This window comes from Sphingobacterium sp. UBA7038, assembly GCF_002494055.1.
GTDB lineage: Bacteria > Bacteroidota > Bacteroidia > Sphingobacteriales > Sphingobacteriaceae > Sphingobacterium > Sphingobacterium multivorum.
In genome coordinates this window covers 1-230,686 of sequence record NZ_DLAV01000006.1, presented here as the reverse complement: position 1 = coordinate 230,686, position 230,686 = coordinate 1, and the positions used below count along the sequence as shown (strand labels likewise).

The window sequence follows — 230,686 nt, the reverse complement described above, 5'->3', positions numbered from 1 at the left end:
TATCATTATAAGTATCTACCAGATTCACATAGTTATAGACTTTCAATAGTTTTGCAGCAAAATATAAATCCATTTGACCCTGTGGCTTGGCCGTATTTTCAACATATTGAAGATCATTCAATATATCATAACTTGTTGACCACAAGGAATTAAAATCAGTCGTAGTAAAATTATAGGAGATAATTGATCCCCAACCAGAAACTCCACCACCGTTTGCACGATAACCGACCAGTTGTGTACCATAGCTATTATATGTAGGTACAAGGCGTGCTGTAGCTACTAAAGCCTGTGGAAAAACAAGTTGAGGAGTAGACTCTGTAGGATTATTGGGGTTATCATTGATATCCAATGCCTTGGAACATGAGGCTAAGCTCAATCCCAAGCAAGCGTATAGTAAAAATTTATTTCTTTTCATTTTAAGATCAAATTAGAGAGTTAAGTTCACAGAAAAACCGACATATCTTGATGGAGGCGTTTGACCCAAATTAGTCAAACCAATTGCATTACCATTTGACGAGCCATTTCCATCAGAATATTCTGGATCGGTATAAACATTTGATTTTGGCGTCCAGATAAATAAATTACGTCCTTGAACACTTACACGAGCCCCTTTAATTACGTTTTGACCTGCCAAAAATGATTTTGGGATACGATAACTCACAGACATTTCGCGAATTTTCCAAAATGCCGCAGAAGTAATATAATTTTCTTGGATACCCGTACGAGGCCCAGCAATTGACCAATATCCTGGTCCACCGTCGCGTACTGTAATATTTGTATTTTCCACGTATGATTGAGATGCCTCATCCCAATATGAAGAATTAGGAATAACAAAGCGGTCTCTGTTATAAATTCCGGTGTTATAGCCTGCGCCCGAAAAATCAAATGTACTACCACCCGCGTTATAAATATAATTACCTGTACGGTATTCTGCTTGCGTGTGGAATGATAAATCTTTCCAAGTCAAATCTAAATTAAGGCCAAGTGTGTGCGTAGGCATTGCTTTACCTAATATTTTGAGTGTACCATCTGATGAAGGATATCCAGTAACAGGGTCAACGATAATTCGACCTAAATCATCACGTTTGTAATAGGTACCTCTCAATACAGGGAAATCTTCTCCAGCTACCGCGTAAGAACCTGCACCAGCACTCGACCCACTAGTATAGGCTCCCAATTGTAAAACTTCAAGTCCTTCTGCAATAGATTCAACTTTATTATTAAAATATGCATAATTTCCACCTACACTTAATTCCCAATTATCTGTACGAATTGGGATTACATTTAATTTAGTTTCAACTCCTTTACCTGTTGTTGTACCCGCATTTACAAGATAAGACCCATAACCTGTTGCTGTAGAAATTCCCGTCGGCACAACGTTATCAGTTGTGCGATTATCGTAATATGTGAAATCCCAATTGATGCGTCTTTTTGCCCAAGCAGATTCAAAACCTACCTCAAAAGAACGCGTCATTTCAGGCTTCAAACCATCTTGTACTAACTGATTACCAACAGTATGCCCTCCAATTCCATTATATGGATAACCTGCTCCTTGTGAAAATGTTGGCAAAAGACGATAAGCACCAAAGTCTGTTGATGACCCTAAATTCACTTGTCCTACTTTAGACCACGATGCTCTCACTTTTAAGAAATCTAAAGCTTTAAAATCTTTCAAACCTTCGAAGGCATCCGTTGGGATAAACGATAAGGCTGCTGACGGATAGAAGAATGAACGGTTATTTGGCTCCAAAATAGAAACCCAATCATTACGTCCTGTTACGGTCAGGAATAGGTAATCCTTATAGCCAACGTCAATTTTACCCGTTAAACCAAATGTACGTGCCAGGTAATTCGCTTGATTAGCACTTGGGTTGTTGGTACTATTACCCAAATTATAAATCTCAGGAACAGCTAAACCAGATACGCCCGCAGACATTCCAGAATATTCATTTTGAATAAATTGAAAAAGTGCAGTATAGTCAATTTTGAAGTCCCCAGTTTTATTATAGGCATGCGCTATAAAATCCGACACAATTCGAGTAGAATAATTAAATCCGTCCGTAACGCCACCTAAAATATTTTGATATTTATAGGTAGACGTTCCAGCCCAAGATTTTGTAAAATCTGAGAAGGTATATACGCCAGTCGTATTTTTATAGGATTGATTTGATGTAGTAACACCGACACGTCCCAAAACATCAAACCATTCAATTGGTTTATATCTTAATTCCAAGTTACCAATAAAATAATCATTTCTAGTCCGGCTACGATAATTATCTGCCATAAAATAAGGATTATTATAATAGGCATTGAAATAACCATCAGGGGAAGCAAATGGATTATTTTGCCAGTCTTTATAATCGGTCAATGGAATTTGGCCAGGCGTATTTAAAACTCGCTCATAAATATTTGCTGCAGCAGAAGTCGTGTTGTACCTATTTTGAGCGTAATATGTCGAGTAGGTCAAATCAAGTCCTTCCACCAATCTACGCGTTCCAGAAAGCCGTGCCGAGGCTCTATTGTATTTATCACCTGGAATTGTACCCGTTGAAGTCAAATATTGACCTGACAAACGTAATGAACTATTTTCACTCTGCGAAGAGATCGACAAGTTAGTCATATTGGTTACACCTGTATCCCAGAAACCGTCTTTTCCTTTTTTACCTGCATAGCTATACGGAATACTTTGGATGCTACCATCTTGTAATGGATCCCCAATTGGTCGAATTACGCCGTCATAAATTGGACCATATTGCTGATTTTCATGCGGGTTATAGATCTGCAAATCATTGTCAGCTCCCGATCCAAATTGCTTTTGCATCTTCGGAAGAAAGTTTACAGATTCGAATGTAGTCGTATTCTCAAGATCTATTTGGAAGCCTAGACTACCTTTACCTTTTTTAGTTGTTACGATCAAGGCCCCGTTGGCCGCTTGAGAACCATACAATGCTGCAGCATTAGCACCGTTTAGTACAGTAACATCCTCGATATCATCTGGATTTAAGTTACCCAAGATCGATGAAGGGACTATAACGTTATCAACAACGATGAGGGCTTCGTTGTTACCTGTAAGTGAGCGCATACCGCGAAGCATAACCCTAAAATTAGGATTAACCCCCGATGTAACACCTTGTACCAGTAAACCGGCAACTTTACCGGTTAAACCCGTAACGACATTGGACGGCTTTGCTTGCATTAAGTCTTCAGCCTTAATTGTAGTCTGTGCAACACCGACAGAACGACGGCTAGCAGTTAACCCTGCACCAGTCACAACGACTTCATCCAAAACAGACTCGTTGTCACTAAGTTGTATATTATACAAACTTGAACCTTGTGCAACGGTAATTGTTTTGTCTGAATAGCCTACAGAGCGAAAGACTAAAATTTTTCCAGTAGGAACATTAATAGAATAGTTACCGTTTGCGTCGGTTTGTGTGGCTTGGTTAGTGCCTTGAATAACAATAGTAACGCCTGGCAACCCCTCGCCATTTGTACCTGTCACTCTTCCACTAACCTTCTTTTCTTGGGCGAATGCTACCGAAGTTAGGATAGCACCACCCAATAAAAAACTGAGTAGTTTGTGTTTCATATGTTTATGTTTAATTAAGTATGTTTATTTAAATTCTTGGCAATAAAGCAGCTTGGCTAGCAATTTTTTTACTTCTCAATAATTATTATATGATATGTTAGTTAGTCATACATCTATTAATTCAGCAATGTCAGCTGTTAAAAAATGTTAAATACAAATTTATAACTTTTTTTAACTTTTGCAATGCAAGCATAACTTTGTGATAACATTTATTTTATAATAAACTACAAGCAGCTGAAAAACAGTACATTATTTTCACCTTTAAACGTAACAAAAGTAATTTGGCTTGATTATTCGCTGTAAACTGTCCTAATAACCTAAAATAATAAGTCGACGATGGAAATCCTAAGTTTGCGTAAAATAGAGACAAACAAAGACGGTAACTTATCATAAAACCAAAATATTTACTTTAAGTAAATCTAATGCGTAATTAATTCGAAATTAAATCTCACAGGGACTGTAAAACGCACTCGCACTGGTATTCCTTTTAGGTAGGCAGGAGTCCATTTACTTAACCGTTGCATTGCCTCAATCATCATCCTTTTGACATTTAGATCATAATCTCCCTCAATTTCGTAATCTTCAGTAGCACCAGACTTATTAACGACGAAACTGACAAGTATCGTTTTCTTTTTATATTTCTCAAAAAATTCTGAGGGAAACTGAACTTTACGCATAACCAATCCAATGTCAGCCATTAGATCACCACGATATTTGGGTTCTTGCTTCATGGTCTTGGCAGTATATGTATTAATTTTTCCATCGGGCAAATAGCGCTTCCCATTTATTAATATATCTTCTTTATAAAATTCTTCATATTTTGAATGATCCCAACCAGTCCAAATCCCTTCTCGTTTATCATTAACTAATTCACCTTCGATATATTGACCATTTTTATAGTCAAATCTAAAAAAGCCATTTCCTTTCCGAAGTAGCATATTTCCTACCGAATCCAAATACAGCAAATAATGAGAGAAATTGGACTTAGCCTCTGTTTTATTGGGCTCATAATAAACCAAAGCTTTTAATTTTCCATTTGGGTGATAATAATATGCGGTATCAATCAAATAGGAAAGCTCATCATAAAGTTCCACAGATTCCACCTTTCCGGTAGGAAAATAAGACACTCTCTCGCCAAAGTACTTTAATGTTTTTCCATCATAATTTAAACTATGTCCATAAAACTTCGGAAGATTCGTATCGGTATAAAAGGCTTGTACACGATAGAGTCTTCTTGGCTCATTTTCAACAGGATAAACTTGTCTATAATAATAAGATTTGTCTTTTGTTGCCAAGAAATCACTTTCTGCATCAAAAAAACGAATAATTGTATCCTTAGAAGTGCCAATATGAATAATCTGACCTTCGGTTTTTATCTTTATATCTTGTGCAAAAACCCGGAAAGAACTCCATACTAACAGAAGAAAGATCAAATTTTTCATAAATTAAATTGGTTACTAAATGGTAGACGAATATACCATTAATATCCAACATTCCCATCCAATAAACCAACAAGGAAGCCAATTTTTCGACTTGCTTAAGCATCAATAACGTCCCCTATTCGGTATAGTATAATACTAAAATAATACTACATCAATAATTCCAATATAGTATAGCTATAGTGGCAGGCAGATCAAACTTGCTCTTAAAGCCCAACTGTGCTATCATAGAATTGGTACCTTTGTAATAACTACAATCTTAAAAAACTCATTTGAATATGCCCGTCTGAACTAAAAGTTAAGATAAACTCCCTTATTTCATCGCCGTACGACTTTCCTTATGATCTTCAGGGCAAAAACTTATCATCCCTTTTTTCTCGTACATTAACACCCCAGCGTCGCGTATCATAGCATAGACCTTTTCCCGATTGGTCCTGTAGCACACAGTCGTACTTATGAGCTTATTCGGTATGCAGTTCATATTTTTGACCGTAAATCCATGCCAGCGGCTCATCTGCCAGACAAACTCTGTCAGTGGGACATCTTTGTATTCACGTACAGCATTCGCCCATTGCGAAGCTTGTTCAAAATCCCCGTTCTTTAAATAAAATAGACTATCCCGTTGTACTTTTTCACCTTTAGGTAAATAGGATTTGATAACCACAGCTTCATCCAAACATTGAAGCTCCTTACTTTTGTATGATCTACGATCAGAGACAAGCACCTCTCCATGTGATACCGTTGCCCGCGTAAACTGGGCATAAGATGCTAATTCAAACCTTCCGTAATCACTCGAAATTTTTCCATTGCTAGTTTGTATTACCATCACCCCCCCAAACAGTTGGCTAGGTATGTCTATAAGCACCTCGCCCTCGATAAACAGATGTGTACTATCTCCTCCTTGCGTCAACGGATAACGAAGGGTTGATTGGGCATTTAGCCGGACCCGCATACCATAAGAGAATTCTATAACACATTGCTGACGAGCAGCTGTTCTGATCACGATAGCCGTATCTTTTGTATTTATTTCCCGCCCGCTGGATGATTTATCAAATTCCAATACCCCCTCGGCGGTCTTGGCGAGCGAAATACCGTTTAAATCAAGCAATACTCCGGTTGCATTCGTATCCAATCGAATGATAGATGAATCAGCAAGCATTATTGTACCTGCAGATTCAGACAACGGTATTTCCGTACCAGAGGACATACTAGCACATTCCAGATCGATTTCAGCCCTATAATTCCTGTGTTTTAACATGACAATTACAGCCGGTAGCAAAAGAAATAAAACTGCTGCTGCAGCACAACGCCACCATAATTGCCGTTTCTTTTTTTTAGCTAACTGATCTCCCGCAGCCTGGATCTGTTCAAAATCAGGCCGCCACTCGATGGATAATTCGTTTGACCGATTAGTAGACATTTCTTCGATCACCTCGGCAATCATTGCATCAAATTCCTCTTCACTAAAAATTTTCTCCGCTGCTTCTAATTGATCGGATTCTGTAAAACTGATACTCGCGTCCATACGCTTCCTAATCAGTTCCTTTACATATGTTCTGTTGTAAATCATTTCACCTTGTATTAAACAAATAAGCCCATAAGATCTTTCAACTTTTTTCGGATCACCTTCAGTGCCCTAGACAATTTATTTTTCACCGTCTGTTCTGCCATTCCATAGGTTGCCATTAATTCCTTGTTACTCCTACCCTCAAACTTCGATTTAATGACGAGCTCCCGATCCTGGGGAGGTAATTCCTCACAAGCCTCCAAGATCAGCATCTCAAGTTCGTTATAGGCAAATATATCGTCTGCGCATTGACCACTAGCCATGTCCAGGCCATTATCGAGAGAAATCTTATTATATTTTGCCTCATCTCTAATGTAATAAAGAGCTTTATTTTTCGCTACGCGCTGCATCCAATATACGGGTGCTTCTAGCTTCGCGACCAATTGCCTTTTTTCCCAGATTACGATTAATGTCTCATTTAATACATCTTTGACCAGATCGTCATTATCATAAATAAACCGACGGATATACTTTTCCAGACTCCCGCCATAATGCGCAAAAATCTGCTCAAGCGCTGCATTAGGCTGTGAGTCTAATAATTGAAAAAAGTAACGATCGTACGTATTTGTTTCTTTTGCCATTCGTCTACCCTCTCTAATATCATTTTGATAAAATTATAAACTTAAAAATCAGATACTTATAAAAATTACAGCGTATTAGCAGGTACGAACTAGCCTTTATTGCTAGTAGTATATAGAAGAATTAGAAGATTAGATTTTAAATCATTAATAAAACAAAGATAATAAAAGCCATATAACAAACCAAGAAAAATAATTTACAATATACTGATTTACAAATAGTTGAATTCAAAATTCAACCCGATACTCTTATGCTTCTTTTATAGATTAGAAAAGACAGTAACAACAAAAAAAATGAACGCAAGAACAGCACATATCGCAATGGAAAGTATCCGAATCGCATTTATGGTCTTTTGGATCTATGTAGCTATAGACAAGCTCATGGAACCCAGCGCATTCCAAGCTGCTCTTCTCCGGCAACCGTTACCAAGCAGCTGGGCAAAACCTCTTTCTTTGACACTTCCTGCTATTGAGCTCGCTACCGGAATCCTTTTAGCCGGTCGGTATAAAAAAATAGGATTACTGCTATCTATAGCTTTATTATCCTCTTTCAGTGTCTATATTGCATTGGGACTACTCAATCTATATCCGCAGAAACCGTGTGGCTGCGCATCCGTATTTGAAAGTTTGTCGTGGGAATGGCACTTGGTGGTAAATATGGTCCTTTTTACGTTATCCATATTGGGATGGTACTTGACTGGCCCAACCAGCCCCATGGAAAGGTACAAGAAAAGGAACCTATCAATTGGCTTTACCTTTATACCGCCCATTCATTTAGGTATTGTCACACTCTGTCTTTATCACACTTCTCAAATACGCTTTCCGCGAAAATTTGCACTATTCCCGGCTTGGCCGGTATAGAAATAAATTATGACACGTGATGGACAGCCCGTAAAAATCGATCCCGAGGTATAAAACAGACTGAAGCGCCTCGTTAAAGCAAAGATTCAGTCATTAATAAAAAAATTGAGTTTTTTGTGGAGGTAAACTTTTTTTGCTCTTATAAAAAAGGCCTCGGTATGAAAGCAATATCTTTCATCAAAAAGCATGCAACGGTGATGTTAGCCGGAGCTGCAATAATTGGATTCTCCAGCTTCAAGATTGCTGAGAACTATAATAAAGCTGGTTTAATGTGGTACCCTGTAGATTCGTCTGGAAATATCTCCAGTACGGGGAGTACTTCGCCCACGAGCGACTGTAGCGAGGAAGAACTTCCAATTGTCTGTGAAATACAATTGGAATCCAACTCAAATGGCACACCTCCAGCTACGCATATCAATGATACAGAACTGAAAGGAGGTTCTGTCCCATTTAATGATGCAAAATTCCGTAACGAAGATTAATCAATAACGGATAATCAGCTATCTCCCGCCTCGTAATATGTGGGAGATAGCTGATTAGAAATAATTAATTCTGTTCGTACTTACCCAGGTCAACTACAGCTTTTGGAATCGGCATTGCATATCGTTCACTATTCGGTTCCAAGATATAAGTACTGCCTTCAACACTCCTTGTAATTGTTCGCGCAGTTTCTTTATCCAAATTAAGCCGTTTCAGATCCGACCATGCAATACAGCGCAAAAGCAATTCCTTTCTTCTCTCCAAGAGTATCCGCTTCAATAGCTCGGCGTTTGGCAAATCCTTTATAGGTTGAAAGTCCGAGTAACGATTTATCAATAAATGATTGAGGTCCGCCAGACTCTTGTCTGCATCACCCGTTCGCAAATATGATTCGGACCGAATGAGATAAAGTTCATCTTTTGCAAGTCCTGCAAAGTAAACACCAGATCCTATATAAGAACCCTTAAAATTGTAAATACCGTTTTTCAGGTTAAAAAAACCTTTCTTGCGAAGGTCATTGTCTTCATAAGTTTTCAACAGTTCTGCGTTTACATCAATACGAGTATCCGAGATAATCTGCGCATAACTCATGGAAGCATAAAAAATCACTTCGGTATTATTTTCTTTAAATGGGTAGGCCAAGGAAAGATTCAATTTGTTGTAATCCAAAAGTGTTCCGTCAATCTTTATGGCCTCGTCACTATGAACTAAAGCTTCCTTATAGTCTTGCATAATTAGATTAACTCTTGCTAGCATCATAAGTGCCGACTTCTTATTGGGCTGATAAATGTTTTCAGAGTTTTTATCTAATAAGGATACCGCTTCTTCCAAATCCGTCTTAACCAGCATATAAGTTTGTTCTAGCGTTGAACGGTCTAATTTTACATCGAGATCAGTTCCCTCTCTCAATGGCAGACCCCGCTTACTTTTATTCTGTTCGCTGTAAGACATGCAATATACTTGTGCCAATTGAAAGTAAGCCCATGACCGGAAGAATAGTGCCCTGCCGCGAATATTATTAAATTTATTGGTATCGGTGGTTTTATCATTTTTTGACAGGATGTCCAGCGCCAAATTAGCGTAATAGATTTGCTGATAAAAGTTACCCCAGTTTTCCAGCCCAACGTTATCAATAAAAACTTCATCTCGCCAGAGGTAGGCGTTCGCCTGCCATGGAACCAGACTCGACCAATAACTAGGTGGAACCACAAAATCTCCTGCGGCAATATCGCCCAGCGGCGAGGCTCTGCTGGCATTCATGATAGACGTTCTATTAAGAATAGCTTCTGCATCTACAAGGGTGCTCGGTATGACCAATCCTTTGGATGACCGGATCTCCAGCCATTCTTTTTTACATCCCTGCATAAGGATGGAAAAGAAGACGAAGAGTAATGTTAGTGTATTTCTAGCTTTCATGATCTCTGTTCATTTAAGGTTAATAGCTCATTTTAATACCAAGAGAAAAAATACGTGGTGAAAGGTAATAAGAGGCAGACGGATAATCGGGGTCCAAACCCAGCTTATTTTTGCGCCACAAGATTCCGACATTGTTTAAATACCCATAAATTGATAGATCCTTTATCTTGAAGCGATTATGTAGCAATTTAGACAGCGAATAATCTAGTCTGATATCGCGCAGGCGTATATGATCTCCTTTTTCTGCCAATATCTCAGACTGCGTATACACGATATCTCTGTTCGCAATATTTGCAAAAGGATTTGACGGTACATTTGTCACAGCTTCATCACCCGCTTGCTTCCAACGATTGAGATAATCTTCGTGCATGCCTTTGCCATTTGTCATCAGCAAGCTGTATTCCACTGAATTTCGTCTGAAATAGTATCCTAATTTAAAAGCGATATTGAAACTCAGGGTTAGGTCTTTCCATCTAAAATTATTTCTCCAAGCCCCAGTCCAGATGGGCACACTGCTGCCATGGTTAACAAGGTCATTCATTGATAAACTATTTATATATTTGGTATACTCGGTATTCCTTACGCCATCATTGATCACCAAGGGATTGCCGGTAGTATGATCAAGACCGAACCAAGGCAAGCTATACAGCGCATCCAGTGACTTATCTTTTATTGGACGCTTATCCATACCCGTTGTATAGCCCATTACAGTAATAGTGTTGTCACCATAATAATCGGTCACCCGGTTGCTAGTTTTCGATAACCAAAATTCATTGGACCATTTAATTCTGCTGCCTATTTCTCCATAGCCCAAAGTCAGATCCATTCCAGCAGTTTCCATTTTCGCATAATTACGTTTTAACTTAGCCTGAGAACCTCCATAATACACTGTGGGATCGATAAGATCAATACCGATAAGATCATCCGATTTCTTTCGATAGTAATCCACTGATCCTCTAAATTTTCCTTTGATCCTGAAATCCATTCCCACATTTAACGTCGCCACTTTTTCCCAGCGCAGATTTTGATTACCTGGCGATGTGACCAAGGCCTGCTGTAAATTGGTCGATGAGTTGACACTATATGACACTGTAGGATAGGCAGTCATACTTCGGTCAATATTACCGTTCTTGCCATAGGAAACACGCCATTTCAGTTGCTGAACAACATCGTTTTTAAAGAAATTTTCGTCGCCCATATTCCATGCTAAACCAACAGACCAGAGCGGAATACCCTTTTGGTTGGTATTGACGCCAAACAGATTGGAAGCATCCCAGCGCACACTCCCCGACAACAGGTATTTAGATTTCCAATCATAGCCCAAATTGGCATAATAAGACAGGTATCGATCAATATTTTCTTTAAGCGTACTCATCGGAAAAGGAATTCTTCCGGAAGACTGCGGGCGAAGTGGATAAACCTTAGTATAATCAAGTATCATCTGTGATGTTAACAATTCATCATTATAGCCATACAGTGTGTAATCATCCAGCTTAGTGACCACTTCACGCTGCTCCATGCCTGAAAGAAATACAACACGATGAGATCCAAACTGACGATCGACATCAAGCTGCAGTCTGCCAGACTTAGAGGTCAGTTGCTGCCGGCTCTGACTGAGTATATCTCCATAAGGAAACACCCGGCTCCCATCGGCCTGTGTATAGCGATTAACCAAATTCCGTACATAATAAGCATCCTTTTTCTCCAGATTGCGATAATTGGTCGATGCCATCAATGACTGCAGATTGAGAGACAAGCGTATTCCTTTGACAATTCCATAATTGATCGCTAAAGACCACCTATTCTCATTCATGCCGGAGCGCTTACTTTGAAGATTGAGCTCATCCAATGGTCTATAGTTCCAGTCTAGCAATCCTGAAGTTGGAGCTTCCGCTACATATTCTAAGTTATAATCCCTTAGAACAGGTGCATTTCCGTCCTCCTGCTTCAACGACATATAAGGATAGAGGTAATCAAAATTTCTAAAATCCACCGTGTTAGCCACATTGTTATTTGCAATAAAGCCGTATCCAAAATCAAACTTCAGCTGACTTATCGGATAATAACTGACTGAAGATGAAAAGGTGGTTCTTTTTTGACTATTGCCAATATCATGGAGACGCTGTCCATCCCATCCGCCAGAGAAAAAATAACTGAGATCCGAAGAACCGCCCCGCATATTTACATTGTATTGCTGCAAAAAGGAAGACCTATAAAGGTACCGCTTCGCCTCATCGCGCAGATCTATCTGTGCGGCACTACGTAATCGCTGGTCCAGATCGGTATCGCTAATCTTATTATTCCTATGCTGATATAGCCATGTAACCACCGGCGACAATGGAGATTTGCTCGCATCGCTATACCGTGCATCATATATTCCCTTTTCAAAAAAAACTTTCTCCAAATCAATATAGTCCTTGGCATTAATAAAATCCTTACCATACGTCAAATCCGGTCTAGGAGAAAAAGAATTAACTGCATTTAGGCTGACTGTCAATGGCTGATCTCCCTTTCCTTTTTTTGAAGTGAGCACAATAACACCATTTGAAGCCCTTGCACCCCATATAGACGTCGCAGCCGCATCTTTAAGCATCGTTATTGATTCAATATCGTTAGGGTTGAGCCCATTGATATCACCGTCATACGGAAAATTATCCAATATGATCAAAGGAGAACCATCGGCATAGATTGTATTGGTACCACGAAGGCGCATAGCAGTCCGGTTATTATCGCTGTTCATCTGACCTATTTTTCTTTTGTCGAACTGAAGTGAAGGAGCAATATCTTCCAATCGATCCAGTATCGCCGAAGAAGTATTCCGCTGCAATGTCTTGCTATCGATAAAATCAAAGCTACCTGTAGCACGTTCCTTTGGTAATGAATAATAACCGGTACTGATCTGCACCTCCTCTATCATCACAGATTCGGGCATCAGACTGACCAACACATTTTTCTGTTCACGCTTAATAGCAAGCTTTTTTGCTTTATACCCGACTGATGAAATCCAGACCGTATCGTATGTCTTTAAAGAAAAAACAAAAGCACCTTCGCTGTCCGTTGTTGCCAGTATCAACGAATGATTGGCCTTGATGGTAGCCCCTGCAATACCTTTCTGCGTCTTTTCATCGACAACTCTCCCTTTAATAGATGACTGTCCCTTTGCAGTAAGCAATGTAGTTAGAACGAGGAAAGCAAGTATACAATAACGATTAATCATGATCGCCCCTCCTTTCTATCACCAGCATAGGCAAGGCTATTGTATCTCTCTTTATCCCTAGGCCGTAACGTTGCAAAGCAGCATCAACTGCACAGAGGTTTTTCGTATCAGCGTAAAGATCCATGCTGACATTCCCCGCATAACCAGTAACATCAGTAACAGGCAATTTATCTTTATAATTATTATCGGCTAGATAGGAAACCAAAGATTGCAGAGGTCTATTGACCAAACTAAAATAGCCCTTGTCAGCTTTTATTTTTCCTGTAGCACCACTCTTACTGTAGCATTTTTTGAAGACAGCTGCATCCCGAATATAGAGACACCAAGCTTCTACCCTGCTTGTCGCAACGTAGGATCGGGCATTAAATTTTAGTTCAAGCAATTTAGCTAGATCCAATTTTAATAGATCTGTCTTCTGTTGTTCGTCCAGCATCTCGTTACTTTTAAGATAATAGCAATATAAATTGGAACTTTTCCAAGCTCTTAATGCATTTTCCTTTTCATACTCCTTTGTATTGATAAGCTCTGCCGGCAATTCCATCCAATACCGCGTTGAATCTGCTACGTTCCATATGACCCGATTACGCATCCCTACGAAAGGAATTTCTTTACGATTCGCATGAAGCAAAAGACCTAAAACAGAATGATTGTATAAAGTCAGCGAATATTTTGTGTCGAATTTTGCAAAAACACTGTATGGCAAAGACTTAGCAAACTCACTACTTAATATCACCTGTCCAATTCTATTTGAGTCTATATCCGGCTTAGATAGATTACGTAGTTCCTCGCGATTTATTTCCGCACTCTTTGGCAGCAAGTGAACAGGTTTGTTGTGCACCAGTTTATTTATATTGGCAACGGAAGTGAGGTTTCCATCTGTAATATAGGCTACCCGACCATCTTTGATCCAGATCTGATGAGGGACGCTTACATGGGGAAAATATTTTCTCAGGAGAGAATCTGCGTAGATGGAAGAAAAACCAATATTATTCTGTTGTAGTATCCGGCCTGCTGCATGTGCATCGTTTATGGTAACGGGTATTACTACCGCATTAGTATCTATCAGTGTTTGACTGGCCGATAACTCTTTCAGTTTACGAATGCATGGTGCACACCATACTGTCCAGAAATCCAGAATAAGAAGTTTCTTGCCGCGATACTTCTGCAATGTTATTGTTTTTTCAACTTTAGTGTGATCGATAGTCTTCAATGGCATATTCCATAATTGATTTTCAATAATGCTCCCTACTTCCAGCGATTTGATTGAAAGCCCATCGGCCCCGCTGTCCTTGCGGGGCGTCTGAGCTGATAAACTAAACATAGAAACAAAACATAAAAACAAGCATGTCAAAATCATGCGATAGGCACGCTTATAATCCGCAACGAATAAAAGGCATTTTAAAGCCCGCTGAACAACTGGATCTAGTAATCCAAGCAAATTGTTAGCTCGAAACACCAAAGCCTTACAGATCGACTTAAAGAACCTTAAAACAGATCGTTCAGATTCTACTCCATAAGTCAATCTAGACTCTCCCACCTGCTGAAAAGCTTGCTTTTGTTGGGTGGGACTTGTGCAATGCTTTAGTCGTTCTTGTGTATAACAAGGGCTTAGGAAGGGTGAACCTAGGGTCGCGCTATAGTCAAGCTTGTGTGTTTCTTGTGTCGACCTATAGTGGAGCATCTTTTGAGCAATTCCTGCCGAATTTTTACATTTCATCGGATTTTCATCGGGTCGGCATCGGGTTTTGATCGGTATGGCCCGATGAAATCCCGATGAAAACTCGATGCCAATAGCATGAAAGGCAGAAGCTGGGGCGAAGTTGGGCAGACAAAAGTCCGAAGAAGTCTCCATCTGTGTTAGGTATTGAAAGTCGCTCGTGTAGCGCTTTTCTAGCAGGATCGAAGTCCCTTTAAAGTACGTTTTTCCTTGTCTAATTTTCTTGCGCAACAGATGTGTAAATAGTACTATATCTGTGCTTAAGTAGTGCTTAACAGGTACTTGAAATATATTGGTTATATAGGCCTTTAAAAAGGCTAGTAATTTTAGGGTATTCATAATTTTGTCTGTTAGTGGTTATCCCGATAACCGACCGAAAAACTCAGCGAGCTTTCTGCTCAACTCTAGCTCTTTTCCGATGCGTTCTTTTGCTTCTGCAGACAGCTGTACTGTACTTAGCTCTATATGGCGATGATTGGCGATACAATAAGCAATCAATACGCGATACAAGGCAGTTGCAAATTCTTGTATTTCCTCATCTTTCAGAAGCCTATTTTTCTTCACGTCACCATCAACATAAGCAATCAATAGTTCCGAAGTATTAGCAGATACAGTCTCCAGCGAATAGTGATTCCAGAATGTCTCAATCTCTTTTATAGGATCATAATCGACACTGTGCACATCATAGATCATACGATCAAAAGCAAATTGTAGCGCTAAAATCCTGTTCATTTTTCAGTCTGTAAATCCGTAACCGAGAGTACATAGCATCCCCCTCCGATCGAAATCAGCTTTTTATTGGGAGCCTGATGTTACTCAGTTCACATTAGTAATAATTAATTCATTCTGGGAGCCAGAGCGCGTTTGAATGAGGGGTCACAAGGTGTATAATATTGGCGTTACGCGGTCCATGGCAAGAGAAGCCAAAACCTATTTGGCCAAACCAGCCGAGCTACTCGGGGGCTGTGATGATGTTTTTAAATTGTTGCTTTTTGTTCATAACTCGCTTATTTATAAAAACGAGTCTATCAGCAGGTAGAGAAACCAACAATGGCGTGACATCCAACCTACTGCTTATGGGGCCGTGAGAAGCCTTTGGAACGGTAAGCGGACGCCACGCCATTGCAGACGGGCGTTTGATTCCACTTATCGCCTTGTTCCAAATTGAAATTTCTCACGTTCCATAAACAAGACTCATAAGTGCATCCACCTGTATGAGATGGAGCAAATCTATTGTTTTAATTAACAAAAGACAAATTATTTACGCAAAAAACAGCTTTAGACTAATCATAAATCTGTTGTTATCTACAATAATTTGTATCTTTATATGCAAAGGTAAAAAACCAATTATTTCAAAAAAAATGGTAAAAAACCGGTAAAATACCAAACTTATAAAATTCTATAAAATGGGCGTTGCATTTCAAGAAGAGAAAATACACGAAGGAAAAAATCTAAAAAGAATTCGTGAAATCATGGGTGTGAAACAGGAGGCTTTAGGGCAAAAATGCGAAAGTAAATTTGATCAAAGACGAATTTCTGAGTTTGAAAATTCATGGACTATTTCTGAGCCAAATTTAAAGGAATTAGCGGATGCGTTGGGTGTAACCGTTGAATTTATTCGCGCCTTCAATGAAGAGAAAGCCATATTTAATATCCAAAACAACAACACATTTACCGTTTCGGAGAATTCGTTTGGGCTTAGCAATCAACCAAATGTTACCTATAACAGCCTTGGAAAAGTAGAGATGCTTCTAGAAAAACTCGTTCAAGATCATACTGTTAAGACTAAAGCAATTTTGGATTTGACTAAAGTGGTTTCTGATTTGGCGGAAGAGGTGAAGAGGTTGAAGACCCAATAGATTACACTTTACAAAGTACCAGTACCTTATATTGTTCATCTTTTGTAAAATTCATCAAAAGAAATAAACCTATAAGTTTATTTAATGAAAATTGTTGATATATTTGCCAGTAGACTATTTGCTATTCATTACGCTGATCAAAAAGATAATGAATACGATAGATTGATGGATTTGTGGAATGATATTGATTATATAGTACAGTTTTTAAAAGAAAACACACAAGACATTCCTCCGAAATTGGATGTATACCAACTAGCGGAAGATATACTGGATAACCGTGAAGATATTGAAGACAATATACTATACAATCTAGAGCGATTAGACGGGTTTTTCAAACCATTGGATAATAATCAAATTGGTGAATTTGATTTATTAAGAAGTAAGGGAAGAAAAAATGTATTGAGATTGTATGCGCTTAGACTATCAGAAAATGTCTATGTAATTACTGGAGGAGCCATTAAATTACCGCTTCAACACTTGATGCAACATAGAGAACATACACGTATTGAATTGATTAAAATCAACAAATTCAAAGACTATCTGTCTGAACAAGGAATTTTTGATGAAGATGCTTTTTATGAATTTATTAATGAATAATTAACCGTAATGATGAGTGAAGTAAATTTTGACAAGTTTTTAACTATAGTCTCTGATGAAAAAGTTGACAGTATTGAACGTGCAAAAGCGAGGCAAAAGAGAAGAAAACACTTGCGTGCTTCTCAACGTATAGCACTGCATATTCTGCGACAATTGGATCAATTAGGCTGGTCTCAAAAGAAATTAGCTCAGCAGATGGGCGTTAGTCCGCAATTAGTCAATAAATGGGTGAAAGGAAATGAAAACTTTACCTTGGAGACACTGTATAGTCTGAGCGAGTGTTTGAATATTGAATTGATCGAGATTAAATCTTTAAGAGAAAACAAAGAAATAGCTGATATTCTCTCTATCCCTTCAAGCCATTATGAACGGACTGCAAAGATTATAAAACTTCCGGTGCGGACTTCAATTACGCAGAAATCACCATATACCAATCAATCTATTGCACGATAAAATGAAAAAGAAAGATGAGTCATTTTCTTTTAAGCTAGTTCGTATTGAGGAGAAACAGTTCTCTGTCTTTGAAGATGGAATTAATTCAGAGCAAATTAACCAAAAGGTCGGTGTCGGATTCAATGTTGATATAGAGAACAATATCATTGCTTCGGCTATACACTACTTATTAGAGGCTGTTGATAAACCATTTATCAATATAGAAGTGGTGTGTTACTTTGAGCTAACAGCAAAAGATTTCAAAAAACTATTAAAATCAGATAAACGTGTTGAGATCCCTAGCGGCTTTGCAAAGCATCTTGCGAATATTAGCGCAGGAACAACCCGTGGCATTCTATTCGCAAATACTAAAGACACACCTTTTAACAGCTACTATATGAGCCTCATCAACCTCACAGAATTTATTGAAGACAATATTGAGATAGAGATTGAATGATAAGTAAAAATCTAACCGCCCGAAGTAGCACATGTTAAAAGAATCTATAAGGGATAATTATGGCCTTAAGATAGCTTCCCGGCTTCCAAGGCCCGATACCCTGAATCGCTGATGTGATTTGGCTTCTGATCTTAATAGGAATATCCTGATCATATTAAAACTTACTGAGTCTACCATCCTTATTTACCATAAATCGTAAATTAATTATGGAAGACTTTAATTGAGCAATTAAATTGTCCGGCATATCGATCTTCCGATAAACTGCTTCATTTTAAGAGAAAAGTCGGCGCCGATTCCTTTTTCTCAGCATCGTAGGAAATCAATTCGCCATTGGCACGAAACCTTTTTCCACTTTGGAGAATACCAGCTAAATATTGCTCCTCATAACGGCTCTCCTTATTCCAGCCCTCCCATTTCCCTTCTCTTTCATTATCTTTTAGCTCACCTTCAATATATTCACCATTTTCATAATCGAAGCTAATAAATCCATTCCCCCGCTTCAAAAGATAATTTCCCAAAGAATCCAAATATAATAGTTAATATGGTTTGGTTATAGGCTACCAGTGAATGGATTTTGTCCTGATTCAACTTGTGTAACTAACATTTCAGTCTGTCCGTGGGATAGTAATAATAAGATGAATCAATAGCTGAACCATCGATATCGAATTTTTCCAAGCTTTTTAACTGTCCATCAGGATAGTATACTGTTGACTCGCCGACATACTTCCACCCGAAAATCCCAACTGTGCTATCACGGCTATAAGCTAAGGATTTTATTGCAGTAGCAATATAATAGCTAACTATATTAAAAAATCCATTCGATTCATCTCCTTCAGGAACAATACATTGATAAGAGTAAGATGCTAGTTTTGTTCGTACCGGATTTCCTGATTTATCAAAGTAATTAACTACCTTATCGCTAACAAACACTTTCCCCTTGCTTTAGAAGAAAAAGCTTACGTATTAGCTCCTATAAAAACAAGCGCAATTAAAACTAAAATCGATCTTTTCATAAAATATACCAGCGTTAAATAAGGACGAAAACACAGCTTTTCCCTCAGTATATTTCCTATAACAAAAGTGGCAATTTCTAAAGAAATTGCCACTTTTGTTATAGGAAACATCTAATTAGATCACTATCAACACTTTAATAAAATGGCAAAATTTCCTTAAAACATTAGATTATTCATAAGATGGGACAACTTCACCATTATATTCGGGTGTATTTATATCAAATATAGCTATGCCATAAGGTGCATTTTTATCAATAAGAAATTTTCCTGGCACTAAAATAATACCATCCGTTCCACCACCAACTTTCGAGACATAATCAGATACAGCGGGAATAGTGGTTTTAAACTTCTCTAGGTAATCCTTAGTATTCATCTTGTAGACTAACCCCCCTAAGGCGGTCCCCAAAACCGCAATAAATTTATGTCCATCCATTCTAAAATCAATTAGATTGGAATCACCTATTGGAGTATCAAATGTAGGCGTAAATCTTTCATACCACTGATAATCATTTAGATTACTTGGATACGTAAACCAATTTCCAAACCTTAGCCCGCCTGCATATCCGGCATAAAACTGTCCATTACTAAGCTTAACAACATGTACACTTCTCGTGCTACCAGGAGTAGACTCACTTCCTCCATCTGGCAAAAGCGCTTTTTTTGACTTAATCAACTCAGAATTAACCACATCTACACCTTCTTTCTTACAAGAAATAAATAATCCAATACAAATTAATACTGGGAAAATACTGTACTTTAATCTCTTCATAATTACTTACGTTTAATAGTTAATTAAATATATAAAATAAATTAAAGAATAAAAAATATAAAAACAAAAACGCTCCCTCAATTTATCGTTTAACCATAAATTTAGATATCTAAAAAATATATGAAAGAAAATACAACGAATTCAGCTCCTTTAATTTAACTTTAAAAAAGCGGCAATTTCTTTCGAAATTGCCGCTTCCATAAGCATATAATCTAAGAGACTACTTAACGTCCCACCATACCGGTGTATAGATTACAACGTTACCTGGATAATTGCTATTTGTTGTTGCTTCACTAAGTGCGTAAGGCATGCGCAAAGGCATTCTGTCTTCACCTAAAGTTGAAGCTGCAGATTTAACAAAGAAGGTTGGATACCCCGTTCTTCTCCATTCAGTCCAAGCTTCGAAGCCTTGGAAACCACACATTGCATAATACTTTTGTGTGATAATAGCTTTTACCTTAGCCTCCACATCGCCAGTGAATTTAGCATCTGGCGCATCAGCAATATACTTAGCCGCATCAGCTGCATTACCTGTTGCTTTAAAGCTCTCTGTAATACCAGCACTATATAAGCTCTGTGCATCTCCCGTTCCCCAACCTCTTACAACTGCCTCAGCCTGTAAGAACAAACTTTCGCTTGCAGAAAACAGTTTTACCGGTGCAACGGCAGATGTTTGACTCATGGCATTACCTCCAACCATTGGCGAAGGAGTAGATACTAATTTTTTTGAATTACTTGAATACGTCCCTTGAGCAATGTAAGCAATTGTATCCTGTATCTTTGGTTCGTTCGTTTCTGGATCTGTGTATTCAACTTTGTCATAGAAAGCAAATCTGCGAGGATCATTATTTTTGACAAAAGCTTGCACAACGGTTCCACTAGCTACAACATTTTGAGTTTTTCCTAAACCAACCATTTCATTGTAGAAAGGATTTTCATTACCCCCTGTTGTTGTATAAGTGATTGTCGCATCTTGATTCAAGAAAACAGCATTGCTCGCATAAAGTGCTTTAATACCTGCAGCAGCTTTGGTTGCGTTCACATTAGAAAGGCGTAAATAAGCTCTTAATTTTAAGGTATTAGCAAAAGCCTTCCATTTTTCAAGATCGCCATTGAAAATCATATCTTGACTTGCTACTGGAATGGCTTGTTTCACAGCTAGTAAAGATAGTCCTTTATCAATATAATTGAAAATTGAATCGTATACAACTTCCTGAGCTTCATATTTTGGACTCAAATTTCCATCAGCCTTTGATGCTTCAGAAAGCGGGATATCGCCGAAAGCATCGGTTGCAACCTGATATGCATAAGCTTTCAAAATATGAGCGATACCTTTATAATTTTCGTTATCCGCCACTTTTGAATTGATAATCAATTCAGCGTTGTTTAAAGTTCCCCTGTAGATATTACCCCAAACTCTATCCATAGAAGTATTGGTGATTCTATACTGATCGATAACTCTATATTGAGAAGACGTTGGGTTTTGCGTCCAATACTGTCCCCAAATGTTACCAAATACCTGAAAAGAATTTCCAACCACCTGACTGATTGAGGCTTCTACTGTCGGCAATAATAAACTAGGTGTTGCTGACTCCGGGTTATTTGGATTCTCATTGATATCCAAGAATTTATTACATCCAGTCAGACCCATTGTACTAACTAAAGCCACAACGAGGAATTTCTTGGCATTATTAAATTTTATAGTTTTCATACTTTATTCGCTTTTAAAATGAAACTTTAACATTGATACCATAGTTACGCAATGAAGGTTGTGCCGTAAAGTCAAAACCTTGTGCATTACCAGCACCTGATGAGTTCACCTCTGGGTCAGCATATTTATTTTCGCTTGGCGTCCAGATAAACAGGTTATTTCCAAATAAACCAATAGAAGCTGCTCCAAAAGGCGTATTTTTCAATTGATTTTTCGTGAATTTATAGCTCAGTGTCAAGTTACGAAGCTTAATGTAAGTTGCGTCCACTACATTCATTCCAGACTCCAGTGAACCATAGTAATTTTGCTTATCGTAGGTTACCGATGTATTTTCAATAGAGTTTCCGTTATCGTCCAAGTAGACAGAATTTGGGAAGATCTGTGCAATGCGCTCACCACCGGTTTCAGCAGATGTTCCAACAAAAGCCATGATATCTTTTGTTCTTGAATAGAATACACCACCTTGTTTTGTATCGAACAAAGCACTCATTGACCAATTTTTGTAAGTCAAATTGGTACCCAATGATGCTTGGAAATCTGGATTATAGGTACCCAAGTATTGTGGTTTTTCAGTAGCTAACGGCATACCTGATTCCTGATCTACAATCGTACGACCTTGAGCGTCTGTAGCATTTGTAACACCATAAAACTCACCATATGGACGACCTACCGCTGCCACGATATTCATTCCTGAGAAACCACCGACAGAAACTTGCTCTACACCCGGCATCAATTCAATAACTTTACTGTTATTTTTTGTGAATGTACCGAACAATTCCCATGTCAAATTCTCTGTTTTCACTGGCGTTCCTCTTAATGTCAATTCAACACCATTATTTTGGACTTTACCAGCATTTACCAGGGCAAATCCATAACCTGTTGAAACTGGAATTGGAATACTTAGGATCTGATTTTTCGAATTATTTTTGTAATAAGTAAAGTCTGCATAGAGACGGTTATTTAAGAAACCTAATTCAGCACCCAATTCAAATGATGTTGTTATTTCAGGTTTCAAACCCGCATTTCCGATCGTATTACTTGACATCAATGCGGATACGTTTCCAAATGGAAAAGTTGTTGAACCAAAACCGCCAGCAATCGTACTTCTAGAGAACGTTGTAATCAATTGATATGGATCTGTATCAGAACCTACTTGCGCCCAGTTCGCACGTAATTTTGCATAATTGAACTTGCTCTTCAACTCTGGCTTGAACAATTCAGAAAGGACAAACGATCCACTTACACTTGGATAAAAGAAAGAGTTATTTTGCTTTGGCAAAGTGGATGACCAATCGTTACGTGCTGTAGCTTGCAAGTAGGCGATATTTTTATAGGAAACGTTCAAATCTCCATAAACACCTACTAAACGACGGTTGCTCCAAGTATCTTCGATTAGATCCAATGGACCATTCGAGTTAGCTAAATTATACCAACCTGGTACTACAAGCCCTCCACTTGAATTGGTAGCAGTGCTATTATTCGAAGTTTTGCGTTGACGAATATTATTACCAATCATAAAGGATGCGTCCCAGTCCTCATTAAATTTATGATTAGCGGTTGCCATGAAATCATGGACAATTTCATTCACATTAAATTGATCGATTCTATAACTCCCAGGATCCGTCTGAACGTTTCCTTTTACATAATTACCTGTAGAGTTATCAGCAGGCAGGTAACTATATTTTGGAGACTGCGCTCTTCTACGATCGGTATAATTGTCTAAACCTACACGTTCTTGAAATGTTAACCATTCGGTCGGCTTATAATTCACATTGAAGTTCCCCATAATGCGGTTCACATCATTGTAATTATTATAATTCGCTAATACCCAATACGGGTTCATCGTATAAGCACCGTAATAACCGTATACATCATCATGCAAAATACCGTTTGCATCCGTATATCCATACGCATTATACGGATTTGAAAGATCTTTCAATCCTTTAACATCAATATCGCGCGGGGTCTGCAATAGGTTGTTATAAACAGAACCGCCACCTTGACCACCACCGACATTGTTACTGTTAATACGGCTATAATTTACAGAAACACCGGCACTGAATTTATCAGAGAATTCCGTGGTTCCATTAAATCTGACACCATATTTATTGTAGTTATCTTTCTTCCCAGGATAAACACCATTTGAATTCAAGGCATTTAATCCCAGATAGAATGTAGACTTTTCTGAACCGCCTGAAAAACTAAGGTTATTGTCAGAAGCAATACCCAGATCAAAGAAATCGCGTACATTATCTTTTACTGCAGAATAAGCTTTCTTCTGGCGAACGCCATCTATCGCCTGTCCCCATTCTTGAACATTGCCTGTAAAAGGAGCTCCCCACGACCCATTTTCCCTCGGATCATTCACATAATCAACAAAGGCTCCTGTCTTTTCATCAAATGCAGCATAGCCTTGTCCGTATTCATTTTGAAATTCAGGTAACTTCAAAATAGAAGACAATGTATTGGTGGAGCTAAATGTAATGGCACTTTTCGCACCTTTTTTTCCACTTTTCGTTGTAATGATCAACGCACCATTCGAAGCTCTTGAACCATACAATGCCGCCGCCGCAGGGCCTTTTAATACGGTCACGGATTCGATATCATCCGGATTGATATCATTACCACGGTTACCAAAATCCACACTTGAAAGATCACTTGATCCACCAACTTTACTTGTATTATCAATCGGCGTACCATCAACAACAATCAGTGCTTGGTTATTTCCAGCAATAGAAGAACCACCACGTAAGACAACACGAGATGAACTACCCGGAGAATTTGATGTAGAAGTAATATTTACCCCTGCTACTTTACCAGCTAAAGAATTAATTGCACTTGAATTACGACCTTCTGTCAATTCGTCGCTCTTAATTGTTGGCGCAGAATAACCTAACGAACGTTTCTCCCTCTTAATTGCATTTGCTGTAACAACAACTTCTTCCAAAGCATTGTCATGATTTACTAAAGAGACATTGAATACAGTACTGTTGTTATTAACAATAATAGTTTTATCATCAAAACCAACGGAACGGAATACGACAACCTTACCTGCCGGTACATTCAATGAATAATTACCATCAGTATCAGTCTGCGTTGCCTGATTAGTTCCTTGTACAACTACTGTCACCCCTGGTATTGCTTTACCGTCAGCAGATGTAACACGACCACTAATCTTCTTTTCTTGAGCGAATGCAACCGAAGTCAAGATCATACCGCCAACAAGAAAACTTAGTAATGTTTGTTTCATGTTTTAGTTAGTTAATTTTATTATTTTTTCTAATCCTATATATTGATATAAATTATATCCGTTATCATAACCGTCTAAACATAAATTGCCTAGACAATAAACTGCAAACAACATAACATGCTATTGCAGTTTATTCAGTAACAGTTGAAAATATTTTTGGAAAAGCGGGCCCCAGGTAGATGCAGGGTCAGTCCTTAGATAAATATCCAGCTGTAAAATTTGCTCTTTTCAGCATTTACAGTAAATAATAGTTAGTGCGATTTTTATTAGCGGTGTCAAATATAGAAAGCCAAAGTTGCTTTTACAAGTTTTTTAACATAATCTCCAGAAAACAGGAAATACCGCAATAATAAGTTCACAATTTTACAAATTGTTACAAAAGAATCATTTTAGAATAAAAACTCTTCAAACAATTTTCAAACAGAATTTTATACGGAATGAACCATAATTAACAAAACATTAACAATGTTATAAGAAAACGTTAACATGTTATTCTATTATTTTTCTGTATTAAAACACAAGTAATTTATAATGATTCTAAACACTTTAAAATCGAATTATAACAAAAAAAAGACGCTCTACCTTCTCAGGCTGAGCGTCTTTCACTGTGATGTTAAATAAGTGCAAAAGCAACTTATTTATTGATATTTAATCGATATACTCAAATTTGGTGTACGGAACCAAAACCGCGGGAACCTTAATTCCTTTTTCTGTTTGGTTATTCTCCAATAGCGCTGCGACGATACGCGGTAAAGCCAATGCCGAACCGTTCAACGTATGTGCCAGTTGCATCTTGCCGTCAGCATTCTTAAAACGTACTTTCAAACGATTCGCTTGATAAGTTTCAAAATTGGAAACGGAAGATACTTCCAACCAACGTTTCTGAGCAGAGCTATATACTTCCATGTCATAGGTCAATGCAGCAGTAAAACTCATATCTCCACCACAAAGGCGCAATACACGGTAAGGAAGCTCTAACTTCTGCAACAGCCCCTGTACGTATAAACTCATTTCTTCAAGCACTTCGTAGGACTTTTCAGGATGTACAATCTGCACCGTCTCCACTTTGTCAAATTGGTGTAGCCGGTTTAATCCGCGTACATGTGCCCCGTATGAACCTGCTTCACGACGGAAACAGGGTGTATATGCACAATGTTTAATGGGGAATTGTGCTTCTTTCACAATCTCGTCTCTATAAATGTTGGTGACCGGAACCTCAGCTGTAGGGATCAAATACAGGTTGTCGTTACCCACATAGTACATCTGCCCTTCTTTATCCGGCAATTGTCCCGTAGCAAATGCAGAATCTTCATTGACCAAAATAGGTACCTGTACTTCTTCGTATCCTTCTTCGGCAGCCTGATCCAAAAAGAAATTGATCAAGGCGCGTTGCAATTTAGCCCCCTTACCTTTATAGATAGGAAAACCTGCTCCCGCAACTTTTACGCCAAGCTCTAAATCAACAATACCATATTTGTTCAACAATTCCCAATGCGGCAATGCATCCTCCGACAAAGCTGGGATTTCGCCATGGCTCAAAACAACTTCGTTGTCCTCAGCACTTACACCTGCCGGAACGGATTGATGCGGTAAATTAGGTAATTGCACGATCTTCTCATTCAATTCTGCCTCAATTGTACCCAATTGATCCAAAAGTTGCTTCACTTGCTCCTTATACCCCGAGGATTTGGATTTAACGGTTTCAGCTTCTTCTTTTTTACCTTGGCGCATCAGATCTCCAATCTGTTTTGCTGCCGCATTAGCCTCTGCCGAAAGTGCGTCCGATTCCGATTGGATCTTACGGCGATCTTCATCTAAACTGATGATTTCGTCGACCAATCCAATTTCCTTGAAATGCTTGACAGCCAATCTTTCGATTACCGTATCCCTGTTCTCACGGATATAATTTAATTGCAACATAATATAAATGTGTTATTTAAAATAGTGAACAAACTTAGATAAATTTGCCTTTATATACAAGCTATTTTATTCCTAAACCACCATTCAAAAGGCTTTTTGACTGCTTTACGGCACTCTATTTCCATCGCACCGCACCGGCGAACATCCACCAACTCATCGAAGACTGATCTTCAACGGGATCGGTTTACAAACTATGATCCATAGAAAGAGCGTATCCATTAGACTCCTAATCGATACGCTCTACAGTTTGGTCTGTACTACAAGCGCTGTTGTGAAATTTAATCTGATGAACTCAGGAGTCGCGTATTTGCTAAGCTATGCTTACTTCGTCGCATAAATAAACATCCTGAATGGCATGTAATAATGCGACACCTTCATTCATTGGTTTTTGAAAGGCCTTACGGCCGGAGATCAAACCTGTTCCACCTGCGCGCTTGTTGATAACCGCTGTTTTTACAGCTTCTTGTATATCATTCTGCCCCGAAGCCCCGCCAGAATTTATCAAGCCTGCCCTGCCGGCAAAGCAATTAAGCACCTGGTAGCGGCACAAATCAATAGGATGATCGGAAGAAAGTTGGGTATACATGCGTTCATCCAGCTTTCCATAACTACTTTTACCCATATTCAGCGCTTTAAAGCCGCCGTTCAATTCGGGTAGTTTTTGCTTAATAATATCCGCTTTGATCGTTACGCCCAAATGATTGGCCTGTCCGGTAAGATCCGCAGCCAAATGATAATCTTTATCCCCGACTTTAAAAGCCGAGTTGCGCAGATAACACCATAATACCGTCGCCATTCCCAAGGAATGGGCTTCTTCAAATGCTTTTGCTACCTCTATAATCTGACGGTCGGATTCCTCAGACCCAAAGTAAATCGTTGCCCCTACAGCAACAGCCCCCATATTCCAGGCCTCGCGAATTGTTCCGTACAAGATTTGATCGGCTCGATTAGGATAGGTCAATAGTTCATTATGATTTATTTTAACCAAAAACGGTATCTTATGTGCATACTTTCGGGCAACAGCGCCCAAAACACCAAAGGTAGAAGCCACGGCATTACAATTTCCCTCCAAAGCCAGTTTGACGATATTTTCTGGATCAAAATACTGCGGGTTTGGTGCAAAGGAAGCTCCCGCACTGTGTTCGATTCCTTGATCCACAGGCAATATCGAAAGATACCCGGTATTGGCTAACCGTCCCGTTCCAAAAAGCTGTCCCAAACTCCGCAAGACCTGCGGGCTACGATCACTCGAAGTATAGACCTGATCGATAAAACTTGCCGCCGGTAGGTGAAGCATTGATTTGGAAACCGCGGGTCGATCGAATTCTAACAAATAACTCGCTTCAGCACCTAAGTGTGCTTGAATTTTTTCAATGTATTGCATAATTTATTTAAAATAAAGTGATGGAGTTTACCATTATCTTTAAAATAAAACTCCAAAAAGCACAGAATGTTTTAGCGCATATTATATAGTAAAAAAAACTTAACTTTGACCATGTTATATTTAGTTCCGACACCTATTGGCAATCTGGAGGACATGACGTTTCGTGCGATCAATGTCCTGAAAGAAGTGGACCTCATCTTAGCAGAGGATACCAGGACCAGTGCTCCGCTTTTAAAACATTTTGGAATCGACAAAAAAGTATTTGCGCATCATCAGCACAATGAACATAAAGCGGTATCTGAAATCATTAAATTTCTGAAAGAAGGGCAAAATATTGCTTTGATTTCGGACGCAGGGACACCGGCGATCTCAGATCCGGGTTTTTTACTGGTACGTGAGGCCATCAAAGAAGGGCTCGAAGTACAGTGCCTACCAGGTGCAACAGCTTTCGTGCCAGCGCTTGTCAATTCGGGGCTTCCCAACGACCGTTTTTGCTTTGAAGGCTTTCTACCCGTAAAAAAAGGAAGGCAAACGCGCTTAAAAGCTTTGGCAGAAGAAAAAAGAACAATGATCTTCTACGAATCACCACATCGTATTCTCAAAACCATAGAAGAATTTATCACCGTTTTTGGACCAGAAAGACAGGGGTCGATATCACGTGAGTTGAGCAAACTCTATGAAGAAAATGTTCGCGGAACATTAACTGATTTAAAATTACACTTTGAAAACAATCCGATTAAAGGAGAATTTGTATTTTGTGTAGCGGGATTGGAATAAATTTTGACAATCTTTAGGTATTAAAAAGTATTTGACATGAATATGGAACAATTTGCACAGGACGGGCAGGACATAAAAATCATTGAAAAATTGGTGACTAAAGTCCAGGATATGCTTACTCCAGGAGAAAAAATAGATTATATCGCAGTTCAAAAGAAACCTGCTGTAACCATTTTACCGGATAGTATCACGATTAGTAATAAACGCATTTTTATGTGCGAATTTACCAAACTGGGCTTGGCCACTGATTTTGAAATCTTCGGCTGGCAAGACATCAAGGATATTGCTTTTAAGGAAGAAATATTTGGTTCAAAAGTGACTGTTATCCCTTTTACAGGAGAAAATCTGAGCATAGATTATATCCCGAAAGTTCAGGCGAGAAAGCTTTATCAATATATCAAAGCTGCACTTGAAAATTATAAAAAAGCCGAACTGGTCGCCGAAAAAGAAAAAATAGTCATTGCTCCAACAGTTGCAAAGGAAGTGATCATCGAGCGACAAGAAAGTAATACAGCGGTTCAGCCAGCAGTTACAGCGCCTGCTCCATCGGCACCACAGTCCTATATATCGGGCCAGCCAACTCCACCGGCGCCAATTCAGGCACAGCAACCGACCGGATCAACCCCTACTGTTCCTCCCGTTTCGGCAGCCCCTATTGTCCCACCTGCTCCCGCCAAAGAAGAGGAAGATGATGAAATTACCTTAAAGCTCAAAAAATTAAAAACACTCTTCGACAAACAATTGATTACCCAAGAGGAATACGAGAGTAAAAAGAGAGAAGTTTTATCCAGTTTATAATCATAAATGGGAGAAAATATATAGTGAAAAATAACTATCTACTGGCACTTTTAAGTGCCTTTTTATTGTGGTTCGGCTGGCCTCCAATCCCCTATTCCAGTCCATTGTTATTTATTGGGTTTGTTCCACTACTCATTGCAGTGGAAAATATTATCCGGAGTGAAACATTCAAAAAGAAAGGCCGAAAAATATTTCTTACTACAGGACTCACCGCAGTTGTCTGGAATACGGCCTCTATTTATTGGGTATACAACTCCATTTCGGCAGTTATGCCGCCTTTTGCAGCTGTTATCATCAGTCTGATCCCTTTTTGCCTTGGCGCCGCTTTAATGGCGTTAGCTTTCAGGCTTTATGGGCAATTACGACGTAAAACGAACATTCTGTTATCCCTTTTCGGATTAATGGGATTCTGGATAAGCTATGAATTTCTACACGAATCCTGGGATTTAGCCTTCCCTTGGATGACTTTGGGCAATGGTTTCGCCAGTTTTCATCAATTGATCCAATGGTATGACATCACAGGGGTCTATGGCGGAACAATATGGATCTGGCTCGTCAACATCTTGGTATTTACACTTTACCTCAATCGAAAAGGACTTTATCCGATCAAACGTAAGATCTTTCCGATAGCTTCTTTAGCTGCAGTCTTATTAGTTCCCAGTACCTACTCGCTGATACGTTACTTCAAGTATGAAGAACATCAGAATCCGGCACAGATTGTCGTCGTACAGCCTAATATTGACCCTTATATTAAATTCAATTTAAGTCCTGAAGAACAATTAAATACCTTATTCTCTTTATCAAATTCGGTCGCCAAACCCAATACAGAGTTTTTTATCTGGCCTGAAACTGCGCTTTCACAGAACGGCGATTTTGATGAGGAAAACTTTAGGGAAACGTATTCTTACCAGCGCATTTTAAAATTTTTAGATCAATATAAAAATGGCAATGTACTTTCCGGTATTGAAAGTTATCAGCTGTACAACTATGCAAAAACACCTACTGCGCGTGAAATAGCTCCTAATGTATATCAAGATAATTTCAATGCCGCAACATTGATCGATTATTCCTCCAAACTTCAGTTTTACCATAAGTCCAAACTCGTTCCGGGCGTAGAGCAAATGCCTTTTGGGGCAGCGATGAACTTCCTGAAACCTTTATTTAAAGCATTCGGTGGTACGACGGGTGGCTACGGAAAACAGACTGAACCTTCCGTATTCTATGCCCAGAGCGGTATTGGTGCCGCACCCGTTATCTGTTATGAATCCATCTGGGGCAATTATGTTTCCAAATACGTCAAAAAAGGCGCTCAGTTTATTGCCATTATCACTAATGATGGCTGGTGGGGCAATACTTCGGGTAAAGACCAGCATTTACAGTATGCCAAACTGCGTGCGATTGAAAACAGGCGCTGGGTTGCCCGATCGGCAAATACAGGGATTTCAGGCTTTATCAATCAACGTGGCGATATTGTACAGCAGACTAAATGGTGGCAGCCTGCGGCCTTAAATCAGGAAATTAATTTAAATGAAGAAATTACGTTCTACACGCAAGCAGGTGATATCGCTGCCTATTTGGGTTTGGTGCTCGCACTAGGAGGAATTGTGATACTCATCGTGGTCAGACCAAAAGAGAACTTGTCTAAATAGAAAAGTAGCGCCAAACTGAAGTAATAGATTGGCGCTATTTTTTTCATCAGAGCGGAAAAATACTCATCTTATTCCTTTCCAGGCAAAAGAGCCTAATTCTGATGAGACCCGCTACGCCAGCACTGTCAGCTACAATTAGAAAAATAAAATGATAAAAATAAGTCATTTAATACCTCTAATTTACTTGAGAGATTTGTAATTTTGCAGCATGCAAGTATATTTTGATAATGCAGCGACTACAGCCTTAGATCCTGAAGTAATAAAAGTAATGGTCGATGTGATGAACAATAACTTTGGAAATCCATCTTCTATCCATAGTCACGGACGACAAGTAAAAACAATTGTAGAAAAAGCACGTAAAACGATCGCCAATCTACTTCATGTATCTCCAGCAGAGATCTTCTTCACATCGGGCGGAACCGAGGCGGACAATATGGCCATCGTTCGGTCAATCGCCGACTTTGGAATAACCCATGCCATCACCTCACCTATTGAGCACCATGCGGTATTGCATACGTTAGAGGAGTTGGAGAAAGCTGGTAAGGTACACCTTGATTTATTGGAAGTTGACCAGAAAGGTAATTTAAATCTCAACCAGCTGGAAGAACTTTTAACTACCAATCCGCGTACTTTTGTTTCCATTATGCATGCCAATAATGAGATCGGAAATCTCAACGATATTCAACGCATCGCCGAGTTATGCCAAAAGTATAATGCGATATTCCATTCGGATACTGTACAGACCATGGGTCATTACCCACATGATCTTGGCAGTCTGAAAATAGATTTTATAACCGGAGCTGCCCATAAATTCCATGGCCCGAAAGGAGTTGGTTTTCTTTATATTAATGCCAACAACAAAATTAAACCATTGATCTACGGTGGAGCACAAGAACGTAACATGCGTGGCGGAACAGAAAATGTCTATGGAATAGCGGGTCTTGCCAAAGCTTTGGAACTTGCCTATGAGCACATGGAAGAACACCGCGCTTATATTCAAGGACTCAAATCTTATATGATCGACGAGTTGCAAAAAGCAATCCCCGAAATTGATTTTAATGGTGTTATTGAACCAGAAAAATCACTGTATACCGTACTAAATGTTTCTTTCCCATGTAGTGACCTTGCTGACATGCTTTTATTCAACCTGGATATTGCAGGGATCTCTTGTTCTGGTGGCAGTGCCTGCAGCTCAGGAACAGACATCGGATCGCATGTATTGGGTGCAATCAAATCAAGCTCGGAGCGTCCTTCGGTTCGTTTTTCATTCTGCAAGCATAATACAAAGGAAGAAGTCGATTTTGTGGTAGCAACCTTGAAAGAACTTTGTACAAAGAACAAATAACATTTCCAGATATAGCTTCAAGGATGACCCGCAAGTGAAGAAAAAAATCTCAAGCTTGTAGCAATAAGAACTTATTCGATAGCCGAAAACAGCTATACATCCAAAAACATAAAAAAGCCGAAAGTATACTTTCGGCTTTTTTATGTGTTAATATAGCCCTTAGGCTATATATCAATTTTTTGTCAAGACATAATATTTGGAAATATCACCCGTAATATCATTTCCGGAAAGATCCAGCTGGCTGAGTATCCGATTTCCTAATTTGAACTTATAGTCGACGCCGTCCAATGTAATGATGTTGCCATCCAATTTCCATTTTCCTTCACGCATAAACACATCATCACTTTTATTAAGGTATTTAGATGAATATTGGTAGGTGTTGTCTGCATGCAATAAAATAAGCGTTTCTATACCATCACAATCCGCACAAGGCATGACACCTCTATATTCACCAATCACTACTTCCGCCTTATCCCTACCTTTTAGGTCTTGTAAATTATCTTTATAGACCGCAACACTTTGTTTGGGATTATCACATCCCACCATTCCAATTGTCAATAACAAACCCACAATCCAAATATACCTTTTCATCTCATTCCAAATTCAAAAAAATCAGCATCTAACAGTTACACCAATAAATTCATAACAAATTAAATACCAAAAATTTAGAAAAGATTAAAAATCTTCTTCATCATCGTCTGTCAAGAATGACAATGCACCTTGTAACTCGCCCAAAGCATGGAAATTACGCGTCTTGCGAGCGATCTCAATCCCGGATCTATAGGTATTAATCGCGGACTCCTGTCTATTCAATTTTTCGTACAATTTACCCAAATGATAATACGTTCCTACATAATCTGGATTTGTATGTACTAAATTCTCAAATCTTACCATGGCCTCTTGTTCATCTTCCTGCTTGAGATATTCAGCTGCAATCGCATATTTTAAAAATGGATCTTCAGGGCTCTCTTTCAAAAATTCATTCAGTTGATCCAATCGTGTCGACATATCTTTTTTATTTCAAACTTAGACAAATTGCATATTATATGCAATTTAATTGTATATCCACTAAAACAATTCCCCATCTCTCCATATCACACGAAAGCTTTTTATAAACAGGAACCCCGAATGAGCTGCTATGCTTTCTAAAATTACTATGCTAGCATATAAAATGACAATTTACTGACGCAATAAATCTATTGTCAAGAACCGGCTATTTAAAATAAAAAATTACAAAAAAGACAATAAAACACATCAATATTATATCACATCAAAAAAAATAAAAGAAAAAAACTAGTAAAATTACAAATTCATCAAAATCTCAAGACAACTTTTTAACAGCATTTAAAACGCCTTAGCACTTTTTAATTGAAAGAAAATATGGTAAGTTTGAGTAAAACCAATCGTATATGAAAATATTAGTTTGTATAGGTAATGTCCCTGACACTACATCCAAAATCACTTTTACAAATGATAACACTGCATTTAATACAGCTGGTGTACAATTCATTATAAACCCTTATGATGAAATTGCTTTATCCAAAGCAGTTGAGTTGGCTGAAGGTGGAAAAGGAACCGTAACTGTCATCAATGTGGGCGATGCATCTACAGATGCAACCATTCGAAAAGCATTGGCAATTGGCGCAGACAATGCTGTACGGATTAACGCCGTTCCGCGCGATGCTTGGTTTGTTGCGAATCAGATAGCACAATATGCCAAAGACAATGCATTTGATTTGATCTTAACCGGCCGCGAATCAATCGACTATAACGGTGCTCAAGTGGGAGCAATCGTAGGAGAACTGCTGCATATCCCTTCTGTTTCCATTGCCAAAAAAGTTGACATTGCGGGCGACGCAGTCACAGTTGAGCGCGAGATTGAAGGTGGAAAAGAAGTATTGACAGCAAAGCTGCCAATCGTCATTGGCACTGCAGAAGGTGTTGCCGAGCCAAAAATACCTAATATGCGTGGTATTATGAGTGCGCGGACCAAACCATTGGATGTGCTGGAACCTTCCGCAATAGACGTTCTTGAACACATTGTCAGCTATGAGACGCCCGCTCCACGGGGTACAGTCAAACTTGTTGACGCTGCCGAGGTAGAAAAATTAGTTTCTCTTCTTCACGACGAAGCTAAAGTTATTTAATCTTTAAACGCTAAAACACTATGTCTATACTCGTATATGTAGAAAATACTGATGGAAAATTCAAAAAATCAGCTTTTGAAGTTGTTTCTTATGCAAAATCCATCGCCGATAACATACAGACTGATCTTGTGGCTATTTCAATCGGAAATGTCGCTGATGACGAACTTGCTGGTTTAGGCAAGTACGGTGCTTCCAAAGTATTAAATGTCAATAATGAACAACTTGCTTCTTTTGTAAACCAAGCGTATGCAAGCATCATTGCTGAAGCCGTAAAAAGTACCGGTTCAAAAATACTTGTGCTGTCCAACTCATTCTCAGGTAAGGGACTCGCTCCACGTATTGCAGCCAAATTGGAGGCTGGTCTGGCCGATGGCGCACTCGAATTGCCGACCATTAATGGCGACAAACTGACTGTCAAAAAAACGGCATTTTCCAATAAGGCTTTCGCTACGCTCGAACTAACCTCGGATATAAAAGTCATCGCACTTAGTCCAAATGCTTATGAAACAAAAGAGACCGGTGGTAGCGCAAATGTCGAAACTTTTGCCCCGAATATTGACCAAACAGATTTTACAACTATGGTCAAAGAGATTGTTCGTGCAACAGACAAAATATCCCTACCGGAAGCTGAAATCGTCGTCTCTGCCGGCCGTGGTCTAAAAGCACCTGAAAACTGGGGGATAATTGAAGAACTCGCCGATGTGCTTGGCGCGGCTACAGCCTGTTCAAAACCCGTATCCGATGCAGGCTGGCGCCCGCATTCGGAGCACGTAGGCCAAACAGGTATTGTTGTTAGCCCCAATCTCTACATCGCAATCGGTATCTCCGGAGCAATCCAGCATTTGGCTGGAGTAAGCTCATCCAAAACAATCGTTGTCATCAATAAAGATCCAGAAGCGCCCTTTTTCAAGGTGGCCGACTATGGAATTGTAGGCGATGCCTTCGACGTCGTTCCGAAATTAACGCAGGCATTGAAGGCTTACAAAGGTATTTAAAGCTTTCATCCGATATATTCTCCCCATTTATCCAAAATGAATGGGGAGTTTTTAGTTGTTATAATTGCATATAAAAGCAAATTTATCTAAGTTTGTAGACCGCTTTGGAATTAAAATGAAGAAAATCAGATTAGATATCGTTGGTTTATCCTATAGTCAAACACAATCTGGCGCTTATGCTCTTGTATTGGGAGAAGTGGAGGGCAACAGAAGATTGCCCATCATCATCGGCAGCCATGAGGCTCAAGCTATTGCTATTCGGATAGAGAAAATGATTCCTAGTCGTCCGCTCACACACGACCTATTTCAATCTTTTGCAGATTCTTTTGGTATTAAACTCATTGAAGTACTGATCTATAATTTGATTGAAGGGATATTTTATGCTAAAATTATCTGTTCCGACGGCAACAAGATTGTAGAAATTGATGCCCGGACATCCGATGCAGTTGCACTGGCTGTACGGTTTGAAGCTCCGATCTATGCCTACGAATTTATTATGTCCTCTGCTGGAATTATCATTGAAGGACATGAGTTTGCATTTTTGGAAAACCTGGACAAATCCAACAAAGTTCAGGATCCAAGTGTTGTTGAGGTCGAAGAAAAAATACCTTCAAAATCCCCACAAAATCCTTTCTCCTCGTTGACAGATGAGCAACTGGAGCAAGCACTTAATCAGGCATTGACCGAAGAAAACTACGAGCAGGCTGCCTTGATTAGGGATGAGATTTCCAAAAGAAAATAACTCCTTTCATTAAAGCGAAATAAAAATTTTAAATAACATCGATTTATGTCTATTAAATTAAGATTGACCATTATGAGCTTCTTTCAGTTCTTTGTCTGGGGAGCATGGTTGATTACAATAGCAAACTATTGGTTTGGCACAAAACAATGGGATGGTACACAATTTGGAGCTATTTTCGCAACCATGGGGATCGCTTCTTTATTTATGCCTACCCTGATGGGAATTATCGCCGATCGTTGGATAAATGCCGAAAGATTATATTTTATCCTTCACTTATGTTATGCGGGTGTTTTATTCTATTTACCGCAGGTAAATGATCCAAACACTTTTTTTTATGCAATGCTAGCGGCGATGTGTTTTTATATGCCCACTTTGGCCCTATCCAACTCCATTGCATATACGGCATTGAATGAAAATAACTACGATTTGGTCAAGGCATTCCCCCCTATCCGGGTATTCGGAACGATAGGCTTTATCGTCGCCATGTGGATCACCAATTTAACCGGCAACAAGGCTACAGCTTATCAATTTTATATCGCCGGAACCGCAGCGCTGGCTTTAAGTCTCTATGCTTTTACGCTACCTAAATGTCCACCAAAAAAGTTACAACAGGAAGATGCCTCCTGGACACAACTATTAGGCTTAGAGGCATTTAAACTTTTCGGAAATTATAAAATGGCTTTATTTTTTATTTTTTCCATGTTCTTGGGGGCCGCACTCCAACTGACCAATGCCTACGGTGATGTATTTTTGGATGAATTTAAATTCTATCCTAAATTTGCAGAATCTTTCGTTGTGAAATATTCGACCATCATTATGTCGATTTCCCAGATATCCGAGACACTATTTATTTTGGCTATTCCATTTTTTCTCAAAAGATTCGGTATAAAAAAGGTCATGCTGATTTCGATGTTAGCCTGGGTATTACGTTTTGGATTATTCTCCTTTGGTGACCCTGCAGGCGGACTTTGGATGATTGTATTATCCTGTATCGTCTATGGTATGGCATTTGACTTCTTTAATATCTCAGGTTCTTTATTTGTTGAAACCTCAACAACTTCGAGCATACGCAGCTCGGCACAAGGTTTGTTTATGATGATGACAAATGGTTTTGGTGCCGTTGTAGGCAGTTTTGCATCGGGTTGGATCATTGACCACTACTTTACCAAAAGTTTTCAAAACAGCAAAGATCTCGCACAATATTTAGATACAACAATCGACAACACCCATTTTCTACATTTTCTGCAGGAAAAGAGTATCTCAATCTTACCTGACGGCATGTTAAGTGGTAACCTCATGCTGAAAGACTGGCATGACATCTGGCTAGCTTTTGCCATCTACACCTTGATTATAGCAGTCCTTTTTGCGGTCTTCTTTAGACATAAACACGAGCGTGAACCGCTCAATTCAAAATAACAAAAAGCCGCTAATTGCGGCTTTTTGTATATTTGTAACATGCAAAGCACAGCAACGGAATTATTCAAAGATTCTCAATCCCACATCTATAATTGGACATTTCAATGGATTAAACAATTTGGCCTTGATAATCAGGGGAGTCATTTTGTTAACTCGATCCTTTTACTCTTACTGGTTGTCTTGTTTTTGATCATCATTGACTATTTCACCAAAAGAACATTACTCCTGTTAACAATCAAAGCCATCAGACGTAGTACAAACCGCTTTGATGATCTGTTGATCCGTAATAAAACACTGAAACTTGTTGCTCATTTTGTTCCGATATTAGTGGCACAATATATCATGCCCATTATCTTCATGGGTTTTCCAACCTGGAAAGAAAACAGCAATAAAGTACTTGACATAGCGACGACTGTCGTCAGTTTATTGATTATTCATTCGCTCCTGAAAAGTTTGCGGGATATGCTGCGCATGAAGAAATCTTTTGCAGACAAACCTCTGGAGAGTTATTTACAGGTTTGTCAGATTATCTTATTATTTATCGGCGGAACGATCTGCTTTTCAATATTGACAGGAAAATCTCCCTGGTCTTTCTTATTATCCTTGGGTGCCGCATCCGCAATTCTGATGTTGGTATTCAAAGACACTATACTAGGATTTGTTGCCAGTATACAAGTTTCGGCCAATGACTCCATCCGTGTCGGAGATTGGATAGAGATGCCCAAATATGGCGCCGATGGAACGGTCAAAGAGATTAACCTCAATAATGTAAAAGTACAGAACTTTGATAAGACCATTACGACGATACCGACACATACGCTATTGTCGGATTCGTTCAAAAATTACAGGGGCATGCAGCAGTCGGGCGGTAGGCGCTTAAAGCGGGCCATAAATATCAAAATTTCCACGATTCGATTTTTAGAAAATGAAGAAATTGAAAAACTCAAAAATATACAGATCCTGCGGCCGTATATCGAAGAGCGCGCCAGGACAATTGACCAATTCAACACCCAGCAGCAGATAGATCAGTCAAGCCCCATAAACGGTCGCAAAATGACCAATTTAGGGATGTTCAGAGCTTACACACTCACCTATTTACGTCAAAACCCCAATATCCACAAGACCATGCCCCTGATGGTGCGTCAGCTTGCTTCAACCGAACACGGTGTTCCAGTCGAACTTTATTTCTTTGTAAACGATATCCGCTGGGAATATTACGAAGGAATTGTTTCGGATGTATTCGACCACCTATTTGCCGCCACAAAATACTTCGACCTGGAGATCTTTGAAAATCCGGCATCGGATGATTTTCGGCGTGCTATCCGGCATAAAAGCCTTCATGACTTCGCAGACCAACAACAATAAAAGCGAACGGAATGTTCTTTCTGGCCAATAACATCAGACACTTTCAGAAGAAAATATCGCTGTCGAACCAAGTGTTCAGCCGAACTATGTGTTCATATATTGCTAAGGTTCATATACCAAACGAATTACCAGGCAAAACCTTGTCTGCATAAATCAAATGAACTGTAAGAACAGGCCAGCCGAGAAGCAGTTAAATGCTGGTATCGTAAGATAGCCTAAAAGGTCTAAAACAGTGAAAGGTAATCTGGGGAGATTACCTTCACTTTAAAAACAAACTAAATTTTCAGACGTGTTTCACAACAGATCTACACATTAACCCTAACTCTTTATGAATCAAAAATTACTCTACACAAATATAGGATCGTTATGTTAAGTGCATCTTAAGCTATCTTTAAACTTAAAACAACTCTACAAATGCTTATTTATCTCACCTCAATAGTCTTTGTTGCCAGGTGTACTCTATTGAAAAGATCAACCGCCTGAACCTCAATCTGATATTTACCAGCTTTAAGTTTGGGCAAATTAGCTGTCCACAGATGACTGGATTTTTCGGGGTTCGAAGGTCTACGCGTATTCTTTAATTCGGTTGCTGTATCGTATTTAGCAAGAGAATTTAGGAATGCCGGATCGTTTTCATTGACAAAATCCATTTCCTTCCATTCGCCCTGATTGATTCTATACGTTACCTTGTCACCTTCCTTTCCAATGAAAAAATTAGCGTATATCGGGTATTTCTTTGTGTATTTTTCTGGAACGACTGATGCGCCATATAAATCAATCTGATACGTTGCCGGCTTACCGACAACCTTATAATCAAAACTGTACTGGTTGCCCTCGATTTTTAAGATGGCATACCCTTTTGGTGTACCGTCCCGCATTGTAGAAACAGGAATTCCCTTTTCATTCAACTCGCCCGAATACCAGTCGCCCGAGGTTGTACCCACATTATACTCGTGATGTGGCTTTTCTTGTTTCCATCCTTCGTTTTGTCCATAAAAATATTGCCGCTGAAAGTGTGTATGCGCGGATAAAGACAAGGTATGCTTAAATGGAGCCAAAATATCGAACAGACGTTGTCTATCTTCGTTACGAAAGACATCCGAGTTTTGATGGTATAAAGGAATATGAAATGCCAACACAATCAATTTATCTTTAGCAACGTTTTTTAAGTCATTTTCCACAAAATCAAGCTGATCTTTACGGAATCCGCCTAAATAACCTTTACCTGTCCGTGGATTCGGATAAATGATATTATCAAGAATGATAAAATGCGTATTTCCATAGTTGAACGCATAATTATTGGGGCCAAACGTCCGCTCGAACGATTCATCGGAGAGGCTATCCACTTTAGCATCATAGTTCATATCGTGGTTTCCCATGACATTATACCATGGCAAGCCCATCGTGGAAATCACCGATTTATATTTTGGCTGAAGTGAAAGATCGTCTCCCACCAAGTCGCCTAAGCTTATTCCGAATTTTGCAATTGTCTTATCGGAAATTTCATTGATCACACCATTTTTGAAATAGGCCAGTTCTTCCTCCGTGTAAGCCTGTGGATCACCAAAAACAAAAGCTGAAAAATTAGGATCCTCATCTTGTTGATACATTGCAAAATTTACAGCAGCAGGGATTTTTCCTGTAGCAGCAACAGCAGGGTATTTTGAAACTGGACTACCGTTTACTTTATGGATATAATAGAATTTTGGGTGGTTATTTTCATCCAAGGGCAAAGCATAGCCTGTTGGTTTAACCACAAAAATGATGTTGTCATTTCCAACGGGCAATTGGTAATTACCATCTTTATCAGTCGTTGTCACTTCACGCCCGTTACTAACAGAAACAGACGCAATGCCTTGTTCGTTTTTATCTAATTTTCCGTTCTTGTTTGCGTCCAGATAAACTTTTCCTTTTGCAAAATCTTGCGCCTGCACAGCGTTTACGCATGCCCAGGAAATTGCTAGTGCCAAAAATGCTTTCATATGAAATTTTGTTTTGGCGCTAAGGTATTCGATTCAGGTTAACAGAGTATAAAGAGAATATAAAGAATTTATCAAAAAAACAAAGGAAGCCATTTAACACTCTTGTATTAATTAATCCATATTTGGCAGTATCGTTATAGGGACTTTATCCGTGTTTTATACGTATTCATCCGAATGAGGTCCCTATCAGGTCCCTATTAAGTCCCTATAAAATCCCCATTAACATATATGTTGTTGGCCGGTTAAATCCTTCTTCCATCCTTTGTTTTCAGACGGATATTCGGCACAAAAAAAGAGAAACCAATGACTTGATTTCTCTCTTTACCCTTAGGGCCTATTTCTTAACTATCTGGCTTGCGCAGTTGCCAACATGCGGTTGACTTCATCGATCATTGATTTTGCTGCATCGTGCATCCGAGGGTTGCCTGCAAAATCTGCATCCAAAGTGATATGCTTGGACTTATCTTTATAGTTGAACTCTAAATAAAAACGTGGGACTTTAGAATTTGTTGAATCCTGCTGCCATTCAGGACCGGTCATATCAGTATCCAAGTTCCAAAAGCCGAGCTCCATTGCTTTGCGATGCAGGTATAATAAATCGTCTTTTGTAAATTTTACAGTATCGGTAATTAGAGAATCTTTTTTGTCTAAATATTTATAGATACGTGTTTTTGAATTGTATTCGTTGACCATGTGGTTCGGCTCGCCATATTTGAATTCAATGGATTCAAAATCGGCAAAACGAAAAGGGGCATTTTTGATCATATTACTGTAGTAATAAACACAATACATCAAAAACGGCACAATAATACAAAGGCCCAAAAAAATCTTCTTACTCTTGATTGTCATTTCTATAAAATTTTGACAAAAATAAGGATTTATACAGGGTATAAAAGTTTATATCAAGATATGACATAAAACCTACATGAAATTCACGCGTTTAGATATTGGGAGAGCCCGCGTCAACAAAGGTCTTCGCATACCAACTGTCGGAAAGATCAGAGATAATAACACCTTTCCGTGTCGAAACATGAACGAACTTATTATTATGCAGGTATACACCAACATGATCTATTCCATTTCGTCCGAAAGAAAAAAACACGAGATCTCCTTCTTCAAGTTTATCGACCTTTTTTCTCTTTACTATTCCTTCCATGTCACGCGAAGTCCGCGGCAAATTCCCTTTGTATACTTCAATATAGAGCAGATTAACAAATCCCGAGCAATCTACCCCCGATTTGGTCTGTCCACCCATACGATGCGGTATCCCCATCCAATCGTCAATAAAGGAATAAAGGTGCGGATTTAGTTTTTTGGTACTCACATTGAGCAAGTCTGCATAATTGTCAAGTTTGGATCCCGAAAAAGTTTTTCCACGCGCTGAGCTCGCATCTGTCAAAACCGAACCATTGGAAGAATGTGTTTTGGAGCTAAGTACCTTTTTCTTCGTTGAACAACTGCTCAAAAATAGAACTGCACCTAAAAAGAAGATAAAATAAGATCTGACACCCATGCTGTTCGATTTACGTTCTTGCTTAACAAACTTACTTGCATAACAAACTTAATTAAATTGCTGTTGATATCCAATAAATTTGCTTGCCCCCGGAGATTGCTTTTCTTGATAAGAACGTCAGATAAGAAAAAGAATTGTTCAGAAATCGTAACTTTGACGCCTAATTTATTTGAGAATGGAAAAATTAAAAGGTGCATTAGCTGTCTTTTTAGGTGCGAGTAGTTTTGGGATACTATCAACGTTTGTTAAAAAAGCCTATGGTAAAGGGTTGAATTTAGGAGAGGTAACGGGAATTCAGGTATTGTTTGGCATGCTTATCCTTTGGCTTATCTATATCATCATCAAACTCTTTTCGGCAAAGTCATTTCACTCTTCAAGCAAGAAATCTTCATGGATCAAGATATTAATCAGTGGTACTTCGACCGGTTTGGTGAGCATTCTCTATTACAAATGTGTACAGCTTGTTCCGGCTTCCTTGGCCATTGTACTGTTGATGCAGTATATTTGGATCGGTGTGCTGATTGAATTTATCTTTTTCAAGGCAAAACCTTCAAAAAACAACCTGATTGGCATCGGCATTGTACTCATTGCAACATTATTAGCGACTGGACTTATTGAAAAAGGCTTACAACAGCTCAACTTAACAGGTGTCTTATTTGGTCTTTTAGCGGCGACCGCCTATTCGGTCTTCATGATCGTCAACGGTCGTGTCGGCAATGACTATCACCCCATTCAAAAAAGCGCTATTATGGTAACGGGGGCCTGTATCATGGTCTTTACCTTATTTCCACCTGCTTATTTATGGAATGGTCAATTTGATGGTAACTTCCTTTATTTCGGCTTGATCCTTTCTCTATTTGGCACAGTCATCCCGCCTTTATTGTTTGCCTACGGCTTACCTAAAATAGGCTTCTCCTTAGGCGGAATATTGAGTTCGGCGGAGCTACCTGTAGCCACCTGTATGTCATTTTTTATACTTCATGAAAGTGTATCCACGATACAATGGCTCGGGGTGCTTTTGATCTTGGGTACCGTCATCTGGTTGAACGCAGCAAAGAGCAGTACGCATTAGAGGTACCGATTTACTTCCGGTCAGATTTCAGCCGTCAATTTGATCAGAAATACAACAGCATACTGCAATCAATAGGGAAATTTTGGAATTCTCTTTAGCGAAAAAAGGCAATCTTATGCGGGAAGATTGCCTTTTTTATATGTTATAAATCTTAATATAGTATAACCCTTAAAAAGATTAATGTGTCAATGTCTCCGGAATTTCTTCTACTTCCACTTCACAGGAATCCGTTACTTCCATAAATTTAACCGGCACAACCTCATTCACCAATAATGGATCGTATAAGGTCCGTACTTTGACATAGTTTTTAGAAAAACCATGCATATAACCATCTTTTTCGTCTGCTTCAAACAAAACATCACCAGTCTCACCAAGCTGTGACTCATAAAACGCACGGCGCTTCTTCTCCGAAAGGATGTGCAACATTTTGCTACGGTCGCTGCGTTGAGCTCCCGGTACAGCACCGTCCATTTGAGCAGCAATCGTATTCTCCCTTTCTGAATAGGTAAAGACATGCAGGTAAGAAATATCCAAATCATTCAAGAAATTGTATGTATCGATAAAGTCTTCACGTGTTTCTCCCGGAAATCCGACAATAACGTCAACACCGATACAGCAATTAGGCATCAATGACTTGATAAATGCGACACGCTCTGTGTAAAGTTCTCTTTTGTACCTTCTGCGCATTAAACTCAGAATTTTATTGCTTCCAGACTGCAGTGGCATATGGAAATGTGGAACAAAACGTTTTGATTGCGCCACAAACTCAATAATATCATTGGAAAGAAGATTAGGTTCTATCGAAGAAATCCGAATCCTGTCGATATCTTCAACTTCATCCAAAACCTTTACCAAATCCAAGAATCGGTCTTCACGCTTACCATCCCGAATACCAAAATCACCAATATTAACTCCCGTTAACACAATTTCTTTTACGCCTGAAGCTGCAATTTCTTCCGCTTGACGCACAATATCTTCGATCTTACCCGAGCGGCTTCCGCCACGTGCCAAAGGAATCGTACAAAATGTACATGAATAATCGCACCCGTCCTGTACTTTTAGGAAGGTACGCGTACGATCGCCAATCGAATAAGCCGAAACAAATTGATTGGTCTCATCGATTGGACCATTATAAACGATCGTTTTTTCCTGTTTCGTCAAATCATTGATATGCTCAATAATATTAAACTTTTCAGCTGCACCTAAGACCATATCCACTCCCGGAATCTCTGCAATCTCTTTTGGTTTTAGCTGCGCATAACAGCCAACAATCGTAATATAGGCGTTGGGAGAGTGCTTTAAAGCTTCCTTCACTACTTTTCTACACTTCTTGTCAGCATTATCCGTTACCGAACATGTATTGATTACATAAACGTCTGCACGGCTATTGAACGCTGTAGTATCATAGCCCGCATCTTTAAATAAACGACCAATGGATGATGTCTCCGAATAATTCAGTTTACATCCAAGTGTATAAAAAGCTACTTTTTTATTCTCCATAATATTTTGCAAAATTACATTTTTTTTCAGTAACCCCTCTTATCATTTTAAGTTTTGACTTTCTCGTTATAAGGATTTTCCTTAGTTTTGACTATCTTGAAAGGTTGAATGCACCGGCGGCTTATTACGGACAAACTAAATTAGAGCCGGACATGATGTATTCAAAAATTCCCCGATTGAGAATCAGACACATAAAATAGTGCTATTCGTTCTATCCAGTTCGATTATAGCATTGATATTTGGTATTTAATAATTACTTTTTACAGATGAAACAATATTTAGATTTACTCAGACATGTATATACGAATGGTGTTGTAAAGACAGATCGTACGGGCACAGGTACCAAAAGTGTCTTTGGATATCAGATGCGTTTCAACCTTCAGGAAGGTTTCCCTTTGGTAACGACGAAGAAATTACACCTGCGATCCATTATCCATGAATTGATCTGGTTTCTTAAAGGTGAAACCAATATTCAGTATCTCAAAGAAAATGGCGTAAGCATTTGGGACGAGTGGGCTGACGAACAAGGAAATTTGGGCCCTGTATACGGATCACAATGGCGCTCCTGGCCAACACCCGATGGCCGTCATATCGATCAGATCACACAGGTTATCAACCAGCTAAAAAATTCACCGGATTCACGCCGTATTATTGTATCGGCATGGAATGTTGCCGAAATAGAGCATATGGCATTACCTCCTTGTCATGCCTTTTTTCAGTTTTATGTCGCTCCGGCACAACCTGAAAAAGGTATCTTAAAGCCGCAATTGTCCTGTCAACTCTATCAACGTAGTGCCGATATATTCTTGGGCGTTCCTTTCAACATTGCCTCTTATGCTTTATTGACGATGATGGTCGCACAGGTTTGCGACATGGAAGCCGCAGAGTTTATCCACACCCTTGGCGATGCACATATCTACAGTAATCACTTCGAGCAAACGGAGCTCCAATTGAGCCGCGAGCCAAAAGCGCTACCCCAGATGAAAATAAACCCTGAAGTAAAAGATATCTTTGATTTTAAGTTTGAAGATTTTGAATTGTTAAACTACGAATCCCATCCACATATCAAAGCTCCGGTGGCCGTTTAACAAGAAAGGTACCTGATTTTGTAATATATTTTAGCGAACGAATAATCACCTTATATCAAAAATGAGCAACCCAACGATCACATTAATCGTAGCTGCGTCGGAAAACAATGCCATCGGAATCGACAATCAGATGCCTTGGCATTTACCCAACGACTTTAAATATTTTAAGAAAAATACCATTGCGCATTCTGTCCTAATGGGCAGAAAGACTTTTGAGGCCATAGGCAAAGCATTACCAGACAGAAGGAATATTGTCATTACACGTAACGCGAATTTCCAGGGAGAAGATATTGATGTTGCCAACAGCATCCAAGAGGCACTCTTGTATTGCCGGGATGAACGTGAGGTATTCATCATTGGTGGCGCAAACATTTATCAGCAAGCGCTACCCTTGGCAAATAAAGTGCTTCTGACGCGCGTACATACAACTATCAAAGGTGACGCTTTCTTTCCTGAATTACCGTCAGAAGAATGGGAATTAGTTGCCTCAGATTCGCATCAGGCCGATGACAAACATGCATTTGCTTATACCTTTGAAGTTTATACGCGAAAATAATTCCATGTTTACGAATAGCAAAACGCGATAGGATCATGGAGCTTTTTGCTTCATGATCCTATCACCATTAAAAGCTATAGAAGAGCTTACAGGCGCGACACTTTGATCTAAAGCACATGCAAAAATACCTCACCCTAATTTTTACTCTATTCATGTCAGATCTATACGCTCAGAAGATAGATACTGTTTACCTGGAAAAATTACTCCAAAGTCATCCCGATCTATTTCAAAACATATTAAGTCATCCGACGAAAAATGAAGTACAAATTCTGTATACACAGATTGATCGTGACAAATCCAATAAGCCACATTTCAGGTCCTATAGCTATCGACTGAATCCGAACTGGTATTTTTATCCCGCAAGTACAGTGAAGTTGCCGACAGCAATTCTGGCTTTGGAAAAAATCAATGACCTGCATATTGACGGTCTCAGCAAAGATACCCCACTACGCATCGATTCTGCTTTTGAAAAGCAGACTAAGGTTCTTGTGGATGAATCCGCCGCCAATGGCCTTCCATCTGTTGCTCAATATGTTAAAAAGATCTTATTAACCAGCGACAACGATGCCCAAAACAGGCTTTTCGAATTTATTGGCCGTGCAGAACTGAATGCGAAACTAAAAAAATACGGCACTAATTACAGCCGCATTGTCAACCGTCTTGCTATTGGCGACAAAGGCATATGGGCCAAACATACTAACCCCGTCACCTTTTATAAGGGGAAGCGTATTATTTATAAACAAGAAGCACAGTTCGATCCCAAGGATTATACCATCGAGCTGTCCAATACGCTTCAGGGGAAAGGTTACATGAACGATAAAGATGAACTTGTTCATGAACCCTGGAGTTTTGAAGGATTAAATGTATACGCTTTGCAAGATCAACAGCTGATATTGAAGAAGCTGTTATTTCCCGAAGCATTTCAGCCTCAAGAAAGATTCAATCTGAAAAAAGATGACTACGCGCTCCTCTATGATTATATGTCGCGCTATCCCTTTGAATCGGATTTTCCAAAATATGATCCAGCAGAATTCTGGCCAACGTATAGCAAGCTCCTTTTTTATGGCCGTGAAAAAAATGCGATCTTAAATCCCAACATCCGGATCTTCAACAAGTATGGAGATTCCTATGGCTATAATATTGATAATGCCTATGTCGTCGACTTTGAACATGGCGTGGAATTTATGCTCGCCGTTGTTGTACAGTCCAATGAAAATGGCATCTACAACGATGGACGCTATGAATATGAAACAGTAACCTATCCTTTTTTAAAAAATATCGGTCAGGTAATTTATCAGGAGGAGCTGAAAAGAGTTAAAAAGTTTAAACCTGATCTATCGAAATTTGATTTCAGAAAATAAAACACAAAAAAGGCTCTCAGAAAATTGAAAGCCTTTTTTGCGCATCGTCATCGTGGCGTATTTTTATCCTCCTTGGCTAGAAGGCTGCTTATGCGAATGATCAGCGGGCTGTGGCCGGGAAATGCAGTATGTCATCATCGGAATGTATGCTTATCCGCGCTCCAGCCATATAGTCCCTGCCTCAAGTCTTACTGAGATAGAACAAAACTATTTCGATTGTAGAGCCGTTTCGATCAACTCCCCGTAAAAATCCCCCTCCTTCATTCCAAAAGCCCGTACCTGCTGCGGAATAAAGCTTTGTGGAGTCTGCCCCGGAATGGTATTAATTTCGATAAAATAAAATTTATCGGTATCGTTTTCCAAAAAGAAGTCCACCCGAACCATACCCTTACAGTTCAATCTCACATAAATTTCCCTTAAAATACGTGCAGCGCGCTCCTGCTCTTCCCTAGTCAGATCTGCTGGTGTAATCTCTTCGGTCAATCCAGGTACATACTTGGCTTCATAATCAAAAAATTCACGTGTAGTACGAACTTCGGTAGCCGGCAAAACAACGAGTTCGCCTTTTGAATTCCTAAAAATTCCCTCGGAAAATTCGCGTCCAGTCACAAATTCTTCAACAATAACCTGTTTCCCGGTATTCTCTGCATCAAAAGCTTTATCAATCGCTTCCTGCAGTTGTGCCGATTCCTTTACTTTGGTCATTCCGATACTACTTCCACCGGCATTAGGTTTCACAAAATACGGCAGCGAAAGATTGCTTTCGACGATTTTGACCGCTTCCGGGCGTTGCGATTCAAACAATAAGACCGATTTTGCCAAATGCAACTCGGGAATATCCGATAAAATCGCTTTTGTATACCCTTTATTCATAGTCAATGCCGAAGTCAAGGCATCACATGAGGTATATGGAATATCTAATAAATCAAAATAGCTCTGAAGTCTTCCATCTTCTCCGGGCACACCATGCACCATAATAAATGCTAAGTCAAAGCTTAAGATATTTCCGTTCAATGGAAGTGTAAAATCTGCTTTTGAAATCGGATGCCGCTTACCGTCCAAATCTTCATAGTACCATGCTTCTTTGGTCACTGTAATCAAATATATATCGTATTTGTCGTGATCAAGTTGAGAATTGACAAAGGCAGAACTTTTAAAAGAAACTTCAGCTTCTCCTGTATAACCTCCAGTTATTAATGCTATTTTTGCTTTCATAAATTTTAGCGATTCGAATAGCAAATATAATTTGCTATACACGGAAAAACGAATAATTTTGTGAGGAATAATTTTATTTAATCATTCTGCAAACTTGGCTTTAATATTGCGGTTCTATGCAGAATTAATTTTTATCAAAACAGAGAAATGTCCAAAGTCGTACAATATCTTCAGACCCCCACTTTTAGGAAAAATCTTATTGCCGCTTTTATCGCGATAGTATGTCTATTCCTTTTCGTTTATGTTGGACTGAAAATATATACCAAACATGATGAATCTATAGCCGTTCCTAAAGTGAAAGGCCTTCATATCAGTGCTGCCATCCAGGCGCTGGAAGACGCGGGGCTGGAATATCAAATTGACTCCGTCTACCAGATGGACGCCAAACCAGGAATGGTCATCGAGCAGGATCCCGAACAAGGATTTCATGTAAAATCGGGGCGGACTATTTATTTGACCATTATCACACAAGTTGCACCTGAAGTTGCCTTTCCGAATATAAAGGATAAAACATTGATCGAAGCAACGGCTATTTTGAAAAACCATAACCTTAGAATCGGAGACACTTCTTATGTCGCCGATATCGCTAGGGACATCGTATTGGATGCTCAATTTGCTGGACAATCAATCCGTAACGGGCGCATGATTCCTAAGGGTTCACGTATAGATCTAGTTTTGGGAAATGGACTCGGTGCTAATGAAGTGGAAATACCCAACTTAATTGGTCTTCCATTAAACGAAGCGAAGTTTGCCCTATCTGGAGCTGGTCTAGGCCTAGGCACAGTGACTTATGATCCCAATGTAACGGATACAGCCACCGCAGTAATCAGTGTACAATCACCAGGAATAGAAAAAGGCTTAACCAGCTTAGGGGCTAAAATAGACATAACGCTCTCATTGACGGCACCAACAACAACTACAGGTGCTCCAGCTGGAGGTACGCCAACTCCTAAACCACAGGCAAACCAAACACAGGTTACTCCGCCAGCAGCAAAAGCTCCGGTTCAGTCTAAGCCCGTTGCTCCAGCGAAAAGTACCACAACAAATACGCCAGCAGCTAAATCGACAACAACAAATCCAACTGCAGGGCAGAAAAAAGAAAAAGAAAGTAAAGGGAATAGTCTTGGCTTTTAAGTGTATTGACTTAAAAATGAAGCTGCATGGCATAATCTCCATTATGATGGATTAGCGTTTGTTGCAGATTCAGGAATTGTATAAAATATAAAGATGAAACCGATCCATATCTGGGCGATTTCATCAACCATTGACCGCTAAAGGCTGTATGAATGCCCTTAATAGCGAACAACAAATGAATAAAAAATTTTAGCATGGAAAATAAAAAAGGAATACCAAGTTGGTTAAAAATCATTGCCCTGATCGTTATCGTTGTCGGAGGTTATTTTGCTTGGACATTTTATAAAGCATTTTATGCTTCTAATGTATCGGGAGAGAAAAAATACCTGTACATACACGAGGGCGAAAAATATGAAGATGTATTGAAATCAATCAAGGATTCAAATCTTGTGGATGACATCGCTTCCTTTGAGCGTGCCGCACAATATAAAAAATATGAGCAAAGTGTAAAACCCGGACGTTATCTGTTAACCCCTGGTATGAACAATAGACGCTTAGTTGGCAATTTGATTGGTGGCTACCAAGAACCTGTAAAATTCAGATTTTCCAATGTGCGACTGAAAGAGAATATGGCCGCACTCCTTGGTAAAAGTTTTGAGGCAGATTCTGCAGAATTTATCGCGGTACTAAATGATGAGGCTACAGCACAGAAATATGGATTTACAAAAGAAAATCTGATTGCTATATTTATCCCCAATACCTACGAAATTTATTGGAACACCAATCCCGAAAAAGTAATTGCTCGTTTTGATGATGAATGGAAAAAGTTTTGGAATGCAGATCGCACGGCAAAAGCAAAAGCACTTAACCTGACACCGCAACAAGTCAGTACATTGGCTTCTATTGTCAAAGGTGAAGCCTTACACCAGGATGAAATGCCCATGATCGCCGGATTATATTTAAACCGCCTCAAAAAAGGCATGTTATTGCAAGCTGATCCTACCGTGATCTTTGCCAACAACGACTTTACCATTAGAAGGGTATTGAATAAGCACCTTAGAACAGACAATCCTTACAATACTTACATCTATAGGGGCTTGCCTCCAGGTCCTATTTCAATTCCAAGTATTGCTGCAATTGATGCGGTCTTAAACTTTAAGCAACATGATTATATTTACATGTGTGCTAAAGATGATTTTTCGGGCTATCATAATTTTGCAAAAACAGAGGCTGAGCATTTGATCAATGCACGTAAATTTCAACAGGCATTGGACGCCAGAAATATTAAAAAATAATGTTTGTATTTGACCATCAGATTCGTGTCCGCTATGCAGAAACAGACCAAATGGGGTATGTTTATTATGGAAATTATGCTGCATTTTACGAAATAGCGCGGACTGAAATGCTGCGGAGCACGGGGATATCGTATAAGGAGCTGGAAGAAATGGGGGTCATGCTCCCCGTTACGGAGATGAAAACAAAATACCTAAAACCGGGCAAATACGATGATTTGATCACGATACGGGTAACAATCCGCCAGAAACCTGCCGTCCGTATTATTTTTGAATATGAACTGTTCAATGAAAGCGGAGAACTACTCAACCAGGGCGAGACAACTTTGGTCTTTGTCAACATGGAAAAAAATAGACCTTGTATGCCGCCACAGGTTTTCTTGGATAAGATGAGTAACTATTTTAATTGATATGGGGAAAATCCACCAATGGCTATTAAATATTGAACCTTATTTTAGATTAATCGAATGGAGTAAACGTGTCGTACTACCTGGCTTTGGCTCGCTACCACTCTATACTGTGGCCGTATTTTTCTTTCAGGAGCTATCGAGAGATTCCATTGTCAGCAAGGCTTCTTCCCTTTCCTATAGCTTTTTATTGGCCATTTTTCCGGGTATCATTTTTTTATTTACATTGATCCCTTATATTCCGATCAATAATTTTCAGGAACAGTTGCTGGACTTTCTGGCCGTGGTTATTCCCAAAAATGCTTTTCTGGTTGTTGAAACGACTTTGGAGGATATTATTAAAAACCAAAATGGTGGATTACTTTCTTTCGGTTTTTTATTTGCGGCCTATTTTGCAACCAATGGTATGGCCTCTCTGATGAATGCCTTCAATAAGGCTTCCCTCATGACGGAAAGAAGGCCATGGGTCAGAAAACGTTTGCTTGCCTTAGCCTTGGCTTTCCTAATTATTTTTGCGTTAACAGTTGGGATGACAATATTTACCCTAGCTGGCATTACCATAGACTACCTCAAGGAAACAACAGGTATAAAGTCGAGCTTCTGGGCCATTCTACTTAAAGTAGCCCGATGGTTGATAATATTTGCTATTTACTTTTTCACGGTAAGCTGTATTTACAAATTTGGTCCTTCCAACTCCAATAAATGGAAACTCTTCAGTCCCGGAGCTTCTATGGCTACCATTTTAGCAATATTGACGTTTTCCATATTTACCTTTTATATCAATCATTTTGGTGCATATAACAAACTCTATGGATCCATTGGGACACTGATCGTCATTATGCTCTGGATTTACCTGAATACGCTTATTTTATTATTGGGCTATGAGCTTAATGCAGCAATAGCGCTGTCTAAACAAACCATTGTTATTGCCAAACCACGCATTTTCAACTCTTTTAAGAGAGACGAATAGGTGTATAAAATTATTTAAAGCTTCATTTACCCCGTCAGGTTGGCAACAAATGAACGGTAGAAGACGCTAAACGAGCGTTCGAACAGGCAGCTTTACACGTCTAAAGCAAAAGGCCTGTATAACTGAAAGTCTTTCAATAAAATAAGAAAAATAAAATTTTGCATTTAAAGTTTTTTTGTACCTTTGCAACTCCTACAAAGTAGGAAAAAGGAGAAAATTAATTAATGGCAAAAAAACAAGAAGCAGAAAAAGAATTAGCAGCGAAAAACGCAGAGCTACAAGGTGCTGACACTAAAGTAGTGAAAGACACTGAAAAAATTGAATCAGAAGCTGATTCAAACTTAATCGACGAAATCAAATCAAACACTTGGATCACACCAGAAGGTGAATTTGACTGGGATGCAAATGATAAAGGTTTCGGAAATTATAGCGAAGCTGAACGCGCTAAACTTGAAGCACAATACGCAGATACTTTCAACCAAGTTAACCAAGGTGAAATTATTGAAGGTACTGTAGTTTCTATCAACAACAAAGACGTAGTCTTAAATGTTGGTTTCAAATCTGACGGTTTAGTTTCTTTATCAGAATTCCGTGACTTACCAGAATTACAAGTTGGTGACAAAGTTGACGTATTCGTTGAATCTCAAGAAGATGCTAACGGTCAATTAGTACTTTCTCGCAAACGTGCTAAAACTCAAAAATCTTGGGAAGCTATCAATGAGGCATTGGAAAATGATGCAATCATTACTGGTTTCGTTAAGAGCCGTACTAAAGGTGGTCTTATCGTTGATATCAAAGGTGTTGAGGCATTCTTACCTGGATCTCAAATCGATATCAAACCTATCCGTGACTACGATGTATACGTAGGTAAAACAATGGAATTCAAAGTTGTGAAAATCAACCACGAATTCAAAAACGTTGTCGTATCACACAAAGTATTAATTGAAAACGATTTAGAAAACCAAAAATCTGAAATCGTTGCTAAATTAGAAAAAGGTCAAGTATTAGAAGGAACAGTTAAAAATATCACTGATTTCGGTGTGTTCATCGATTTAGGTGGTGTTGACGGTTTATTGCATATCACAGACATCTCTTGGGGTCGTATCGAGCATCCAAAAGAAGTTTTATCGTTAGATCAAACAATCAACGTTGTTGTATTAGACTTTGATGACGAGAAAAAACGTATCGCTTTAGGCTTGAAACAATTATCTGAGCATCCTTGGGAATCTTTAGATACTGCATTAGAAGTTGGTTCTAAAGTTAAAGGTAAAATCGTAACAGTTGCTGATTACGGTGCTTTCTTAGAAATCATCCCTGGTGTTGAAGGTTTGATCCACGTTTCTGAAATGTCTTGGTCACAAAACTTACGTTCTCCACAAGAGTTCTTGAAAGTTGGTGATGAGATCGAAGCGCAAATCTTAACGTTAGATCGCGATGAGCGTAAAATGAGCTTAGGTATCAAACAATTGACTCCAGATCCTTGGAAAAATATCACTGAGCGTTACCCTGTAGGTTCTAAACAAACAGCTGTTGTTAAAAACATGACTAACTTCGGTGTATTTGTTGAATTGGAAGAAGGTATCGATGGTTTGATCCACATCTCTGATTTATCTTGGTCTAAAAAAATCAACCACCCTAACGAATTCACTAAAGTTGGTGAAACATTAGACGTAGTTGTTTTAGAATTGGATGAAGAAAACCGTAAATTATCTTTAGGTCACAAACAATTGGAAGAAAACCCTTGGGATACTTTCGAAACGATCTTTACTGAAGGTTCTATCCACGAAGGTACTGTGATCAAAGTTGGTGACAAAGGTGATATCGTAGCTTTACAATATGGTGTTGAAGGTTTCTGTCCTTCTAAACACTCTGTTAAAGAAGACGGTTCTTCATTGAAAGTTGATGAAGTTACTTCATTCAAAATCATCGAGTTCAACAAAGAGAACAAACGTTTGGTAATTTCTCACTCTCGTATCTGGGAAGAAGAGAAAGAAGAAGCTCGCAAAGAAGAGTCTAACAGCCGTAAAAAAGACGCTAAAGCTGAGTCTTCAGCTGTGAAAAAAGTAAAAGATTCTGTTGAGAAATCTACTTTAGGCGACTTAGACGTATTAGCTCAATTGAAAGAGCAAATGGAAAATGATAAAAACGCTAAGTAATTAGCAATTTCAATCCATAAAAAGCGGCTGTTCCAAAAGAACAGCCGCTTTGCTTTTATAGGGATGCTTTTGTAATTTTGTAGCAATAAACTTTATTGTTATGTCATTCAAATCAGCCTTAATCAACCCCACCGAACTTCTGGAATCATTGGGACAGCATACAGACATTGTCCTCCTTGATTGCACCATCGACAAAGTTGGCCAATCCATCAAGGACGCCAAGTTCGAAGTACTACCGCATTCTCAATTTTTTGACATCGAAGGGAAACTTTCGGATTCTACTTCTAAATTACCACATACCCTTGTATCGGCAGAAGTATTCGAACGGGAAATGCAACGCCTAGGAATCAATCAGGATAGTACCGTCGTGTTATATGACAGATGGGGTGTTTATTCAAGCCCAAGGGCATGGTGGATGTTTAAGGTCATGGGTTTTGAGCAGGTATTTATTTTAAATGGTGGCGTCCCCGCTTGGAAAAAAAGTAAATTACCGCTCGTAGACCAGTATGCAGCTGCTGTAAAGCCTGGAAACTTTAAAGCCCAATTTCAAGCAAACCATTATGCTGACAAAGAATATATCTTAACACATTATCGGGATCCTCAAGTGAATATTTTTGACGCCAGAAGTAAAGGTCGATTTAGTAGTTTTGTTGCTGAACCTCGAAAAGGCCTTCATGGTGGGCATATCCCTCATTCCAAAAACCTCCCTTTCGAAGAATTACTTGATGGAATCGTTTATAAACCCCTTGGTGAACTGAAACAGCAATTTGATCATCATAATGCTACCGGAAATGAATATGTATTCTCCTGTGGATCGGGTATCACGGCCTCAATCTTAGCATTTGCTTCTCATCTTGTTGGTCACGAGCAAATCCGCGTATACGATGGCTCTTGGTCAGAATGGGGTCGCGAAGAGCTCAATCTACCCATCGAAAAATAGTTTAAAACAAGGTATTCCAAGAGTAGAGATTATCCTCCAAGAGGATTTTTTCCGCATCCAGGAGATCGCGGATAATCTCTATTCTTTTCTTTTCTGTACCTATCGTCAAACTAGCCACCAAATCGTGAATGTTTTTAGCGCCAGCGAGCAAACTACTTTTGATTTCTGCTTTTATATCTGCGCGCTGCTTTTTCTGATGATTACGGATCAGACACAAATCGCATACTTCACAGAACCCCGCATTTTTTTCTCCAAAATATAACAACAGCGACTGACTGCGGCAATTGCTACGTTCAATATAACCGATCATGCCATTGACTTCTTCTTCTTTCACCTGATGGCGATCGCGAATAAAAATATGATCGATATGCAGGTGTTTGTAATCGACGCGGTTCTGCAAAAAGGTCAATTGTGGCGCATCTGTAGAAGGCAGATAACTCGCTATTTCCAATGACTCTAACGACTTCAATAGCTCGACAACACGATCATAAGGCAGACCCAACTTACGTGCAAATTCGTATTCATTAATGAGGATATAGTTTTCAAATACACCACCATAGCTGCGTAAAATAGCCTTAATGAGCTTATCATATTTTACATACTGCACCTGAACTTTATACAATTCGGCGCTATCAATTTCAAATTTAAACCGTGAGGGGATTGTGACAGCTTCGGACAAAACCAACCAAGTGTCCCGCTCCAGAAACTTCAGCGCATTCATAACAGGAACCAATGGCAGCTGATATTTTTTGGCAAAAGCAACAACATCAAAATCTACAGTCACTCCTTCTCCAGCACCATAGGGAATCTGAAAATGATTACACAGGTAATGATAGGTCTGTTGAATAAATGGAATATCAGGGAAGCTAGCTTGCAAATTATCGACAAGCTTCTGCTCATCTGTCTTTTGATAAAGAATAACGGGATAGGCCTTCTTGCCATCTCTTCCTGCCCTACCGGCTTCTTGATAATAGGCCTCCAGTGAATCGGGCAAATCGAGGTGAATCACAAAACGCACGTCAGGTTTATCAATTCCCATCCCAAACGCATTGGTAGCTACAATAACGCGAACAACATTTGTCATCCACCCTTGCTGTTTCTGATCCCGTTCCTGCCCCGAAAGTCCGGCATGGTAATAATCTGCCGAAATGCCGTTATTGACCAAAATACGGGCTATCTCCTGCGTTTCTCGCCGGTTTCTGACATAGACAATACCGGATCCGCCCAACTTATGTATAATCCGGACCATACGTCCCATCTTATCCTCTTCTTCAATGGCCATATACGCCAAATTGTCCCGGAGAAAGCTTTTGACAAATACATTTTCTTTCGGAAAGCTCAGTTTCTGTTGTATATCGCTGATGACACGCTCCGTTGCGGTCGCTGTAAGGGCTAGAAAAGGCACCTTGGGATGCAGTTCCCGTAATTTAGCAAGTTCTAAATAGGGCGGTCTAAAATCATATCCCCATTGAGAAATACAATGTGCTTCGTCTATCGCAAATAGATTTACATTCATAAATCGTATGCGCTCCCTTACTACATCATTGTACAATCTTTCAGGAGAAAGATAGAGAAATTTTATTTGCCCATAGACGCAATTATCCAAGGTAATATCCACCTCCCTCTTCCGCATTCCAGCATATATTGCGACCGCCTGAATTCCATTTTTTTTCAAATGTTCAACCTGGTCTTTCATCAATGCGATAAGCGGTGTAACGACAATACAAATCCCTTCTCGCATCAAGGCAGGTACTTGAAAACAGATCGACTTCCCTCCGCCGGTTGGCAACAAAGCCAAAGTATCTTTACCTGAAATGACCGATTGAATAATTTCTTCTTGCAGGGGTCTAAATGAATCGAATCCCCAGTATTGCCTTAAGATTGATATACTATCTTGCGTCATAAATTCTCCTTATCCCAAACATACGCAAAATTATCTTTCATGAGATAATTCTGTATCCCCAAACTATCTAACGTACGTTGTATATGCTTGGATTTTTCCTGTGAATTGGATCCATCCAGTATAACAAGTTTTGGTCTGATTTGCCTCAATAATCGGGGTAAACCATTTAATAAATTTTTCCTAACGATAACGAGGTCAGCATGTGGCATAGTTTCTACGGCATGGCACAGAATAGCGATTTTACCCAAGGGGAGCGTAACAAGATAGTTTTTACGCTCCTGGCCATGCAAAGCCACAAACTGAACTTCTTCTTTCGTCAATAATTGAATTTCTCTTCCACATGCATATTGCAAGCCCCGGGCTTGCAAAGAATCAAATGTGCTGTAAATGATACCGCGCCCACCTTTGAAATAACCGATCGTCAACTCTTGTTTCGTATTATAGACCCGAAATCGTTCTGCATCTTTATTTTCTAAGCGTTTTTGCACAGTGATCAATAGCATTCCAATTGCACAGCATCCCCCTAACCAAACGTATTTTTTATCTTTCCACTGAAAAGCATATAAACAAGAAAACAGTGCAAAATAGGTCAAAAATAGGAGCTCAAGCCCCATAGGATCAACTTTTATTGTTGAAAAAGCCCAACGGTCAATACATTTCAAACCGTATAAGATGAAAGCAATGAGATGCTCCAAGAGCAAACCCATTAAATCGTTAATCCCCTCCATTGGATTAATTGTCATGATAAAACCGAGATACATCGCTAGGGTTGAAGGAAAATCGACTAATAAGTTGGCTACCAGAAAATAAGTTGGGAATTGCCCAAAATAATAAAGACTCAGTGGTGTTGTCAGTATTTGCGCAGCAACAGAAACAGCCAATGTATCTCTCAAAAGCCGCAATATCGGTCTTTTGACCGGAAGGAATGCTTCGACAAGCGGCGAGCATATCGTCATACCCAAAACAGCTAAAAAGGACAGCTGAAAACCCACATCAGCAACCGCCCTTGGAACGATCAACAGAATCAATACTGCGGCAATAATAAGCGAATTGAGCGTTGAAAAGCCTCGTTTAAAATGCTGTGCACAGAGTACAAAACTAATCATAATAGCCGCCCGCGTAATGGGCGGATCAAGCCCTGCAATAAAAGCATATATCCAGATCATACTCCATAACAAAATTAGCGGCAACCATCTGAGATAGGAAGGCCAGGCAATTCGTTTGAAAATAAGGGATAAAAACCCGAATAAAACAGCAACATGCATTCCGGATACACTTAACACATGTATCGTTCCCGTATTGGTGAAGGCCTGTATGCTTTCGGCACTGATATCGCTCCGCGAACCATATAATAAAGCTGACACAATAGCAAAGTTCTCATCCCCTTTAATATGGGGTCGAAGCTTGAGCAAAAAATATCTTCTCATTTGTAAAGCGAGCGCAATCAACGAAAAAGTCGTTGTTTCTTGCCGGCTGATCAGCTTGTACTGACCAGAGACTGCGAAAAGTTCATGGTAGACATACTGCCTTTTCAAATACGCCCTATAATCAAACTCCATTGGATTGAATGGCGGAGCTATTTCCCGGGGCTGACCTTTTAACCACAATAGGTCACCAAACTGCAGCGTATTCTTCTGGCTGGATTTTAGGGATAACATGAGTCTACCTGTCGTTTCTATAAATTCACCTTTTTGGTAAGCCCCTATTACCTCTGTAGAAAAACGAATGATACCACGCTTCACTTTGGGCTCTTCAATAATTTTGACCACATAACGATCTGTCATTATATGGGAGAAATGACCGATTGCAACCAAAGGGTCCTCGCGCCAAAATTGGAAGATCCCAAATAATACAATAGATACATAATACCCGCAGGTATACCCGTATTTGCGAATTGTACCTTTAAAAAAATAACTAATTATCGTTAACAGAGTCATCACAACCAATACCTGCTGTATAAATTGAAAAATAGGGCGCGAAATCGGTATTTTAGGGACGAAAAGAAGTGTCGCAATATATAAGATAGCTATCTTAAGAATAGGCAGCCGCTCTAATCTTTGTGTAAAACTCAGCTCTTTCATAACTGCCACCGCAACTGTACCTTAACCTCGGATTTTCTATTGCCCTCAATTTGGTCTAATCCAGTCCCGATATGCTCTCGTCCCGGATAATAATAGACCCCATATTTGGCCCATACCTGAAGATGGCGACTTAATCGATACTGTAGGTTGAAATACATTCTCCATCCCCTTGTATTGTACATTCCAAACCCAGAGGCATATAATACGTCTCGCTCATAAGCATAGATCCGATTGTCATAACTTGCCGCATCGAAATACGCAATCCGCATATTCGACTGCAATTTTCCAGTGGTAGACTTCCAAAGTATATCCTGATAATACATATATCCGAAACCATTTTCCTGATACTCTTTTTGGAATAAATTGGCTTCTACCCGGGAGCGAATAGTCCATATTGAACTTAGGCGGTATTGAAATTCTATCCTGAACTGCTGTTTGCCGGTATTCACAAGCCCATGCTCGGTTTGCCCCTCTCCCTGGTAGTTCACTTGTTTCAATCGGTTGCGATAGCGCAACGAAAGTTGGCCTTTTTTGTACCACATGTAACTCAGCTGGCTAAAGAAATCGGCGCCTGTAGATAGCGTATCAGCCTGATACTTTGCTCCTGGAAAACGAAATACATCGGCATAATTCGACCAGAGCAATTTTCTTCCCAGTTGATAGGTAAGTCCCAAATAAGCACCCTGTTCGTTGGAGCTGTTATCCGATTCACCAAATCCTTGTCCATAAAAAGTATGAAAATTCTTCTTGTAGTCCCGAAGCAATATAACCGATGATAAACGTGGATGTAAACTTATGATAGCTCCTGTCAATAATGCTGAACCGCCATCGATACTATTGGCATATTCACCAAATAAATACGTGTTTCGAATCGTATAGTTTACGTATAAACTTATATTTCGGAGCAAATCACCTTCAAAGTCCGCCTCTTGCCGTATAGCATTGCCTTTTGTTTTAAAGGCATTCAATTGAGTCTGATTGAAATGAATACCCATTTTGATCCGTTTATAGCGCCACAATAGATTCAGTCCATAGGCTAGTTGAGATGCAGCATGACGGTATTGCTGTTCGGTTGCTGTCCGATGCAGTCCGGTACTCGCGATTGTTGAAATCGTAGCAGGAGAAGCGATACGGTGAACTTTTCCATCAATGGATCGATAGGAGATATAGGGTGTAACCTCAAATTGACCGATCTGTAGTGTCCCGGCAATGCCCCGCATAAAATTTGCCTCATTTAAGGAAGTATATGACTTTACTCCAATCCCTTGTCTTGCTGTATGCTGTACCAATCCCCCTTTTCCAAAATTCAAACCGTTCCACATACTGAGCCCTTGTCCGAATTGTAAAGCATAGTCGCCGATTACGATATTCCTGAATCGGCCAAAATGCTTTATCGATACACTTAGGCTATAGAAATCAAATCCCATTTTTTGTTTATCCCTAAAAAAGGGCTCCCCGGCATCTTTCTCCATATTGACCGCTAATTGAACCACAGCGTTCAATTGGGCTCTATACCTAAAAGCATAGCGATTGGCATCGCCGAGATAATGGGATTTCGTCGTATCGACAATACGGTACCCTTTTGCTTTTTCGAGTGTCCGGGCATATCGTACCGTAAATTCCTGTTTAAAATTTCTCGATTTCAGGGTTTCAAGAGGAGATCCGGGGCCTACCCTCACAAAAGGTAACAGTAAACTGATTACACGCTCATTAAATCCTTCAATAGACTGTAGTTCAAGCACGTCAATAAAATTTCCTGAAATGGTCCTATGCTCCAGTAGGCGCTCGATCAATAAAGGGTCCAAAAACTGTAATTCTGTGAGTTCTCTTCCATCCGTTTTGTTGAGATCGATCGGGTGTTTGAGATAATGATACCACTTTTCAGTGAATTCACTCAAATCAGCATCTGCTGCGAGCTCATCCGATAAGCTTTCAAATAAATCTTGGAGATCGATTTTTTCATTTGTTTGCGCCAAACAGGTTATTCCAATAAAACAACCTATAAAGAGCAAAATTTTGCTACAATATTTCATAATAGGTTTTAATTAATATTGGCTAAATGCTAGGCGATGAACCCTTTATCCCGGCAGAAAAACGATTCACTCCTATGAAATTAGGAAATATAAAAGAATAAAAAAAGCCTGATGAAAAAATTTCATCAGGCTTTTTCTATTCTTTTATGATCAGATCAATTAAATATCAATTTTCGCATAACGTGCATTTTTCTCGATAAATTCACGACGCGGGGCAACTTCGTCACCCATCAACATCGAGAAGATACGGTCACATTCAGCTGCATTTTCAATTGTCACCTGTCTTAAGGTACGCGTTTCAGGATTCATGGTTGTATCCCATAACTGCTCAGCATTCATCTCTCCAAGACCTTTATAACGTTGTACGTGTACACTATCTTCTTTACCTGATCCTTTCAAACGTTGAATCGCATTGATACGTTGGTCTTCATTCCAAGCGTACTCATGCTCTTTCCCTTTTTTCACCAAGTATAGCGGCGGTGTAGCGATATATACATATCCTCTTTCGATCAATTCCTTCATGTATCTGAAATAGAATGTCAGGATCAAAGTTGTAATGTGGGACCCATCCACATCGGCATCGGTCATGATGATGATGCGGTGATAACGTAACTTTTCAAGATTCAGCGCCTTAGCATCTTCGGCTGTACCCACACTGACGCCTAAAGCTGTAAACATGTTTTTGATCTCCTCATTTTCGTAGATCTTATGTTCCATTGCTTTTTCGACGTTCAGGATCTTACCACGTAAAGGCATGATCGCCTGATGTTTTCTATCACGACCAGACTTGGCAGTACCACCCGCAGAATCCCCCTCGACAAAATAGATCTCACATTTTGTAGGATCATTGTCTTGGCAATCGGCCAATTTACCAGGAAGTCCGGAGCCTCCCATAACGGTTTTACGTTGTACCAAATCACGGGCTTTACGTGCAGCAGCACGTGCTTGAGCCGCAATGACAACCTTTTGAACGATAGATTTTGCCTCACGTGGATTTTCTTCCAGATAAACGCCTAAGATCTCACCTACGGCAACATCTACAGCCCCCATGACTTCAGAGTTACCTAATTTCGTTTTGGTTTGCCCTTCGAATTGAGGTTCTGCAACCTTCACTGAAATTACTGCTGTCAATCCCTCACGGAAGTCATCACCTGTAATTTCTACTTTTAAGTTCTTAAGCAAACCTGACTTGTCCGCATACGCTTTCAAGGTACGAGTCAAACCACGACGGAAACCTGCAACATGTGAGCCACCTTCAATCGTATTGATGTTATTCACATAAGAATGGACATTTTCAGAATAGGTATCGTTATACTGTAAAGCCAGTTCAACAGGGATACCTTGTTTTACGCCTTCAACATAAATTGGTTCTGGAATCAACGACTGACGGTTACCATCCAAAAACTTCACAAACTCTTTCAGACCGCCCTCTGAATAGAATGTCTCTTTCTTTTCAGAACCGTCTTCATTTGCTTCACGCTCATCATTCAACGTCAAACTCACACCTTTATTTAAAAAGGCAAGTTCACGAAGACGATTGGCCAATGTATCGTAATTATAAACCGTTGTCTGCGTGAAAATCGTCGCATCTGGATGGAATGTTACAATAGTACCCGTCTTATCCGAAACACCAACTTCCTTCACATCATATAAGGGTTTACCTATTTGGTATTCTTGCTGGAAAATCTTTCCATCGCGATGAACCTCGGCCTTCAAAAGAGTAGACAGCGCATTCACACAGGAAACACCGACACCGTGCAGACCACCAGAAACCTTGTATGTATCTTTATCAAATTTACCTCCGGCGTGCAATACAGTCATTACAAGCTCTAGAGCTGATTTATTCTCTTTTTTGTTGATCCCTGTAGGAATACCACGACCGTTATCCCGGACAGAAATCGAATTATCTTTATGGATAGTAACGAAGATATCTGTACAATATCCCGCTACAGCTTCATCGATTGAATTGTCAACTACCTCGTATACCAAATGGTGCAATCCTTTTACACCGGTGTCACCAATATACATGGATGGACGCTTACGAACCGCCTCTAAACCCTCTAATACCTGAATATTATCGGCCGAATAGGTGGATGCATTTTTATTTTCTTCGCTCATTGAAAACCTCTTAAATGTAATATTCAAAAATACGAAATTTTGGCCGATTTATCAAGTCCATAAGGAAGTATTGAGCCTATATTCCGAATTATAATACCAGGGATAATTTTACTTTTTTATTACTAAAAACTAGAATTTCGATTTTTTTATGTTAGGTTTGTTTTCAGTAATAATTTGCAAATAACAAAAAAATGAACACTATATTTTCAATTGTATCGAAAGTTTCCTTTGGCCTTTTATTGGTTGGAACTATTGCATCATGTAACCAAGGTGCAAAAACAGCAAACGAACCTGCAAAAAATGATTCCAATACGGTAAGCAAGGAGAGCCAGGAAAGTAACAAAGATAAAATCGTCTATTTAAATTCGGATTCACTTTCTGAAAAATATCAATATTTTAAAGACATTAAATCAAAGCTTGAAAACAAAGTAAAGAAAGCACAAACAGATCTGCAATCCAAAAGTAATGCGTTCCAACGGGAAGTTGCCGAATATCAAAAAAATGCCGCTACAATGTCTGCTCCTGATAGACAAGCTACGGAACAAAAACTGGCACGTAAACAAGATGAGCTTGCACGTTTAGACCAAACAGCTTCTTCTTCCATTGCAAAAGACGAGTCTGAAGAATTCAACAATGTCTATAATAAAATTACTGAATTCCTGAAAAAGCATGCTGCAGAAAATGGCTACAAGTTGGTGCTGACTTATTCGAAGACCAACCCAACTGTATTGTATGCCGACCCATCTTTGGAAATCACGAATGAGGTAATCAAACAGTTGAACGAAGAATATAAATCTTCAAACAAATAGAAGATCATCACAATTAAGGAAAGCCATCGACTAAGTTGATGGCTTTTTTTATTTTCTTTCTTATCTTGTCCTTACTAAAATTAGATTTATGGTCAGAACGATTGTTGAAAAAGAAATCGCAAACTACGAATGGATAGATATAGCTGAGCCAACTTCAGAAGACTTCGCCTTCATCAAAGAGCGCTTCAATTTGAATGAAGCTTCGATCAAGGATTCCAAAGAACCAGAACATCTACCTAAAATTGAAGAATTTGAGAATTATACTTTTGTGATTCTTCGTGTCATGTCGGACAATTTCAAAGAAAATTCAGACAGTATCGGAGAAATCACCGATCGCCTGACCATCTTCTATGGAAGTGATTTTGTGATTACGGTACACAAACGTCGCATCGAGTTTTTAGAAAAACTTAAAAATATTGAATTCACTTCCATCAAGACAAGAAATAGCCGTAAACTGGCTGTATTTATCACGACTGCAGCTGTATTTACCTTTAGCCAAACGTTAGAGCAACTTTCCACACGAATCGATGCTTACGAAGAATTGATATTCCTCAAACGCATGAAACAACAGCCGATACTGAAAAATCTTTATTTTATCAAAAGGCAGATTGATGTTGCGCGAAAGGTCATCTTTCTCTACAGGGAGGTCGTCGAGCATTTTCATTCTTCGTCAAAAAAAGATGTCTATACCCGGGATTTAAAAGATCTGCAGGTCCGGACATCAACCTTGTACGAAAACTTATCGGAAAATGTAGCTCAACTGCTTAATGTGTATTTCAACATCTCATCTAATCACACGAATGAGATTATGCGTATCCTGACAATTTTCTCCGTATTTTTTATGCCCATCACTTTTGTGGCAGGAATTTATGGAATGAATTTCAAAAATATGCCCGAACTTGAATGGTACTATGGATATCCAGTAGCCATGGGGATCATGGTGGCCATATCCCTTGCCATTTATCTGTGGTTCAAAAGAAAAGGTTGGCTATGATAAGCCAACCTTTTTCTTTGCCGTAGTAACCAAAAAATCTTTAAGATAGAATGGCTCGAAATAAGCAACATCCTCAAACTCTTTCCGCTGAAATTTATCAAAGGCCAACGTCGACAGAAAAGCCGCGGAATCATCAAATCCGCTCAATACATTCACTCGATCCGTTGCGTTGAACAAATCTTCAAATTTATCGGCACCCGAACCAAATAAATGGACACGATTGTAGTTCAGCAATAATTCATTGAAATAATCGAAATCGATAATTTCTGCTGATGTTGCTTTCACCAATGCAGCATTATGGTCATAAACAGCCGTATACACTTCCATACGACGGGCATCGATCATGGGAAGATAAGCATCACCTGCTGTTAAACCAAATTGCTCCTTATACCCTAGAAACAAAGCTTCTAACGTATTAATAGCGATTAAAGGTATATCTAACGCATAACAGAGACCTTTGGCCGTAGATACCCCTATACGTAAACCTGTATAAGAGCCAGGTCCCATGCTCACCGCCACAGCACTTAAATCCTGCATCGTTCGGTTAGTCTGTTTAAGGACTTCGGCGATCAAAATAGTCAATTTAGCCGCATGAGCATTAGGTTCATCGAGATCGAGAACCTGTAACGTTTGACCATTTTCACTCAAAGCAACCGAGCAAATCGTGGTTGAAGTATCAATTTGTAAAATTAAATTATTCATCGTCATTATAGAAATCAAGGTACAGGATCATGCCCGTGGCCGCCCCAGGGATTGCAACGTGCAATTCGTTTCAAAGCCATCCACCCACCTTTGAAGGGACCATATTTCAGAATCGCTTCCTTACCGTACTGAGAACAGGTAGGTGTATATCTACAATTAGCGCCTAAAAACGGTGAGATAAAAACTTGGTAGAAACGAATAATAGCCAAGAAAATAAAACTAAACAAGGGTCTAATCCCCTTTTTCCAAATAAACTTCAGCACATTCATCCTGCAATTTTTTCAGCATTTTATTCATTGCGGTGCTAAACACATCATACGCTAAGATCTGCTTGCCTACATATTGAATAGCTAGATACAAAGTTACATTATGTTTCAACAAAAACGGAATCAAATCATTCGATTTTTGTAAACGGTAACTCTCACGCATCATTCGTTTAATCGAATTGCGATCAACTGCTCTTTTGAACCTACGTTTGGATACGGAAATAATAGACTGACTGGAGGGAATATCGTCAGCCTCATTGTTTTTCTCGAAGATAAAAACAATTCTAAATGGATACAAGACAAAAGAAGAACCGCTTTTAAAAAGCGTATCAATACGCCTTTTCGCACATAACCGTTCTTCTTTTGTAAATGTATTTTTCATACGATGACTTAATCTTATTAGAAAAAGCTCTTATAAGCGGCCACCGATCCTTGTCAAAGATTAACCTTTGTGACGGTATTCGTCAGACACTGTAAGACGTTTTCTACCTTTAGCTCTACGTGAAGCTAATACTCTTCTACCGTTTGCAGAGCTCATGCGCTCTCTAAAACCGTGTTTGTTTCTTCTTTTTCTTTGCGATGGCTGAAATGTTCTTTTCATGACGCTATTATGCTAATTTGTTCTTACTTCAATTAATACAAAACTCCCCAAGAGGAATGCAAAAGTAAAGTTTATTTTAGACAAAAACAAACAATATTACGAACATTTAAAGTTAATGTAAAACGGATAAGCTAATTTATTCAGCTACAGCTTCAAAAAACAATTTTTCAACTACCGTAAAATAAAAATCAGCACAGTTTGACTGTGCTGATTTTTATAAATGAAGTATAAACCCTGCCCTATTTATTTTTCAGAATATCTCTGATCTCAGTCAAAAGCGTTTCTTCTTTTGTCGGTGCTGCAGGGGCCGCCGGAGCTGCTTCCTCTTTACGTTTCAACGAATTTAAAGCCTTAATAACACAAAAAATACAGAATGCTACAATTAAAAATTGAATAACCACATTAATAAAGTTTCCATAATTAATAGATACTTCAGCTTGTTTAGTCGCTTCATCAGCAGCTTTCAAAATCAATTTTTTGGATGAAAAATCAACACCCCCAGTTAAATAACCAATGGGTGGCATGATAATATCATCAACCAATGAGGTAACAATTTTACCAAAAGCTCCACCAATGACAACACCGACAGCTAGATCTACTACGCTGCCACGCATTGCAAACTCTTTAAACTCTTTTAAAAATCCCATATTTAAATTTTTTAGTCCATGAATTATGACAAAACTAATAATTGTCACATAAATCTAATTAAAATATGCTAATTTTTTATCGTTAAACTCATATTGTGCTATATTTTCTAACCCATGTCCTACTTTATAAAAAAGACATGTACCCCGCACCCCACTAATTTTTATTAACTTTAATTTCTTATATTTGCCCGTTAACTAGTAAAATATCAAGATATATTGTATATTGTTAGTACTTTATTTCATACAGTAATTAAAGCCCAGCATCAGATAGCATATCTATGAAAAAGATTCTTATAGCAGACGACCACGGCATTGTACGATTAGGAGCCTCCGTTATTATTAAAGAAACTCTTCAAAAAGCAGAAATATTCCAAGCTGAAACCTTTGACGAGGTTCTTGAAAAAATAAAGGTAGAGGATTTCGACCTATTATTATTGGACATTAATATGCCGGGAGGAAATAATATACGTGTCGTTGAGGAAATCCTTCAAATTCGGCCAAGCATTAAAATTTTGATTTTCTCATCTTATGACGAATCACTTTATGCTTTACGTTATATCGAAGCCGGAGCAGTAGGCTACCTAAACAAAACAACAGCTATGGCTGAACTTTCCAATGCTATTTTGGCTATTCAGGATAGAGGAAAGTATATGTCGAGCAACGTACAGGACCTATACATTCAGAAATTGACGCAGAGTAAGTCTGAGCTGACAAAACTAAATCCGTTGGCACGTTTGTCAAATAGAGAGGTGGACGTTGCTAAACAATTGATAAAGGGACTGGGGATTATTGAAGTATCTAGCTTGTTGGACTTAAGCCCTTCAACAGTGAGCACGTATAAAAGCAGAATCTTTGAAAAACTCAATGTTTCTAATATTCCTGAACTTATCGAACTGTTCAGAATACACTCCAACAACTAGTCATTTTGTTGGAGTGTATTTTTATCATACTAAATTAACTCATCCATCGTGACAACAGGAACATCTTTTACGTTCAGATCTTTTAAAGGTTGAGATTTCTTATAAGAATACCCCACCTCTGCTTCTAAATCCCATAGCATCGGTGCCAAAAAGTTAAGACAGGTTGTAAAACCTTGAACCGTTGCAGAAAAATCACCCGTGTCTTTCGAGTTTTTAGCTTCATTTTCGATCTCAAAGGGACCACTGAAACCACGCTCTTGCAATAAGTCAACAAACCCGCGCCAATCCATACTGTCAGATCCGCCAAAGCCTGGCAACATAGCTTCGTAATGATGTCTATCCCAGTCGTGGCCCGGTATACTTACATTCGCTTTTTTAGCCAATTCGGCGTCAACATGCTGCATGGGATACATCCCGCCCCAATCAATACGTGCAGCAGTCTGTAGATTACGCGTAGTCTTCACATGTATACGTTGTAAGCGCGTGATGTCCGTATTACGAATAACGTCTATTGGGTTTGTATTTTGCCAGACATCATGTGAAGGATCATAGATCTCACCATGAGCCTTACTTGGTATCATCGCATACATTAATTTACGAGCAGCAAGCACTGCTGGAAGATTGTTATAGGTAGAGCTATAACGTGATGAGCGCCATCCTTCCATTGGGCAGTTCTCATAAAGGATCGTTACACCTAAACTCTCTGCATAATTAACAATGGGCGCAAATACACGCTTGTATTCTTCAAGATTTTTCTGAAATCCATCAATTTGATTGCCCAATTCATGATTGTAGCCCACAAATGTCCCTACCTTAACGTTATTTGCATCACCTCCCAGCAAATGTGCAATACGGATCAATTTCAATAAATGATTTTGATTCTTCACTCGTTGCTCAGGATCTCCGCCAATCATATTTTCAAAAGCACCAAGCGAAAGTTTTAAATCAGCCTGATTGAACAGCTCAATGATTTCCCTCGCTTTTGCAGGAGTAAAATCATCATAATCCAAATGCGTTGCGGTATGATCTTCACGGGTACCATCTTTTCTAAACACACAAAGGTCTATCCCCCCTGCTCCGATTCTTTTGGTCGTCTGAATCAACTCTGGTAAGGATAATTTATCAAATGCAGAACTCATTACCCATACAGGGTTATTTAATTTTGTCGTCATAGCTTGTATAATTGTCTTATTTCGGTATTTAAAGATACTAAAAAAGCCATCCGATTGGATGGCTTTTTGTTATTTTATGGTGAATCAATTAGTCTACATTATCATGTAGGAAAGAATTGTTCGGTCTAATTTCAGTATTTCCGTCTTCAAAGGAAAGTGTAAAACGAGACACCTGAGATTGTGAAGAATGCGGTGTATCTTGCAATGACATTTGTTTCCGCTTATAAGCAGGCTCGTTTTCCAACTCATGTAGACCATTAGAAGATTTTAGTTTCATGCTCAATTCTTTAAGACGCAAGATGCGTTCTTTTGTACGAACCAGCTGATCTTCAAACGAAACTTGCTCTTCTTCTACCTGAGGGACTTCTACTTGCTCATTTGTTGTACTTGATGAAAATGTAGGTTTTTCCTCATATCCTGACGCAGAAGGAGCTGTGTAAGAATCAAACACTGTTGGCATCTGGAATTGAAACACTGACGGTGAGGTTTTCAACTGAAAATCACTATCTCCAAATGTAGTTTCCTCTTCATAACCACCATCAAAACCCAAATCATGACGTATTACCTGTGGTTCCTCAACAGCTACCTGTTGTTGTACCGCATTTCTGGGAGAAGTGAACAAGTCAGATTGCAAATTATTTGGAGTAGAAGTATTTGTAGAAGGTGCTGGTGTATCCACACGTTGAACCGGAGTTACGAAACTATTCGTAGCTGGAACTTCTCTTGGTGCTACCTGAGAAACAGGTTTGATAAAAGAATTAGCCGGTTCAGCAGTTAAGGGCATAGACACCTTTGTATTTTCACGTTCTTTATCACGTTCTTCAGATGTTTGAAAACCAGTGGCAATAATTGTTACTGACAATTCGTCTTCAAAATTCTCATCAATACAGTTACCCCAGATCAAATCTGCTGACAAACCAGCTTTTTCCTGAATGTAATCCGTAATGATCGCAACTTCATCCATAGTTACTTCTTTCGTTCCAGAAGTAATATTCAATAAAATATAGCGAGCACCTTCAATCTCATTGTCTTTCAACAATGGAGAAGCTAAGGCACCTTCCACTGCACGTAATGCACGATCTTCACCTTCGGCAACAGCATTTCCCATTATGGCAACACCACTATCGTTCATAACAGTGCGAACATCTTTAAAATCGACGTTTACATAACCAGGGATAGTTATTATTTCGGCGATACCTTTTGCCGCGGTAGTCAATATATCATCTGCTTTTGCAAAAGCCGCAGTCATGGTCAAATTACCAAAGATCTCACGAAGGCGGTCATTTGAGATCACAAGATAAGAGTCTACATATTTACGTAATTCCGAAAGTCCTTCCTCCGCTTGTGAACGACGGCGTTTACCTTCAAACGTAAAGGGCGTAGTTACAATCGCAACAGTTAAAATACCCAATTCTTTGGCAGCTTTCGCTAATACAGGACTAGCACCGGTACCAGTACCACCGCCCATACCAGCTGTAATAAACAACATCTTGGTATTGGTACCCAACATACGTTTGATATCTTCAATACTTTCGATCGCTGAATTTTCACCTACATCAGGATCTGCTCCTGCTCCCATTCCTTCGGTCAGACTTATCCCCAATTGAACTTTATTTGGGATCGGGCTCAATTCCAATGCTTGCGCATCAGTATTACACACGATAAAATCTACCCCACTAATTCCTTGTTTATACATGTGGTTTACGGCATTGCCGCCACCACCACCAACCCCAATAACCTTGATTATTGAAGATTGTTCTTTTAACATTTCAAACTGTATTGACATAACTTATCCCTATTTAACTTACAATGAAGATGATATCAAAACGAATCAAACCCACTATATGTAATGTAATAATAATATAATTTCAACAAAAGTTTTCCACATTTGTTAAATTGTGGAAAACTTCAACTATTGTGGAAAACTTACTTCTTATCTAAAAAACTTGCGTCATCGATTTCATTACCGTCTTTGATAAAACGTTTGAACCATGACAATAATCCTTGCTCCTTTTGTTGCTGTTCAGAAACTTCTTTTGTTGTCACCGTAGCGGCCTGCACTTTTTTAGATGGGGCGTGCATTTCTCTCCGGCTATCTTCCTCTTCCTCGTGCGACTGGATTCCCTTGATCAACAAGCCGATACTTGTTGCATACAACGGACTTTTCAATTCTTCAAACAACGGTTTTGGTAAAACCTCGTTCTTAGAAAGATATTCATTCGGAAATCCGATACGACAATCTATTCCAGTAATATATTCAACAAGTTGTACCAAATGTTTTAATTGAGCACCACCACCGGTAATCACAATACCACCGATCAGTTTATTTTCATATCCAGAAGATTTGATTTCATAATACACGTGCTCAATAATTTCCTCCATTCTAGCTTGGATGATATAAGCTAGGTTTTTAACAGAAATTTCTTTTGGTTCACGACCTTTTAATCCGGGCACGCAAATCACCTCATTTTCTTTGTTTTCATCAGCTAAAGCTGATCCAAAGCGAGTTTTCAACAATTCAGCTTGGGAACGCAAAACAGAACATCCCTGACGGATATCTTCTGTGACGATATTACCACCTAAAGGAATCACGGCTGTGTGACGAATAATTCCTTCATGGAAGATGGCAACATCTGTGGTTCCACCACCGATATCTACTAATACAACACCAGCATTTTTTTCGTCTTCATCCAATACAGCTTCTGAAGACGCTAAAGGCTCGAGAATCAATTCAGCAACTTCCAGATTGGAATTATCAATACATTTTTTGATGTTTTTAATATCAGTTACACGTCCCGATATAATATGGAAATTTGCTTCAATACGACGCCCCGCCATACCGATAGGTTCGCGAATCCCCGGCTCGTTATCTACCGTAAATTCCTGTGGTAAAACATGTATAATTTCTTCTCCTGGAGGCAGTACCAGTTTATACATATCCGAAATCAGTCGTTCGATATCGCGTCGAATGATTTCGTCGTCACCATCGGTTTTGGTAAATATTCCACGGTGTTGAATACTTTTGATGTGTTGGCCAGCAATTCCCACATTCACCACTTTAATATCCACATTAGACTGCGCTTCGGCTATCTCAACAGCCTCTAAAATACTTCCCACAGTTTTCTGGATATTAGCAACTACTCCGCGGCTTACACCGGCAGAGTCCGCTTTCCCCACACCTAATAATTCAATTTTGTTTCCTGAGCTACGTCTCCCAACCGTAACACAAATTTTGGTAGTACCAATATCGAGTCCCACGATAATTGGGTTTTCTCTTTCAATTTCTGCTGCCTTTGAGTTCATAATTTCCTGTATTGTTGCTGTATTACTATAATGTATTATTTGCTACTTTTTTTGTTTGATCGCCTGAAAAACTCCAGTTTCCTCGTTTTTCACAGATGATCTGACCTCCATATTTCACATTGACAACACCGTAAGCATTTATACCTACCTTTGGCATGATCTGCGTATAAAAGGTCTTTAATAATTCAAATTTTTGTTCCAATGAATCTGCCGATCCAACAATTAATTGCTGTGTCCCTACACGAGGTACAAGTTCAATATCCTTATCCGAGTTCACATATATCTGCACAACCTGATTACTCCATAATTCGTCATTTTTGATAAATTCAACGACCTTAACCAAATCTTTAACCAATGGTGTTGCTATGGTATCCAGTGCTTCATTATATCCTTCTGCGATATTCCCTGTTGCAACCATGATGTGCGGTATATACTTCAACGTTGTCGGTATCTTCAATCCTTTGGGGTCAACATAAAACTCCTTTCCATTTTTGTTGATGATCCGCATGACAGCCTCGCGCTGATTAATATTAATTCTGATCGTACCATCCATATCGGCATGTATACTGGCATCGGACACATAAGGTAATTTACGTAAGGTTTTTTCAACTTTCTGAAAGGGAATTCCATTGACTTTCTTTCCCACGAAACTACCATAGTTATGTTCTATTAACTTAGAGATATCCGCCTGATCAATAAAGGCTTCTGTACCTTCAATGACAATCTTAATATCTTTACAAACTTGCTGCTCATCACGTTTCCCCACAATAGTCATAATCACGACGACAACAATTACACCTATAAAAAATAGTGTAAAGTAGAGGACACGATTCCATTGTATGTTACGTAATTTTTTAAGCATGCTCTAAAATTGCCTGTAACGGTTTAACCAATTTGTCAATATCACCTGCCCCAACTGTAACAATCAGTTCCGGCTTTTCATCGCGTGCAAATTCCAAGACTTCTTCTGCAGTTACAAGCTGTTTTTCCGCTGCCGTAATTTTATCCAATAACCAACTCGAATTGATCCCTTCAATAGGAAGCTCCCGTGCAGGATAGATTTCCATTAACAACAGCTTGTCAGCCATGGACAATACCTCGGCGAAACCATCCACAAAATCCCGCGTACGCGTAAATAAATGCGGCTGAAAGACCACATTTAACTTTTTCGTAGGATACAATTTCCGCATCGAAGTTAAAAATGCACGCAGTTCCTCTGGATGGTGCGCATAATCATCAATATACACCGCTCCAGGTTTACGGACAATATATTCAAACCTTCTTTTCACGCCTTTAAATGTCGTCAACGCTTTCTTAATAGCTTCGTCTGCAATTCCAAGTAAACGGGCTACCGCAATCGCAGCTACCGCGTTTTCAACATTGTGGATACCAGGGATACCCAAATGAATATCATCTATTCGTCCGTTGGTATCTTGGTAATCAAAAAAGAACTCTCCATCGCGTACATGCACACTGGAAGCATATGCATCAGCGATTTCATGGCCTGAATAACTTATTTGCCCCTCAAACTCGAGGCCTTTTTTTATAATACGTGTACCTCCTTCAACAACTTTATCCAAGAACATTTGGAACGATTCAAGCAAATGGCTCCGATCGCCATAAATGTCCAGATGATCCGCATCAGAAGAAGTTACTATTGCGATATTGGGGTGAAGCGTCAGGAATGAACGATCAAACTCATCAGCCTCAACCACAACTGTATTATTATTTCCATAAAGCACATTGGTACCGTAGTTAGAACTGATTCCACCCAAAAAGGCCGAACAGTCGTAGCCCGAATCTTTCAATACATGTGCCACCATTGTAGAAGTTGTCGTTTTACCATGTGTACCAGCAACCGCTACTGTAAATCTACTTTCACTAATGATCCCCAAAACTTGAGATCGTTTATAGAGCGTATGTCCTTGTGATTCAAAAAAAGCTTTAATCTTCGAATCTTTAGGAATAGCCGGTGTAAAAATGACTAATGTCTCCGTCGTAGGTACGTTAAAAATAGCATCAATCGTATTGATATCATCCTGATAGGAGATCGCGATCCCTTCCTTGACTAAGGTTTTAGTCAGCTCAGTTTCTGTACGGTCATATCCATCCACCTCACAGCCCAAATGCTTAAAATAGCGTGCAAGGCCACTCATGCCTATACCACCTATTCCGATCAAGTAAACTTGTTTTATTGCATCTAGATTCATACTTCGTCTATTTTTTTTTAACCAATTTATACACCTCCTCGGCAATCTGCACATCAGCATTCAACTTACCGAGTTTTTTAATATTCCCACTTAATTGTGAGACATGATCTGCGTCTTTTAATAAAGTTAAAGCAGCAGGTATTAAGTCTCTTTGTGCATCACTATCCTTCACCAGTAATGCAGCACCTTTATTGACCAATGCCATTGCATTTTTGGTCTGATGATCTTCGGCCACATTGGGTGAAGGCACAAGGATAACAGGTTTTCCAACCACACAGAGCTCAGAGATGGTACCGGCTCCAGCACGGCTAATAATCAAATCTGCCGCAGCATAAGCATAATCCATGCGCTGAAGAAAGGCCAGCATCTTGATATTACCTGGAAGTTTACCTGTCAACTCCGCGTGTAGGTTTTCAACATAGAAACTACCGCATTGCCAAATCAGCTGCACTTCTTCCTCCTTTAGCTCATTCAGGTAAGCAACAACACTTTCATTTAATGTTTTAGCCCCCAAACTACCGCCAAGTACCAAAATTGTTTTTTTGTGTGGATCTAACGCAAAGAACGCTAAGGCCTCCTCTCTTTTTCCCGCTATCGCAATAGACTCGCGTCTTATTGGATTGCCGGTGAGCAATACTTTGTCCGCAGGAAAGAATTGCTCCATCCCCTCATAAGCCACACATATTTTTGCAGCCTTAGCACCAACTTTTTTGTTGGTTACACCAGCATAGGAATTCTGTTCTTGCACGACTGTTGGCACCTCCAGCTTATTGGCCATCATTAGCAATGGACCTGAAGCAAAACCACCTACCCCTACAGCCACATCCGGTCTAAAATCCTTAATTATGCTTTTTGCTTTATTTAAACTTTTCATAAGCTTAAACGGCAAAAAGATATTCTTCCACAGCTGCTTTCTATTGATTCCCTGAATGTCGAGTCCAACAATCTTATATCCTGCTGCGGGCACTTTATCCATTTCCATCCGGCCATTGGCACCCACAAATAGAATTTCATTTGCAGGATCCATTGCCTTCAACGCATTTGCAATTGAAATCGCCGGAAAGATATGTCCTCCGGTTCCACCACCACTGATAATTACGCGAATTGCCATGCTTAATTTATTATTATGCAGGAATAGATCCTATAACCACTTTTTTCGGTTTAGGCTTTTCATCCAGCTCTTCTTTACCTTTTAATTCTTCAATATTTCTACTCACACTCAGGATGATTCCCAAGGCGACACTCGTAAATAAAATCGAGGTTCCTCCCATACTCACTAGTGGAAGCGGAACCCCCGTTACTGGTCCCAATCCGACGGCAACAGCCATATTGGCCAAAGCCTGAATTGTCAAACTAAATCCCAAACCCGCAGCCAGAAAAGTACCAAAAGCTTTGGGACTCATCGTGACAATACGTATACATCGATACATAAATGCCAAATACAGAAATAGCAGAATCACCCCCCCGACTGTTCCATATTCTTCAATGATAATCGCGTAAATAAAATCGGAATAAGGGTGCGGCAACACATTACGTTGCACACTATTTCCCGGTCCTTTTCCAAAAAGCCCACCAGTTGCTATAGCAATTTTCGCATTGTTTGCCTGATAATTTTTATCATCCTGGAAGGATACCGTTTTATCCACTTTTTCAGTATGAAAAAAAGATTTTACCCGGCTGATATAAGTCGTTCTACGGGGACCAAAGAAGATAACCATCATAAGGAGCACCCCTCCGCCACAACAAACAATGGCAATCTGCTTAAAACTAATCCGTCCGATCAAGAGCAATAAAACACTCACGCCAAACAGCATCAATGCGGTAGATAGATTGGCCAAGGCAATCAGAATAAACACACCACACACCGACCCCATAATGGGTAAGAACGATTTTTTCACATCTTTGATCTCTTCCTGCTTCCGGGATAACATCCTTGCAAGAAAGACGATAAGTGACAACTTTGCTAAATCCGATGTTTGAAAGGTCAAACCTATACCAGGGATAGTCAACCAACGACTAGCTTCATTAACTTTACTTCCGAACAACAGCGTAAACAACAATAAAGGGATTGTAATACCCATCATTATTTTGGATATACCCGCATAATACCGATAATCTAACTTGTGAGAAAGATACATCAGGACAAAGCCTATGGCAATGATAGAGAAATGCTTTAACAGATACATTTCAGTCCCTTTCCCTTCTTTATAAGCCAAGGTACCCACCGAACTGTATACAGCCAAAAGTGACCATCCCGATAAGATAATCACAATGATCCATATCCATCGATCACCCTTCAATTTAGACATTATATTCTGTAGCATATCCTTCCTCCTCTTATTGGGTTACACCATTTATAATTCCATTACAGCAGCCTTAAATTTATCGCCACGATCTTCATAATTCTTAAACCAATCAAAACTAGCGCAAGCAGGAGACAATAAGACGGTGTCACCTTTTTGAGCTAAGTGGGACGACAATACCACGGCATCTTGCATGGAGGTACTGTTGACAATAATCTCCACATCTTGTTCAAATGCTTTATGAATTGCAGCCGTATCTTTTCCTAAACAAACGATAGCGCGCACCTTGTCTTTGACCAAATCAGCAAGCATACTGTAATCGTTTCCTTTATCCACGCCACCCAACAACAACACGATTGGTGTAGAGAAACTTTCCAAAGCATACCATACCGAATTTACATTCGTCGCCTTTGAATCGTTAATGTAATTTACACCGCCGATACAGGCTACATGTTCAAGGCGATGTGGAATATTCACATACGATCCCATACTTTCTTTCATCACTTGATTTCTCAATTCCTGCACTTTCGCAATTAACCCAGAAGCCATGCTATTATAAATATTATGCTTCCCCTGCAATGACAATTCCTCAGCTCTCATAGTGAATGTATCGTTATTTGGTGTATTAATAATTATTGTTTTGTTGGCATTTAAATAAGCCCCCAATTCAACAAGTTGTTCTTGTGTAAAAGGCAAATAGGTCCCTTTACTATGATGTCTTTCCAATCCTTTAACTGTTTCCGGATCGTCCAGGCAGTATATAAAATAATCCTTCTCCGTTTGATTCTGAATCATTCTGAATTTTGAATCCACATAATTTTCCATTTTATGGTCATAGCGATCCAAATGATCAGGAGTAATATTCAGTATAACAGCAACATCTGCTCTAAAATGGTACATATCGTCCAGCATAAAGCTCGATATTTCCAATACATAGCAATCGAACTGTTCTTTAGCCACCTGCAATGCAAAGCTTTTCCCGATATTACCTGCCAATCCGACGTTTAAACCGCCATGCTTAAGCATTTCATAAGTCAACATCGTCGTCGTAGACTTTCCGTTTGACCCTGTAATACAGATTAACTTTGCATCCGTATATTGCGCCGCAAATTCAATTTCTGCAATCACAGGTATATTCTTTGCTCTCAATGCAACGACCAATGGTACGGTCGCTGGAATACCAGGGCTTTTTACAACCAGTGCAGCATTCAAGATACGGCCTTCGTCATGTTGACCTTCTTCGAAAGCTATTCCCTCCGCTTTTAGTTGTTCCTTATAGTGGTCTGCAATAAGCCCTTTATCTGACACAAATACATCAAATCCCTTTTCTTTCCCAAGAATCGCCGTTCCAACACCGCTTTCGCCTGCCCCTAAAATGACCAAACTTCCAGATTGAGGATAATATGTTGTTGCAATATTTGACATCATTATCTAATTTTCAATGTTACAATAGTAAGAATGGCCAATATGATTCCTACAATAACAAAACGTGTTACAATTTTCGCTTCATGATACCCCTTCTTCTGAAAGTGATGGTGCAATGGTGACATCAAAAAGATCCGTCTACCCTCACCATATTTCTTCTTCGTGTATTTGAAATACGACACCTGAAGAATAACCGAAAGGTTTTCCAACAGAAACACACCACACAAAATTGGGATCAATAATTCTTTCCGGATCAAAATAGCAAAGGCAGCAATAATACCGCCGATCGCTAAACTTCCCGTATCACCCATAAAAACTTGAGCAGGATACGTATTATACCATAAGAAACCTACGCAAGCGCCAACAAATGCCCCAGCGAAAATCACGAGTTCTCCGGAATTGGGGATATACATAATATTGAGGTAATCTGAAAAGATCACGTTACCCGACACGTACGCTAAAATGGCTAAAGTAACACCAATGATAGCGGATGTACTCGTGGCTAAACCATCGATACCGTCCGTAATATTTGCGCCGTTTGAAACTGCCGTAACGATAAAAATAACAACAACTAAAAAGACGATAAAAGTCAGATAATCGCTCTGTAGTCCAAATATTTTAAACACCTTGGCATAATCAAACTCATTATTTTTATAAAACGGAATATTCGTCTTCGATGATTTTACGTTTTCAGCGTAGGTCTTCTCACCTGTACCTTCATTGATAACCACTTCAACAGGCTTGGTAGAGGTTGGTTTATCGACCCCTTTTCGAACTACGATATCTGGATGAAAGTACATCGTACAAGCAATTATTGCTCCCAAGCCAACTTGTCCAACAACTTTAAACTTACCAGCTAAGCCTTCTTTATTATGTCGAAAGACCTTGATATAATCATCTAAAAATCCAATTGCGCCCATCCAAAGTGTTGTCACAACCATGATAATCACATAGATATTCGTCAATTTAGCAAATAACAAGGTAGGGATAAGAATACCTGCAATAATGATGATCCCACCCATTGTCGGCGTACCAGCTTTCTTTTTTTCTCCTTCAAGCCCCAAATCACGAATTGTCTCTCCAACTTGCTTATTATGCAAGAATTGAATCAATTTTCCCCCAAAAACCGTGGTAATAATCAATGAAGCGATTACAGCCATAGATGTCCTAAAAGAGATGTATTGAAACAAACCTCCTCCAGGTATATGAATATATTCGCTAAGCCACGTAAAAAGATGGTATAACATATTTCTATTGTTCGTTAAATGTATTCTCTAAAACTTCTTTATCATCAAAATGATGTCTTACACCATTTATATCTTGATATTTCTCATGCCCTTTTCCTGCAACCAGGATAATATCCCCAGGATTAGCCAGCTGATATGCTGTCCTTATCGCTTCCTTACGATCAGCTATAGAAAGCGTCTTCGCCTTTTGGTCTGCTGCCACACCGGCTTCAATATCTTTAATAATCTGATAAGGATCTTCTGTACGCGGATTGTCGGACGTAATCAAAAATCGATCACTATAACGCAGAGCCGCTTCAGCCATTTCAGGTCGTTTAGTTTTGTCCCGATCGCCTCCGCATCCCAATACAGTAATAATTTTTTGTTCTGGACGTCGCAATGAACTGATGGTCTTCAATACATTTTCAACTGCGTCAGGAGTATGCGCATAGTCCACAATTCCAAAAACACCAGAAGTCGATTTCATCGTTTCAAACCGCCCCTCTGCCCCCTTCAAGGTACTGAGTGCGGTCAATACTTTCACCGTTTCCTGCTCAAGCAAGATAGCGGCACCATAAACCGCCAAAAGGTTATATGCGTTGAAATCGCCGATCAATTTTACCCATACTTCCTGTCCATCAACACTCATCAACATACCATCGAAATGGCTTTCGATCACCTTTGCTTTAAAATCCGCTCCAGAACGTAAGCCATAGCTTTTCCGATGTGCCACTGTATTTTGAAGCATGACCTGACCATTTCTATCGTCAGCATTCGTCAAAGCAAAAGCATTCGCATCCAGATCGTCAAAAAACTTCTTTTTCGCTTTAATATAGTTATCAAAAGTTTTATGGAAATCCAGGTGATCATGCGTAATGTTCGTGAATATTGCACCCGCAAACACCAAGCCTGCAATACGTTCCTGAACGACAGCATGCGAACTAACCTCCATAAACGCATAATCACAGCCATCATCAACCATATCCCGTAACAATTTATTCAATTGAATAGGGTCTGGTGTTGTATGCGTTGCTGGTATAATCTTTGTTCCAATTTGGTTTTGTACTGTAGATAATAAGCCTACATGGTAGCCTAGCTCAGTAAACAGCTGAAACAACAATGTGGCTACTGTCGTTTTACCATTCGTACCGGTCACCCCAACAAGTTTCAACTGCTCAGCAGGATTTTCGTAGAAATTAGCCGCAGCAACCCCTAAAGCATAAGCAGAATCAGCCACCAAGATATAAGCGACAGAGTCTAACGTCTCTTCGGGCAACTCCTCTACAATAACGGCTCTTGCTCCCGAGGTAATTGCCTTGTCTACAAACAAGTGACCATCTGTTTGAACACCCCGCACTGCGATAAACAAACTTCCCAACTCCACTTTTCTGGAATCAAAGCACAAAGAGTGCACATCAACCTCTTCGAGGTTCCCTACAACCTGCTGTACAGGGATAGCATGCAATACTTTTTTTAAATCCATCATTTACTTAAGTTCTAAATTTATCGCCGTTCCAAAAGGCAGTTTTTGCCCCGCAGCTAACGACTGTATTCCAACTCTTCCTTTTCCCGTCACGTGCGCCTTAAATCCGGCATTCTCCACAACATATAAAGCATCCATCAAACCCATGCCAACCACATTCGGAACAATTCCTTCTTTATATTTTAAATCCATAAATGGCACGCCTCGTGTAGAGGTATCCACCTCTCCTCGGCCAATTGTATCCCAATTCACGGTATTAATTCCCAACCTATCGTACACTTTTTTACTAGCTTCCTTCGAACCCTGCAAAGTCAATGGCATTCTTCCGCCTACATTGACCGCTTTAAACGTCTTTTTCCCCTCCATTTCCATATCGTTTGCATATACCATGTCTGCAAGCTCTTTAAACACGGGCCCTGCAATCGATGCACCATAGTATCCATTTCTCGGGTTACGGATTACCACAATAATGGAATATTTTGGATCCTCCGCAGGAAAATACCCCGCGAATGAAGATTGATATCGTCTGGCACCGTACCCTCTCGAACCATCAGCCATCTGTGCTGTACCTGTTTTACCACCAGAGCTATATAACGGACTAGCAACACTTCTACCTGTTCCTTCAGTCATAACACCTTCCATCATTCCCCTCACCTCTGCTAAAGCATGATCCGAAGCGATCTTTTCGTTAATCACTTTCGCTTGAAACGTTTGAATTGTATTTCCTAAATGCCGAATTTCCTTAACAAATAGCGGCGCTATCAACTTTCCGTTATTTGCGACAGCATTATAAAATGTCAACGTTTGCAATGGTGTAATTTTCATTTCATAGCCGTAAGCCATCTGTACCAACGATAACCCGCTCCAGCTTTTGCTTTTCGACGTTTTCACCAAAGGCACACCTTCTCCGGGAATCTGTAGATCGAGCGTCTTACCAAAACCAAAAGAATGTAGCTTTGATGTAAACTGATCCGGGTTATCCTTATAAGCTTGATATACAAACTTCGTAACACCCACATTCGACGACTCCTCAAAAGCCCTTTTCGCTGAAATTATAGACTTCTTAGGCGCATGTGAATCACGAATCGTATGCTTATAAATTGGCCAGTTACCATTACCAATATTCACAGTTGTACTCGAGTCTATTTTCTTATCATCAATCAAAGCCAGATAAGAAGCTAACTTAAATGTTGAACCTGGATCTGCACTTTGTGCTATTGCAAGATTGAACTTTTCACGGTAGACTCCGTCTTTATCGCGCATAAAATTAGCCACCGCACGCACCTCGCCTGTTTTCACCTCCATCATCACAACACAGCCCTCATCCGCATTACTCGTAATCATCTGCTTCTCCAGAGCCCTTTGCGCCATATCCTGCATATTCACATCAATAGTAGAGATAATATCAGACCCATCAACCGGGGCAACCTCAATATCTTTGTTAACAGGAATCCATACCCCACCAGCAATACGCTGCATTAACCTCTTTCCGCTTCTTCCGTCGATATATTCGCCATATGCCCCTTCCAAACCAACATGAATATTTTCTTTCACATTTTTATAACCGATGGTTCTCGCAGCGAGATTGACAAAAGGTAAAATACGCTTATTCTGCCTATCTGTAATCAAACAACTTGGAAAACGTTCTTTATTGACACGTGCAGATTTAAGTAAAGGGAATTGTTTTACCCGCTTTAAATCTTGGTGTGACACATTACGTTTGAGCAACAAGTAGCGCTGCTTTTTATTCCGTGCCTGTTTTAATAATGTCAAATACTGCCGAGATGATTTATCTTTAAAAAAATCAGCAAGTTTAATAGCCAAGGAGTCAACTTTCAAATTGAAATACTCTTCATCTTCTTCGGGAATCGCCATTGCATCAAAACGAAGCTCATATTCAGGCACCGAAGTAGCCAATAAGCTTCCGTCATTTGAATAAATATTACCACGAGCAGCTTCCACCTCCCGTTCCTGAATAGAAAGGCTATCCGCTAAAGCTTTCCAATGCTCTCCATCGACATACTGCAACTTGGCCATTTTTCCAAATACCAAAAACGCAAGTAGTACGATAAGCCCAAAAGCAAAATAGACACGCACAAGAATCGTATTTCTGATACTCATAACTCTTCCTATTTATCTTCTTTATTCTCTATAACTTCAATCTTGATCGGTGGTTCCACACGCTCTTTCAACCCCAAAGAATCGACACGTTTGGCAATTTCTGTCTGTGTAGACATTTTCATCAGTTCGGCAGAGAGAGACTTATGATCCCAGCCCAATTCCTTTACCTCTTTACTCACTTTATCGATACTCCGAATAGTTCGCTCTGCAAAATGACGATTGGAAATATACAGTAACATCAGAAAGGCAACAAAAGCTCCGAAAGGCAAGTAATGCAATATTTTATTTAACGAAAGGTCTCCAACGGTAAAAAGCGTTTTAATAAACGCTTCTGTTTCTTCCGCCTTTTCCTCGACAGTTTCTTGCAGTTCCTCCTGAACTTCTTCACTCAATTCTTTCTGTCTTATCGTATTTCTGCTCATCCTCTCGCTCCATTTTTAAGACAAATTCAACTTTTCAGCAATACGCAGTTTCGCACTGCGCGATCTATTATTTATCGCCAACTCTTGTGCAGATGCCGTAATTGCTTTACGGCTCAACACATGAAATGGCTTAATTTCATTTCCAAAAAAATCCTTTTCAACTTCCCCTTTAAACTTACCTTTGGCCATAAAATTCTTAACCAAACGGTCCTCCAAAGAGTGATAGGACATCACAGCCAATCGGCCCTCAACACGGAGTACATCAACTGTCTGCAACAAAAATTCCTGCAACGCCTCCAACTCGCGATTCACTTCGATACGAAGAGCCTGAAATACCTGCGCATGGTACTTATGTTCTTTACCCTTTGGAACCATACGTTGAATCACCTCTTTCAATTCAGCAACAGTCTGGATCGGCTGTGACAAACGCGCAGTAACAATTGTTTTCGCAAGCGATTTAGCGTTCATGATTTCACCATACATACCAAAAATACGATGCAGATCCTCCTCCGAATAGGTTGCCAAAAGCGACTTTGCATCCAAATCGCCCACCTGATCCATACGCATATCCAAGTCTGCATCAAAGCGAATAGAAAAGCCACGATCTGCAGCATCGAATTGATGCGAAGAAACACCTAGATCTGCTAAAATACCATCTACAGAACGTACACCTTCCAAACGAAGGCTATTCTTTAGAAACCTAAAGTTTTGGTGTATCAACGTAAAGCGAGGATCGTCAATTGCATTTTCCAACGCATCCGGATCCTGATCAAAAGCAAACAACTTCCCCTTCGGCCCTAATCTCTTCAGAATCTCTCGAGAATGGCCACCACCACCAAAAGTCACATCCACATAAATACCATCCGGCTTAATAGCCAAAGCATCCATGCATTCTTGTAACATTACCGGAACATGATATACATTCTCCATACGCTTATAGTCCAAAATTAATATCTCCCATTACCTCCGCAGCCAAAGATGATATATCCTCTACACCGCCATCACCCATCAATTCCTCATACCCTTCTTTTGACCAAACCTCAATCTTATTAAATTGACAAGCCAAAACCAGCTCAGTGCTTATTCCTGCAAATTCCAGCAAACTTTTGGGCAACAAAACACGACCCGCAGCATCCAATGTCAATTCCGTAGCGCCACGCGTAAAAGCACGGACAAACGCCCGAACTTTAGGATCGAATTGATTCAATTTAGCCAGTTTAGCCGTCATCAAATCCCACTCTTCCCTTGGATAAAATACAAGATGTTTCTCAAAACCGCGATTCACCACAAGACCATCCCGCTCTACATGAGGCATTTGCCTCTTGAGCGCAGCTGGTAACACCATTCTTCCTTTGGCGTCTAACTTGCATTCGAATTCTCCGATCAACTGAGTCATGTCGTCAATTATCCTATTCTAATTTAAATGTAAAAGTATACACTTTCTCCCACTTTCCCCCACTTTATAACATAAAAAAGTTTTCCACATCAACAAATCGCTACAACAAACAGAAGTCGACTTCAAAAAAAACACATGTAAAACCTTATTTACAAGCAGTTAAAAGCCAATTTTCCTGAAAAATAAGCTATTACGCCAGAAGTGATTTTTTGCTCTTTTTTTATCAAAATCAGCAATGAATTGTAAAAATTTCCTCTTTAGAAATTTAATTTTAGCCAATTTTTGTCCCAAAAGGGGGCAAAGTGGGAGGAGTCAAAAACAGAAACAAAAGATGTGGCAGAAAGTGGGAGAAGGCTCCTCAAATAACCTGAACAGAATTCGTTATTGTCGAGTAAAACCAATAATTTTGCGTCAAATATAATTTTCATAACGATATGCACAGAACACACACTTGTGGAGAATTAACACTAGCTGACTTAGGGAAAACGGTTACCCTAAGTGGATGGGTTCAAAAATCGCGCGATTTGGGCGGTATGACTTTCATCGATGTTAGAGACCGATATGGTATCACACAATTAACGTTCAATGCAGATGATGATGCTTCCTTGCGCGCAAGTGCCCGTGAGCTCGGAAGAGAATATGTCATCAAGGTAACTGGAGAAGTTATCGAACGCTCTAATAAAAATGCTAAAATCTCCACTGGAGATATTGAAATCAAGGTTTCAAATCTTGAAATATTAAATGCCGCTAAATTACCTCCTTTTACAATAGAAGATGAAACAGATGGTGGTGATGACATCAGAATGAAGTTCAGATACCTGGATTTGCGTCGTAACCCCGTACGTGAAAACCTTATTTTACGTCATAAGACCTCACAAGAGGTACGCCGTTATCTTGACTCCCAAAACTTCCTGGAAGTAGAAACTCCATACCTGATTAAATCAACTCCGGAGGGAGCACGCGACTTTGTCGTACCTTCCCGTATGAATCCTGGAGAATTTTATGCGTTACCACAATCCCCACAGACCTTCAAACAATTATTGATGGTTTCAGGATTTGATCGCTATTTTCAAATTGTAAAATGTTTTCGTGATGAAGATTTGCGTGCAGACCGCCAACCAGAATTCACGCAAATAGACTGTGAAATGTCTTTTGTAGAACAGGAAGATGTATTAAATATCTTTGAAGGACTTGCAAAACATATCTTCAAAACAATCAAAGGTATCGACTTAGGCAATGTTCCGCGTATGACTTACGCAGATGCGATGCGCCTTTACGGATCAGACAAACCGGATATCCGTTTCGGAATGCAGTTTGTTGAACTAAACGAGGTTGCCAAAGGAAAAGGTTTCCCTGTATTTGATGCAGCAGAGTTAGTGGTTGGTATCAATGCGGAAAATTGTGCACATTATACCAGAAAACAACTGGATGCATTGACAGATTTTATCAAGCGTCCACAGATTGGCGCAACAGGCTTGGTATATGCGCGTGTGAATGAAGACGGTTCAGTGAAGTCGTCCGTTGATAAATTTTTCACACCAGAACAACTGTCGGCAATTGCAGAAGCGTTCCACGCGAAACCTGGCGACCTATTGTTAATTATGGCTGGTGGAACAGACAAAGTTCGCAAACAACTCAATGAATTACGCCTTGAAGTTGCGTCACAACTTGGTTTCCGCAACAAAGAAACCTTTGCTCCATTATGGGTTGTTGATTTTCCACTATTGGAATGGGACGAAGAAAGTGGCCGTTTCCATGCCATGCACCATCCGTTCACATCTCCAAAACCGGAAGACATCCCACTTTTAGATACCAACCCTGGAGAAGTGAGAGCAAATGCCTATGACTTTGTTTTAAACGGTGTAGAAGTAGGCGGTGGATCAATCCGTATCCACGACAGAGACCTTCAATCGCTCATGTTCAAACATTTGGGATTCAGCCCTGAAGAAGCAAAAAAACAATTTGGATTCCTGATGGAAGCCTTTACCTATGGGGCTCCCCCACACGGCGGATTGGCTTTTGGCTTTGACCGACTCGTATCCTTATTGGCAGGTTTAGATTCCATCCGCGACGTGATTGCCTTCCCAAAAAACAATTCGGGAAGAGATGTTATGATTGACGCACCGTCAACCATTCACCAAGAGCAACTGGACGAGCTAAGCTTAAATATTGCGATAAAAGCATAAATTATTTAACTCGATTTTCGAGAAACAATTTATTAACAGTATATTTAAAAGTTGGTAATTTTTACCAACTTTTTTTGTGAAAAATTAGCAGATTAGATGGCAGAGAGTACCGCTAATACGTTTATTAAGGAAAGTGCGCAAAAAGCATTTGACACCAAACACCGCGATATTATCAATTACAATATCGACAAATACAGCATGGCTTTCGAAAAAGGCAAGAGCAAATTTGCGGACCTTGAAAATAGTAAGATAAAAGCGAACCTGATCAAATGGAAGGTCATGGAAAATCTCGATCGCTATTTGTTGCAATTTGAAGCAAACTTCACGGCTCGAGGCGGAAAAGTAATCTGGGCCAATGATGCTACGGAAGCCTTGGACGAAATCTATTCGATCATTGCACGTAAAAAAGCAAAATCTGTCGTAAAGTCAAAATCGATGGCGACAGAAGAGATTGAGCTTAATCATTTTCTGGCTTCCAAAAATATTGAAGCCATAGAAACTGATCTTGGCGAGTATATCATTCAGCTGCTGGATCAAAAGCCCTATCATTTTGTTACACCGGCCATGCATTTGAGCCTGGAAGATATTGCCAAGCTTTTTCACGAAAAATTTGACACACCACTAGATGCATCTGCGGAGCAACTTACAATGAAGGCCCGTGAATTACTTCGAGATCGTTACCTATCGGCAGAAATTGGGATTACTGGAGCCAATTTCTTAATTGCTGAAACTGGAAGTATAGCAATTACCGAAAATGAAGGAAACGCCCGATTGACATCGACCTTCCCCAAAACACATATCGCCGTCGTTGGAATAGAAAAAATCATTCCCAATGTACAAGATTTAGAAGTCTTTTGGCCACTCCTGTCCACACATGGCACGGGTCAAAATCTAACAGTATACAATACGCTACTCACTGGGCCAAAACAGCCTTATGAATCAGATGGCCCCGAAGAAATGTATGTTATACTGCTTGACAATGGCCGCAGCAAGCTCTTAGCGCAAAAAGAACAACGTCAGGGTTTGTACTGCATCCGTTGTGGCGCCTGTCTGAATGTATGTCCAATCTACCAGAACATCGGTGGACATACCTATGAAACGACTTATCAAGGACCTATTGGATCGTTGATATCGCCGCATTTAAATGGCATGAAGGAATTCAAACACCTGAGCTACGCCTCCACACTCTGCGGAAAATGCACCGAGGTCTGCCCCGTTGGTATTGACATACAGCGCATGCTTCTCGTCAACAGAAAAGATTCAGTTGATCAGGGGCTGGCAACAAAAACGGAACAAAAAGTCTGGCAGTGGTTCACCTACGGGATAATGCGAAGAAAACTGATTGATTTCTTTGGCGGAAAATTCAAGAATTTCTTCCTCAAAAAACTCTTTCAGAAAACCTGGGGAGATCAACGGGAACTACCAAAATTGGCAGACAAATCTTTCTCTAAACAATGGAAAGAACATCAAAAAAATAAAGAATAACAAAAAAGAAAGAGGGAACCAATGGTTCCCTCCTCTACTAACACTCACCACTATTTAATATGAAAACTATCCTTGTTTAATTGTTATGAAGCTTTTACTTCAGCATCATTTGTTTTATTCACTTCTCCTTTTCTAAAGTCCTTTCTTTTCAGCTGTCTGTCTCTTTTCCAATGTTCTTTGTGCATTTTACGATTTTCAGCATAGGAATCCTTTAACGTTTTTTGTTGCTCTGGAGTTAACATTCCCATCATTTTTTCATGTTCTGCCACACGTTGTTTTTTCACTTTTGCTCGATATTCTTTGCGTTCAGCAGCTAATTTCTGATGATCCTTTGCTTGCTTCAAATTAAAAGCATAGATATCTTTACGCTGTTTATCTGTAAATTTCAACTTTTGATCCATGCGATCAGTTTTCATTTTAGCAACTTCCTCTGGAGTTTTATTTTTAAAACTATCGTGCATTCTTCCTGTTTTATGTTTATGCATAGAAGCTTGCACTTCTTTCATTTCTGGTTTAACATCTTTTTTTTCTTGAGCGAAACCGGCTAACATCAATCCAGATAGCGCCAAACTTAACATCAACTTTTTCATTTCTTTATTTTTTATAAAACCAACAATCACTCTTTTTAATAAGTACTCATTTTCAACTTATTTATCAGTAAGAGTCGTCTCGGCTATCGAAAGTTTAATTGATGATCTGTTAAATAAAGTTAAGAACCATTTATTGGGAAACAGCACTTAAACGAATCGGTAAAGTATACGCTACACGTACTTTAAGCCCGTTTTGCACTCCTGGTTTCCATTTTTTCGCTTTCTTCAATAAGTTTATAGCAGCATCTCCCGTACCAAATTTCATATCACGTTTAACAGCAATATCTGTCAGTGATCCATCTTTCTCAACGACAAAAGAAACCTCTATAACACCCGAAACTCCTTGGTCTAAGGCCTGTTGTGGAAAGTTGTAATTCTCGGCGATCCACTTCATAAAGGCAGGCAGTCCCCCCACAGGTGTTGGCATAATTTCTACTGATGTAAATGTATTGTTAGCATTATCATCAGTTCCGCCTCCCGATAATGAACCATCTTTAGAACCAGTAATATCACCATCTCTTTTTGAAGAACCAAATTCACCGCGCGCAATATATGTCCCCGATGGATTTGCTTTCAATGTGATCCTTGAGGTCATTGTATTGGGGTTTTTCAACTCATCCTGACTCACAAGCTCTTCGGTAACTCTGCTCGCTGCGGTCACTTTTATATCGGGCATCCGAACCAAATCAAATTTGGATACATCTTGGGCAACTTGCTGCGGAGCTTTTTCCTGCATCATAACAGGTTCTTCAGGAACCTCCTCTTTTTCCTCCACCTTCTTTTGAATTTCTTCCAGCATGTCGGGTCCAATATCTCGTACTTCATAAATCACGGCCGGAACAGTTTGCTTAAAATATTTATTATATGTATAGGATCCTGCAATCAGCAAAACTGCAAAAGAAACAACAATTCCTAACCCCATATTTGTTGCTCTATCAGAGAGATTTCGCAACTCGTAAGCACCGTACATTTTGTTGCGACCAGCAAAAATAACGTCCAGCCATTCTTTGCGGTAGATATTCAATTTAGAGTTCATCATAACATTAAAGTTTAAATCTTTTCATTATGATGAGCGAAAGCCTTATATTTCACAAAAAAATTCAAAATACTTATGAAGTCACTTTTTTCAGCTATTTTTCTACTTACATTGTATGCTTGCGGGAATAATCAAAATCAATCCAAAACTGCAATCAAGCACGAAAACAAGGAAAAGACTATTTCGCCATATTTTGGTTTTTTAAACCAACAAAAAGATTCACTTATCGCTTTACCTATGGATCAAGCGATGGAAGGACCTGAAAAATACAACTATGTGATTGTGGAAAATCAGGTAAGCCCGCTTGAATTTGTTCAGAATAAAATGGACAACAAAGAGAGTAACGGAAGACAGACCGCCCAGAACTTTGCGAATAGTGAAGGTTCGTTATTTAAAATTAGTGACGCGATCAAGTCTGGCGAATTTGGTATGCTTGTCAACAAAGCTTTTATAGATCAGTATAAAATTGAGAAGTTTACAAAAGTTCAAAAAGAAACTTCTCCAGAGATCAAGGAGCAGCTTGAAAAGAAATACAATAGGAAGATTAATAAAAGTACGACAGTTGCGATCCTCAGTGATCAGTCCGAGTTTAATCTTACGGTGTTTGAAAATCAACAAGACTCTGCTTTAGCTGTATTTTCCTACGCAAAGGACGAACAGCTGATCAATTTGGATTTCCCGGCTTTATACGATGATATCAGCACTTGGCGTGTTGATGATGGCGGTCAGTTTGACAACGAGGCTTTTCAGATACTAACCATATTGCGTTCTGAGCAAGGAATTAGTTTTATCAGCATTTTTTGGGGTGCTGAGGGTTATGAACTGAACTTTTACCAGCCAAAGAAAAATTTATTTACCTCTGCGGCACAAGCCTATGGGTACAGTTCCCCCTTATAAATAAACAAGTTTAAGTTTCCCCGGCACCGAAGGACAGTGTCCGGGGAAACTCATATACCCGTATTAACTACAGATGCATCCTAGCCATAGGAGCAACGTCCTGACCAACGAAATCTTTCTTTAAAAACTTGTGATAACCTGCAATAGCAATCATCGCTGCATTATCGGTACAATATTCAAATTTTGGGATAAACACCCTCCAATTGTATTTCTCGCCCATTTCAATTAAGCTTTGCCTCAGGCCAGAGTTCGCCGAAACGCCACCCGCGATAGCAATATCCTTAACACCAGTTTCCTTTGCTGCTTTCTTCAATTTATTTAGTAGGATTGATACAATACGCGATTGTACACTAGCACATAAGTCGGCCATATGGTGTGTCAGAAAATCTGGGTTCTGCTTCAATTGATCTTGAACCAAATACAATATCGCAGTTTTCAATCCTGAAAAACTAAAATTAAGACCTGGAATCTGTGGTTCGGGCAGCTTATAAGCGGCTGAATTACCTTCTCTTGCAAATTTATCGATAAGCGGTCCACCGGGATAAGGTAGATTCAGGATTTTAGCTGTTTTATCAAAAGCCTCCCCTGCCGCGTCATCCAATGTTTCTCCCAAAAGTTCCATTTCAAAATAATCTTTCACCAATACAATTTGCGTATGACCACCAGAAACAGTAAGACATAAAAACGGAAAATTCGGCTTTGGATCCTCAATAAAATGAGCCAGGATATGCGCCTGCATATGATTTATGTCAATTAAAGGGATATTCTGTGCAAGTGCAAATGATTTTGCAAATGATGTTCCAACCAAAAGTGCACCTAATAATCCAGGCCCCCGCGTAAAACTCACTGCATCTATTTGATTTTTGCTTACTTTTGCTTGGCGAATGGCTTCTTCCACTGTTGGAATAATATTTTGTTGATGAGCACGTGAAGCAAGCTCGGGAATCACTCCACCATATTTTGCGTGGATTGCCTGAGTTGCAATAACATTTGAATGAATTTCACCGTTAATACAGATAGAAGCGGAGGTTTCATCACAAGAGGATTCAATCCCTAAAATAATAGCCATAGCTTGAGGTAATAAATTTTAATACAAAAGTATCAAAAAAATAATTAAAATAGTGTCAATAGTCCTTGGTAGTATATTCATTATACTGCTTGCATTGGCGTTATCACTACAGTTGAAACCGGTACAAAATTATGTTGCCCAAAAAGCTGTCGACTATTTATCCAACGAACTAAACACTAAAATAAGCCTCAAAAGCATCTATTTCAAACCTTTTAAATCTATTGTAGTAGAAGATTTTCAACTCTATAGTCCACAAGGAAAAGAAATATTAAAATCAGGAAGGTTAGAAGCCAACGTCAACCTTTCTCAATTCATTGAATTGAACAAAATTGTGATCAACAAACTAACCATTGAAGATACCGAAGCCACTTTTGAGCAATTTCAGGACAGCTCCAATATCTCATTTTTAATCCGTTACTTTAACCCACCTAAAAAAGAAAAAAAGAAAAGTTCAAAAAAAATCATCTTCGATATAAAGGAACTGATTATTAAGAACAATACATTTAGCTATGTTAATCATAGACGTAAGCATTACAATAAAGTGGTCGATTTTGGAGATTTAGGTATTTCCAAACTTAACGCCCATTTTGATAAGATAAAAATAGATTCCAATCAAATTTCGGCGAACATAAAGACATTCAATCTGCGCGAAAAGAAAGGTCTAGTGATCAAAGGCCTTCTTGGACAAACGACAGTAAGCAAGACAAGCATTGAACTCAGCGAGCTTATGCTAGCCACCAACCGTTCTACATTCAAAAATTACATCAAGCTTAGCTACAACAGCTTTGACGATTTTTCGGACTTCATCAATAAAGTTCATGTAAAACTTCGTGTTCGGGACTCCCGTATTCACTCCGAGGATATTGCTTTCTTTTCCTCTCCTATGCACCAAGTCAAATTTGACGTGAATATCAAGCGCGCAAATTTAGAAGGAACGGTATCTTCCATCAACGCATCACAGGTCGATTTAACAATTGGAAAAAAAACCAGTTTGGCAGGTAAGCTTCAGATTATCGGTCTACCTGATATTGACAAAACTAAATTTATTGTTCCCAGTGTAGTAATTTCATCTGAGCACAAAGACTTAAATGACGTTATTAGCGATCTCGGCAATCTAAAAAATTTTAAACTCCCTGAAATTGTTCAGATATTCAACAAATTTTCATTCAAAGGTAGCCTAAATGGCCTATACAATAAATTTAAGACCAAGGGAGTATTCACGACTGCAATCGGTAATGTTGAAGCGGACGCCTTATTGGATATCCAGAAGGAAATAAAATATGCGGGAAATTTTCAATCTAAAAAGTTCGATGTAGGTAGGATAACAAAACTAAAAGATCTGGGAACTACAGGCTTCAACCTACAGGTTGACGGAACAGGTACCGACCCCAAGAAACTGAGCTTAAAGATAAAAGGAGATCTCAGTAATTTCAATTTCAAGAATTACAGCTATCAACATATACAAATTGAAGGAAATACAGCTAAACAGTTAGTTCTTGCTTCAGGGCAAATATATGATCCAAATTTAAAACTACAGTTTACCACAGATATCGATTGGTCTGTCAAACCCAACTATCACCTGGATGCTGATATCCAACAAGCGAATCTAAAAAAGCTCAACTTCTTTCAGGGGGATTCCATCAATATTATTAACACGAAATTCCACACCAGTTTAATTGGGGACAACATCAATAATGTTACCGGTGAATTTAAATCAGACAGTGTCAATTTCACTTCCTCTAAGGGTCAATTCGTCATCCGCGATATCAATTTCCTTGCCGAAGGAGATGAAAATGCACGCTCCCTTACCTTGCAGTCGGCTATCGGACACATTGATCTTAAAGGAAGAATAGACCTCAATACAATCGTTCCTTATTTTAAAGCTTTAGCTATGCGCTACGCTCCGGCAATCGGGTTTGAAAACAACATTTTTAATCGCCAGGACTTTGACCTGAATATTAATATAACTTCTTTTAAACCGATCGCAACATTCTTCCGAAAAGACATTGCTCTAGACAGTGGTGCGACGCTCAATGCAAAATTTGAAAGTGAAAAACAAACGGCCAGTTTTAATTTTTACGCACCTGAATTCAAATACAATGGTATTCGACTAACTCACCTGATTGTGGATCAAAATGCCAATTTGAAAAATATGGAATTGCAGACCTCCATCGATCGCATCAATTTTACCGACAGTACCTATATTAAAAACGTCAATATTTCAAACACCTTGGCAAACGACAGTTTACAATTCAACATCAAAATGTCGGAACTTGAAGCGAGCAATAGTCTGGATCTCAATGGCGTTATACGCTTTGCCCATGCCAAACCTGCCTATATCAATTTCTATCCATCGAATATCTTAATCAATAAAGAGCGGTGGCTTGTCAATAATGATGCGCAATTGAAAATATCGAAAGGAAAATGGTACTTTGAAAAACTGACGCTGAGTCATGACGAACAAAAAGTTCATATCGATGGCATCCTGTCAAACGAAGTCAGTGATCAGATCAATCTCAAATTTCAGGACTTTAATCTTACATCCTTAAATGGTATTACCAAGCCACATGGCATCAATCTCTCCGGCAACTTAAACGGAAATATTGAAGTTAATTCTGTATTCAAAGCTGCATTTGTTGTAGCCAATATAAAAACTTCACCTATCCTCTATAACAATATTCCCATCGGCTCACTAGCCCTGAGTGCCAACTACGACCCCGAGAATCAACTGGTAAAACTAGACAGCAAGATAGAGGAAGGAAATAAATTAATTCAGTTACAAGGTTCCTATAACCATTTAAGTGAAAACAATAAGCTTAATCTCAAAGCTAAACTCGTAAACACAGATGTGTTTGTTTTCCAGCCCTTTTTACGAAGCCTGGTATCCAATATTCAGGGCAAGGTCAATGCAGACCTCGATATCGAAGGCGATATCCTGAACCCCAAAATTACAGGTTCCGGAAAATTGGATAATGCTTCGATGGTTATCAATTACCTCAAAACACCCTACCGACTTTCTGACGAAATTTCGGTTACCAATAACCGAATTTTTCTCACAGGGCTAAAAGTATACGATCCCAAAAACAATATAGCAACCATTGATGGCGTTGTAGATCTCAACAAACTGAGTGATCCCGATATCGATGTAACTGCAGAGACGAAGAATTTCCTGGTATTAAATACCACAATAAAGGACAATAATGTATATTATGGCACTGCTTACGCTTCGGGCACTTTTCAGTTTAAAGGACTAACGTCTGCCATGAATATCAATATACGGGCTAAATCCGAAGAAAACACCGTTATTAATATTCCCTTTAATAGTGCCAGTACAATATCAGATACGGACTTTATCTACTTTATTGAGAAAGACTCGACCAAAACAAAGAAAAACGTTAAGAAACGAGATTTCAACGGTCTGACGATGAATATGGACCTCTTGATCAACCCGAATGCAGAAATAAATCTATTCTCCAGTATGGGCGAGTTATCAGGAAGGGGAAATAGCAATCTCAACATGCGGATATCTTCATTGGGAGATTTTGAAATGTTTGGGGATTTTATTATAAACAGCGGAAAATTCAATTTCACCGCTCAAGATTATATCAACAAGATTTTTGATCTCAAAGAAGGCGGAACAGTACGATGGGCGGGAAACCCAACTGAAGCGAACATTAATATCAATGCCATCTACCAACAAAGAACAAGCTTAGCACCGTTGTATAATGCTGCAGGCCGGGAAGAAAACCCTGAACGTGTATTGGCACAGGCCGATATGATCCTAAAAGGGCAGTTAAGTCAGCCGGAAATCACGTTTGACATCAACTTTCCACAAAACCCCGGAGTTAAGGATGAACTGCAGGGATACTTTTCAGATGCCAACAATGTCAATCAACAGGCGCTTAGTCTAATCGTGAGACGAAGTTTTACACCTGGCACACAGACAGACTTTGGTAAAGAAGTCAATAACACTTTGCTATCTGCAGGAACTGAAATAGCATTCAACCAAATCAACAACATCATAGCCCAATCGCTAAACATCAATTTCTTTGATATTAATATCAAATCTTTAAATGACGCATCTGCCTCACTACGTCTATTCAACGACAGACTTGTTTTGACAGGCGGTATCTCCGACCGTAGAAGTCAGGCGCTAACAGATTTGAATGTGTTTTCGGATCGGGTCTCAACCGATGCCGAGGCTATGTTTTATTTAAGAAAGGATGGACGCTTGGTCCTACGTGCTTCCAATCGCCTAAATACACGCAACTTTCTTCTTAGCCCCAATGACGGCGAATATATTAGTGCTTTCGGACTACTCTATCGGCAAGAATTCAACACCTTCTCGGAGTTCTTGAAAAGGCTATTCCCTTTTGGTAAGAAGACGATTACAACAGCTCCTGTTGAAACAAAGAAAAGCAAGGTCAATTAAGCTTGCTGAATAATCCCTTTGCTATTTCAATAGGTCTCTTGCCATTCCAGTAGGCTTCTTTCAATTCTGGCAGTCCACCTTTAATCCCAACCGCATTGCGCCTATTCTGAGCTCCGCCTCGATTCCACCAGTCGACCTTTTCCAGCGTCATATAACTTCCTATACAGGCGATCTGTGGATGAGCTGAACAACTATAAACGAATAGTGTATAATCCGCTACCGGACTGCAATAAAAAAGTCCCTCCAAATAAATGGAAGGACTCTTTTTTTATTTAAAAAATTCGCTTATGCTAATTTCTCAAATTCTTTGTATTCAATGTCCGTAGCATTCAATTTCACTAAACCTTTCAAGTGATCAAATACTTTTAAAGCTTTAGCTTCTTCGAACAAACGATTACCTTGCTCTCTATCTTGCAACAATTGAATTGCAAATTGGTTCAACTGCTCATCAGAAGGTTCTTCGTTGATGTTATACATCTTGATTTGCGCGTAGATACGTTCTTTTGCTAAATTGATAACTTCATCATATTTAACTTCAAGACCATTTTCAGTAACAACGCGGTTTTCGATGATTGTCCATTTCAAGTTGTTCAAGAAGTCAGCAAAACCTTCGTTCAATTCTTCTTCAGAAATGCTTGGGTTAGTTGCTTTCAACCATCTTTTCAAGAATTCTTCAGGGAAAGATACATCAACTTTCTCCATACCAAAAGTATACATATCATTACGTAATCTTTGATCTGAATTTTGTTTGAATAAGTTCTCAACTTCTTCTTTCACTTTTTCTGTGAATTGAGCTTCTTCTGTTACTTCACCTTCTGCGAATAATTTATCGAAAAATTCTTGGTTTAGATCAGCTTCCTCTAAACGGTTGATATTCTTAACAGTCAATTCAAATTTAGTGACGTCTAAAGCAGTTGCTTCCTCTTCAGTGATACCTAAGATACGTGCTAAATCTTCAGTTTTGAATGCTTTTTTAACATCAATCTTAACAACATCGTCCTTTTTAAGACCAACTAATGATTTTTTGATCTTAGCATCTTCTACGATATCTGTGCGGATAGAAGTTGTTTTTTCTAGACCTTCCTCTTTATCTTGTTTCAATGTTGCATATAATACATCACCTTCTTCAGATACTTCTGGATTAGTCATTTTTCCATAGCTACGACGCAAGTTCTTGATACGATCTGCCAATGTCTCTTCATCAGCTTTGATTTCGTACGAAGTAAATTCAGTCTCAGCAGTAAAAGGCAATTCAAAAGCAGGAGCAAGACCAATTTCATATTTGAAGTTGAAATTGTCTTTATAATCCCAGCTGTATTGTGCATCATCTTCCAAAGGAAGTGGTTGACCTAAAACTTCTAATTTATTTTCAGCAATATAATTGGTGATTTTCTCATTCACTAATTTATTGATCTCGTCAAATAAAATAGATTTACCATAAGTACGTCTGATATGTCCCACAGGAACTTGACCTGGACGGAAACCTGGTAATTTTGCTTTTTTAGCTTGCGCTTTAATCTCTTTGTCGACTTGAGGATTATAATCTTCAGGTGCTAATGCGACGTTGACTACCGCATTGATTGCATCTACATTCTCGTGTGAAATATTCATACTCTTTTTAGCTATATCGCATTCATAAAAAAATCCTCCCGAGGTTTTAAGTTCGGGAGGACATCAAGTGCGGAAGAAGGGACTCGAACCCCCACGCCTTGCGGCGCCAGATCCTAAGTCTGGTGCGGCTACCAATTACGCCACTTCCGCATTAGGATTTCTTTTGATGCCACAAAGATAGAAACCAAACCTATATCCTGCAAGTATTTTCTACTCTTTTTTTTATTTTTTTTCAATATTCTCCCAACCCCTTGCATAATTCATTATTATTCATTTACTTTGAATATCAAAGTACTTTTATGGAACAGAAAGATTTATTTAGAGAACTTGGACAGATCAGATCATTAATGGAAAAATCGTCCAAATTTGTTTCAATAAGCGGATTATCAGGTGTACTCATGGGCTGTTATGCTTTGCTGGGAACACTATTGGGATACTATATTCTACAGCAACCCGAAAGTACCGCGCTACTCTTGGGCGAAAATCTGAATAAGCCCCTACTGTTTTTAATGATTGCGCTCATCGTCCTCTTATCATCCCTGGTGACCGGCTGGCTAATGGCACGTAAAAAAGCGAGAAAAAATAAGCAGTCGATTTGGAACATTACAAGCAAATCTCTTTTATTTGCAGTTTCAATCCCCTTACTAACGGGTGGCATGATTTCCTTGTTGTTTTTTGTCCAAGGCTACTACCAGCTGATTGCTGCTATGCTCCTGATCTTTTATGGACTGGCACTGACTGCGGGTAGCATCTATACCTTTGCAGAAGCAAAAGGCCTGGGTATACTGGAAATCTGCCTGGGTTTGATTGGTATATGTTTCCCGGACAACGGCTTATTATTGTGGGGATTAGGATTTGGTGTGCTACACATCATCTATGGTTTTATCGTTTACAAAAAGTACGAATCGTGAAATTAGATCTTTCCTTATATGACAAAATATTTGAAAACAGGGTTCGCCTCCAAATTATGAGTGTTCTCGCTGCCAATGAAGAATATGATTTTAATTCATTGAAAGAATTGTTGGACGTAACCGACGGTAACCTTGCTTCCAACCTAAAAACATTGGAAAAAGAGGAATACATTAGTGTCGAAAAAAGCTTTGTAGACCGGAAGCCGAACACCCGATACAAAAGAACGACAAAAGGACTTAAAGCCTTTGAAAATCACCTTATTGCACTTGAAAATTTAATAAAGCAACAATACAAATAATTTTTTTATTCATTTACTTTGAAAATAAAAGTACTTTTAAAACATGATTAAATGAAAGGAATTCGATTAAAACTGATGCTGCACCTCTATAATTGGTCTTCCAAAGTATATGCAGACATCTTTAAATGGAACAAAAAAGCTTGGGGAATATCTAAGGCAAATTTTATGACCTACCCCGTTGGAAGCATCGGCCATAATCTGGGGCTCTTTTATGAAAGTAAAGGTTTCGATGTCATGCCCAAACTGGAAAATCACGATGTATTTCATATCCTGACTGAAACCGGAACAGAGATACAAGATGAAATTGCCATGCAATTCCTCTTACTTGGTAATGGAAAGATCAGCCTCTATCTTATGGCAATGATTTTTATTGGCGGAATCTTATTTCCCGAGCATTTCGGTTATTACAAAAGACATTTTCAGAAAGGTCGATCGCTCCAAAACTTCCATCATTTAGAATTTAAAGAAATCCTTCATTGGCAATTAACGGAGCTTCAAATTGCCTTATACAGTAAAAATATTCAAATAGATTTAAACAACTAAAATCATGGACTACAACAATTCATCATCGATAGAGCAATCGTCATTTTTTGAGAAAATCAGTAATTCCACTGTCCTAAAGTTATTTGTCATTTTCTTTCTTTCCCTGATATTGCTCATTCCACTTTCGTTAATAAGCGATTTAATAGAAGAACGGAAAAATAGGGAACAGGAAGTTTCTGGCGGTATTGCATTAAACTGGGGAAAGGAGCAGGTTATTTCCAGTCTTGTGTTGGCTATCCCCTATCGCGAGACTATACCACTTTCTGCCGAAAAAGCCGAAAAATCGAACCTTAGAGAAGAGCTGAAATGGATATTTGTCTTACCCAAAACATCCAATATCACAACCGATATAACGCCACAGCATCTCTCTCGAGGTATTTATAATGCCGTAGTTTACAACAGCAACATCACATTAGACGGTTCTTTTGACAAAATATCCCTAGAAAAACTCGAGATCCCAAATGAGCAAATTGACTGGAAAGGCAGTAAGCTTATTTTCGGCATCCAGGATTTTAAAGGCTTAGGCAAGCGCCCATCCTTGAATTGGGATGGCAATGAATTGACTTTCGACCCAGACTTTAATAATCTCAAATTATTTACGCAAAATTTAGTCTGTCCTGTACCTTTGGATCCGCAGAAAACAGACAATCGTTTTAAGATAAAACTAAATCTAAAAGGATCCAAATCATTGAATTTTCTTCCGCTGGGTGATCAGACAAACATCCAGGCTAAGGGTAACTGGGCTAATCCAAGTTTCACAGGTGCATTCTTACCGGGCAAACGTAATACCGAAACCTCCAATTTTTCGGCTTCCTGGGAAATCCCTTCTTTCAGTCGGAAGCTGCCGCAACAATGGACAGGCGATGCCCGTTCGATCTTTCAGTTCGATAACAACCTCGAAAATGGAAATGAGGGCAATGAGCAAAAGCCAGCACAAGCCGTCAGCACTACAATTGCCTCTGCAAATAACCTATTGGATAACGCAGACATGATTACAATTAACTTCCTACCAGATATCAATAACTATCAAAAAACAACACGGGTCGCCAAATATGGTATTTTAGTTATCATCCTGACCTTTACTTCGCTCCTATTCACCGAGGTGATCAAGAAAAAACGGATCCATATCATCCAATATATTCTGATTGGAGCAGCTATGGTTCTTTTCTATACATTGCTGCTCGCGCTATCCGAGCATATTGGATTTAATCTAGCTTACTTAACGGCTTCAGTTGCTACAGTTATGTTGATTGGCAGTTTCATTAAATCAATTACCAAAGACCAGAAATCGGCGCTATTGCTGAGTTCTATTCTGGCTTTATTTTATCTTTTTATCTATATCCTCATGCAACTTCGGGATTATTCCCTTATCGCTGGAACAATTGGCATCTTTATCATTTTGGCGATTTTGATGCGCGTTTCAACAAAAATAAACTGGTATCAATTTGATAATAGCCATGTGGATCAATAAACAACGTCTTCGACTTTATTGGGTATTAATTCAGATACTATTAAAAAAATAAGGATTTACAATTCTAATAAGCCATTTCTAAATGAAAGAGATGGCTATTTTTTTACTCGACTTAGCATTTATGACCAAATTCTGTAACTTGCGAAGAAATTTTTCAGCGGCATAGATATGTTTAAACAGATGAAAAAACTTACAATACTTACATTAGCGATTATGGCGTGTAACCTAAGCAATGCGCAAGAAAGCAAAGACGGAAAAAATAACTCCAAATTAGTGTCGGAATCGCCACAACCGATCAACCCAACTACACTTTGGGACCTTGGTCGTGTTTCGGCCGAAGGACTTTCTGCAGACGGCAAAACATTGGTATACGGTGTTTCCAATTATAATCTGGAGAGCAATTCAAGTGAAAAAAATCTCTATACAGTTTCACTCACAAACGGGACTAGCAGTCAGTTCACCGACCAAAAAGGTGGTGAAACAGTCGTTCAGATCGAACCAAATGGCGACGTCATTTATTTGTTAAAGGGGCAGTTATGGAAGAAGAACCTATCTAAGGCTGAAGCAGTTCAATTGACGAATGGCGATATTGCTTTAGAAAATGTCAAGTTTTCTCCTGATGGAAAACAAATACTCTTCAGCCAGTCCGTGCTCGTAAAAAAATACCACAGCACAGATAAATATCCCGAACTACCAAAGTCGGACGTTTATATCTATGACAACTTAGACTACAGACATTGGGATACCTTCAATGATGGCAAATTCAGTCATCCTTTTGTGGCGAGTTATATTGATGGTAAAGTTGGCGAGCCGGTAGACCTATTAAAGGATCAAGCTTTCTACAGCCCTCAGGCACCATTTGGTGGCGCAGAAGATTTTGCCTGGTCTCCCGATAGCAAGGCAGTGCTCTATGTCTGTAAAAAGAAATTCGGAACAGATTATGCTGTCAGTACCAACACCGATATTTATCGCTATGATCTCGCTAGCGGAACGACGTCTAACCTGACAGAAGGAATGAATGGGTATGATACAGCCCCAACCTATTCTCCCGATGGGAAAAGCCTAACGTGGCTCAGCATGAAGACCGATGGTTATGAATCGGACAAAAATGACATCATGCTATTTGATAAGAATAGCTCGATTCGACTTAACCTAACAGCACATTGGGATGGTACCGTCAATAGTTTTATCTGGAGCAACGACAACCGGAAAATCTATTTTACAGCTGCAACGAAAGGCACAGTTCAATTATTTGAACTTGAAGTACCGACCAATATCAAAGCTAAAAGTTTACCAAAAATACATCAAATTTCAGAAGGTGACTTTGACATCACCGGTATTGTAGGCCAAGTAGCTGACAAATTAATTGTTAGCTCTACAAAGTTTACCCGTGCAACCGAAATCTTCAGCTTTGATCTAAAAACCAAATCTTTAACTCCGGTCACTAAAGTCAATGATGCAAAATATGCAAGCATCAGCGAAAACAAAATTGAGAAGCGTATTACAAAGGCATCCGATGGAGCAGATCTGTTTTCATGGGTAATCTATCCGCCAAACTTTGACCCTGCAAAAAAATATCCAACCATACTTTACTGTGAAGGCGGCCCTCAATCCGCACTGACGCAATTTTACTCCTTCCGTTGGAATTTACAATTGATCGCATCACAAGGCTATATTGTCATCGCTCCAAACCGCAGGGGTATGCCTGGCTGGGGTGTAAAATGGAATGAAGCCATTTCTCAGGACTGGGGCGGTCAGCCAATCCGGGATTACTTGGCCGCCATAGACGATATCTCCAAAGAGTCTTATGTAGATACAACACGCCGCGCGGCGATTGGAGCTAGTTATGGTGGATACTCTGTTTATCAACTAGCTGGAGTGCATCAAAACCGTTTCAAAACGTTCATTGCGCACAATGGTTTATTCGACATGAGAAGCTGGTACGGTACCACAGAAGAACTCTTTTTTGCCAATCACGAACTGGGTGGGGCGTACTGGGATAGCAAAAATGAGAAATCCTATACCGCATTCAACCCCATTGAAAAAGCAAATAATTGGCACACACCAATTTTAATCTTTCAAGGCGGAAAAGATTATCGTGTTCCAATCGGACAAGGGTTAGCGGCATTCCAATTGGCTCAGCTCAAAAAAATTAAGAGCCGCCTGGTCTACCTACCTGATGAAAATCACTGGGTACTGTCAGGACAAAACGCACAAGTTTGGCAAAGAGAATTCTTTACCTGGCTTAAGGAAACTTTATAACGAGATGTGCAAAATCCGCTTGTAAAATCAGGTATTTTCGCAACTGACAAAGTCGGCCTTCACCTGTTTAAATTCCAAAAAGCGTTACTCAGGGAGTGGACATATAAAAACAAAAAGCCTGCAATATGCAGGCTTTTTTATGTATCCCATTTGATCTGATTGCTAAATCTATTTCTCGCCTTTTTTTCCAAAGATGGAAAGTTTGATATATTTCCCGGGTTTCTCTTTCACATCCTTCATCAAATTATCCATTTCCTTTGAAGCATTATTGAGATTATTATATAACGCTTCGTCATTTAACAATAAACCAATAGATCCTTTACCACTATTGATTTTTCCCGTGATCTCCTGAAAATCATTGACTGCGGCATTTACTTTGTTCATGGTATGTTCAAAATCCAATCGGGCGGCCTTATCGGTAATATTATTCAGATTAGACATGATCGCATTGATTTTCTCGCCATTTTGTGAAAAATTGGATGTAATTGATTCGAGATTGGCCATGATTCGATTGAGTCTCCCCTTTTCATCCCCCACTAGACCTTCGACATCTTTGGTGATGCCTTCTACATTTTTCAAAGAAGTGGAAATGCTATGAATACTTCTTTTAAAGTCATCCTGAAACTGTTTGTCTAAGACATTATTGACAACCGATAATGTTGAATCCAGTTTAATGGTAATTGTTTCAATCCGTTTTTGAATGGGTTCAACCTTATCCATAATATTCGGTTGGACACCTGAAGCTAAAAAGTCTCCATCCTTTGCCAATTCCTTACTGTTACCCATTTCGAAAACAATGGCCTTACTTCCCAACAAATCTGTGCTTGAAATCCGCGCAATTGTATTCTTTGGAACGTCATAATGGGAGTGTATTTTGAACTCTGTCTTAATTTTGCCATCAGGTAGGAGAATCATTTTTGATACACGACCGATTTGATAACCATTTACTAAAACAGGTTTTGATGGAGTTAGGCCATCGACAGCTTCATAAGTTGCGTAATATGTGTTGTCGCTGCTAAAAACATCATTTCCTTTTAGAAAGCTATAGCCAATAAATAATAAAACTATCGCAACTGTTGCTAATATGCCGACTTTTGTCTCGTTTGAAATTTTCACAAATAATCTATTTAGTAATGATCATTAATTTAAGTTTAAAACAGCATAAAAGCAAATCTGTTTAGCGTTCTACAGAATTTTTATAAATTTTCAGAGCCGAAACTAAATTATTGACAATTTCCTGCTGCCCTTCATCAGACAATAGGTAGCTCTCTTCTTCTCTATTACTAATAAAGCCAATTTCTGTAAGCACAGCGGGCATACCTGCTTCCGCCAATACAGCTAAGCCTTTCTCCCAGAATCCTCTACTATATCGCCCTGCCTTCACATACTCACCTTCAATCATCTGCGCCAGACGAATACTTTTTTCACGGAATCGGTTTTTCATCAAGGAGAAGATGATAGCACTTTCAGGGTCTTTTGGATCGAATCCTTGATAATTTTCTTTATAGTTTGATTCCAGTAACAAGGACGCATTTTCACGAACTGCAGCATCTTGCTGTCCCAAACGATGCGAGCCAGAGACCAATGTTTCGGTACCATGTGCGCTAGCACCACTGGAATTACAGTGTATTGAAATAAATAAATCTGCTTTATTGGCATTCGCCAAGCGAATACGTTTGTAAAGCTCAACAAATTCATCCGTCGTTCTCGTGTAGATGATCTTGATACCCGGAATATCTTTCTGAATCTGCTTTCCCAATTTTAACGCAACTTCAAGGGCTACATTTTTCTCCAACGATCGCCGCCCTTGTGCTCCGGTATCTTTACCGCCATGGCCCGCATCAATTACAATCGTTTTTATTTGGTAGTCTGGAGGCACTGCTTGCCCATTGTTTAATGTGAAAGAATTCAATAAAAAAAATCCCAAAGTAGCGGACACAACACTACACCATTTTCTAATTCTTAAATCTGATTTCATTGAATAATTATTTGCTCTACTATAAACGAATCAAAATGCGTCAATATTATTTCTTTAATAGATAACGATATTTAACATATTTTCTATTGCTTTTTTGACTAATTTTGTCTCTCGAAGTTTAACATTATTTCACAAAAATAACATTTGTCTTTAATTTTGAAGTCGTTAATCAACATTTTAACACTATTTATCATTCTTGCAATGAGCAATGCTAGCTTTGCTCAAAGTAATATTCCATTAAAACAGAACGGACTTCAAGGTAAAGATCCTATTTCGGCGACCAATAAATCGCAAGATACGAGTAAATCGAAAACTGCAGATACGACCAAATCTGTAAACGATACAACCAAGAAAAAAGGAAGTGGTTTGCAGGCCGAAGTGAGCATTATTGCGGTTGACTCGCAGAAATCTGAAGTTGCCAAGAATATCAGTCACCTTTATCGCGGAGCAAAAGTAAAGTACCAAGATTTTGAACTTTCTGCCGATTATATCCGTCTTGATCGAAACAAGAAAAAGATTTTTGCTTCTGGGATCTACGACAAAAGTGGTAAATATGTAGGGCGTCCTATTGTCATCATGGGTAATGGTGAATCACCGAAAACAGTAGACTCACTTTATTATGATTACGAAAAACAAGAGGGAAATACCTACGGTATTATGACCGAAGTTGATGGTGGATTTATCCAGGCCAATATTGTGCGAAAGAATATCTACGACGAAATGTCTATTTACAAGGGATTATATAGTACCTGTAATCTACCTTATCCACATACCCATTTTGGAATTCATATCACCAAAGGAATTGTCACTAAAAATCAGATTATTTCTGGTCCGGCCTACCTTGTCGTGATGGGTGTACCGATGCCCGTGGCATTTCCATTTGCATTTTTCCCAAAACCAGATAAAAGAGCATCCGGGTTTCTCTTCCCTTCTTTTGGAGAAGATTATACCAGAGGATTCTCCATGCGGGATATCGGTTGGTATTTGGCCTTCAACGATTACTGGGACAGTGAGATTAGAGGTTCCTTGTATTCTAAAGGTTCGTGGGAAGCTTCCATCAATACGCGCTATACCGTCAACTACAAATTTAACGGTGGTTTTAATATCCGTTACGCCAATACCAAAACAGGTATTGAAGGAACATCCAATTACGGCTCTAATAAGGATTTTAACGTCACATGGAACCATACCCAACGGCAGGAAGCCAATCCAGGAACATCTTTCTCTGCAAGTGTTAACTTTGGTACAAGTTCTTTCTTTCAAAATACCGGAACCGGAAGTACACAAAATACCTATGAAAATCTTGCCCGTAACCGTATGGGATCGTCCATCAGTTATGGAAAAGTATTTGCCGATGGTAAGGTAAACCTCACGGCCAGCTTAACGCATAACCAGGACATGGCTACACGCAGTATACAGATGAGTTTACCCAACATCAGCTTAAACGTATCCTCTTTTAATCCATTTGACAGCAAAGACCGTGTCGGTGAACAAAAATGGTATCAACGCATCAATGTCGGTTATAGTTTCCAGGCGCAAAACTCGGTCAGTACCATTGATACATTGTTGTTTAAACCAGGAGGTTTCAAAAAATTCCAAAATGGTTTCCAACACAATATTCCAATCAGTCTATCACTCAATGCTTTTAAATATTTCCAGTTCAATACCAGTGTAAACTATACCGAACGTTGGTATTTACAAAGTACGCGACAAAGCATCGACAATACCGCTGCAGGTTATAAACAACGTATCGATACCGTTCAGGGATTCAATCGTGCATACGATTACTCGGTATCGACCGGACTTTCGACCAAGGTTTATGGTAATTATTTCCCTAAAATAGGTAACCTTAAGCAGATCAGACACGTTGTTACACCGTCAATCAACCTGAACTATAGACCCGACTTTTCGGATCCAAAATATGGTTTCTATCAGCATTATAACGATCAATATGGAAACAGAAATGTATACTCAATCTTTAGCCAGGGTGTCTACGGTTCCCCTTCCGCAGGAAAATCTGCGGGGATAGGTTTCTCCATTGACAATAATATCGAAGCAAAGGTCAAAAGTAAATCTGACACCACGGATGGCGGTATGAAGAAAATCCCTATTCTTCAAGGTCTGACGTTCAGTGGAAATTACAACTTTGTGGCCGACTCGCTAAAGTTGTCCCCAATTACTTTCTCTGGCCGTACAGCTTTTTTCGACCAAAAGATGAATGTAAACTTCAACGGTACATTTGATCCTTATTCGGTCAACGAAAATGGTGTCCGTGTCAATCGCTACGCCATTAAAGACGGTAGCCTTGCGCGCCTGACAAACTTTGGTCTTTCCTTTGACTATAGTCTGAATCCTAAGGCTGCGAAATCACGTAATAACAATATTGATTCTTTAAGAAAAGAAATGACAGGAGCGGGTATGACTCCCGAACAGGCACAAGCCTTAGCTCGAATCAGCTCAGATCCAAACGCATTTGTGGACTTTAACATCCCATGGAACCTTGCGGCATCGTTCAGTTTCAATATGGCAAAATCGTTCAACTCCAGTACACGAAGAATGCAGAGCCAGATCACAAGCACATTGAATTTACATGGCGACTTCAGTGTTACGCCAAAATGGAAAGTCACCTTTCAATCGGGGTACGATTTCAAACAGAAGGAAGTGGTCATGACCTCTTTCAATATCTATCGCGATCTGCATTGTTGGGATATGTCATTTGGCTGGATGCCTTTTGGGCGGTTCCGAAGCTACAACGTCACCATTCGTGCCAAGGCATCGATCTTACAAGATCTTAAGCTCACAAAAAGAGCCAGTTCAGGAGGCAGTTATTTTTAAAATAACTGCTTTTTTTTTGAAATGTTATATTCATATTGGCCAAAAAGAATTTTCAGTTTCTTTTCAAAAAAATTCTTCCATCAAATACATCTTAAACATTTCGTTGAGCCGCAATTTTATGTAAGTTTATATACTGAATCTTCTGGGATTGAATTTTCATTTTTTAGGCGCTAGCGCATGGACATTTTAACACCAGAAGATTGAGAAAATCAAACACGATACATACCCACATATGTATTTTTCACCGTAGGGATGTGTCGCATAATTATTTTAAAGATGAAAGCAGAGATTATTACCATAGGCGATGAGATTCTCATCGGTCAGATTATTGATACCAATTCAGGCTGGATTGCCAAACAACTGCTCCAATTCGAAGTCGATATCGTTCAAATGACATCGATCCCTGATACAGAAGAGGCTATTTCAACGACATTGAAAGAGGCTTCAACGCGGGCAGATCTTATTTTAATCACTGGAGGCCTGGGGCCGACGAAAGATGATGTGACAAAAAAAACGGCCGCAGCATATTTTGGAACCACCTTGATCCGCGATGAGCATGTACTTCGGCATGTGACCAACATATTTGAATCGCGCAATCTAACAATGCTCGACATCAATCTACAGCAGGCCGATGTTTTAGCAAATTGTGAGGTCCTATTTAACGACTATGGCACCGCGCCCGGCATGCTGGTCCATCAGGACCAAAAGAGGTTTATTTTTATGCCTGGCGTGCCCTTTGAGATGAAATTTCTGATGGAAAAACATGTGCTGCCCCTATTAGCCAAACAGGATCCTGACTTATTTATCTGTCACGAGACCATTTTGGTTGGCGGAATCGGAGAATCATATTTGGCAGAAGAAATAAAGGATATCGAAGCAGAACTTCCTTCCAGCATAAAATTGGCCTATCTACCAACCTTGGCCTTTATCCGATTGAGACTCTCTGGAAAAAGCAGGAATAAATCTGACATTATGCTCAAGGTTGCCCTTTTTAAAACAAAGCTACTCCATCGTTTACAACACCATGTCATCGCGGACTATGACACAAGCATCGAGCCCTATCTGATTAAAGAGCTTGGCCGCCGAGGTGCTACATTGACTACTGCAGAAAGTTGTACCGGGGGTAGCCTCGCCGCTTCAATAACCGCTGTAGCGGGAAGCAGCACGATATTCCTTGGTGGTACCATCCCCTACTCCAACGCGTTAAAACAACAATTGTTGAACGTCGAGGAAGAAACACTGATCCAATATGGAGCAGTAAGTGAGCAGACTGCTATCGAAATGGCTTTCGGTTCAAAAAAGGCATTTTCTTCCGACTATGCTATTGCGACAACTGGAATAGCGGGGCCAGGTGGTGGAACAGCTGAGAAACCAGTTGGCACTATTTGGGTGGCTGTTGCCGGGAAAAAGGAAATTTTAACCAAGAAGTTTCAATTTGATAACGACAGACTGATCAACATCGAACGTACCCGTATGAATGCTTTATTACTTCTATGGAAGTTGCTTGTAAAAGAAAAAGAACAGGATACACAATAAAGTAAAATAATATTTCAAAAAACACGTTATTTAAGGAATAATATTTTAAATTGTTGAAAGTAAACCACAATTTATTTAACTTCGTTTTTCTATAACGAGATTGCTAAAAAATATGGCTTTATATAAACTCTTGCTCCCAAAAATGGGAGAAAGTGTATCCGAGGCAACAATCACAAAATGGTTAAAACAACCTGGTGACCTGATTGAGGAAGATGACACTTTATTGGAAATTGCAACTGACAAAGTTGATTCAGAGGTACCTTCCCCTGTAAAAGGTGTTTTAAAAGAGCATTGCTATACTGTAGACCAGACTGTCCAAGTTGGTGAAGTCGTTGCAATTATAGAAATTGAAGGCGAAAATGAAGAACCTGCGATTCAAGCACAAGAAAATATCGCTCCTTCAGCGGCAACTCCCGAAGAGATCATAGCATTGAACATCCCAGGTGTAGACCAGCTGCCCAATTTAACAGCTGAAATTCCATCTTCTTCATACGAAAATACCCTTCGCTTTTATTCACCTTTAGTGAAAAATATAGCACGCCACGAAGGATTGTCCCAGGATGAACTTGACCGTATCCAGGGTACCGGAGCAGAGGGAAGAGTGACTAAGGAAGATATTTTAACGTATGTATCGCATCGGGATTCCTCCTCAAAATCGACAAAAGCCATTCCGGCAGAGCACACGAATACTAGCACGGGCATGGGTACGGATTCTCCAAAAATAACCTCCGCCGCTCCGTCGCATGTTCACACCGTTGCCAATGGCAGTGATGAAATCATTGAAATGGACCGTATGCGGAGATTAATAGCAGACCATATGGTCAAAAGCGTACAGACCTCTCCCCATGTATGTTCTTTTGTTGAGGCAGATGTCACCAATTTAGTTTTGTGGCGCAATAAAGTTAAAGATGCCTATAAAAAACGCGAAGGAGAAAACATCACGTTTACCCCTTTGTTTATCGAGGCTATTAGCAAGGCTCTCAAAGATTTTCCATTGGTCAATATATCGATCGACGGTTACAATATCATCAAGAAGAAAAACATCAATATTGGTATGGCTGCAGCATTGCCTAATGGCAATCTCATCGTTCCGGTCATCAAAAATGCTGATCAATTAAGCTTAGTAGGGTTGAGTAAAAGTGTCAACGACCTCGCACAACGGTCACGGGCGAATAAATTGAAGCCTGACGATACCCAAGATGGTACATTTACATTCACCAATATCGGCGCTTTCGGTAATATTATGGGAACGCCTATCATTAACCAACCGCAAGCTGCAATCTTGGCTGTCGGTACCATTACGAAAAAACCAGCGGTCATAGAAACAGAGTATGGCGATATGATTGGTATTAGACATATGATGTATCTGTCACTCTCTTACGATCACCGTGCAATCGATGGTGCCCTCGGAGGTACTTTCTTAAAACGTGTGGCCGACTACCTGGAAAACTGGGATAGCAATAGAGTAATCTAGCAATCAGAATAAAAAAACGGCTCTTAACAGAGCCGTTTTTTGTTATTTAGTATATACTTTTTGTTACTTAAACATACTTTGTTCGAACTGTATTTTTTTCTTCTTAATCACCAATTGAAACCGCAGGTACAGTAAAAGCGAAGAGCTTAGCAGGCCCAGCGTTAACCCGTACCAAATCCCCTTGATACCCCAGTTAAACACGACGCCCATGAGGTAGCCGCTTGGTAGCCCAATAATCCAATAAGCGATAAATGTGATTAGGGTTGGTATATTCACATCCCCCATCCCACGTAACACTCCCAGACCGACAACTTGCGTACCATCAAACAATTGGAAAAGGCCCGCAATAATCAACAGCTGAGAAGCAATAATCACCACAGCATGATCTGAGGTAAAGATATAAGGCAAATAATCATTCAATAGCGCGAACAAAGACGCTGTAATCACCATAAAAATCAACACCAATTGATACGACGTGATGGCAAATCGTTCGAGACGAAAAAGATTTCGATTACCATAACTATTCCCCACCTTGATTGTTGCAGCAGCAGCAATACCACTCGCCATCATATACGTCATCGCGGCCAGCTGTATGGCTACTTGATGAGAAGCTTGCGCTGTCGCACTTATGGTACCCGCTAATAAGGATGCCCCTGCAAAAGCCCCAATTTCAAAGACATATTGCATAGCCACGGGTGCCCCGATCCGTACGATCTTCAACAATCGCTCCCGATCGACCAATGTCACTTTAAAGTATTGAATATATCCTTTAAATTTCTGCGATCGCAAGACATAGGTCATCATCACAGACATCATTAACACACGGTCGATCAATGTACTGTATCCGACTCCCTTGACCCCCATTGGGCTGATGCCAAACATCCCTTTGACAAAGATGATCGCCAAAATAATGTTCAGTACATTCCCCCAAATAGTTACATTCATCGCTTGCTTAGTAAACCCCAGGCCTTCAGCAAATTGCTTAAAGGTGCTAAATACCATTAATGGAAGCATCGATAAACTCAGAATAAGCAAATAAGGCTTTGCCTCCTTCACCACAGCCGGATCTTGGTTGAGGTGATCGATCGCCAACATTGAACCAAAATAGACCAATGCGAATAACAAGAGTCCCGCAATAATATTTAACCAAAAGCTATTAGACAACAAAATAGCACATTCTTTTTTATTATCACGGCCATTCTCTTGCGCAATCAATGGCGTGATGCCATACGCTATCCCCAAACCAATAACCATAACAACCATAAAAACAGCATGTACCAACGAAACTGCCGCCAATGGAATGGTTCCTGCAAAATGTCCAACAATCACACTATCTGCGGTATGCACCAGCGTATGTCCCAATTGTGAGATCACCACTGGCCCCGCCAATACCATCGTACTTTTGTAATACGGTTTAAATGTTTTAAATTTTCCCAACATAATCGATTTCCCCAAAAAATAGCCACAAAAATACGAAGATATTTCCGCCCTATCGTCATATTAAAAAATATTTAGCAAAAATATAACAATTTACACCCATCAAATAACCGCACTTTGTTAAGTAATTTTTATGTTTCAAATACCTTAAAATTATCTTAAATTTACTTTTGGGTCTAAGAACTATAGAAATATAAATGTACCTTAGCATCTAGTTAGTAATCAAAAGAAGAGGAAAAAGAGTATGTACAATCCAGTAATAGCATTTCTAAACATCGGAACACAAGAGATGATCTTAATTGTGTTTGCAATCTTGTTACTTTTTGGAGGCAAAAAACTTCCTGAATTGGCGAGAGGTTTAGGAAGAGGAATACGTGAGTTCAAAGATGCATCAGAAGGTATCAAACGTGAAATTTCAGATCAGATCAATAATTTCGAGAAAGACATAGACGTTAAAACAGAAGTAAAAGAAGAAGTTGTTCCTAATGATGTTCGTTTGGCTGAAGAGCAGGCTCAAGCAGCACACGAAGAAGGGGCTAAGCCCCAGGAAGCCGTCGAAGGTTCAGAAACAGATCAACCAAAGAAAAAATATGAATTCACAACACCTGCCGGTGTCGTCGAACATAACCCACATAAACAACCCGATTACGGCGAAGAGCCATCTCACATCACGTACGGGTATAACGATCATTTTGCTGAAACGAAAAACAACGAGGTAGAAGATAAAAAAGTTCCTGAGCAGGACAATACCAGTAAACCTGCTTAATTTTACTACTTTAGTTTATAATTAGATATACTTAGAGCTGTTGAATCACCATTCAACAGCTCTACTTTTTAAGATTAAACCGACAATGAGCTTATCAACACACGAAATTACCATTGCTAATGAGCTTTCTATTAGCGAAAAACAAGTTCGCACGACTATAGCACTATTAGACGAAGGTGCTACTGTTCCGTTTATCTCACGCTACCGTAAGGAAATGACGGGTAGTTTGGACGAAGTTCAAATCACCACGATCAGAGATCGTTTCCAGCAGCTGCGTGATTTAGATAAACGTAAAGAAGCTGTTCTTAAATCGATCAACGATCAGGGAAAATTGACACCGGAGCTTGAGCAGCAGCTTTTGGGTGCCGAAACCATGGCCAGTCTCGAAGATATCTATTTGCCTTACAAACCCAAGCGTAAAACTCGCGCCGGTGTGGCACGTGAAAAAGGTCTGCAACCTTTAGCGGATCTCATTTTAGCACAAGAAATAGGAGATTTCCTCCCCCTTGCCGACAGTTTAATAAATGAAGAAAAAGGCGTTAAGAATACAGAGGAGGCACTAGCAGGTGCCCGCGATATCATCGCAGAGATCATTGCGGAAGATGCGACAGTGAGAGCCAAAGCGAGAGCGATATTCCTCGAAAAAAGCACATTTGTTTCACGGGTAGTTCCTGGAAAGGAAGAAGCTGCACTAAAGTATAAAGATTATTACGAATGGTCTGAACCGTTGAAAAATGCACCTTCACATCGTGTGCTGGCCATGCGCCGCGGAGAAAAAGAGGAATTACTCTATTTAGATATCGATATCAATGAAGAAGAAATTCTACCAGGTATCGAATCCATCTATATTAAGGGTTCCAACGATGCCGCAGCTCAGGTAAAACTCGCCTTGGTCGATAGCTACAAGCGGCTGTTAAAACCTTCTATGGAGACGGAAATTCGTGTATTGACACGTCAAAAAGCCGATGAGGAAGCCATCAAAGTTTTTGCCGACAATGTGCGTCAACTACTTCTAGCCGCTCCACTAGGGCAGAAAAGGCTGCTCGCGATCGACCCAGGATTTCGTACAGGCTGTAAAACGGTTGTTCTGGACGAACAGGGACAGCTTAAAGAAAATACGGCCATCTTTCCGCATACAGGAGTCAATGGACTTGCAGAAGCAAAAAAAACAATTCAGTATCTAGTATCAAAATATGATATCCAAGCCATCGCAATCGGCAATGGGACCGCAGGTCGTGAAACGGAAGAATTTGTACGGAGACTCGGATTAAATAACGTTACCATCGTAATGGTCAATGAAAGTGGAGCCTCTATTTATTCGGCTTCCGAAACTGCCCGTGAAGAATTTCCAGATCAAGATGTTACGGTACGCGGCGCAGTATCTATTGGTAGACGGTTGATGGACCCATTGGCTGAACTGGTTAAGATTGATCCAAAATCGATCGGTGTCGGACAATATCAGCATGATGTAGATCAAAATAAACTCCAGACTTCATTGGATGATACGGTCATCAGTTGCGTAAATGCTGTCGGTGTCGAATTGAATACGGCCTCCAAACAAATTTTATCCTACGTTTCCGGTCTTGGTCCATCCCTGGCACAACAGATCATCAAATACCGGAATGAGAACGGTCCTTTTGCCTCCAGGCGCGAACTGAAAAAAGTTCCTCGCCTTGGCGATAAAGTCTTTGAACAAGCTGCAGGCTTTCTACGCATCCGCCATGCCGCAAACCCACTGGATTCGTCGGCGGTACACCCCGAGCGTTATGCATTGGTCGAACAAATGGCCAAAGACCTTGGCAAAAAAGTAGAAGATCTATTGACTGACGCTGACTTGCGAAAATCGATCCCTTTGAAAAACTATATCTCAGAGGAAGTTGGATTACCGACATTGAATGATATTCTCAATGAATTAGCGAAACCCGGATTAGATCCAAGGGAAAAGTTCGAAGCATTCTCATTCACAGATGGCGTCAATACCATTGGGGATTTAAAAGTGGGCATGAAGCTGCCAGGAATCGTGACGAATATTACAAATTTCGGAGCCTTTGTTGATATTGGCGTACATCAAGATGGCTTGGTACATCTAAGCCAATTATCGAATCGCTATATATCGGACCCCCATGAAGTCGTCAAAGTACAGCAACACGTCATGGTAACAGTAACAGAAGTAGACGAAAAGCGTAGTCGTATCGCATTGTCAATGAAAACAGATGAAAAGCCTGCGCTACCCAAAAACAAAAAAAATGAACCTAAAAAGCAGGCCGAGCCACAAACGGATATGGCCAGCAAGCTCGCTGCATTGGCGAGTAAGTTCAAATAGATAGTTGTAACATCCTATCGAAAAGCTGACCGTTCGCCGGACTGCCCCTCATAAAAGTGCTTAACATTTTTTGGCGGCGCTGCGGCGACTGGTCAGCTTTTTTTGATTCGATTAAATCCAATGTCCGTCATTCGTATCGCTGTTTTATTTTGTATCTTTAGAGGAAACAAGTTTAGACCCGTTATGAAAAATTGTACCTTACTATTCTTCCTATTTTTTGGAATTTATTTTTCTAAAATCCAGGCACAGCAACTTCACGACGGAGCCTATCTATACCAGGATGGCATCAATAAACACTTAATGCTCGTTAAAGATCATTATATCTCGTTTATAAGTTACGATGATGTCAGAAAACGTTTTCAACATACCTGGGGTGGGCCACTTGATAAACAGCCTAATCTGATCAATATCGCCATCGAGTATAATTCACAGGATTCATCTGCCATCGGCAAAACAACTCAATTGCCGTATCGGAGTGAAGCAGACTCCCTTCGCCTAAAAATAGCCAATAGCTATCATCTCTATATTAAACAGAAAAAAGTCCCGCAGGACCTGGACGCACTTTGGCGCATCACTGGTCGCCAACAAGGAGAAAAAATGCAGGATATTCCGAAAGCAGACCGCAAAACAATCAAAATATTGGTTGATGGCTATTTTCAATGGATAGCGATTAATCCTGCACAAAAAGGTTTCTATGGTACTGGCGGGGGCAATTATCAATACGATAACAATCGGTATACTGAAAAAATACAATTCTTTTCGAGAGACAATAATCGAGTTGGGCAAGAACTGGCCTTTGACGGTGAAATTGTAGATGGCAGATGGCAGCATAGAGGAAAAAGCTCGAAAGGAGACGATATTTATGAAATTTGGAGCAAAGAAATAACAGAATAAAAAAATATGACAATAGAAGAATTTCAATCACTTGAAAGTCCACTTCAGCATTGGACAGCGGTACAAAAGTCACTTTGGTATGATCTGAAAGGAAATTGGAAAACCGCGCACGACCTCATCGATCAATTGGGGGGAACTGACGCAGCACATGTTCATGCTTATTTACACCGCAAAGAAGGTGATCAATGGAATGCAGAATATTGGTATCGCCGCGCCAAACAAAATGTATACAGAGGCAATCTTGATGATGAGTGGAAAGAACTCTTCAAGTGTTACGTTGTGTAATAACAATTACCCTATTTTCGGACAGGGGCTGTTCTCTTTTATATACACATGCGGAAAGTTTGCCCAATAAAATAGGCGAAATTTTACCAAAAATTAACTCAATCCTTTTTCAAACTACTTAACATCTTTAAAAACATAAAAATATTACCAAATAAGATATAACATCAACTAAATCAAGTGATATTACGTAACAAAAATAACACAAAGAAAAATAGTATAAAACTAACGAGTAGAATGGCACAGATATTGAATATAGTCTACTATACTTGAGAAAGTATACTTTTCATAAATTTAGGTTAATAATTGGTTAGGTTAAACACTTGAAGTTCCCCACTTCAAGTGTTTTTTTTTAGCAAAAACTCAATCGAAGTAACATCAAATCCACTTCCCCATTCTTTTTTTAATTAGGACACTTTCCTTCATTAAAAGGTATATTAAAAATTTAAAACAATACATTGTATTACTATGTATTTTGTTATATATTTACTTCCATGAACAAAGAATTTATTGACAAATGGATTTCACAGCTAAAAAAAGGAAGTCTTTCTTTTGTTGTATTAGGTATTCTTGCCTATGATCAGGAATACTATGGCTACGATCTTATCCAGGAGGTCAAGAAGAAAACGGCCATTGATATTGCTGAAGGAACATTATACCCCTTATTGATCCGTTTAAAAAACGAAGGCCTGGTCGAATCGAACTGGGTGCCTCAGGAAACTGGGATTCCAAGAAAATATTATAAAATAACAAAGGAAGGCCAAAGTACTTTCTTAGAGATGAGAACGTACTGGACAAGCTTAAACCAACATTTAACCACTTTGACGCATGCATTATAACCAGATACCCTTTACAAATAGATCCTCAGCTCAGCTATATCAAGACTACATGTCAACAGCGACTGCTCTTGTAAAAAAATTAGCCTTGGAGCAAAGACAGGATATCTTATGTGAAATCAATAGCCACATATTTGAGGCATTGCAACAGCAGCTTCCCCCACAATTAATCCATGACGCCATGCCTAGTCAGCTCCAAGAAATCTTAGATAAACTCGGGTTACCAGAGACTTTTATCAAGGAAATGATTTTGTCAACGTCCATTGCCCCGTCAATAGAATCTCCTCGTAAATCCCTATCCTTATTACGAGTACCTATCATGCTCACACAAGGGATCATAAACATAATTTATTATATCATCTATACCCTGATGCTCATCGCCGTATTTCTCATCGTGGCCAAGTTTATTGATCCTCAGGGAGTCGGATTCTTCTATGCGCCCAACAAGTTTTTCATATTCGGCAAACTTATTTTACAGCACGAAGAAGCCCTACGTTACGAACAATTGGGCAATTATTTCATTCCGGCCTTTCTATTTATCATCAGTGGACTTTACTATTCCTCCACGTTAATTTTGAAACTCAAAAAATCTATTCCCCATAAATTATGAAAAGAACCACCGTATTATTGTTCCTCGTAGGAACCCTATCAAACCCCGTCCTCAAAGCCCAGGAATTCACTCCTGTTCGTATGGATAGTCTCATGTCCGTCATGGACAAAAATAACGTCTGGATGGGCAGTATTGCGATCAGCAAAGGTGATCAATTGCTTTATCAAAAGACAATTGGATATGCCGATCTGGCGCAGAAAAAGAAAGCGACCATAGATACCCGTTATGGCATAGGCTCGATCTCCAAAACATTCACCGCAACACTTGTTCTAAAAACAGCTGAACTTGGAAAACTCCAATTAAACCAAACATTGTCCGTATACGTTAAGGGTATTCCCAACGCCGAAAAGATTACTGTTCGTCAATTGTTAAATCACAGCAGCGGAGTTCACAGCATCACGGACGACAAAGATTATTTGACATGGAACACTAAACCGCAAACAGAACAGGAACTTGTCGCACGCATCATCAAAGGCAGAGTTGAATTTGACCCCGGCAGCAAGCATGTATATAGTAATTCAAACTACATTCTACTTACTTATATTCTGGAAAAAGTATGGAAAAAAGACTATGCTTCTTTATTGAAAGAGTATATCTGCCAGCCACTAAAGTTGGAACAAACCACATTTGGCCGTCCACAAAATAACGGCAGTGATCTGAGCGAATCTTATCGGTATACACAAGAATGGACCCTTGAACCACACACGGACAACTCAGTTCCGCTTGGTGCTGGCGCAGTGTGGTCAACTCCGGCAGACCTGGCCAGATTTTTCAATGCATTATTTAGCCATAAAATCATCAATGCTGCAAGCCTGGAAGAGATGAAAAAAATAGATCAGGGCTATGGGATCGGCTTATTCCAATTGCCCTTCTATGAACATGTAGGCTTTGGCCACACAGGCGGTATAGACGGTTACTCTTCTGTCGCTGGCCATTTTGATGATGGCAATTATAATGTCGCTATCATTAGTAATGCCAACAATTATACTAATAATGAAATTTTAAAGTTCAGTCTGGGCGAACTTTATAAAAGGCCCTTTCCACTTCCTGATCTTGCGGAATTACAATTGACGGAGGAAGAAATTTCAAGTCTCATTGGCGAATATAAAAGCGAGCAACCTCCTATTCAGATAAATATTACGAGAGAGGGCAACAAGGTATTTGGACAGGTCGTTGGTCAATCTTCATTTCAGCTAAAAGCGAAGGATAGAAACACGCTGGTCCAACCGCAATTTGGTGTAAAGATCGTCTTTGAACGTAACGAAAACAAAATGACACTCTATCAAAATGGACATACACTCGTTTTAAGGAAATAAGGAGATACTGCCGTTAACTACCGCAACGATTCATGGCCCTTATTCGGCACTATCTGAAATTTTTCATTAGGTAGTTATGAAGTTATATCGACATCCTCCATGCGGACCGATGCCCTCGTCATCACGCAATATCGCTAAAAGAGCTGTGGCTGAACTAAAACCACTGCTCTTTCAACTAACGTGTCTTACAGTTTTTCTAAATAGAAATCATCACCATACACAGTACCGCTCAAGGGTTTATAGAAATAGACCGTAGCCGTAGTATTATTGGCGCCAGTTGTAAAAGTAACCGAAGCATTGGAATAGCTGGTCGTACCAATAGTCGCATTGACTGCAGTTCCACCAAAGTTTTTGACGCCGATACTAACAGACTGGCCAGCTGTAGACACTTTGGCGTAGCCACCGAACCGATAGGTCGTATTTGGCGTTAAACCGGTCAGGTATTGTTCAATGGATGTCTCCCCGCCCGTTTCGCGGATGCATCTGCTTCCTGTCCGGGCGTCGGTGGAAACGACCGATGATCCGCCACCCCATGTTGTCCATGGATAGATGGTACCACTTTCGAAATCGCCATTGCTAAATAAAGGTAGCTTATACACACGTACATAATCAACCTGCATACTAAAGGGCAGGTCAGCATTTGTGATCGCTCCTGGCCATCCAGCTCCACCGGCCTGATTTAAAATCAGATAAAAAGGTACGTCAAATGGCCATTGTTGCGTTCCGCCACCAGAAACCCTTGCGTAGGTATATTGCAATACATTGTTGACGTAAAATCGAATGTCGTTTGGACTCCAGATCATCGTATATAAGTTGTAATCTGTCGTATTATAAGTGGCCGCTTTTGAAGCGGTGCTTCCACCATTTGCATTAGTAACCGAGCTATTATGGATCGTATGATACATCACACTTTCGTTGTTGACATGCTCCATAATATCAATTTCACCACAGGCTGGCCAGCCTCCATACGCCGTAGCCGGTTCGGGCATCATCCAAATCGCAGGCCAGGAGCCTCTTCCTTGTGTAAACTTAGCCCTCACTTCAACTTTACCATAAGTCATACTAAATTTTCCCATCGACTTAACTCCACCCGCATGATAGGCAACAGGATCTCCGGCTACAACCGCATTATCCATACGCAATACAAGATTGCTCCCGTCTTGGGATGCATAAGCCGGCAGGGAGGTCATATACTTATTCCATGCGACAGTGCCCCTGTCTGCATAAGACCATTTTGTGGAATCAAATCCCCCGTTACTATTAAACTCATCCGACCAGATCAGTTCGTAATCTGTTGTCGCTACGGCAGTAGCATTGAATAGCTTAGTCGAGGCCTTCGCCTTACTGACTTCCGGAATCGAAGTTTTTGTTGTTGTCGAGTCTTTTTTGCAGGCAAAAATAGACAGGCTAGTTGCGATTAGGCTCAACACCAGCCAAAATTTGGTTTTTCTCATTTAGTTTTGGATTATTGGTTTTAATTAAGTTATAGCGTTATTTGACAGCCTGTGGAGCAAGCTGCATTAGAAACGAAGATTCATTTTTTTCTTTCATTTCTTCCTTCCTGTTTTAACCAAAAGGAAGAAATGAAAGAAAATGTGTATTATTTCGATAACACGATGTGCCTGGTTATTTAAAATTTACTGGCAGAAAGACAATTTTGCTGTAATTCTCTTTTTCAAATAGAACACCGAGTTTATTTTTATTTAAAAGTACTAAATCGGAATAAGCAGCATAATCCCCTTTCACACCTTCGGGAGCTTTGGCAACGACCTGATTGAAATACCATGTTTTGCCCTGATCTTTACTTAAACGAACGGTTAGATTGTCCCTTCTATGGGTTGATGCAGCATTACAAACAGCCAATACATATTTTCCTTTCTTTTGCCAGGAAAGTACCGAGCCCTGGTTGACTGGATCGGCCAGATTTTTATCATAATAGGTTGTATCCCAACTGACACCACCATCACTGGAATAGGACACAATCCTCGATTTTACGTTACCTTGTTGATTACGGGAATTCATATACAGTCCTGTATGCGATATTTGCGCGGCCATGGTTTCATTTGATCCTTCAAATTTCACGCTCGCCCCTATCTTGAAGGTCTTTCCATGATCGTCCGAGTAATACGAATGCGCAAAATAGTCCTTGCCATTTTCTTTTGGATTTCCTTCAGAATGGTTAGCAGGAATATAAATGCGTCCTTTATACTTACCAGAATCAAATTGTAAAGCATGCCCGGGTGTATTCGCATAGGTTCGCCAATCGTCCTTAAAGGTATATTGCGCATTTACTGACGGTTGATTGGGGCGATGTGTCTCGAGCGTAATATTCTGTGGCTTGGACCATGTTTTACCGCCATCGGATGAACTAATTGACCAACATTCCCGCAGGCCACTCCCTTTGCGCACTTCTCCCTCATGATTATTCCCCGTATTGTAAAAAAGTAAGAGACGTCCTTGAGGATATGCTGGATCCAATAGATCAACTACAGGTGCTGGATTTCCCACCTGTAAATTATCGTTGTCCACAGCGACTTGCAATGGCCCCCAGGTCTTTCCATTATCCTTACTGGTTTTATAAACAATATCCACATTACCAAAATCGCCAGCATGATCCACCCGACCTTCGGCAAAAGCAATTAACTGTCCATTTTTATCCTTTACAATGGCAGGTATACGATAGCTTTTATAGCCCTCTTCGCCTGAAACAAACACATTCACTTCCTGTGCGTGGCAGATACTGGCTAACATTGCAAATACCACCATTGTCCCTAATTTCTTCATATCGATATAAGTTTATTGTTACTTTTCTTTAAAAATTTCATCTGCATTCATGCATTTAGATATACGATTTACTGCTCCCTTTCAATCGGGAGACAGGTAAACATCCATTTCAGTGGATTTTGCCAGTCTTTCCCTTGTAATTTCCCCACGGGCAGTTTGACTACAATGGTATTCCAGCCCTTGCGCAATTGAATCATCGTAGGACTTCGGTAACTGTATCCCTCATCAATTAAGGGGATTTCAAGGTCTCCCCTTTTACCCGCCTGTTGCCAATCTGGCGGAAGCACTTTATGTCCATTGACCCAAAGTGTGCTCATTCGATCGTCCCAGGTCCCCAAATGTGGTGAATCACTGGCATACGAACGCGAGAGATCATTAAAACCGATCCAAAAACCTTGGTTGCCCCCTTTTTCACTCCACACTTTGCTCAGGGCATACACGGTACTATTTTCAAGTGGACTGTCAATCGCCCCTTTAACAACATCAGCCCACCAATGGCGCAATACAATGGTACCTCCGTAAAACTCGCCGATCTTTTTCAAAGCGTTAAAATCTCCTGTAGCTTCATTTTTTAAGGCCATACCCAGATCGCCTTTATTTTCCACAGGCCCGTATAATATCCATTTTTGCCTACTTTGTTGGTGGTAGGGAAAGATAAGACCATTAAAATACAGTTGTTTATGTGTAAGTAAACGCTTTTCAAATTCGACAAAATCAGCCAATCCTTTCACATCCGTTTTGATATTACTACGCCATGCAAAATCCCCTCCCCCTCGCCAGCTGCGCTCCGCAAATGTCAATAAAGCGGGGTAAACTCCATTTTGACGAAATAGATCGTTTTCATTCTTCACCGCGCGATCGGGCCATGAACATAGCGTAGCACCCATTAACTTTTCATTTTCTGCAGACTGTCCGCCCAACTGCCTATAGAACAAGGTCGTCACCGTTTCTAAAGGATCCATGTGATTGATGTACAAGTGCTTTGAATCAATGACTTCAAAAGGCGAATCATTGGTAATAGCTTTTGGGCCACCCATCCAAAGCTGCCGGATTGTGTTTGGCTGCAAATTGCCGCCGGGTTCCCAACCAATAGTTTTTAGACCCAAATCCTCCGTCCATGTTGTCATCATCGGTAAAAATTCTTGATTATGAATTTTCACCTCATCCCCCCCAATATGCAGATAAGGTAGTCCTGGATAAGTGTTTGCAAATTCCTTAACCAGTTCCTTGAGGATAGCTATGCCGCTATCACTCTGCATATCAGTTTTAAAATAACGGCGAAATGCTGCTGAATGTCCCGGCATATCAATTTCGGGTACAAGTTGGATATGCCGATCACAACAATACCGAATTAGTTCTTGCATTTCCTCAACGGTATAATACTTTCCCTTCCAACGCTCCATATTCGTCGAGTCGGTCAAACCGGGATATTTTTTGCTGATCAGTCGCCAAGCAATATCCTCAGTGAAATGAAAGTGAAAAATATTCAGTTTATAGCGCGCCATGATATCGATCTGCTCTTTTAGCACATCCATTGACTGAAAATTTCGTCCGACGTCTACCAAGTAACCGCGCCAGCGAAAGGAAGGATAATCGGTAATGGAGCAATAGGGCAACTTGCCATCACTGCCTCTGAGTTGACCCAGAGTTTGTAAGGCATAAAAAACACCGGCACTCGTTCTGGCTTCGATCTGTATTCCCTGTTCATCTACGTCGATCCGATAAGCCTCCAATGATGCCGAAGGTAAAACCAATTGGTGATCACAAACAATGGTGATATTTTTATTCTTGAAGTTGTCGAAAATAACCTGAGTTACATTCCAATCTTTCAACAAGAGGCTTAACATCTGCCTATCAGCATTTTCAACCTCCCCTTTGATATGCACATGGACAAGATCCGGTAAACAATAACGCCCTGTTTTCCAGCTCACAGCATGGGGCATAGGAAGCAAAGGAGGTTTGATTGAATCCGGTAGACAGCATAAAGGACTGATTAAAATAAGAATAACCAGCAGACCGGATAGCAATGTACATGTAATGGACTTTTGGTGCTCCATAATCTTCTACTTAAGAGAATTAAATTCCTTTAAAGTTTGCATACAATACCATTCTTGGCGAGGGAGATGGAAAGGACCTTTAAACAAATTCCCTTTTGCGGTTTGGGCAATCTTCCCATCACGATGGAGGTAACCATACCACTCACCATTGATTTTATCGTGAAAATGATCATAGGCATACTGATTGATCTGCTGATGCCAATTTTTATATTTCTCATTCCCAGTCATCAGGTAAGCGAGTAATGTTGCGATAATCGTTTCATTCTGCGGCCACCAAAATTTCATATCTTGCCAATATTCTTGTACTGGCTTTCCATAGACATCTTGAAAATAGAGTATACCACCATATTCTTTATCCCAGCCCCGTTCCCACATATAATCCAACATACGACAGCCTAGATCAATCAAATGCGGATCGTTTCCCCGGGATCTAGCTTCATGTAGGATAAACCAAGCTCCTTCGATAGCATGTCCGGGATTGAGTGTACGACCGTCAATATGATCGACAATTTCACCTTCAGGTCCTACTTGTTCCATCACGCAGCGAATATCGTCCTTAACAAAATCACGTTCAATCTGTGCGATACAATCACTGATGACACGATCACAACGCGGATCCCCAATGGTCTCACGAATCTGCTGTGCCGTATTGATCATAATCATCGGCACACCTATTCCCTTCATTGGCCTTGTGGCTTCATACTTTGGTTCGATCAATTTTTCTCCATTTGCATACGCGAGGCAAATTCCCAACAGATGTCGTGCTTCATCTGCTATCTCCTCGTCTCCAGTCGCTTTTGCATAGGCTGCAAAGGCGATTGCCGCGAAAGTCTCCGAAAAGAAATAGCGACGCATACGAATAGGATCGCCTAGGCGGTCAACATGAAAATACATTTTTCCATTAGCGTCAAAACAATGCTCTTTCAAAAATTCATAGCCGATTCGGGCTCCTTCCAGCCATTCCTCTTTCTGTTCAACCGTATTGTAAAGTGTGGCCAGCAACCAGCATGCCCTTCCCTGTATCCATACGGCTTTATCGGTATCTATCAAAGTCCCATCCTGATCGCGCATGAACAAATATCCGCCATATTCATGGTCAATGGACCGTGGAAACCAAAATGGTACAGTGTCTTTTAAAAGCTGATCACGATAGAATACTTCCAAATCCTTCAAGTAATCCCTGTCTATTATTTTTGCGGTATCTTTTATACTTATCTGTTTCATGTGTTTTACTACTTACATCAATTCATTTCTATTTATTGAATCTTCAAAGCGAAAGTGGATACCGGTGTTCCAATTTCATTTTGAAGATTTGCTCTACTGAATGGTTCGAATCCATACAGGATTTTGGTGATTTGGAAATTCGGTTTAACGATCTCGATGGTATTATCCGATACGATATTTGTGCTTACATTGAAAATCCTTCCTTTATTGTCCATCAGCTGAAATCCTCTTACCGCTGTATTTTCCTGAGTTTTTAATTTTTTACAATGATCAAATATCAATACCAGCTTATCCTCATGAAGTGTACAACTGACCGGATCAGGATGATCGGCATTCAGTTCAACGTTATACAAGTGTTCCTGCACTAAATTTGCCAAGCGCTGGCCTACTGTAATCTTTTCACGGGGATGTACATCCAAAGAATCTCCTACATCGAGCGTTACGGCCATGTATGTACCTTTAATGCCCTTCTCCAATAAGCGTTGTGCGTTTCTAAAATCTCCCCATGAAGGCCTGTCTATACTGGAGAGCTGCGCGAAGAAAAAGGGCAGTTCTTGGTGAAAATTCTTCCGCCAGGAAGAAACCAATGTTTTAAAAAGACGTTCGTAAAGTTCTATATTATGCGCATTGCTTTCACCTTGATACCACAGTATTCCTTTCAACCCGGTGTTTAACCATTTGCTGACGCCAGCTTCAAAATTGTAAGCTGGTTGATACGGATGACGTTGATTTTTCACGTTCGAACCAGCGAGATTCTGACCCGCACGTTCCCGACAGAACTCCTGCACAAAATCAGATTTTTGCCAGTTATGAATATAAGAAGCCAGCAAATCATCGTTTTCCAATGATTTACGGTCAATCCACGATTCGGTATTGGATCCACCGACAGACAGATCAATAATGCCAATCGGAATATGTTGTTCTCTGGCTATTTGTTCAGCAAAAGCATAAGCAACTGCAGAGAACTGTGCTGCTTCATCTTCATTCGCTTGCCTCCAGCTGCCGTTGAAATAGGCCAAATCGTTTACTTTTTTTAAGCTCGCGGTATCCCATGCAACGGCATTGGTCTCCACAAGATTTTGACATTTAAAAAGCCGCAGATGCTGTATTCTGCCGGCATTTCTGATCAACGAATCACTGTTTGTGGCACGGCGAAGTTGAAAAGCCATATTCGATTGTCCCGAAGCGAGATATACATCGCCAAAAAGAATATTTTTCAACACTACTTTCTGTCTGCCAGAACTCACTGCGATTTCATAAGGTCCCCCAGCTTCCATTTTGGGCAACTTGATTTCCCAGGAACCATCAGGATTGCCCCTAGTCTTATAGCTTTTCTTATTGAAAACGATGTTGATCTCAGCGGCAGCAGTGCCCTTACCAAAGATGCTATTCTCCCAATTACGCTGGAGCACCATATCCGAACCGATGGTTTCGGCCACTTGTAGTTTTTGGCTAAGAGGTACCAGTGCATTAGCCACCTGTCTCGCAATCATTGTTGCTCCTTGCTTATTTGGATGCAAGTAGTCGTCGAAAAGATCTATTCGATACCGAAGCGGGGTGTTGAGATCAATCAGTCCGACTTGATTATTTTGAGCAATCTGAGGAATCAATTCCTGAATCTGGTTGTACCAATCGCGGGTTCCTGAGAGAAAACGCGGATGACCGCTAAAGATAGGCGTCAATCGACAGATGTAAATTTGCATTTTGGGATTAACGGATCGTATGGAATCAATCAAATCCGCGTAATCTGATGCAAAGGAGTATTTATAATTTGGCCAGTTTCTCGGATCGGTATCATTGATTCCCAAATGTATAATGGCAACATCGGGTTTAAAATCCAAGGCCTTCTTGTATTCCTCTGTTTTAAAATAAGGTCTATGCCCCTTACGTAAAAGAGTGGCTCCTGAATGGCCAAAATTCCGTACTTCAAACCGCTGGCCCAACAATGACTGAAGCTGCCCTGGATAAGAATCCAGCCTAGGATTGCCGAGGTCATAACCAAAGGTTACGGAGTTACCAATACAAGCTACCTTTGTCCGGGGCTGTCCCAAGGAAATTAAGATGGAAAGGATCAAACAAAAAAGTAGGCCTCCTTTTTTTGAAATACTGATAGGCATTATGTGGATGAAGGGTTTCATATTCATGATCTATTCATTCAGGATATAGCTGCGGTTACTTTTCCAGTGTTTTCGGTTTAAGAAATAGGATTTGCAAGAGAAGTGCTAACAGTACCGCAGCCCCCAATAATGCAAAACCTAACCCAAAATGGCCTTCATCCTTAAATCTTCCCAGCCATTGTGTGATGACAGCTCCAGCAAATACACCTACCATATTCATAAAGCCATAAGCGGTTGCCCGCAAATTTTTGGGAACAACCTGACAAAGAATAGGCATATTGTTGGCATCGAAAATACCAAAACCAATTCCAAAACAGACTGCCGCCCCCACAACTGCAGGTAGAGTCTGACCTAACCCTAAAAACAATAAAGCCGGTATAGTCAGTCCAAGGCCAATGGCACTGGTATAGATGCGACCGCGGATATGTTTTTGCACCCATCTGTCACTGAGTATTCCGCCGACGATAACCCCGATAAAGGATGAGATCGCAATTGTGATTGTCGACAATGGACCTGCGCTGGCCATTGGAATATTTAGGCTATCTGCAAACAATGTTGGCAGCCAATTTTTGATGGCCCAACCCGGTAAGCTTGGAGCGGCGAAATAAAACAATAGAATCCAGAATGCTACATTGGAAAATAGCAGCAGTAAGCTTTTAAAGAGGGGTAATTGATCTTCTGAAGTACGCTCATCAGTTGACGGTTCGTGCTTCTTCTCCAGGAGCAAGACTGCAAGTAGGAGGGCATAACATATTCCGATAATTCCAAACCAATGAAAAGCAGTATGCCATCCTTTTGAAGCGGCTAATGTTGCACCAAAACCGCCTAAAGCCTGCCCCGTATAGAGTCCTGTCATATGTAGCCCAATGGCCAGCGATCGATTTTTTCCAGTATGGTAATCGGCGATCAAGGAAAGGGCTGTCGGGATATACAGCGCTTCACTAAACCCCATAATAGCCCGTAGTACCAATAGTGTTGTGTAATCGTGCGCCAGCCCCATACCATAAGTTACCGCTGACCAAACAAAAAGACTACCTACGATCAGCCATTTTCTATTGCTACGATCGGCAACGATACCCGCTATCGGACTCATAAGACCATAGATGTAAAGAAATACGGCCATCAATACACCAAAAGTCTCAGCACGCTGCAACTGTGGAATATCGACCTGCATGGCTTCACGCATAGTTGATAGCATCTGCCGGTCCATATAATTCAACAGGGCTACCCCCCAAAGGAGTGCTACAACGAGCCACGGGTAAAAAGATTTATGTCGTAAAGAAGAGATCATCTTAAGCTTTATCAGGGTTATATGAATTTTTTATATCTTATTTTTTCAATCCTATTTATTAGAAAATGTTGCTACTAAAATCTCAGGAGTACGAACGCCTGCCTTAATTTCGCCGCTAGGCAAAATGATCATGTCGTCCCAGACCACCGCTGTCGTGGTCACCGGCCCATCCGATGGCAGATCCGCCATCCGGCTCCATTTTTTAAGATTCAAATCATAGCGCCATATTGCTCTACCGAAACCAGGATGATTGATTTGCAATTTGTTTTTAGCATCAATAAGTTGCTGTCTCTTCGATGGATTCGCTTCCTTTTTAGCGTCAAAGATCAACGATTCCACCCGATGGAAGGTATCACCCCGATCTGCGCTCAGCAACCATATTCCTTGGTCGGGTAATAAACATGCGGTTCCTGCCGCAGCAGGAAAAGGAATGTCTGCCTGTTTAGACCAGGTACGACCATCATCGGTAGAGCACCATAGTTCATGGTATAACGTTGAAGGGCTCTCAGGATGAGCCTTTCTTCCACCCAGTAGATAAAGATTATTTTGGCTATCAGACAACAATTGTAAATGGGAGACGGCATAGGGTAATTTTCCCACACAGCCCCATCCTTTTTCAAGATGCGCCAGATCCAATTGCAAAACTTGGTCCGATACCGTATCCTGCTTTTCACCACCGACGATGACGAGTTTATTCCCATGAACTACCGCTCCCATATTGGCAAGCGGAAATGGGAGATCCGGAAAGTCTGACACCGAAATTTTCTTGTTAGAGCCATCGTATTTAATTAGTCGACAAGCGGCTGTTTTTCCTTCAAGAGTCTCTCCACCGATAACCAGCAATCCATCGGGTAGACTCAGGCTGGCAGCGTATGCAACCGCCATAGAAAGACTATCCTGCGCTGCTAAACGTAGTCTTACCCCTTCTTTTCTGTAAATAAATACTTCTTTTTGGATCTCTTTCGCACCGCCTTCCCAGGGTGGTAAATGCGGAAAATTCGCTCCACCGGCAATCAGAAGACAATCGCCTGTGACACCAGCTATTGGTCCTGCCAAACCAATATGCGCCTTTCCATCTTGCATAGCCGGCAACGTAATGCCTTTATGCCATTCCAATTGACCGACTTGTGCATCAACAGCTCCTGTAAACAGTATTCCCACGATAACTCCCATCCAATGTTGTTTTGTCATATCTATTTATTGTTGAACATACTCGCCAAGCTATTCTTAGTTATCTCCTGAGGGAAACACGTTAGCCCACAAGAACAAGTGAGCTAACTTAATGCGCAAAAACCCTGAAAGCCAACTTTCACCGCATCTTCCGTAAACAGTTCAAACTGCTCAACAGACATATTTTTCACGGGCAATCTAAATGCTCCGCAGTCAAGCCCAATTAATTTCATATACGCTTTCCCTACTGAAATACCACCATACTTCCCTAACAACGTGATCATATCGATAGATTGCTGCTGCAAAGCATTAGCTTTTTCAAGCTCTCCCTTATCATAAGCCTCCATAAGTGCAAGGTATAAAGGTGCTGCGTAGTTATAGGTACTTCCGACCGCTCCTTTGTTACCTAATACCAAAGCGGACAGCATATTCTCATCTCTTCCCCATAACATATCATACTTGCGATCTGCATAATTCATACAGCTTAGAAAATCCATAAAATCTTCGTGTGTATATTTGATTCCCTTAAAATTGGGTATCACCCCATCAATCTGCTTCAACAGGTCGATCATCTGGAAATTTCCGCCGGTCAATACAGGAATATGATAATAATAGAAAGCCGTATTCGGTGCCGCACGTGCAATTTCCACACAACATTTTGCCAATTGATCCACATTAGCAGGTTTGAAATAAGATGGTGCAGTAAATGACACGACATCGACCCCTGCTTGTTCGGCCAGCCTAGCCAATTGTTGGCATTCTTTGATATTTGTTCCGCCCAGAAGCATCATGAGTGTAAATGCATCATCCTCTTTTGTCAATCTGGCCCAAGCTGTCATCACTGCAACTTTTTCCTCAAAAGTCAACGACACCCCTTCTCCGGTAGAGCCACAAATAAAGGCTCCCGTGACGCGGTTGCGCTTTAACATCGCATAGTATTGCGGAATCAGCTCAAGATTCAATTCTCCGTTTTCATCGAAAGGAGTAAATGGCGCTGCAATTAATCCTGAGATTTTTTGATTTAGCATATGGTATTTTATATAAAAAGTTAACAATATCCTGTCTCAATCCCACGCGAAGGTCTGAGACAGGATATTCGTTTTTAGGTTCCCTTATAACCTGGATTTTGCTGATCATTTAATTTGGGATCTACAGTAAGTGTCCCCAAGTCTATTGGCCATAAGATTTTATGTTTCTGACCATCAATATTGTTCAATACGCCGACTAAGTTCAAATCTTTACGAAACACCAATGGTTTTCCAGCAGAATCCTGCATGCGTCGCAAATCGAACCATCGCTTGCCCTCGGACACAAATTCCTTTGTACGTTCATAGAAGATCGCTAATTCGTTTGCCTCAAAACTGCTATTTATAAACAAAGGTGCTTTTCCAGCGTATGCCCGATTACGTACAGCCATGATTTCAGCAGTTGGATCCTCTCCCAATTTATTCTTAATTTCCGCCAACAATAAATAGGCCTCCGATAGACGATAAACAGGATAATCATCAGAATAGTTACGAACGCCGTCTATCAAAGTTCCCAAGAATTTTCTAAATACTATAGCAGATGTATTTCCTTTATTAAAATTAAGGAATGTTGCATTTGCCCTCGTATCAGCCTTTTCATATAATCTGTAGAGGTCCATTTTATACTCGTAACGGATCAAACCCGTGGATCCAGCCTGAAGAGGATCTTTTGGAATTGCCTGCCCATTATCATCTACATAGCCTGTGATATCATCACTTGCCGCATAAATGAAATTACTGAAAAATGAAGTCGCTTCTCCATTTAGGTAACGAAGTACAAAGATCATTTCAGCATTACCTTTCATCGCTGGTACACTGGCAGATTTAAAGGCCTCTGCAAAATTGCTGACAAGCGTATATTTAGGAATTACTTCTTCTATAGCGGCTTTTGCAAGTTTTAATTCCGCAAGACTATTCTCTGGGGCCTTTCCATCCACATCAACTTTGGCCGACCATAAATATACCTCCGTTTTTAACATTTTTGTTGCCGACAAAGACCATTGTGCTTTTTGATTTTTAGTCTCGTAGTTTCCTGAAAACGATTTTTCCGATTTATCAACTTCCGATTTGATAAAGTCTAAGGTTTCTTTTTCCGTTTCTGTTCGCGCCTTATATGCTTCTTCTGCCGAGGTCGGGGTATTAATTGCTGCTTGTGGTTCTGTCACCAAAGGCACCCGGCCATAAGTTCTAAACAAATAGAAATAATAAAAAGCACGCAGTCCGTAGGCTTGCCCCAAATAGTAGCCCTTTTGCAGATCTGTCAAATAATCGGCTTTCTCAACCTGATAAATAAAATTGTTTACCTGAAAAATTGGCGCGTACAATCCAGCCCAGCCCGATATGCCAGGAGAACTTTCACGAATATCCTGTGTAATTATCCCTGCTGAGTTCAATGATGCTGTTCCTGTAAAACTGGTACCATCTCTTAAGGTTCCCCCACGCAGTTCACCCAAATTCCATAAGTTTTGCTGTTGTCCACGTAACTGGGTGTGGAGTCCCAACATAGCACCAGCAACCTGCTCGTTGCTTTTCCAGAAACTGCCGCTGGCAAAGTAATCCTCGGGACTAAGGTCTAAGTCAATTTCTTTGCAAGAAGAAAACAGAAAAACTGCAAGACCTATATATATAAATATCTTTTTCATAATTTGGAATTAAAATGTTAATTGAAGCCCAAGTATAAATGTTTTAGGAAGAGGGTATCCGCCTCCATTTTGTCCCACACTTCCACTTTCAGGGGAGAACAATGTATTTTTTGACCAATAGTGTAAATTTTGGCCTGTGGCGGAGATGCTTAAATCTTCCATTTTTAATCGGTTAGCAATGGATTTAGGCAAGCGATAAGAGACATTAATCTCTCTAAATGCCAGATAATTTCCTTTATTATAAAACATACTACTTTCCCGACTCGTATTATTTTTAAATAATTGATCTGCCCAATAATAAGTCGGATATTTTGCATTTGGATTTTCAGGTGTCCATGTATCAAATACACTTGTTGTCGTATTGAATGTTCCCTGCATCATTCCAAGAAACCAGGCTCTCGGTCCGTCATAAGCAACATAGCCCAATGCGTAATCAAAACGGGTACTCAAGTTAATATTCTTCCAGCGCAAAGCTGCACCAAATCCGCCCGTCCATCTCGGCACTGTATTTCCCATATACACCCTATCATAAGAATTGATTATACCATCTCCGTTTACATCCTTCCACATAACATCGCCTAAAGCTAATGGATAGTATAAATTCTTCTCACTACTGGACAACGCATTATAGACATCCGGATGTACCAATGTACGTGCACCGATCAGATCCTTCAATTGCAAGGCATAGCTATCCAACTGTTCTTTTGTCCGAATGATCCCGATGGCTTCATAAGCATAAGCAACATTCGGGTCTTGCCCCTCCTGATTGCCTCCTACCCAAATGAGTTCTTTGGATTTTGGATCATAAACCTGTAAACCGCCTTGTCTGTTATTTTCAACGCCATTAAAAGGCAATTTTAAGATCTTGTTCTTATTATACGCCGTATTCCAATTAAAGCTTAGATCCCAATCTTTCCTTCTCAGCATTTGATAATTCACCCCAATTTCGACTCCCTGATTCTGCATATCACCATTGTTGGTCGTAATTGTAGTAAAACCGGCTGAAGCTGGTAATGATAAACTTGCAATCTTATCTTTAGTCGTCCGATGATAATAGGCAAGACTCAAATCAATCTTATTTAAGATTCTGGATTCAAGTCCGACTTCTTTTGTAATCAAACTCTCCCATTTGAGGTTTGGAATTGAAAGCGTGGACATGGTGTACCCCACTTGCCCATCATACTTGTTTGTGCCATATGAACCTTGAAGTGTATAAGATCCGATTCCACTGACATTACCGTTCCCTCCATAACTAGCGCGTAATTTTAACGTATTTACGACTTTATCAGTGCCTAAATAATCCTTCAGGAAATCTTCACGGTGTAGAGCCCAACCGACTGAAACTCCAGGAAAGGTTCCCCATCGATTATTTAGTAATGTCGAATAACCATCTCTACGTGCAGTCAATGTCAAAAGGTATTTTTCTTTATAGTCATAGTTTACTCGTCCAAAATAGGACATGATACGTTGTCGATCATGGTATGAATCGATACTTCTTTTATTGGCCTCTGGACTCGTTAATCCAAGATCCATAAAGTCGTCTGTTGGAGCTCCACTTCCCGCAGCTGTAAATCCATTGTTATACGTATCAAAAAATTCCGACCCCAACATCGCGTCAATATGATGCGAACTCGCGATTTCAGTTCTGTAATTTAAGACTGCGTTATAGGTTTGATTATATATTTTATCATAGGAAGCCGAGGAATTTCTTGTGCGAACATAATTTCCTGGGCTGGCTATATAATCCTTATTAAAGGACTCCGAAGTAGACTGGTTAAAAAACCAGTTTCCACTGACGCGTAAGCTAAGATTCTCCAAAAAATTAATTGTAAAAGCTTGGGTAAGCGTAAGCTTCTGATTTAGATTTTTACGAATGAACTTATCATCATTTACCAGAGGGTTCCCATCTTGATAATCACGACCAACGAGCAGATCTCCATTGGCATTTGTACCACGCATTGTTGGAGGGGCCCCCAGTGCCCGCGTCATATAGTTTCCTTCTCCGTTAATAGCGTCACGCCATTTCGTATACGCGAAATTCACCCCTGACAATGAATGTAGCCAAGGTTTAACTTTATATTCGCCATTTAACACAAAAGTTGTACGATCATAAAAAGTATTGATTGGCATCCCTTTCTCGTTATACTTCCCCACACTTCCATAATATTTACCTTTATCGTTCCCACCTTGTAATGCGATATTATAATCTTGCGTCAAACTAGCATCACGAAGTGCATATTTAGCATAATCAAAATCTTTAAAAATTAGTTCTTTTCCAGTCACAGGATCAATCATGGTCTGCCATCCCTGTTGCAACAATTCACGATTGGTATCATCGAGCAACATGGTACTCCACACGGCATTGCTGGTAAGATTACCATCTAGGATATTTCCTTTATCATCCTTATATTTATTCCCCGTACCAAAGGGGCCCACACTCGTTAATTGATTCAATTGGGACGGTTGATATTGCCCAGATACCTGAACACCTTTTCTACTCCAGTTTAAGTAATCTTTGGCACTTAGGAAATCAAAAGGGTTGTTCAATTTATTAACACCAACTTTAGACGACAATGTAATATTGGAAACACCTTCTTTTCCCCTTTTTGTGGTTATCAATATCACACCGTTTGCAGCCCTAGCACCATAAATTGCTGTAGCAGAAGCATCTTTTAAGACATCTATCGATTCAATGTCATTTTGATTAATGTCATTAAATCCATTTCTAATCAAGCCGTCAACAATAACCAATGGCGTGCCACCGCCGCCATACGTAGTCCCACCTCGAAGCACAACCGTGGGTACAGCTCCCGGTCTTCCTGAAGTTTGCTGCACTCGAATACCCGGTATCGTACCCGCTAAAGCAGAAGCTGGGTTCGAGCGAACTCCAGTTTCAAGCACTTTTTTATCCAAGCTGCTTACAGACCCCGTTAAATTCGACTTCTTCATTTTTCCATACCCCACCACCACGACTTCATCCATTTGCTCAACCTTGGACTCGAGTTTGATATCCAATTGATTTAATTGCCCAACTTTCACTTCATATGGTCTATACCCCGTAGACGTGATAATTAATACGGTATTGGGATTCGTGCTGATCGAGAATGTTCCATCAGCGTTTGTCTGCAAAGATTGGCTGGACCCTTTGACTTTTACAGTAACATTGCCAAGCAATTCCCCTGTCTTTGCATCGGTAATTTTACCCCGCACGGCATGGTCTTGTGCTTGCGCTAAGAGCATGTTGCCCATCAAAATAGACAGGCTGAGGAGGGTTCGTAATTTTAGGTTTGAATACATATTGGTTTGTATTAAGTATTACATATATGCAAATATATAAATTACAAAATGTAAAAAACAAATTTTAATTAAATTATGTATAACATATTAATCACATTTATTAATTATCTTTGCCTTAACGCGCCTAATGCGCTATTATGTAATATATATGGAACCGAATTCTTCGTTCATAGAACATCTGAATACAATTGATACTTCTTCTCTTGTAGATCGTGCCGAAAAAGAAATCATCAATCTTTTTGTCAATCAAGGCTTAAAGGTTGGAGATGCTTTACCTAAGGAAATTGAGCTGGCAGAAACCCTTGGCGTAAGTCGTACGGTGGTTCGCGAAGCCATGTTGCGGTTGCGTATGGTCGGATTGATCGAGTCCAAAAAACATCGCGGAGCTGTTTTAACGAGTCCAGATCTTATAAAACCCCTACGCAAATCACTTTATCCGACCATTATGGAAAACAAGACCTTACAGGATCTTTTTGAAATGCGTATGGTTCTGGAGATAGGTATGGCGGATATTCTCTTTGAACATATACAAGAAAAGGACATGGAGGAATTGGAAGCGATCGTTGCAAAAGAACCTATAGATGCAGATAATACTATTTTCGACATTGAAACTGAAATTGCCTTCCATGGTAAGCTTTACGAAATAACTGGAAATACGATTCTCAAAGACTTTCAGAACATGCTTTTACCTGTTTTTCAGTATGTGCACAGCAGTGGCTTACTGACCAGTCCCAGCTCATCGAAAAGCTTTATCTCACACCGAGGCCTAGTAGATATATTGAAGGTGGGCAATGCTGAGGTGTTTCGAAATGCCATGCGCAAGCATCTTGATAATCATTATCAGCGCCTTTTTTTATATAAGAAATCTATTGGATAATCTGTTTAACAGGATTGATTCACTTTACGATAGAAAGGCCCGATTATATGATTGGGCTTTAAGCATCTACTAAAGCGAAGAGTATACACTTAATATTGCCTTAAATCCCATAATTGTCCTATAAAAAAGATCTGATCTATCCTTTATTCTCATTGTAATTCGAATCAAAAATACAGCGGCAATGATATGAAAAAGTAAATTCACTCACTTAATTATTTTATGTAATACATAATAATCATTATCTTAGTCAGCATGATAATGCTTCGCTAACGCTATACTATTTCAAATCGCATAGCTTAAAAAAGCTTGATTCATTCAATTTAAACCGAAAACACAATGAAACTCAGGATCTTTTTATTTGCTGTACTCGCAACATTTCTGCATAAAAATACATTTGCACAAAAAAAGCCTAATATCATTATCATTATTTCCGATGATCATGCCTATCAGGCAATAGGCGCCTATGGTTCGAAATACGGAAAAACACCACAGATAGATCGCATCGCTGCTCAGGGTGCTCTATTTAAAAATGCGTTTGTAAACAATTCCATCTGCGGACCATCCCGGGCTACATTATTGACGGGCAAGTACAGCCATAAAAATGGATTCAAAGACAATGAAACTTCTGAATTCGACTTTAGCCAAGATCTTTTTGTGAAACAGCTCCAAAACGTAGGTTACAATACCGCTTGGGTGGGTAAAATTCACTTAGGAGACAAACTGCAAGGTTTCAACTATTATGACATTCTTGTTGGGCAGGGAACCTATTTTAATCCAGATTTTATCAGCAAAGAGGGCCGCAAACGCACTGAAGGGTATGTATCCGATATCGTAACCGAAAAAGCAATTGATTGGTTAGATACCGTAGATGCTGAGAAGCCCTTTTGTCTAGTCATCGGTCACAAAGCTACACACCGTACCTGGATGCCGGATCCAAAGGACTTTGGGAGCTATGATGCTGTAAATTTCACCTTACCCGCTACTTTCTACGACAATTACCAAAGTAGGCCGGCAGCTGCATTGCAGGAAATGTCCATTGACAAGGACATGAAAATGGGCTACGATCTCAAAATGTTCAATTCGTTGGAAGACATGATGGCCGACGGTAACTTCAAGCGGATGAACCAAACTCAAAAGGACAGCTATATCGCCTATTACCGTCCTATTTATGAACAATTGAAACAGGGTAATTTGACAGGAAAACAGCTCGCTGAATGGAAATTTAGACGATTTATGATTGATTATCTCAATACTGCCCAATCCATGGACCGCAACATCGGGAAAGTATTGGATTATTTAGATCGAAAATCCCTCGCTGAAAATACAATTGTAATCTATCTTTCAGACCAAGGTTTTTATATGGGTGAACATGGCTGGTTCGATAAACGTTGGATGTATGAGGAGTCTTTTCGTACACCAATGGTCATGCGGTACCCAGCCCTGTTACACCCAAACTCAACTATAAATGCTAAAATTGTCAACGCTGATATCGCTCCCACGCTATTGGAATTAGCTGCTATCCAAAAACCGAAAGACATGCAAGGTGAATCTTTTGTTCATGTTCTGAAAAATAACAGCGAGGAACATCGGAAAGATCTGTTCTATCATTATTTTGAAAATGGCGAACATGCCGTGAGCCCCCACTTTGGTGTTCGTGATGATCGGTATAAATTGATCCGCTATTATAAACGGATCGAAAATTGGGAACTCTTTGACCTTCAGAAGGATCCCAATGAACTCCATAATATCTACAAGGATCCTACCTATCGAAGCGTCGTCAAACGGATGAAAAAGAAACTTCTCACGCAAATGCGCCAATTTGATGACAAAGAAGCAGAAGCAATTTACAAAATCAACATCGACCAATAATGCCATGAGGGTATCCGATCTACTGGATACCCTCATTTTAATACTATACCCTTCTTCAAATTGCTTATCGAAATGCTAGCTATATCGTGAAGCACAATATAATCATCGCAAAAAGATTGCCCTTCAAACAAATAATTCAAAAGATATTGTAACAAATAAAATCCGCAATCGATTGTTTTTTAAATAAATTTTCATTTATAATATAAAATTCATTTCTTTAATATTGTATTAAAATGATTTACATTTAATCATTTTGACCCTCAATATAGCCAAGATATACGTACTTAAATTTTATGAAAATTTACTTATTTTTAATTTTATTACTAACCACAACTATAGTTATAGGCCAATCGAAGGGAAAAGTTCTCGGGACGGTATTTTCTCAAAACGCGGAACCATTAGAAAAAGCAACTGTAACGATTCTCAATTCAAAAGACTCTTCCGTGGTTTCCTATCTCCTTACTGATACAAAAGGTAAGTTTGAATTTGTTAAAATTCCAACAGGCACCGCACTAACACTTTTTATTTCACATGTCAATGCAAATCCCTTTCGTCAAGAATTCAATATTCCTAACGGAGAAAATTATGATTTCACTCTATTAAAGCTCGATTCCAAAAGTCTCGATGAAGTAGTCGTCAATATCGTTCCCCCCGTGCGGATGAATAAAGATACGTTAGAATATAACACCAACTTCTTCAAAACTCGCCCCAACGTCAACGTAGAGGAATTGCTCAAAGAACTACCTGGTCTGCAGGTCAATATGGATGGTTCGATTTACTATCAAGGAAAAGAGGTTTCAAAAGTAAAAGTAAATGACAAGGATTTCTTTTCGAGTGATCTCCGTATTGCTACACGAAACCTGGACGCTTCGCTTATTAAAACTGTACAGGTGTACCGTGATAAGGGTGAAACAAAAAAGGATAATGAAGACGAAGATAAACTGCCGATCACGATTAATTTAAAATTTAAGAAAGATTTCCTCAGAGCGAGCTTCGGTAAGCTCTATGGCAGTGCCGGTACCCGGAGTAGATATGAGGCTGGCGGTTTATTCAATACATTTAAGGATACACTCCAGCTGAGTTTAATCGGTTTCGGAAATAACATTAACCGCCAAAGTTTTGACTACAATGAATTGAACCAAGAAGCTGGGCTTGGTCGTTCCGAAAATTATGGTTTTGATAATTTTGGAGGTAGAAACTATTCAGGTAAAGCCAACGATATAGGCTTAGGATTTAACCTCAACAATGACTGGGGAAAGAAAACCAAGTTGAATATCATGTATATGCTGAAATATAATAAAGCCGAAAATCAGAATACAGGCAATCAAATTTCTTTATTCGACCAGGAAAAACAATATTCAGAATCCAATTACCAACAACAGGAGAGATCTGTAGGGCATAATATCAAAACCCTGCTCCGTCATCGCATGGACACCACAGCCTACTTTGAATTTACACCGAGTTTGGGTATCAATACAAAAAACAGCTCAACCTTAGGAAGGAACCGCTCCTATACGGATCTCAAAAAACTAAATGACGCAACAGGTACAGGAGGAAATAATGAAAATACACTAAACTATTCACATGGTTTCTATATCGAAAAACAACTCCATAAAAATCATATTGTATCGTTTAGAAATACGGTTTCCATCAATACCAATGAAAAGACCGACAGCTCTTTCCAGCTTACCAATATTTACGATACAGCAAATCCTCAAACTAGTCTATGGCATAAAAACCTAACACAAAATAATTCCAACAATCTCTATTTTAGTGCTGCCTATTACAATAAAACTATTAAAAAACTCAACTTTGATTATTATTTTACCTATGTCACCAACCGGCAGGGACCACAGGAGAGTGTGTACATCAACCGCGACAGTACTGGAGAAGTACATGCCGCTCCCTATGAAAATAGTTACCGTTACAAATACCAGGATTATATTACGGGGATTATATTTTACTGGAGACCAACCAAAGATTTCAACGTAAAATTTGGAACAGCCTATCAAGTAAAGGCAAATCATTTTGATTTACTTAAAATCAATTCGGTCGAGAAATCATCTTTAGGCTACTGGCTTCCCAATATTAACATCCGTTATAAAGATCTAAACCTCGGCTGGTACAAAGATCTCGAGTCTCCCGAACTCTACGGAATTCAACAGCTCGTCATGGATCTAAATCCATTGTATACGCGAAAGACATCTTTTATATTCAACAATATCGAAAAACAGAATGTTAGTATATCCTACTATAAGTATACCTCGAAATTGCAGTTTAATGTCAATGGGAATATCAATTATGTCAATAACAGCATCGGGAGCCGTAGCTGGCGAAACAACAATACAGGACAAATGACCACCCAGATGTTTCTTGCTGGATCAAAATATAACTATAGTGCCTATACTTACCTGAGATACAACCTAAAAGCTAATAAAAATTGGTCATTCTATCTATCGCAAAACAACAATATCTACACCTATGAAAATTATAGTTCCATCAATGATGTTGATAATAAAGGGACCAATATAGGGATTAATGCCAGCCAACAATTTTCCGCGACTTGGAAAAACATGGTGACGATATCACCACAGTACACTTATTCTTGGAACAAAAACATAAATTCGGTAAAAGATAAACCCGACTTTATTGAATCAACCTATTCTACACATAAAATTGGCGCAGGATTGAATATTAATCCGATCCACGGGTTTTCATTGGAATCTACCTACTCGCTAGATAACCGGGCCAGCGGATTGAGTGGAAGAAAAAACTACCATATCTTAAATGCTTCAGTCTATTACACATTGAAAAACAATTCACAGCTAAAATTGACTGGCTTTGACATATTGAATCAGAATACCCAAAATTATTGGGGCAGTCAGGGCAACAGGACGTATTTTGGAAATTCACTAACATTAAAACAATATTTTATGGTAGGTTATATTCACAAGTTTAATATTGTCAAAACAAAGAAATAGATCAGGTAAAGAGCTGAAGCTTGTTCATAACAACGATAAAAATAATCATTACAATCTTTCAATATTCGATATCTTACTTTTCATTTCTTCAAGTTCAGCTCGTGATAAACGTTGCTTTTCAGAATAGCTATCTGCATGTTGCTCGCGCAATTTGCGTAGGCCCTTTCGGCTATCCGCTTCATAATCGTTTAGGTCAAAGGTAACAGAGTCTTTCGTTAAATTGGCGATGCGATAAAGCGTACGCATGGTTTTTCCATCTTTTGTATAAGAAAACTCATACACATCGCCAACCTTTGGATCTTTCAGGTATTTTTCCTTCTTTTTTGCACCGGAAATTCCTGCTATAACAATAGCGGATACAAAAAGTCCAATCAGAACTAAGCCCGCAAAATATCCAATAGGTGTTTTACGGATAGTTCCCGATGATATGGACTGAAGTGTTTGTGGGTCGATTTCACGTTGATAACTTAGCTTTTTGCAATGGGTACACATGGTAATAATCTCCGAGGCATATGGAAATAGGGGTATCCAAAAAATATGAATGTACTTCACTTGTCTGTATGCAAAAAGAGACTGAGCAGTACCACAATATGCACAGTTGCCAATCGCCGATTGCGATCTGTTAGCTAATACCTTTGTTCTTGTGCCAAAAATAATCATTTTGTTATACGTTTTATTACATGGAATGGCTGAACAAGAATGTTGCCCTTTCCTATTTAAGAATACAAAGATTTACAATTCGTGCGTCGCTGTTTATGATTCGTATCCGCCAATCAATATTCTGATAGGCAACATATTGCATAGAACATATGAAGGTATTCCGGAAAGAAAACGAACTTGATTAATTAGCCTCCCCGCTCCTTTAACGACCACATCTCATCATTCTGACTCAAAAATTACAAAAAACAAAAAAACAAAGTATAGTTATCAGGTAGATTTTATATATTTGCATTAACATTTTTTAACACATGAAACAGCATACAGATAATATCCTTGAAAAACGAATGTCCTAAGGGGATGTTTTTACAGGTAAATTTCAAATATCTCCTATAACCCAACTCAAACAATAAACTCACTATTATAATTAATATGGCAAAAAATAACATAAATTTTGTCGTAATGGCCGCGCTTTGTCTTAGTACTGGTGCGCTATACGCACAAACCACTATAAAAGGAAAAGTAGTCGACAACAACAACAATCCTATCCAAGGGGCTACAGTTACCGAAACAAGCAGTAAAAAGCAGGTTCAAACAGATGCAAATGGATTATTTGAGTTCCCTTCGACCGGAAGCTCACTCAACATCAGCATTCAATACATTGGCTTTGAAACTAGGACTGTTCAAACCAATCCTACAGGTTTCACGACTGTTCAACTTCTGCCAACGACTTCACAGCTAAATGAAGTCGTTGTGACAGCCTTAGGTATTTCCCGCGAAAAAAAATCATTGGGTTACGCCGTACAGGAAGTTAAATCTGTTGAACTTCAGACGCGTCCCACCAATGCCCTCAGTGCCTTGTCTGGAAAAGTTGCAGGACTTCAAGTAACGACCTCAGGTGGAAATATGGGTGGATCTTCCCATGTTTTACTGAGAGGTATTAACTCAATCGCGGGGAACAATCAACCTCTATATGTCATTGATGGTACCCCAATTGATAATACCGATCTAAACTCTTCTTCTACTATCAACGGAAGTGCCGGTAAAGACGTTGGTAACATGATACAAGATATCAACCCAGACGACATTGATAATATTTCGGTATTAAAGGGGCCTTCTGCTGCTGCACTTTATGGTTCTAGGGCAGCCAATGGAGTTATATTGATTACCACCAAACGTGCATCAAAAGGTGAAAAAATAGATATTTCCTTAAATACTGGGGTTGATTTTGAAAATATCGTTCGATTACCCAAAAGACAACATCTCTATGGTCAAGGGTATTCTACAAGCTTTCAAACCCAAAACATCAACGGAACAGACTACAAAACAGTCGATTACGCCGCAGACGAAAGCTGGGGACCAAAACTGGACGGCACACCTGTGCTTCAATGGTATAATCTAAACCCTGAAGATGAGGCTAACTATTTAAATCCTTCTCAGTGGATTTATCCTAAAAATGATGTTAGTTATTTCTTTCGGACAGGTGTATCCAACACCAACAATTTTTCCATAGCAGGAAATAGCGGAAATACAAATTATCGCTTTTCCTACACTAATAAAAATGTAACGGGAACAACACCTAACTCCAGTTTGGGACGTAATACGTTTAACTTCTCAGGAGGTACACAATTAGGTAAACTGAAGATTAATTCGAATTTCAACTATATCCGTAATGCATCAGTAGGCCGTCCATGGACAGGTGCTTCCAATAGAAATATTATCCTGGAAGCATTCCAATGGGGAGCTGTACAAGTCGATTACAAAATACTGGAAAACTACAAACGTGAAGACGGAACCCCGTTAGCCTGGAACCGAACGGGATGGCAAAATACGCCTGCCGCCGAGGCGACCCGCTTTATTGATAATCCCTATTGGTCAGCCTATGAGTCGTACATGGAGGACAATAGAGATCGTTTCTACGGTAATATTGGTTTACAATATGACTTAAACAATTGGCTAACTTTAGGAGCTAAAGTACATGGAGATATTTATTCATTCCAATCCCAAGATCGAATTGCGGTATACTCACGAAGCACTTCTCAATACGAAGAAGCGAACAATAAGTTAAATGAATACAACTACGAATTTTTGGCTACCGCCAAGAAAAATTGGGATAAATTCTCCCTTATAGGAAACGTAGGCGCCAATCTCCGTGACCAGCAGCGGAAGCAAGACTACGCGATTACACAGGGTGGTTTGATTATTCCTAATTACTATAACCTGAAAAATGCCAATGCAGTTAAAATTGACAACTTCCGATACCATAGACGCATTGCATCAATCTATGGTAGCTTTTCTTTGGGATACAACGATTTTCTATACTTAGATGGAACAATACGTAATGACTGGTCATCTACATTGCCGACCAACAACAATTCATTTATATATCCATCCCTGACAGGTAGTTTTGTTTTTAGCCAATTGGAAGCCTTTAAAAAATTGGATTGGCTTAGTTTTGGTAAAATCCGCTTGGGATGGGCTCAAGTCGGAAATGACACAGATCCTTATCAATTGTATAAAGTCTACGAACCCGAACAATCCTTTGATGGACAAGCATCCTATGGGCTTCCAAGCACTAAACCAAATGCTAATCTAAAACCTGAAATTACCAGCTCTTGGGAGACAGGCGTAAATCTACAATTATTCAAAAATCGACTAGGATTTGATGTAACCTATTACAACAACAATTCTAGGAATCAAATCTTACCAGTTCCTGTTTCATCATCATTCGGGTATGCCGGAAAAGTATTCAATGCTGGAAAAATTAATAATAAAGGAATTGAAGTCGTCTTAAATGGTACCCCTATCAAACACGAAAATTTTACTTGGGATGCGACAATCAACTGGGCTAAAAATAAAAACAAAGTCATTAAACTGGATGATCAGGTCAATACATTGAGCTTAAGCAATTCCTTGGTCGAGCTCGTTGCACGTGAAGGAGAATCTTATGGTCAATTTTTGGGTTACGACTTTGTCTATGCTCCGGATGGACAACGCGTTGTACAGGCAGATGGCACCTACATGAAAACATCACAGTTGGTTCCTTTAGGGTCAGTACTACCCGATTTTACCTTCGGTATCCAAAACAGTTTCCGTTACAAAAACTTTAGTCTAGGCTTTTTAGTCTCGGGTCGAGTGGGTGGAAAATTCTTCTCACAAACCTATAAAGTTGGTATGTATTCGGGTATTTTGGATAAGACAGCTGCAAATAATATTCGTGAAACAGGTGTCGTTCTCGATGGCGTTAAGGGAGATGTTGCATTCCATAGTGATGGTTCGTATGATGTGAGTAACATCCAGCAGAATACCACCAATATTACCGCACAACAATGGGCGCGCAATGAATATAATGGCCCAACAACATTTTCAATTTTCGATGCAACATATGTTAAGTTAAGGGAAGTTACGCTGGGATACAATTTCAAATTAACTAATCCCAAAATTATCAAAAACATTGGCGTGAATGTATACGGACGTAACCTTTGGAACATTTATACCAAGAGTAAATATATTGATCCAGAGTTTACATCCAGCGGTGGAAATGTGCAGGGTATCGAAGGTGGAAATATACCTCTTCCGGTTACTTATGGCTTTAACGTTAATCTTAAATTTTAGAAGAATGAAACTCATCATGATTTATTCCGTAATATCCAAACCGGATAAATCTGATCGTTCATCAGCTTTAAAAGATAAACCAAGTGCAACTGATTCATAGATAATCAGAACAAGCACTTATAAATAAATATACACAGATGAAAATATCAAACATACTACATACTTCATTCATTGGCCTATCGCTTATTGCTACTTCGTGCTCCAAATCCACATTTAGCGATATCAATACAGATCCAAATCGACCTGCTTCTGTCACAACGCCAACAATTCTAGTGACAGCCGAGAAACAGCTAGTCAGTGCATTACGAAGTGAAGAGGTAAGCCTACGTGGTGCTCAATTATTTGCTCAGTATTTCAGTCAGAACATCTATACAGACCAATCTCGTTATCAAATACCAACAAGCTATTCAGACAACTATTGGACTGCGACCTACAAATCACTTAACAATTTAAATGAAATTATTAAGCTAAATACCAATGAATCCACTAAAGCGATTGCATCGGCAGGAACAGCAGGTACAAATACCAATCAGATTGCGATAGCAAGAATACTCAAGGCTTACGCTTTTCAGTCGCTAACAGATGTTTTTGGTGATATCCCATATGAATCTTATGGCAATAAAGATGCAGATTTTGAAGCTCTGCAGCAGGACCCGGATAACCTGACGCCGAAATATGCTAGTCAAGAGAAAATATACAAAGATATTCTCAATGAATTACAGCAGGCAGCTGATACACTAGCAAAGTATCCAACAGCCACGACTTTCGGAACAGCTGATATTATTTATAAAGGATCAAATACTAACTGGGCAAAATTCGCCAATTCGCTACGTCTACGTGTTGCGAATCGAATCAAAGGTAAAGATGCAGCTTTGGCAACGACACATATCGCCGATGCCATCAAAAAAGGTATATTCACCTCCAACAATGATAATGCGATATTTAAATACTCCAAAACATCACCAAATGAAGCACCATTGTTTAGAGCTACGGTAACTGCCAACAGAAAAGATTTTGCAATTTCTAATGTGATTGTTGAGACTTTACAGGGCAGCCGCGGTCCCTTTAAAATTGCCGATCCACGTCTGTCAAAATTTGCCAAACCGACAAGCTCAGGAAATATTTACTACGGCCAACCCTATGGTCTCCCCCTAGCAGCAGGCAATCTATTTCCTGTAGACAAAATATCATTGCCTAGTGACATTATCAACGCTGCAGATTATGGGGAAGTACTTATGGAATATGCGGAAGTAGCCTTTATTTTAGCGGAAAACAATAACTGGGATCAATCAAATTACGAAAAGGGTGTTCGGGCATCTCTTGAAAAATGGTCCGTGTCTTCTGATGAAGTAGCAACCTATTTGAGTAAACTTCCTGCTGCGAATAAGGAAAATGTGCTTTCTCAAAAGTACTTAGCACTTTTCAACCAAAGCATCGAATCTTGGTCCGAAATCAGAAGAACAGGGTATCCGTTATTCCTAATCAAAAAAGGTGATATTACATGGACCGGAACAGTAGAAGGCAAACCTGTCACATATACTTTCACTCCTGAGGTAGGCAGCACAATCCCAAGCCGTTTGGTGTATCCATTAAAAGAACAAAGTACCAATAAGACGAATTATCAAACTGCACTTTCACGACAAGGAGATGATGTAATCAGCACCAAATTATGGTGGAATAAATAAACTTCGGTATTTCAATCAGTTCACACCTGAAGCTTAGGCTTCAGGTGTTTTTTTATTATTATTTCTTATCTTCGTATAGCACTCTAAAGAATAAAATGCTATGGACGATCAAACATTAGACAGAATAGACCAACTTAGCGAGGAAGGAAACATCCAATGTGATGAAGGCAACTATCAGGAAGCAATTCGGGTGTGGACCGAAGCGCTTGATCTAGTCCCTAGTCCACAAAATGTTCATGCGGAAAGCCTCTGGCTCGAAGCTTCCATTGGAGATGCCTTTTTCTTAATGGACGATTTTCGCAATGCACTCTCCCATTTTGAAAAGGCAAAACAGAACATTATCGAAAATGCCTATGAAAACCCTTTTATCATGCTGCGCTTAGGACAGTGCTATTTGGAAGACAATAATAGCGAGTCTGCCCAGGAATATCTTCTCCGCGCCTATATGATGGAAGGAAGAGACATTTTTGACGATGAATCACCTAAGTATCTTAAATTTTTAGATGACAATATCGATTTGGATTGATAATAATTCGTCAAAACGAATCGATTACTTCGCCAACTTCCATAGGAAGATCAGACTCAAGAATGGAGGCTCCTTCCGCAAATATGGCCTTATACTTCTCGGCACGTTCTGCCTTTGTCTTCAATTTATCGTAGGTAGGTGCTGCTGAAATCATGCACATCACACCCTTTCTGTTGAAAAATTGATACATCGCCTGATTGGAATCCTTTAGTTCTGGCCCGATATAGACAATCATACGGTCGTAGGGTAATCCAGCGGATTTAAACTTCTCCAATGCAGCTTGATCTTTGATATGCATGGACATATACTGTTCTGGATTCTGCGCCAAATAAAACGCTGCCTGTTCAGTATTATGTACCGTAACCCACACCCAACTGTAGGCATTGTATTTTTTTAGTATTGCTGCTGTAGCCGCCAATGGTAAGTCTTTTTTATCTAAGTTGAGGATAGTTTTACCCTTTGCCCATTTAATAACTTCATCAAGTGTGTTAATACCATAGTTGGTCACATTTCCAGCCTGATCCTTTAGCTTCAGTTTACGCAATTCATCCCAGGTATGGTCTGCTATTTTTCCTTTTCCATTTGTGGTTCGATCCAATGTCGCATCATGCATCAAAATAGCAACACTATCCTTGGTATAACGCGGATCGATTTCAAAAATAGCCGTTGTTTTTTGCAGCACGGCCTCAAATGCCGCAATCGAATTTTCTGGAAGCCCAGCCTCAATCGTTCCCCGATGACCACTGACAATTTTTTTGTCGCTAGCATAGGTAAAATAATCTCGCATCGCCTGTGGAGAAGCAAACGCGAGTGAGTGGATTTTTTGTCCGACGACGATTGAGTACGACGAAACAAAAAGAAAAAAAGCAAAAAATGTTCTTCTCATGAATTTATAATTACGTTAAAATCTCTAAGCCTACGACACACAAAAAACAGTATGCTAAATTAATCATCCAAGATCAATAAGTCTTTAATAAAGCATTCAATTCGTGTAAACCCCTGCCCGTAAACATTTGCTTACCAATTCATATGCATCAAGTGCGACAAAATGAACTTGAAAATCACGACCTAACATCTATAAAAATCAAAAAAATAACGTATAGCTGTCGGCACAATGATAAAATAAACTATATTTGCACATTAATTTATATTTAATCTAAATAAATTACCATGAAAAATAGAACATGCTATACAATGTTCAGCAGTGGAATACTTTTGCTTTTAAGCGCTCAACTCAATGCACAAGAATTATCCCTAATTGTCAAGGACAGTGACAATAAACCATTAAGTCAAGCGAATATCAAAGTTGACGGAAAAAACGTCGGCTATTCTAATCAACTTGGACAATTCATTTTTGCCAAAAGACCGTTGAATAATCCCATTCAATTGCGTGTGTCTTATACAGGCTTTTCAACGGTTGAAAAAATGGTTAATTTAGATACCGTTCAACAGCCCCTGTTATTTCAGCTCAATTCTACTCAACTTTTAGATGAAATTATCGTAACAGCTGGACGTAAAGCGGAAAACATTTCAACTGTTCCTTCTTCAGTTTCTATTTTAACCACAAAAGAAATCGAAGCTCAAAGTCAGATAAGCACCAATCTTTCCACAATTTTGGGTAATACCATCCCGGGCTTGGGAACCTCAACCAACAAAGCGACTAATTCTGGACAAACACTGCGTGGGCGATCTGTACTGGTGTTGATCGATGGAATTCCGCAATCTACACCTTTGATGAATGGACAACGTGATCTCCGGACCATTGACCCGAGTGTCATCGAGCGCGTGGAGGTTATCAAAGGTGCCACATCCATCTATGGAAATGGATCGGCAGGCGGGATTATCAATTACATTACACGCAATCCCTCCAAAGACGCTGCAGCTATCCAAGGAATCACCAGTCTACGAACAACATTCAATCCCGTACACAGCGCCGGCACCATGGGATATCGCATAGGACAAACCTTGTACGGACAAAAAAACAGATGGAATTATACCGTTAGCGGTTCGGCCGATTACGTTGGCTTGCAGCGCGATGGCGACGGAGTTCCCCTTGGTCAGACAGACGGTCTTTCGAACACCTATCAATACAATGCATTTTTAAAGGCCGGATACCGTATCGATAGTAGTTCCAATATTACAGCAGTGTACAACTTCTACAGAAGTAACCAACACAACAGATACATCAGCCAAACAGGTGTATATGGTCAAACGCCAACGATAGGCGTAAAAGGCGATGATCCAGGTAAACCTGCCGGAACTCCGTATAACCACAATGCCATGTTGACCTATACTAAAAGTAATCTATTCGCTTCGACATCCTTAACTGCTTCTGCATACTACAATACATTTCGATCCATGAACCGTTATGTTGAGAAAGCCTCTGCATGGTACGGTCCGGGACAAACACAGATCAACTCGGAGAAAAAAGGCCTACGCGTTAACCTAAACACACCTTTCCAGGTATTGGGTTCCAATGCGGATATCACCTATGGTGTGGATTTATTAAATGATGTTACGGATCAAAATCTGACCGATGGCAGGGTCTATATTCCCTATATGAATATGTTAAACGTTGCTCCATACGCCCAGGTAAAAATTGATTTCCTAGAAAACTTAATCTTTAAAGGCGGTGTACGTTATGAAAATGCAACAGTCAAAATAAAGGATTTCAATACCATCGCTACAGGTCCCAACAACGAAGGAAGTATTGCTGTAAAAGGAGGCAATATCCCCTACAAAGGAGCGACCTTCAATGCTGGTTTGCGTTACAACAAATTCGCGATCTTTAATCCCTTCGTGAGTTTCTCTCAAGGTTTCGCGATCAATGAACTTGGCCGTATTGTACGTCGGGCAACAGATAATGATTTAGATAGCCTAAAAACTGATCCTATTATCACCAATAATTACGAAATCGGATTCTCAAGCAATTACAGCATTTTCCAGCTATCAGCATCTTATTACTACAGTACTTCAAAAATGGGTGTTGAACTGGTGGACATTGGCGGTTACCTGATGCCACAACGTCTTCCAGAAGATGTGTATGGTTACGAAATTGCATTAAGCGCTGATATTTCGCCTCAATTGACCATCGGTGGAACCTATGCCTATGTGGAAGGAAAGTCAAAAAAGGACGATGGATCAAAATCCTACCTCAATGGTTCACGGATCTCGCCAGACAAAGCAACGGGATACATCTATTACACGCCAATCAAACCCTTAACCTTTCAGCTTTTTTGGGTACATACCGGGTCCCGGGATCGCTTTCTTCCAAACGATAAAGGCGTCTACAAAAACAGTGAAGGCCCCGTTAAAACTGTTGACCTATTTAACTTAAATGGAAATTACCAAGTAAACAAACAATGGTCTATCGGTATGGGTGTAGAAAACTTATTCAATAAAAACTATTACCCTGTTGTCAGTCAATATCGTGCCTTAAATGAAGAATACGTCAAAGGACAAGGTATGTTGGCCTCATTTAACATCAATTATAAATTTTAATATGTTTAAGACCGTCATTCTTTGGTTGCATAAATGGCTCGGAATCATCACCGGAGTTGTGGTATTCATCCTAAGCCTGACGGGCAGCATATACACCTTTCAGGATGAGCTCAAGCTCTGGGCTTATCCTGAAAAATATTTTATCTCCGATACAACCATCCACTCAAAAACTCCACTACCATTAAGCACACTTCTTGACAGCTCACAGAAAAGCCTCAAAAAAAATCAAAAAATCACGCGGGTTGATCTCTATCCTTCGAAGAATCGTACCTGGGTATTTCGTGCCATAAAAACGGACGAAAAAGCATTTGGCCATTGGAATTATTACCGCTATTACAAACGAGTTTTCATCAATCCATATACTGGCCAGATACAGCAAGTAGAGAATTCAAAAACAGAGTTCTTTCAGTTAGTGCTTCAGCTTCACCTAAACCTCCTCTTGGGCAAGCAATATGGCCACCCTATCGTCGCCTGGTCAACGGTCATTTTTGTCCTTATCTTACTTAGTGGTATTGTTCTTTGGTGGCCAAAAAAATGGAAGGGCAAGAATCTCAAGCGCAGTTTTTGGTTAGATACCAAAGTCAAATGGAAGCGACTGAACCACGACCTCCACAATGTCATCGGATTTTACAGTTTATTTATCGGATTGATTTTTGCCATTACGGGACTCGCTTTTGCTTTTCCGGATTTTAAAAAGACCTATAGCGCAACATTCAATTTATTGCAGTCGCCAACAGCTTCTTCCACACGTAGCTCCCCTATACCCTTGCCCGCTGTGGAAAAGAAATTTCAGGACAATGCGCTGCGGTATGCCTTGACAAATTATCCGGATGCTGAAATGATGTCGATCCGACTAAAAAAAGAGACCGAAACAGCAATGGATATACAGGTGAGACATCATGAAAAACGAAGTGGTGTATTTGACTGGCTTTATTATAATAAAGAAGAAAACAGTCTTACAGCAGTCAAATCCAGCAACGAATTGCAGTATGGGGATAAGCTCGGTGCACTTAACTATGATATTCATACCGGTGCCATCGGTGGACTCACAACAAAAATTATCGCTTGCCTTGCCAGTCTCTTTTGTGCTTCCTTGCCCATCACCGGATACATCATCTGGATGAACAAAAGCAAAAAGAAGAAAAAGAAAGGTTATCAACATAATGTTAATAAGTACTGTTAATAACTGTATTTTTCTTTTAAACAGGTTTTCAACAGCGTTATTAACATAATGTGGAAAACTAACCCTCACCCTATTTACCGACGCAATCTCTTGTCCAAATTTACAGGAACACGATAAGCCAGCTGAAAAAACAACATACAAGAGAAAAAAGATGACAACCTTTAAATCGAGAAGAGCCCAACGCGCAGCAGGGCCAACAGGGCGACACTAAAAAAAGGAAGCATTCTTCAACATAAGGAACCACAATATACAGCCTAAGAAGAAGGGCGAGCGGGAAAAAAGAAAATCCGATGCACAGGGTACACCGGATTTCTTCAATAATAAACCAACAACTAACTTTACAGATTCGGGTTCCGCACAGTCTCTTCGTATGGGATAGCAAACAAATAATAAGGGCTATTTTCCACAAAATTAGATCCATTAGGAAACTTAATAACCCGGTGCCCCTGCCCGTTCACTAGCTTCGGTTTGCCATCTGCACCCACAATTTGGACTTGAATAGGCTTGCCGTCTGCATCAACATAAGATTTTCGTGCAACCTTTCCTTGTGTCCGAAGAATATCCGACAGGGCAAATCCTTCCCCCCAAAGCTCTTTTCGTCTTTCAATCAGGATCGCTGCAATTAATTGATCCGTATCATTTCCTGAAAACAGCTTTGCATTCCTCGCTGCACGCAGCTTATTCAAGGCTGCTACTGCTTTATCTTTTTCACCAGCCCGTGCGTACCCCTCGGCAGCGATCAAAACCATTTCCGAAGCACGCATATACACAATGTCACCGATCAAATTCGATTTAAACTTAAACTTCTTATACCGTAGAAAGCCCTCCCGACCGGGTAAATTATCCCATTCAAATAAAGCGTAACGCACATCACTGGTATCGAATAAATCTTTAAAATAAGGATCGGCCATAAAACTATAGTAATAAGATCCAGCTGACGAAACATCCAAATAATGAAATGTATAACTTGCCACATTTTGCTCGTTAGTCTGCTGATGCCCCCAAATCCACTCGCTATTTCCAAGATCATTAAAACCCGCCTGATAATCTGACGGAGTCATTAAATTATACTTCTGAGCTGCTTTTTCAGCATACGCTGCGGCCAGTTTCCATTCGCCAACCTGCAGATAAGTCCGAGCGAGCAAACCATAAACAACCTCTGCATTGATTTCGTATTTATCCGCTCGACCAGCAGAAGCCAACAAGCTTTCACTGTCTTTGAGATCTTTCAAGATAAGTTCATACACTTCTGCCTGTGTTGACCTTGATTTTCCTTCAGTCGATAGTGTACTGGGTTCGGTATAAATCGGAACAGATTTCGCATTTTTGTCCTTGAGGTAACTAAACTGATAAAATGTGGCCAGATTTAAGTAGGAAAATGCACGTAATGCTTTAGCTCTTCCCTTTAACACATTTTTAGTTTCAGTAGAGCCTTCGGCCCCATCTACCTTTGCAATGACATTGTTCATGTTATCGATCACCTTATACAACATAATCCAAAAAGAATTGACACGATTTGATCGATTATTTGTCAATTCGGTAAAGGCATAAGCATCACGATAGCCATATTTGGTGGTCACCGCCACATCACTTCCCATCGCATCACTAGTACGCATTACCGCTGTATATCCCGGATTAGCATAGGTAAAATAGGTATCATTTAAATACTTCCAGGTACCGTTGATCACCGTAGCAACATTGTCGGTGTTTTTAAAAACTTCACCTTCAGGCACTGCGGTCGTCGGATCCAGCTCAAGCGCATCCTTACATGATGCATTTACTAGGGAGAGCGCCAATATGATATATACAATTTTTAGTTTCATGATTTTCATTTAAATTCTCAGATTAACAATAAGGCATTAAAAAACAAGCTGAATACCACCAGAGATTGTTCGCATTGCCGGATAGCGAAAATAGGTCGCCCCATTCACCGTCTGTTCTGGATCCATTCCTTGATGACCATAAAATGTCAATAGATTTTCGGCTGTTGCAAAGACGCGAAGTTTTTCTACACCTATCCGCTTCAATAAATCCGAAGGTAATCGATAACCTAAACTTACATTTTTAAGGCGTGCATAAGTGCCACTGTAAAGAAAGCGTGTGGACGAAGAAGTCCAATTCAAGTTATCAGTTGTCAATTTAGGCACATCGGTCTGCGTATGCTCAGGCGTCCAGCGCTCGAGGATCTCCTTTGACCAAGCGCGTCCTGGATTATTACCGCTATGCATAAGCTGAATATAATCGTTATCTAATATCTGTCCACCCAAACTAAAACTCAATAAAGCAGACAAATCAAAATTTTTGTAGGTGAAACTGTTTTGAATCCCGCCGACAAGATCTGGCAATGAAGTTCCGGCAATAAAATTACCGGCCTTACTGTATTCCGAAGTTTTTTCACCTGTTTTATTACCGTCCTTATCAGCAGTATACCATTGCGGCAGACCGTTATCTGGATTTACTCCAGCCCATTCCGGCAGATAAAAATCATAGATACTTCCACCTACACGCAGGAGTTTATTACCCGTGATGATCGGTTTATTGTCTTTTGGCAAAGCTGTAATCTTGTTTTTGTAATGCGAAAGATTGACGTCTAAATTCCATTTAAAATTTTCATTTCGAACCGGGACAGTACGAATATCCACGTCGACACCTGTATTTTTCAGCGCTCCTATATTTGCATCATAGCCTGTATATCCTGTTGAATAAGCCATCGGCATTGTAAATAGCAAATCTTTACTTCGACGGTTAAAGTACTCCACGCTTAACGACACCCGGTTCTCAAAAGCGGATACGTCAACCCCCACATTCAAATTAAGGTTCGACTCCCATTTTAGATCCGGCGTAGCCAGCCTGCCGGTATACGTCCCGCCTTTACCCAAACTATTTGCAATGGTATAAAGTCCTTTATAAGCATAATAGGTTCCCAGATTATCGTTTCCTTGTCCACCATAACTCGCTCTGACGGTTAACTGATTAACCGTTGTATTATCCTTCAGAAAATCCTCCTGCTTCAGTTTCCATGAGCCGCCCACAGACCAGAATGTACCCCAACGTTTATCCGGCGAAAACCGAGATGATCCATCTGTCCGTAAGGAAGTTGAAAAATAGTATTTGTTATCATAGTTATACTCCGCTCTTCCCAAAAAGCTCAGTAACCTATAATCAACACTGGATCCTGTAAAATTATTAAGTTGAGATGCAGCAGCAGGTTCGTCAAAATAAGGAAGTACAAACTGTTGTCTGCTACCATTTATATTACTGCTGTTAAAATCATAGTATTCCTGTCCGGCCAATACATTGAGGGAATGCAAACCAAACTGCTTTTCATAGGTCAGCAAATTATTCCAGGTCTGTGCGACCGTACGTACGTTTGAACGATACACATACCCCCCGGTGTTCACACCATCGCCCAACAATGGATTAGTGTAGTCGTGCGTATTTCCATTGAGATAATCAAGACTATAAGTCGACTTAAACTTTAAGTTTTTAGAAAACAACACTTCCAGATAGGTTCGTGCAGATAGATTTTCGCGGCGGATATCATTTCGATCCAAAGGAAGAGATGCTGCCAGATTATTACGTGGAGTCGCACCACTTGGACGATATTCTCCAAAATCGTAAATCTTGTTTCCGGCTCCATCAAGGACATATGAGCCATCCGCATTCCGCTCATAGTACGGATAAAAAGACGGGACCAGTCTCGTAAAATTTATAATATTAGCCGTATTACTGTCTTAAGACTGCGGATACTTTTGTTGTGTACTGCTACCACCTATATTCAGGCCTACATTTAACCAAGACTTGACCTTACTGTCAATATTTGCACGCAGATTATAGCGTTTAAAGCCCGATTCAATTGCAATTCCTTGATCATTGAGATAACCTCCTGAAATGTAGTAGGTACTCTTTGCACTACCACCGCTAAATCCGAGGTCTGCCTGTGTACGCACCCCAGTACGTTGCAATACGTCGGTCCATGGATCATTCCAAAGCGTTTTTGCTCCAGCAACCAATTTACCATCTACGCCGACCGGCTGTGGGTATTGACTGCCGTAAGGATTAATATTTAAATCTGTCAATACGGTCTTACTTGCATTGGACGCCGCTTGCTCTGCCGTAAGGCCATTTGATAGGTTTTTATTTCTTAAAGCTTCCCAATAGAGTTGAAAATATTCATCGGTCGACACCTGATCATAGTCACGAACTGCACGTGTTGAATAGCCCTGTGTAAAATTGAGATTAATCTTGGTGTTGTCGGAAGTCACTCCCGACTTTGTGGTAATGATAATCACCCCATTTGCCCCTCTGGAACCATAAAGTGCACTTGATGCTGCATCTTTTAAAACAGAGATGGACTGAATGTCATTCGGATTGATGGAGTTAATATCTCCTGCATAGGGACTACCATCCAACACGATCAAAGGTGCACTGGAGGCATTAATGGAGCCGATACCCATTGAATTACTAGATTTTAAGAACTAAAAACAAAAAACACTAATATTCAGCTATTTAATTTATAAATATGTCTAGAAAAATATTTTTTCGTTAGCTAATTCACCATTATTGATCAAGCCATTTTTGAAACTTCGGGGACCGTTCCTCACTAACAATGACGACAATTCCTTCTGGGGTTGAAGGCATTAGCTCTAACTTGATTCGATTTCGACTAATCTTTAACATGGACTGGATGGCATCTATCCGAACAAGGAATTTCCGATTGATCTGAAAGAAAACTGTTGGATCCACCTGTGAAACGAGATGTGTGATGGTATCTTCAATAATATATGCAATTCCCGATCCTTTTTCTACGGCATACAGCTCTTTGTCTTCTGCCATAAAATAGGCAATATCAGCAATGGCCAGCGACTTTAAAAAATTACCATATTTCACTAGGAAGCGCTGTTTGAGCCGAGGTTCTACGTTGGGTAGTAGCGGTTCGATACGTTTCATGATCTCCGCCAACTCGTCGCTATCGAAAGGCTTTAACAGATAGGCATAACCCTTATTTTGGAAGGCCTCCAATGCATATTGTTCGTAAGCAGTCGTAAAAATCAGTGGCACATCGATCGATACCTGTTTAAAAATTTCAAAGCTCAGCCCATCCATCAGGTGGATATCCATAAAAATCAGATCGAATTGATTTCTATTGATCGTCATCACCGCTTCCTGAACCTCTTTTGCATTGGTAAAGATCAGTTCGCTTTCTCCATAGAGCGCAGTCAACATTTCCTTTAAGCCTACAAAAGCCCAGTCTTCGTCTTCGACAATCAGTATTTTCCATCTCATGGGTTGAATGTAATAAAAAATCCATTTCCTAAAAAAAGAAAATGGATTAATATATATAGGATAAAAAAAATCGATTATTTTAACAGATCGGGATTATTATTGATTGCCTCCTGTGGATAGCGAATCACATAACGTGGATCGTTCTGCTGCAGGGTTACCGTCCTACCGAAACTACTGTGTGTGATCGCCGGTCTTGTCGTCCGTTTTAGATCATACCAGCGTAATCCCTCTAGCGCCAGTTCACGCTTGCGTTCCAGCAGAACCGCATCTAGCAATTGCTCCTTTGACAAACCTGCGTCGGCCTTCGTTTCTTTGGCATAGGCATCTGCGGTAAATCTGTTTTTCTTTAAAGCAGACAGATATTTTAATGCTTCTGCTGTATTTCCCAGGCGAACATAACATTCGGCCATCGTCAAATAAAGATCAGCATTTCTAAAACTCACGTTAAAACGGTTGTCTCCACCTTTGAGGGATACATAATCGCCCCCACTTTTTTGGAAGTAACGACCTTTTCTCAAATCGCCTGCTAAATAACTGTCTAATAAGGCCGGTGAAATAAAGGAACTTGTACGTACACCAGGAACAGATACTTTTTCCAAAGCCATAATCATCTCTGCGGATTCAAAATCATTCGGAAGTAGGCTTCCAGCAACATTGAGATCAACCAATTTGTCATTTATAGCCAAAGCTTTTTTAGCGGCATCAATTGCTTCCTGCCACTCACCGCGGTATAAATGAACGCGTGAGGCCATTGCAAAAGCAGCGCGTTTGCTAAAGCGATAATTAACACCTTTTGCCTGATCATCGACAGTCAGTAACGCTGTCCCTTTTTCCATGTCAGTTAGGATCTGCATATAAGACTCTCCAATGGTCGCGGGAACAAAACGTTGTTCCAGGTCAATCTTTGTCGATAAAGGAACACCCCGAAGCCCTGCATTACTCGCCGAATAGACCTCACTGTAAAGATTTAACAACTCAAAATGAGCGTAAGACCGCATGAGATAAGCTTCACCCTTGATCTGGTCTACTGTACCATTACTAGCCAACTTGTCATCGATCGTACTGATGATCTGATTCGTATAAAAAATACTTTTATAGAATGCCAAATAAGGATAAGCAATTGTTGCAGGATCGGGGTTTTGATCGTTCCAAAGATAGATATCTTTGGTTCTAGCCGCATCTGTCGAACTTTCATCCAACAATAGTTCATCTGTACGCAAGGACAAATAAGACTTATGCGCAGGAAAACCAGTATAACTACTTGTCATTAACCCTCTAAAATCACTTTCCGAGGCAGGAATGACCGTTCCTACCGGTTGTATATCTAAATATTTATTGCAGGATGCCAATGCACTCGCTGCCATGATCATTCCAAAATAAACTATTTTTTTCATGTTATAAATCAGTTAAAAGAATTAAAAACTTGCTGACAGACCAAAAGCAAAAGATTTGCTGATCGGCTGCGCATAATAGTTTCCATAAGTCTCCGGATCAAAATACCCTTCATAATTTGCTCCGAAAACAAATAGATTACGTCCTTCTACATTCACGCGTAAATTGCTTGCACCAATTTTTTTGCTTAGTGCAGGAGGTAGTGTATATCCCAAACGTACACTATTGATACGGACATAACTCATTTTCTTAGCCCAAATATCATATTGTTTAAACGAATTAATTGGGTCGTTGCTTTCCATCCAGGCATAGGCCATCCAGCGGTCATTTAATTCAGAACTTATACTTCCCAAAGCAGGCATATTACCACCCTTTTGTAGGACATTCAAAAGATCTGTTGTATAATTCTGTCCGCGGTCGACCTTCGCTGGATTATAAGTCGGTGTACGGCTTACCCAACGCTCCAGATTGAAGACAGCTGAAATCGCCAAGTCAAAGTTAGCATAACGGAAACGGTTGGTCATACCACCGATAAGCTTCGGATCTTTACTACCCTTGTATTTAAATTTAGAACGGTATTCTGCAGCTGTCATGTCGGTTTGCGACATATAACCCGGCAAGAAATCAGCCCAAGGATCGTATAAACCATAAAACTCTTCAAAGCTTGAAACCGATCCATCTTGATTTCTAAATTGCATCACACCATCTTTATCCAGTCCAGCCGTTTCCAGCACATATAGACCACTGATTGGGCGCCCTTCCTGTGCCTCTGGTGCATAAGCCTTCGGATCATTCATAACCGTCAATAACTTATTGTCATTATGTGCGATATTAAAGTCCGTTGACCAGGAGAATTTATCTGTTTGAATCTGACGGCTTGATATGGTCAGTTCTACACCTTGGTTTCGTGCTGAGGCCCAATTGACCTGCACATTCTGGAAACCGTTTTCTAAAGGCAATGCACTATAAGCTATTAGGTCGGTACTTTTTCTGTTGTAATAGTCAACCGTAATATTCAATCTATTCTTCCATAGACCTAGATCAACTCCAGCATTATAAGATTGCGTACGCTCCCAACGTAATTTATCATTTGCAGGTATCTCAACCGTAACTGTTCCTTCATTATAACCCGGAATTAAAGTCGAATTTCCATACCTTCCAACGATAAATGGATAGGTATTCCGATCGACATTGCCCTGGATACCGTAGGAAGCACGTAAACGGAGATCCGATAACGCCGTTTTTCCTTTGATGAAGTCCTCCTCAAGTACGTTCCAGGATCCGGACAAAGACCAGATTGGTAAGAAACGATATTGCGGATCTACACCGAACATATTTGAGCCGTCATAACGAATACTACCATTGACGTTGTATTTACGATCAAACGTATAGGTCGCATTTCCATAAAAAGAGGCATATGAGTTCTCGATATATCCCTTACTATACTGAAGGAATTTGGCGTTTGTTTGATCATTACTATTTGGAAAAACAATACTTTGTGTAGTTAAAGTCGCTGGATTGTAGCCAAAACCTTTGGTTGATACGGCTTTATTCGTACTACGGCGCAGCTCTGTTCCTCCCATCAATTCCAGCTCATGTCTGTCGTTCCAAGTTTTGTTATATTTTAGGTAAGTTTTCCAATTATATTGGAAGATACTATTATTGATATTTTCGATCTTACCTCCTGTAGGCAAGAAATATTTATACGTTTTAGTTGCAGAATCGTAATACCGCGTCGAAGCCCGCAACTTGCGCGTATTATAACTTTCCTGATCGGCAAATTTTTCTGTGCTGTTTTCATCAAACTGCAAACCAAATTCGGAGCGTAATGACAATTGTGGAATAATAGTATATTCCAGGTAACCAATCGCTTTCAGTGCCTTATTCGTTAACGTATATTTGGTATTCTCCCTTTCTTCTATAGCATTGAAAGGAATATAGGTATCTTTTTCATAGCCTTCAATATCCGGATCATAATTGTATTTACCAGATTGATCACGTACAGTCAAGTATGGATTAACCAAACGCATATAATTACTAGGATTAGTAAAGGCATCGTCATCCTGGATTGGGTTCTGCCTATTTGAAACGGATCCTAATAGATTGATTCCAGCTTTGAATCTGTCGTTAATATTGAAGTCATTATTTAATGTCAAAGAATAACGACGAAGATCTGCTCCTTTTGTTGCTCCCTTCTCATCGTAAAAACTGCTGGACAAATAATAACGATGCCCGTCATTACCACCAGAAATTGAAGCTGAATACTGCTGATTCAAAGCTTGACGATAAAGTTCTTTTCCCCAATCCGTCTGTTGTGTGCGCAATTGATTGATTGACTGCTGTACTTCAGGTGATAAGGCTGCCAAACCACCCGAACGGTAAGCATCCAATGCATTTGCTTTGTTTAATATCCGCATAACGGCCCCCTTATCCGCACGATAATTTAAATCGGTGCGGTCGGCCATCAAGAGTTCAAAGTCCACTTTTTCATTGGCATCCATCAGGTTGAGTTTACCGAAATCCGGACGTTGCGTCACAAAAGTATTTGCTGATACCTGCAGTTTTGCAGGTCCAGATTTCCCCCTTTTTGTGGTAATCACAATGACTCCATTTGCCGCCCTCGCGCCATAGATGGAAGTCGCCGCTGCATCCTTTAATACCGTAATATCGGCGATATCGTCAGGATTGATACCCGCAATCGGAAGATTACTCAAGCTATTCAAATTGTCTTTGTCAATTCGTTTGGGCAATTCAGCTCCTTCAATCGGTAAGCCATCGATGACCCATAAGGGGTCTTGTGTGCCATTGAGTGATACCGTACCCCGGATACGGATCTGTGGCGCGCTGTTAGGTCCACCATTAAAATTACTCAGCTGCAAGCCTGCGACCTGACCAGCCAACATTTCGTCGATCGATGAAACTCCGGTTTGTTTGATATCAGCGACATTGATTTTATTGTAAGCCGTCGTATTCTTACGTTTTTTGATATCCGTATAACCTGTTACGATCACTTCATCTAAAGATTCACCACTTGGCTGAAGCAAGATTGTCTTATGATCCTGAAATACCGGCACCTGAATACGCTGGTACCCGACATAGCTAATCGTTACATATTTTAAATTACTAGGCACTTTTAAGCGAAATTCACCAGCCGCATCGGTCAATGAACCCAATGCCGACTGCTGCACCTGATTAGGTACACCGATATCTTCTGCTACTGCCGAACTTTCAACGACAACTGTCGCCCCCACGACAGGTTTTAAAGTGACCGCATCCAGAACCTTTCCTTTCAATTCTCTGGATTCCTGCGCATGCGCAACGTGCACACACATGAAGGTCAACGGTATTAAAAACTTATTCATTTTGGTAGATGTTAATATATTAGTTTAATTCTAAGGTATTTGCAATACGCAATAAAAGATCCATGTAATGCGATTTTGTCGTCGCATCACCAGTCCGCTGCTTTTGTTTCAACAACTGGTAAATCTCATATAATTCAGCGCGTTTATAAGTCAGCATATCCGAAGTACGGATCATACCAGTGACATGTACATTCCGCAGTCCAGCTTTTGAAGAGGATGCATGTTGTGGATGTAAACATAGGTCAGGTTGCGTCGCTTCAACCAGCTGCTCGATACCTGCTAGTTTCTTCGCATTTAGTTTCTCCATCGATTTGTTGGTAGAGACCATCAGCACATCCACATAGTTTTGTTGCAGCATCCGTGTTTTAAGATCCAACGATTGTCCGCTGATGGTTTTAGCAAAAACCGTCTGACGTACAGAAGTTAAAAACTCCGGTGCGCTCCATGCTTTCTTACTTCCGAAAAGATTTTCCATCTCAACCATACGCAGCAAACGTTCATCATTGACCAGTTTATACAACATAGCGTATTGAAATTCACGTTGTAAGTTATAAGGAGCGTACTCAAATGGTCCTAACGGAGAATCTTTCAATGGAAAAGTTTTTGCCATCAGCTCCGGAACGAACAACCATTCGGGCATGTAAAAGACATTCTTCTTGAGGTACTCCAAAGCACGTAGTTGTTTGTCTTTTGGTACTGGGCTATAGGCATCTTTTTGATCACCCAAAACAGCATTTTCGAGGTAAATACCACCAATATTATTTAAAACATGATCAGCATATGCATACCATTGTCCAACCACGCCCATATACAACTTACCGGCACGGTAGTAATCATCGCCGACATTGGTTGTCCAATTGATAATATTAGGCATCATGCGACGCAGATTCAGCATACCATATTCGCCAGCCTTCATGGCGTCATCACCAAGATCTTCCGATTGAGCCCGCGGATCAACGATATTTTTAGAGTCCTGCTGTTCACCGTAATGATAAATAGGATCATGTACATGGCTATCAATTTCCTTTCTCAGCAAAGGGATTTCATCCCAAGGCTGTGTTTTGCCATACCAGCGGTAGGCCCAGCCAATGGCGTACTTGTCGTAAGCACCGATCACGGGAGTAATCTGTTCCACACCATCTTCAGGTTGCGCCACATAATTGAAACGTGCGTAATCCATAATGGAAGGAGCGGTCCCTCCCATTTTAGCGGTGAAGCTTTTGCTACGCAACGAATCAACAGGGAAACTTGCCGAAGAGCCCATATTGTGCATCAATCCAAGCGTGTGTCCAATTTCATGGGACGACACAAAACGAATAGCATGTGCCATTTTCTCATCGGAGAAAACATTAGCACGTACTGATGTATCTACGATACCGGTCTGTATGCGCATCCAACTGTTCAAAATAGTCATGACGTTGTGCCACCAAATCACGTCAGCTTCTAATATCTCCCCTGAGCGTGGATCAACAACAGATGGCCCCATGGCATTAGCTTGAGCAGATGCTGCGTATACAATAGAAGAAACATTAGCGTCGTCTGGATCAAATTTGACACTATCGGGCTGTTGTTTGGCCAGAATTGCATTTTTGAAGCCAGCAGCTTCAAAGGCGACCTGCCAATCATGTACGCCATCAATAATGGCCTGACGCCATTGTTTTGGGGTCGCTGGGTCCAAATAAAAGACAATCGGTTTTTTGGGTTCGACCAGCTCCCCTTTCAGATAGCGCGCTTTGTCTTCGTCACGCGGTTCCAAACGCCAGCGATTGACCAGATTTTTCTTATCCAGTTCTTGTTGTTTATCGTTAAAATACCAACGCGGCGAAGTAAAGAAACCAACCCTTGGATCTGCAAACCGGGCAACCATAGGCGTTTCAGGCAGTTCGTAAAGGTTACTTGTAATTTCCAAAGAAACCGGTACAGATTCATTACCTTCCGTCACCTTGGTAGAAAATACAGACTTCACAACGATATTATTCGCATAGGATTTGATATCTTCAACTGTAGATATACTGGTTTTAGGTGAAGTTCCCAAACCCAAGGAAGTAAACACATCCGTAAAACTCTTTTCTGAACCATCAAATACCTTATTGACTTTGATTACAACAGCACTTGAATCTTTTGAATAACTTTCAATCTTAAAAGATTCAATATAAGAAGGGCGGTAATTATCGTATACCGAAGCGGCTATTGCGTCACCTTTAGGGACTTCCACCTGAGGTTTGATCTCCGAAACCCACACTTCTTTCTTCTCCTTGCGGAGTGTAAACCGGATGACCTTATTTTCATAATTCATTCCTTTGTTTACCCCAGCCTCATTTAAAGCCAATGGCACGGAAGACAGCTTCTGTATCAACAGAATATCCTGTCCCATTTTCTTCAATGGAATTTCAAAATAGTAATTATTTTCCTTACGAATTACCGTAAACATACCACTATCAACCCGGGCATCTTTAAACAATTTGTCGTACGCAGCTGTCGTATCTTTCTTGGCAATAGAATCTTTAGCAGAAGTAACCGTTTCTTTTTTTCGCAGGCCTACTGTTTGCAATAATGAACAAGATTGCATTAGACCAGCGGAAAATAAAAGACCTATGGCTAACTTAGTGTAAGTGTTTTTCATCAAATAAATATTTTGAGCCCTTGTTTTCAAAGGTGATATCTGAGCTCGTTGCACTCCATGTGTTTTTCAAAAGTGATGACGGATCATCAAGCTATTATCTCGTGTTATCCATAAGCTAATTTTAGCTTACTACAGAACGATTAGAAAGTAATTTTGTCTATTCCAAGCAGGTCAATTCCAAGTCATTTATACTTAAAACTTATGCTATTTGATCGGATAGGATTAGGCTAACCACGAACTAATATTTCTAGATTAGGAGCCAAATTTGTTAAAAATATTATACAGAAAAGTATGCAAAGCGATGAACACGCAGTTTAAAGGTATGAACACGCGCTACTAAAACATGAACACGTAAACCGACCATCTTTTATTCTTCATTTTCAACTGGATGAGAGTGGTAAGTATACCGAAAAAAAGTCCGATTCTATCCCGTACCGGAATCCCGACATCGCATAATAACGATAGATGGATGCTAAATAATTAAGTCCGTACCCCTCACCTTCCAGCTCTGCCCCCTGTCTGGGCTGCCAGTTATTGCGGATTTCCAGCACGTTTTCTTCAACAAGATAGATGATCTGAATCTTCAGCGGATGTTCGATCGAAATACGGGTATGCTTGATCGCATTTTCTACCAGCATCTGCAGGCCCAAACGTGGAATTTTCCGATCCAAACATGTTGCTGGCAGCAGAATTTCCATATCACTTAAGGCCGCTCCGAACCGCACCTGCTGTAAAAAGAAATAGGCTTTGGCCAATTCCAGCTCCTCCCCCAATGATGACCATTCGGCTTCATCTGTGCGGAGCATCTTCCGGTAGACTTTTGTCATCTTGCCAATAAAAGACTTCGCAAGATCATTGTCCTTTCCAATCAGGTATTGAAGCGACCCAAATGTATTGAATAAAAAATGCGGATTGATCTGCTGCCGCAGTTGAACCAACTGCATGCGCGTATATTCATTCTCTTGCTTCAGGGATTGCAGTTTCAGCTGCTGAATCTTGCGACGCTCCACGATATTAAAGTAGATTAACACCATAGCTACCAACATCAAGCCCACACCAAGCAAGATGCTATACGTTAGCAATTCTTGGATTTCCTCTTCAATACTCAGCAACAGGACATACACCTTGATTTCACCACCCACTAAAAGAATGTTACAGGGATACGAATTGACCATAACGTCCAGCTGAAGAAAATCAGATTTCACAATCTGTCCTTGTTTTGCAACTGCTGTACTGGCCCGCTTACCCCACTTTCGATTATCTGGAGAATACACACATAATCCACGGTCGTCGTAAATCTCGAAATAAGCTCGTCTTCCGAAATTGAGTTCCGCGAAATAGGCATTCAATTTTACTACATCCAGATAAATGTGATATAGTCGGTGATTTATTGTCCGTGTGCGTAACAAGGTAAGCATTCGCTGATTGACAGAGTCCGCTTGTCCAACCGGCAAAACGACCAACAGCGAGTCAGCACTTTCTTTTAGATCAAAGGCGGGCTGATTTAAGATCTTTTTTTCCGAAAGGAATAGATCTTGCTGCAACAACTCCAATTGCTTTTTGACAAGCAACATATTCTCATCTGCAAAATCGATCAGTATCCTCTTCTTAAGGAGGTCTACTTTATGATGGATAATACCGAGCAAGCCCCCCCCAATCAACAACAACAAAAACAAACAGGCAGTCAGGATGATACTATTCTTCTGTTCGGCATTTTTAAATCGAAATTTCACGCTGCAAAAATACATGAAATTTTTAAAAGCCTATGCAAAGCACTTCGTAAGAAAGGCTTTAACGCGGCCTCTTGTCAATGAAAAACGACATAATCCAAGCCCTTTTCAAAATAAATGCATCACATAACTGAGATTAATAATAATTTTCTGATTTTTGTAACCACAAAAAATTCCAAAGTGTCAAAAGCAACATTTATAAAAGTTGTGAAACGTATCGCTATCGTTTTTACAAACATCGCCGTACTACTCGTTATCAGCATATTATCTATTCCTTATATATTCGAAAATGAAGTAAACAGCAAGGTCAAATCACTCGTAAACGAGCACATTACAGGTGAATTAAATTATTCCAAAGTAAGATTAACCTTCTTTGATCAATTCCCTTTGCTTACTGCATCGATGGATGATGTCTTACTAAAAGGGGCCGAACCTTTCAAAAACGACACGCTGCTCGCTGCAAAAAAAGTCAGTTTTGGCGTGGACCTTATGAGTCTTCTCAAATCTAAAATTGTAATCGACAAGTTTATCGTGAACAGCGGGAAGATCAATATCCTGGTTGATTCTTTGGGAAATGCCAATTACAATATTTATAAATCTAGCTCCGCTGATGCTACAAAAACACAAGACAATTCCGAAAGCAGTGCTTTAGCCTTCCAACTGATTAAACTTGAAAAAACAAATCTCCATTATGAAGATCGCTCCATTCCGCTACAGATAGAGGCAAAAGATCTGGAATATGAGGGTAAGGGAGATCTGATGTCAAATATCTTTGACTTGAACACACGTGCAAAAATTGCATCCTTTTCATTTTCCTTTGACAATGAATTGTATGTGGACAAAAAGTCGATCGATGCCAATTTGCTAACACGGATCAATACCAATACCTTATCTTTCGTCTTCGAACGAAATGATATTAAAATAAATCAATTACCGGTTCGTTTCCGTGGGTTGTTGTCTTTTATCTCCCATGGTTATCACCTGGATTTCAAATTAAAATCACAGGAAAGCACCTTGGCCGAATTACTTTCATTAGTCCCAAATAGCTACGCTTCTTGGATCAAGGACCTCTCCGTGAAAGGTACATCGGAGGTTTTTTTGTCAATTTAGAAGGAGACTATATTGTCGACAACAACAAAATGCCTAATCTTTCCCTTGGACTCATGGTCAACAATGGCTTTCTCGCGTATAAACAATCCACCAATCCGCTAACAGACTGGAATGCAAAATTACGGATAGACCTGCCGGCACTGAATCCAGACTCACTACAAATTGATCTGAAACAATTTGACTTTAAAGTTGCTTCAGGCTATTTCAATGCACAGGGCAACATTGCGGGTTTACACCCTGTAACCATGCATGCCAACATAAAAAGTGATCTTGATCTCGGTAAACTCAATGAATCCCTACAATTCCCAGACTTTTCATTTGGTGGAAAATGGAATCTTTACGCAAAAATCGACGGAACATACGCCAAAGCTATTCGTAAGGTAGGACTTCAAAAACGCGAACAGGAATACATTGCATCCATTCCTACTTTTGATATCAAAAATACACTCGTAGATGGTAAATTCAAATTGGCGAACCTCCCACAGGGGTTGGACAAAATTGCTTATCGTCTGGAAGCAAAGGATCCCGATGGCCAATTAAAAAGTGCATCAATAGCAATCCATGATATTTCTGTTCAGGCGCTTAACAACTATATAAAGGGTTTTATTTCAATAACAGATTTTAATAAAATTGCGGTCAACTCGGATTTAAAAGCTTCATTTAATTTAGCAGATATCAAAAATTTCTATCCCATTAAACAAGTTGAATTGGCAGGATTAGTGGATGTCAACCTCATGGCAAAAGGTTATGTGGATCTCAAACGAAACATTTTTCCCGAAACCAATACATCCATCGTGATGAAGAATGGCTTGATCAAGTCAAATGATTATCCTATCCCGATGGAAAATATTCAGGTCGAAGCCTTTGTCAATAGCAAAAAAGGCTCACTTCGGATCTGAATGTCAAAATCCTACCGGTATCATTTACATTTGCTGGCGAACCATTTTTCTTGAATGCAGACCTCAAGAACTTCAATAATATCAAGTACAGCATACAATCCAAGGGTAAGCTTAATCTCGGCCCTATTTATAAACTCTTTGCATTAGATGGTACCAATGTCGATGGTTTTATCTATACGGATTTCAGTTTAAAAGGTTTACAGAGCGATGCCACCAATGGTCATTATAACCGACTCCAAAATAGTGGTCAGTTAAGTATTGGAAACATCCAGGTTCAGTCCGACATGCTTCCACAGCCTATTGCAATTAGAAGTGGGAACTTCAGTTTTTATCAGGAGAAAATGAATTTCGATAAATTCTTGGTAGCCTATGCGAAGAATGATATTTCCATCAAAGGATATCTCAACAACATTATTAATTATGCAACAAGTAGTCAAGCACCGTTAAAGGGGCAATTTACACTCAGCAGCAAGAAAATCAATGTGGATGATTTTATGGTTTTTGCTTCTCCGGCCACATCGACGACTGCAAGCTCTTCGGAAAGTGGTGTAGTTCTTCTGCCTAAAAATTTGGACATTCAGGTCTTGGGGCTTGTCAATGCCATAGCATATAATAAAATGAATATCAAAGACTTCAAAGGTGACCTACAGATAAAAGACGGTAAGATGATTCTTCATAAGAAAAACTTTGAACTAGCGGGACTGAAAGTAGATATGAACGGAAGCTATCGTCCTCTAAATCCACGTAGAGCAAGTTTTGATTATGCTGTGAAAGCTGACAGCTTTGATATTCAACGCGCTTACAAAGAGATACCGCTATTCAGAGAAATGGTTAGCTCTGCCAAAAATGCTTATGGCCTGGTTTCATTGGATTATAAATTGGGTGGTTTATTGAATGGCAATATGCAACCAGTAATGCCCTCCATCGTCGGCGATGGATCCCTAACACTGAATCAAATTAAATTCAGAGGCTTCAAGTTACTTAATGGAATTAGTCAATCTACTTCCAAGGAAAAATTGAAAGATGGCGAAGTGAAAAAAGTTGTTATTAAATCCCATATCAAAAATAATGTGATGACCATCGAACGCACGAAAATGAAAATGATGGGATTCAGGCCTCGTTTTGAAGGTCAAGTGACCTTAGATGGGCGGATGAACCTGGGTTTTCGACTGGGCTTACCTCCTTTTGGAATCTTTGGGATACCTATGCGAATTACGGGCACTCCAGATAACTTTCACTTAAAAATGGGAAAATACAAAGAAGAAGATCTCGACATGGAAATGGATGACGAGGACAACAAAGTATATAAAGAATCTCAAAAGACGCAAGAATCACAGGCTAAATAAACTCGCAATAAGTTCTAGTAAAGTCTGTCAACACAATAGTGCTGCAGTAAAAACGTTGTTTAATATAACAGAAAGATTTGTTAACTTAAACAACGTTTTTAATTTTTGAAAACCATGAGATATATACTAATTATACCCATTGCAATGCTATCCATTTGCAGTTGGTCCAGTTTCCAGACCGTTAACGACCAGAAAAATCCCTTATATGGGAAAGTATTCCGTGAGATCAATGAAATTGCTGAATTAAAATCTTATACATATACAACTGGTGCACTTATTGAAACCGACAAGAATACCCAAGGAGACTTTCGCTTTGCTGCCGGCTATTTTACAAATGCCAAAAATGGTGTTTGTATTTTAGAGGAATTGTTACCCGATGATAGCAAAGGTAAAGTCAAATATAAGATTTTGGATACCATCAATATTCAAAAACTGAAGTCCAACGAGCAACTCAGCTTATGCAACTGCAAGCAAGGTGACAAACCAGACAGCGAAATTATAGCCATTAGCCGGGTCGATGAAAGCAAAGAATATTTCGACAAAATCGTCAAGGCATGGCGAATGGATACCAAAAGCCAAAAAATTATTCCTTTAAAAGACACAAAGGGTATCAGCTGCCTCAATGAAGGCTATGGCATCTAGCGGCGACAGGATTTTTTAAATCAATCCGTCAGCCTTCAACTTGTCAAACACATGCAAAACGCCAATGACCTGGATAGGTTCTTTCTGGTACTCTTGGTGTGAAAAATAACGAACGGCGCCAATCTCATTACTGGGTTCGATCTGCTCTGTTAATGGGTACAGAAAACAATCCTGTTCCATGATAACCTCTGGCACAAGCCCGTACGCCGGAGCTGTTACATGGCAATAATACGAGATTTTATCCGGATCCAGATTGATATTCAACTCCTCCAAAATCTCGCGACGTAGGGACTGCAGGGCTTCCTCCCCTGCATCAATCTTCCCACCTGGCAGATACCATGCCTTTCTATTGTTGCTATACGCCAATAATAATTTATCTTCCTTAATACTCACTAAACCCGCTGTAGGCAAATATTTTTTTGTTGTCTTGAAATCCATTATACGCTATTACTGATTAAATACGCTAGATGTGAAATTACTTCTTTTACAACATTTATCAAAGCGCAACAGCTCATCTGGAGAATCCTTCGTTAAAACTTCGCAAAAAATCAATACAGCGGGTCCAATCAATATACCGAAACATCATCGGCTAGTTTCTCTTTATGCACAAGCTTCCGTAGACTCTTCAAAAATGTCTCCGCGTGATTCATGGTGAAACAGAGCGGCGGTAATAGGCGGAGGGTATAGCGTCCTGCATATCCTGTAAAAATCTTTTCAGAAAACAAAAGTTCTTCCCGTAGGTGTTGAATATCGTTTTCAAACTCTACGCCAATCATCAATCCTTGCCCCCTCACTTCACTTACGCCATGAATTTTTCTTAATTCTCTCAACAGAAATTCACCTACAGCTGCGGCATTATCAATCAATTGCTCTTTTTGGATGACATCAAGTACAGCCAGTGCCGCCGCGCAAACCACATGACTACCGCCAAAAGTAGTGCCCAATTGCCCCGTGACCGGCTTTATTTTAGGCGAAATAATTGTCGTCCCCATCGGGAGGCCATTTGCAATCCCTTTGGCCACCGTAATTAAATCGGCTTCTATCCCAGCATGCTGATGTGCAAAGAAACGTCCCGTGCGCCCATACCCGCATTGAATTTCATCCAAAATAAGCATAGTCCCAGTTTTCGTGCAGATTGCTCTTACTTCCTGTAAGAAACTAGGACTTGCCCGATGAATCCCCCCGACACCTTGAATAGGTTCAATGATTACAGCGCAGTATTCTTCGGTTTCCAATTGTTTTTTCAAACTGGAGATCTCGTTAAAGGGTGTAAAGACAAATTGTTCACTGTCATTTAATGGTGCACGAATCGACCGGATATCCGTTGCCGAAACCGCGGCTGAGGTTCTCCCATGAAACGCATTTGACATCGCCAATACTTTCCTCCTTCCCGTATGGAACGAAGCTAACTTCAGTGCATTTTCATTTGCTTCGGCCCCCGAATTACTGTAAAAAACAGCATATGTAGGATAACCACAGGCACTGCCCAAGCGCTCGGCCAAACGATCCTGAAGATCGTTTGTAACTGCATTTGAATAAAATCCGATCTTATTCATCTGTTGTATAGTTTCTTCAACAACATGCGGATGGCTATGCCCAACAGAAATAACGGCATGACCACCATATAGATCTAAATAGGCCTGCTGCTGTTTATCATAAACAAAGCAACCAAGGGCTCGTTCGATCGCAATATCAACTTTCTCAAAAACGGGAAATGGTTTCATGAATGACTTCGATTAGTAAAACTCAAAAATCAACTTAAATCTCCTTTCATTCCTAGTCCAAGATGGTTATTTATTCCTAGTCCAGCCGTCACGTACAATAAACAAAATAACTCATCTTAAATAGAATAGCGCAGCACTGATCATGCATCATCTATCCGATGTATTTTAATCCTGCAGAACAATTGTATATTTGAACAATTACCCGATACAATAGCCTCATGCTTAGACCTTGGAATTTAACGATAGATATTGACAGATCCTCTTCAAAAGCGATTTACATCCAAATAGCGGATAACATTGCTGCTGATATACAATCTGGTCGATTGGCGAAAGGAACGGCCTTACCCAGTAGCAGATCTCTTGCAGCCCAACTAAAATTAAACCGAAACACGGTAATTGATGCCATACAGTTGCTGTTGAGCGAAGGCTGGCTGGTTAGTCAGACACGTAGAGGTATATTTGTAGCGGCTCAATTACCTTATGGCTCTAACCTATATATTGCACAAAAGATCGAATTATCTGATCATCAAGCCCCCACACGTATTATATTCGATGATGGTAATCCAGACAGCAAGATTGCCCCGATAGAACAGCTCGGACGGGCCTATCGTCAAATTTTTAAACGCAGCGCACGTTGGAAAATGATGGGCTATGCCGATCCCCGAGGACATCTTGATTTTCGGGAAGAAATCGCCAATATGCTCAACATCGAGCGCAACATGCACATTGATAAAAATAACCTATGCATCAGTCGTGGAAGTCAAATGGCCATGTACCTGGTCGCCCAATGCCTATTACGGCACGATGATTATATCTTTGTGGAGTCCCCTGGATACCATTCAGCCTGGAAAATCTTTGAAAAAGCTGGTGCGCGATTGATTCCTATCCCTGTCGATACCGATGGTCTTATCGTTGATGAACTTCTCCCACATTTATTGAAAAAAAGCAATATTAGGGCACTATATCTTACTCCACATCGACAATATCCAACCACTGTGACCTTAAGCAAAGAACGGAGATCACAATTAATAGCATTATCCAACCAACATAACTTCACGATCATTGAGGATGATTACGATTACGAATTTCATTTTGAACAAGCGCCCTATTACCCACTCGCTTCACAGCAGGAACTGATCAATACTGTTTACATTGGTACACTCAGCAAAGTTGTTGCACCAGCACTCCGTATCGGTTATCTGGCGACAAGAAACGAGCAGCTACTCCAGCAGGTTACCGAACTTCGCTACATCATCGATATACAAGGTGACAATATTATGGAGCAAGCTGTCCTGGAACTCATTCAGGATGGAACAATTCGTAGACATATCCGAAAAGCAACGCTGCTTTACAAAAAGAAACGTGATTTCATGATCGCCCAAGTAGACAAATATCTGCAGGATCATGTGAGCTATACTTCTCCACAAGGAGGATTGGCGGTTTGGCTATCATTTAAACATCAGATCGACTGGGCATTTTTATCCCAAAAATTAAGGGAAAGATCAGTCCATATACCGCATCCCGAAAACTACAGCAGAGAAAATATTTTTGGTGGAATACGACTTGGTTATGGATCCTTATCTGAGGAATTGATCGAGGAAGGAATCATCATTTTAGCTGAACTTTTGGAACAGGCGAAACGCTCCTTCCGATGATTTGAAACACAAAAAGCAACTAGACTATTTTGCGAATTGGACGAACATAGTTAGATTAATATTTCGTAAAAACAGGCGCATTCAATATTTAATTCCGCATCATAAAGACCGATTAAAAGATTAGTATAGACAATATGTAAAAAACAGTTAAAAGTGTTGGCAAAACGTAATTTTTTGCCATAAATCATTTTTTTCGCTTATTAATCGCATAAATTAACCGTAGTTTTACGGCGCAAAAAACACACGAGTCATTCCTAATAGGATAGCTATAATAAGAGAGAGAATAGAGTACATTAATTTATGACTGAGAGAATACCCAGCAGGCCGTATGCAGCAATTACTGGTGTTGGCGGATATATTCCACCGAATAAGAGATCAAATACAGATTTGGAGCAGTTTTGCGATACATCCGATGAATGGATTATCAAACGTACAGGTATTAAGGAGCGGAGAATTTTAGAAGAAAATCTTGCCACATCAGACATGGCTGTAAAAGCTATACAAGATTTGGCAACACAATATCATAAAAATCTGAACGATGTAGATGCGCTAATTGTAGCGACTTCTACACCCGATATGCCAATGCCGGCAACAGCAAATATCATTTTAGAAAAATTAGGTCTTACCAATGTTTGGGCTTTTGATGTCAACGCTGCTTGCTCTGGGTTTTTATATGCCTTAGACATGGCTTCAGCTCTCGTTGAGACAGGCCGTTATAAAAATGTACTCGTAGTCGGTGCTGACAACATCAGTACTTATGTCGATTTAAAAGATCGTTCGACCAATATTCTTTTTGGTGATGGCGCTGGTGTGATATGGCTTGAGCCATCTTTGGAAGGTGGAATTATGGATGCCTATCTATGTAGCAATGGCGCGGGAAAAGAATTCTTAAAAATCGAAGCCGGCGGTTCTTTGTATCCAATCGACAGTAATCTTCCTGTCAACGACAACAGATTCCTGAAACAAGATGGCAAAACTGTATTTAGACATGCTGTTCAGTCTATGAGCGACGCCTGTAATACGGTTTTACAACGCAACAACCTACAGATTGAAGATATCAACTGGTTAATTCCACATCAGGCTAATCAGCGCATCATTGATGCCGTTGGGCGTAGTCTGAATATACCAGAAGACAGAGCATTAAGTAATATCGAATACCTAGGAAATACCATTGCTGCCACGATCCCGTTGTGTATCTGGCAGAATATTAAAAAATTAAATACCGGTGATTTAGTCATGTTAACCGCCTTTGGTGCAGGTTTCTCTTGGGGAGCCAGCATATTTAAATGGATGATTTAAGCGATCAAAAACTTTAGTCGTCATAAAATTCACACTAGTATAAAACGTCAGGAATAAACCATTTCTGGCGTTTTTCTTTCTTTCCATCTACCAAAACCAGATTCGCCATCCCCCAATAAGAATTGATCTATCTTCCTTTTATAGGCAGAGTAGCGGAGAAAGGAATACGCTAACGGGGAAAGCACTAAGCTAGCGATAACCCGAAGGGCAAAACATGAAAATACATTGTAGACAAGGCTTACATAACAAGTTATTTTTATATTCAATAATAGGGAGTTTATAGGGACCTTATTCGGACCTTATAGGGACCTCATTCGGATGAACGCGGCTAAAGTCCGATTTATCTCCCAATAATCTACCAATAAAATCAGGATTATTTCATAAACAGTACGCCACTTATCCACTCTTTTTATAGCACAAAAAAAAGGGGCTTTGCGATGCAAAGCCCCCTTTAAAAATCCAATATAAAATCTCGTTTTTAATAATTTAATGACAAGCCCACACCAAAGCCCATATCGCTATCATAATGTGTTCTAAAAGCCATATTTTTGGTGATGACATAATTTAGTCCAGCCATATATTCAAGGTCTGAGTTGACCATAAAATCGCCACGGATCCTTCTAGCGATCGGGATATCCTCACGCATAAGCTGCAATCGCACAATTCCATCGTGATACACCTCTGCCTGAAAATTGACCAACATGGGTAAAGTATACATAAAACCCAGACTTAAAGCTTTGCGACTATCTTTTTTATTGGCCTGTCCAAAAATATTTTTCTCATGTTCATCCTCACCCATTCGACGATAACGATAATCAAAACCGACAAATGGCATAAACCATTGCATCTTCCCAAAGTATCTACCCAAGTGGGTTTCCACTTCATAACCGTGCATATCATTATACCCCAAACGCCATTCTGAACCAAGCTGCCAGCGTGCATTCTGAAACATTGCCTGACCGTCATTTCCATTGGTAGCGAAATCATTTTGCGCCATGAAATGAGTCATATTACTTTCCATCTGCAACTCCTTATAGGCTTTAGCTTTATCTGGAAGATAGGGATTTTTATAATCGTCCACAGCAAAAACGCGGTTCATCCCCGCCATCATATGATACAGGATATGGCAATGAAAAAACCAGTCTCCTTCTTCATTCGCTAAGAATTCGATCGTATCCGTCTCCATGGGCATGATATCCACCACATTTTTCAACGGCGCTTTTGATCCTTTTCCATTTAACAATCTAAAGTCAAAGCCATGCAGATGTATTGGATGACGCATCATTGAGTTATTATAGATGGTAATGCGCAATACCTCGCCCTTTTTTACAGGTATCTTATCCGTTTCAGAAAGAATTTTATTGTCCATGCTCCATACATAACGGCTCATATTTCCCGTCAGGGTAAATTTGAGATCTCGTATCGGCGCTTCTTTAGGTAGTTCAGTCGCCTGGGGAGACTCCAGCATCGCATAGTTGAGCGTGACAATATCGCCCAATGCATTGGCATTATAACGATTGGGATCTTCGTCCATGTTCATTTGTCCATGATTCATACCGCTATGTTTACTGTGATCTTCTTTTTTCTTTCCATCACCTGTAATTTCGGGATACATTACCACATTCATATCCATCTGGTTCAGGCTCATCTTCATGCCCATATCATTGAGATCACCATTCATCTTCATCATATCGTTCATCATCTTCATGCCCTCAAAATATTTAAGGCGGGGAAGCGGGGAAATCAATTGTTTAATACCATTTCCGACAAAATAACTGGCAGATTGTGTTCGATCTTCTGTTGTTGCCATGAATTCGTAAGCTGTACCTTCATTTGGTATGGTTACAACGACATCATAAGTCTCCGATACCGCAATCATTAATCGATCGACCTCCACCGGAACCACATCATTCCCATCATTGGCAACAACGGTAATTTTGCCACCTGCATAGCGCAGCCAAAAATAAGACGAAGCACCGCCATTGGAAATTCGTAAACGCACTTTATCTCCTGCTTTCAAAGCTTTACCATTCACCGACTTTAAATCCGTGGAATGAGCCCCGTTCATCAACACCTTATCATAATAGACATCACTGACATCCATCGCCAGCTGACGTTTCCATTCATTCGTGACTTTCGTCTTAAACTTCCCTTCTTTAATTGCTTCGACGTACGATTGTGTAGACCCTTTTTTTATCGCGGCCCAATCGTTGGCCGTGTGTAGCATTCGCTGAATGTTATCGGGGTTATAATTTGTCCATTCACTTAATATGACCGGAATCGTGGGTAAATCATCAATTCCTTTTCGGAAAGTCTTATCATCTGCACGCTTGTTGAGAATAAGGCTACCATACATACCGATCTGTTCCTGGAGGCCCGAATGCGAGTGATACCAATGTGTACCGTGTTGAATTATCGGAAAACGATAGGTATAAGTCGAATTCGGCTTTATAGGTTCCTGCGTCAGGTGTGGCACACCGTCTTCTTTGTTCGGCAGAAAAATACCGTGCCAGTGCAGCGAAGTACTTTCCTTTAACTCATTGTGAACAACAATTTCCGCCGTATCCCCTTCAGTAAAAGTCAGGGTCGGCATTGGAATCTGTCCGTTTACAGCTATTGCCCGTTTTGATTTGCCGGCATAATTGACAATGGTATCCCGTACATAAAGGTCATGACGAACCACCTTCTGGGCCAGCACTGTCAGTTGTGTCATCAATAGTAAGACAACCGTTAATATATTACTCTTTTTATACATGTTCATTCATTTAATTCATTAGTATTCCATTTCCCATCGGTCCTACGCCATATTGGTAGACCAATCTAGCACCATGATGCCCCGTGATAAATAGTGTCACCGATAAACTGATCAACAAAATCAATATCAAATAGTTTATCCAAGCACTTGTATCTTTTCGCAATCCAAGAAAATTCAGGACTGTAGTGCTACTTGCAATCCAAAAGTTGATCCAGGCAAAACGTTGATGGATCTCAAAAACCGCGAGGGCCTTTTCATCTGCATCGCCTGAAATATGGGTTGCGGTCTGAATTGCAGCAAGAGCTCCAAGTGTTCCCAGTAATAACAATCCGAAAGTCAGCACAGTGAAAGGACGTCGATGTTTTTTTAACAATAAGGCACCTATATGACTAATCAAGGCCATCAGCAAGAGCACAATCGGAAAATGTACCAATAGCGGGTGTAAGCTGGGCAGTCCTTCGAATAAGCTTTTCATTGTATTAATGTATTGTTTCTACGATAGATCCACAGGTGGCCATTGATTGACCTAAATAAGGATTTTCAATTTTCTTTTGTGTACTCAACCAATTGGCTCCTTTTCCATCACGATACATCGGACAATGCTGATAATAGACTGGAGCTTCAGGTTTGACAGATTTCATCAACACATACATATTTTTGGAAAGGGTCACAAAGTGCTCTCGCTTATGTTCATTTTCCGTAATCCCAGCAATATGCTCTGCGTCGAAAGCCAATTTCCGTTGGTATTCCTTCCAAAGTTTTCCTTGAACAGCATCTAATTGCTCGTTATTAAGTTTTGCAATGGCAGCCTGTATTCCTTTCGCTGCTGTCTGTGCAGCCGCGCCATTATCCTTAACCAATGCATCTTTCAGCGCGAAATAGGCGCTGTATAAGCCTGCAAAGGATTGCTAGCTGCTGTTACATCAACTTTCCCCGCCGATGGTTCTATTTTTGCAGCTGTATTATTTACTCTGGCAGCCTCTTTAGTCAAAGCGCTATCGCCTTTGCTTTTGTCGACATTCGTCGTTGCGGTATCCGCAGCAACAGGGACCGTATGATCTGCATGTGTATTTTTCGATGTTGAATTGTTGCATGCAACGAATATCAATGCGATCGCCACAATTAGCATAAACTTTTTCATAATTACGTGTATTTATAGGTTTAGATTTTTAATATAATTTCGATAGTTTGTTTCGTTTTCAAAATAGGAAACTTCCCCTTGATCGCCGGTAATTGCAATGGAAGCCGTCGCCTTATCCACTTCTTTTTTTGAAAAAGGATCGATGGCTACACGTACCGCAGCTTCTTGCGGTATGCGCTTTTTACACATTTCACAGCAACCATAATAATCCTTACCCTCGTGCCTGACCAGCAATTGTTTTTTCCCCATAAAAGCATCATTCACCATGCAAACTTGTGCTGTAGGGACGAGATCACCCAATTTATATTGAACTGACGGTACAGGCAAACTGATCGCCGGATCAGTCGAAGCTATTTGATCTTCAGCTTTGGTATTTGTTTGTGAACCGCTACAGGCCGTTAAAGACAATACAACAACCGATAGGATCGCTAGGAAATAATTCATAACACAGGCGATTAGTTTAACGTTTCTACTGTACTTCCACAACTAATCATTTGCGCTCCAAAGAATGGGTTTTTCACGGCATTCTCCTTACTTAGCCAATGCGCTCCCTTGCCTTCACTAAACATAGGGCAATGCTGATAATAAATAGGTCCGTCCAATTTACTCACCTTCAGCAGCTCATACAACGCATTTGAAAGAGATGCAAAAGCCACACGTTGCTTAGCAATATCTTTATTTTTAGTTATACCTGTCGCATCGCTTGCCAGCTTATTCATCACCTTCATCCATACGGTATGTTCATCGTGGCCAAGTTTATTCATATCGACAGCTTTGACTGCTGCTTGAAATGCCTCGGCATGAGCCGCTGCCGCCACCGCATCTGTCTTCACCAATGCATCCTTTAGCGCAAAGTAAGAACTTGCCAACAGTGCAAATGCGGTCTTTTCATCCGCTGCTTTTGAGTTCACCGAAGGCTGAATTGTTGTTTGTACGCCCTGACGATGATTCGTATGATCGATCTGCTGTTCAGTATCATTTTTTAATGCTGGTTTTAGGACTCGTTCATATTGTTCAGCTTTTGCCAATTGGACATAAGCATCATCTGGAGCCAGAAATTTTTCATTGTCGAACCCTGCCAATGCAATGCGCTTAAGAACCTCATCCGCGCTTGTTTTTGACGAGTCGTAGGTAACAACCGCCAGTTTGGTTGCCTGATTCCAGTCAACTTTCGCAAATTGTCCGTCCCGACCTTCTTTTTCAATGATCGTTTTAACAGCCGGTGTATTTCCAAAAATCTTTACAGTCGCTGTCTTTGCATTTTTAATTTGTGCATGTGTATGTTGGGTGGATAGTAATACAGGGATTACCAAACCAAGTAATGACATTAATCTCATGATTATCATATGTAGTATATAAAAGAATACCGACGAAAAACCCTTCTACAGCGATTTACTGTATTTGCGTATTGAATCCGATAGATCCAAAGGGATTTTCATAAGCTAAAATAAAACGGGGCTTTGGATAGAGAAACCGATCCAAAAAGACATAGCATGGGCTATCAGTCTAACACTAGGCGATCTGAGGAGGCTGCCAAATGGAAAAATAGGCATCAGCGCAATAAGGCTGTTTATAGCGCGCATAAGCGCTTGATGCATCAGCATATAAGGGTAAAATAAGCTGAGCTTCGATCACTGAAACAATAGGATTACATTGCAGAGAAGAGGTACGGCATGATTTTTCGCCACAATGTTTACCACAGTCATCCGCATGATGATCTGATTTTGGTGATTCAGCTCTTTCATCTTTACAACAATCTGCTGTTTCGACGTCCTTTACCTGTTGTCTTTCATCAAGGCAACATGATTTTTCTTCCTGTTTTGGCTTTTCGGACGGTTCGTGGCAGGCAAATAACCTATACGGTGCTAAGAAAAGCCCCAGCATACAGATTATAAATACGATATTACGTTTTGCCCACATAACGGATTAATTTGAAAAGTAGAGATGTGCTACTTTGGAGATAAATTTCGGTAGAATTTTCGAATGTACAATTGTAATATTTTTTATTTTATTTATAATATTTTGATTTGCTGTATTTCCGATTCTCGGCCTGGCCGCATAAAAACTACTTTTCGAGTCCTTTGATCCAGTTCAGTATCAACAGGCAACCAGGCGCATACACTCCCCCATGATCAAACCCCTGTAGCTGATACAACGAGGTTCTGGTATGCCCTACCTGTTTTAAGACCGCTGCCAAATGGGCGTTTTCTTCAAACCGTGCCGCCATTTCCAATTGTTGATCCCCAGTGATCAGGAGAATTGGCGGTGCATCTTTCCGTGCGAACGAAAGCGGTGCAAAATGATCAATCTGGGGGATCACCATGGATTGCCCACGTTCCTTTTTAATCGTGTAATGCGTATTTGTTTGCCCACTAATCGGTGCCAGCCCTTTTATATTATTTGCATCAACACCAAATTTTTGCAGGTAATGCTTATCCAAACCAACCATTAAAGCCAAATATCCGCCTGCTGAATGTCCCGACACATAAATTTTTGAGGGATCTCCGCCATAGTTTGCAATATGTGAAAATGTCCATGCAACAGCCTCAGCAGCATCTTCGATATAGCTCGGCGCTTTCGCTCTGGGGCTTAGCCGATAATTGACTGCTATAACCGCTACACCTTTTTCTTTAAGTTCAAGTGGAATAAATTTATTTCCCTCCTCTAGTCCGCCGCCATGAAACCATACGATGGTAGCAAAATTTTTACGATCAGTCGGTATATAAATATCCAATTTACAACGTTCTTTCTTATAAGAATCTGGTTCATCTGGTCTACAATAGGCAACGTCGGTTGTCGTTTTATAGTGCTGCGCAAACATCAAACTCGGTGAAAGCAGAAAAAAGAAGATAACAAGCAATTTGGAAGACATATAAATCGGATTTAAGTATTAAATAGCTTAAAGTTAACAAAACTCCATCAAAACCATTTGGTTGCGTTAAAATAAGTTTCAACTTTACACTTTTTATTATATATTGATAATTATCTGGCAACAGATATAACAAAACACAAATTTTCCTGTTATTAACTTAGAAAACATCATAACATTATATGGAACGGATAAAGATTGAAACCCATATCAACGTACGCGTAGAAACGATCTGGAATGCCTATAACTCGGCCGAGGATATCATGCAATGGAATCATGCTTCAGATGACTGGCACTGTACAAGTTCGATCAATGATTTACGTATTGGCGGAAAGTTCAAAAACCGAATGGAGGCAAAAGATGGATCTATGGGCTTTGATTTTGAAGGCAGCTATACCGCGCTTGAACCCTTTAAAAAAATAGCCTATGTTATGCCTGATGGTCGTCATGTTGAAATCAACTTCAATGCAAAAAAGTCTGCTACGGATATCACGATAATTTTTGATGCAGAAACGGAAAATCCTATTGATATGCAACGTAATGGATGGCAGGCCATACTCGAAAATTTCAGATCCTACGTTGAAAACACCTATGCAACGACACAGCTCGGGCAATCGCATGAATGACGATTGAGCTTAGCTTGTCTTTTCATGCGATCATCTTTTAAATAAAGGATATGCTTAGGATTCTTAAAAGTATAGTTATATTTAGCCACTAATTCGTCTCCCCCTTCTTCATAGAAAGCGGAGAACGATACCAACAAAACGCGATAAAAAGATTACATATGACAATAATTAACAATTATGAAGAGTACAAAGCCTTTGAAGGAAAATCATTAGGCGAATCCCAATGGCATGTTATTGATCAAAAACAAATTAATCAATTTGCGGATGCAACCCTTGACCACCAATGGATTCATTTAGATAGTGAAAAGGCCAAAACTGATAGTCCTTTCAAATCGACTATTGCTCATGGCTATCTGACCTTGTCCCTCATTCCTTATTTATGGAAACAAATTGCTGAAGTAAGAAATGTCAAAATGGAAATCAATTATGGGATTGAAAACTTACGTTTTGCACAACCCGTTTTGGTTGACAATGCTGTACAGCTCCATACACAAGTAAAATCGGTTGTCAATTTGAGAGGGGTTGTCAAAGTTACCATCGAAGCTACATTGAAAATCAAAGACAGTGCAAAACCAGCTTATGTGGGTGATGTCATCTTTTTATATCATTTCAATTAATTCCAACCTTAGACTATAGGCCATTAGCGAATTCTTATACATGCGCAATAGCTTTCAAATAAAACTTGTTACAAATCATAAGGAATATCCTTATGATTTGTTGCTTTTGGCAGACGAAACCATTCATGCAATCGACAAATACCTCTATGAATCGCTGGTTTATGTTGTCTATGAATCGGTAAAACCGATCGCTGTTTTCTGTTTGTATCCGGTCAATACAGAGACATTAGAAATTAAAAACATTGCCGTATCACCCGAGTTTCAAGGTATGGGGCTCGGAAGTCAACTACTTGATTTTATCAAGGAAAACTACCGGCAATACCCGAACCTGATTGTAGGTACTGCAGATTGTGTCCTGGCCCAAATTCGCTTTTATGAACGAAATGGCTTTTTTAAATACGCCATCCGTAAAGATTTTTTCATTGAAAATTATGAGCTGCCTATTTATGAAAATGGCCAGTTGTTGAAAGATATGATTATGCTGCGGTATACGTTAAATCCCTAGAGACAAAAATAGATATAGATGAGTACTGGTATTGATAATCCCAACCACAGCACTACCCCCTGTAGTATTGCTTTAAAACCTACTGCCAACAAGACCTCCCTCGACAAACTTGCTCCAATTAAAAACAACGTTAAGGTAAGCCCCATCTTTGAAATAGAAACGACATAGCCTCCTATATACTGAAAAAAAGGGATATAACTTGTTAAGATAACCGCCAATACAAAGAGGCCAATAAAATACGGTATTTTAATTCTTGTCCCTTTGGTTTTGAATGCTACAGCACTTAAACAGGCAATTGGAATAATCCATAACGCTCTAGTCAATTTTACGGTTGTCGCAACCTGTAGTGCTTCATTACCGTACTTACTTGCCGCACCAACGACAGAACTGGTATCCTGTATGGCAACCGCACACCATAAACCAAATTGCGTCTGGCTGAGATCAAGCAAATGACCGACGACAGGAAATACAAATAAAGCAATGGCATTAAGTACAAATATGGTCCCTAAAGCCACACTTACTTGCTTTTCATTGGCTTTTATCGTCGGTGAAACCGCAGCAATGGCACTTCCTCCACAAATGGCAGTGCCAACAGAAATCAAATAAGCGGTCACCTTTTCCAACTTGAGTAACCTACCCAATAGATAGCCCAATGATAATGTTCCGAGAATAGAAATAACGGTTAACACAAACCCCTGCTTACCCGTTTGGATAGCTGTATCGATATTCATTCCAAATCCAAGTCCAACCACAGAAATCTGTAACAAAATCTGTGTTGCCCTGTGATTGACTGCCAGAAAGGGATGGCCAATCCATTGCGCCACAATAATACCCAAAAGTAAGGCAAGAGGGGCCGACACAAAGGGGGTAAGACATAATACAAATAGGAGTATAAAAATGATTTCCCGAACGAAGACCTTTCGATTGAGCAGCTGCTTATAACGAATTGTCGTATTTATTTTTTTGTCCATGACAATGATGCTTTGATTTGGCACAAAATTGAATAACTCTCAATTATTTTAAAAGACACAATTACAAATGAGTCATAACAATTGGTTATAACAGACAACTGCATTTTAACCAAAATAATTAAAGGATACGCTATTAAAATGAAAGAATCCTTCCCATTAGAACATTAAAGTATTACGATAAATGATTATATTTCAACGAGGTTATTCATAGGAATTAAACTTGACTTAATAATTATATACCGATGACACTGACAGCCATTCATCCCAAACTGCCCATGCGCAACAAAACCATCACAAAAGATTTTTATCTACATAAACTTGGATTTTCATTATGTGGAGCAGTCGATTACGAAGGTTACCTGATGCTAAAAAAAGACCATATTGAAATTCATTTTTTTGAATTCCAAGAACTTCCACCAGAAGAAAATTATGGTATGGTTTATATACGCACAGACGACATTGATTGTCTGTATCAGTCTTTTCAAGAAAATCACGTTGAGATTCACCCCAATGGCAAACTTGAGATTAAGCCCTGGGGTCAGCGGGAGTTTTCGATTTTAGATCCCGACAGCAATCTACTCACCTTTGGCGCCGATGCTTAAATAGCGAAAAGCCCACTAAAGATTGCTAAAAATCAGCAAAGATCCATAGTGGGCTTGGTATTGTTCGTATGGGTTCTTAGCCAAAAAGGTCTGAACTCAAATAGCGGTCACCTCGGTCACAGGCAATAAATACAATAAGGCCTTCGTCGATTTCATTTGCAATTTTAAGTGCTCCTGCAAAAGCTCCGCCGGTGCTCATTCCTGCAAAAACACCTTCACGCTTAACAAGTTCCCGGGCAAGCGCTGTTGCCTCCTGTTGGGATATATCGATAACGCGATCTACCCTCCTTGGATCAAAAATCTTAGGCAGATAGGCTTCGGGCCAATGCCGTATGCCTGGTATGGAAGATTCAGGAGTGGGCTGACAGCCTACGATCTGAATGGCTGCATTTTTTTCCTTCAAATAGATGGAATTTCCCATAATTGTCCCCGTAGTCCCCATGGCGCTTACAAAATGTGTAATCTTCCCCGCAGTATCACGCCAGATTTCAGGTCCCGTTGTTTTGATATGTGCTTCGTAGTTATCTGGATTTGCAAATTGATTCAATATAAAATAGCCTTCTTTTTCGGCCTTTTCTTCTGCATAATCGCGACATATTTCCATGGATTCCAATAAAGTAACTTTCGCCCCGTAAGCCTCCATCGTAAGTGTTCGCTCCCGCGTTGAAGAAGCTGGCATCACAAGCTCGAGGTTAAGTCCATATATACCGGCGATCATAGCAAGTGCGATCCCCGTATTACCGCTCGTTGCCTCGATCAATTTACTATCTTTTGTAATATCGCCCCGCTCCATCGCAGAACGGATCATATTGAGTGCTGCACGATCTTTCACCGAGCCCGCAGGATTATTACCCTCCATTTTTGCAAAGATCCGCACCTTGGGATTTGTATGAAATTGTGTAATCTCGACTAAGGGTGTATTTCCTATGGTATCTATGATATTTCCCATGGTATCTATATTATTGGTTTTGAATCTATAAATTTTGATGTTGCCTGATGGTATACGGTGGTGTAAGGCTCGACAGAACTTGTCAACCAGACATTCCCGCCAATGACCGAATGATGGCCGATGTGTGTTTCGCCGCCCAGGATTGTGGCTCCAGAGTAGATAATAACATGATCGCCAATTGTCGGGTGGCGTTTTACATTGGAAAACACCTTATCCACACTCAGGGCCCCCAGGGTTACACCCTGATAAAGTTTCACATAATTACCGATGGTGCAGGTTTCGCCGATAACCAATCCGGTGCCATGGTCAATATGCAGATGATGGCCTATTGTTGCTCCAGGATGGATATCAATTCCCGTTTTGGAATGCGCATGTTCTGTCAATATGCGCGGTATCAAAGGAACACCCAGGCGATGTAGTTCGTTCGCCATCCGGAAAATACAGATCGCAAAGAAACCGGGATAAGTACGTACAACCTCTCTTTTATTCTGTGCTGCAGGATCGCCATCCATCAATGCATCTGCATCCCAGCACATCAATTCATAAAGTTGTGGAATCCGTTCAAAAAACTGGTGCGCTACTTCCGAGTGATTGCAGCTTTGACAAGCTTTGGATTTGCTCAGGAGCTGCTCAAGCTCCAATTCAAATTGTTCAAAAGCGAGCTTCACATCATCGACCGATTTCATCTCGCTAGAATTTCGTTCGGGGAAGAGCACATCCACAATTCGGATAGCCCAGCCGCAGATCTTCTTGTTAGAAGGCATTTCTAGAACAGCCAATTGCTGTTCATAGATATGTTGATAAAAATCATGCATCTTCACTAGTTTATTAAAACAAATATACTATACAATATTGATAGATTAAGCCTTATTATCAAAACTTAGCCCCATTGCCGATCATTGAGCTCATTTGATGAGCAGAGCATATCTTTTAGCTTAGCGAACCAAGCGTTCAAACAGCTCGTTCAATGTTGTTTCGGGATCCTCACATAATCCGGGGTGTGATGCCGAGCATTGAATCAGGGTACTCCGCTTCGCTGTGAGCCAACGAAACCGTTCAGTGATATCTAACTCGGCAAGTTTACCGGCATCTTTTTCGCCGTGGCAGATTCGCTGGAAGGAAGACAGATGATTTTCGATCAACTCCAACTCGATATTCGGGCAAAGAGCACGCACCTTTTGTTCATTGACCAGATAAACCATCTTCGCAAAACGATACTTACGACAATAAAGAGCTACGCCTACATTGATAAATTCCTCTCGCTCCACTCGTGGTATCAAACGTACCACAGCATACTCATATACGGTCTTTTCTGGCATCTTCTATTTGTTTTACAAAAATGGATGAATTGGCTACACGCTGTTTCAGGAAAGAAACATACACTTCGCGCGCATCGGCTGCGGAGAGCTCACGTTCGGCATCTTCCAGCCATTCATCGGGTACCACCGCCAATATTCCACGAAATACCGCTTCCGTAAAAACGGAACGATATTCCTGATCTATTTTCTCCACCATACTCGCATTTTTGAGCAGTACGTGATCTTTAATCTGAACAAATGGTTTTAGGGATTGTTCTTCCCAGTTATCCCAACTGTGATGAAAATATAAGGAAGCGCCGTGATCTATCAACCAAAGTTCTTTATGCCATATCAGCATATTTGTATTCCGAACAGTACGGTCAACATTCATCAAGAGAGAATCCAACCAGACAATTTTCGAAGCTTCCTCCGCGCCGATGGCATCAACATTCGCATCAAATGTGATGGCTCCACTCAGAAAATGAAGTCCCAGGTTTTTGCCTACACTAAATTTGAGCAGATCCTGAATTTCTTCATCGGGTTCTGTACGGCCAAAGGATTCGTCCAGCTCCGCAAATACAATTTCGGGAACCCTCAATTTTAGCAATCTTGCTAGCTCTCCACCGATCAGTTCTGCGATCAATGCTTTTCGTCCCTGACCTGCCCCTCTAAATTTTATAACATAACTAAAGCCGTCATCGGCATCGACTAATGCGGGCAAAGACCCTCCTTCCCGAAATGGCTGAACATATCGGATGATCTCTACATCTCTAATAACAGGTTGTTTAAAATCCATGAATTATATTTTTACGATCTTCAAAGTTGGTAATACCATGCAAACTGATCAAACTTATCTAAAGTTACCTATATTTAAACGTTTGCAGCTATAGGAAACGAGAAATTCACGTCATGTACTTGCACAATCCCGCTACTCTTTGCCCCTGCGAACTATTAAGTGTGGTAATATCCAAAATTATTGCTTATATTTTAGCAATAAAGCACAAATTGTACATTCATTTGACCGTTGGAAGTATTATTTTCTAATTATATTTGTAGTGTAATCACAACTTGTCTCATCAAGTTTCTTCAATCAACGATATGGATACCATTCAGGAATATAACAATGTTATCAAACATTGTCAGGATTTATTTATTAAAAAAACAAAAGATTATGGAACGGCCTGGCGGATTATGCGCCTATCTTCCATTACAGACCAGATTTACATTAAAGCACAACGTATACGCACGCTAGAAATCAAAAAGGTTTCCAAAGTTGGCGAAGGCATTGTCGACGAATATATCGGTATTATCAATTACTGTGTCATGGCCATGATTCAGATTGATTTGGGTGAAGATGGTGAAGAAAATCTGGATCCAACTTTTGTGAATCAGAAATATACCGAAAAGGTTACCGAGACCAGAGATCTCATGCTTGCCAAAAACCACGATTATGGTGAAGCATGGCGCGATATGCGTGTTTCTTCCATGACAGATCTGATCTTGATGAAAATACACCGCGTTAAACAAATTGAAGATAATGATGGGCAAACCCTTGTTTCTGAAGGCATCCATGCCAACTATCAAGATATGCTCAACTACGCAGTTTTTGCATTAATTAAATTAGGAATTGCACAACAATAATCGGATTATGACAGCCACACAGCAGCGTACCAAAACAAATTATCTTTTAGGATTTTGCCGGATTTTTACGGGACTTTTGTTCATATTCTCCGGTTTTATTAAAGCAAATGACCCGACAGGGTTTGGCTATAAGCTTCAGGAATACTTTGAGGTCTTTCATCTCACAGCTTTTAATGAATACGCCACTGCCATGGCCGTGGTGATATGTGGTTTTGAAATTTTGTTAGGCGCACTTTTATTACTTGGGGTTTATGCAAATACCGTTGCCTGGGGCCTGCTGCTGCTGATCCTGTTTTTCACCTTTCTAACCTTCTATTCGGCATTTTTTGAGGTCGTGACCTCATGTGGTTGTTTTGGCGATGCCATCCCACTCACACCTTGGCAATCATTTTCTAAAGATCTGGTGCTCTTGGCCTTGATCCTTATTCTATTTTTTAACCGAAAACAATTACGATCAATTATCAAAGGATCAGGCAATCAATTCGTTGCTACTTTGATTACAGCGATCATCTCCTTAGGTATTGGTGTTTACACCGTAAACTACCTCCCCTTTATTGATTTCTTACCCTACAAAGTTGGCAACAACTTACCTTCATTAATGGTATTACCTGAAGGCAAACAAGGCGATGTCTTTGAGCAAATCTATACCATGAAAAACAAAAAGACAGGCGAAACCAAAAAGGTCAATGACAAAGTCTATATGGCTGACAAGCTATGGGAAGATGAATCATGGGAAATTATAGGTGAGCCTGAGAGTAGATTAGTAAAAAAAGGATATGACATCCCTATTCCTGATCTCTTAATTACAGACGCTGATGGTGCAGATCATACACAGGAAATCATTGCCAACCCGTATTATAACCTTGTGATCGTTGCAAAAGATCTTTCTTCGACCAATATTGATGCTATCCAAAAGATCAATCAGACAGCCATTCAGTTAACAAAAGATTATAATGGACTGCGCGTTGTTCTATTGACTGCTTCTGCATCCAAAGACGCGCAATATCTGAGTGATAAAATGCAATTAATTGCGGAGATATTCTATGCCGATCTCATTCCTCTGAAAAGCATGGTGAGAGCAAATCCTGGTGTACTGCTCCTAAAAGGAGGCAACGTCCTCGGAAAATGGCACTATAATAATTTTCCGGATGCCAAAACCATTGAAGATAAATTTCTAAGTAAAGACAAATAGTACCTATGCCTAAACCTATATTTTTGATTGGTTATATGGGAAGTGGAAAAACTACCCTGGGTAAGAAACTTGCCACCAAACTCGAGCTCCCTTTCATCGACACTGATGAGGAAATCGTCAAACAAATTGGCATGAGCATTACCGAATATTTTAGTCAGCATGGTGAAGACGCCTTCCGGACATTAGAACGCGAGCAATTGCGTAAATTTGCGGAGAATGCTGCCGTAATATCTACGGGTGGTGGCGCCCCCTGTTTCTTTGATAACATGGAATGGATCAGGGCGAATGGTTATGCCGTCTACTTACAGATGTCGCCCAAAGCACTTTTTGACCGTCTTTCTCAATCTAAATTACACAAACGGCCCATTCTGATCGGAAAATCACCGGAGGAACTACGGCTATTTATTGAAGAAAAGTTGATCGAAAGAGAACCTTATTATACACAGGCACATTTGACGATTGACCAATTAAACACGAGTGTCGAGACACTGGCCGATTTGATTAATCAGTACAATAGATAGACAATGAATATACGTCCCCCCCACTACTTCCTTTTATTGATCTGCTTTATCGTAAGCAGTTGCTTTCGTAATGGAGCCAATACGGATGGCTTGCCGGTGGGTAAACGTATACAGCTCCAAAATGTGGAGGAATTATATCAGTTTTTGACCTATGATGATAATCGTTATCCATTGGTCAGTTTGCATCGTGGGGGCCCCGCATCCGGATACCCGGAGAATGCAATCGAAACTTTTTCCTATAACGCGAGCTTACAGCCAGTCCTTGTTGAATGTGATGTTCGTATCAGTAAAGACTCGGCATTAATATTAATGCATGATAATACGCTAAACCGAACAACCACAGGTAGAGGGACTGTGAACGCCAGCACATTGGCTGAGCTCAAAAGTCTTCGTCTATTGGACAATAACAAAAAGATAACACCCTATAGGATCCCTACGCTGGAAGAAGCACTTGCTTGGGGAAAAGGAAAGGTAATCTTCACCTTAGACATTAAAAATGATGTCCCTTATGAAGCCGTTATCAACGCTATTCGCAAACAAAGAGCAGAATCCAGCGTAGTCATCATCACGTATAGTGCCAACCAAGCGGCCAAAGTGCACAGTCTGGCGAGCGACATCATGATTTCGGCTTCGGTCAATAACATTGAGGACCTTGCTCGTCTAAATGAAAAAGATATACCCGACAATCGCTTGTTAGCTTTCGTCGGAACACGTGAAGCAGATCCAGCATTAACCAAAATACTACATGACCATGGCATCATGTGCATATTGGGTACACTGGGGAACTTGGACAAACAGGCCGACAAAAAAGGCTTTCAAGTTTATGCTGGGTTTATTGATCGCGGCGCAGACATATTAAGTACAGATCGACCTACGGAAGCAGGGCGAGCGCTGAATTTCTACATCAAGAAAAGAGGAATTACTTCGAAATTTATTCAGTAAGACTGATAACATCATTTCTCCACCTCAAATCACTACAGAAATCATTTCGCCATCAAATATCGCACTTGACACTGCATCGCATCATGAGCTTAGGCTGCCTTTCAGCTAATCGTTGTTAGTGTAAATTTCAAATCCTAATCTTATATTAAGATTTATCAGATTTTCTTTGAACTGAAATTCTCCGGATCAATTTATAAACCTCAAACCATAAAACGGATACTGCAGCCACGGACAGCGCTATTCCCAATTCATATCCACTTAGGGCTGTTACAGCAAAAAATTGGGCAACCGGAGCAACATATAATATCACCGCTAAAAATAGAAGCACAGCGATCGAAATCCCAACGAGCAGCAAGTTTCGGTTTTTAAAACTCTCCAGGATACTATAATGGAAAGATCGATTGGCATAACTCAGTAAAATATTGGCAAAGATTAAAGTAGCAAAAACCATAGCCCTTGTTTTTTCCTCGGTTCCCCCCTGCTGAACAGCAAATTGATAAACAAAAAGAATTCCTATGGTGATTATCAGGCCTTGAACAATGCTGATTCCAAGCTCATTTATACTCAAAAAAGTGTCGCTCATAGCTCTAGGAGGCCGCTTCATGGTATCCTTTTCAATAGGTTCATTTTCATATACAATCGAGCAAGTAGGCCCCATGACCAATTCGAGGAAAATCACATGCACAGGGCTAAAAATCTGCGGAAATACCCAGCCTAAAAACAAAGGGAGTGATACGGTCAAAATAATGGGGATATGAATAGAAATGATGTATTGAACCGCCTTCTTGATGTTTGCGTAAATCCTTCTTCCGGCGGCTATACCGATTATTAACTTTTGTAAATCGTCGTTTGTGATAATCAATGCCGCGGCTGATTTTGCAATTTCAGTACCTTTATTGCCCATTGCCACGCCGATATGGGCTGCTTTTAATGCTGGGCCATCGTTCACCCCATCGCCAAGCATCGCCACGACCTCGCCTTTCTTTTTCAGGGCATTTACAATGGCCAGTTTAGCATCCGGAAACATTCTGGTAAATAGCGTTGTTTGCTCTGCTATCGCCATAATTTCAGCTTCGGACTTGTTTACGATTTCACTGCCATTGACCGGCGCAGACAAAATACGAATTCCGGCCTGAGCTGCTATTGCTTGAGTCGTATCGGCATTGTCGCCGGTAATCACATTGACTTTAATCCCCGCATCATAAATATCTTGAAATACGTCCTGAATACCCTTTTTGGGCGGATCATAAAATACCGTCAACCCTAAAAATTGGAACTCAAATTCCTGTTGATTCGCAGGGAAATTATTGCCTTCGAATGTCGCTTTCCCCACACCTAATAAGCGAAAACCCTGCGCTCCATAGGATTTAACAATAGCCCTAATTTTATTTTTCTCCTTATCGGACAGCTTGGATACGCTAAGTATAGCCTCCGGCGCCCCTTTGGCAGCAATAATCCGATCTTTTCCTGTATTTTCGAAAAGATGGGTCATCATCGGCGGTTTACCCTCTAAAGGATATTCATGAAATAGTGCATATTCCTTTCTGAGGTCCCGCTTTTGCGTTTTTTCATATATTTTATGTAACGTAATTTCCATGGGGTCGAAGGGCACAGGCTCACTGCTCCACATCGCATAATCGATAAGCTCTCTTAAATCGGATTCATCAAACCTTTCCTGATCATAAGATGAATCCGTAGCATAATTATAGAGGTATTTCAATTGCATGGAATTCTCTGTAATAGTCCCGGTCTTATCGGTACAAATCACCGTCGTACTGCCCAAAGTCTCAACAATACTGCTTCTTTTGATGATAATCCCCTCACGCATGAGCTTCCATGCGCCAAGCGCCATAAAAGTCGTAAATGCAACAGGAATCTCTTCTGGCAACACAGACATCGCCAACGTAAGTCCATTGAGCAAGCTCGCCACCAAATTACCACTATCAATAAAACTGTATATACATACGAATAAAAAAATGAGTATACCGACAATGGCCATTGCTTTTACAAACTTTTGGATTTGCACCTGCAATGGCGAAATTTCTTCTTTGATATTCTTTATCGATTCACCGATTTTCCCAACACGTGTCTCTTTACCGATTTCAGTAACTTCAAACACGGCCAGGCCCGAGACCGTAACTGTCCCACTGTAGACCAGATTATCCTCGGACTTACTGTCCTTAAAGACCGAAAAACTTTCCCCTGTCAGCGAAGATTCATTGACAGAAAAATCGTTACTATGTAAAATACGACCATCGGCGTTTATAATTCGACCTTCCTCTGTAATACAGAGATCGCCCACAACAATCTCATGTGTTGGAATTTCACTAACCTTCCCATTTCGAATCACAGTGCTTAATGGTTCATTCAGCTTTTCAAGTTCCTCCAGGGCTTTTTTGCTACGATTGTCCTGATAAAAGGAAATTGCCGTAACGGCAACAATAGCGACAAACATAAATACGGCCTCTCCGTAATTCCCCACAAAAACATAAATCATCGAGATGATAATCAATAGAATCAGCATAGGCTCCTTCAAAATATCCACAAGCAGTTCAAACCATGTATTCTTGTGGCTATCGCTCAATTGATTCCAACCATATTTAGCTCGGGAGGCATGCACCTCAGTTGCGGAAAGACCTTTCAGATTCTCGGGAATATTATATGACATATCGAATGAACTAGGTTGATTAAATATAATGAATAATTCTGGTATACAGGGATTAAAACATCTGTCAGCTATCGTCTCCCTTATCCGTAACATCATGTTACAATCTTTAATTTTCAGCCTTTACTTTTTGTAAAAAAGGAAGGATACAAAACTCATCAACAACAGATTAGCATAAAATTTACCTTCTACTGCTTTTCTTTTATTGAATATTTCTATTACAATCCTATATTTGCGCAGAAATTCACTTGGGGACATTGAATTTCATATTAGCCGAAAGCAATTTTGCGATCATTTTCCAATAATACCAGGACAGCTTCTTGCTATTGAAGTCCTTCTTTGCTACCTATGTTTTCAGACCATGTAAAACACAAACAGAAGCTGAAAACTAAACATATATTGTAAAATATTCTGTACCTATCGTCAGGATATGGAATAGGATCTAAACTTGTTGTGGCCTCCATAGTAGTATATTAATAATAAAAATAAGATGGTCATCTTAATTGCAGAAGATAATGAGTTGATATTACGGACAGTTCAATACAAACTGATCAAGGCAGGTCATGAGGTTATCACTACCACCAATGGAAAAGATCCAATTGAAAAGCTCAATACAATGGATCTCGATTTGATCATTACCGACATTATGATGCCGTTTGCTTCAGGAATAGAAGTACTTTCTTCCATAAAAAAGCTCGAGAAAAAAATCCCCGTCATTGTACTTTCCAACATGGGACAAGAAGAAGTCGTCATTGAAGCTTTTGATCTTGGCGCTTCAGATTTCATGGTGAAGCCGTTTAGCCCGGAAGAACTCCTATTACGGGTCAATCGACTGACGATTAACAATCGTGATTAATCTGTATGGGGAGACTTTTAATATAACTACGGAATATTACCAGACATCACGATTCGATGCCCGAAGACTTTCCCGAGCATAATTCGCTACTTCATCATTTTCGTCCCCAGTTTTTAAACGTACCTGTAAATTTTCTAGCCAGTCGGCTAAAGCATCTAAAGCCGTTTCACCGTTTCCGAAAATGCCTTGATGCGGATCGGGCCCCAGTAAACACCAATACGACGTTTCTTCTCTAAATACAACGGGACGTAGCTCACGAATTTCAAAAGGTAATTCTTCTGAATCAAAATCCAATGGTACAATTTTATCTTCAGCTATTTTCATCTGTTCCATAACCCATTTCTACTTTTTTTAAATCTTCCTCTGGCCAGGTAAGCAGCTCCTTCAACAGATATGTTTTTGGTCCTCCATCTGCTGTATCATCAGCAAACTGTTTTAGAAATTCCTGCAGATCACCTTCGACTTTTATTAATTTTCCATCTTGAAGAACATCATATCCCGCTGCAATCCATTCTTCGATCCTTTCCGTATTAATTTGTAGTTTCTCCATCTGCTGTATTTTGTAGTATTTTAAATGCTGCTTTTTATAACATTTAATAACACCTCACCGATTAAAATTATAATAGCCATCAATAAAAAATAGCCTGAGCACTATTAAACCTTAAAAAAGCAGCTCTCTATTATAAGAACAATACTTTAATATATATGGTTGATTTTTTTTTAGATTATCCATAAAAAAATCAACTAAAAAAGAGGTAGTTACATATCATTTATTGTTTATCAAAATATTAAAAAAATCTTTGGCAAACTATTTGTTTGAACAGCGAAAGCTTTCTAATCGGAAGCACACAACTTATATTTTTTTAAATTATCATGAAAAAAGTAATTCTACCTTTTCTAACACTTTTTACGCTACTATTTGTTGCTCATCAGCAAGCAAACGCACAAACTCCCTATCGGACAGCCATTGGTCTTGGAATAGACGTCGGCGATGGTCAAACATTATTCGGTCCACAGATAAAACACAATTTTGGTGGAAATGACGCTGGAAATGCACAAGTATTATTTGGAGACAATATTACTGTTATCGGCGTAGATTATTCATACAACAAACGTATTCCTGGATCTCGAGGTCTTTCATGGTACATTGGTGTTGGTCCACAAGTATCATTTATTGATTATGGTAAATGGCACGACGACTGGTATGACGACTACCATTGGAAAGATGGAAAAACACATACTGATTTTGCGATCCGTCCAGCTTTGGGTCTAGAGTTCAAAATACCTTCTGCACCATTGGCCATGCATTTCGACTGGAAACCTTGGTGGAATCTTTCTCATGGTTCTAATTTCGAGCCATCGCGTTTTTCTTTAGGATTTAAATTCGTTTTGAAATAGCATAACGCGAATACAAATAACAAAAATCCTGCTCATCATCGGTGTGCAGGATTTTTTGTTTTCACCATTAAGGTGTTTTTATCTTTACACCGACAAAGTATGTCCTTGGCATGTTGGGCCCATAAATGTAATTGCTATCGCGATTTTTCCCGGTATCAAAATCAGTTTGATACGCGTTAAAAATATTTTTTACCCCTGCATAAAGCTCAATGATATTTTTGTATTTCGGTAAGTTAAATGCATAAGCTACTTTACTATTGAGCTCCGAAAAGGCTCCTGTCCGTACCATTTGATCGTCAGGAAAATTATCTGCTCCCCGACATGGGCAATACGCATATTTCCCGTGTAAACATAGTTTAAATTGACTGTCCAGGGTTTACTTGCTGTAATATTGAGGTTGGCAAAACCATATTCGTTGGGTGTCCGCAAAAATGATCGAATTGGAGCTACTCCTTCCAAATACGACACCGGACTATCATACTTGCTTTGCTGCACTGTCAACCCAGTTTCCAACTGAATCTTCTTAGCATAATTTGCACGTAATTCCAATGTTCCTCCGGCTACAGTTGCGTTGTTTCCATTTCGCTTTTCAAAAATCTTCCCAAAATTATCTGCACCGATTTCCTCAAGTACAAATGCATTATTCAGGTGCGTATAAAATCCTTCCAGGGTGAAGCCTGCTATCCACGTTTCAGTTGCTTTGTCGTAGTTTATCGAACCACTCAGGCTTTTTGAACGCTCCTCCCTTAAATCAGGGGATAACTGTACACGCGATACGCCGCCACCAGCAAACGCAATATGCAGGTCGGTGTCAAATGCCTGTGGCGCTCTAAAGCCGGTTCCATAGCTTAATCGAAATTGTGTTGTAGGGGCATATTTATAAAGGAGTGCTATTCGCGGACTGACAACAACTTTATGCAATAAATTATGTTTGTCAACCCGAACACCCGACAATACATTAAACTTAGCCGCCAAATCCCAATCACTTTGAAAGAAGCTTCCCCAATCTTTGGTATGCTGATCCACGAGATAATTATAACTCGGAATTTCGTCATAAACTTTATCAGAAACGTACTCCGACCCAATGGTCAATACATTACGACCATTAAAGAAATTGCTGATCTCATGATTCAATTGAAAACCTCCCTGAAGTGTTGTTGTTTTAGAATCCCCATAAGGTGGATGCTTGAGATGATTTTCAATCGCCTCAGGATCATCTGGAAATACCCCTGTATAATGTTTTCTATTGGTATTTTGAAAAGCAGTATAGACGATCAATGCCGATTTATCTTGATTAAAGTTAATCTGATAATCAGTGCTTCCCATCCAAATTTTATGGTGCCGCTCTTCTGACTGCAGTGTTAAATACGCCGGTTTATCGGTCATTTCACCACCGAACCTATATTCATTCAGGTTGCTTAAGGAGACTTCTAATTTTTGATTATCTGAAAACTGATAGAATGAATTAATTCCTAAAGAGGTATTTTCAATTTTGGGTATTTCAGAAAAATTATCACCATTTGCATCGTAAAAACCACGATCCCGCTTGTTGAAGAAGAATGAAGTTCCGGCATTCCCCTTCTCGTTGACCAATGTTGCATTGCCCCCGAGATTAAAATCATTTGTCCCCCCACCTATACGCTGATAGAAAGAATTGATTTCATAGCTGTTTGCCCGTGGGAGCTTTGTAATCACATTCACCGTTCCGCCAATTGCGCTTGAACCATACAATGAGGAGCCCCCCCCGCGAACAACTTCAATTTTTTCAATCATATTGACCGGTAGTTGCTCCATACCATAGAGCCCCATCAACGGACTGAAAATTGGCCGACCGTTAATCAGAATCTGTGAATAACCACCCTGAAGTCCATTCATCCGCAATTGCGTATAGTTACAGGTCTGACAGTCTGTTTCTACGCGCAATCCGGGTTGAAACTTCAAACCCTCCGAAAGATTACACACTTGTAGATTGTCCAAAGTCTTGCTATCTAAAACATTTACCATTACAGGACTCTCTGTTTTGCGTTTAAATGTTTTGGTACCCGTTACCACAATTTCATCCAGTAAAAGTTCAGCCCCATCTAACTGAATATCTTTGGTCAATACCCCTGGACCGACTTTTACTGAATCACGGAATTCCTTAAATCCAATGTGTTTTACTTCCACTTCCCAGGTACCATGGGGGATACTTTCAACGATATATCTTCCTGAGTTGTTCGATTTGGCACCTATCTGTAATTTTGGAATAACAACGGATGCTGCTCCTAACGGCATACCATTCTTATCGTAAACCTTACCATTAATCTTACCTGTCTGTCCAAAGGAAATAAATCCTGTAAGCACCATGGCAATTGTCAAATGAGCACTGTACACTTTCATCATGTTTTGCTTTTTTATATTTATAAATTTAGATAAGCAAATCTAACAAGTTAGATTAGACTAACAAAATAATTATAACATAATTATTAGACACGGCTAATATTTAATAAATTTGTCTTATGATTTCACAGACCGAAGAGAATTACTTAAAAGCATTGTATAACCTCACTTACCTAAAGGGTGATGCGAATGTCAATGAAATAAGTAAAAGGCTCGACATCAAGATGCCCACAGTAAATAGTATGATGAAAAAACTAGCCGACAAAGGTTTCGTTCATTATGAAAGCTATAAACCATTGCGGCTAACTGAAGAAGGAAAGAAAGAAGCCGCCCTTATTATCCGGAAACATCGACTTACTGAAATGTATCTGGTTGAGAAAATGGGGTTTGCCTGGGATGAAGTCCATCAGATTGCTGAACAGATTGAGCATATACATTCGCCCGAATTTTTCAGTAAAATGGATGAGTTATTGGGTTATCCGACGGTAGATCCCCACGGGTCGCCAATTCCCGATTCTAATGGGGTTATGCCTTTGGAAAACTATGTGTTTCTAAATAGTTGTAAAGTAGGTGATATAATTACATTAATGGCGGTTCAGCCATCTTCTAAGGAGCTTTTACAATATTTGACAGCGAAAAATCTCGAGCTCGGTACGACTTTAACAATCAAATCAATAGAACCGTTCGATGCTAGCATCACAGTGGAATACAAAGACAGGCCAATAGAAGTCCTAAGCAGCAAAGTCACCGCAACACTACTTGTACGCCTTATCGCCTAAACTAGGAGAGAATGAGATCAAAATGTTATTTTTTGAAATGAAATCTACTGTTATTTCTCTTTGTTAAGAAAACAATTGTTAGATACAACTAACAAAAACAAGTAAATCTTTAAAATGCTAAACCCCGAGAATCTATAGAAATACGATAAATTATCAGTCTCTACAGTTCAACTATCAATTTGTAAAAATTGAGCGTTTATTCTTCAATTTGATACTTGATCGGTTGCCCGGTAGCAATCTCCCGTTCCAATATCTGTTCCGGAGAAAGATGTTCCAAAAACATAATCAGCGCCCTTAGGCTATTGCCGTGCGCAACAATGAGTACATTTTTACCTTCTTTCAGTTTGGGTGCTATAAAACGTTCATAATATGGAATAACACGTTCGTATGTATCTTTAAGGCTCTCACCTCCAGGCGGAGGCACATCAAAAGATCTGCGCCAGATATGCACCTGTTCAGCACCATATTTTTCGGCTGTTTCGGCCTTATTCAAGCCCTCAAGCTTTCCATAACCTCGTTCATTCAAAGCAGCGTCTATAACAATGGGGATGTGAGGATCGCCCATTTCATGCAAAATAATCTTTAACGTATGCTGCGCTCTTATAAGTGTCGAGGTATATGCTATATCAATTGGTTCGTTTGCCAGAGCCAGTCCCGCCTCCCGAGCTTCCTGTTGTCCCAATTCAGTAATATCAACATCTTGCCATCCCGTAAAGCGATTTTCTAAATTCCATTGCGACTGTCCATGCCGGACTAAAAAAAGTTTTGCCATTATTTATCCAAAGTTTTTCTAAACGGTATCTCACTACGCACCCAACATCATATATAATAGCGATACATTCCATTTTGTTTTATTTATACCACTTAGTCCTTGTCTAATCATCTAAACCTGGGACCGAAGTACTTCAATATCCAACGACAGATCCCTTAGTTAAAACAATATACGGACATATTCAGCTCCCCTATTATTTGTATAAGCTTATCGGTTATATCTGGGAACAGCAACTAATTTTACGGTGAAAATTATCTCCATCCTCAAAAAAAAAAAAAATAAACACTTATAAATCAACAAAATAAAAAAATAATAAATTATTTAACACACTTTAATTCTACACAATATAGAATACATTCTATATTTGTAGTATGAATAAATTATCAGCTACGGAAGAACAATTGATGGGCTACATCTGGGACATGAAAAAAGCTTTTATGAAAGATCTTATGGAAGCGTATTCTGAACCTAAACCGGCGCCAACAACTGTTGCTACATTATTGAAGAGAATGACTGAAAAGGGAGCGATATCTTATGTGCTTTATGGAAATTCGAGAGAGTATTATCCACTAATTGATAAAGACAGCTATTATTTAGCACATGTAAATGATATCGTAGAAAGCTACTTCGACAATTCAGCATTAAAATTTGCTTCTTTTTTCACTAAACAATCTCAGCTGAGCAAAGAGCAATTGGAGGAACTGAAAAATATAATTGATTCCGAAATTAAAAACAAAGAGACATGATGCTATATATTGGAAAACTGATAGCCTGTTCGGGTTTACTCTATCTTATTTATTGGTCAATACTACGCAACCAAAAACTACTGCTATTCAACCGTTGTTATTTACTCGGGATTATCCCCCTATCTGTCATCATTCCATTGTTACAGATCGCTGTCCCATTTGATGTTTTCAACTTACTGAACGACAGAAACAGTGATGTTACCCCTGCGGGGCCGATCATTAAACAGCCCGCAACAGATTCAGCGCTCTTCAATAATTATCACGTCGATTGGTACGATGTCGCTCTGCTGATGTATGTAATTGTCACCATTGCATTACTTCTGAGACAAGTATGGTTATACCGCAAATTCCTATATTATATCCGAAGTGCCACACCAACCCATGAACAGTCCATTTATTGTATACATGGTTTAAAAACACCCTTTTCCTTTTTTCAAAAAATTTATGTTCCCAAAGATGCCTATCAACAGGGCGGTATTGATCAGTCAATTATAACTCACGAACGGGCCCATGCCAATCAACGCCATTCGATGGATGTACTTTTCATACAGATTTTGGGTATATTTTTGTGGTTCAATCCCTTCATTTATCTCATTCAGAAATCGATCCGACAAACTCATGAATACCTTGCAGATAATGCCGTAGTCAAGATTCATGAAAAGTTAAGATACCAACATTTGATTATCGAGTGGAGCATGCCCACCCCTGATATAAACACATTACCGGCCAGTAATTTTAATTTCTTAACAACAAAAAAACGATTAATTATGTTACAAAAAAGAACAACCCGAAGTAAACTCTTGCTAATGCCCGGGCTTACTTTATTACTGACAGTAGCGATATCTACATTGTTTTCAACACATGCGGAAGCACAGAAAACAACGCCGACCACGACAAAAAAAGCAGCGGCTACCAACACCGCAATAAGGCCCGCTGCATCAAGGCGACCGGACGCTCCTAAAACTAGTGGAAGATCTCCTAAATCACCGACAAAAGAAATGGTTCCGCCAATGATATCCCAGCGCAGGTCTTCTTCCCAACAAGAAGGTAATGTACGTTCCCCGGAACCTCGGAAAAGACCTGCTCCACCTCAAAATTCCCCAAAAATAATCGATGAGGTACATGTTGAGCGAATCAAATTTGCGGAGCCTCAAAAAGAGTCTACTCCATCAAAAAGAGTTTCACCGATAGTCGAAGAAGTGCAAGTAGCACCTAAAATTGAGGAAGTCAAGGTCGAGAATATTCAACCGCGTCAACCAAAACGTATCAATCTTTCTGCGAATGCGACTGTCAGTTCAAATCAAGATCAAAAAGATATTCAAGTTAAGGAGGAAACGCCCGTAAAGATCGTCCTTAAAATGAAACCCGAAGTAGAAGTAAAATCTGTAAATAAAAAATAGATAGCAGAATTCTTCGGAATACAATAAGAGGAATACAATTCCTCTTATTGCGATATGTCTCCCCCTCACAATTACTCACCTATAAACCAGAATGTTGTTTAGATCATTCAAAATTTAATGTACCAACTCTTCTTATAGCTATTGATATAATCTAAAATCAAGTTAAAAACAAACATCAGTATTTTCCAAAATATAATTAAGGATTGGATTCGGGTTTAAAAAACGATAAATTCTACTGTAGTTTATTTTTAAAGCAATCGTTTGCGTAAAAAAATTGTATAAAAACCAAATAACAAATCGGTAACATTGTAGAAGAGTACCAGTAGTATACCAACAATATACTTCTAATATACTTGTTGTATTCATCTGCTATCATTAAGATAATACTACTGCTATACGGTACGATACCCAATTATTAAATTCTGATCAGGAGGAATTTGGTTTTAAATACAAGTTTAAATTATGGAGGCATGTAAAAATGATGAGTTGGCCTTACTGCTCGCTCTTAAGTCAAGCAATCATAAGGCATTTGAGGTGCTCTACTATCGCTATAGCCCTAGACTTTACCGTCATATACTTAACCTAGTCAAAATACCTGCCTGTGCAGAAGAAATCCTTCAGGATGTATTTCAGAAATTATGGGAGAGGCGCGGTGAAATAGACCCCGACAAGTCCTTTCAGTCTTATCTCTTCACTATTGCTAAACACCTCGTGTATGATTTCTTTCATAAAGAGATCAAAAATCGAAATCTAAAAGAGTTGATTATTTCCATTTCAACATCAGACTATTCCCACATTGAGGAGGAATATGCGTACAAAGAGTCTAAAAAAATTGTCAATCAAGCCATTGAAAACTTATCTCCAAAACGCAAACTCATTTATACCTTATGCAAAATAGAGGGGAAAACCTATGAGGAGGTCAGTAGTTCCTTAGGTATCTCCACTTCTACGATCAGTGACCATATCGTGAAGGCTACAAAACAGATTCAGAGCTTCTGTTTGAGCAAGGAAATTACACCGTCCCTGTTAATTGCTCTTATCAGTGCCGTATTAAATCAAAAATAAGACACTCGCTGTTTCTATCGACAAACAGGTCACTCCCATAGGTATTCAAACAGCCCTTTTTAAACACTTTTAATTTTTTTTACTTTTTTTTAAAATCAGAGCAGAGGACAGGCTCTAATTTTCCGTATTATATATAAATAGCTACTCAGTGAAAGATTCAAAACATATAAAACTATTATTTGAAAGATATCTCAATAACCACGCTTCAAGAGAAGAGACGGCGGAGCTATTTCAATATTTTCAGGATACGAATAACAAGGAGGCGCTTGAACAGATGATCGAGAACCAACTTGAATCTCGGGATAAGGAAGAACTTATAGACAAGATGATTTTAGACCGTGTTTTTGGTAAAATTGATCTTGACACGGAACCACAAAATTTCAAAAGTCCTACATGGTATAAAACTACAGGCGTTGCAGCTGCCATCATACTGATTATCTCTATCTCTTATTTATTTCTTAACCGCAGCACATATAATGATCATACAGCAACCATTATCGAACCTGGTCGCGATAAAGCAACACTTGTGCTTTCTTCTGGTAAAACGATCGTACTGGAGGATGTTGCGAATGGAAAATTAACGGAAGAGCTCGGCACAACAATTGAAAAAACAGAAAAAGGCGGAATTAATTATAAAATTGAGGGAAATACCGATGTACGCATCGCTATGAATCTTTTGAATGTACCAAAGGGCGGGCAATTCCAGATAACCCTTTCTGATGGCACAAAAGTTTGGCTAAATTCCAATTCCAGCCTTAAATATCCAAGTGCATTTTCAACCTCTGAACGCCGTGTAGAACTGACGGGTGAAGCCTACTTTGAAGTGTCAAAAAATAAACAAAAACCATTTATTGTCGAAACTTCGCTTCAAAAGGTCGAAGTCTTAGGGACTAAATTCAATATCAATGCCTACGATGATGAATCTTCCACACAGACATCCCTTGCAGAAGGGTCTGTAAGAGTGAGTTGCAAAAACAATACAACCTTACTAAAACCAGGACAACAATCTACGTTAACGGATCAAAATATCGCAGTAAGATCAATAAACCTGGATCAAGTATTAGATTGGAAAAATGGTGATTTCAACTTTTCCAATAACAACTTAAAGGAAATCATGCGTAAAATTTCGCGCTGGTATAACATTGAAGTAATTTTTGAAGGCCCCATTTCACAGGAAACCTATGTCGCTCAAATTTCTAGAAAAAAACGATTAAACGATGTATTAAGAGCACTTCAGCTTTCCGGTTCCATCAAGTATAACATACGAAACAATAAACTGTACATATCGCAATAAACTATAACACACATTAATAACCACTGATTATGAAAGAAACCAGTCCAGCCTAAACATTTCTTCCAAAAAAATAGCCGAAAATGCCTGCCAGCACTCTCGACTAATTTTTTACTTGGAAAACAAGAATTCATTTCAACATCAAACCAGTTAACCAATTTATAAATATATGCATTATTATTTATGTAGTAAGTATTGCATTGTCTTTTTTATTAAAGCTATGCGATACATCGGATCATTATGCAACAGATCTACAAAAGTTGCGGTCCTCTTAACAGCATTTATCTTTTTAACACATGTCTCCTCTGCTCAAAATGTTACCCTTAAACACAAGCAGATTACATTGTCCGAAGCATTTCAAGAAATCAGAAAACAGACTAACGTCGATTTTATCATTAAGACAAGCCAACTCGACAAAGTAAGGCCTATTCAAAACATAGATATCCAGAATAAGCCACTAAAACAGGCCCTTGAAAAATTATTGGAACATCAGCCTTTGGTCTTTACAATTGACAATGGCATCATTGTGATTTCGGATAGAGAAAAAAAAACACCCCTCGCCCCCACCGTTCAAAAAAACGGTAAGGTTGAGATTGTAGGTACAGTGAAAAATGATGGAAACAATCTTTATGGTGTTAGTGTCAAGGTTAAAGACAGCCCGTCAATCGGTACAACAACAGATGGCAATGGAAGATACATTCTTGTGGTTCCCGCAAATTCGACACTAATATTTTCCTATGTCGGCTACGCCAATCAGGAAATTGCCATTGCCGACAAACGTCGCATTGATGTGCAGCTAAGTCCCGATCAGAGCTTAAGTGAAGTTGTTGTTGTCGGTTACGGAACACAGAAAAAAACCAGTGTCGTGGGAGCATTGGAATCAGTAAAACCAGAAACCTTACGTATCCCAACGGCCAATCTGTCCAATGCATTGGGAGGAAGACTTTCGGGTGTAATCGCAGTACAACGTTCGGGCGAACCCGGTGCAGATGGGGCTAGCTTTTTCATTCGTGGTGTATCGACATTTAGCGGAGCCACCAATCCCCTGATCTTATTGGATGGTGTAGCAATCTCCAAAGGCGACCTGGACGCATTGGCACCAGAAGTTATCGAAAGCTTCTCAGTCCTTAAAGATGCTACTGCCACTGCCGTATTTGGTACTAGGGGAGCAAACGGCGTCCTAATTATCACCACAAAAACAGGTAAAGACCTCAATAAACCGCGTATTTCAGCACGTGCACAATCACAGATCTCAAGACCTACTTCCATACCAAAATTTGTTGATGGTGTAAGTTATATGGAGATGTTCAATGAAGCGGTTACAGGTCGCGGTACTGGTGAAATTTTATATTCCCAAGATAAAATAAACGGCACAAGATTAGGCTTGGATCCCTATGTATATCCTAATGTTGACTGGTATAATGAAATGTTTAAGTCCCGTACCATCAACAACGAGCTCAATCTAAATGTACAAGGTGGTGGCAGCAAAATAGGCTATTTCCTCAGTGCAACCGGCAACATTAGCAACGGTTTATTGCGTAAATTTGACCTCAACTCTTTTGACAACAATGTCTCTGTCAAACGGTATAGCTTTCAGAACAATATCAATGTTAACCTTACTTCAACCACCAAAATAGCTTTAAAGCTCAATGCACAACTTCGTGATTACTACGGTGCCGGTGTAGATGCTCCAAGCGTATTTGGCGACATCATGAATGCCAATCCAGTGGACTTCCCTATTATGTTTCCATTTACCGGTATTGACAGAAGAGACGTTCAATACGGAGGAAAAGCTGGTGGTACAGTCAACAATGGTTTTATCAATCCCTTTGCCCGCATGGTCAATGGCTATCAAAATGGTTTCCAAAGTACCTTATTGACTACCATTGACGGTGCTCAAAAACTTGATTTCATTACAAAAGGGCTAGAATTTAAAGCCTTGGTTTCCTTTAAAAACTGGAGCAACACAACAACAAAAAGAACCAGTGGCTACAATCAATACATGATTAACAGCTATGCACCCGATCCTGCAGGTGGATATACCTACGATCTAGTCATGGTGGGGCAGCCACAAAATCTTTCCCTGGGAACCGAAACGGGCACTAGCGGTGATCGCGAAATCTATTTCCAGCCCTCCATCGAATACAATAGAACATTTGGTAATCACACCGTATCAGGTTTATTTCTTTACAATACCACCGATTTCAATGTCAATAATCCGGCTGATCTAATCAGTTCGCTACCGCGTAGACGCCAGGGCATTACGGGACGTGCAACATATGGTTTCGCCAATAAATATCTTGCCGAAGTCAACTTTGGCTACAATGGTTCCGAAAACTTTGCCACTGGAAGTCGCTTTGGCTTCTTCCCTTCCGTTGGTTTGGGCTATGTACTCAGTAACGAAAAGTTCTTCACAGATTTATTTCCTGCTGTCAGTAATTTAAAAATTAGAGGGAGCTGGGGTAAGGTTGGTAATGATCAGATTGGCGGAGGACGTTTTCCTTATCTTTCGGACCTCAAATTGGATGGAGCATCGTTTACAACAGGTATCGATCAGAATACGACTTATACAGGACCTACTTACTTACAATTTGCAAACCCAATGATCTCTTGGGAAGTTGCAGAGAAGAAAAACATTGGTGTGGACCTCGGTATTCTTAACAATAAGTTCAATATTGTTTTCGACCTATACCAGGAAGATAGAACCAATATTTTCGTTGATCGTTCGGCAACAATCCCTAACGTATTTGGTACTGCAGGAACGAAAGTGTATGGCAACGTTGGTGAGGTAAGAAATAGGGGATTTGATTTCTCCCTAGAATGGAACAAAAGTGAAAAAGATTGGGGAATATCGATGCGTGGAACCTTTACATATGCACATAACACCGTACTGAAAAATAATGAGCCAGCCTTTACCAAATACCGCAACCTCTCGCAAATTGGGTATTCTATTGGCACAAACCTAGGCTATCTTGCTGAACGCTTATTTATTGATCAGGCCGAAATAGATAACAGTCCATTACAACAGCTAGGGGGGTTTGTCGCTCCGGGAGACATCAAATATAAAGATCTAACCAATGATATTGATGGTCTAAATCTCATCAATAGCGATGATAGAGTTCGAATGGGTTATCCAACAACACCTGAAATTGTCTATGGTTTGAGTACTTCCATCAATTACAAAAAATTTGATTTTTCTTTCCTCCTACAGGGAGTTGATAGAACTTCTTTTATGATCAGTGGTTTCCATCCATTTGGAAATCAAGGTGTACGCAATGTATTGCAGTTTATTGCCGAGGACCGCTGGAGTCCTGAAAATCCTAACATATTTGCTGCCTATCCACGACTGAGCAAATTGGACAATCTCAACAATACTGAAGCTTCTTCTTATTGGCTGAGAAATGGGGCATTCCTAAAACTCAGAAGTGCTGAGATTGGATATTCGCACAAATTTGCACGCATTTTTCTAAGTGGTTATAATCTATTGACCTTCTCTAAGTTCAAACTTTGGGATCCTGAACAAGGTGGAGGCAATGGTTTGGGATATCCGACACAGCAAGTATTCAATCTCGGAGTCCAACTTCGTTTCAATTAAAACAACTTCAAGATTAAAACTATCAATAGAATTTTAAAATGATTTATCAGATGAAAAGAAAATATATAGGCTACCTTGCATTATTCGCATGCGCGACTTTTTTGACTACCACTTCCTGCAGTAAATTCTTGGATATCGTCCCTGATGAACGTCCTTCGGAAGCAGACGCCTTTCGTGATCCAAATTCAGCCAAAGGTTATTTGTATTCCTGCTATGCGTGGATTCCAAATTCTCGGGTAGGCACCTCTTCCATTGATTTGATGACTTCCGACGAAGTAACAACTGCTTTTGAACATGAAACCTTTGCTCGATTTCCCCGTGGGCAATATACGGCCTCAAGTCCTGTCATTTCCTACTGGGATAACCTTTACAAAGGAATAAGACAATGCTATATCTTAATTCGCAATGTAGATAAAGTCCCTGGGATAGATCCACAGGAGGCGGCACAATATAAAGCTGAAGCCAATTTCCTGATCGGCTTTTATCATTTCTTACTGGTCCGGATGTACGGTCCAGTCGTTATTGCAGACCAAGAGTTTGACGTCAATGCCCCTTCTTCAGCGTATCCCAAACGTTCGACTTATGATGCCTGCGTTGATTTTATTATCAAAAAGCTGGATGAGACAGCTGGACAGTTACCTGCTCTTCGTGCTGCGGATGAGTGGGGTCGTGCTTCCTCGGTTATTGCCAAAGCGCTAAAGGCTAGGGTATTGCTTTATGCAGCATCACCGCTCTTTAATGGCGGTGGAGGTAATAAACAGAGCTTCTATGCCAATTTCAAAAATTTGGATGGCACAGCATTGATCAGTACTACCTTCGACAAAGAAAAATGGCGCCGTGCAGCCCTAGCGGCTAAAGAAGCCATTGATGCAGCTGAACAAAGTGGGGCTTCACTGTATAAAAACAGCACCTACAATACCGTACTACCAGCTAATCCTATTGAAAAGGACTTACGCCTTACTTTTATTGACAAAGCCAATACCAAAGAAGTGATTTGGGCGGAAACACGTCGGGAAGGTCTCTACGATTTTCAAAATAAATCTACTCCCTTTCTTAGCGGCGCACAAGGTGAGTCGTATAACGGTGTATCCCCGACCCTCACTCTGATCGAATCGTTTTATAGTAAAAATGGTTTACCGATTGACAAAGACCCCAATTATGACTATAATGGACGATACGCTGTAACAAGTACACCCAATGGCAATACATTATCGTTAAATCTAAACAGAGAACCGCGCTTCAATGCTTGGATTGCATATCACAACAGCTACTATGAAGTGGTTAGAGGGAGTGCCAATCAAATCCTAGTTCAGTTTCGGAAAAATGACAATTGCGGCATCCAAGGACGGTCTAATAACTACTCACCAACAGGATATCTCAACAAAAAAGGTATTGCGCCCGAATTGAACCAAAGTAGACTGCAGGTCTCCGTCAATTATCCATGGCCTGTGATACGTCTAGCAGAATTGTACCTGAACTACGCGGAGGCGCTGATCGAATACGGTCAGGATCTGAATACGGCCAAACAATATATTGACCGCGTTAGGGTCCGTGCGGGCATCCCAACAATTGATGTCGCATGGGCTCCAATTGGCGGCGCAACGAATCAGGCAACACTACGTTCCATCGTCAGACAAGAACGTACTATTGAACTTTACTTGGAAGGCCATCGCTTCTGGGATTTAAGACGTTGGATGATCGCCGATCAATACCTCAACCAACAGGCGAAAGGAATGAATATACAAGGAGCTACCGATACAGAATTTTTCAAAATAACAACGGTCGTTTTTCCACGTAGTTTTAGTCAGCGTAATTATTTAATGCCTATACCACAGGAAGAGATCAATAAAAACGAGGAATTGGTACAAAATCCCGGTTATTAATTAATTTAATGAATTGCACAAGATGAAATACAATATCGGAATATTCGCTCTACTCTTTTTAGCAATAGCGTGTAAAAAAGTCGAAATAAAAATGACCAAGCCACCACAACTGGTTTCGATTGAAGCTGAACCACGTATTGGCGGGACTCTCCTGAAATGGAAACTTCCTTCAGATAACAATTATCTTTATGGACAGATCACATATAAAAAAGTGGGATCAAAAGATCCCGATAAAATCTATAAAATCAATATAAGTTCTTTTGCCGACACCATGCGGATCGACGGATTGATCAACAAATATGAATATGTCTTCAACGTCCAATTGTTCAATCAAGACAAGAAAACAAGCATTGGGGGAGATATCATAAGCAGCAATAGTGTTCGGCCAATCGTTAGGCCTTCGGAAGTGACCTATTTCCCGAACGAGTTAACTAAAATACAGGTGACCGATAATATGGTAGAAACCTACACGCAGGAAAACAGCGAGGGACCCAAAAAGAATTTATTTGACGGCGATAAGAATACATATTGGCATACAGCATGGTCTGCAAATACAGCCCCTCTTCCGCACTGGATCCAACTAAATTTTCCCCAAGAAGAAGAGATTGGCGCCATAAAGTACTTCTTCAGACAAAACAATAGCGACGAAGCCGGACGTCCGAAACAATGGGGAATAGAAATAAGTTCAGACGGCCAGCAGTGGACAAGAGTGTTTACATCAAAGGATAATCTTTCCACATCAAATGTAGCTGAAGAGCAAAGTTTGGCTTTTGATAAAAACTATAAGGCCAAATTTTTCCGGCTAATGATCCTTAAAAACGGCGGGAAAAGTTATACCCATCTGGGTGAAATGAATGTCTACCGGATGCGCTCTTCTATCATCGACAAAGAAAAGGAAGCTGAAGATAATTATTGACCATCATCACAAAGATTTTTTTTCTAATCATCAATGGTGCTCAAAAGAGCACAACGACGGAGGTAGAAATACCTCCGTTTTACTTTTCGCTCTAGTATATCATCAACATTCAAACAAGCTCCAAAATGCTCTGAGGTCAAATTTCCGCTATAGCATCAGCCTATGTGAAGAAGCGATCCCCAGCAAAAAAATAAAAAACTTTTTTATTACCTTAGATAAATAAATCGAACAAGAAAACAACTTGTTTTTTCATTAACTATAGTTTACATATATGAAATTATATGCCTTTGTATTGGGAGTAGGTTTACTTCCAGCCGTAGGATTATGTCAAAAGACCGTCACCCCTGGGAGCAGCGATATCAATACCAACTATATAAAACCAGAAAAATCACTGTATACGGTCTATTATGTTAAAGACAACAATTGGGACAAACAAGGATCACTGACCTACGATATTGTAGCGGCCAACAATCAGCTGACGTTAACCAATACCTATGTTCCGAAAGACAATGCCTGGACTTCGATACGCACGACGACTGCCGACGCAAAAACACTTCGGTCTATCAGCTATTCTAGCGATGGCAAGGAAACAAAAGTAAACCTCAACTTTGGAGAAACAATTACAGGTAATTATTATTCGAAGAAAACGAAAAAGGAAAAAAAGATCAACTTACAGCCAACTAGACCTTTTGTGGATTTTAACTGGACAGATCACCTGATTTCAACTCTCCCTTTAGACCTAGGGTATAAAGCGCGCATCCCGCAATTTTATTATAATAGTGATTCGGACATTTTCGTCGAAGACTATGCCATCAAGGAAGTAAAAAGCTACAGTTATGGCTCCCCAAAAACAGGTAAACACGACAGTTGGCTGGTTACACTTTTAGAAGAAAGTACCGGAGCCATCTATAATTATGTCATCGATAAGAAAGATCGCCGATTATGGCAAAGGGAAATGTCCATGGGAAACGGCAAATGGGAAATTACCGTAAACGAAGAACTGGACTATCAACCTATTAAAAATAGATTTAACAAAGAACAGGCTGCCCAACAGATTTCCCAGGGTAACAGTGTTATTATCGGGACGGCTTACGCTCGATCTAGCTCCGGAAAAAAACTTGGCGGACTCGTGAATACCGCCAAAAAGCAATATGCCCCAAAAGGTACAGAAATTACGCTCTTCGCCAACTCCGCCTATTACGAAGAATGGCTGGAAGTCAATAAAAAGATCCGAAAACAGAAAAAGGTGCAGGAAGTTCCATTGGATCCCGATTTTGGCTATGCTATTAAAAAAGCAAAGGTGTATGATGATGAGGGGCATTTCGAATTTGCAGATCTCATGCCAGGTGCATACGTGATTATGGCGAGCTTCGATTTTACCAATTCTTACAACTATTCCTATGTATCAGGCTACACCAATTATTATAACTATTGGGGTTATACAGGTTCCACGACAAATTATGGTACGGCAAGATCATCCTATGTCGACAAAGCCAATGTTGAAAAGCACGTCACCATTGACAAAGACGGTGAAAAGAAAGAGGTAAATTTAAAGGAAATGTAATCAAAAAAATGCCGTTAAGCTCCTTTGTTTGACGGCATTTTTTATGCTTTTTAAAACGTATTTCTAAGACGATCAAATCTTCGACCCTTCAGTTACCCATCCATTTACTTTTTTCGAAGTTCAATATACCGGTCTATGCTAATGGGAAAGTTATCGGCAGTCCGCAGTAGAAAACAGGCAGCCGCTCCTACCCAGACCGAATAATCGAACGTCGATTTAATTCCTAACGAGAGGGTCATCACCACCCCAAAGCAGATCAGTAGAATCCCGGCAACGAATGCAGTAAAACGCAGTTTATAGCCGATCAGCAATAGGATTGCTAAGACAACCTCTAATAATGTTGCGCCGATAGCAAGTATATTACCTAAAGTTTCAGGCACAAAAAAATTAAGGGTATTTGAATAGGCTACAAAATTGGCCCAATTTCCCCAAGAAACATGTGATGCCCCCGGTACCCCCCACAGCCCCAAACGATCTGCGACAGCAGACAGAAACGCTGTAGATACAGCTAAACGTACAAAAAGTTGACTATACATGGTATGAATTATATAAATAGGGTATAAACGATATAAACCAAATTTAAAAGAACAAAAACAGTCCAAACTTAAACCAGTTTAAGAAATTTGTTTCAACCATCCCATACTCACAAAGACTCCCCTCGCTGTAATACCCGTGTTGTACCTTCACTTCCTCGCTCATCGTTCGGCGATTACCTTTGGTCAAACCCATTGCACAGTTAAATCAATAAGGCTGCCAGCACTCATGTGCTGTACAGCCTTATACATCAATTAATACGAATAAGAATTTAATATCATGTGTCTACCCCAGTAAATGATAACACACTGTTATAATGACGACCAAGATGCTCAATAGTCCCAATGGAAATAAAAATTATAAACAAAAAAATAATATCGTCATAAGATGATCGATCTATCACAACTGCCATGTTTACTGCTAATTGCTCACAATAGCTATATCGCATGTCAACAAACCAAAGTACAATGCTATATTTCAATAAGTCCATAGAAAATTTACTACAGCTGCAGGGTTAATTCCTGCTGCTGTTGGTTTCTAAAAATGAACACCTTCGGCTGGTCAGCGTGTACATGCTTTTTTATCGCTTGTTGCAGGTCTATTAATTGATCTATTTTCTCGCCCTAATAATTCAATACAACATCGCCGACACGCAAACCGCTTTTGTAAAGATTGCCTTTTTCATCCAACTCGAGCAGCAGCACGCCGTTTATCGCGGGTAGGCCTGCGGCCGACTGCTCCCCCAAAGTCTCCACTGATTTAAATACCCCCGACTTCCAGGACCATCTGCTCCCCTGCTCCTTTGCTTCGGATTGGATCAACTGAGGTATTTCAGGACTAGCGGCAAGAGTTTTAAGTTTTTTACTGGTAACGCCAAAATGCAGCATGTCAAAATTTTTAAAATCCTGATCCTTCCAGTTTTTCAACCGGAAATCACCATGTGCGGGATTCGTAAAGTTCAATTGAATAACCCGACCATGTTTTTCTATGCCTTTTGCTCGATCTTTGTCGAGGTCATCCTGCCGTCCGTAAATATTATGGTCTACCTCTTCCCCCCAATACTTGACCTGTATATCCTGATGGGACTCCATCACGATATTATTACGGAATACATCGTGACTATGCTGAAACCATACATGAGGATGAAAACCATTGTTGATCATCACGTTGTTGTACACTTTGCGATAAAACCCTTCTCTTAGTTTTAGCCCTCCACTTAAACAAAGGTTATTGTAAATTTCATAATTGGAAGATCCGTCATCCAAATCAATATCCCAACCGTGATCACAGCGAAATCTATTATCATGAATTTTGGTTGTTTTGACTGCGTCCAGCAATATTAAATTGGGATGTTTCCCCGTCAGTTCATCCATCTCCTTTCGATTGGGATGCCAAAATCGGTCGCGCCCCCATGAGTTGAAGGCTCCATGATCGCTGGTTTCCAGGACTGTATTAAAAACATCGTTGTAAGCTATCTCATGACCGCCCCAGGTACCATCACCTACATTAATACCTGCTCGCGGCACATTGTAAATGGTATTATGCAAAATTCGTAAAGATTCAGCCATAGAGACCTGTACACCTGCTACTTGTTTTTCGATCAATCCAATGTTATGAATCAGATTGTCACTCGCCTCACAGTCCATAGGATAATTATCGGTTTTTGGCCCTTTGATGGTATCCATTTGGTCAAACGGAACAAATTTTTCATATCGAAATTCCGGTGAGCGTACTGCTGCTGGATCTCCTACAAAATTGATCGCTCCGGCACCGATCTGTTCAATCCGATTGCCTTCGATTTTGACCCCGCGATTGTAATTATTAACAAATATTGCATTGCCACCCAAAGCAATAAAATCATTCGCGCGGAAGATACAGTTTTCCGCACCTTCAATCTTTACGGCTCCCTGTCGATAGATCGTCCAATCGCTACGTAAGAGTGGTTCGCTTGTTTTCATAAAGGTAGGAGCAGTATACATGAAGCGAAGGCCACTAACCTCAATATCATGCACTGGTCTGGAAGATGAACCTGAAAGATAGATTAGATTTTCCAATTGTGGCGCTACAAACTTCAGCTGGTTGGGATCAACTCCTTTAGCAGGCATATAAAATAAGAGTGCCTCCTCCTCATCCAAATACCACTCCTGAAAGGTATCGAGTTCTTCAAAGATATTTTCGACAAAGCGATAGGTCTCGTGCATTTTGCTGGGACGATTATTTTGCTGTCCACCTTCAAGTGTAACTGTTGATAAGCCATCTTTTCCGGTAATCTTATAGTGGAATCCTCCCCAGCGACCAGCATGCAAAGCATGTACAATTCCCCCCTTAGGGTTTTTCCAGGTTGCAACACGTTCGGGACTTAATGCATCTGCAGCATAGCCTTGAAATGGCAAGACTGTGGGATCGTAGTTTGGATAACGTGCCCGGACAAGATGCTTATCATTAGCATATAGACTTTGGAAGTTTAATCCTCTTGGAACCTTAGCCTCCCAAATACCATGATCGCCCTGTTTCCATTTGAGGTTAAGCGATTTGCCACCACTCAGCGTAACTTGTGCTCCATCCTCAGCTTTAATCCGCAAGGGTTGCCTTCTTGTACCCGATATCCCAGCAGACAATTCAATCGGTTTATCCAGCTGATAGGTGCCTGCCATAAAGATGATTTCGATGCCTGGTGTATTTTTCCCTTGCTTCTGTTTTTCTACCGATCGCAATGCGGCTTCAGCTGTGGCATAGGGACTGGCCATAGTTCCTTGGTTTCTATCACTTCCTTTTGTACTGACATAAATACGTTTGACCGAGCCAGCCTGTTGCCCACGCACACTAAGCGAAGTGACACCGGTAAGGCCAATAAATAATAATTTAGGAAATAGCATACAAGATATCTTCATAATTTTAATCGTTCATATAGTTTTAGCTAGATTACATCGACTATAAACCCGCTATATAGTTAGGTCTATAAGTCCATAAAAATAAAGTCGTTTGCTATGCACAAACGACTTTTTCAGTTCGTGTTTCATTCGATCAGATTTATATTTCACAAAACAATAGTATTTCGCCTAATTAACGAACGGTCTATTGAATCACTTCACTAATCTGTACCTCTGGCGCAATATTCGTGTACTTTGGAAAATCTTCAGCAAACTTTTTCCCATTTTCTTTTAAAGGATCCTGATAGGCTGCAACAGCATCAAAATACAAATGGCAAATGGCCAAATAAATCGGACCTTCTGCTGAGCTACGTCCCGAAAGCCCTTTATCAATGGTTACGCCTTTCAGTGCTTTACCGTAAACTTTTTTGACAAGCGCAATATGTTTAGAGAGATAATAATCCCAATCAAATGTCTTTCCAGGTCCATTACGATAAAAAATCGATACCCTGATCATCCCTTTTTTATGAAAAGGTGGATCTGCCTTTACATTGCACTGAAAGCCCAACAGCATGGTTATCAAAACCATAACTAAAATGATCTTTGTTTTCATATTTGTTGATAAGTAAGATTAAATAACACTCTTTTTTCCAAAAACATTTGCCATGAGTCAACAAGCAGCGAATATTGCTTAGATTAGTTCTTTTTGCGCTCTGTGGCTGCTTTCAACAAAATTTCTTTACTAGCAACCGGCACGTTTCCGTTAGCATCAGGTCCAATATTGAGCAACAAATTTCCACCTTTTTCATTTATCTCTCGTAGCTTAGTATTTACTTCTGTGGGAGATTTCCAATTATTATCTGATTTTTTATATCCCCAAGAATTGTTCAGGGTATAGCAGGCTTCCCAATCGTAATCCAGTAACGCTCCAGGATGTTCTTGTTCAGGCGTTCCAAAATCTCGCTTAAATTGATCACGCTTTGCTACGCGGTTATTAATGATAAGAGAGGGCTTCAATTTGCGTAGATATTGATAAAGATCTTCTCCTGCGGCCATATCCCACCAGTTCACCCAGTCCCCATCAAACCAAAGGATGTCGGTATCATACTTTACAACCAATTCTTTCAATTGATTTTTCATGTATTGAATATAAGCAGCTTTCTGTTCTGGCTTGATGAGGATCTGGCCCCAATCTCCTTTACCATTGGGATCGACATATTGCGAATCGTGATGCCAATCGATAATACTGTAGTAGGTACCAAATCTAATCCCAGCTTTCTTACAAGCTGTGGACAACTCCCGCACGAGATCTCTTCCTTTCATTGGGGTCGAAGCTATATCATAATCTGTGTAGGGGGAATCCCACAGACAAAAGCCCTCATGGTGTTTGGTCGTCAGGACAATATACTTCATTCCAGCATCCTTAGCCAATTGAACAATACGATCTGCATTGAAGTCCTTAGGGTTCCATGTGTTAATCAGCTCCGAATAGGCTGCCTTCGGAATATTCATTTCCGATTGTATCCACTCGGCATATCCTTTGGTTGAATTCCCTTTATATATCCCTCCAAGTTGACTATAAAGCCCAAAATGAATAAACATTCCATATTTTGCTTCCCTAAACCAATGCATCCGTTCATCAAAATCCTTTTTGGATTCCTTTAAATTATTAACTTGGGCGTTTCCCATGTTCATAAACAACATGGCTAGTAGAGAAAGAATACAATGCGTTGCTTTTATCATATTTATTATAATTGGTTAATCCAACAAGCTCAAGCGGCTGTCAAATCTTCTATCGGTATCTTGCGCATTCGACAAATGCTAAACCATTCTGCTATTGCAAAATAAATATAAAAAATATGAACAACACTTTTTATTTATTGCAAAGAAGTTACGCTTAGCGTACAGGGCTATACCTGCCTCAATTTTACAAAAATGAAAACTTCCAAAGCAGCTTATCAAACAGTCTATCTGCTATGAAATTTAATATAAATTCTTTCCAAAAAGGATTTATATTTAGTAAATATTTCATTAAAAACCATACTATAGATTGAAATTATGAGTTTAAAGACCTTAATTACAAAAAGTGCCGAGTATAACGACTGGGTTGTCAATAAATACATCAATTGGCTGGCTGATAAATCGGACGACCAACTTAACCAGGAGGTACCTTCAAGCTTCCCGACCATTTTGAAAACCTTAAACCACATCTTGCAGACACAGGAATATTGGTGGAGCCACATTTCAGAAAGCAATGATTTCGATTTTGAAAAAAAGCGAACCACAAAAGAAGAAATATTTGAAGCGCTAAGAAGAAGTTCAGTCCAACTTGTGGATTATATAAACAAGCTATCGGAGTTAGATCTTGAAAAAAATATCAAAGTGGAATCACCATGGTTTCAATGCGATTTCACAAAGTATGAATACATACAACAGCTGATCCTCCACGGAACATATCATAGGGGACAAATCGTTACAATGGGTCGAGCTATTGGAATTACGGATGCCCCAATGACAGACTTTAATTATTGGAATATTTATAAAGATCAACAATAGGGATTCGAGCAGCGCTATGGACCAAATTACCAGTAAAGTACAAATCCGAGAAATTGTCGCAGCGGCGAAACAGCAATGACAGCAATCCGGTATTGAATGCCTTATATTAAGCTTACAAGAGTGTTTACTGAAAAAGAAAGTTCGATTTCCACTTCTGGAGTTTGCGGCCAGGGAAATTATGCTATTCGTGCCTGAGGCCGAGCAGTTACACTTGACGGATCGTCTCATTGTCACAACAGAAATGGGAAGTTATGTTTTAACGGGAATAATTCTTCAGCAACGTCTCCCCGAACACTTTGAAGAATCCATCCATAAAGCCTGCACCTATATAACCATGGGCAATCAATGGTACGTCTGTGATATCATCGGCGAACGCGTACTTGGTCATGCGCTGTTGACTTCACCTAAAAAGACAATACCATTATTAGAAGAATTAGCTCATCATCCTGATAAATGGATTGTTCGTACCATTGGTGTAGCTACGCACTATGCTGTAAAAAAGGGACTACCAGCCACATTCGTAGACATTTTGTTGAAGCTGCTGATTTCATTGTCAAACACGACAGATTTCCACGTGAAGAAAGGAATCGGCTGGGGGGCCAAAACAATCGCAAAGTTTCACCCTAAGCTAGTTGCTTGCTACAGTAAAGTTATTGAATCGCCAGAAACCAAACAATGGTTTCGGACAAAAATTACGATTGGTCTCAATCGCCACAAATTGGGGGCTAAACAGATCCAATAGGAAGCCACAATGGCTCATTGTAACCAATAAAATGAATACGTGATTTTCTTTGTGATAGTTATACATCAAGAAAGGCGAAGTCTACCATTAAGCCTCGCCTTTCTTTATACATTTAATCTATATGTAACCGCGCGCCCTCGGTTAGTGATCTTTTTTCATTGTTCCTTTTTCACGAAGATTAATATGCCAGCTAAAAGCCTCTTCTAACAAATGTGGTGTATGCCCTCCCCTTTCACAAGCGCGGTTATAATAGTCTGATAGCTGCTCCCTATAATCGGGATGTACGCAGTTCTCAATAATTACTTTCGCTCGCTCACGAGGCGCTAAACCACGCAAATCTGCCAAACCATAATCTGTTACCAAAATATCGACATCATGTTCGGTATGATCTACGTGAGAAACCATAGGAACAATATGAGAAATTGCATCCCCTTTAGAGGCTGCCTGTGTAACAAAGATGCTCAAATAAGCATTACGTGCAAAGTCACCCGATCCACCGATACCATTCATGATATTTGTTCCCGAAGTATGGGTAGAATTTACGTTTCCATAAATATCAAACTCTATGGCTGTATTAATTGCTATAATTCCCAAACGTTTGATCAGTCCAGGTGTATTGGAAATGTTCTGTGGGCGCAATACAATTTTATCGCGGTATCGATCCAAATGATCGAACACTCTTGAATAACACTCTTCCGAAACAGTAATTGAAGAAGCAGAAGCAAAATCCAGTTTTCCAGCATCGATAAGATCAAAGGTACTATCTTGCAACACTTCAGAAAACATCGTTAGATTACGGAACTTACTATGTATAAATCCGGTCAGAACAGCGTTAGCTACTTTTCCAATACCCGCTTGGAGGGGCATCAAGCTTTCTGACAAATGGCCTAGCTCTACTTCATTTTCGAAAAACTGTAAAATATGCTTCGCTATCGCTGTAGTTTTGGTATCCGGTTCAGCAATATCGGCTGGGCTATCAAGCTCATTCGTAAACACAATTCCCACCACCTTGCTTGCGTCCAAAGGAATAGTTTTACGCCCAATTTTATTTTCAGGTGCTACAATCGGAATAACATTACGGCGAGGGTAATCTTCTGCTTGGTAAATATCATGTATCCCTTTAATCGTCATCGGTATCGCAGTATTGACCTCCAAAATAACCTGCTTAGCCAATGCAGCAAAAGTAGCCGAATTTCCCACAGAAGTCGTTGGAACAATACTTCCGTCTGATTCTATTGCTGCTACTTCCAAAACAGCAATATCCACCTGAGGCAAATTCTTATTGTGCAGCAATTCGGCTGTTTCGCTTAGATGCTGATCAATAAACAGCACATCCCCGGCATTAATTTTATTACGTAAAATACGATCTACCTGAAAAGGCATCCGCTTGGATAGTGCCCCCGCTTCCGCCAATTTACCGTCTGTTCCATGTCCCAACGAAGCCCCAGTAATCAAGGTTATTTTCAATGGATCCACTTTTGCACGTTCAGCCAAGGCTGGTAACACAACCTTACTGTCTCCAGCCTTAGTAAAACCACTCGATCCAACGACCATTCCATTTTGAAATAGCTTAGCAGCTTCTTCCGCTGTAATCACTTTATCATGTAAGCTTTGAACTTTTATTCTTTCGTAAGCCATATTGTTATAGTTTGATTTTATTCCATTATTGTAAACTTAAGAAATTGAAACCTATATATTTCCCTTATTTGTAAAGTTCTTTGTTATATTTTCCAACCGCTTAACCAAACAATTTTAGCATTTTTTTCAACTGCATATTTATTACCATTCGACACAAAATTATCCAAACGAGACTAAAAAGCCACAACTCGCTACAAATCAAAAATATACAACAAATCATAATAAAAAAATATTTTATATCACACTGATTGATAATATATATCACACTGATAACAAACAACTTACAACAACAAAGGTAAAACCAAAGTAAGTAAAGACTAACTCTCTTGTCGATTAATTGCCATTTTAACGTAAGCATACACTCACTTTCAAGAAGTAAAGGTGGGGTCTAGTAAAAAAGTCTTACCTTTGTGACATAGTATTATAGGTTAAAATGAATACACAAGATATAACGACAGATGCTAAATATGTCAACCGTTATTATATGACGGAAGTAGACTCATTTGAAGATAGCATTTACTGTCACCACGCTATTATTGCAGAGAATCATATTTCCGAACATTGCCACGATAAGGACCAATTTTTATATACAGAAGGCGGTGTCGTATTTGTTAAGACAGAGGAAAAATCATATTTTCTACCTGCCCGACATTATTTGTGGATTCCCGCTGGAATAAAACATAGTATTCATCCAAGTACACCGGAGGTCGTTATGCGTAATTTGTACTTTCCCAAAACCAATAATGACGCACCCTTCTATAGCAAAATGGGAATCTATCCAGTAAATGATCTTTTGATAGAGCTGATTATGTTTACCAACCGCTGGAATGGCAATATCTTTCCGATCGAAGAACCTAAATATAGTATCGCTACAGCATTTAAACTTATCTTGCCGGAATTATCGCTGCATGAGCTTCCATTGGCCTTGCCCTATCCTAATCATCAGAAATTAAAGGATATCGTCACTTACCTCGAAGAGAATATAGAGGAAAATGTCAGCTTTAAAAAACTTGCCGGATTATTTAACATTAGTGAACGTACATTAGCCAGACTATTTCAAAAAGAATTAAATATGTCTTTTATCCAGTACTACACTATTCTCAGAATGCTGACTGCTCTTAAGCTCCTTTTAGACGAAAAACTAAGTGTAAATGAAGTTGCACTCAAAGTTGGATACAATAGTCTCCCCACCTTTAGTAACACATTCAATAAGGTCGTCGGTATCCGTCCAAGCGAATATGTCAAACAAAAAGAATTGCTTATTTAAAAATGTTTACCTAATTTAGGTCAATAAACCTAATTCAGGATGAAATTCAAACATATCATTTATAGTGCTGGAATTTTATTGCTCAGCACTTCTTTATTTGCCAAATCTCAAGATAAGAAACCCAAACCCATTCAGTTATTTAATGGGAAAGATTTGAAGAACTGGACCCCAAAAATCAGAAACCACAAAGTTGGGGATAATTATAAAAATACATTTCGTGTAGAAGACGGTTTACTCAAAGTAAGATATGATGGTTATGATAATTTTAATTTTCAGTATGGTCATCTATTCTACAATAAAGAATTCTCAGCTTATTTATTGCGCGTCACTTACAGATTTGTTGGTGAACAGGTAAATGGTGGAGAAGGTTGGGCCTGGCGTAATAGCGGAGCCATGCTACATGGACAGGATCCTAATACCATGGGGGTGGATCAAGACTTTCCAATATCGATCGAGGGGCAACTGCTGGGTGGAAATGGCAAGGACGAACGGACCACAAGTAACCTTTGTACACCAGGCACAAACGTTGTGATCGACAATAAGCTATTTACACCACATTGCAGCAGCTCAACATCAAAAACCTATGCTGGAGATCAATGGGTAACTGCTGATTTCTTAGTATTGGGAGACTCACTTGTGCAGCATATCCTTGAAAACAAGGTCGTATTACAGTATAATAAACCCCAAATTGGTGGCGGCAATGTAAGTGGTTTCGATCCTAAAGTGAAAAAGGATGGTCAGCTTTTAAGTAAGGGGACTATTTCACTGCAGAGTGAGAGTCATCCCATTGACTTTAAAAAAGTGGAACTTTACGATTTGGAACCTTACATGAAAGATCCCAACAAATTGAAAAAGGTCATCGCGGAGCTACTTCCAAATTTGCAACAATAAAAAACACTCCAAGTCAGTTTTAAAATAAAAAAGCATCGAATATCGATGCTTTTTTATTTACCATTCGCTTGGAAAGAGAAATCCAAAGTATATAACATAAAGAAAAGGGATACAGCGAGCTGTACCCCTCTATATCTATACGAAAAGCTTACGCTAAACCGTTAACAAATTTTGTTAACTTAGATTTGTTGTTAGAAGCTTTTTTCTTGTGGATCACATTTTTCTTTGCCAAACGATCAAGCATAGAAATTACGCGTGGTAACAATGTTTTTGCTTCTTCTGCAGAAGTAGTGTGACGTAATTTTTTGATTGCGTTACGTGTAGTTTTTGCTTGGTAACGGTTTCTTAAACGTTTAGTAGCGTTTGCTCTAATTCTTTTGATCGCTGATTTATGATTTGCCATTTTTTTTAGCTAATTTTTATTCAATTTTTTCTTGTAATTCGGACTGCAAAAATAACACCTTATTTTCAATATTCAAAATCTATTTTATTTTTTAGGTTTAGTATATTTGCGACATGCAAAAATTATCGATGGATGAACTTCAACGTACAGATGTTGAATCGTTTAAAAAACAAGAAAAAACTCCTATCACAATCGTTATGGACAATGTACGGAGCATGCATAATGTGGGCTCGGCCTTCCGTACTGCAGACGGATTTGCTATTGAAAAAATATACTTGTGTGGCATTACGGGCACACCTCCCCATCGCGAAATCGAAAAGACCGCCCTCGGGGCTACTCAATCAGTTGCTTGGGAATACCACAAAGATACCACAGCTGTTGTTGATCAGCTTCGGTCAGAAGGGTATGTCATTATTGCCATCGAGCAAGCAGATGATAGTGTTATGTTACATCAGTTTGAACCAGAAAATGATAAAAAGTATGCATTGATTTTTGGAAATGAGGTCAATGGAGTAGATGAAGATGTCATGGAAAAAATTGATACCTGCATCGAAATCCCCCAATACGGAACCAAACATTCCTTAAATGTATCTGTCGCAATTGGCATTATTCTTTGGGATTTTATCCAAAAACGCAATTTCAATTAAAAATTTATCAATAAAGGTCACATTCCTATTCACATTGCTTCCATTTTAGAAAGCAAAATAGTAGATTTGTGTGCAAAATTTAAAGAAGAAATGAGTGTATTAGTTAATAAAGATTCAAAAGTAATCGTTCAAGGTTTCACTGGAAACGAAGGTACTTACCATGCTACTCAAATGATTGAGTACGGAACAAATGTAGTTGGTGGTGTTACTCCTGGTAAAGGTGGTCAACAACACTTAGACCGTCCTGTATTCAATACTGTGCAAGATGCAGTTGACACTACAGGAGCTAATGTTTCTATTATTTTTGTACCTCCAGCATTTGCTGCAGATGCGATCATGGAAGCTGCCGCTGCTGGTATCGAAGTGATTGTTTGTATTACAGAAGGTATCCCAACAAAAGATATGATCCAAGTAAAATCTTACTTGAGCGACAAAAACTCTCGTTTGATCGGTCCTAACTGCCCAGGTATCATCACTGCAGGCGAAGCTAAAATCGGTATCATGCCAGGATTTATCTTCAAAAAAGGTAATGTAGGTGTTGTTTCTAAATCAGGAACTTTAACTTACGAAGCCGTAGATCAAACTGTAAAAGCAGGATTAGGTATCACAACAGCAATCGGAATTGGTGGTGACCCTATCATTGGTACAACAACGAAAGAAGCTGTTGAATTATTAATGAATGACCCTGAAACTGAAGCGATCATCATGATCGGTGAAATTGGTGGTGGAATGGAAGCTGAAGCTGCTCGTTGGATCAAAGAACACGGTACTAAACCTGTTGTTGGATTTATCGCAGGTCAAACAGCGCCTCCAGGACGTCGTATGGGACACGCTGGTGCAATTGTAGGTGGTGCAGATGACACTGCTGCTGCAAAAATGAAAATCATGCGTGAGTGTGGTATTCGTGTTGTTGAATCTCCAGCTGAAATTGGAAAAGCAATCGCAGAAGAATTGGCTAAATAATTAGACCATCGAGCATATAAAAAAAAGGGAATCAAATTTGATTCCCTTTTTTTTATACCTAATAATTAGATGACAACATTAACTAGACATTGCTTCGTCTGCCGATGGTCCATATAAGCCCGGTACGGCAATATCCAATAATCGCAAATAAACAGTCAACTGACCACGATGATGAACGATATGATTATTGACAATAAAACGTATCGCTCCAGCTCGTGGCAAACGGGCAATCTCATGGTCCCCAGCTTTAAGCACCCATTCATTAAACCAATCCGATTCGGCGATATCCGCTAGTGTTGCCTTGTTCTCTTCCAGTCCAAGAGTGAGGATTGTTTTCAACTCTTCGACAGAGGATACTTTGAGAGGCTTATAATCTACTTTAAAATCAAATACGTCCTTTGGTATTGCCTTGTGTACCCAGTTATGTAACTCGACAACATGAGCAGCCAATTCGCCCAAACTCATCGATTTTTCGTGCGGGCGCCAATCCAATTTATCGTCCGGTATCCGATCTAGAATACGTTTGGTATTTTTTGTTTCGTGATCCAATTCGATCAAATAGCTCTTTTTGATACTCATATAAATACTAGTTCATTAATTGAAAATCTTTTAATACGGTAACAGCATAGGGGAATTCCACTGCCTTATGTGCTGCTGCTCGCGCAATTTCTCCCTCTACATAGGTTACTTTAAGCGGTAAAAATGTATTGTTCAGTATATTTTCATGGAATAACGCCTCATACCAGGTACAGGCAGCAACGAAACGTCCATAGTTCAGATTTAGGTGATAACCATCACGCGTAAAATTATCCCCCACAAAACTCGAACGTGCATTTTGAACAGCTGTACCCGAAGGAATCAACAGATCGAAATTACCCCAGTTAAACACCTCTTGCGAAGTATTGGCAATAGCCCTATACATACTATCTTGGCTACGGTTATAACGAACAAAACCTTCATGCGATGAACCGTTCTGATATGCCCAAGTTTGATGCAATATATACTTAGTTTCAGGAAATAGAATATGTTTTGTTACATAATCATATAAAGGTGGCAGATCCTTCGCATACGAATCATAATCTCCTGATAGCGGACTTGCTTGCTGAAAGCTAATATAATCCCAAGCCTCATCGATAAGCGCTTCAGATAAGCGCTCATTTGCTTTCTCGGACATTTGCCCGTCAAGATTTATTTTCCGGTAGCGATAAGCTGGCTTATCATCTTTTGCGTTACTTACATGTAAATTTAGAGGAGCTCCCCCAATATAGAGATTGCCGATCACTATCTTTTTCTTGCCGGCTTTCGCCAATTCATATAAATTCTGTTCAATAGCATCTTCCGAGAAACTATTACCGATGGCCAATATTCGTAGCACACCATCATCCAAAGATTTATTTTGCGCATTTAATCGATTATTCCTCAAAAAGAATACGATTAAAAAACCAAAAACCAATACCTGTTTTACTTTTATCATCATATAATGCAATAACAACTAAATTAGATAATATCTCGTAGAAATACGAATGATATACCTAGAAAGGGAGATTTTCTCCCATCTGTAAGTTATCGAGACAGCAGCTGGGACAGGGATATCTGCTCATAAAACTTAATAATAGTGGAAAATAGCTGTATAGCATGTAATTCTGATAGCTATATCTGCGACCACTACCAATATACTTCCTAACAGTCAGATAACATATAAAACTAGTTATAACAAGTAACTACTGCAAGGCCAATTGATATGCAGCTATAGTATACAGGTAAAAGTAATAGGATTTGACACGGTCAGTGCAGGCTGCAGGACTGCTACCGTTTGCGGAACAGCTTCCGATGGAGC

Annotated in this window: 188 protein-coding genes and 1 tRNA gene (1 of these 189 cut by a window edge); 86 read left to right on the top strand and 103 right to left on the bottom strand. The window is 39.8% G+C overall.

Annotated features, from left to right (window positions below; genetic code table 11):
* The 5 genes from B3H30_RS02770 to B3H30_RS02750 form a co-directional block, all read right to left on the bottom strand.
* On the bottom strand, nt 1-415 hold the beginning of the coding sequence (locus B3H30_RS02770) for a SusD/RagB family nutrient-binding outer membrane lipoprotein (RefSeq protein WP_201639665.1). Its footprint begins 1,160 nt before the window's first position; the window shows 415 of its 1,575 coding nt (coding positions 1-415); it begins with the start codon at nt 413-415; the stop codon falls past the left edge of the window.
* Between the two features lie 12 nt (nt 416-427).
* A complete protein-coding gene (locus tag B3H30_RS02765; RefSeq protein ID WP_070565125.1) occupies nt 428-3,589 on the bottom strand; it encodes a SusC/RagA family TonB-linked outer membrane protein in 3,162 nt (1,053 codons plus the stop codon).
* A 419-nt stretch (nt 3,590-4,008) separates the two neighbouring features.
* Nucleotides 4,009-5,031 carry an energy transducer TonB gene (locus B3H30_RS02760; protein WP_286833163.1) on the bottom strand — a complete coding sequence of 341 codons (1,023 nt, stop codon included), beginning with the start codon at nt 5,029-5,031 and terminating at the stop codon, nt 4,009-4,011.
* Between the two features lie 310 nt (nt 5,032-5,341).
* Nucleotides 5,342-6,598, bottom strand: a complete 1,257-nt coding sequence (locus B3H30_RS02755) for a FecR family protein (RefSeq protein WP_286833160.1) — start codon at nt 6,596-6,598, stop codon at nt 5,342-5,344.
* 11 nt (nt 6,599-6,609) lie between these two features.
* The gene (locus tag B3H30_RS02750) at nt 6,610-7,176 is read right to left on the bottom strand and encodes an RNA polymerase sigma factor (RefSeq protein ID WP_286767047.1); all 567 of its coding nucleotides are present in this window, start codon (nt 7,174-7,176) and stop codon (nt 6,610-6,612) included.
* 291 nt (nt 7,177-7,467) lie between these two features.
* Here B3H30_RS02750 and B3H30_RS02745 point away from each other — a divergent pair, with 291 nt between their 5' ends.
* Nucleotides 7,468-8,034: a MauE/DoxX family redox-associated membrane protein gene (locus B3H30_RS02745; protein ID WP_286833157.1), complete on the top strand. Its 567-nt coding sequence runs from the start codon at nt 7,468-7,470 to the stop codon at nt 8,032-8,034.
* A gap of 158 nt (nt 8,035-8,192) precedes the next feature.
* Nucleotides 8,193-8,516: a hypothetical protein gene (locus B3H30_RS02740; protein WP_145330263.1), complete on the top strand. Its 324-nt coding sequence runs from the start codon at nt 8,193-8,195 to the stop codon at nt 8,514-8,516.
* Nucleotides 8,517-8,580: 64 nt separating this feature from the next.
* Here the strand turns inward: B3H30_RS02740 and B3H30_RS02735 are convergent, their stop codons facing one another.
* The 4 genes from B3H30_RS02735 to B3H30_RS02720 are packed head-to-tail and all read right to left on the bottom strand — an operon-like array spanning nt 8,581 to nt 15,596.
* Nucleotides 8,581-9,930, bottom strand: a complete 1,350-nt coding sequence (locus B3H30_RS02735) for a RagB/SusD family nutrient uptake outer membrane protein (protein ID WP_145330265.1) — start codon at nt 9,928-9,930, stop codon at nt 8,581-8,583.
* A gap of 19 nt (nt 9,931-9,949) precedes the next feature.
* Nucleotides 9,950-13,147 carry a SusC/RagA family TonB-linked outer membrane protein gene (locus B3H30_RS02730; protein WP_286833156.1) on the bottom strand — a complete coding sequence of 1,066 codons (3,198 nt, stop codon included), beginning with the start codon at nt 13,145-13,147 and terminating at the stop codon, nt 9,950-9,952.
* The gene (locus B3H30_RS02725) at nt 13,140-15,203 is read right to left on the bottom strand and encodes a TlpA family protein disulfide reductase (protein WP_286833155.1); all 2,064 of its coding nucleotides are present in this window, start codon (nt 15,201-15,203) and stop codon (nt 13,140-13,142) included. Before B3H30_RS02725 ends, B3H30_RS02730 begins: the two co-directional genes overlap by 8 nt.
* Nucleotides 15,204-15,221: 18 nt before the next feature.
* Complete coding sequence (locus B3H30_RS02720) at nt 15,222-15,596, bottom strand: hypothetical protein (RefSeq protein WP_070565101.1); 375 nt, start codon at nt 15,594-15,596, stop codon at nt 15,222-15,224.
* Between the two features lie 674 nt (nt 15,597-16,270).
* Between B3H30_RS02720 and B3H30_RS02715 the strand changes: the two genes are divergently transcribed.
* The 4 genes from B3H30_RS02715 (at nt 16,271) to B3H30_RS02700 (ending at nt 18,209) form a co-directional block, all read left to right on the top strand.
* Nucleotides 16,271-16,723, top strand: coding sequence for a helix-turn-helix domain-containing protein (locus B3H30_RS02715; protein WP_070565098.1), 453 nt, complete (start codon nt 16,271-16,273; stop codon nt 16,721-16,723).
* 84 nt (nt 16,724-16,807) lie between these two features.
* Entirely contained in the window at nt 16,808-17,320 is a 513-nt protein-coding gene (locus B3H30_RS02710) for a hypothetical protein (protein ID WP_070565096.1), read from the top strand.
* Between the two features lie 9 nt (nt 17,321-17,329).
* Nucleotides 17,330-17,773 (top strand): helix-turn-helix transcriptional regulator, encoded by a 444-nt coding sequence (locus B3H30_RS02705; protein ID WP_070565092.1) that lies wholly within the window; start codon nt 17,330-17,332, stop codon nt 17,771-17,773.
* Between the two features lies 1 nt (nt 17,774).
* The gene (locus tag B3H30_RS02700; protein ID WP_070565089.1) at nt 17,775-18,209 is read left to right on the top strand and encodes a hypothetical protein; all 435 of its coding nucleotides are present in this window, start codon (nt 17,775-17,777) and stop codon (nt 18,207-18,209) included.
* Between the two features lie 266 nt (nt 18,210-18,475).
* Here the strand turns inward: B3H30_RS02700 and B3H30_RS02695 are convergent, their stop codons facing one another.
* From B3H30_RS02695 to B3H30_RS02665, 7 genes are all read right to left on the bottom strand, one after another.
* Nucleotides 18,476-18,727 carry a hypothetical protein gene (locus B3H30_RS02695; RefSeq protein WP_139144960.1) on the bottom strand — a complete coding sequence of 84 codons (252 nt, stop codon included), beginning with the start codon at nt 18,725-18,727 and terminating at the stop codon, nt 18,476-18,478.
* Nucleotides 18,728-18,806: 79 nt separating this feature from the next.
* Nucleotides 18,807-19,139, bottom strand: coding sequence for a hypothetical protein (locus B3H30_RS02690; RefSeq protein WP_070565082.1), 333 nt, complete (start codon nt 19,137-19,139; stop codon nt 18,807-18,809).
* 252 nt (nt 19,140-19,391) lie between these two features.
* The gene (locus B3H30_RS02685) at nt 19,392-19,991 is read right to left on the bottom strand and encodes a hypothetical protein (protein WP_070565079.1); all 600 of its coding nucleotides are present in this window, start codon (nt 19,989-19,991) and stop codon (nt 19,392-19,394) included.
* A 220-nt stretch (nt 19,992-20,211) separates the two neighbouring features.
* Complete coding sequence (locus B3H30_RS02680) at nt 20,212-21,702, bottom strand: SusD/RagB family nutrient-binding outer membrane lipoprotein (RefSeq protein ID WP_286833151.1); 1,491 nt, start codon at nt 21,700-21,702, stop codon at nt 20,212-20,214.
* 13 nt (nt 21,703-21,715) lie between these two features.
* Nucleotides 21,716-24,952, bottom strand: a complete 3,237-nt coding sequence (locus B3H30_RS02675; protein WP_112373627.1) for a SusC/RagA family TonB-linked outer membrane protein — start codon at nt 24,950-24,952, stop codon at nt 21,716-21,718.
* 648 nt (nt 24,953-25,600) lie between these two features.
* Nucleotides 25,601-26,872 carry a serine--tRNA ligase gene (gene serS / locus B3H30_RS02670; RefSeq protein WP_286833147.1) on the bottom strand — a complete coding sequence of 424 codons (1,272 nt, stop codon included), beginning with the start codon at nt 26,870-26,872 and terminating at the stop codon, nt 25,601-25,603.
* Between the two features lie 310 nt (nt 26,873-27,182).
* Entirely contained in the window at nt 27,183-28,256 is a 1,074-nt protein-coding gene (locus tag B3H30_RS02665) for a class I fructose-bisphosphate aldolase (protein ID WP_145330286.1), read from the bottom strand.
* A 111-nt stretch (nt 28,257-28,367) separates the two neighbouring features.
* Between B3H30_RS02665 and rsmI the strand changes: the two genes are divergently transcribed.
* The 4 genes from rsmI to B3H30_RS02645 all read left to right on the top strand — a co-directional run bounded on the left by rsmI (nt 28,368) and on the right by B3H30_RS02645 (nt 32,825).
* A complete protein-coding gene (gene rsmI, locus B3H30_RS02660; RefSeq protein ID WP_175441977.1) occupies nt 28,368-29,033 on the top strand; it encodes a 16S rRNA (cytidine(1402)-2'-O)-methyltransferase in 666 nt (221 codons plus the stop codon).
* Between the two features lie 36 nt (nt 29,034-29,069).
* Nucleotides 29,070-29,831: a PH domain-containing protein gene (locus B3H30_RS02655; protein ID WP_286803099.1), complete on the top strand. Its 762-nt coding sequence runs from the start codon at nt 29,070-29,072 to the stop codon at nt 29,829-29,831.
* Between the two features lie 23 nt (nt 29,832-29,854).
* Nucleotides 29,855-31,480, top strand: coding sequence for an apolipoprotein N-acyltransferase (gene lnt, locus B3H30_RS02650; RefSeq protein ID WP_286803101.1), 1,626 nt, complete (start codon nt 29,855-29,857; stop codon nt 31,478-31,480).
* A 208-nt stretch (nt 31,481-31,688) separates the two neighbouring features.
* Entirely contained in the window at nt 31,689-32,825 is a 1,137-nt protein-coding gene (locus B3H30_RS02645; RefSeq protein WP_286767042.1) for a cysteine desulfurase family protein, read from the top strand.
* A gap of 171 nt (nt 32,826-32,996) precedes the next feature.
* Here B3H30_RS02645 and B3H30_RS02640 read toward each other — a convergent pair whose 3' ends face one another.
* Both B3H30_RS02640 and B3H30_RS02635 read right to left on the bottom strand, forming a co-directional pair.
* Nucleotides 32,997-33,416 carry a copper resistance protein NlpE gene (locus tag B3H30_RS02640; protein ID WP_286833146.1) on the bottom strand — a complete coding sequence of 140 codons (420 nt, stop codon included), beginning with the start codon at nt 33,414-33,416 and terminating at the stop codon, nt 32,997-32,999.
* Nucleotides 33,417-33,500: 84 nt separating this feature from the next.
* On the bottom strand, nt 33,501-33,833 hold the full coding sequence (locus B3H30_RS02635) for a tetratricopeptide repeat protein (protein WP_286833144.1): 333 nt from the start codon (nt 33,831-33,833) through the stop codon (nt 33,501-33,503).
* A gap of 401 nt (nt 33,834-34,234) precedes the next feature.
* Here B3H30_RS02635 and B3H30_RS02630 point away from each other — a divergent pair, with 401 nt between their 5' ends.
* The 5 genes from B3H30_RS02630 to B3H30_RS02610 all read left to right on the top strand — a co-directional run bounded on the left by B3H30_RS02630 (nt 34,235) and on the right by B3H30_RS02610 (nt 39,490).
* Complete coding sequence (locus B3H30_RS02630) at nt 34,235-34,972, top strand: electron transfer flavoprotein subunit beta/FixA family protein (protein ID WP_286833142.1); 738 nt, start codon at nt 34,235-34,237, stop codon at nt 34,970-34,972.
* A 20-nt stretch (nt 34,973-34,992) separates the two neighbouring features.
* Nucleotides 34,993-35,967: an electron transfer flavoprotein subunit alpha/FixB family protein gene (locus B3H30_RS02625; RefSeq protein WP_286833140.1), complete on the top strand. Its 975-nt coding sequence runs from the start codon at nt 34,993-34,995 to the stop codon at nt 35,965-35,967.
* A gap of 115 nt (nt 35,968-36,082) precedes the next feature.
* A complete protein-coding gene (locus B3H30_RS02620; RefSeq protein ID WP_070565041.1) occupies nt 36,083-36,709 on the top strand; it encodes a bifunctional nuclease domain-containing protein in 627 nt (208 codons plus the stop codon).
* 45 nt (nt 36,710-36,754) lie between these two features.
* Complete coding sequence (locus tag B3H30_RS02615) at nt 36,755-38,125, top strand: nucleoside permease (RefSeq protein WP_070565037.1); 1,371 nt, start codon at nt 36,755-36,757, stop codon at nt 38,123-38,125.
* A gap of 39 nt (nt 38,126-38,164) precedes the next feature.
* Nucleotides 38,165-39,490 carry a mechanosensitive ion channel family protein gene (locus B3H30_RS02610; RefSeq protein ID WP_139144959.1) on the top strand — a complete coding sequence of 442 codons (1,326 nt, stop codon included), beginning with the start codon at nt 38,165-38,167 and terminating at the stop codon, nt 39,488-39,490.
* Nucleotides 39,491-39,912: 422 nt separating this feature from the next.
* Here the strand turns inward: B3H30_RS02610 and B3H30_RS02605 are convergent, their stop codons facing one another.
* The 3 genes from B3H30_RS02605 to B3H30_RS02595 all read right to left on the bottom strand — a co-directional run bounded on the left by B3H30_RS02605 (nt 39,913) and on the right by B3H30_RS02595 (nt 42,985).
* Nucleotides 39,913-41,472: a calcineurin-like phosphoesterase C-terminal domain-containing protein gene (locus tag B3H30_RS02605; RefSeq protein ID WP_070565031.1), complete on the bottom strand. Its 1,560-nt coding sequence runs from the start codon at nt 41,470-41,472 to the stop codon at nt 39,913-39,915.
* A 345-nt stretch (nt 41,473-41,817) separates the two neighbouring features.
* Entirely contained in the window at nt 41,818-42,321 is a 504-nt protein-coding gene (locus tag B3H30_RS02600; protein ID WP_236560122.1) for a hypothetical protein, read from the bottom strand.
* 91 nt (nt 42,322-42,412) lie between these two features.
* Entirely contained in the window at nt 42,413-42,985 is a 573-nt protein-coding gene (locus tag B3H30_RS02595) for a C40 family peptidase (protein ID WP_046673998.1), read from the bottom strand.
* A 175-nt stretch (nt 42,986-43,160) separates the two neighbouring features.
* Here B3H30_RS02595 and B3H30_RS02590 point away from each other — a divergent pair, with 175 nt between their 5' ends.
* Nucleotides 43,161-44,057, top strand: coding sequence for an EamA family transporter (locus tag B3H30_RS02590; protein ID WP_286833136.1), 897 nt, complete (start codon nt 43,161-43,163; stop codon nt 44,055-44,057).
* Nucleotides 44,058-44,234: 177 nt separating this feature from the next.
* On the opposite strand, the gene mtaB is transcribed toward B3H30_RS02590, so the two are convergent.
* On the bottom strand, nt 44,235-45,557 hold the full coding sequence (mtaB, locus tag B3H30_RS02585; RefSeq protein WP_070565022.1) for a tRNA (N(6)-L-threonylcarbamoyladenosine(37)-C(2))-methylthiotransferase MtaB: 1,323 nt from the start codon (nt 45,555-45,557) through the stop codon (nt 44,235-44,237).
* A gap of 266 nt (nt 45,558-45,823) precedes the next feature.
* Here mtaB and B3H30_RS02580 point away from each other — a divergent pair, with 266 nt between their 5' ends.
* From B3H30_RS02580 to B3H30_RS02570, 3 genes are all read left to right on the top strand, one after another.
* On the top strand, nt 45,824-46,645 hold the full coding sequence (locus tag B3H30_RS02580) for a thymidylate synthase (RefSeq protein ID WP_070565019.1): 822 nt from the start codon (nt 45,824-45,826) through the stop codon (nt 46,643-46,645).
* Nucleotides 46,646-46,706: 61 nt separating this feature from the next.
* Nucleotides 46,707-47,201 carry a dihydrofolate reductase gene (locus B3H30_RS02575; protein ID WP_070565016.1) on the top strand — a complete coding sequence of 165 codons (495 nt, stop codon included), beginning with the start codon at nt 46,707-46,709 and terminating at the stop codon, nt 47,199-47,201.
* A 152-nt stretch (nt 47,202-47,353) separates the two neighbouring features.
* The gene (locus B3H30_RS02570) at nt 47,354-48,562 is read left to right on the top strand and encodes a serine hydrolase (RefSeq protein ID WP_254667688.1); all 1,209 of its coding nucleotides are present in this window, start codon (nt 47,354-47,356) and stop codon (nt 48,560-48,562) included.
* A gap of 207 nt (nt 48,563-48,769) precedes the next feature.
* On the opposite strand, the gene B3H30_RS02565 is transcribed toward B3H30_RS02570, so the two are convergent.
* Nucleotides 48,770-49,777 (bottom strand): D-alanine--D-alanine ligase family protein, encoded by a 1,008-nt coding sequence (locus B3H30_RS02565; RefSeq protein WP_070565010.1) that lies wholly within the window; start codon nt 49,775-49,777, stop codon nt 48,770-48,772.
* A gap of 147 nt (nt 49,778-49,924) precedes the next feature.
* Here B3H30_RS02565 and B3H30_RS02560 point away from each other — a divergent pair, with 147 nt between their 5' ends.
* The 6 genes from B3H30_RS02560 to B3H30_RS02535 all read left to right on the top strand — a co-directional run bounded on the left by B3H30_RS02560 (nt 49,925) and on the right by B3H30_RS02535 (nt 56,616).
* The gene (locus B3H30_RS02560; protein ID WP_070565008.1) at nt 49,925-50,911 is read left to right on the top strand and encodes a PASTA domain-containing protein; all 987 of its coding nucleotides are present in this window, start codon (nt 49,925-49,927) and stop codon (nt 50,909-50,911) included.
* Nucleotides 50,912-51,105: 194 nt separating this feature from the next.
* A complete protein-coding gene (gene mltG, locus B3H30_RS02555; protein WP_070565002.1) occupies nt 51,106-52,146 on the top strand; it encodes an endolytic transglycosylase MltG in 1,041 nt (346 codons plus the stop codon).
* A complete protein-coding gene (locus B3H30_RS02550; protein WP_070564999.1) occupies nt 52,146-52,553 on the top strand; it encodes an acyl-CoA thioesterase in 408 nt (135 codons plus the stop codon). Before mltG ends, B3H30_RS02550 begins: the two co-directional genes overlap by 1 nt.
* Before the next feature lies 1 nt (nt 52,554).
* Entirely contained in the window at nt 52,555-53,520 is a 966-nt protein-coding gene (locus B3H30_RS02545; protein WP_070564997.1) for a YihY/virulence factor BrkB family protein, read from the top strand.
* Nucleotides 53,521-53,744: 224 nt separating this feature from the next.
* On the top strand, nt 53,745-55,676 hold the full coding sequence (gene rpsA, locus B3H30_RS02540) for a 30S ribosomal protein S1 (protein WP_070564994.1): 1,932 nt from the start codon (nt 53,745-53,747) through the stop codon (nt 55,674-55,676).
* 100 nt (nt 55,677-55,776) lie between these two features.
* Nucleotides 55,777-56,616, top strand: a complete 840-nt coding sequence (locus B3H30_RS02535) for a sulfurtransferase (protein WP_070564991.1) — start codon at nt 55,777-55,779, stop codon at nt 56,614-56,616.
* 1 nt (nt 56,617) lies between these two features.
* Here the strand turns inward: B3H30_RS02535 and B3H30_RS02530 are convergent, their stop codons facing one another.
* The 4 genes from B3H30_RS02530 to gyrB form a co-directional block, all read right to left on the bottom strand.
* Complete coding sequence (locus B3H30_RS02530) at nt 56,618-58,519, bottom strand: RecQ family ATP-dependent DNA helicase (protein WP_070564988.1); 1,902 nt, start codon at nt 58,517-58,519, stop codon at nt 56,618-56,620.
* Complete coding sequence (locus B3H30_RS02525; protein WP_070564986.1) at nt 58,516-60,600, bottom strand: ComEC/Rec2 family competence protein; 2,085 nt, start codon at nt 60,598-60,600, stop codon at nt 58,516-58,518. The genes B3H30_RS02530 and B3H30_RS02525 overlap by 4 nt, the downstream gene beginning before the upstream one ends.
* Nucleotides 60,597-62,633 (bottom strand): ComEA family DNA-binding protein, encoded by a 2,037-nt coding sequence (locus B3H30_RS02520; protein WP_070564983.1) that lies wholly within the window; start codon nt 62,631-62,633, stop codon nt 60,597-60,599. Before B3H30_RS02520 ends, B3H30_RS02525 begins: the two co-directional genes overlap by 4 nt.
* Before the next feature lie 159 nt (nt 62,634-62,792).
* Nucleotides 62,793-64,751 carry a DNA topoisomerase (ATP-hydrolyzing) subunit B gene (gene gyrB, locus B3H30_RS02515; protein WP_070564980.1) on the bottom strand — a complete coding sequence of 653 codons (1,959 nt, stop codon included), beginning with the start codon at nt 64,749-64,751 and terminating at the stop codon, nt 62,793-62,795.
* Between the two features lie 191 nt (nt 64,752-64,942).
* Between gyrB and B3H30_RS02510 the strand changes: the two genes are divergently transcribed.
* Both B3H30_RS02510 and B3H30_RS02505 read left to right on the top strand, forming a co-directional pair.
* Complete coding sequence (locus tag B3H30_RS02510) at nt 64,943-65,560, top strand: OmpH family outer membrane protein (protein WP_286833128.1); 618 nt, start codon at nt 64,943-64,945, stop codon at nt 65,558-65,560.
* Between the two features lie 88 nt (nt 65,561-65,648).
* A complete protein-coding gene (locus B3H30_RS02505; protein WP_070564974.1) occupies nt 65,649-66,554 on the top strand; it encodes a CorA family divalent cation transporter in 906 nt (301 codons plus the stop codon).
* Here the strand turns inward: B3H30_RS02505 and tsaB are convergent.
* From tsaB to mscL, 5 genes are all read right to left on the bottom strand, one after another.
* Nucleotides 66,549-67,256 carry a tRNA (adenosine(37)-N6)-threonylcarbamoyltransferase complex dimerization subunit type 1 TsaB gene (gene tsaB, locus B3H30_RS02500; protein ID WP_070565305.1) on the bottom strand — a complete coding sequence of 236 codons (708 nt, stop codon included), beginning with the start codon at nt 67,254-67,256 and terminating at the stop codon, nt 66,549-66,551. The two genes, B3H30_RS02505 and tsaB, sit on opposite strands and share 6 nt — an antisense overlap.
* 14 nt (nt 67,257-67,270) lie before the next feature.
* Nucleotides 67,271-67,525: a membrane protein insertion efficiency factor YidD gene (yidD, locus tag B3H30_RS02495; RefSeq protein ID WP_083295891.1), complete on the bottom strand. Its 255-nt coding sequence runs from the start codon at nt 67,523-67,525 to the stop codon at nt 67,271-67,273.
* Nucleotides 67,488-67,904, bottom strand: coding sequence for a ribonuclease P protein component (locus B3H30_RS02490; protein ID WP_070564971.1), 417 nt, complete (start codon nt 67,902-67,904; stop codon nt 67,488-67,490). The genes yidD and B3H30_RS02490 overlap by 38 nt, the downstream gene beginning before the upstream one ends.
* Nucleotides 67,905-67,964: 60 nt before the next feature.
* A complete protein-coding gene (rpmH, locus tag B3H30_RS02485) occupies nt 67,965-68,123 on the bottom strand; it encodes a 50S ribosomal protein L34 (protein WP_075991291.1) in 159 nt (52 codons plus the stop codon).
* A gap of 239 nt (nt 68,124-68,362) precedes the next feature.
* Complete coding sequence (gene mscL / locus B3H30_RS02480; RefSeq protein WP_046673978.1) at nt 68,363-68,770, bottom strand: large-conductance mechanosensitive channel protein MscL; 408 nt, start codon at nt 68,768-68,770, stop codon at nt 68,363-68,365.
* Nucleotides 68,771-69,048: 278 nt separating this feature from the next.
* Between mscL and B3H30_RS02475 the strand changes: the two genes are divergently transcribed.
* Nucleotides 69,049-69,690 carry a response regulator transcription factor gene (locus B3H30_RS02475; protein ID WP_070564968.1) on the top strand — a complete coding sequence of 214 codons (642 nt, stop codon included), beginning with the start codon at nt 69,049-69,051 and terminating at the stop codon, nt 69,688-69,690.
* A 29-nt stretch (nt 69,691-69,719) separates the two neighbouring features.
* On the opposite strand, the gene B3H30_RS02470 is transcribed toward B3H30_RS02475, so the two are convergent.
* From B3H30_RS02470 to mraZ, 14 genes are all read right to left on the bottom strand, one after another.
* On the bottom strand, nt 69,720-70,862 hold the full coding sequence (locus B3H30_RS02470) for a sugar phosphate isomerase/epimerase family protein (protein WP_070564965.1): 1,143 nt from the start codon (nt 70,860-70,862) through the stop codon (nt 69,720-69,722).
* 88 nt (nt 70,863-70,950) lie between these two features.
* Nucleotides 70,951-72,648, bottom strand: a complete 1,698-nt coding sequence (gene ftsZ / locus B3H30_RS02465; protein ID WP_070564962.1) for a cell division protein FtsZ — start codon at nt 72,646-72,648, stop codon at nt 70,951-70,953.
* Nucleotides 72,649-72,788: 140 nt separating this feature from the next.
* Nucleotides 72,789-74,165, bottom strand: a complete 1,377-nt coding sequence (ftsA, locus tag B3H30_RS02460) for a cell division protein FtsA (RefSeq protein ID WP_070564959.1) — start codon at nt 74,163-74,165, stop codon at nt 72,789-72,791.
* 25 nt (nt 74,166-74,190) lie between these two features.
* Complete coding sequence (locus B3H30_RS02455) at nt 74,191-75,027, bottom strand: cell division protein FtsQ/DivIB (RefSeq protein ID WP_070564956.1); 837 nt, start codon at nt 75,025-75,027, stop codon at nt 74,191-74,193.
* On the bottom strand, nt 75,020-76,375 hold the full coding sequence (murC, locus tag B3H30_RS02450; RefSeq protein ID WP_070564953.1) for a UDP-N-acetylmuramate--L-alanine ligase: 1,356 nt from the start codon (nt 76,373-76,375) through the stop codon (nt 75,020-75,022). The genes B3H30_RS02455 and murC overlap by 8 nt, the downstream gene beginning before the upstream one ends.
* A gap of 7 nt (nt 76,376-76,382) precedes the next feature.
* Nucleotides 76,383-77,486, bottom strand: coding sequence for an undecaprenyldiphospho-muramoylpentapeptide beta-N-acetylglucosaminyltransferase (gene murG / locus B3H30_RS02445; RefSeq protein ID WP_070564950.1), 1,104 nt, complete (start codon nt 77,484-77,486; stop codon nt 76,383-76,385).
* Between the two features lie 13 nt (nt 77,487-77,499).
* Nucleotides 77,500-78,699, bottom strand: coding sequence for an FtsW/RodA/SpoVE family cell cycle protein (locus B3H30_RS02440; protein WP_046673971.1), 1,200 nt, complete (start codon nt 78,697-78,699; stop codon nt 77,500-77,502).
* Between the two features lie 30 nt (nt 78,700-78,729).
* On the bottom strand, nt 78,730-80,103 hold the full coding sequence (gene murD / locus B3H30_RS02435; protein WP_070564947.1) for a UDP-N-acetylmuramoyl-L-alanine--D-glutamate ligase: 1,374 nt from the start codon (nt 80,101-80,103) through the stop codon (nt 78,730-78,732).
* A gap of 2 nt (nt 80,104-80,105) precedes the next feature.
* Nucleotides 80,106-81,350: a phospho-N-acetylmuramoyl-pentapeptide-transferase gene (gene mraY / locus B3H30_RS02430; RefSeq protein ID WP_070564943.1), complete on the bottom strand. Its 1,245-nt coding sequence runs from the start codon at nt 81,348-81,350 to the stop codon at nt 80,106-80,108.
* 4 nt (nt 81,351-81,354) lie between these two features.
* Nucleotides 81,355-82,815 carry a UDP-N-acetylmuramoyl-L-alanyl-D-glutamate--2,6-diaminopimelate ligase gene (locus B3H30_RS02425; protein ID WP_070564941.1) on the bottom strand — a complete coding sequence of 487 codons (1,461 nt, stop codon included), beginning with the start codon at nt 82,813-82,815 and terminating at the stop codon, nt 81,355-81,357.
* Entirely contained in the window at nt 82,816-84,933 is a 2,118-nt protein-coding gene (locus tag B3H30_RS02420) for a penicillin-binding protein (RefSeq protein WP_286776690.1), read from the bottom strand. It lies immediately after the preceding gene.
* Nucleotides 84,934-84,941: 8 nt separating this feature from the next.
* Nucleotides 84,942-85,355, bottom strand: coding sequence for an FtsL-like putative cell division protein (locus tag B3H30_RS02415; RefSeq protein WP_070564936.1), 414 nt, complete (start codon nt 85,353-85,355; stop codon nt 84,942-84,944).
* A 15-nt stretch (nt 85,356-85,370) separates the two neighbouring features.
* Nucleotides 85,371-86,285: a 16S rRNA (cytosine(1402)-N(4))-methyltransferase RsmH gene (rsmH, locus tag B3H30_RS02410; protein ID WP_070564933.1), complete on the bottom strand. Its 915-nt coding sequence runs from the start codon at nt 86,283-86,285 to the stop codon at nt 85,371-85,373.
* A gap of 4 nt (nt 86,286-86,289) precedes the next feature.
* Nucleotides 86,290-86,751 carry a division/cell wall cluster transcriptional repressor MraZ gene (gene mraZ, locus B3H30_RS02405; protein ID WP_070564930.1) on the bottom strand — a complete coding sequence of 154 codons (462 nt, stop codon included), beginning with the start codon at nt 86,749-86,751 and terminating at the stop codon, nt 86,290-86,292.
* Between the two features lie 434 nt (nt 86,752-87,185).
* On the opposite strand from mraZ, the gene aspS reads away from it, so the two are divergent.
* Both aspS and B3H30_RS02395 read left to right on the top strand, forming a co-directional pair.
* Entirely contained in the window at nt 87,186-88,937 is a 1,752-nt protein-coding gene (aspS, locus tag B3H30_RS02400) for an aspartate--tRNA ligase (RefSeq protein WP_070564927.1), read from the top strand.
* Between the two features lie 96 nt (nt 88,938-89,033).
* Complete coding sequence (locus tag B3H30_RS02395; protein WP_070564924.1) at nt 89,034-90,422, top strand: LutB/LldF family L-lactate oxidation iron-sulfur protein; 1,389 nt, start codon at nt 89,034-89,036, stop codon at nt 90,420-90,422.
* Between the two features lie 83 nt (nt 90,423-90,505).
* Here the strand turns inward: B3H30_RS02395 and B3H30_RS02390 are convergent, their stop codons facing one another.
* Together B3H30_RS02390 and B3H30_RS02385 are read right to left on the bottom strand one after the other, a co-directional pair.
* Nucleotides 90,506-91,012 carry a hypothetical protein gene (locus B3H30_RS02390; protein ID WP_070564921.1) on the bottom strand — a complete coding sequence of 169 codons (507 nt, stop codon included), beginning with the start codon at nt 91,010-91,012 and terminating at the stop codon, nt 90,506-90,508.
* A gap of 130 nt (nt 91,013-91,142) precedes the next feature.
* A complete protein-coding gene (locus tag B3H30_RS02385; RefSeq protein WP_070564917.1) occupies nt 91,143-92,051 on the bottom strand; it encodes an energy transducer TonB in 909 nt (302 codons plus the stop codon).
* A gap of 72 nt (nt 92,052-92,123) precedes the next feature.
* Between B3H30_RS02385 and B3H30_RS02380 the strand changes: the two genes are divergently transcribed.
* Nucleotides 92,124-92,945 carry a hypothetical protein gene (locus tag B3H30_RS02380; RefSeq protein WP_070564915.1) on the top strand — a complete coding sequence of 274 codons (822 nt, stop codon included), beginning with the start codon at nt 92,124-92,126 and terminating at the stop codon, nt 92,943-92,945.
* Between the two features lie 67 nt (nt 92,946-93,012).
* Here the strand turns inward: B3H30_RS02380 and tsaD are convergent, their stop codons facing one another.
* On the bottom strand, nt 93,013-94,014 hold the full coding sequence (gene tsaD, locus B3H30_RS02375) for a tRNA (adenosine(37)-N6)-threonylcarbamoyltransferase complex transferase subunit TsaD (protein WP_046673959.1): 1,002 nt from the start codon (nt 94,012-94,014) through the stop codon (nt 93,013-93,015).
* A 52-nt stretch (nt 94,015-94,066) separates the two neighbouring features.
* Here tsaD and B3H30_RS02370 point away from each other — a divergent pair, with 52 nt between their 5' ends.
* Complete coding sequence (locus B3H30_RS02370) at nt 94,067-98,446, top strand: translocation/assembly module TamB domain-containing protein (protein ID WP_286833120.1); 4,380 nt, start codon at nt 94,067-94,069, stop codon at nt 98,444-98,446.
* On the opposite strand, the gene B3H30_RS02365 is transcribed toward B3H30_RS02370, so the two are convergent.
* From B3H30_RS02365 to B3H30_RS02355, 3 genes are all read right to left on the bottom strand, one after another.
* Nucleotides 98,439-98,693 carry a hypothetical protein gene (locus tag B3H30_RS02365; RefSeq protein ID WP_070564909.1) on the bottom strand — a complete coding sequence of 85 codons (255 nt, stop codon included), beginning with the start codon at nt 98,691-98,693 and terminating at the stop codon, nt 98,439-98,441. The genes B3H30_RS02370 and B3H30_RS02365 overlap by 8 nt on opposite strands.
* Before the next feature lie 38 nt (nt 98,694-98,731).
* Nucleotides 98,732-100,057, bottom strand: coding sequence for a trigger factor (locus B3H30_RS02360; RefSeq protein ID WP_046673958.1), 1,326 nt, complete (start codon nt 100,055-100,057; stop codon nt 98,732-98,734).
* 68 nt (nt 100,058-100,125) lie between these two features.
* Nucleotides 100,126-100,207 (bottom strand) — tRNA-Leu (locus B3H30_RS02355).
* A 149-nt stretch (nt 100,208-100,356) separates the two neighbouring features.
* Between B3H30_RS02355 and B3H30_RS02350 the strand changes: the two genes are divergently transcribed.
* From B3H30_RS02350 to B3H30_RS02330, 5 genes are all read left to right on the top strand, one after another.
* Entirely contained in the window at nt 100,357-100,968 is a 612-nt protein-coding gene (locus tag B3H30_RS02350) for a hypothetical protein (protein WP_070564906.1), read from the top strand.
* Nucleotides 100,965-101,267 (top strand): winged helix-turn-helix domain-containing protein, encoded by a 303-nt coding sequence (locus B3H30_RS02345; RefSeq protein ID WP_046673956.1) that lies wholly within the window; start codon nt 100,965-100,967, stop codon nt 101,265-101,267. The genes B3H30_RS02350 and B3H30_RS02345 overlap by 4 nt, the downstream gene beginning before the upstream one ends.
* A 51-nt stretch (nt 101,268-101,318) precedes the next feature.
* Entirely contained in the window at nt 101,319-101,810 is a 492-nt protein-coding gene (locus B3H30_RS02340) for a hypothetical protein (protein WP_070564903.1), read from the top strand.
* Nucleotides 101,811-101,814: 4 nt separating this feature from the next.
* Nucleotides 101,815-103,281, top strand: coding sequence for a cell envelope integrity protein CreD (creD, locus tag B3H30_RS02335; RefSeq protein ID WP_070564900.1), 1,467 nt, complete (start codon nt 101,815-101,817; stop codon nt 103,279-103,281).
* Nucleotides 103,282-103,461: 180 nt separating this feature from the next.
* Complete coding sequence (locus tag B3H30_RS02330; RefSeq protein ID WP_070565304.1) at nt 103,462-105,543, top strand: S9 family peptidase; 2,082 nt, start codon at nt 103,462-103,464, stop codon at nt 105,541-105,543.
* Between the two features lie 168 nt (nt 105,544-105,711).
* Here B3H30_RS02330 and B3H30_RS02325 read toward each other — a convergent pair whose 3' ends face one another.
* On the bottom strand, nt 105,712-106,659 hold the full coding sequence (locus B3H30_RS02325; protein ID WP_286833116.1) for an MlaD family protein: 948 nt from the start codon (nt 106,657-106,659) through the stop codon (nt 105,712-105,714).
* Between the two features lie 61 nt (nt 106,660-106,720).
* Nucleotides 106,721-107,521 carry an N-acetylmuramoyl-L-alanine amidase family protein gene (locus tag B3H30_RS02320; protein ID WP_070564897.1) on the bottom strand — a complete coding sequence of 267 codons (801 nt, stop codon included), beginning with the start codon at nt 107,519-107,521 and terminating at the stop codon, nt 106,721-106,723.
* A 201-nt stretch (nt 107,522-107,722) separates the two neighbouring features.
* On the opposite strand from B3H30_RS02320, the gene B3H30_RS02315 reads away from it, so the two are divergent.
* The 3 genes from B3H30_RS02315 (at nt 107,723) to B3H30_RS02305 (ending at nt 113,366) form a co-directional block, all read left to right on the top strand.
* The gene (locus B3H30_RS02315) at nt 107,723-110,356 is read left to right on the top strand and encodes a putative LPS assembly protein LptD (RefSeq protein WP_254667687.1); all 2,634 of its coding nucleotides are present in this window, start codon (nt 107,723-107,725) and stop codon (nt 110,354-110,356) included.
* 276 nt (nt 110,357-110,632) lie between these two features.
* A complete protein-coding gene (locus B3H30_RS02310) occupies nt 110,633-111,892 on the top strand; it encodes a competence/damage-inducible protein A (RefSeq protein ID WP_286710343.1) in 1,260 nt (419 codons plus the stop codon).
* A 112-nt stretch (nt 111,893-112,004) separates the two neighbouring features.
* A complete protein-coding gene (locus tag B3H30_RS02305) occupies nt 112,005-113,366 on the top strand; it encodes a dihydrolipoamide acetyltransferase family protein (RefSeq protein WP_070564890.1) in 1,362 nt (453 codons plus the stop codon).
* 63 nt (nt 113,367-113,429) lie between these two features.
* Here the strand turns inward: B3H30_RS02305 and B3H30_RS02300 are convergent, their stop codons facing one another.
* Nucleotides 113,430-114,806, bottom strand: a complete 1,377-nt coding sequence (locus B3H30_RS02300) for an MATE family efflux transporter (RefSeq protein ID WP_070564888.1) — start codon at nt 114,804-114,806, stop codon at nt 113,430-113,432.
* A 241-nt stretch (nt 114,807-115,047) separates the two neighbouring features.
* Between B3H30_RS02300 and B3H30_RS02295 the strand changes: the two genes are divergently transcribed.
* The 7 genes from B3H30_RS02295 to B3H30_RS02265 all read left to right on the top strand — a co-directional run bounded on the left by B3H30_RS02295 (nt 115,048) and on the right by B3H30_RS02265 (nt 121,830).
* Nucleotides 115,048-115,569, top strand: a complete 522-nt coding sequence (locus B3H30_RS02295; protein ID WP_070564886.1) for a Sec-independent protein translocase subunit TatA/TatB — start codon at nt 115,048-115,050, stop codon at nt 115,567-115,569.
* A gap of 85 nt (nt 115,570-115,654) precedes the next feature.
* Nucleotides 115,655-117,892, top strand: coding sequence for a Tex family protein (locus B3H30_RS02290; protein ID WP_070564883.1), 2,238 nt, complete (start codon nt 115,655-115,657; stop codon nt 117,890-117,892).
* A 183-nt stretch (nt 117,893-118,075) separates the two neighbouring features.
* Nucleotides 118,076-118,786: a hypothetical protein gene (locus B3H30_RS02285; protein ID WP_070564880.1), complete on the top strand. Its 711-nt coding sequence runs from the start codon at nt 118,076-118,078 to the stop codon at nt 118,784-118,786.
* 6 nt (nt 118,787-118,792) lie between these two features.
* Nucleotides 118,793-119,071, top strand: coding sequence for a hypothetical protein (locus B3H30_RS02280; RefSeq protein ID WP_070564877.1), 279 nt, complete (start codon nt 118,793-118,795; stop codon nt 119,069-119,071).
* Nucleotides 119,072-119,562: 491 nt separating this feature from the next.
* Nucleotides 119,563-119,907 carry a PadR family transcriptional regulator gene (locus B3H30_RS02275; RefSeq protein ID WP_070564875.1) on the top strand — a complete coding sequence of 115 codons (345 nt, stop codon included), beginning with the start codon at nt 119,563-119,565 and terminating at the stop codon, nt 119,905-119,907.
* A 49-nt stretch (nt 119,908-119,956) separates the two neighbouring features.
* Entirely contained in the window at nt 119,957-120,514 is a 558-nt protein-coding gene (locus tag B3H30_RS02270) for a hypothetical protein (protein ID WP_139144957.1), read from the top strand.
* Nucleotides 120,511-121,830: a serine hydrolase domain-containing protein gene (locus B3H30_RS02265; protein WP_070564868.1), complete on the top strand. Its 1,320-nt coding sequence runs from the start codon at nt 120,511-120,513 to the stop codon at nt 121,828-121,830. The genes B3H30_RS02270 and B3H30_RS02265 overlap by 4 nt, the downstream gene beginning before the upstream one ends.
* Nucleotides 121,831-122,015: 185 nt before the next feature.
* On the opposite strand, the gene B3H30_RS02260 is transcribed toward B3H30_RS02265, so the two are convergent.
* The 10 genes from B3H30_RS02260 to B3H30_RS02215 form a co-directional block, all read right to left on the bottom strand.
* On the bottom strand, nt 122,016-123,284 hold the full coding sequence (locus B3H30_RS02260; protein ID WP_070564865.1) for a family 16 glycosylhydrolase: 1,269 nt from the start codon (nt 123,282-123,284) through the stop codon (nt 122,016-122,018).
* Nucleotides 123,285-123,456: 172 nt separating this feature from the next.
* Nucleotides 123,457-124,614 carry a sialidase family protein gene (locus tag B3H30_RS02255; protein WP_070564862.1) on the bottom strand — a complete coding sequence of 386 codons (1,158 nt, stop codon included), beginning with the start codon at nt 124,612-124,614 and terminating at the stop codon, nt 123,457-123,459.
* Between the two features lie 68 nt (nt 124,615-124,682).
* Nucleotides 124,683-126,671, bottom strand: coding sequence for a family 20 glycosylhydrolase (locus B3H30_RS02250; RefSeq protein ID WP_070564860.1), 1,989 nt, complete (start codon nt 126,669-126,671; stop codon nt 124,683-124,685).
* Between the two features lie 6 nt (nt 126,672-126,677).
* A complete protein-coding gene (locus B3H30_RS02245; protein ID WP_083295890.1) occupies nt 126,678-127,895 on the bottom strand; it encodes an AGE family epimerase/isomerase in 1,218 nt (405 codons plus the stop codon).
* 32 nt (nt 127,896-127,927) lie between these two features.
* The gene (locus B3H30_RS02240) at nt 127,928-130,039 is read right to left on the bottom strand and encodes a GDSL-type esterase/lipase family protein (RefSeq protein ID WP_286710345.1); all 2,112 of its coding nucleotides are present in this window, start codon (nt 130,037-130,039) and stop codon (nt 127,928-127,930) included.
* Nucleotides 130,040-130,067: 28 nt separating this feature from the next.
* Nucleotides 130,068-131,303 (bottom strand): MFS transporter, encoded by a 1,236-nt coding sequence (locus B3H30_RS02235; RefSeq protein ID WP_070564857.1) that lies wholly within the window; start codon nt 131,301-131,303, stop codon nt 130,068-130,070.
* Between the two features lie 51 nt (nt 131,304-131,354).
* Nucleotides 131,355-132,494, bottom strand: a complete 1,140-nt coding sequence (locus tag B3H30_RS02230; protein ID WP_070564854.1) for a hypothetical protein — start codon at nt 132,492-132,494, stop codon at nt 131,355-131,357.
* An 83-nt stretch (nt 132,495-132,577) separates the two neighbouring features.
* On the bottom strand, nt 132,578-133,501 hold the full coding sequence (locus tag B3H30_RS02225; RefSeq protein WP_070564851.1) for a dihydrodipicolinate synthase family protein: 924 nt from the start codon (nt 133,499-133,501) through the stop codon (nt 132,578-132,580).
* Between the two features lie 74 nt (nt 133,502-133,575).
* Nucleotides 133,576-135,141 (bottom strand): RagB/SusD family nutrient uptake outer membrane protein, encoded by a 1,566-nt coding sequence (locus B3H30_RS02220; RefSeq protein ID WP_070564848.1) that lies wholly within the window; start codon nt 135,139-135,141, stop codon nt 133,576-133,578.
* 9 nt (nt 135,142-135,150) lie between these two features.
* Nucleotides 135,151-138,438 (bottom strand): SusC/RagA family TonB-linked outer membrane protein, encoded by a 3,288-nt coding sequence (locus tag B3H30_RS02215; protein WP_070564845.1) that lies wholly within the window; start codon nt 138,436-138,438, stop codon nt 135,151-135,153.
* Nucleotides 138,439-138,586: 148 nt separating this feature from the next.
* On the opposite strand from B3H30_RS02215, the gene B3H30_RS02210 reads away from it, so the two are divergent.
* The 3 genes from B3H30_RS02210 to B3H30_RS02200 all read left to right on the top strand — a co-directional run bounded on the left by B3H30_RS02210 (nt 138,587) and on the right by B3H30_RS02200 (nt 144,165).
* Entirely contained in the window at nt 138,587-139,315 is a 729-nt protein-coding gene (locus B3H30_RS02210) for a FadR/GntR family transcriptional regulator (RefSeq protein WP_070564842.1), read from the top strand.
* A 336-nt stretch (nt 139,316-139,651) separates the two neighbouring features.
* On the top strand, nt 139,652-141,184 hold the full coding sequence (locus tag B3H30_RS02205) for a sulfatase family protein (RefSeq protein ID WP_070564839.1): 1,533 nt from the start codon (nt 139,652-139,654) through the stop codon (nt 141,182-141,184).
* A 293-nt stretch (nt 141,185-141,477) separates the two neighbouring features.
* Nucleotides 141,478-144,165, top strand: coding sequence for a carboxypeptidase-like regulatory domain-containing protein (locus B3H30_RS02200; protein ID WP_070564836.1), 2,688 nt, complete (start codon nt 141,478-141,480; stop codon nt 144,163-144,165).
* 48 nt (nt 144,166-144,213) lie between these two features.
* Here B3H30_RS02200 and B3H30_RS02195 read toward each other — a convergent pair whose 3' ends face one another.
* Nucleotides 144,214-144,825, bottom strand: coding sequence for a hypothetical protein (locus B3H30_RS02195; protein ID WP_070564833.1), 612 nt, complete (start codon nt 144,823-144,825; stop codon nt 144,214-144,216).
* Between the two features lie 429 nt (nt 144,826-145,254).
* Here B3H30_RS02195 and B3H30_RS02190 point away from each other — a divergent pair, with 429 nt between their 5' ends.
* From B3H30_RS02190 to B3H30_RS02180, 3 genes are all read left to right on the top strand, one after another.
* On the top strand, nt 145,255-148,437 hold the full coding sequence (locus tag B3H30_RS02190) for a SusC/RagA family TonB-linked outer membrane protein (protein WP_286833106.1): 3,183 nt from the start codon (nt 145,255-145,257) through the stop codon (nt 148,435-148,437).
* Nucleotides 148,438-148,574: 137 nt separating this feature from the next.
* Nucleotides 148,575-150,122, top strand: a complete 1,548-nt coding sequence (locus tag B3H30_RS02185) for a SusD/RagB family nutrient-binding outer membrane lipoprotein (RefSeq protein WP_070564825.1) — start codon at nt 148,575-148,577, stop codon at nt 150,120-150,122.
* Between the two features lie 100 nt (nt 150,123-150,222).
* Entirely contained in the window at nt 150,223-150,648 is a 426-nt protein-coding gene (locus B3H30_RS02180) for a tetratricopeptide repeat protein (protein WP_046673933.1), read from the top strand.
* 10 nt (nt 150,649-150,658) lie between these two features.
* Here B3H30_RS02180 and B3H30_RS02175 read toward each other — a convergent pair whose 3' ends face one another.
* On the bottom strand, nt 150,659-151,534 hold the full coding sequence (locus tag B3H30_RS02175; RefSeq protein WP_070564822.1) for a glycerophosphodiester phosphodiesterase family protein: 876 nt from the start codon (nt 151,532-151,534) through the stop codon (nt 150,659-150,661).
* 284 nt (nt 151,535-151,818) lie between these two features.
* Here B3H30_RS02175 and B3H30_RS02170 point away from each other — a divergent pair, with 284 nt between their 5' ends.
* Together B3H30_RS02170 and B3H30_RS02165 are read left to right on the top strand one after the other, a co-directional pair.
* The gene (locus B3H30_RS02170; protein ID WP_070564819.1) at nt 151,819-154,149 is read left to right on the top strand and encodes a TonB-dependent receptor; all 2,331 of its coding nucleotides are present in this window, start codon (nt 151,819-151,821) and stop codon (nt 154,147-154,149) included.
* 1 nt (nt 154,150) lies between these two features.
* Nucleotides 154,151-155,332, top strand: coding sequence for a PepSY-associated TM helix domain-containing protein (locus B3H30_RS02165; RefSeq protein WP_070564816.1), 1,182 nt, complete (start codon nt 154,151-154,153; stop codon nt 155,330-155,332).
* A 338-nt stretch (nt 155,333-155,670) separates the two neighbouring features.
* Here the strand turns inward: B3H30_RS02165 and B3H30_RS02160 are convergent, their stop codons facing one another.
* From B3H30_RS02160 to B3H30_RS02125, 8 genes are all read right to left on the bottom strand, one after another.
* Complete coding sequence (locus tag B3H30_RS02160; RefSeq protein WP_139144956.1) at nt 155,671-157,155, bottom strand: RagB/SusD family nutrient uptake outer membrane protein; 1,485 nt, start codon at nt 157,153-157,155, stop codon at nt 155,671-155,673.
* 36 nt (nt 157,156-157,191) lie between these two features.
* Entirely contained in the window at nt 157,192-159,030 is a 1,839-nt protein-coding gene (locus B3H30_RS02155) for a SusC/RagA family TonB-linked outer membrane protein (RefSeq protein ID WP_262511820.1), read from the bottom strand.
* Between the two features lie 36 nt (nt 159,031-159,066).
* The gene (locus tag B3H30_RS02150) at nt 159,067-159,789 is read right to left on the bottom strand and encodes a TonB-dependent receptor plug domain-containing protein (protein WP_070564807.1); all 723 of its coding nucleotides are present in this window, start codon (nt 159,787-159,789) and stop codon (nt 159,067-159,069) included.
* Between the two features lie 103 nt (nt 159,790-159,892).
* Entirely contained in the window at nt 159,893-160,618 is a 726-nt protein-coding gene (locus B3H30_RS02145; protein ID WP_070564803.1) for a LytR/AlgR family response regulator transcription factor, read from the bottom strand.
* Nucleotides 160,619-160,692: 74 nt separating this feature from the next.
* On the bottom strand, nt 160,693-162,012 hold the full coding sequence (locus B3H30_RS02140; protein ID WP_070564800.1) for a RagB/SusD family nutrient uptake outer membrane protein: 1,320 nt from the start codon (nt 162,010-162,012) through the stop codon (nt 160,693-160,695).
* Nucleotides 162,013-162,033: 21 nt separating this feature from the next.
* Entirely contained in the window at nt 162,034-165,372 is a 3,339-nt protein-coding gene (locus B3H30_RS02135; RefSeq protein ID WP_070564796.1) for a SusC/RagA family TonB-linked outer membrane protein, read from the bottom strand.
* A gap of 19 nt (nt 165,373-165,391) precedes the next feature.
* Entirely contained in the window at nt 165,392-167,995 is a 2,604-nt protein-coding gene (locus tag B3H30_RS02130) for a zinc-dependent metalloprotease (protein WP_286833099.1), read from the bottom strand.
* Nucleotides 167,996-168,375: 380 nt separating this feature from the next.
* The gene (locus B3H30_RS02125; RefSeq protein WP_175441975.1) at nt 168,376-169,728 is read right to left on the bottom strand and encodes a sensor histidine kinase; all 1,353 of its coding nucleotides are present in this window, start codon (nt 169,726-169,728) and stop codon (nt 168,376-168,378) included.
* A gap of 177 nt (nt 169,729-169,905) precedes the next feature.
* Here B3H30_RS02125 and B3H30_RS02120 point away from each other — a divergent pair, with 177 nt between their 5' ends.
* From B3H30_RS02120 to B3H30_RS02105, 4 genes are all read left to right on the top strand, one after another.
* The gene (locus B3H30_RS02120; protein WP_175441974.1) at nt 169,906-170,835 is read left to right on the top strand and encodes an AsmA family protein; all 930 of its coding nucleotides are present in this window, start codon (nt 169,906-169,908) and stop codon (nt 170,833-170,835) included.
* Nucleotides 170,781-171,734, top strand: coding sequence for a hypothetical protein (locus B3H30_RS02115; protein WP_139144955.1), 954 nt, complete (start codon nt 170,781-170,783; stop codon nt 171,732-171,734). Before B3H30_RS02120 ends, B3H30_RS02115 begins: the two co-directional genes overlap by 55 nt.
* A 50-nt stretch (nt 171,735-171,784) precedes the next feature.
* On the top strand, nt 171,785-173,080 hold the full coding sequence (locus B3H30_RS02110) for an AsmA-like C-terminal region-containing protein (RefSeq protein ID WP_070564783.1): 1,296 nt from the start codon (nt 171,785-171,787) through the stop codon (nt 173,078-173,080).
* Between the two features lie 114 nt (nt 173,081-173,194).
* Entirely contained in the window at nt 173,195-173,722 is a 528-nt protein-coding gene (locus B3H30_RS02105; RefSeq protein ID WP_139144954.1) for a hypothetical protein, read from the top strand.
* A 15-nt stretch (nt 173,723-173,737) separates the two neighbouring features.
* Here B3H30_RS02105 and B3H30_RS02100 read toward each other — a convergent pair whose 3' ends face one another.
* Nucleotides 173,738-174,160 (bottom strand): NUDIX hydrolase, encoded by a 423-nt coding sequence (locus B3H30_RS02100; RefSeq protein WP_070564777.1) that lies wholly within the window; start codon nt 174,158-174,160, stop codon nt 173,738-173,740.
* 128 nt (nt 174,161-174,288) lie between these two features.
* Nucleotides 174,289-175,446 (bottom strand): aspartate aminotransferase family protein, encoded by a 1,158-nt coding sequence (locus tag B3H30_RS02095; RefSeq protein ID WP_070564774.1) that lies wholly within the window; start codon nt 175,444-175,446, stop codon nt 174,289-174,291.
* A 218-nt stretch (nt 175,447-175,664) separates the two neighbouring features.
* Between B3H30_RS02095 and B3H30_RS02090 the strand changes: the two genes are divergently transcribed.
* Together B3H30_RS02090 and B3H30_RS02085 are read left to right on the top strand one after the other, a co-directional pair.
* Nucleotides 175,665-177,101 (top strand): PLP-dependent aminotransferase family protein, encoded by a 1,437-nt coding sequence (locus B3H30_RS02090; protein ID WP_070564771.1) that lies wholly within the window; start codon nt 175,665-175,667, stop codon nt 177,099-177,101.
* A gap of 300 nt (nt 177,102-177,401) precedes the next feature.
* A complete protein-coding gene (locus tag B3H30_RS02085) occupies nt 177,402-178,400 on the top strand; it encodes a beta-ketoacyl-ACP synthase III (protein WP_286777486.1) in 999 nt (332 codons plus the stop codon).
* A gap of 478 nt (nt 178,401-178,878) precedes the next feature.
* On the opposite strand, the gene B3H30_RS02080 is transcribed toward B3H30_RS02085, so the two are convergent.
* The 8 genes from B3H30_RS02080 to B3H30_RS02045 all read right to left on the bottom strand — a co-directional run bounded on the left by B3H30_RS02080 (nt 178,879) and on the right by B3H30_RS02045 (nt 185,168).
* A complete protein-coding gene (locus B3H30_RS02080; protein WP_313418319.1) occupies nt 178,879-181,113 on the bottom strand; it encodes a multicopper oxidase family protein in 2,235 nt (744 codons plus the stop codon).
* 52 nt (nt 181,114-181,165) lie between these two features.
* A complete protein-coding gene (locus B3H30_RS02075) occupies nt 181,166-181,630 on the bottom strand; it encodes a DUF2231 domain-containing protein (protein ID WP_070564762.1) in 465 nt (154 codons plus the stop codon).
* A 4-nt stretch (nt 181,631-181,634) separates the two neighbouring features.
* Nucleotides 181,635-182,015, bottom strand: a complete 381-nt coding sequence (locus tag B3H30_RS02070) for a DUF3347 domain-containing protein (protein WP_286777487.1) — start codon at nt 182,013-182,015, stop codon at nt 181,635-181,637.
* Nucleotides 182,016-182,023: 8 nt separating this feature from the next.
* On the bottom strand, nt 182,024-182,296 hold the full coding sequence (locus B3H30_RS02065; RefSeq protein WP_070564756.1) for a hypothetical protein: 273 nt from the start codon (nt 182,294-182,296) through the stop codon (nt 182,024-182,026).
* Nucleotides 182,297-182,308: 12 nt separating this feature from the next.
* Complete coding sequence (locus B3H30_RS02060) at nt 182,309-182,740, bottom strand: hypothetical protein (protein WP_070564753.1); 432 nt, start codon at nt 182,738-182,740, stop codon at nt 182,309-182,311.
* An 11-nt stretch (nt 182,741-182,751) separates the two neighbouring features.
* Nucleotides 182,752-183,633, bottom strand: coding sequence for a DUF3347 domain-containing protein (locus B3H30_RS02055; RefSeq protein WP_070564750.1), 882 nt, complete (start codon nt 183,631-183,633; stop codon nt 182,752-182,754).
* A gap of 175 nt (nt 183,634-183,808) precedes the next feature.
* A complete protein-coding gene (locus B3H30_RS02050; RefSeq protein WP_070564747.1) occupies nt 183,809-184,216 on the bottom strand; it encodes a hypothetical protein in 408 nt (135 codons plus the stop codon).
* Nucleotides 184,217-184,361: 145 nt separating this feature from the next.
* Complete coding sequence (locus tag B3H30_RS02045) at nt 184,362-185,168, bottom strand: alpha/beta hydrolase (RefSeq protein ID WP_046673912.1); 807 nt, start codon at nt 185,166-185,168, stop codon at nt 184,362-184,364.
* A gap of 179 nt (nt 185,169-185,347) precedes the next feature.
* On the opposite strand from B3H30_RS02045, the gene B3H30_RS02040 reads away from it, so the two are divergent.
* The 3 genes from B3H30_RS02040 to B3H30_RS02030 all read left to right on the top strand — a co-directional run bounded on the left by B3H30_RS02040 (nt 185,348) and on the right by B3H30_RS02030 (nt 186,913).
* The gene (locus tag B3H30_RS02040; RefSeq protein ID WP_070564744.1) at nt 185,348-185,791 is read left to right on the top strand and encodes an SRPBCC domain-containing protein; all 444 of its coding nucleotides are present in this window, start codon (nt 185,348-185,350) and stop codon (nt 185,789-185,791) included.
* A 158-nt stretch (nt 185,792-185,949) separates the two neighbouring features.
* Nucleotides 185,950-186,408 (top strand): MaoC family dehydratase, encoded by a 459-nt coding sequence (locus B3H30_RS02035; protein ID WP_046673910.1) that lies wholly within the window; start codon nt 185,950-185,952, stop codon nt 186,406-186,408.
* A 40-nt stretch (nt 186,409-186,448) separates the two neighbouring features.
* A complete protein-coding gene (locus B3H30_RS02030) occupies nt 186,449-186,913 on the top strand; it encodes a GNAT family N-acetyltransferase (RefSeq protein ID WP_286833093.1) in 465 nt (154 codons plus the stop codon).
* Here the strand turns inward: B3H30_RS02030 and B3H30_RS02025 are convergent.
* Entirely contained in the window at nt 186,910-187,884 is a 975-nt protein-coding gene (locus tag B3H30_RS02025) for a YeiH family protein (protein WP_070564738.1), read from the bottom strand. The genes B3H30_RS02030 and B3H30_RS02025 overlap by 4 nt on opposite strands.
* Before the next feature lie 242 nt (nt 187,885-188,126).
* Here B3H30_RS02025 and B3H30_RS02020 point away from each other — a divergent pair, with 242 nt between their 5' ends.
* Complete coding sequence (locus B3H30_RS02020) at nt 188,127-188,486, top strand: bleomycin resistance protein (protein WP_046673907.1); 360 nt, start codon at nt 188,127-188,129, stop codon at nt 188,484-188,486.
* Between the two features lie 76 nt (nt 188,487-188,562).
* On the opposite strand, the gene cysM is transcribed toward B3H30_RS02020, so the two are convergent.
* The 4 genes from cysM to B3H30_RS02000 form a co-directional block, all read right to left on the bottom strand.
* The gene (cysM, locus tag B3H30_RS02015) at nt 188,563-189,435 is read right to left on the bottom strand and encodes a cysteine synthase CysM (RefSeq protein WP_070564735.1); all 873 of its coding nucleotides are present in this window, start codon (nt 189,433-189,435) and stop codon (nt 188,563-188,565) included.
* 5 nt (nt 189,436-189,440) lie between these two features.
* Nucleotides 189,441-190,250: a serine O-acetyltransferase gene (locus B3H30_RS02010; RefSeq protein WP_046673905.1), complete on the bottom strand. Its 810-nt coding sequence runs from the start codon at nt 190,248-190,250 to the stop codon at nt 189,441-189,443.
* Between the two features lie 120 nt (nt 190,251-190,370).
* Entirely contained in the window at nt 190,371-190,754 is a 384-nt protein-coding gene (locus B3H30_RS02005) for a DUF3037 domain-containing protein (protein WP_070564732.1), read from the bottom strand.
* On the bottom strand, nt 190,732-191,529 hold the full coding sequence (locus B3H30_RS02000) for a HipA family kinase (RefSeq protein WP_046673903.1): 798 nt from the start codon (nt 191,527-191,529) through the stop codon (nt 190,732-190,734). The genes B3H30_RS02005 and B3H30_RS02000 overlap by 23 nt, the downstream gene beginning before the upstream one ends.
* A gap of 302 nt (nt 191,530-191,831) precedes the next feature.
* Here B3H30_RS02000 and B3H30_RS01995 point away from each other — a divergent pair, with 302 nt between their 5' ends.
* From B3H30_RS01995 to B3H30_RS01980, 4 genes are read left to right on the top strand one after another with little or no spacing between them, the layout of a single operon-like run.
* On the top strand, nt 191,832-192,374 hold the full coding sequence (locus B3H30_RS01995) for a DUF1599 domain-containing protein (RefSeq protein ID WP_046673902.1): 543 nt from the start codon (nt 191,832-191,834) through the stop codon (nt 192,372-192,374).
* A gap of 7 nt (nt 192,375-192,381) precedes the next feature.
* Nucleotides 192,382-193,566, top strand: coding sequence for a BT_3928 family protein (locus tag B3H30_RS01990; RefSeq protein WP_070564729.1), 1,185 nt, complete (start codon nt 192,382-192,384; stop codon nt 193,564-193,566).
* A 5-nt stretch (nt 193,567-193,571) separates the two neighbouring features.
* Nucleotides 193,572-194,087, top strand: a complete 516-nt coding sequence (locus tag B3H30_RS01985; RefSeq protein WP_070564726.1) for a shikimate kinase — start codon at nt 193,572-193,574, stop codon at nt 194,085-194,087.
* 3 nt (nt 194,088-194,090) lie between these two features.
* Nucleotides 194,091-195,029 carry a glycerophosphodiester phosphodiesterase family protein gene (locus tag B3H30_RS01980; RefSeq protein ID WP_070564723.1) on the top strand — a complete coding sequence of 313 codons (939 nt, stop codon included), beginning with the start codon at nt 194,091-194,093 and terminating at the stop codon, nt 195,027-195,029.
* Nucleotides 195,030-195,174: 145 nt separating this feature from the next.
* Here the strand turns inward: B3H30_RS01980 and B3H30_RS01975 are convergent, their stop codons facing one another.
* The gene (locus B3H30_RS01975; protein WP_070564720.1) at nt 195,175-197,697 is read right to left on the bottom strand and encodes a cation-translocating P-type ATPase; all 2,523 of its coding nucleotides are present in this window, start codon (nt 197,695-197,697) and stop codon (nt 195,175-195,177) included.
* Nucleotides 197,698-198,184: 487 nt separating this feature from the next.
* Here B3H30_RS01975 and B3H30_RS01970 point away from each other — a divergent pair, with 487 nt between their 5' ends.
* A complete protein-coding gene (locus tag B3H30_RS01970; protein ID WP_070564717.1) occupies nt 198,185-198,550 on the top strand; it encodes a response regulator transcription factor in 366 nt (121 codons plus the stop codon).
* A gap of 36 nt (nt 198,551-198,586) precedes the next feature.
* On the opposite strand, the gene B3H30_RS01965 is transcribed toward B3H30_RS01970, so the two are convergent.
* Together B3H30_RS01965 and B3H30_RS01960 are read right to left on the bottom strand one after the other, a co-directional pair.
* Nucleotides 198,587-198,883 (bottom strand): hypothetical protein, encoded by a 297-nt coding sequence (locus B3H30_RS01965; protein WP_070564714.1) that lies wholly within the window; start codon nt 198,881-198,883, stop codon nt 198,587-198,589.
* Entirely contained in the window at nt 198,861-199,100 is a 240-nt protein-coding gene (locus B3H30_RS01960) for a hypothetical protein (protein WP_070564711.1), read from the bottom strand. Before B3H30_RS01960 ends, B3H30_RS01965 begins: the two co-directional genes overlap by 23 nt.
* 323 nt (nt 199,101-199,423) lie before the next feature.
* Between B3H30_RS01960 and B3H30_RS01955 the strand changes: the two genes are divergently transcribed.
* Nucleotides 199,424-199,948 carry a hypothetical protein gene (locus tag B3H30_RS01955; protein WP_070564708.1) on the top strand — a complete coding sequence of 175 codons (525 nt, stop codon included), beginning with the start codon at nt 199,424-199,426 and terminating at the stop codon, nt 199,946-199,948.
* A 246-nt stretch (nt 199,949-200,194) separates the two neighbouring features.
* Here the strand turns inward: B3H30_RS01955 and B3H30_RS01950 are convergent, their stop codons facing one another.
* Nucleotides 200,195-202,330, bottom strand: coding sequence for a TonB-dependent receptor (locus B3H30_RS01950; RefSeq protein WP_139144952.1), 2,136 nt, complete (start codon nt 202,328-202,330; stop codon nt 200,195-200,197).
* 116 nt (nt 202,331-202,446) lie between these two features.
* On the opposite strand from B3H30_RS01950, the gene B3H30_RS01945 reads away from it, so the two are divergent.
* Nucleotides 202,447-203,106: a metal-dependent transcriptional regulator gene (locus B3H30_RS01945; protein ID WP_070564705.1), complete on the top strand. Its 660-nt coding sequence runs from the start codon at nt 202,447-202,449 to the stop codon at nt 203,104-203,106.
* Nucleotides 203,107-203,302: 196 nt separating this feature from the next.
* Here the strand turns inward: B3H30_RS01945 and B3H30_RS01940 are convergent, their stop codons facing one another.
* Nucleotides 203,303-203,878 carry a 2,3-bisphosphoglycerate-dependent phosphoglycerate mutase gene (locus tag B3H30_RS01940; RefSeq protein WP_070564703.1) on the bottom strand — a complete coding sequence of 192 codons (576 nt, stop codon included), beginning with the start codon at nt 203,876-203,878 and terminating at the stop codon, nt 203,303-203,305.
* A 371-nt stretch (nt 203,879-204,249) separates the two neighbouring features.
* Here B3H30_RS01940 and B3H30_RS01935 point away from each other — a divergent pair, with 371 nt between their 5' ends.
* The 8 genes from B3H30_RS01935 (at nt 204,250) to B3H30_RS01900 (ending at nt 216,338) form a co-directional block, all read left to right on the top strand.
* Complete coding sequence (locus B3H30_RS01935; RefSeq protein ID WP_070564700.1) at nt 204,250-204,624, top strand: BlaI/MecI/CopY family transcriptional regulator; 375 nt, start codon at nt 204,250-204,252, stop codon at nt 204,622-204,624.
* The gene (locus B3H30_RS01930; RefSeq protein WP_070564697.1) at nt 204,621-206,024 is read left to right on the top strand and encodes a M56 family metallopeptidase; all 1,404 of its coding nucleotides are present in this window, start codon (nt 204,621-204,623) and stop codon (nt 206,022-206,024) included. The genes B3H30_RS01935 and B3H30_RS01930 overlap by 4 nt, the downstream gene beginning before the upstream one ends.
* 462 nt (nt 206,025-206,486) lie before the next feature.
* Entirely contained in the window at nt 206,487-207,089 is a 603-nt protein-coding gene (locus tag B3H30_RS01925; RefSeq protein ID WP_070564694.1) for an RNA polymerase sigma factor, read from the top strand.
* A gap of 148 nt (nt 207,090-207,237) precedes the next feature.
* On the top strand, nt 207,238-208,383 hold the full coding sequence (locus tag B3H30_RS01920) for a FecR family protein (RefSeq protein WP_070564691.1): 1,146 nt from the start codon (nt 207,238-207,240) through the stop codon (nt 208,381-208,383).
* 217 nt (nt 208,384-208,600) lie between these two features.
* Nucleotides 208,601-211,975 (top strand): TonB-dependent receptor, encoded by a 3,375-nt coding sequence (locus tag B3H30_RS01915; protein ID WP_070564688.1) that lies wholly within the window; start codon nt 208,601-208,603, stop codon nt 211,973-211,975.
* A 50-nt stretch (nt 211,976-212,025) separates the two neighbouring features.
* The gene (locus B3H30_RS01910; RefSeq protein WP_070565294.1) at nt 212,026-213,858 is read left to right on the top strand and encodes a RagB/SusD family nutrient uptake outer membrane protein; all 1,833 of its coding nucleotides are present in this window, start codon (nt 212,026-212,028) and stop codon (nt 213,856-213,858) included.
* Between the two features lie 22 nt (nt 213,859-213,880).
* Nucleotides 213,881-214,774, top strand: a complete 894-nt coding sequence (locus tag B3H30_RS01905) for a discoidin domain-containing protein (protein WP_083295886.1) — start codon at nt 213,881-213,883, stop codon at nt 214,772-214,774.
* A 271-nt stretch (nt 214,775-215,045) separates the two neighbouring features.
* Nucleotides 215,046-216,338 (top strand): hypothetical protein, encoded by a 1,293-nt coding sequence (locus B3H30_RS01900; RefSeq protein ID WP_070564682.1) that lies wholly within the window; start codon nt 215,046-215,048, stop codon nt 216,336-216,338.
* Nucleotides 216,339-216,442: 104 nt separating this feature from the next.
* Here the strand turns inward: B3H30_RS01900 and B3H30_RS01895 are convergent, their stop codons facing one another.
* The 4 genes from B3H30_RS01895 to B3H30_RS01880 all read right to left on the bottom strand — a co-directional run bounded on the left by B3H30_RS01895 (nt 216,443) and on the right by B3H30_RS01880 (nt 221,485).
* Nucleotides 216,443-216,874: a DoxX family protein gene (locus B3H30_RS01895; RefSeq protein ID WP_115049632.1), complete on the bottom strand. Its 432-nt coding sequence runs from the start codon at nt 216,872-216,874 to the stop codon at nt 216,443-216,445.
* A gap of 621 nt (nt 216,875-217,495) precedes the next feature.
* Nucleotides 217,496-219,763 carry a right-handed parallel beta-helix repeat-containing protein gene (locus B3H30_RS01890; protein ID WP_139144951.1) on the bottom strand — a complete coding sequence of 756 codons (2,268 nt, stop codon included), beginning with the start codon at nt 219,761-219,763 and terminating at the stop codon, nt 217,496-217,498.
* Nucleotides 219,764-219,947: 184 nt separating this feature from the next.
* Nucleotides 219,948-220,355 carry an EthD family reductase gene (locus B3H30_RS01885; RefSeq protein WP_083295884.1) on the bottom strand — a complete coding sequence of 136 codons (408 nt, stop codon included), beginning with the start codon at nt 220,353-220,355 and terminating at the stop codon, nt 219,948-219,950.
* Nucleotides 220,356-220,438: 83 nt separating this feature from the next.
* Nucleotides 220,439-221,485 (bottom strand): alpha-L-fucosidase, encoded by a 1,047-nt coding sequence (locus B3H30_RS01880; protein ID WP_083295883.1) that lies wholly within the window; start codon nt 221,483-221,485, stop codon nt 220,439-220,441.
* Nucleotides 221,486-221,800: 315 nt separating this feature from the next.
* Here B3H30_RS01880 and B3H30_RS01875 point away from each other — a divergent pair, with 315 nt between their 5' ends.
* Both B3H30_RS01875 and B3H30_RS01870 read left to right on the top strand, forming a co-directional pair.
* A complete protein-coding gene (locus B3H30_RS01875) occupies nt 221,801-222,298 on the top strand; it encodes a DinB family protein (RefSeq protein WP_070564673.1) in 498 nt (165 codons plus the stop codon).
* Nucleotides 222,299-222,389: 91 nt separating this feature from the next.
* Entirely contained in the window at nt 222,390-223,040 is a 651-nt protein-coding gene (locus B3H30_RS01870; RefSeq protein WP_070564670.1) for a DNA alkylation repair protein, read from the top strand.
* Between the two features lie 141 nt (nt 223,041-223,181).
* On the opposite strand, the gene B3H30_RS01865 is transcribed toward B3H30_RS01870, so the two are convergent.
* Nucleotides 223,182-224,678, bottom strand: coding sequence for a succinate CoA transferase (locus B3H30_RS01865; protein ID WP_070564668.1), 1,497 nt, complete (start codon nt 224,676-224,678; stop codon nt 223,182-223,184).
* A gap of 433 nt (nt 224,679-225,111) precedes the next feature.
* Between B3H30_RS01865 and B3H30_RS01860 the strand changes: the two genes are divergently transcribed.
* Nucleotides 225,112-225,945, top strand: a complete 834-nt coding sequence (locus B3H30_RS01860) for an AraC family transcriptional regulator (RefSeq protein ID WP_070564665.1) — start codon at nt 225,112-225,114, stop codon at nt 225,943-225,945.
* A 39-nt stretch (nt 225,946-225,984) separates the two neighbouring features.
* A complete protein-coding gene (locus tag B3H30_RS01855; RefSeq protein ID WP_070564662.1) occupies nt 225,985-226,836 on the top strand; it encodes a 3-keto-disaccharide hydrolase in 852 nt (283 codons plus the stop codon).
* A 148-nt stretch (nt 226,837-226,984) separates the two neighbouring features.
* Here B3H30_RS01855 and rpsT read toward each other — a convergent pair whose 3' ends face one another.
* A complete protein-coding gene (gene rpsT / locus B3H30_RS01850) occupies nt 226,985-227,239 on the bottom strand; it encodes a 30S ribosomal protein S20 (RefSeq protein WP_046671646.1) in 255 nt (84 codons plus the stop codon).
* A gap of 113 nt (nt 227,240-227,352) precedes the next feature.
* Between rpsT and B3H30_RS01845 the strand changes: the two genes are divergently transcribed.
* Nucleotides 227,353-227,886 (top strand): RNA methyltransferase, encoded by a 534-nt coding sequence (locus B3H30_RS01845; protein ID WP_070564659.1) that lies wholly within the window; start codon nt 227,353-227,355, stop codon nt 227,884-227,886.
* Nucleotides 227,887-227,976: 90 nt separating this feature from the next.
* Entirely contained in the window at nt 227,977-228,849 is an 873-nt protein-coding gene (gene sucD / locus B3H30_RS01840) for a succinate--CoA ligase subunit alpha (protein ID WP_070564656.1), read from the top strand.
* 78 nt (nt 228,850-228,927) lie between these two features.
* Here the strand turns inward: sucD and B3H30_RS01835 are convergent, their stop codons facing one another.
* Together B3H30_RS01835 and B3H30_RS01830 are read right to left on the bottom strand one after the other, a co-directional pair.
* The gene (locus B3H30_RS01835; RefSeq protein WP_070564653.1) at nt 228,928-229,428 is read right to left on the bottom strand and encodes a DinB family protein; all 501 of its coding nucleotides are present in this window, start codon (nt 229,426-229,428) and stop codon (nt 228,928-228,930) included.
* Nucleotides 229,429-229,435: 7 nt separating this feature from the next.
* Nucleotides 229,436-230,326: a DUF4886 domain-containing protein gene (locus B3H30_RS01830; protein WP_236560117.1), complete on the bottom strand. Its 891-nt coding sequence runs from the start codon at nt 230,324-230,326 to the stop codon at nt 229,436-229,438.
* Between the last annotated feature and the right edge of the window lie 360 nt (nt 230,327-230,686).

What these genes read in the sequence shown, in the direction of transcription:
- B3H30_RS02765 (WP_070565125.1), bottom strand. Translation starts at nt 3,589, where the DNA reads ATGAAACACAAACTACTCAGTTTTTTATTGGGTGGTGCTATCCTAACT.
- B3H30_RS02760 (WP_286833163.1), bottom strand. Translation starts at nt 5,031, where the DNA reads ATGAAAAATTTGATCTTTCTTCTGTTAGTATGGAGTTCTTTCCGGGTT.
- B3H30_RS02755 (WP_286833160.1), bottom strand. Translation starts at nt 6,598, where the DNA reads ATGATTTACAACAGAACATATGTAAAGGAACTGATTAGGAAGCGTATG.
- B3H30_RS02750 (WP_286767047.1), bottom strand. Translation starts at nt 7,176, where the DNA reads ATGGCAAAAGAAACAAATACGTACGATCGTTACTTTTTTCAATTATTA.
- B3H30_RS02745 (WP_286833157.1), top strand. Translation starts at nt 7,468, where the DNA reads ATGAACGCAAGAACAGCACATATCGCAATGGAAAGTATCCGAATCGCA.
- B3H30_RS02740 (WP_145330263.1), top strand. Translation starts at nt 8,193, where the DNA reads ATGAAAGCAATATCTTTCATCAAAAAGCATGCAACGGTGATGTTAGCC.
- B3H30_RS02735 (WP_145330265.1), bottom strand. Translation starts at nt 9,930, where the DNA reads ATGAAAGCTAGAAATACACTAACATTACTCTTCGTCTTCTTTTCCATC.
- B3H30_RS02730 (WP_286833156.1), bottom strand. Translation starts at nt 13,147, where the DNA reads ATGATTAATCGTTATTGTATACTTGCTTTCCTCGTTCTAACTACATTG.
- B3H30_RS02725 (WP_286833155.1), bottom strand. Translation starts at nt 15,203, where the DNA reads ATGAATACCCTAAAATTACTAGCCTTTTTAAAGGCCTATATAACCAAT.
- B3H30_RS02720 (WP_070565101.1), bottom strand. Translation starts at nt 15,596, where the DNA reads ATGAACAGGATTTTAGCGCTACAATTTGCTTTTGATCGTATGATCTAT.
- B3H30_RS02715 (WP_070565098.1), top strand. Translation starts at nt 16,271, where the DNA reads ATGGGCGTTGCATTTCAAGAAGAGAAAATACACGAAGGAAAAAATCTA.
- B3H30_RS02710 (WP_070565096.1), top strand. Translation starts at nt 16,808, where the DNA reads ATGAAAATTGTTGATATATTTGCCAGTAGACTATTTGCTATTCATTAC.
- B3H30_RS02705 (WP_070565092.1), top strand. Translation starts at nt 17,330, where the DNA reads ATGATGAGTGAAGTAAATTTTGACAAGTTTTTAACTATAGTCTCTGAT.
- B3H30_RS02700 (WP_070565089.1), top strand. Translation starts at nt 17,775, where the DNA reads ATGAAAAAGAAAGATGAGTCATTTTCTTTTAAGCTAGTTCGTATTGAG.
- B3H30_RS02685 (WP_070565079.1), bottom strand. Translation starts at nt 19,991, where the DNA reads ATGAAGAGATTAAAGTACAGTATTTTCCCAGTATTAATTTGTATTGGA.
- B3H30_RS02680 (WP_286833151.1), bottom strand. Translation starts at nt 21,702, where the DNA reads ATGAAAACTATAAAATTTAATAATGCCAAGAAATTCCTCGTTGTGGCT.
- B3H30_RS02675 (WP_112373627.1), bottom strand. Translation starts at nt 24,952, where the DNA reads ATGAAACAAACATTACTAAGTTTTCTTGTTGGCGGTATGATCTTGACT.
- serS (WP_286833147.1), bottom strand. Translation starts at nt 26,872, where the DNA reads ATGTTGCAATTAAATTATATCCGTGAGAACAGGGATACGGTAATCGAA.
- B3H30_RS02665 (WP_145330286.1), bottom strand. Translation starts at nt 28,256, where the DNA reads ATGCAATACATTGAAAAAATTCAAGCACACTTAGGTGCTGAAGCGAGT.
- rsmI (WP_175441977.1), top strand. Translation starts at nt 28,368, where the DNA reads ATGTTATATTTAGTTCCGACACCTATTGGCAATCTGGAGGACATGACG.
- B3H30_RS02655 (WP_286803099.1), top strand. Translation starts at nt 29,070, where the DNA reads ATGAATATGGAACAATTTGCACAGGACGGGCAGGACATAAAAATCATT.
- B3H30_RS02645 (WP_286767042.1), top strand. Translation starts at nt 31,689, where the DNA reads ATGCAAGTATATTTTGATAATGCAGCGACTACAGCCTTAGATCCTGAA.
- B3H30_RS02640 (WP_286833146.1), bottom strand. Translation starts at nt 33,416, where the DNA reads ATGAAAAGGTATATTTGGATTGTGGGTTTGTTATTGACAATTGGAATG.
- B3H30_RS02635 (WP_286833144.1), bottom strand. Translation starts at nt 33,833, where the DNA reads ATGTCGACACGATTGGATCAACTGAATGAATTTTTGAAAGAGAGCCCT.
- B3H30_RS02630 (WP_286833142.1), top strand. Translation starts at nt 34,235, where the DNA reads ATGAAAATATTAGTTTGTATAGGTAATGTCCCTGACACTACATCCAAA.
- B3H30_RS02625 (WP_286833140.1), top strand. Translation starts at nt 34,993, where the DNA reads ATGTCTATACTCGTATATGTAGAAAATACTGATGGAAAATTCAAAAAA.
- B3H30_RS02620 (WP_070565041.1), top strand. Translation starts at nt 36,083, where the DNA reads ATGAAGAAAATCAGATTAGATATCGTTGGTTTATCCTATAGTCAAACA.
- B3H30_RS02615 (WP_070565037.1), top strand. Translation starts at nt 36,755, where the DNA reads ATGTCTATTAAATTAAGATTGACCATTATGAGCTTCTTTCAGTTCTTT.
- B3H30_RS02610 (WP_139144959.1), top strand. Translation starts at nt 38,165, where the DNA reads ATGCAAAGCACAGCAACGGAATTATTCAAAGATTCTCAATCCCACATC.
- B3H30_RS02605 (WP_070565031.1), bottom strand. Translation starts at nt 41,472, where the DNA reads ATGAAAGCATTTTTGGCACTAGCAATTTCCTGGGCATGCGTAAACGCT.
- B3H30_RS02600 (WP_236560122.1), bottom strand. Translation starts at nt 42,321, where the DNA reads ATGACAATCAAGAGTAAGAAGATTTTTTTGGGCCTTTGTATTATTGTG.
- B3H30_RS02595 (WP_046673998.1), bottom strand. Translation starts at nt 42,985, where the DNA reads ATGGGTGTCAGATCTTATTTTATCTTCTTTTTAGGTGCAGTTCTATTT.
- B3H30_RS02590 (WP_286833136.1), top strand. Translation starts at nt 43,161, where the DNA reads ATGGAAAAATTAAAAGGTGCATTAGCTGTCTTTTTAGGTGCGAGTAGT.
- mtaB (WP_070565022.1), bottom strand. Translation starts at nt 45,557, where the DNA reads ATGGAGAATAAAAAAGTAGCTTTTTATACACTTGGATGTAAACTGAAT.
- B3H30_RS02580 (WP_070565019.1), top strand. Translation starts at nt 45,824, where the DNA reads ATGAAACAATATTTAGATTTACTCAGACATGTATATACGAATGGTGTT.
- B3H30_RS02575 (WP_070565016.1), top strand. Translation starts at nt 46,707, where the DNA reads ATGAGCAACCCAACGATCACATTAATCGTAGCTGCGTCGGAAAACAAT.
- B3H30_RS02570 (WP_254667688.1), top strand. Translation starts at nt 47,354, where the DNA reads ATGTCAGATCTATACGCTCAGAAGATAGATACTGTTTACCTGGAAAAA.
- B3H30_RS02565 (WP_070565010.1), bottom strand. Translation starts at nt 49,777, where the DNA reads ATGAAAGCAAAAATAGCATTAATAACTGGAGGTTATACAGGAGAAGCT.
- B3H30_RS02560 (WP_070565008.1), top strand. Translation starts at nt 49,925, where the DNA reads ATGTCCAAAGTCGTACAATATCTTCAGACCCCCACTTTTAGGAAAAAT.
- mltG (WP_070565002.1), top strand. Translation starts at nt 51,106, where the DNA reads ATGGAAAATAAAAAAGGAATACCAAGTTGGTTAAAAATCATTGCCCTG.
- B3H30_RS02550 (WP_070564999.1), top strand. Translation starts at nt 52,146, where the DNA reads ATGTTTGTATTTGACCATCAGATTCGTGTCCGCTATGCAGAAACAGAC.
- B3H30_RS02545 (WP_070564997.1), top strand. Translation starts at nt 52,555, where the DNA reads ATGGGGAAAATCCACCAATGGCTATTAAATATTGAACCTTATTTTAGA.
- rpsA (WP_070564994.1), top strand. Translation starts at nt 53,745, where the DNA reads ATGGCAAAAAAACAAGAAGCAGAAAAAGAATTAGCAGCGAAAAACGCA.
- B3H30_RS02535 (WP_070564991.1), top strand. Translation starts at nt 55,777, where the DNA reads ATGTCATTCAAATCAGCCTTAATCAACCCCACCGAACTTCTGGAATCA.
- B3H30_RS02530 (WP_070564988.1), bottom strand. Translation starts at nt 58,519, where the DNA reads ATGACGCAAGATAGTATATCAATCTTAAGGCAATACTGGGGATTCGAT.
- B3H30_RS02525 (WP_070564986.1), bottom strand. Translation starts at nt 60,600, where the DNA reads ATGAAAGAGCTGAGTTTTACACAAAGATTAGAGCGGCTGCCTATTCTT.
- B3H30_RS02520 (WP_070564983.1), bottom strand. Translation starts at nt 62,633, where the DNA reads ATGAAATATTGTAGCAAAATTTTGCTCTTTATAGGTTGTTTTATTGGA.
- gyrB (WP_070564980.1), bottom strand. Translation starts at nt 64,751, where the DNA reads ATGAGCGAAGAAAATAAAAATGCATCCACCTATTCGGCCGATAATATT.
- B3H30_RS02510 (WP_286833128.1), top strand. Translation starts at nt 64,943, where the DNA reads ATGAACACTATATTTTCAATTGTATCGAAAGTTTCCTTTGGCCTTTTA.
- B3H30_RS02505 (WP_070564974.1), top strand. Translation starts at nt 65,649, where the DNA reads ATGGTCAGAACGATTGTTGAAAAAGAAATCGCAAACTACGAATGGATA.
- tsaB (WP_070565305.1), bottom strand. Translation starts at nt 67,256, where the DNA reads ATGAATAATTTAATTTTACAAATTGATACTTCAACCACGATTTGCTCG.
- yidD (WP_083295891.1), bottom strand. Translation starts at nt 67,525, where the DNA reads ATGAATGTGCTGAAGTTTATTTGGAAAAAGGGGATTAGACCCTTGTTT.
- B3H30_RS02490 (WP_070564971.1), bottom strand. Translation starts at nt 67,904, where the DNA reads ATGAAAAATACATTTACAAAAGAAGAACGGTTATGTGCGAAAAGGCGT.
- rpmH (WP_075991291.1), bottom strand. Translation starts at nt 68,123, where the DNA reads ATGAAAAGAACATTTCAGCCATCGCAAAGAAAAAGAAGAAACAAACAC.
- mscL (WP_046673978.1), bottom strand. Translation starts at nt 68,770, where the DNA reads ATGGGATTTTTAAAAGAGTTTAAAGAGTTTGCAATGCGTGGCAGCGTA.
- B3H30_RS02475 (WP_070564968.1), top strand. Translation starts at nt 69,049, where the DNA reads ATGAAAAAGATTCTTATAGCAGACGACCACGGCATTGTACGATTAGGA.
- B3H30_RS02470 (WP_070564965.1), bottom strand. Translation starts at nt 70,862, where the DNA reads ATGACGACAAAATTAAATAACCCTGTATGGGTAATGAGTTCTGCATTT.
- ftsZ (WP_070564962.1), bottom strand. Translation starts at nt 72,648, where the DNA reads ATGTCAATACAGTTTGAAATGTTAAAAGAACAATCTTCAATAATCAAG.
- ftsA (WP_070564959.1), bottom strand. Translation starts at nt 74,165, where the DNA reads ATGAACTCAAAGGCAGCAGAAATTGAAAGAGAAAACCCAATTATCGTG.
- B3H30_RS02455 (WP_070564956.1), bottom strand. Translation starts at nt 75,027, where the DNA reads ATGCTTAAAAAATTACGTAACATACAATGGAATCGTGTCCTCTACTTT.
- murC (WP_070564953.1), bottom strand. Translation starts at nt 76,375, where the DNA reads ATGAATCTAGATGCAATAAAACAAGTTTACTTGATCGGAATAGGTGGT.
- murG (WP_070564950.1), bottom strand. Translation starts at nt 77,486, where the DNA reads ATGGCAATTCGCGTAATTATCAGTGGTGGTGGAACCGGAGGACATATC.
- B3H30_RS02440 (WP_046673971.1), bottom strand. Translation starts at nt 78,699, where the DNA reads ATGCTACAGAATATAATGTCTAAATTGAAGGGTGATCGATGGATATGG.
- murD (WP_070564947.1), bottom strand. Translation starts at nt 80,103, where the DNA reads ATGTCAAATATTGCAACAACATATTATCCTCAATCTGGAAGTTTGGTC.
- mraY (WP_070564943.1), bottom strand. Translation starts at nt 81,350, where the DNA reads ATGTTATACCATCTTTTTACGTGGCTTAGCGAATATATTCATATACCT.
- B3H30_RS02425 (WP_070564941.1), bottom strand. Translation starts at nt 82,815, where the DNA reads ATGATGGATTTAAAAAAAGTATTGCATGCTATCCCTGTACAGCAGGTT.
- B3H30_RS02420 (WP_286776690.1), bottom strand. Translation starts at nt 84,933, where the DNA reads ATGAGTATCAGAAATACGATTCTTGTGCGTGTCTATTTTGCTTTTGGG.
- B3H30_RS02415 (WP_070564936.1), bottom strand. Translation starts at nt 85,355, where the DNA reads ATGAGCAGAAATACGATAAGACAGAAAGAATTGAGTGAAGAAGTTCAG.
- rsmH (WP_070564933.1), bottom strand. Translation starts at nt 86,285, where the DNA reads ATGGAGAATGTATATCATGTTCCGGTAATGTTACAAGAATGCATGGAT.
- mraZ (WP_070564930.1), bottom strand. Translation starts at nt 86,751, where the DNA reads ATGACTCAGTTGATCGGAGAATTCGAATGCAAGTTAGACGCCAAAGGA.
- aspS (WP_070564927.1), top strand. Translation starts at nt 87,186, where the DNA reads ATGCACAGAACACACACTTGTGGAGAATTAACACTAGCTGACTTAGGG.
- B3H30_RS02395 (WP_070564924.1), top strand. Translation starts at nt 89,034, where the DNA reads ATGGCAGAGAGTACCGCTAATACGTTTATTAAGGAAAGTGCGCAAAAA.
- B3H30_RS02390 (WP_070564921.1), bottom strand. Translation starts at nt 91,012, where the DNA reads ATGAAAAAGTTGATGTTAAGTTTGGCGCTATCTGGATTGATGTTAGCC.
- B3H30_RS02385 (WP_070564917.1), bottom strand. Translation starts at nt 92,051, where the DNA reads ATGATGAACTCTAAATTGAATATCTACCGCAAAGAATGGCTGGACGTT.
- B3H30_RS02380 (WP_070564915.1), top strand. Translation starts at nt 92,124, where the DNA reads ATGAAGTCACTTTTTTCAGCTATTTTTCTACTTACATTGTATGCTTGC.
- tsaD (WP_046673959.1), bottom strand. Translation starts at nt 94,014, where the DNA reads ATGGCTATTATTTTAGGGATTGAATCCTCTTGTGATGAAACCTCCGCT.
- B3H30_RS02360 (WP_046673958.1), bottom strand. Translation starts at nt 100,057, where the DNA reads ATGAATATTTCACACGAGAATGTAGATGCAATCAATGCGGTAGTCAAC.
- B3H30_RS02350 (WP_070564906.1), top strand. Translation starts at nt 100,357, where the DNA reads ATGGAACAGAAAGATTTATTTAGAGAACTTGGACAGATCAGATCATTA.
- B3H30_RS02340 (WP_070564903.1), top strand. Translation starts at nt 101,319, where the DNA reads ATGAAAGGAATTCGATTAAAACTGATGCTGCACCTCTATAATTGGTCT.
- creD (WP_070564900.1), top strand. Translation starts at nt 101,815, where the DNA reads ATGGACTACAACAATTCATCATCGATAGAGCAATCGTCATTTTTTGAG.
- B3H30_RS02330 (WP_070565304.1), top strand. Translation starts at nt 103,462, where the DNA reads ATGAAAAAACTTACAATACTTACATTAGCGATTATGGCGTGTAACCTA.
- B3H30_RS02320 (WP_070564897.1), bottom strand. Translation starts at nt 107,521, where the DNA reads ATGAAATCAGATTTAAGAATTAGAAAATGGTGTAGTGTTGTGTCCGCT.
- B3H30_RS02315 (WP_254667687.1), top strand. Translation starts at nt 107,723, where the DNA reads ATGAGCAATGCTAGCTTTGCTCAAAGTAATATTCCATTAAAACAGAAC.
- B3H30_RS02310 (WP_286710343.1), top strand. Translation starts at nt 110,633, where the DNA reads ATGAAAGCAGAGATTATTACCATAGGCGATGAGATTCTCATCGGTCAG.
- B3H30_RS02305 (WP_070564890.1), top strand. Translation starts at nt 112,005, where the DNA reads ATGGCTTTATATAAACTCTTGCTCCCAAAAATGGGAGAAAGTGTATCC.
- B3H30_RS02300 (WP_070564888.1), bottom strand. Translation starts at nt 114,806, where the DNA reads ATGTTGGGAAAATTTAAAACATTTAAACCGTATTACAAAAGTACGATG.
- B3H30_RS02295 (WP_070564886.1), top strand. Translation starts at nt 115,048, where the DNA reads ATGTACAATCCAGTAATAGCATTTCTAAACATCGGAACACAAGAGATG.
- B3H30_RS02290 (WP_070564883.1), top strand. Translation starts at nt 115,655, where the DNA reads ATGAGCTTATCAACACACGAAATTACCATTGCTAATGAGCTTTCTATT.
- B3H30_RS02285 (WP_070564880.1), top strand. Translation starts at nt 118,076, where the DNA reads ATGAAAAATTGTACCTTACTATTCTTCCTATTTTTTGGAATTTATTTT.
- B3H30_RS02280 (WP_070564877.1), top strand. Translation starts at nt 118,793, where the DNA reads ATGACAATAGAAGAATTTCAATCACTTGAAAGTCCACTTCAGCATTGG.
- B3H30_RS02275 (WP_070564875.1), top strand. Translation starts at nt 119,563, where the DNA reads ATGAACAAAGAATTTATTGACAAATGGATTTCACAGCTAAAAAAAGGA.
- B3H30_RS02270 (WP_139144957.1), top strand. Translation starts at nt 119,957, where the DNA reads ATGTCAACAGCGACTGCTCTTGTAAAAAAATTAGCCTTGGAGCAAAGA.
- B3H30_RS02265 (WP_070564868.1), top strand. Translation starts at nt 120,511, where the DNA reads ATGAAAAGAACCACCGTATTATTGTTCCTCGTAGGAACCCTATCAAAC.
- B3H30_RS02260 (WP_070564865.1), bottom strand. Translation starts at nt 123,284, where the DNA reads ATGAGAAAAACCAAATTTTGGCTGGTGTTGAGCCTAATCGCAACTAGC.
- B3H30_RS02255 (WP_070564862.1), bottom strand. Translation starts at nt 124,614, where the DNA reads ATGAAGAAATTAGGGACAATGGTGGTATTTGCAATGTTAGCCAGTATC.
- B3H30_RS02250 (WP_070564860.1), bottom strand. Translation starts at nt 126,671, where the DNA reads ATGGAGCACCAAAAGTCCATTACATGTACATTGCTATCCGGTCTGCTG.
- B3H30_RS02245 (WP_083295890.1), bottom strand. Translation starts at nt 127,895, where the DNA reads ATGAAACAGATAAGTATAAAAGATACCGCAAAAATAATAGACAGGGAT.
- B3H30_RS02240 (WP_286710345.1), bottom strand. Translation starts at nt 130,039, where the DNA reads ATGAATATGAAACCCTTCATCCACATAATGCCTATCAGTATTTCAAAA.
- B3H30_RS02235 (WP_070564857.1), bottom strand. Translation starts at nt 131,303, where the DNA reads ATGATCTCTTCTTTACGACATAAATCTTTTTACCCGTGGCTCGTTGTA.
- B3H30_RS02230 (WP_070564854.1), bottom strand. Translation starts at nt 132,494, where the DNA reads ATGACAAAACAACATTGGATGGGAGTTATCGTGGGAATACTGTTTACA.
- B3H30_RS02225 (WP_070564851.1), bottom strand. Translation starts at nt 133,501, where the DNA reads ATGCTAAATCAAAAAATCTCAGGATTAATTGCAGCGCCATTTACTCCT.
- B3H30_RS02220 (WP_070564848.1), bottom strand. Translation starts at nt 135,141, where the DNA reads ATGAAAAAGATATTTATATATATAGGTCTTGCAGTTTTTCTGTTTTCT.
- B3H30_RS02215 (WP_070564845.1), bottom strand. Translation starts at nt 138,438, where the DNA reads ATGTATTCAAACCTAAAATTACGAACCCTCCTCAGCCTGTCTATTTTG.
- B3H30_RS02210 (WP_070564842.1), top strand. Translation starts at nt 138,587, where the DNA reads ATGGAACCGAATTCTTCGTTCATAGAACATCTGAATACAATTGATACT.
- B3H30_RS02205 (WP_070564839.1), top strand. Translation starts at nt 139,652, where the DNA reads ATGAAACTCAGGATCTTTTTATTTGCTGTACTCGCAACATTTCTGCAT.
- B3H30_RS02200 (WP_070564836.1), top strand. Translation starts at nt 141,478, where the DNA reads ATGAAAATTTACTTATTTTTAATTTTATTACTAACCACAACTATAGTT.
- B3H30_RS02195 (WP_070564833.1), bottom strand. Translation starts at nt 144,825, where the DNA reads ATGATTATTTTTGGCACAAGAACAAAGGTATTAGCTAACAGATCGCAA.
- B3H30_RS02190 (WP_286833106.1), top strand. Translation starts at nt 145,255, where the DNA reads ATGGCAAAAAATAACATAAATTTTGTCGTAATGGCCGCGCTTTGTCTT.
- B3H30_RS02185 (WP_070564825.1), top strand. Translation starts at nt 148,575, where the DNA reads ATGAAAATATCAAACATACTACATACTTCATTCATTGGCCTATCGCTT.
- B3H30_RS02180 (WP_046673933.1), top strand. Translation starts at nt 150,223, where the DNA reads ATGGACGATCAAACATTAGACAGAATAGACCAACTTAGCGAGGAAGGA.
- B3H30_RS02175 (WP_070564822.1), bottom strand. Translation starts at nt 151,534, where the DNA reads ATGAGAAGAACATTTTTTGCTTTTTTTCTTTTTGTTTCGTCGTACTCA.
- B3H30_RS02170 (WP_070564819.1), top strand. Translation starts at nt 151,819, where the DNA reads ATGAAAAATAGAACATGCTATACAATGTTCAGCAGTGGAATACTTTTG.
- B3H30_RS02165 (WP_070564816.1), top strand. Translation starts at nt 154,151, where the DNA reads ATGTTTAAGACCGTCATTCTTTGGTTGCATAAATGGCTCGGAATCATC.
- B3H30_RS02160 (WP_139144956.1), bottom strand. Translation starts at nt 157,155, where the DNA reads ATGAAACTAAAAATTGTATATATCATATTGGCGCTCTCCCTAGTAAAT.
- B3H30_RS02150 (WP_070564807.1), bottom strand. Translation starts at nt 159,789, where the DNA reads ATGGGTATCGGCTCCATTAATGCCTCCAGTGCACCTTTGATCGTGTTG.
- B3H30_RS02145 (WP_070564803.1), bottom strand. Translation starts at nt 160,618, where the DNA reads ATGAGATGGAAAATACTGATTGTCGAAGACGAAGACTGGGCTTTTGTA.
- B3H30_RS02140 (WP_070564800.1), bottom strand. Translation starts at nt 162,012, where the DNA reads ATGAAAAAAATAGTTTATTTTGGAATGATCATGGCAGCGAGTGCATTG.
- B3H30_RS02135 (WP_070564796.1), bottom strand. Translation starts at nt 165,372, where the DNA reads ATGAATAAGTTTTTAATACCGTTGACCTTCATGTGTGTGCACGTTGCG.
- B3H30_RS02130 (WP_286833099.1), bottom strand. Translation starts at nt 167,995, where the DNA reads ATGAAAAACACTTACACTAAGTTAGCCATAGGTCTTTTATTTTCCGCT.
- B3H30_RS02105 (WP_139144954.1), top strand. Translation starts at nt 173,195, where the DNA reads ATGAGATATATACTAATTATACCCATTGCAATGCTATCCATTTGCAGT.
- B3H30_RS02100 (WP_070564777.1), bottom strand. Translation starts at nt 174,160, where the DNA reads ATGGATTTCAAGACAACAAAAAAATATTTGCCTACAGCGGGTTTAGTG.
- B3H30_RS02095 (WP_070564774.1), bottom strand. Translation starts at nt 175,446, where the DNA reads ATGAAACCATTTCCCGTTTTTGAGAAAGTTGATATTGCGATCGAACGA.
- B3H30_RS02090 (WP_070564771.1), top strand. Translation starts at nt 175,665, where the DNA reads ATGCTTAGACCTTGGAATTTAACGATAGATATTGACAGATCCTCTTCA.
- B3H30_RS02085 (WP_286777486.1), top strand. Translation starts at nt 177,402, where the DNA reads ATGACTGAGAGAATACCCAGCAGGCCGTATGCAGCAATTACTGGTGTT.
- B3H30_RS02080 (WP_313418319.1), bottom strand. Translation starts at nt 181,113, where the DNA reads ATGACACAACTGACAGTGCTGGCCCAGAAGGTGGTTCGTCATGACCTT.
- B3H30_RS02075 (WP_070564762.1), bottom strand. Translation starts at nt 181,630, where the DNA reads ATGAAAAGCTTATTCGAAGGACTGCCCAGCTTACACCCGCTATTGGTA.
- B3H30_RS02065 (WP_070564756.1), bottom strand. Translation starts at nt 182,296, where the DNA reads ATGAAAAAGTTTATGCTAATTGTGGCGATCGCATTGATATTCGTTGCA.
- B3H30_RS02060 (WP_070564753.1), bottom strand. Translation starts at nt 182,740, where the DNA reads ATGAATTATTTCCTAGCGATCCTATCGGTTGTTGTATTGTCTTTAACG.
- B3H30_RS02055 (WP_070564750.1), bottom strand. Translation starts at nt 183,633, where the DNA reads ATGAGATTAATGTCATTACTTGGTTTGGTAATCCCTGTATTACTATCC.
- B3H30_RS02050 (WP_070564747.1), bottom strand. Translation starts at nt 184,216, where the DNA reads ATGTGGGCAAAACGTAATATCGTATTTATAATCTGTATGCTGGGGCTT.
- B3H30_RS02045 (WP_046673912.1), bottom strand. Translation starts at nt 185,168, where the DNA reads ATGTCTTCCAAATTGCTTGTTATCTTCTTTTTTCTGCTTTCACCGAGT.
- B3H30_RS02040 (WP_070564744.1), top strand. Translation starts at nt 185,348, where the DNA reads ATGGAACGGATAAAGATTGAAACCCATATCAACGTACGCGTAGAAACG.
- B3H30_RS02035 (WP_046673910.1), top strand. Translation starts at nt 185,950, where the DNA reads ATGACAATAATTAACAATTATGAAGAGTACAAAGCCTTTGAAGGAAAA.
- B3H30_RS02030 (WP_286833093.1), top strand. Translation starts at nt 186,449, where the DNA reads ATGCGCAATAGCTTTCAAATAAAACTTGTTACAAATCATAAGGAATAT.
- B3H30_RS02025 (WP_070564738.1), bottom strand. Translation starts at nt 187,884, where the DNA reads ATGGACAAAAAAATAAATACGACAATTCGTTATAAGCAGCTGCTCAAT.
- B3H30_RS02020 (WP_046673907.1), top strand. Translation starts at nt 188,127, where the DNA reads ATGACACTGACAGCCATTCATCCCAAACTGCCCATGCGCAACAAAACC.
- cysM (WP_070564735.1), bottom strand. Translation starts at nt 189,435, where the DNA reads ATGGGAAATATCATAGATACCATAGGAAATACACCCTTAGTCGAGATT.
- B3H30_RS02010 (WP_046673905.1), bottom strand. Translation starts at nt 190,250, where the DNA reads ATGCATGATTTTTATCAACATATCTATGAACAGCAATTGGCTGTTCTA.
- B3H30_RS02005 (WP_070564732.1), bottom strand. Translation starts at nt 190,754, where the DNA reads ATGCCAGAAAAGACCGTATATGAGTATGCTGTGGTACGTTTGATACCA.
- B3H30_RS02000 (WP_046673903.1), bottom strand. Translation starts at nt 191,529, where the DNA reads ATGGATTTTAAACAACCTGTTATTAGAGATGTAGAGATCATCCGATAT.
- B3H30_RS01995 (WP_046673902.1), top strand. Translation starts at nt 191,832, where the DNA reads ATGGATACCATTCAGGAATATAACAATGTTATCAAACATTGTCAGGAT.
- B3H30_RS01990 (WP_070564729.1), top strand. Translation starts at nt 192,382, where the DNA reads ATGACAGCCACACAGCAGCGTACCAAAACAAATTATCTTTTAGGATTT.
- B3H30_RS01985 (WP_070564726.1), top strand. Translation starts at nt 193,572, where the DNA reads ATGCCTAAACCTATATTTTTGATTGGTTATATGGGAAGTGGAAAAACT.
- B3H30_RS01980 (WP_070564723.1), top strand. Translation starts at nt 194,091, where the DNA reads ATGAATATACGTCCCCCCCACTACTTCCTTTTATTGATCTGCTTTATC.
- B3H30_RS01975 (WP_070564720.1), bottom strand. Translation starts at nt 197,697, where the DNA reads ATGTCATATAATATTCCCGAGAATCTGAAAGGTCTTTCCGCAACTGAG.
- B3H30_RS01970 (WP_070564717.1), top strand. Translation starts at nt 198,185, where the DNA reads ATGGTCATCTTAATTGCAGAAGATAATGAGTTGATATTACGGACAGTT.
- B3H30_RS01965 (WP_070564714.1), bottom strand. Translation starts at nt 198,883, where the DNA reads ATGGAACAGATGAAAATAGCTGAAGATAAAATTGTACCATTGGATTTT.
- B3H30_RS01960 (WP_070564711.1), bottom strand. Translation starts at nt 199,100, where the DNA reads ATGGAGAAACTACAAATTAATACGGAAAGGATCGAAGAATGGATTGCA.
- B3H30_RS01955 (WP_070564708.1), top strand. Translation starts at nt 199,424, where the DNA reads ATGAAAAAAGTAATTCTACCTTTTCTAACACTTTTTACGCTACTATTT.
- B3H30_RS01950 (WP_139144952.1), bottom strand. Translation starts at nt 202,330, where the DNA reads ATGATGAAAGTGTACAGTGCTCATTTGACAATTGCCATGGTGCTTACA.
- B3H30_RS01945 (WP_070564705.1), top strand. Translation starts at nt 202,447, where the DNA reads ATGATTTCACAGACCGAAGAGAATTACTTAAAAGCATTGTATAACCTC.
- B3H30_RS01940 (WP_070564703.1), bottom strand. Translation starts at nt 203,878, where the DNA reads ATGGCAAAACTTTTTTTAGTCCGGCATGGACAGTCGCAATGGAATTTA.
- B3H30_RS01935 (WP_070564700.1), top strand. Translation starts at nt 204,250, where the DNA reads ATGAATAAATTATCAGCTACGGAAGAACAATTGATGGGCTACATCTGG.
- B3H30_RS01930 (WP_070564697.1), top strand. Translation starts at nt 204,621, where the DNA reads ATGATGCTATATATTGGAAAACTGATAGCCTGTTCGGGTTTACTCTAT.
- B3H30_RS01925 (WP_070564694.1), top strand. Translation starts at nt 206,487, where the DNA reads ATGGAGGCATGTAAAAATGATGAGTTGGCCTTACTGCTCGCTCTTAAG.
- B3H30_RS01915 (WP_070564688.1), top strand. Translation starts at nt 208,601, where the DNA reads ATGCGATACATCGGATCATTATGCAACAGATCTACAAAAGTTGCGGTC.
- B3H30_RS01910 (WP_070565294.1), top strand. Translation starts at nt 212,026, where the DNA reads ATGAAAAGAAAATATATAGGCTACCTTGCATTATTCGCATGCGCGACT.
- B3H30_RS01905 (WP_083295886.1), top strand. Translation starts at nt 213,881, where the DNA reads ATGAAATACAATATCGGAATATTCGCTCTACTCTTTTTAGCAATAGCG.
- B3H30_RS01900 (WP_070564682.1), top strand. Translation starts at nt 215,046, where the DNA reads ATGAAATTATATGCCTTTGTATTGGGAGTAGGTTTACTTCCAGCCGTA.
- B3H30_RS01895 (WP_115049632.1), bottom strand. Translation starts at nt 216,874, where the DNA reads ATGTATAGTCAACTTTTTGTACGTTTAGCTGTATCTACAGCGTTTCTG.
- B3H30_RS01890 (WP_139144951.1), bottom strand. Translation starts at nt 219,763, where the DNA reads ATGAAGATATCTTGTATGCTATTTCCTAAATTATTATTTATTGGCCTT.
- B3H30_RS01885 (WP_083295884.1), bottom strand. Translation starts at nt 220,355, where the DNA reads ATGAAAACAAAGATCATTTTAGTTATGGTTTTGATAACCATGCTGTTG.
- B3H30_RS01880 (WP_083295883.1), bottom strand. Translation starts at nt 221,485, where the DNA reads ATGATAAAAGCAACGCATTGTATTCTTTCTCTACTAGCCATGTTGTTT.
- B3H30_RS01875 (WP_070564673.1), top strand. Translation starts at nt 221,801, where the DNA reads ATGAGTTTAAAGACCTTAATTACAAAAAGTGCCGAGTATAACGACTGG.
- B3H30_RS01865 (WP_070564668.1), bottom strand. Translation starts at nt 224,678, where the DNA reads ATGGCTTACGAAAGAATAAAAGTTCAAAGCTTACATGATAAAGTGATT.
- B3H30_RS01860 (WP_070564665.1), top strand. Translation starts at nt 225,112, where the DNA reads ATGAATACACAAGATATAACGACAGATGCTAAATATGTCAACCGTTAT.
- B3H30_RS01855 (WP_070564662.1), top strand. Translation starts at nt 225,985, where the DNA reads ATGAAATTCAAACATATCATTTATAGTGCTGGAATTTTATTGCTCAGC.
- rpsT (WP_046671646.1), bottom strand. Translation starts at nt 227,239, where the DNA reads ATGGCAAATCATAAATCAGCGATCAAAAGAATTAGAGCAAACGCTACT.
- B3H30_RS01845 (WP_070564659.1), top strand. Translation starts at nt 227,353, where the DNA reads ATGCAAAAATTATCGATGGATGAACTTCAACGTACAGATGTTGAATCG.
- sucD (WP_070564656.1), top strand. Translation starts at nt 227,977, where the DNA reads ATGAGTGTATTAGTTAATAAAGATTCAAAAGTAATCGTTCAAGGTTTC.
- B3H30_RS01835 (WP_070564653.1), bottom strand. Translation starts at nt 229,428, where the DNA reads ATGAGTATCAAAAAGAGCTATTTGATCGAATTGGATCACGAAACAAAA.
- B3H30_RS01830 (WP_236560117.1), bottom strand. Translation starts at nt 230,326, where the DNA reads ATGATGATAAAAGTAAAACAGGTATTGGTTTTTGGTTTTTTAATCGTA.